This window comes from Pseudoalteromonas sp. UG3-2, assembly GCF_037120705.1.
Classification (GTDB): Bacteria; Pseudomonadota; Gammaproteobacteria; order Enterobacterales; family Alteromonadaceae; genus Pseudoalteromonas.
Genome location: NZ_JAWLJU010000002.1, coordinates 2,076,172 through 2,306,857 on the forward strand (window position 1 = coordinate 2,076,172; position 230,686 = coordinate 2,306,857).

Consider the following 230,686-nt stretch of genomic DNA (forward strand, 5'->3'; position numbering starts at 1 on the left):
CGATAATAACATACCCAGCAGCCCAACGCCTGACAATAATAGCACCGAGCCACCACCGGCTCCTACGTGGACGTTTAACGTCTACCCACCCTCAGATCAGTTTATCAACTTTTGCGCTGACCCTCGCAGCGGCGGCGACCCTTATAATAATAATCAGCCTTACCCGGATAAAGCGGGTACTGCAATGCATGAAAAAATGTGGTTACGCTCATTTACCAACGAAACTTATCTTTGGTATGACGAAGTTGAGGACAACGACCCCAAGCAATTTGACAGCATCATTGCTTATTTCGAGCAACTGAAAACCAATGAACAAACCCCGAATGGCGCCAATAAAGACCAGTTCCATTATTATGAATCGTACGAAAGCTTTCAAAAACAAGCACAGTCTGGTGTAAGTACCGGTTATGGTATTCGCTGGGCGGTGATATCAGCTGCGCCACCACGTAACTTTACAGTGGCCTTTGTCGAGCCCAATTCACCTGCAGCAAACGCCGGTATTGTTCGCGGGGATAAAATAATCGCCATTGATGGCGTAGATTTTATCTCAAGTTCTGACACTGACACCTTAAATGCCGGGCTTTCTCCAAGTCAGAGTGAGCCACACGAATTTGTATTTGAATCCCAGCAAGGCGAACAAAAAGAGGTGACGTTAACCTCTATGGATATAGAAACAACACCAGTGCGTCGTGCACAAATACTCAAAACCGACAGCCGTAAGGTTGGTTATGTGCAGTATAATCAGTTTATTCCAACCGCTCAGCAAGGTTTAATAGATGCTTTTAACCTATTTCGTCAGCAGCAAATTGATGACCTAGTCTTAGACATGCGTTACAACGGCGGTGGCAGGGTAATTATGGCTGCCCAGTTAGGGTTTATGGTCGCCGGAAATCAAAGTCTGGAACGCGTGTTTACTACCAGCACATTGAACGATAAACGCCAAGCCGAAGAAGAATCTACCGAGTTTGAACCACGGGTAATTGACTGGCCTAATAATGCCTTTACCGAACAACAATTGCCGTCTGTCTCGCTGCCTCGGGTGTATATTTTAACTACACGCGGTACCGCTTCAGCCAGCGAGAATGTTATCAATGGTCTGCGCGGCATTGATGTCGAGGTATATTTGATTGGTGATAAAACTCGTGGCAAACCTTATGGCTTTGCTCCAGCGCAAAACTGTGGCACGGTGTATTACACCATTCAATTTGCTTCCGAGAATGCCAAAGGCTTCGGTGATTATGCCGATGGCTTTATGCCCGCAGGTCCATCGAGCAGCGGTGAAATTGGCCTAACAGCCAGTGTACCTGGCTGCCAGGTCAGCGATGACTTCACTCAGCCATTAGGCAGCGAGCAAGAAGCCATACTCGCAGCAGCACTTCAGCATATTGAGACGGGAACCTGTCCTGCACAAGCGCAATTTGCCCCAGAAACTAATACTCAACATTTAAATTTACAAGGTGAAGCGGTAACCCTGCCACAGCATCCTGCCCGTGATGGCGCTATTTGGATGTTTCCTGAGGAGCGCAACCAGTGACTAAAATAACATTCACAGCCTCTTTACTGCTGGCAACGCTGCAGCTTGGCTGCCAAGCCAAGCCTGAGCAACACAGTAACGTTCAAAATGCGGTACTAACAAATGGTTCAGCGGCCACCATCAAACAGCTAAAACAAGCAATCGTTACATTGACAGGGGGGATGCCCCCGAAGCTTGCCACCACAGTATTTCAACGCAGTCCACATTTAATTTTGGAGCATGGCAACAGTAAACAAGCTGATGGCGCACCAATACTGGGCAATCATGAGCTGGATTACGACAGCTTTACACTACAACTGCGTGGCACGCTTTGTGTATTGTATTACCCTAAAAAGCAAACCTTTGTGCCACTGCAACAGCTTAGCTGTGAAGCCACTACAAACTAGCGAAGTGGCGCTTTAAGATGTCGCATAAGGCTTGTACTTTGGCGGTGCGATGCACCAACATATGAGTAACCAACCACACTGGGCTAAGCCATTCAAGCTCGTTTGCTAATACCGGTTTTAGCTCCGGGTAGCGTTTCGCGACATCGTGCTGCAGGCCACCAATACCAAGGCCATTAACAATCGCTCTGGTGGCATCGGATGTTTCCGATACCCGCAGCATTACTTGGCTTTCAGGGATCTGCTCATCTACCCATGCAAAGTAAGGTACACGAGCATTAAATCCCGCCACCCCAGAGACAAAGTAATGATACTGAAGTGCTGTTTGCGAAGTCGGTAGCCCCATTCGATTAATATAACTCGAGGAAGCGTATAGTCCTGCTTTTAACGTATTGAGGTGCTGCACAATATAGTCGGGTTCATCCGGTTTTGGACCGGCACGCACCGCCACATGGGCTTGGCCATGATCTAGCCTTAAACGCTTCTGATCTAGGATCACCTCAAGCTGTACTTGCGGATGTAGTTGCTGAAAGCTCAAACAGGGCTCCGACAGCATATCCATAAAACCGCTGACGGTGGTTAACAGCAACTTGCCTCGTAACTGACTGTCTACAGCAGCAATAGAGGTGCTCAGTTGCATTAGCTGCTCGTCTATTTGGCTGGCGGTCAGCAGTAACTTTTCACCAGCTTGAGTAACCTGATAGCCTCTAGCATGACGGTGAAACAATCGTGTTCCCAACGCTTCTTCCAGCGCATTTATGCGCCGCAACACGGTACTATGGTGGATCTCCAAGCGCTCAGCCGCCGCCGATAAAGTACCACACTTAGCCACATTGTAGGCTACCTTAAGATCTTGCCAATCGGTAAACTTATCCATCGTTGCTCCTGTGCATATATGCACATAAGCTTTGCGCTTATTTCGGTTTCATGCAAGGAAAACTTTGCTACTATCTTATCAACATAAACCAATAAGGATTCAACAAGATGACCACAGCCAAAATTATCGCCCTAGCAGGCAGTCTTAGAAAAGACAGCTATAACCAGCAACTTATTCAAGCAGCCGCCAATTTTGCCTTAGAAGCAGGCGCCGAAGTTGAAGTCATAAAGCTACAAGATTTAGATATTCCCATGTTTGATGAGGACTTGGAAGCCCAAGATACGCCGCAAGGGGCACAAATCCTGAAAGACAAATTACGCGATGCCGATGGCATTTTATTGGCCAGCCCAGAATATAATGGCTCGTTTACCGCGGTATTAAAAAATGCCATCGATTGGGCTTCAAGAACCGAGCAAGGCGCAGTGCCTGCTTTCAGAAACAAGGTGGTGGCGCTTTATGCCACTTCACCTGGTGGTTTAGGAGGCTTGCGCGGCCTCAATCACGTACGCGATGTCCTTTCCGGCATTGGAAGCTTAGTGCTGGCCGATCAGCTTGCCGTACCTAGCGCGTTTGAAGTCTTTGATGAGCAGGGCAAAATAAAAGACCCTGCGCTGGCAGAAAAAGTCTCCGGTTTAGCCCTACAGCTGGTGTCAGTAGCTAGCAAATTAAAGTAATCGCTAAACACTGACAACTTCTTGCTATGAGCGCTTAGCTATTGCAAACTAAGCGCTCAAAACCAATAAAGGAATACCTTGGGCCTTTATTACTGAGGATGGTTGTTGGGAGTCAACTTTGCAAAGTACCAAATCCACACTGTTTACAGCACAATTAAACTTGCCTTTTTACTGCATTCAATTTGCCCCAGAGAGTTACGATGAGAGCTCTTTTGCAGATTATGGCATTGCCCCCCCCAACCACTTGCAACGCGCGGTGGCGAAAAGAAAAGCCGAATACCTCGCCGGGCGGATTTGCGCGCAACACTGTTTAGTACAGCTTGGCCATCCTGACTTTACCGTACACAGCGGTGAAGATCGTGCCCCTATTTGGCCGCCAACAGTTCGCGCCAGCATTACTCACACTCGGGGGATTGCGGCGGCGATTGCCACCACTGACAAGGCGATTAAGGGAGTGGGGATTGATATCGAGCGCGATATGGCGGCAAAACAAGAACGCGAACTGCAGCGACAGCTATTGCACCCGCAAGAATATGACTTGTTTACGCGTTTAGGTAAGCACCGACACAACCCTTTGACCTTAATTTTTTCTGCCAAAGAAAGCATCTATAAGGCGCTATATTCAACGGTACAATGTTTTTTTGGTTTTGATGCAGTGAAGCTCACCGACTTTAATGACCATCAGCTACAGTTTACTGTGATGACTCCTTTGCACCAAAGCATTCAGCCTGGAGCAAGTTTAACGGTCTATTATCAGTGTGTTGAGGGCTTGGTATTAACGGAGTGTGAGTACCGGAGCAAGTAGCTAAAGCGCTCAGCTGAGCGCTTTTTTGTGCTGGGTTATTGGAATACCACGTTTTCACTGCCGGGAGCCGCTTTAAAGCGCACAATTAGATTTTCACAATCGGCTAAAATCTCTTGCTCTAAGCGTTCCTCAGCGCGCCAACGTTGGCTGTCCATTTTAAAGATTTCTTTTTTCGAGTACTTTTTACGGGCTTCATGGGTCGGCATTTCTTTAACCTCTTCATACATTTTGAATACCCCAGGGTAGGCCTGTTGCAAGTCTACCTCTTCATCAAAACTGTATTGAGATATTAACACCCATACGCGCAAGCAGCCTTCTGAATACTCACATTGCTTTTCTTTCATCGCTCGTGCGATTAAGTTAACGCTGTCGGCAATTTTGCCATTGCGCGCTTGCCTGGACTCTTCCAGCTCTTGGGCTTTTTTTTCGCGATACTTAGCAATCACTTCTTTTTGCACCTTTAATTGCCATAGCAACTTGCCGGCATAAAATGCCAGCCCGGCAATGATCAGTGCACCAACAATGAGAGCAACAATCCACGCGCTATTCATTATTTATCGCCTTCCTCGAAATCATCGTCTAACCATTCGTTTGCTAGATCATTACTAACAAACTGCTCTAAGGGATCATCTTCTTGCATGTCACTTTCTTCGAACTCTTCGTCAATACCCAAGATTTCGCACAGCTCTTGGTGACGTGCAATACCGCGGTTGAAGTATTTCGCGTCTTTGCCGGTTAATAGCTCACCACGCTCATGGCGCTCGAGTAGAGCCATTAGGCGCTCGTCGTTTTCTAGCTGCTCTAGCTCTTGCTCAGGCGATAACGTCTCTTTGGCATTGCTCAGCTGTACCTGTGGCTGCAAGTGGCGTTTAAGCTCAGGTTGACTATGTTCAGCTTGCTGCTGCGGCTCAGGCTTAAGCACTACCGGCTTCTTACTTCCCACTCTGGGATCTTTTTTACTCGACCCTGACGATTGCTCTTTGGTCACGGTTTCTGGTGCGTTTCTTGAACCTGGCTTTTTGCCCTTGGTTTTTTTGTTACGCTGCTCTTTCATGGCGCGCAACTCTTGTAGCTTTTCTTTGCTTAATCTTGGCGTGCCATTGGCGGCCACTTTACGTGTCTTTTTCTTTCTGGTCATAACTTAATACCTAACATCTGCGCGGATCACGCTTAGTAAGAATGATGACATCATTCCCAACGAATTCTAAATCACAATCTAACTGTCTGGCAAAATACTCAAACGTCGCACGGCTAAAAAAGCTAATATGCGTTAAATCATTTTTGTAATGCCACGATTGAAATCGTGTCTTATCGATTACCAACTTTGTCATGAGTGCCAACGGACAGCCTGGCTTAAGCATGCTCAATAGTTGTTGCAGCACTTTACCTGGCGCAGCTAAGTGCTCCACCACCTCAGTACTTACAACAAAGTCGTAGCGATTATTTAGTACCTCTGGTCGATTAGCATAATAGAGATCGTATAACTCTACCGTGTGTCCGGCCTCACGGAGCATGTGCGCTAGCAAAGGCCCCGGCCCACAACCAAAGTCTAAGCCATAGCTTTGTGGTGCAACTCGTTGCAACAACGGTTCGGCTAGGCGAGATAAAAAGCGCCTGTAACCGGCATCTTGCAAATCATTTTCATGACTATCATAGATGGCTTTCTCAGCAGCCGCCGACAACCAGTCCATAGGCTCCACCATAACCAAATGGCAACGCCCGCATTGCCAATAAAGCCTATGCTTATCGCGATAATAGTGTGTTAACTGAGTGCCATGACATAGGCCACAAGATAGTGAAGTTTCGCTTTGCAATGGTCGTTAGTAATTGCTTAATGAAGTGGCTATTGTAGCAGCAATGCTGAGGGCAACCAAATAAAAAGGCGGCAGAGATTGCTCTCTACCGCCTGCTAATCTGAGCGTCACAACTGGACACTTCTCCCTTCGACTTTTTTAAGTCTTATTGTTGTTTTTGTTATCTTGTATCTTCCGTTTTGTTTTTATTTTAGACTTCCGTGATGCTATCCATATTGTTTTTATTATTAGACTTCCATGGATTTTCTTTTTCTCGGTCTTCCTAACGCTTTGTTTTTAATCCTTTGTATCTAACTGATACTTAACCTTGCCACCTACGCTTCCGTATCGAATTGTCCCTGTTTTTGTATTGCTTGGCGACAACCAATAATCTACGCTCTTGAGCTCGAGTTACAACTGTTTAATAACAAATTTATTACCTAAATATTTTTTATTCTATAGTTTTTTTCATAATTACATAAACTTACAATGAACAATAGTCGAAAAATAAGCCAAAACTTACATTAGCCAATAGCTACTGTCTTACATTAAAAGTGAGATATTTCTTACACGGCAGGCACAAAAAAAGGCAGCTGATGCTGCCCTTTTTTCAACAGTTAAGAGTTTACACTGAGGTGTATAACTCTGCTATACGACTTTAGTGTAGGCCACCTAAGTATTTCGATAATACTTCGATGTCTTTGTCTGTTAGCTTCTGTGCGATGTCTTGCATCATACCGTTCATGTCATTGTTACGCGTACCATCGCGGAACTTTTCAAGCTGAGACTTGATGTACTCTGGGTGCTGGAAAGAAATCTTCGGGAAGTTTGCCAGTGAAGTACCATTACCACGCGGGCCGTGACATGCTGCACAAGCCGGAATACCGCGCTCTGCATCACCTGCTTTAAATAACTTCTGACCCGTTGCTACTACGTCTTCTGGCGTAGTACCCGCTGTCATGGTTAATGAAGAGAAGTAAGCCGCCAGGTCTTTCATATCCTGATCTGACAATGGCATCGCCATACCGCTCATTACAGGGTCCATACGACCTTCTTCACCACCTGAAGTCATACCTAACTTGAACTCTTTTAGTTGCTTGTAGATATAATCAGCGTGCTGACCTGCAATTTTTGGATACATGGTCACAGGGGCATTGCCATCTGGACCGTGACATGCTGCACATGTTGCAGATTTCGCTTTACCCGCCTCTGCGTCACCATCGAATGCCGATGCGTTGCTTGCTGACAACGTACCAAGCAACATTGTTAAAGTTAATGCTATTTTTTTCATGGTAAATTCTCTGTTTCCGACCCTGTAATTTACACCCAGGCGAAAAAGTCGCTTTCTTTATTGCTTGGGCTGATAATACCAATCAGTACTAATTAGGTTGTTATGTTAATCAGATGAATTCTACATGCAATGCTTTCTATTACCAAAAGAGAAAACATTGCTCCACCTAAAAAATATTTGCTCAGTAGTCACTACTGATTGGTATAAACTTTAGACTGACATTGCAATTCCTACATTCTACACGATATTACTTTCTCTGGCACGTTTTCTGCTCATATTAAACTTATAATTTATAGGGGTTTGACCTAGATTAAAGCGTAAACCACCTATCTCAGCTGAATTTCGCTAAAAATTGCACCTTGGCAAGCTTAACCACTGTACAGTATTTCTTTTGCTAAGCTTAATACTGTTATAAAATACGCAGTTCAATCCGCAAAAGTTTAATCAGTTAGGAGTCAGCGTGCTTAAATCTCGCGTTCAATATAACTCAGCACAGTTTATTACCAGTGCCCCAGATATCAGCAAACTGCCACCAGACTCAGGGATCGAAGTTGCTTTTGCGGGCCGCTCCAATGCCGGAAAGTCCAGTGCCCTCAATGCCCTCACGGATCAAAAGCTGGCCCGAACCAGTAAAACACCAGGCCGTACCCAATTAATCAATACCTTTTCCTTAGGAGAAGATCAGCGCTTAATCGACCTTCCAGGTTATGGTTATGCCAAGGTGCCATTGGAAATGAAGAAAAAGTGGCAAAAGGCGCTCGGTGAATACTTGCAAAGAAGGCAATGCTTAAAAGGCATCGTGGTGTTAATGGATATTCGCCACCCGCTAAAAGATCTTGATATGGATTTAATTCACTGGGCTACCAGTAGTAATATTCCCGTATTGGCGCTACTTACTAAGGCCGATAAATTAAAGCAGGGCAAACGAAAAGCGGAAGTGTTACAAGTGCGCCGTGCACTCAGTGAAATTGATGGCGACATCACCGTTCACCCTTTTTCATCATTAAAGGGGATCGGTCTGAATCAACTAGCGTGGAAGCTAGATGAGTGGTTCTTAGGCCCCTTTAACCCAGAAGAACAAGTCGACAGCAATTAATAAAGCCCACAAAAGCGCGTTTAGCCCAAATAGAAACGCGCTTTGGCAGAGTCTAGATAAAAGCCCTGGTCATCTTGCTGTAACAGCTCTGCCCATTGATAATACACGTTCCTTGCAATCACAGCACTGAGGCCATAGTTCAATTCAAGGTAGGGTATTTGGCTTTGCCCTTGGGATTGCACCTTTAACGGAAAAGCAGCGCAAATTGGCCACAGCCGGTTGAGGTTATCCTCGGCCAAAATACAGGGCGCCAACCCCAAAGTCTCAGCCTCGTCACAGTAATGCCATTGTTGGATCACAAACGGGTGAGATTCAACCTCCACTTCGCAGGTTTCTGCGGGCGTTTTCAACCAATAGCGACCAGACTCATAGATTAGCACGCTGGCAAACAAAGCGACTAAAGATTGCCGCTTTATTTCTGCACCTTGATGATACCAGCGACCATCGCGGGCAATTTTTATCTCTGACCAGCCACATGACGGCGCCGACCATTGTTGCGTCGGCGCGTGAGTTGCCACGTACTTGTCAATCAGAGTATTAATCTTGTGCATTAAAAACCAAGTTGAAACTAACCGGCACACTGGTTGCAATCGACTTAAGCCCAGCGATTTCTCTGAGTGCCTCAATCCCTTTGCCTAAACCAAACGCTGGGGCATTGATGATCACCGCTTTCACCGGTGTCACCACGACACTGTCGGCACTTTTCGTGACCAATAAATCAAGGCTTAACTGCTCAATTTGACCATGCAGTGATAAGTTGGCGCTGACATCAGACACTTTTGTGGTCCCTGCTGGTAACTTAGCCAGATGCATCGAGACATCGGCTGTCACGGTGGCGTGCGGGTATTGCGAAACATTAAAAAGCATTTTTCGCATGCGCTCGTTACGAATTGGGATCAGTGATTCCACACTGCTAAGGTCGATCTGTAATTGCAGTTGCCCCTGCTCAGAGATAGTGCCATCAAGCCCAGTGAAATGGTGAACTTCGGCAACGCTAGATTGCTTCACCGAAACAAAGCTAACATCGCTCAATTGTGAGTCTAATTGCCAAGCAGCGAAGGCTTGACTACAAAACAGCGCACTTGCTACCAGAAAGGGTTTAAGCATGACGACTTCCTTTTAAATGAGAGTTAATTGCATTTATGCTATTCAGTGTAAGGCCTAGTATAAATTAAATAAACCTTAAATTAGTCTGATGTTGTTACGCTATGAAAAAAGGAAAAGTTTGCATTAAGAAAAGAAAAACACGGCTCGTAAAAACTACGAGCCGTTATAGCAATCTGGGGAGAAGCTATCAATACACTGTATCCTCTTACGAGAGATACATCATCAACAGGATGTCCTACAGGATGAGGACGGAGCGGACTCTATCAAATGGATTCCAAGAAATAAATACCTTAAAGCAAAACACAAGCCAATTTGATAAACTTTCAACGTATTTTTTTTATTTTTTACCCAAGATTAACAGAGGCTACAATTCAAAGATGCTATAGCGCAAGTGAATACTCGCATTAGTTTTGTGGTTTTAAGTAAATAGGTGGTGGTGGCGAGTGCTTCGATGTCATTACCCGTCTTTCTAATCACAATCCAAATCACTGCGTATGCAATGTAATAAGCGTAAAAAGCACCGCAGTAACGGTGCTTCTTGTTGCTATGCAGTTAAGCAAATGGCCGAGCCAACGTTAATGTGCTTGTTCCCAATTTTCACCACTGTCCGCTTCGACCAATAAAGGCACATCAAGGCTGGCGGCGTCACTCATTAATTGACAGATCTTAGCACTGTATTCATCCACTTTATCGCTTGCCACTTCAAACACCAGTTCATCGTGCACTTGCATAAGAAGCTGAATATCGTTGCTGTCACAGCTTTGCAGCCATTCATCAACCGTGATCATCGCCTTTTTAATGATATCTGCTGCGGTGCCCTGCATCGGCGCATTAATAGCGGCACGTTCAGCCGCCTTTCGGCGTGCGCCATTACGGGCTTTAATATCCGGTAGATACAAGCGACGACCAAATAAGGTTTCGACGTAGCCTTTTTCTGCCGCTTCTTCACGGGTGCGTTCCATGTATTCCAGCACCCCTGGGAAACGCTCAAAGTACTTATCCATGTAGTGCTGCGCTTCATGGCGTGGAATATCGAGTTGCCTTGCGAGGCCAAACGCACTCATACCGTAAATCAAGCCAAAATTGACGGCCTTGGCTTTACGACGCATATCTGAGGTCACTTCTTCAAGTGCCACAGAGAACACTTCAGAAGCTGTGGCACTATGGACGTCCTTCCCTTCAGCAAAGGCGCTCAGTAAGCCTTTATCTTGAGATAAATGCGCCATGATCCGCAGCTCAATTTGGCTGTAGTCGGCAGCGACAATTTGCTTGTTGCTATCCGCCACAAACGCTTGTCGAATACGACGACCCGCTTCATTACGAATTGGAATGTTCTGCAGGTTTGGATCGCTTGAACTTAATCTGCCTGTGGCGGTAACCGCTTGATGATAAGAGGTATGAACCCGCCCCGTATCAGGATTCACCAATTTGGGTAACTTATCGGTGTAGGTCGACTTCAGTTTCGCCAGCCCGCGGTGTTCAATAATGAGTTTCGGTAACGGGTAATCATGGGCCAGCTCTTGCAGGACTTCTTCTGCGGTTGACGGTGCGCCCTTTGGCGTTTTCTTAATCACCGGCAGCTCCAGCTTGTCAAATAAAATAGCTTGTAACTGTTTTGGTGAACCCAGATTAAACTCTTCGCCAGCAATAGCAAACGCTTCTTGCTCAAGCTCTTGTAAACGCTTTTCTAATTCAACACTTTGCTTGCCTAGCATATCACCATCAATGTGCACACCGGTGCGTTCTATACGCGATAAAACACTCAAGAGTGGCAGTTCAATGTCGGTAAATACTTGCTTTAAACTCGGCTCTTTTTCGATCAGAGGCCAAAGATGCTGGTGTAGGCGCAAGGTAATATCGGCGTCTTCCGTCGCATAAGGTGCTGCTTTTTCTAATTCAATTTGATTGAACGTCAGCTGGTTTTTACCTTTACCTGCTACCTCTTCAAAACTAATGGCTTTATGACCTAGGTACTTTAATGCCAACGAGTCCATGTCATGGCGGGTGCCAACACTATTAAAGACATAGGATTCCAGCATGGTATCAAAGGCAATCCCCTTTAACTCTAACCCTGCTTTGGCTAAGACACTTTGATCGTATTTTAGGTTTTGTCCCACCTTCGCCAGCTTGGGATCCGCCAACAGCGGCGCCATGCGCTCAAACACAAGCTCTCGAGAGAGCTGCTCTGGGGCACCCACGTAGTCGTGGGCAATGGGTAGATAAGCTGCTTCACCAGGGGCAACCGCAAAACTCATACCCACCAGTTCGGCTTCCATATAATTTACGCTGGTGGTTTCGGTGTCAAAAGCAATGAGCTCAGCCTGTTGCAGCTTTGTTATCCATGCATCCAGCTGCTCAGTAGTGAGAATGGTTTCATAATTAGCCTCCACCTTTGCAGCAGCTGGGGCCGAGCCTTGTGCTTCAATATCAACAATATCCTGCTGTGGTTGACCGTCTAATAATTCAGCTAACCAGCGTTTAAACTCACACTCACCATAAAGCTTAATTAAGCGGTCTTTATCCATCTCTGCAATTTGAAATTGCTCAAGATCTTGTTCCACCTCACAATCGAGTTTAATGGTGGCTAATTCGTAAGATAAGCGTAACTGTGACTCGTGCTCTGCCAGCTTTTTCGCCATTGTTTTCGAACCGCGAAAGCCAAGATCGGCGATCTTATCCAGGTTTTCATACAAAGAATCAATCGATCCTAACCCTTGCAGCATGGCCAGAGCCGTTTTCTCTCCAACTCCAGGGACACCTGGGATGTTGTCCACCTTGTCACCCATCAGTGCAAGATAGTCAATGATCAATTCAGGGCCAATACCAAATTTATCCACGACCCCTTGAGGATCTAAAATGGTGTTGGTCATGGTATTAATCAGTGTCACATGCTCATTCACCAACTGGGCCATGTCTTTATCACCGGTGCTGATCAACACATGGCGGTTTTGCTCCGCAGCGATCCGAGAAAAGGTTCCGATCACATCATCAGCTTCAACACCACTGATGCTCACCAAGGGCAAACCCATGGCTTTGATGATCTCATGGATAGGCTCTATTTGGCTTCTAAGATCATCTGGCATAGGCGGCCGGTGTGCTTTGTACTCACTGTACATCTCATTTCTAAACGTTGGCCCTTTGGCATCGAATACCACTACCATATGGCTTGGCTGATATTGCTTTAACAAGCTTTTCAGCATGTTGATCACACCATAGATAGCCCCTGTTGCTTCACCTTTTGAGTTTGTTAAGTGTGGTGGAGCATGGTAAGCACGGAATAAATAAGAAGAGCCGTCAACCAAGATCAAGGGGTTTTCAGGGATCTGAGACATATATATTGGATCCTAAATTCATCTTTAATAGAGTAGGATATAAGGATGCCACAAGGTGGCTAATAAAACGAGTTGCTAAGGATAACTATCGGTTGATATTTTTAATAACGGCCTGTGGATAACTTTGTAGACAAACACGAGAAATCGCTCTGAACTTATGATTAAAAAGTTAGAGTGCTTCGTAGATGGTTGATTTGCTTGCGCTTTTAAACCCGTTTTTATTGTTATTATCTTTACCGGTTTGTGGATAAAGAATTTTTTGCGTTACTCTGTACGAACTAGGTGAGTAAAAAGTAGCCTGATTTTTTCAAGCGGAGGAGTATACTACCATAATTGATCAAAGATCATAGATGATCCTTTATAATTTTTTCATCCTATGGGGATCGTTTTTATGCATAAGAGCGCAATGATGCGCTATTAAAGGAGAGACCAATGAAAAAAGTTGCCGTAATTTTAAGTGGCTGTGGTGTTTTTGATGGTGCCGAAGTAAATGAAGCTGTACTTACTATGCTCTATTTAGAAAAAGCGGATGCACAGTATCAATGCTTCGCCCCTAATATTGAGCAGTTTCACGTTATCAATCACCTTACCGGTGAAGAAATGGATGAGCGCCGTAATGTCTTGGTGGAGTCGGCTCGTATTGCTCGCGGTGAAGTCAAAGACTTAGAAACACTTAATGCCGATGATTTCGATGCCCTAATTTTACCTGGCGGCTTTGGTGTGGCGAAAAACCTCTGCGACTTTGCTATAAAAGGGGCGAAATCCACTGTGCTCGAAAGCGTCAAAGTAGCCTGCACTGAATTCAGTCGCCAACAAAAGCCCATTGCTTATCTGTGTATAGCGCCGGCGCTTATTGGCCATATTCATCCACCAGGTACGCTAGCGACGATTGGCAACGATGTTGAAACGGCAGCCGCCATAGACACCTTAGGTGCTAAACATCAACAATGTGAGGTAAGTGATATCGTCGTTGATGACAATGAAAAAGTCATCAGCACCCCAGCTTATATGCTGGCCAACTCGGTATTAGAAGCGGCAACAGGTATCGAAAAAGCGGTAAATAAATTAGTCGCTATGTCTTAATGTAAACTCAATTACGGTGATAACCGTAAATAAGTAGTGAGCTCAGGATTACGTTTTAGCATAGCCCTGAGTTTGCTTAGGGTGACCACTGAAATAGGGCAACAAAACTTGCCCTATCGCAATAAAATTAAAGTTTTGCGCATTTATAATTAAGTTTCCGTTTTATAAATGAACAGGTGGCGTTATAATCCCGATAATTCCGTCATCTAATATCGTGAATGAACACGTTCAAACGAAGTGAGCAAGGTAAATGAAAAAACTTTCAGCAGCACTTTTATTGCTATCAACAGCCGCAGTTGCGCAACCATACGACAATTCATTAACTGAAGAAGCGATCAAAGAGCGCCTTCAACCTATCGGCTCAGTGTACTTGGCTGGTGCTGAAAGCGAAGCCGATGCAGCACCAACAGGCCCACGCTCAGGTGAACAGGTTTATCAAGCCGCGTGTTTCGCTTGTCATGGCACAGGAGCACTTGGTGCACCAAAATCAGCTGATGACTGGGCTGCGCGCTTAGAAAAAGGCAAAGATGTATTACTCGATCATGCCATTAATGGCTTCAATGCCATGCCTCCACGCGGTACCTGTACAGATTGCTCAGACGAAGAAATAGCTGCAGCCATTGACTTTATGCTCGAGCAGTAAGTCACTTTACCCAAAAGCAAGACTTTACTCTTTCGGTGCGGCTATCTTAGCCGCACTTATTCACTAATTAGCACTTGACCACCCCAGCTAAAAGTGAAACTATAAAGTATAATAATTAAACAAAAATACCGGTTTCATCATTGGCAGAGCCACGGCAACAGGATCAGGGTCTAGCTCGACGAAATGCTAGATTAGAGTCTTTACTCAAAAAATATAAGAGAAAGTCTCAACTGCAATACGCTTTAATTCAGTTATCGGAACAGGCCAGCACTGTTGCTGAGTTGACCCTGTTGTATCCCGCCATTCACAATATTCTGTCACAATACCTCCCCAGTGAAAGCTTTTATGTGGTGCTGCAAAATCGTTATACCCAAGCATTAGAATTATCCTACTTTGTCGATGAAAAAGATGGGATCTCTGTGCCACTGCATGAATCGCATCACTTTAATCAGGGGGTCACTGGCTATGTATTCAAAACGGGAAAGACCCTCTATGTAACCAAACAGCAAATGCTCGATCAGGCTGCCGACGGTGACTTTACCATTATGGGTAGTCAAGCCGAGCACTGGGTAGGTGTACCAATTTACCGCGATGGCACTATTATCGGTGTGATGGTATCGCAAAGTTATCAAGAGTCGCAGTCATATAGCGAGCATCAAGTCGAGTTGCTTGAGGTCATGTCGTTGTATCTGGCTACGGCCATTGAGCGAGTTAAAAAACGTGAGCTATTAGAGTCCGAGGTAAAAATTCGCACTCGCGCCTTAATGCAAAGTAATGAGGCACTGAATAAAGAAATAGAATCACGGAAGCGGGCACTAGAACGCCAGCAAATTCTATTTAAAATTTCCGAACTTGCCACCCAGTTTTCCGATATTGATGACGTTTATCAGCAAGTTCATGACATTATTCGCTCCATCACCTTTGCTGACAACCTCTATATTGCCCTCTATGACAAAGAAAATGACTGGCTAACTTTTCCTTACAGTGTCGATGAACAAACCAGTTATCATCCGCGCCCTTTTGCCAATGGTTATAGCGAGCTGGTACTGCGTACCGAGCAGAGTCAGCTTATTGATAGCGACCGCGCGAAGGAATTAGTGGCTAACGGTACCGTAAAGCGCCCTAAGAGTTACGACCGTCGTTTAGCTGCCACTAGCTGGCTCGGTGCCCCACTTAAAACAGCGACTGGGGTTATGGGTCTGATCGCTTGTCAGGCTTACCACCATAAATACGAATTCAACCATGAAGATGTTGAACTGATCTCTTTTGTATCGAATCAAATTGCTCAAGTACTACAAACTCACTTGGCTAATCAGGCGCTGAAAACCAGTCACCAGCAATTAGAGCATCGAGTGGCAGAGAAGACCAAAGAGCTACAACAAACCAACTTGCATTTACAAATGCAAATTGAAGAACGTAAAAAAATCGAGCAGCAACTGTATCATGACGCCCACCACGACAGTTTAACTGGTTTGCCTAACCGCAGCTTGTTCCTTACGCAGTTGGAAAAAACACTGAAAAAGCACCACCGCTACCCAGAGAATAACTTTGCGGTGCTGTTTATTGATCTCGATAAATTCAAAGACATTAATGATGAACTGGGTCACCAAGCGGGAGATCAGTTTTTAGTTTGGGTTGCCCAGTCGTTTGCTGAGTGCATTCGTGAACACGACTTATTGGCACGACTTGCTGGAGATGAGTTTGTAGTCCTGCTTGACCACCTCACCGACCGCCAGCAAGCAGAAGACGTCGCCAAGCGAATTATCAAAGTAATGCAACAGCCGTTTTGCTTAAAAGGGGTCTGTATGCAAAGCGGCGCCAGTATTGGTATTACCTACAGCAGTAAGTCTTATCGCAATACCGATGAAATCATTCGCGATGCCGACGCCGCCATGTATTATGCCAAAAATGCTGGCCGTGGACGTTATGAGTTTTACCATCCACTTTTAACCGCAGGCAATAGTAGCCATAAACAGCAAGAGCACCATCACTTAGATAAACTGCCAACTCATTTTAGAGCAACGGAAATCGTAGCCTGGGAAGATAAAGTAGCCGCCATTTCGTTCTTAGAAGCCTTTGGAGAGCACCCTGTGCTGGGGAGCACCAACTTTGATATTTTGAAAAAGTTCGCTGCTGAAAAAGCACAACATTTAGAGGTGGAATTGCACCTACTTAAGCTGGCACAACAACTTGGGGCGCAGCAGCAAGGTGAAATGCTCTTCGGCTGCTCAACCATGTTACTCGAAAGCAGCCACTTTAGTGCCTTACAGCAACAGCTCAAGCAACAAGAATCCTCATTGTGCCTGTTATTTGAAGAAAATGAGCTGCGTTTTGCCTCCAGTCAGCAAATTCAAAACCTGAAACAATTAGCCGCTGAGAGCATTTCCATTGGTTTAAATAACTTTGGTAAAGACCGCTGTGATTTAACCTTAATTAGCCAGGTAGACTTCGACTTTGTACTGTTAAGCTCCACATTTAGTAAACGCGTATTGCAACAGAGCAGCTATGAGGTGCAGTTGCAAGGGATCTTAGCGGTGACCAAAGTAAAGGGCATTAAGGTCATTGCCCGAGGCCCTGCCATCTTGAACTTCAGAAGTTTACTCGAAAAGCACGGCCTGAGTTTATTCTTTGGCAAACAACAGATGCTGGGAGACAATTATCAAAACGGACTGAGCAGCTATATACCGAGTTTAGATAGCGAATCACTGCCGTCTTAGCATGGCGCGAAGATTGGCAACATTGGACTGCCCTTTTGCCATTCGTTCTTGCTGTGTCGCTACCTTCTTTTTCCCTTCTATTTGTAAATCATCTTGTGGTAACTCCTGCACAAAGCGACTTAACTCGGGAGTGATTTGCTCACCAAACTGACGCCGACTTTTGGTATAAGTCAGTGTTAAACTTTGCTGCGCCCGAGTAATACCAACATAAGCCAAGCGCCGCTCTTCCTCAACGTTGTCCTCATCAATGCTGCTTTGGTGGGGTAATAAACCCTCTTCCATTCCCACCATAAACACATGAGGATACTCGAGCCCTTTTGAGGCATGCAAAGTTAATAGCTGCACCGCATCGGAATCATCTTCCTCTTCATTGCGCTCTAGCATATCGCGCAAGGTCAGCTTACTGACCACTTCAGGTAATGTCATGGCTGGATTATCGGCATCGCCAGTGAGCATATCGCTGATCCAACGGTACAGCTCAGAGACATTTTTCATTCGCATTTCAGCGGCTTTAGCGCTTGGCGAGGACTCGTATAAATACGCTTCATAGTTAATTTCACGGATCATGTCTTTGACCGCCTCTAACGTGTCGCCCCGTGTCGCCCTATCAGATAGCTCCACCACCCAGCGGGCAAAGCCCATGAGTGCATTCAAGCCACGACCACTTAGACGTTGCGTGAGCTCAGCCTCAAAACAGGCAGCAAACAAACTAATATGGCGCTCGTTGGCAAAGCTACCTAACTTCTCTAGGGTCACAGGGCCAATCTCACGTCGTGGTGTATTGACGATGCGCAAAAATGCGTTGTCATCATCTTGGTTCACCAAAAAGCGTAAGTAAGCCATGATGTCTTTGATCTCGCTGCGAGCAAAAAACGACATCCCGCCACTGATTTTATATGGGATGCGGTTGGTCATCAGCGCTTTTTCAAATACTCGAGCTTGGTGGTTGCCACGATACAGCAAGGCATAATCACGATAACTGGTGCGCTTCATAAACTTGTGCGAAATAATCTCCGCCACCACCCGCTCTGCCTCATGCTCTTCATCACGAGTGCCGATAACGCGAATAGGATCGCCATAGCCCAGCTCACTAAACAGCTGCTTGTCAAACTCATGGGGGTTATTAGCAATGAGGATATTGGCCGCTTTAAGAATACGCCCTGCACTACGGTAATTTTGCTCTAGCTTGATTAACCGAAGTCCGGGAAAGTCTTTACTCAATAACACCAAATTTTGTGGTTTGGCACCGCGCCAAGAATAAATAGACTGGTCGTCGTCTCCCACCACCGTAAAGCGCGCCCGCTCCCCTACTAACAGTTTAACCAATTGGTACTGACTGGTGTTGGTGTCTTGATACTCATCCACGAGCAAATATCGGAAGCGATTTTGCCACTTTTCACGTACTTCAGGCGATTGATTCAACAACAACGTTGGGATCATGATCAAGTCATCAAAGTCGAGGGCGTTATACGCACGCAGCTGGTTTTGGTAGCGCCCATATAGCTGAGCAAAAAGCGCTTTTTGCGGCTCTTTCGCTTCTCGGATTGCCCTTTCAGGCAATATTAACTCATTCTTCCAGCTGCCAATCTGCATTTTTAACAGGTTGAGTAAGTCTTTATCTTTATCCAGTTCTTTTTCTGTGAGCTCACTTAACAGCTGGCCTGTGTCTTGATCGTCAAATAGCGAAAAGCCAGGCTTGAAACCCAGGGTTTTCACCTCTTTTTTAATGATCTCTAACCCCAGCGTATGAAAAGTCGACACCCATAAGCCCTTGGCCTCTTGCTTACCTAAGGTTTGCGCTACACGCTCACGCATTTCTTTTGCCGCTTTGTTAGTGAACGTCACCGCGGCAATGTTGCGCGCTTGGTATTGGCAGTTTTGCACTAAGTGGGCAATTTTGTTGGTGATCACCCGAGTTTTACCTGAGCCGGCCCCGGCAAGGACTAAGCATGGACCGCTGATGTATTTTACGGCTTCATTTTGTTTCGGGTTGAGCTTCATCTTTCTATCCGGTTGTTCACAGTGGTAATAGGCGCCCTAAAACATGGGCTGAGGGTGTCGCTTTAAACTAAGCAGCCTAGTTTACCGTATCAGTACAAAACTATGAAGCGAACCTTTGACGGTTGCCGTGCATAAGGTAAGATGAAGGTAATCACCGACTCATGTAAGTTAAGGTAATAAGATGATTAATCCAGCCAAAATTGAAGAAATTGCCAAACAAATTTCCAGCAATATGCCACAAGGGGTGAAGAACCTTGCGGATACCTTTGAGGCAAGAACCAAGCAGGCTATTCAAGCAAAGCTAGCGGAAATGGATTTTGTTAGCCGCGAAGAATTTGATATTCAAAGTAAAGTGCTTATTCGCACCCGCGAAAAGCTTACTGAATTAGAACAAAAAGTGGCACAGCTCGAGGCGCAATTAGCGGATAACGCCAGCAACTCAAAAGAGTAACAGCCGAATGGGCGTGCGTGCACGCCTAGGCCGCTATCAGGTGTATTTTTGACTAATATCCAATAACGCCTGCTCATAGTTCAGTGCCAATGCCTCACTTCCCGCTACCGAGCCGACGACTTCGTTAAGTAGACCATCTGTTAGGCCATACACCCAACCATGAATGCTTAATGCCTGGCCGCGCTGCCATGCATCTTGCACAATATTGCTAAAGCAGACATTTCTAACTTGCTCAATCACGTTTAACTCGCATAGCACATTCCCCTGTTGTGCTGCTGCGGTGCGCTCCACTAGCGCACGATGTTTTTCTTTGACATCGGTTACATGACGCAGCCAGTTGTCGATAAGACCATATTTGGCATTGTCTAATACCGCCTGCACACCACCACAGCCATAATGACCCACCACCATTATGTGCTTCACTTTAAGCACTTCCACGGCGTATTGCATGACCGATAAACAATTATGATCGGTGTGCACGACTACGTTTGCAACGTTACGATGTACAAATAGTTCACCCGGCATTAGATCAACAATTTCGTTAGCGGGAACCCTTGAATCAGAACAACCAATCCAGAGGTATTCCGGTTGTTGTTGCTGCGATAACTTATCAAAGAAGCCTGGATCGTTGGCATGGGTGCGAGCGGCCCACTTTTGATTACTTTCCAGTAAATGTTGTAACGCTTTCGATTGACACATTATGGCAGCTCCGCTTGGATTAAAAGATTTCTTGGCGTCAGTGACTTCTGGCAAAAGGTGGTTAATTGCACTTGGTAACCCGCCGCTTCAAGGTAAAGCACTCGGTCTAGTACTAACCACATCTCGATGGCGCGGCGGAATAAGTGCCTAACCAGCTCGATTCTATCGGTTACCTGTTTTCGCGCTTGGCCGAGGCTTTCATAACGTGCAAAGTCGATCCCTATAGGGAGACTGATTTGCTTTTGCTCTGCCGCCCAATGACAAAAGTCGGCAAAGCTTTGTGAGAAAATTGCCTTATTCACTGAAGGCACACTCACGTAACCCTGCTCACCGGTAATGTCTCTGCGCAGGGCATCAAAACCAAGCCGCCAGCTGACCTCTTTTTTACGCACCTGAGCCACCCGTCCTGGGGCCGTAACCGTTTCTTGTAGCGCCAGCTTCATGTCGTGGTGTGATAAGCTTAGCTGACTTTGCTGCGCCTCAACACTCATGGCTTGATAACCCGGTGGCGTGAAAAGATGATAACAACAAGGCGATAACGACAGCTTGGGCATGTCATTGGCAACGGCTTGCTGCATAAAAACGCGGTGTAATTGCCCACAAGCATGCAGTGCCACGCCATGACGATTGTCAGCAAAATGATAGCCAATGTCATCACTGAGCACATCAGCACAATGAAAGTGTAAGTTTAGTCCTTGGCGCTTAGCGCTTTGCTCTCCCTGACGACACAAGTCAGCTTGTAGTTCAATACTGTTCACCTCAGGTGCGCCATGATACGCCAGCATTCGACCTAAGTGCCCTTTTCCCGCACACCATTCTAGTACCGCACTATTGGTTTCATCGATGGCGGCGACAAAGTCTTGTAACTGCGCTAGCTTACGCCCTTTAATACCATTGCTCAGCCAAAAAGGGAGGGTATCACGGGGCTTATCATGCATAGGTAACTGTAACAGCGGCGGCAGCTGGCTAAGTGCGGTAATACTCGGCATAAAGAAGGCGTTAAGCGCCTCACTGTCGTTATCAAGCGCCGTTACTTGCTCATCATCCAGTGCTAACAAAGTGGCAGCCAGCTCCGGCCAAGGAATAGTGTGATGCTCGAAAGCAACCACTTGCCAATACTGACGAGTAGAAAAAAGCAGTTCATCGAGGTGTTTAAAGCGCGCTTTATAGTTCACAGTGGCCACAGATGGAGAAAATAATGACCTAGTTTAACGTAATTTTTGCCGATATTTGCGAGAAAATATCAAATGTACATACATTGGTATACAAATCACCGTCAAAATCGCGGCAATGATTAACACCCAAGACAACTCGAGCGTGGCTTCATTGTCATCAGTGTAAATAAATTCTGCTTTATGTTGTTGAAATAAAGCAAGGTCTAGATGATAAAGCTGAGCAATCCACTGCCACTTAGCTGCCGACATCCGACCTATGGGGATATTACCCACTTTAATGTAGTTGCGAAGTTTTTCCGCTTCATAAGCCAGCTGAGCGACACTTTTATGCTGAGCATAATGTTGTTGCGTTATTAATACCGCCTCTTCAAGGTGGTTTAGGGCATAACGCCAGCCTTTAAGGCTTGCGCGACGAAAGCGCTTCACCAAGTCAGGTTTTTGCGCCACCATGCGTTCAGTGGTAAACAGCACATCAGCATAAACGTTAAGGCCATGTTGCATAGGGCAAATTTCACGGGTTTTAATGCCTAACTGCTGCGCCTGATAAGGCTCGTTGGTGCTATATACTTGCATCGCATCGTACTTGCCATTGATAAAATCTTGCAGTGGATCGGCACTGGCATAAAGCTGAATAGCATCAGGATTTATTCCCGCTCGACGCAACATCATCATCAACTCGCCATTTTCGGAATGACCAAGATGGCTGAGTTTTTTCCCTTTTAAATCGCTCGGCGCGTAGATATCGCTGTCGGCTCGAACCATCCAGCAATAAGGTGAAGACTGTAAAATAGCGGCCAAAGCAACATACGGCTCGCCTGCCAGGCGCTGTTTTAATAGCCCAGAATGAAAGACACCAAACTGAGCTTGACCATACAGCACTTTAAAATCGACCTCGGGGTTGTTGGGATCCGCGGCAACAATCTCAACCTCAATACCTTCGTCGCTATAGAAGCCCTTTTCCTTGGCTAAGTAATAACCGGCAAACTGAAACTGATGGGTCCACTTGAGTTGTAACACCACCCGCTCGGTGGCTGAGATACTGAATGACAGCAGGAGTAACGCGGCGGTTATAGCAAGGCGAGGCATCATATCCTTATGTATTTATGCAAATATTGGCTAACTATAGCTGAAATAGCACGTTCTGCCATTCCACATTAAGTCGCTAAGGTGTGCAAGCCTGGTCACAGTACGGTGATCTGTTGTTGCCACTGCGGCCCTAACTGCTGCAACAAATATTGTTGGCTCTGTGCAGCACTATTGCGGCATTGAATATCATAGCCATTGCCATTATTGACCTCAATAATACTAATGTAGCCATCAGCGACACTAATTTGGCCAATTTTGTCTATGGCAATGCGCTTGCCAGTTTTACCTGGATATTGCAGCACTATCTCATCGCCCTCTCGTTTGATTGCCTGCTCAACAGTCTGGCTACCATATAAGCCACCTCCCTCAACAAGTAGCGTCATTGTTATCACTGCAAAAACTAAAAGGATGATGGTTTTCAGCGCTAGCTCATGCGACGAAAAGTGCTGAAATGCCAAGATGAAGCCGGCTAATAACAATAACCGCTGCAGTAACACTAAACTTTTTTCTGGCCATGTCTGTTGCGGTTTAATTTTTAAATTCAGCATAGAAGATCTCCTTATAAGTAAAGCCACCCTAGACTATCCGATAGCTTTTTCATTATCCAGCTTTTTGCTGTTTCAGCGCCTCACCATGGAGAAAGCGCGCAAAGCAAGGATTCTGGGTTTCTTCTTGAAACTGGTAGCCAAGTTTTGCCAAATGCTGATCAAAACGCTCAGAGTCATGGGCCGCCACCTCAAATGCCGCCAAAACATTGCCCTGCGCAGCACCATGATTACGATAATGAAACAAGGTAATATTCCAGTTACTGCCTAACATTTCTAAAAAGCGTGCCAAGGCACCTGGGTACTCGGGAAACTCAAACCGCAATAGTCGCTCAGCCATCACTTGCGGCGGCTTGCCTCCCACCATATAACGCACGTGCAGCTTGGCTAACTCATTGTCAGACAAATCATCGAATTGATAACCGCCGTCTGCCAATGCTGTACTGAGTTCATCAAGCTCTTGCTGACCATTACGCAAACCGACACCAACAAAGATCTGTGCCTCTGCACTGCCGGCATAACGGTAGTTGAACTCGGTAATAGCACGCCCCCCTAGTGACTGACAAAAGCGCTTAAAGCTACCCTTTTGTTCTGGGATGGTGACGCCAAACAGCGCCTCATGTTTGGCACCCAATGCGGTGCGCTCGGCAATGTAACGTAAGCGGTCAAAGTTTAAATTGGCCCCCGATAAAATCGCGGCCACGCTAAGCCCTTTCTCGTTGCTTTGTGCTAACCACTTCTTCAGCCCTGCGGTCGATAATGCCCCCGAGGGCTCTGCGGTGGCCCGAGTCTCGACAAAAATATCCTGTACCGCGGCACAAATCTCGTCGGCCGACACAGTGACCACCTCATCACAAAACTTTTGTGCTAAGCGAAACGTTTCAGAACCAATCAACTTGACTGCTACGCCATCAGCAAAACTACCTACTTGCGACAGCTCCACCGGCTCACCGGCTGCCATCGCCGCTTTTAGGCAGGCGCTGTCTTCGGCTTCGACACCAATAACGCGAATATCCGGGCGCAATGACTTCAAATACACCGCCATGCCTGCCAATAAGCCACCGCCGCCCACGGGGATAAACACCACATCGAGCTTATCGAGTTGCTGCATCAACTCTCGCGCTACTGTGCCTTGGCCAATGATCACATCCTTATCATCGAACGGTGGTACAAACACCCCGTCATGCTCATCGCACAACGCCAAGGCATACTGTTTGGCGGCGTCAAAGTGGTGACCATGTAAGATCACCTCAGCTCCGAGCTTACGCACGGCATTTACTTTGATTTCGGGGGTAGTGAGTGGCATCACTATGGTGGCATGCTGCCCTAAGTGCGTGGCGCTTAATGCCACACCTTGAGCGTGGTTCCCTGCCGACGCGGTATATACCCGCGCCCCTTTTGGCAACTGACGCAGCTTGTTAAAGGCCCCCCGTAACTTAAATGAGTATACCGGTTGTTGATCTTCTCTTTTTAGCCAGATGTCGTTGCTCAGTCGCGCCGACATTTGTTCCAGCTGATTGACCTGCGTCACCTGCACCAAGGGGTCGACATTGGCTTGGATGATGGCACGAAAATAATCTAACTCTTGAGCAACCATCGCTAACTCAGCTCCTCTAATTTTTGCAGGTCTCGAACTGCTCCCTTATCCGCACTGGTGGCCAATAAGGCGTAGGCTTTTAATGCCGGGCTGACATAGCGCTCTCGGTTAACCGGCTTGTAAGTCTCTTTGCCTCGAGCATCCTGTTTGGCACGGCGCAGGGCAAGTTCCGTGTCATCTAATTTAACGTCAATGCTGCGCTGATAAATGTCGATAGCCACAATGTCGCCATCTTCAACCAAGGCTAGAGCACCGCCGCTAGCGGCCTCTGGTGAAGCATGGCCAATCGATAGTCCTGAAGTACCACCGGAAAAGCGACCATCGGTTAATAAGGCACAATCTTTATCTAATCCCATCGATTTTAAGTAGCTGGTTGGGTAAAGCATTTCTTGCATGCCTGGACCCCCTTTGGGCCCTTCGTAGCGAATGATAACAACGTCGCCCTTTTTCACTTTGCCACCTAAAATGCCTTCTACAGCATCATCTTGTGATTCAAAAACCACAGCAGGACCGGTGAAGCGGAGCATTTCATCTTCTACCCCCGCGCTTTTCACAACACAGCCATCCGGTGCCAAATTTCCTTTCAATACGGCTAAGCCGCCATCTTGACGAAAGGCATGCTCAATAGCACGAATACAGCCCCCTTCACGGTCAAGGTCGAGCTCTTGCCAACGATAACCTTGACTCATGCCTTGCGTAGTTCGGATCCCAGCAGGGCCAGCTCGATAAAACGTTTGCGCACGTTCATTGTTACTGTCGCTGGCATCCCAACGAGCAATGACCTCACCTAAGCTACCACCTGCAACGTGCCCAACACTGAGATCCAACTTGCCACCTTGCGCTAACTCTTTGAGGATAGCCATGATCCCGCCTGCGCGGTGGACATCTTCAATATGATATTGTGGCGTTGCGGGGGCTACCTTACAAAGAAACGGCGTATTGCGCGAAAGCTGATCGATGTCATTTAAATCAAAATCAACCTCACCTTCTTGCGCAGCTGCCAACAAATGCAAAATCGTATTGGAAGACCCGCCCATGGCAATATCGAGCGTCATAGCATTGGTAAACGCCGCCTGATTGGCGATGTTGCGAGGCAACACGTGTTCATTGTCTTTGCCATAATATTCATCACACAAAGCGACAATACGTTTCGCCGCGCCGAGATAAAGCTGCTCACGATCTTTGTGAGTAGCTAGGGTCGTACCATTGCCGGGCAATGCCAACCCCAGCGCTTCGAGTAAGCAGTTCATGGAATTTGCCGTAAACATGCCAGAACACGAACCACAGGTTGGACAGGCGGAGCGCTCAACCTGTTCCGAGTCTTCATCACTGACGCTCGGATCGGCGCCTTTTACCATGGCATCGACGAGATCGAGTTTCAGATCGATATCGGCCAGGCGAGTTTTACCTGCCTCCATGGGACCGCCTGAGGCGAAGATAACCGGAATATTCAGTCGTAATGCAGCCAGCAACATGCCTGGGGTGATCTTGTCACAGTTAGAGATGCACACCATGGCATCGGCGCAGTGAGCATTGACCATGTATTCCACTGAATCCGCAATTAAATCCCGTGATGGCAGTGAATACAGCATGCCGCCATGACCCATAGCAATACCATCATCAATGGCAATGGTATTAAATTCGCGGGGCACACCACCCGCTTCGGTAATAGCATCAGCCAGCAGTGAGCTCAACTGATTAAGGTGAACATGGCCAGGCACAAATTGTGTGAAAGAGTTGACCACGGCAATAATCGGTTTATGAAAATCGCCATCGGTCATGCCTGTGGCACGCCAAAGTGCACGAGCACCGGCTCGTTGTCTACCCTCTGTGGTTGTTTTGCTGCGTAATTTAGCCATGTTTCACCTTTGCTCGGTAAACCGAGTTCCTCATTCCCAAAAAATATTAAGTTAATTAATCGTTTACGTACTCAAGCCAGCCGTTTTCATCTTCCGCTTCACCTTTCACTAAGGCAAAATAGGCTTGCTGTAGCTCTGCGGTGATAGGGCCACGACCGCCATTACCTACCGCAATTTGATCGACGCTTCTCACTGGTACCACCTCAGCCGCAGTGCCTACCATAAAGAACTCATCAGCCAAGTAGAGCGCTTCACGAGCAATGGGCTCCTCGCGGACTTCATAGCCGCGTTGGCGTGCTAAGTGAATGATGGTATCGCGAGTTAAACCGGGCAAAATACATGCGGTCGTCGGTGGGGTATAAAGCACCCCTTTTTTCACCACAAAAAGGTTCTCACCGGCGCCTTCACTGAGATAGCCATTAACGTCCAGAGCAATCCCCTCAACGTAACCATTGCGCTTTGCCTCTCCGGAGATGAGTTGTGAAGATAAATAGTTACCCCCGGCTTTTGCAGCCGTCGGCATGGTATTGGGTGCCAAACGGCTCCAAGAAGAAACACAGACATCAACCCCTTGTGCCAGTCCTTCTTCACCCAGATAAGCCCCCCACTCCATTGCCGCCACCGTCATCTCTGCGCGGTGAGACTTGGGGTTAAGGCCCAAACCAACATGACCTAAAAAAGCAAATGGTCGTAAGTAGGCATTACTAAACTCATTCACACGGATGGTTTCTTTACACGCTGCAATGACTTCTTCAGGTGTATAAGGGATCTCCATACGATAGATTTTCGCCGAATCAAATAAGCGCTGGATATGATCGCTTAAACGAAACACCGCGGGGCCCTTTGGCGTATCATAAGCGCGGATCCCCTCAAAAACTGAGCTGCCATAATGCAAGGCATGGCTAAGCACATGCGTGGTTGCCTGCTGATAAGGAACCATTTCTCCGTTGTGCCAAATAAGTTCTGATGTTTGTGTCATTTTTAACTACCTTAATTCTTTTAAATTGCCTGTTGTTGTAGTGTATGCAAGTCAACTGCTTGCACTTCTACTAGCTTACTCAGTTGTGAGGTTAATAAATAGATAGGTTTGTCACTATCTACCGTCATTTTGACGTGGAATAAGTCGTCTTGGCCCTGCAACTCTAGATTGGTGAGGCGAAACCCTCGATGCCGAGCCACTCGCAAGAAGCGCTCCACCGCGATACTTTGTTGTTTTACTGCAACGGTTAAATGGTGTTTCATGAGTGGCTCTCCATCATCATTTCATCATTGGCAGCACCCGGTGGAACCAGCGGCCATACGTTTTCTTTGTCGTCTATGCATGCATGTAAAATATAAGGCCCTGTAGCATTAACGAATGCGTCAATGGCATTATCTACTTGGTTTGCATGAGTGATTGTTTGTCCTGGTATACCGAATACGGCAGCCAAAGAGACAAAGTCTGGATTATCGGAAAGGTCGGTTTCACTATAACGACCATCAAAAAAGAGCTGCTGCCACTGCCGAACCATGCCCAGTCTTTGGTTATCTAATATGAGTATTTTAACTGCTAGGTTGTTGCGGCGGATGGTCGCCAACTCTTGAATGTTCATCATGATTGAGCCGTCACCAGACACCGTGATAACGGTATTATCAGGACGTGCTATCTGCGCGCCAATGGCGGCTGGCAGGCCAAATCCCATGGTCCCTGCGCCACCACTACTGAGATGATTGCTGGGGTGGCTAAATTTCATATGCTGAGCCACCCACATTTGGTGTTGACCAACATCACAACAAACCACAGCGTCATGGGCGAGCTTTTGACTAAGCTGATTTAATAAATATGGGGCAAATACTTTTTCACCTGGGTAGTCATAGCGCCACGCATGCTGGCGTTGTAATGACGCCAAATGACCTAACCACTCGGCATCGGTAACAACACATTCTAGCTGAGGTAACGATTGTTTCAGATCGGCAACCAGTGATGCCGCCGCCGGTTTACGCTTACCCACTTCTGCAGGGTCGATGTCTAAATGGATCACCTTAGCGCCTGCGGCAAACTTCGCCAAATTACCCGTAACACGGTCATCAAAACGCGCACCGATGCACACCAACAAGTCGCATTGTTGCACCGCTAGGTTCGCCGCTTGTGTGCCATGCATGCCCAGCATACCTAAGTCATACTCATAATCAGGTAATACGCTGCCCAATGCCTTCAAGGTAGACACCGCTGGCATGTGCGTTTTTTCTAAAAATTGCATTAGTTGAGGCTGCGCATCCGCATTATGAACGCCACCACCAATATAGGCGACTGGCCTTTTTGCATCACACAATAGCTGATTGGCTTTTTCCACCTCAGTTTGCGACAACCTCGGCTGCTGCTCTTGTGGTGCTGCAAACGGATGAAAAGGCACCTGAGCCAGTTGCACGTCTTTCGGAATGTCCACCAACACCGGACCAGGACGTCCAGATTGCGCCAAGTAGATAGCCTCTTGTAACACTTCAGCCAGGTCTTCAGGGCGCTCCACCATGTAGCTGTGCTTAGTACAAGATAAAGACATGCCCAGTACATCCACCTCTTGAAACGCATCGGAGCCGATGGCAGCGGTTGGCACTTGTCCCGTGATCGCCAGCAGTGGCACTGAATCCATCATGGCATCTGCCAATGCGGTGATTAAGTTGGTTGCACCGGGGCCGGAAGTGGCAAAACACACGCCCAACTTGCCGCTACTACGGGCATAACCCACGGCAGCAAAGCCAGCTCCTTGCTCATGACGAGTTAAGTAATGCTTTACCGGCGCGCCATACAAAGCATCGTAAATCGGCATAATGGCCCCACCAGGGTAACCAAATACGTGCTTTACGCCTTGCTCTTCTAGCACCTTGATAACAAGTTGTGCGCCGGTTGTTGAATTACTCATGTTTTACTCTCAATTTGCCCTAAAACGAAAACGCCCCCCGAACCTGTTGGTGCGGGGGGCGCTTATGCTGATTATGTTTGTTACAGCACTAACTAGCCCCCGCGGTAATAATAATCACCACGCTGATAATCACGACTAGTAGAGTTGTTGTCTGTAACATTTAAAATTCCGTCACTGTATTTGAATTAAAGGGCCTGTTTTGACCCCTTTGCTATGTCTTTTTCTATTAGTACCGCGTCAGAGGCTCTGAAGTCAACATAAAAACTATGTCATTTAAAAGTAATATCAAGCGCAAAAAGAATAAAAAAACCAAACATCAAGTAAATTGAGAATGAATTAATACAAACTCAATAGATTGAGCACGTTCTATTGGGCCAACCGCTTGTTCTAGAAAAATTTACTTTTTGCGCCTTATAAGATGAATTTTTTTCTACTGCAATTCACGCCGGCACTTTTTTAGTGACATTGAGGAGGGATTATCGCAGACTAGCCTTTTACCATTAACAAGGATTGCTGACATGATTAAACAACTTTCCTCTTATGTGTTGCTGTATTTTTGGCTAGCACTTTTTAGCGCTTCAAGCTACGCCGAAGTGGGCCTGTGGCAAATTAGCAAAGGCGATACAACGTCTTATTTATTTGGCACAGTGCATGTCGGTGATAAGCAAATGCAAGGGCTACCAGACAAAGTAAAAAGAGCCATAGAGAAAAGTGACAAAGTCATGGTAGAAGTCAACCTTGAGTCTTTATCACCGTTGCAAATTCAACAGCGTTCCATGCCTTTTATGTTGTTGAAAGAGAATGAAACACTGCAAAGCACGTTGTCGCCAGCGGTATATCAAAAAGTCGTTGACTACTTCGCAGCCAAACAGATTGATGTTGCCCTGTTTGAGCGCTACGCGCCTTGGGCTGTCATGGTGACCATTTTACAACTGGAATACCAACGTCTTGGTTTCAGCGAGGCCAATGGCATCGACAAGCAAGTGGTGAATTATGCGCAACAGCACAATATCCCCATTGGCGAATTTGAAAGTTTAGAGTATCAACTTAAGATGTTTAGTCAGTTAGGACAATATAGCGATGCCATGTTGCAAGAAACGTTCACCCAAATGGCGGATCTCGATACTTACTTTTTAGACATGATCAGCGCCTGGCGACAGGGCGATCTAAAACAGCTTGAGCACTACTACAACACCAGCTTTGCTGAAGGCGAATATGGCGCCCTAGCAGAGCGCTTAATGATTAAAGAGCGCAACAATAATTGGCTCGAAGCACTGCAACAGCAACTTCCCCATGAATCTTTATTTATTGCTGTTGGCGCACTGCATCTGGTGGAACGCTATGGCTTAATCACGCAGTTGCAACAGCAAGGATACACGGTAAGCAAAATATAACTGCCCTGGCGCTCGCTCATGAGCGCCTCTGTTGCGATTAAAAAATAAATTTTGTTGCTTTGAACCTTTTAGCCAATACCGTGCGACTTACTTGTTAAACACAAAGAGCACAACAAGGTTTCGCCATGAAAAAAACACTACTCGCTTTAGCATTAGGACTGGCTAGTATCAGCAGCCAAGCACAAGACTCGCGCACCATTAAGCAATCGTTTGACAGCAACGACATCAGCGAACTTGAAATTGATGTTCCAGTTGGCAAAGTCGATTTAACGACCTACCAAGGCAGCACCGTTGAGATCGATATTTTGGTTGAACCCAAGGACAGCGACGACTGGTTTGGTGATGTTGATCTCAGTGAAGCCGTACTTGAGAATACAACGTCAGGTGGCACACTGGCCCTTGAAATCGACTCCGACGATTACGAACTAACTTGGACTGTGAAAGCGCCGGAGCACCTAGCTTTAGACATTGAAGTTGGCGTTGGTAAAATTGAGCTACAGAACCTTAGTAACTCCGCCGAACTGGAAGTCGGTGTCGGCAAAATAGATATTCACACCACAACCGATGACTATAACCGTATTTTGCTCGATTCAGGCGTAGGAAAAACCCGCATGTCAGGCTTTAGTTTCAGCAGCGAGCAGCAAAAAAGCATGGTCGGCTCAACCTCAGAATACAACGGCTCGGGTCGTTACAATTTGGATGCCGAAGTGGGCGTGGGCAAAATTAAGTTGCAACGCGATTAAGCCACTTGGTTCACCAAAGCAGCAATTTTGTTAATTAAGTCATCGGGCTGCAACGGCTTAAACACATGAGCCGTTGCACCTACTTGATAGGCTCTTTCTATGTCAGCAAGGTTGGTGTTCGCCGTCACCACCAAAATCGGTACTTGCGGATCCCGTTCACGCAGTCTTTCCGTCGCTTCAAAACCGTCCATCACCGGCATATTTAAATCCATTAACACTAAATCAAATGCATCGCTGTTGTAGACATCAAGCGCCTGAGCTCCATGCTCAACGTGCTGTATCGACTGCGCCAATGGTTGTAACATGCTTTCTATCACCTTGGCATTGAGGACATTGTCTTCCACCAGCAACACCCTTAATGAAGTTGTTAACGGCGCCGAAGTGGGCGCATTTGACTCATCACACAGTTCCAAGGGCATGAGCAGTAAGGCCCGAGTGCCCGTTGGCTTTATTTTACTAAACCGCAAGCTGCCACCTAAGGATGACACCAGCAACCGACAACGCTTCAAGCCAAGTTGTGAGCCTTGAAAATGATCTGACTCGCCAGCTTCTTGTAAGCTCGAATAATCAAACCCCGGACCACTGTCATCAATGATGATTTCTAGCATCGGCTGCTGCTCGATATAGATTAAGTCGGCCACCACTTGAATTTTGCCCTGCTCGGTAAACTTAATGGCATTGGTGATTAATTCGTTCAACAGCCAATTAATGCGTTTATGGTCACAATAGCAGCGTATGTAGAGCGTTTTACTGATGGCCATGTTAAATGCCAATGATTTTTGATGTGCAGATAAACGGTAGGCAGCGCAGGCCACTTTGAGCTCAGCGCCAAGCTCCACCTCTTGCCGTTCTGGCACAATCTCTTGCATCGACAAATGGTTAAAGTCTTCAATGGAATAAAGCAAGTTATCCAGTTGTTGACTGGCATCCCTCACATGCTGCAAATGGCGCTCATCTTTTTCTTGCCAGTACGCATCAAGATAGCCCTGTACTGCTTGCAAGGGCGTTCGCAGCTCATGACTGACCCGCGATAAAAAACGTGACTTTGCTTTTAGTGCCGCGTCAGCAAGCTCACGGGACTCTTCTAGTCCGGTGAGCGTCGCTTCAATTTGTTGGCGCATGGGTCTAAAGATAAACCAAGCTTCAAAAGCCAGCAGTAACAACCCCAGTAACCACAGCGATATTTGTAAACTTCTGACCTGTTCAGTTTTGTCTTCCGCATGCTGTTCAAATAGGCTCACGGCACGATTCAAGTCGGGCAGCAGTTGCTGCGACTGTGCCCGAATAGCTTGCGCTAACTCAGTGTTTGAGTCATCTAGAAATTCTCGAGTTGAGCGAATAAATTGCTCAGAGCGTTGCTCTAGGTTGATAGGGGGGGCAAAGTACAGTTGCCGAAGCTGGGCGTTAAGGTAAGGGTAGTCGCCAGCTGTCGACTGGGTGAGAAATTGATGATTACTCTCAAACTTCACCAACGCGGCCATAAGCTCAGGGTGCTGCACTTTGTTTGGTTCGCTGCTGAATAACGCAATACGTTGCGAGAGCATGCGCTGCATACCAGCAATATTGATGACATTGGCATCGGTGCTTTGTTGCCGTAGTAAAAACTGTATCAGTAACATAGCAATGGTTAATAACACGGCCATTGCCAGTAACGCGCCTGTGTATTTTAAACGAACATTATGCCCTATCGACATCTTCTTATAATCACCATCATGCAGTACGGCTAGAACTAAAGTGTAGCTTAGCCAGTGAATAAATACAGCAAAATACTTGACACCTAGACGGCCATAGTGGTTCAATGCGCGTTCACCCTATTTGCATAGTTTGTAGCCATGGCTGCAAACTTAGGGCTGGAAGAGGTGCGTTATTCAGGTAACTAAGTGAAGGAGAGCAAACTCCGTTGCAACTTAGTGAGGGGAATAAACGCCGAGAGATTAGTTAATTTGCGATGACTAATTTCGGGCGACTGGGCTGAATCCCAGCGACTGTCACCAACACATTTGGTGGAGAGCTTCTGGTCTTAAAAAAATAAGGCCCGTTGCCTTATCGATTTTTAAGTCCATTGCTCTTCGAATTTTAACGGTTCGAAGTTTGGACATACCCGCCTAAACTCCGAACATGATTTAAGTTCGGTAGAGATGAAATCACAATTCAACTTATCTGACTATCCGTTATGGACGGCTTTAGTAACGCCTTTTGACGCGCAGGATCAGGTCGATTATGACGCCTTAGCGCAACTGGTGCGCGAACAACAAGACGCTGGTAACGGTATTTTGTTACTCGGCAGTACTGGCGAGGGCTTAGCATTAAGCCAAGCAGAACAACAAGGTATCGTCGAGTTTGTCTGCCAGCAACCCCATACCACTCCCCTAATGGTGGCCGTAGGTGGTAGCAACCTTGAGCAACAGCTTGCTTGGGTAGAGTTTTGTAACCAGCAACCCATTGACGCCTTATTACTGGGCTCGCCGATTTACGCCAAACCCGGTCAAGTCGGTCTTACACACTGGTTTACCACACTGCTAGATGCCAGTGACAACCCTTGCATGATCTACAATGTTCCAGGGCGCAGCGCCGTAGCCATTGCTCCTAAGGTGCTGGCGGGACTTGCCCAGCACCCTAACCTTTGGGCACTAAAAGAAGCCAGTGGTGATATTGCTGCGTTTGAGGCATTTCGCCAAGCCGCCCCAAAGGTGCAGATATACAGTGGCGATGATGCCTTAATGCCTTATTTTGCCCAAGCCGGTGCCGCAGGGCTGGTTTCAGTTGCCGCGAACGCTTGGCCACAACAAACCGCTGAATACGTTAGACGCGCTTTAACCGGTACTTCGGTAAACTTGTTTACCATCTGGTCTGAGGCGGCAAGCAGCTTGTTTGCAGTAGCCAACCCCATCCCAATCAAAGTTTTGTTGCATCTACAGGGGAAGTTGGCCAGTCCTAACCTGCGTCCACCATTGACCCATTTAGAACTCCCAGAGACCGCCGCGCTGAGCCGCGCAAATGAATCAATTTTAGCTTGGAATTAAGGTAGTAAAGATGAGCTGGTTAACTCTTTTAGATAATTTAGAATCAGGAACCGTGCGTGCAGCAACGCAAGATGAGCATGGTCAATGGCACGCCAATATCACCGTAAAAGAAGGCATCTTGGAAGCCTTCCGCAATGGCGTCAATACCGAGTACCCCGGCGGTTTCGTCGATAAAGATAACCTTGCTCCGCAAGGCTTTGCAGCCGATGCTGGCGTGCGCATGGTGCCAGGCGGTAGCAGTGTTAGACGCGGTGCCTATGTCGCACCAGGAACCATTATTATGCCTCCCGCCTACGTCAATATCGGTGCCTACATCGATGCCGGTACTATGGTGGACAGCCATGCCTTGGTAGGCTCTTGCGCACAGATTGGTAAGAATGTGCACCTCAGTGCTGCCGTACAAGTAGGTGGCGTATTGGAGCCCATTGGTGCCAGCCCGGTTGTGGTGGAAGACGATGCCTTTATCGGTGCCGGCTGTGTGTTAGTCGAAGGCGTGGTGGTGAAACGCGGTGCCGTGTTAGCTCCAGGGGTACGCTTGTCGGCGAGCATTCCCGTTTATGACTGCGTGAATGAGCGGATGCTGGATAAGCTCGAAGCGATCCCAGAGAACGCCATTGTCATCCCTGGCTCCCGCCCTGCCTCCAGTGACTGGGCAAAAGCCCAAGGGCTGAGCATGTCCTGTGCATTAATTGTTAAGTATCGCGACCAACAAAGTGACGCATCGCTGGAGCTTGAAGAGGTGCTGCGCTAATGAGCTGGTTGAGCACGCCGCAGCGCGCAATCGCTGAGTCACTGGTACAGCAACAAAGCACTGCGTTTTTTTGCTATGACTTAGATCAGCTAGCGCAGCACGTAGAGCCATTATTGCAGCAAGATGTGGTCAAACTTTGGTACGCGGTTAAAGCCAACCCGCTATCTCATATTATTCAAACCCTAGATAAAGCGGGGTTTAATTTTGATGTTGCTTCAACAGGTGAGCTAGAGCAAGTCTTAGCACAAGATGTTAGTGCCAGCCGCGTGCTCAACACCGGGCCGGCAAAATCGCTGGCACAGATCCGCACTTTTGCCGCAAAGGGAGTGCGCGTCTTCGTCGCTGAAAGCCATAATCAGGTGCACTGGCTTAATCAAGTGGCCAGTGAATACGATACCCAATTCACCGTTTTACTGCGAGTGCAATTACGCTTTGATAAAGCAGAAGAGAACCCATTGGGTGGTAACACCTTAACGCCCTTTGGCCTTGGCTGTGAGCAGTGGCAATCCTTAACGTTAAGTGAGTTTCGTCATCTTGATGTTGCCGGATTACACATCTTTCAATGGGGCAATATGCTTTGCAGCGATACTTTGGCTTCGCTGTGGCAAGCCATGGTGGAGCCCTTGTTAGCACTTGCAGAAGCCCTAGGGATGCGACTGCGCCTCCTTGACCTTGGCGGTGGCTTAGGCATTCCTTATCAGCAAGCGGATAGCGCCATTGTCTGGCCCAAGCTGGTTGATGCCCTTGCAAGCATCAAAGCAGCAACTCAGGTCGATGAGCTGTGGATGGAGTTAGGCCGTTTCGCGGTGGGCGAGTGTGGCTTTTACTGCAACCCAGTGGTAGAGCAGAAACAAAATTATGATGCCCTACAGTTGATCATGGCAGGCGGTGTTAATCACCTGCTCCGCCCTGTCGTTACCGGGCAAGCGTTCCCAGCAGAGTTACTGCGTCAGTCTAGCGCTGAGCCCGTAACATTTCACGTCCATGGTCCGCTTTGCACCGCGCTGGATAAACTCGGTGAATTCTCATTGCCAAGAGATTGCAATGAGCACGACTGGCTGGTGTTTAGTCAATGTGGCGCCTACGGTTACACCGAAAGCATGCCCTTTTTTCTTTGCCATGAGCTGCCGGGGGAATACGTCATTCGCAATGGTGAAGTGATCTGTGCCCGGCCTGCAGAGCCGGCGATGAACTATTTGAGGTAATCATGAACACCATTACACAGCAAAACATTCAGGTTGGAGAAATAGCTAATGGCCTGCCTTTAAGCATTCCCGTGTACCGTCTGCAGGGCAATGGTCAAGGGCCAAAGGTGTACATTCAGGCCAATATGCATGGCGCTGAAGTTCAAGGAAACGCGGTGATTTATCAATTACTGGAGCGCCTTAAACACTTGCCGTTACAAGCCGACATTACCCTAGTGCCCTATGCCAACCCCATTGGCTGTAATCAAAAATCGGGAGAGTTCACTCTCGGTCGTTTCGATCCCATTACAGGCACCAATTGGAATCGTATGTATGTCGATCATAGCGCTATTGCCACCGAGTTCGCCGCGCAACATCCTGATCTTGCCGTCGCCGACATCAAACAGCAATTTCGGGCCCAATTGATCGCGCGTAACCAGCAACAACTCGATGCCGCTGCAAACCGCGTCAATACTGGTAAGCGCATTGCCCTAAACTTACAGCAACTGGCTCATGAAGCCGATATTGTGTTGGATCTCCATACCGGTCCAATTTCAGCTAAGCACCTGTATTGCCCAGAGTACGCCAAACACAGTGCTCGCTACTTTAACATTCCCCATGTGTTATTAATTCCCAGTGACTTTGATGGCGCCATGGATGAAGCGAGTTTTTGCCCATGGTGGCAACTGCAACAAGCCTACGCCGAGATTGGCCGTGAGATCCCGGTAATGACCGAGGCATTTACGGTTGAGTTGGGCTCGCAAGAGAAGATCGATCTTGATGAAGCGCTCAATGATGCTAACAGTATCCTAAGCTACCTCAGTTACAAAGAAGCGTTTACCGAGTCGCTTTATCAACCACAAGAAATGACCCGCTATGCTTGCTTACTGGAGAACTACCGCGCCTTTTATGCCCCCATGGGCGGCATGGTGGAGTACTCGGTGAAACCAGGAGAGCAAGTGCAAGCAGGGCAAACCATCGCAAAAATTCTGCGCATGGAACGCTATTTATCAGAAGCACCGCTTAACCACATCAGTTTGGATGAAGATGCCATTGCGATCCTGCATTTTGCCTCAGCCAGCGTCAATCAAGGCACTGAGCTTTATAAATTTTTTACTAAGGTCGAGACCTTATAAACAGTATTGCGTGAGAGTAAGTCGAACCTATTAGGTGATAACTTACTAAGGTGGGGCGGCAGTTGCCGCCAGCCTTTTTTCCTTTTTCTCTCATGCCAGCGCTGATTCATTTGGCTTTCAGTCTGATTGCGTAATAATGTAATCAATTGTATGCAATCAACGGCGCTTAAAAGGATCCCCATGAGACCATTTGCTTTCTCTACGCTCGCACTAATGACACTGCCTCTAACGAGTTTAGCGGCACAGGATGACATCGACCTAGTAAAACAATGCGTGCTCAATGCCGTATTAACCGCAGACAAAAACACCACTATAGAACAAGTACGAACAGAGTGTGCCAAAGCGGCGCCGGAGAAGAACTTCAGTCAGCTGGACAAGCGCATGGCGCGGGAGCGCGTCACCGAGCAAAACCGCAACGTGTTAACGCCGCATAAGCGTAATTATATCTTGCCCGTCTCTTACATGACCAACGTCAATTCCCGCCCGTTTGATGGTTTAAAAGCCATTGATGACGAACGTGGTGAGCCCATTGATAACTTTGAAGCCAAGTACCAAATTTCTTTAAAGGCACCGATTTACCATAGTTTTTCCGATAAAGATCAAGCCGTCTATTTTGCCTTTACTCTGCAGTCTTATTGGCAGCTTTATAATAAAGATGTGTCCTCGCCGTTTCGTGAAACCAACTATGAGCCAGAAATTTTTTGGATTAACTTTTTAGACGATGAAAACGTGCTTTGGGGTGATGAGATGGCGTTTGTGCTGGGGATGTCACACCAGTCTAATGGCCGCAGTCAACCTAACTCCCGTTCCTGGAACCGCATTTACGCTAACTTTATCTGGGAAAACAATGGCTTTGTATTTAGTTTTAAACCTTGGTATCGGATCCCAGAAGACCCGAAAGAAGACGTGCTAGACCCTCGCGGTGACGATAACCCTAATATTGACGAATACCTTGGACATTTTGAGCTGCGCGGTGCGTATCGCTACGAAGAACATGAATTTGGTTTTATGTGGCGCAATAACTTGCGCAGTGACAACCGTGGCGCGCTGCAGCTGGACTGGTCATTCCCAATTTGGGGGAGATTACGCGGCTATGCGCAATACTTTAATGGTTACGGCGAGAGCCTCATAGACTACGATAGTCACACTCAGCGCTTAGGTGTTGGCGTGCTGTTAACGGATATTTTGTAAATGCCAGCACAGCGCTAATTTCGTAGCGCTGTGCAATACAAGTTTATTGCGGTTTGACTACCACAAACTGGCCATCAAATTTGGCCACTAATTTATCGCCATCAAAGACACTCACTGGCACGCGATATTTGGCCTTACCGTCGTTATTGAGCGCCCTCAGGTCGCCCTCACAGTCGGCAATGGTCACAGTCGCAGCCGGTGCGGTAGTGAGAGGCTTTAGGTATTTGATGTTGGCATCCGCCAAGACGATATCCCCCTCAAGCCCTAACTCTTTCAGTGCCAAATACGTTGCCCCCCAACCGGTTAAGGTGGCCATACTGTAAATAGAGCCTGCAAACATAGAGTTGTGCAGATTTAAGTTGGCTTTTAGGTCTGCTTTAGTGGAAAACTGCCAATCGGTATAGCTTTGTACTTTAATGCCCATGGCATCACTGATCGGAATTGACTCACGCCAGGTGTTTTGTAGCACTTGAGTCCAGTCTGGTTGACGAAACCACCCCGGCTCGGTTGGGCGCTGCTTAACCATTTTCCAATGCTGCACATCGCCATAAGCAAGGTGGGCTTTTTCTACCACTTCGTAGCCATGACGCTCATAAAAAGACAAGGCACGCTCACGGGCAAAAAGCACGAGTTCTTGCGCCTGTTGTGTCCACGCAACAATCTCCAGTTCGTGCAGTAAACGACTACCCAAATGGTGACCTCGATGCCCTTCGGCCACCGCCATGTAACGGACTTGCGCCTGCTGGTGATCATTAAAGTGAAGCCGCGCAACGCCTAGCACTTCACCCTCATTATTTTTTATAAAGCGATGCTCAGCCTCTTGCTCCAAGTCATCTTGCTCGCTGCCGCGAGGCTGTTCCCATGGGGCTCTTAATACTTGCCACCGCAGTTGGTAGTAGGCTTGCCAATCTTCGCTGCTTTGTGGTGAAGATACCTCAAACATCACTGACTCCTGTTGTTTATTGCTTTTGTCGCGTTTAATGTCATCGCGCAATGGATACACCCTACAAGATAAGCTCAGTGTAGGGAATAAAACACGTTAAAACACTTATTCTTTAGTGTAAAAACTAGTGAACAAACTGGCATTCACATTATCCTCGTCTATGATGATGTAATCATGGGAGAATTTATTACTCACAGTGGCACTATTAGTAATGATTTTGTAGCTCAAAGCCACCAACTTGGTCACCTACTGTATTGGCATAAACAGGGCCCTAACAGTATCCAAGTAAGGCAAGAAAAATCACTGCGCTGGCTACTGATTAATGACACATTACAATCCGTTGTGGAGCTAAACCACCCGGAACACTTGCTATTTCCCCATTTAAAAGCATTTGCTCAGCGTTGGCAGCAGGTTGCGGCTCCCACCAGTGTACTTGAACTGGGGTTAGGTGCTGGCGCAATTCGCGACTATTTGGGTCACCTCTACCCCGAGTGCCACATCACCACCGTCGACAATAACCCCGATGTTATTCATTGTTACAAGCGCTATTTTGGCGGTGATCCTTTGTGTGATGTGAACTGTGTGGACGTCTTTAAAGCATTGCAAAACAATAAGCACTATGACTGGATTATTTTGGACCTGTTTAGCGAAATGGACCCTCCGCTGTTTCTATTTCAACATCGCTTTTATCGCTTATTGCGCGCCGCCATTAACGAGGGGGGGCGACTGTATATTAATTTCCTCAGCGATCATGAGTCGCAGCTCAAACAGCTGCAACATCTGTTAATCACTAACTTTGGTAAAAAGCCCAGGGTCGAGCCAATCGCTGACTACGCCAATATTCTTATTGAAGTCAAACGCTAGCCCGACTTGACCTAAATACTAAAATTAAACGTGACCGGACCGTCGTTCACTAAAGAGACCTTCATATCAGCGGCAAATTGCCCGGTGGCCACCCGCAGCCCCGAGGCCTTAGCCTGCTTTACAAAGTAATCGTATAGTTGCTCCGCCTGAGCCGGGGTGCCAGCACTGGAAAAGCTGGGCCGCATGCCCTTTTTAGTATCGGCTGCTAAGGTAAATTGAGAGACCACCAGCAGCTCACCATCGATGTCTTTGACGCTGAGGTTCATTTTGCCGTTGTCATCGCTAAAAATGCGATAGTTACTGACCTTGTGCAGCAGCTTGTCTGCGGTTTCTTCACTATCGGGCTTTTCGACCCCCAGCAACAACAAAATCCCTTGACCAATTTCGCCCACTATTTCGCCGTCCACAACCACCTGCGCTTGTGACACTCTTTGGATCAGCCCTTGCACCTTAACCCTCTTATTTTGCTAATGATTGAGTTTGCATAATAACAAGTCTGCCGCTCGCCTGATAGCCTCAGAATAGGCGGAATGGGCACTACAATGACCCACGGAGTTAAGTAATAATATTTGCGCTTCCATCGTCTTCGCTAGCTCGTAAACAGGGGCATAGCGACACATAAGATCATGACGACTGTGGATAAACCAGCAGGGTAAGCCACGTAATTTAGCGCCATTGCGGCTGATTTGCTGATCTGCAATAAAGCATTGATGAGTAAAGAAATGCACCATTTGCTGCGCTTTTCCTAGCTGTTTATCAGCTTTACCAATGCGCATATGCTCGGTGTCACTGCCCGACACAATGAGGTTATCCCATTCACACCACTGTTGAGCGGCCTTACGCGTAAGCAGATCATCGTGACTAAACAGCGCTTGTTGATAGCCTTGCAGAATTGATTTTACTCCCTTCATGCCTTGGCTAAACGCGTGGTAATGCTCTGGATAAAATTGCGCCGGCGCGCCATGGGGGCCATATAGCCACTCGAAGTCGTCGTCACAGGCTAAGAAGCTACACCAAAGGATCAGCCCCAATACTTTTTCCCGACTCTGCTGGGCATAAAGCAACGCCAAGGTGGCGCCCCAAGACTCCCCCGCTAACACAAATTGGCTAATGCCAATATGCTGAGTGAGTGTATCAATATCCCGTAATAGATGGGCAGTATCAATGTGCGCTAATGAGTGTGGAGTGGAATTACCGCAACCACGCTGACTAAATAAAATGATGCGGTATTTTTGCGGATTAAAGTAACCCAGAACCTGTCGGGAGTGACCTTGGCCGGGGCCTCCGTGCAAAACCAGCACGGCAACTCCAGCGGAGTTACCATACTCTTCGATTGCTAATTGGTGGCCATCGCCCACGGCTAAATGATATCGACGTAATGCTTCACCATGCTGATACAGTAGACTCATGCTGTCCCCCTTGTTGCAGAGCACGTGCTCTGCCGCCCCAGAGGTAAGCCATGGCAACCCTATTACTCGGTCACGCTGAGTCTTTCTCTGCCGGGCTGTTTATAGACTCATTTTGCGCTGACGCTGGCGCCTCTGGTGGATCAAATTTTGAATTGGTGTCTAACCCCGCGTCTTCCATATACTGGGTTATGCACACGGTAAATTCGGCTCCCAATAACACCACTATCCAAGATAAATACACCCAGACAAATAAAATGGGCACGGTAGCTAAGGCACCATAAATCACTTCGTATGACGGAAAGTGACTGATATACATGGCAAAGCCTTTTTTTGTCAGCTCAAACAATAATGCTGCAAAAAACGCCCCGGGTATGGCTGCACGAAACGAAACACTGGTGTTAGGCACTAAAGTATAGAGCATAACAAAGCCCACCATGGAAATAAGATAAGGCAATACACCTAAGATGGCACCACTAAAGCCGGGGATCCCCTTATCAGCGAACGATACCAAGGAGACAATATAAGAAGTCATACCAATGCTGGCCCCTAACAGCACTGGGCCCAATGTCAGCACCATCCAGTAAATAGCAAAAGAAATCATTAATGGCCGCTTTTTCTCAATCCGCCAAATGCGGTTTAAGGTGGCATCAACATTACGGATCAGCAACAGTGCAACCACCGCCAGAAAGCTCACGCCAACAGCAGTCATCTTGTTGGCATTGCCGGTAAAGGCGCTAATGTGCTCTTTGATGGTGTCAGTTGAAGTGGGTACAAAGTTGGTAAAGATAAAGTTTTCGATGGCGACTCGAGCATCCTCAAACCCAGGAAAAGCCGAGAAAATGGCCACCCCCACAGCGATTAATGGCACCAAAGAGAGCAGCGTCACATAGGCCAAATAGCCAGCATTCACCATGATCTGATCTTCACCGCAGCGTTTACTGTAATGCCGCCACCAGCTTGGTTGAGTTTGTAAAAAGCGCCATGCAACGGCTTTCATCTCGGCAATTCTATCCATCATATTCGTGCTTTTAATTCATTATTTACTTTACACATGATAACAATCCCACCCATAATTTATAGCGCTAAATCATTATAATGGTGGTCAATATCAGCGTTTGCCGCAAGTTTTGATCGCTTTTCTTCACACAGGAGCCGCTATGAAGAAACTCATTTTAAGCGCCGTGGTTTTACTCTTTATCACGGGTTGCCAAAGTGCCTACTATGCCACCATGGAAAAATTCGGTGTTCACAAACGCGAGATTTTGGTCGACAGAGTAGAAGAAACCAAAGAGTCACAACAAGCGTCACAGCAAGAGTTTCAGTCTGCGCTGGAGCGCTTAACCACCTTGATTAATTTTGACGGTGGCGAACTGCAAGAGGCGTATGAGCTGTTAAATGATGATTATCAAGCCAGTATGGCCGCAGCAGAGGCAGTTAGCAGCAATATTAACAAGGTTGAGGACGTTGCCAATGCCTTGTTTGATGAATGGGCAGATGAGCTAGAGCAATACTCCAGCGACAAGTTAAAGCGCCAAAGTGCCAGACAACTGAGTAGCACGCAGCGACAATTTGAACGCCTGCTACGATCCATGCGCAGCAGTGAAGCAAAAATGCAACCGGTCTTGGATTCTCTACAAGATAATGTGTTGTATCTTAAGCATAACTTAAATGCCCAAGCCATTAGCGCTATCAAAGGTGAGTTTACTGGCCTGAAACGCGATATCAGCGCGCTGATTGCCGATATGAACCGCTCCATTGAAGATTCTAATAAGTTTATCGCTGAAATGAATGCCAACCGTGGGTAATACAATAAGCGTGGTTGCCGATAGCAAGAGCTATCGGCGGCAGGTCTATTAAAACTGCATTTCTGGCACGCTCTCTGGGCATACCAGTTCACCTGCGGTTTTTGCTTGTATCTCCTCTACACTGACACCAGGGGCGCGCTCAAGCAAGTGAAAAGCGCCTTCTTTGACTTCTAACAATGCCAAGTCGGTGACGATTTTATTGATGCAGTTTACCCCTGTGAGGGGCAAAGTGCATTGTGATAATAGCTTAGACTCGCCGTGCTTATTGGCGTGGGTCATGGTACAGATAATGTTTTTCGCTCCGGCGACCAGATCCATCGCACCGCCCATGCCTTTCACCAGCTTTCCAGGGATCATCCAGCTGGCAATATTGCCTTGTTGATCGACCTCAAAGGCCCCTAATACAGTTAAATCAACGTGGCCGCCACGGATCATGGCAAAGCTTTCTGCCGAGCTAAATATCGCCGCCCCGGTGCGCGCCGTGACCGTTTCTTTACCGGCATTAATCATATCGGCATCGACTGTGCTGGCGGTGGGGTATTCTCCCATACCCAGTAAGCCATTTTCCGATTGCAGCATCACATCTATACCGCTAGGAACATAGTTGGCCACTAGTGTCGGTATCCCTATGCCTAAATTGACATAAAAGCCATCTTGCAACTCTTGCGCTACCCGCATTGCCATTTGCTCTCGCGTTAATGCCATTAGCCTTCCTCCCGAACAGTGCGTTTTTCAATGCGTTTTTCAAACTGACCTTGAATAACGCGGTCAACATAAATACCTGGAGTATGGATTTGGCTCGGCTCAAGCTCGCCAGGCTCAACAATGTGCTCCACTTCCACCACGGTAATTTTGCCTGCAGTGGCAGCCATGGGATTAAAATTCATTGCCGTATGGCGAAAAACGCAATTGCCATAACGGTCTGCTTTCCACGCTTTAATAATGGCAAAGTCGCCGGTAATGCTGGGCTCTAAAATATAGTCTCTGTCCGCAAAGCGTTTCACTTCTTTGCCTTCAGCCACTGGGGTGCCGACACCTGTGGCGGTATAAAAAGCAGGGATCCCGGCGCCACCGGCACGCATTTTCTCTGCCAATGTCCCTTGTGGGGTGAGTTCAACCGCTAACTCACCATTTAATAGCTGTTGTTCAAACAGGGCGTTTTCACCGACGTAGGAGGCCACCATCTTGCTGATCTGCTTATCTTCCAGCAAAATTCCTAAGCCAAAACCATCCACCCCGCAGTTGTTCGATACCACGGTTAAGTCGTTACACGCCATGCGTTTAATTTGTTGGATCAGCCCTTCAGGAATGCCACATAAGCCAAATCCACCGGCGATCACTGTCATGCCAGAACTCAGCCCTTTCATGGCCTCTTCGTAGCTGCTTACTACTTTATCAAATCCTGCCATACCGCCTCCTACTGCACTGTCCAACCACCATCCAGCACGATGGCTTGACCGGTGATATTGCGCGCTTCATTAGCTAATAAAAACTGCACCGCATGGGCAATTTCATCGAGTCCGATAAAGGCTTTTTTCGGCATTGGCGCCAACATAATATTGTTCACCACTTCGTCTTCACTGATCCCATGTTGCTTAGCTTGGGCGGCAATTTGCTGCTCTACTAGCGGGGTTTTCACGTAAGCCGGGCACACGGTATTGACGGTAATATCGGCATCGGCGGTTTCTAATGCTAGCACTTTTCCAAACCCCATCAGGCCGTGTTTTGCTGCGACATAAGCGGATTTGTATTTCGACGCCACCAAGGCATGAATCGAACCAATATTAACAATACGACCGCTGCCTGCACGGCGCATTTGTGGCAACACCGCTTTGCAAAGCATGGCGGGCCCGGTCAACATAACGTCTTGAAGCAGTTGCCATTTATCCTCGGGATAACTTTCTAACGCCTCAACATGCTGAACCCCAGCATTATTGATCAACACATCAATGTAGTTGTGCTCGGCCACAAAGCTGGCAATGGCTTGTTTATCTGCAATATTAAGACTAAACGCTTGTGCTTGACCGCCCAGCTGAGTGATATCCTTTGCCACTTGTTGTGCTTGCTCAAGGTTCAAATCCACCAATAGTAAGTTGTATTGCTGTTTACTCAGGGTTATCGCTAGGTGTCGACCAATGCCACTGGCCGCCCCGGTAATAAGTGCCGTTTTCATAGTTACCTCTGTGATTATTGCGCCAAAAACTGTTCAATGGTGTCAGCCTGACTGGCAATAGAAAAAATACCGTCTAGATGTCCCCAGATCCCCTCGATTTCCCTCACTTCTACGGCTTTACCTTTTTCTTTCAATGTCTTGGCCAATTGACGTACGGGCTCAGGGCGCAGTAAGAGATCGTTACTGGCTGGCATCAGTAATACTTTGGCTTGGATCTTATCCAGCGCCGCCGAGAAGTTCTCTTGCATTCCCGCAGTAAATAATTGCGATGCCCTCACCAAATATAAAACCGAGTTGGCGTCTTGCGTTTTCGCCCGAGCTAACGCCCGTGCCGCCAGTGTTTGGCTCAGCTTTGGTAAGGTGCGAATATCCTTGCGGGCGCCTTCATCGAGCACTTTGAAATTGGGGAAGCTGGCTTGGTAAATGGCCGGGTGCATAGCATCTTGGGTAATGTTCAACATGGTGGCACTCAGGCCTGCCAGTGGTCGCTCACCCTCGTAGTAATTGCCGCCATTCCAGTTCGGATCAAGACGAATGGGCAATGCCCACTTCTCTAATGCTGCCACAGTCCAAGCGTCCATTCTCGCAGCGCCAATTACATGCACTAACCGCTCAACGCGCTCGGGATAGCGTACCGCCCACTCCAGCGCTTGAAATGACCCCATTGAAGCGCCTATCACCGCATGCAGTTTCTCTACCCCTAAGCTATCAAGCAGTTGCTTTTGTACTTCAACGAAATCGCCAATGGTGACCACAGGGAAGTCTAAGCCATAGGGTTTACCGGTTTCTGGGTTGATGGATGCCGGGCCTGTGGTGATGACATCGGGATTATGCCAATTGGCATTGGCCAAGGTGTCGGAGCTAATAACAAAATACTTATTAGTATCAATGGCTTTACCTGGGCCAATAATGGCATCCCAATACCCCGCAGCAGGATCCGACTCGCGGTATTTACCCGCAGCATGAGAGGTGCCAGAGAAAAAGTGGGTGATCAAAATAACATTGCTTTTATCGGCATTTAGGGTGCCATAGCTTTCCCATCCGACTTTTACGTCTTTGATAGTAACGCCCGATTCGGTAGTAAAGCTCGGCATAGCGAAAGACTGCTTCTCCACCAGCATAGTGCTATTCGCTGCAACTAGATTAGCCCAGCTCAGCAGCAATAGCAGCAATAAAAAGACCCGTTTCATGTGCAGTACTCCTTTAGAATAAAATGAATAATGTTAAGGCTAAGGCCACGCCAATAAGCGGTATCACTGCCGTTAATGCCGCCATTGACCAATAAGCACGCTGGTGTGTTTCTTTACAAATAGCGCGGATGGTGGTCACCACATAACCATTGTGGGGCAAGGTATCTAGGGCACCGGAGCTGATGGCCACCACGCGGTGCAGTTGCTCTGGGTTAACACCGGCATCAATATAATGTGGCGCAACCAAGGGTAAGGCGATGGCCTGGCCGCCCGATGCCGACCCTGTCAATCCGGCAATCACGCTCACCGCAATGGCGGCACCTAACAGCTCATTGCCAGGCATTTGCGTCATCATATCGACAGCCAGTTGAAACGCTTCGGTGTTTTTGGCTACCGCACCAAACCCGACTACCGCACTGGTGTTACCAATGGCCACTAAAGCCCCTGTCGTCCCGAGGTTGATGGCCCCAGCCATATCATGGAAGTGCTTAAAGTTAATCGCAACAATACTTAATACACCGCCGAGCAAAGCCACAATTAACGCACTTTGCTGCAGCACATCGTGTAAAGTGAACGACAAAGCCAGTACCACCAGTAGCGGCACAACGCCGGTGATTGGATGGGGATAGTCACGTTCATGAATTTCAGGGTCGTCGCCTCGGGCTTCAAACTGCTCACCGTTGGCAACGGCCTTGTTGATCATTTTTTTTAACCACCAGTAGCCGGTAATGGCCATAAACATTGCCACCACTAAACTTACTTCCCAAGCGGCATAGGGTGATGTGCCTAAATACTTGATGGGGATCCAGTTTTGAATTTCTGGGGAGCCTGCTGAGGTCATGGTAAAGGTCACCGAGCCAAACGCCAAAGTGGCAGGGATAAAGCGTCGTGGTAGGTTGGCGTCTTTAAACAAGCTCAGTGCCATGGGATAAACCGAAAATGCCACAATAAACACGCTAACCCCGCCATACGTGAGTACCGCACAGGCAATGACTACAGCCAGTACCGCATGTTTCATTCCTAACTTATCGACAATGTAACGGGCGACACTGTCTGCGGCGCCACTGTCTTCCATAAACTTGCCAAATAATGAACCGAGCAAAAACATGAAAAACCAGGCGCTAAGAAAGCCGGCAAAGCCATCCATGTACAAACTAAGAAAGTTACTGGAAACTTCTGCAGATGGGAAAACAGCCAAGTTGCTGGTCAAAGCAACCAGTAATGCACACAAGGGTGCGGCGATAAATAAATTAACGCCACGAAGCGTCAGCCAAATTAATAGGCCGAGTCCCCCTACCAGTCCAAGCATACTGAGCATAGCGATTCCTTTTATTGTTATTGATACCATTGAGGTATGCTGTTGATGAATATCAGTGTGGCGTGCAGGGGCCATAAAAACCATAGTACTAAGGTTATAGGTGCGCTACACGCCTTGTTAATCCTAGCCTAACATGCACTTAGTACTAAGGTACTAATACAAAATCTAGCCAACTGCCCTATTCTGTTGCATGACAACAAGCACCCAATACGACAATAATAGGGAACACAGGATGAACATTTATCAGCCCAAATACTCAGCTATCGCCCTCGCTGTTATTGCAACATTGCAAACAGCGTTGGTCACAGCCGAAGAGTCTGAAACATCAGAAAGTAAATTAGAGCGCATTGAGGTTACTGCGCGTAAAACGGTTGAAAATCTGCAAACGGTCCCCGTTGCAGTGACTTCCATTGGCGCCACTGACTTAATGGAAAATGGCATTTCCGTGCTCTCGGAAGTGCAACAGTTTTCTCCTAACACCACCTTGCAAGCCAGTCGTGGCACTAACTCTACTCTCACCGCGTTTATTCGTGGGGTGGGTCAACAAGATCCGCTTTGGGGTTATGAGCCTGGCGTTGGCATATACATTGATGATGTCTATCTCGCTCGACCACAAGGTGCTGTACTCGATCTATTAGATGTCCAGCAAGTGGAAGTATTACGTGGACCGCAAGGAACTCTGTACGGTAAAAACACCATTGGTGGCGCGATTAAATACGTCACCAAAGAAATGACCGGGGATGCCACCTTTAATATTGAGGGCACGGTGGGTAGCTATAACCAACGCGATATCAAGATCACCGGTCAGCTGCCTTTGGTCGAAGACACCCTCTACCTTGGTTATGGCTATGCAAATTTAAACCGCGATGGCTTTGGCGAGTTTAAAACCTCAGCACTGGCAAACCAAGATAATGAAAACTACAACAAAGAGGTGCAAGCGGCACGCCTGACATTAGAATATCGCCCTAGCGATGACTTGTTCTTCCGTTTAGCGTGGGATAAAACCGAAGACGACTCCAACTCGAAAGGTGGCTTCCGCTTATTGCCAAGTATACTGACCGACGCCCCAGTTCCCGATAGCGTGTACGACTCTTACACCAGCTTACCCACTTGGAATAAGGTGGAACTGGAAGGCTACAGTCTCACCGCACGTTATGATATTTCTGACAGCACGGAAATAAAGTACGTGGGCGCGGCACGTGATAGTTACTCGCCAACCAATATCGATTTTGACAACACGTCGCTGCGCATTTTCGATGTTCCCGCCATTTATGACGATGAGCAAACCACCCATGAAATCCAGCTTAACCATTTTGGTGACAGCTATAAATTGGTCTCGGGTTTGTATTATTACGATGGCGAGTCCTGCGGCCAATTCCAAGCTATTTTGGAAATATTCGGGCAAAGTCTAGGAGCGCCAGGACTAACGCGAGAAGTCAGTGGGTGTAATAACTCAACCAGTAAAGCCGCCTATATTCAAGGCTCGATGGACTTAACTGAGCAATGGTCGCTTACCGTGGGAGCCCGCTACACCCGCGACAGTAAAGAAGCGAAAGTAAATAATGGCCTTATCTTTGATACTGTGTATCCCGAGTCCAACTGGGTCCCAGGTTACACGCGCCCCTCTGGTGAGTTAGTGCCCACCGTGCTCGATGATGAAAAAGACTGGTCACGCTTTACTCCTCGGGTTGGCGTCGAGTACCAATACAATCGCGATATCATGTTCTTTGCCAGTTACGCTCAAGGCTTTAAGTCTGGTACTTTCAACCCGAGAGCCAGTACCGCTGAGCCAGCAGCAAACCCAGAAGTGGTTGACTCATTTGAAGTGGGGATGAAGAGCGAGTGGAATGACAACTTACGGGCCAACGTCACCCTATTCACCCTAGACCATAAAGATCGCCAGTATATTTCCGTTTTGCCAGGTGATACCAGTGCCGATCTAAATCAGCGCTTAGGTAATATTGGTGAGTCGAGCGCCAATGGTGTTGAAGCCGAGCTCAGCTATGTCGCCAGCGATGCCCTCAGCTTTGATGCTTCACTGGGTTACATAGATAGTGATTTTGAGGAAGTACTCGATACCGATCCAGAAACTGGCGCAACGTTCGATAAATCAGACCGCTTTACTATCTCCAACACCCCAGAGCTTACCTTCAATTTAGGCGCGACGTACAAAGTGTACAGTGAGATTGGTGATTGGGTGATTAATGCCAACTACTACCATCGCGGCGACTATGTATTATTTGAAGAAGATAGTCTACTGACCCAAGACAGCTATGGCTTAGTCAACCTCAGTGTGAATTGGTACAGCACCGATGGTAATTGGCGAGTTGGCTTGCATGCGAAAAACCTCACCGACGAAGAGTACATGATTGGTGGCTATCAGTTCGTCACACCAGATCCTAGTGACCCAAGTGATGTCAGTAAATACACCCCAGGGACAGGCGGCGATAATACCTTGATTGGCTATTATGGCGACCCTAGAACTGTGTCTCTGACTGTGGCTTACCGCTTCTAGGCGCAAGCCCATAAGTGGCATGGATATCCCCAGTATTCATGCCACTTCCCAAGCTGCGTGCAGGGCTTCCCCCCCCTCGTATCGCAATCACTTGATGTGGTTAAGGAAATAACCTATAACAACAGCTACTAGGAGTTACCAAAGGATGTCACAGGTGCAAGCCATTATTGCTGATGACCACCCGCTATTTCGTAGCGCCTTAAAACAGGCCGCCGCACAAGCTATAGGCAATGAACCCATCAAAGAGGCGAGTACGCTCGATGCCCTATTCGAGATGCTTGAACAGCACCCAGAGACCGAGTTGGTGTTTCTCGACTTATCCATTCCTGGTGCACGAGGTCTAGAAGGCTTAGCCAGATTACGCAACCAATACCCCGATATCTTGGTTATTATGGTCTCTGCCAATGAGTCGGCTGCCATTATGAGTCAATGCATTGCTCTTGGCGCCAGCGCCTACATACCCAAGTCTTCTTCGCTGGATGTTATTGGCGCCGCGATTGTACAGGTGCTAGAAGGAGAAACTTGGCTGCCTACGGTGATGGACATTAACCAAGCAGCAGATTCTGAGCAGGCCAAATTTGCCCGTAATTTGGAAAAGCTGACGCCACAGCAGTATCGGGTATTAACCATGATTGCCGATGGCTTGTTGAATAAGCAAATTGCTTACGCCATGTCGATTCAAGAAACCACCATCAAACAGCATGTTTCTGCCATTTTGAAAAAGCTAAACGTCTACAACCGCACCCAAGCAGGTATTTTATTTAACCAATTGGCCACGGCAGTGCACTCTGAGGATGATGCCAGCTAGGGTTTTAAACGCTTTAGCATGCGTTTTAATGCTGGAGTTTTCAGCGGTTTATACAACAATGGCATACCCGCATCACTGACCCGCTCACGGATCGCTTCATCGTGGTTGGCGGTATTAATGATGGTAGCCATGCTATCAAGCTCCAATGCCGTAATGACATCGAGTCCAGTTACGCCATGGTCGAGCTGGTAATCCGCAATTAAGATATCCGCCGTAGTTGTCGCCACTAAGTCAGCCAACTGAGCTTGGTTACTGGCCACCTCAACCTCACAGCCCCAGCTTTTTAACACTTGTGATAGCGCCGCAAGAGCCGCCGCATCATTATCGAGCAGCCAAATACGTAGCCCCGCCAACTGAGTATCGCCAGTGGTTTTCTCTGTGGTGGTTTCTGGAGCCGCCGTGCTTTGATCGTAGTAACATGGCAAGGTAAGAGTAAATTGTGTGCCCTTATTCAACTGCGACCCCAGAGTCATCGGGATTGCTAACATATGGCAAATACGCTTGCTGATGGCCAGCCCCAGCCCCAGTCCTTGCGCAAGCTCTTTACTGTGCAGCTGTTTAAACTCTTGGAAAATGGCTTCTTGGTCCTGCTTAGCAATCCCCACTCCAGTGTCTTCCACAATAATCGACACGCTACTGCCCTGTGTTTCCGTTAATAAGCGCACAGCCCCTTGCTCGGTGTAACGAATGGCGTTACTGAGTAAGTTGCCAATCACGCGTTTAAGTAGTGCTTTATCGGTTTCTAACACCACATCGGCGTGCTGTACTTGAAATTGTAAGCCCTTGTCTTTGGCTAAAGCACCGTACTCATTGCTCAGTTGTAACAGTAAAGCATGCAAAGAAAAACGACTGATATTAACCTTAAACGCCCCCGCCTCGAGCTTGGTGAGCTCCAAAATGCTGGATAATAACTCTTCGGCACTGGATAAGGAGCTTTTAATACTTTGCGACAGCTCGGCTAATTCTGTCCCCTGGGCTTTTTCATTCATTAATGAACAAAATAGGCTCGCGGCGTTAAAGGGTTGCAGTAAGTCGTGACTGGCGGCAGCAAAAAAGCGGGTTTTGCTCTCTGTGGCTTGCTCCGCCTGGCGCTTGGCCTCACTTAGGGCATGATTAGTGGCAATAAGCTCTGTGGTGCGAGCAGCGATTTTTTCTTCCAGGTTAACATTGGCTTGCTGTAACTGCGCTTGCTGCTCGACAAACTCGGTAATGTCGGTGTAGGTGGTTACAAAGCCACCGCCAGGCAAGGGGTTGCCCTGCATTTCAAACACGCGACCATCCTTGTGCTCACGGCGATAACGATAGGCGCTACCGCGACGCAGGTGACTGAGGCGTTTATCCACCTGTTGCTCTATATCTCCTTGACCAAACAAGCCACGCTCAGCGTTAAAACGGATCAACTCAGCCACGGGGCGACCAATAAACAAAGCGTCGTCAGGGTAATTAAACATTTCCAAGTAGCGCTGGTTCCAAGCCACCAGTTGCAGTTGATTGTCCACCACACTGATCCCTTGACTGACATTTTCAATGGTCGCTTGCAGTAAGTCACGATTAAAGCGCAGCACTTGAGAAGCTTCATCGACAAAGTCAGCCACCTGCTCCAGTGGCTGACGTTTTTCGTCTTTTGCTACATCCATAATCAACTTGGCCGATGCCCCGCCCACCAAGGTCGACATTTCCCGCTCAATTAATTGCTCAACCGCAAGCGGTGCCGGCTCTCGCCAACGCGATTGCGGCATGGGGAAATGGGCTTCAACGAGCGCTTGGGCACGACTTTGCTCACTAAAGCGCTGCAATAAGGTCGCCAAATCTTGATAACTTAACAGCGCTCGGTTGGGCTGAGAAGATTTTGATTGCAGGATAAATTTATTGCTTTGTAAGCGCTCTGGCAGTCGTGCCGCACTGACAAATGGCACTAAAATGTAAACCAGTACATTGGCCGTTAGAGATAACAGCACAGACTGGGTCGTGGGGTCGAGCCCTAAGGCAAGAAAGTCTTGTGGAGCCAACCAAGCAAGATCAAATGGCCCTGTTTGTAACCACTCCACGTGATAATTGAAGCCAGTAAACAGACTCGGCATCAGCAAGGTATAAAACCAAATCGCAAAGCCCGTTAGAATTCCCCATTGCGCTCCTTGTCGTGACGCGCCTCGCCACCATAAGCCGATGACCATGGCCGGAGCAAACTGCGCCACTAAGGCAAAAGACATTAGCCCCATATTGGCCAAGGTATTGCCTTCGGCCAAGACGCGGTGACTGGCATAACTCAACAATAAAATCAGCACAATCACCACACGGCGGGCATTCAATAAATTAAATTTGGACAAACCGCGGTGACCTGAATGCAACTGGGAGCGGCGTAATAAAAACTGATTAATAAAGTCATTGGTGATCATAATCGACAACACAATGGCAGAGACAATGACCATACTGGTTGCCGCAGAGAAGCCGCCGAGAAATGCCACTAACGCTACCCATGGCGAGTCTGAAGCCAGCGGTAACGCCAACACAAAGGTATCATAACCGACATCTTGGCCATCAAAATAAACCAGCCCTGCGTAAGCGATAGGGAGAATAAATAGATTGATCAACAGCAGATAAACAGGAAACAGCCAACGGGCAGTATGGAACTGCTTCTCCTCATCATATTCAATAAATGCCGTGTGAAATTGTCTTGGTAAGCACAAAGTGGCCAACAGCCCTAGCAGCATATGCACCCAGTAGACATAGGTTGGGCTAGCCGTAGCAGCAATATCACGAGCAACACCTTGAGCTTGCGCTTGTTGAAGTAGGCTCATGGGGGTGTCGAATAAGAAAAAACACACGTAAACCCCAACCGCGATAAAGGCAAACAGCTTGATTAAAGACTCAAATGCAATCGCCGTCATTAACCCTGGGTTATGCTCACTCGGTCGCAATCGTCTAGCACCAAACAAAATGGCAAATAGGGCTAACAAAAGCGTGATATAAAAGGTGCTATCTTGCCAAAAAGCGATACTGATGCGTTCACTTTGCGGCGTTAACATAGCAATGCTGGCACTGGTAGCATTAAGCTGGAGTGCGATATAGGGCACCACCGCAATCACTGAGATCAAAGACACCAAGCCAGATAAACTGGAAGAGTTGCCATAACGGGTGGCAATAAAGTCAGCCATTGACGTTAACTGTTGCTGGCGACAGATCTCGGCAATACGGGTATATACTTGCCAGCCAAAAAGAAACAATAATATGGTGCCAAGGTAGGTGGGTGCTAACCACCAACCATTGTTGGCCGCCTGCGCCGTGGTACCAAAAAACGCCCACGAAGTACAATAAACCCCCAACGACAAGGCATAGGTTACCTGCTTAACACGATGCGAATTAAAGCGCGTGCTAAGCTTGTCAGCTCCCCACGCGATGGTAAACAGTAACGCCAAATAAATCAGCGCAATCAGGCTGATAAGACCAATAGAAAACATAGCTGCGATGATTTTATTATTGTTTTCTTTAGCATACCGCCTCCAGATTAAAAAGACAGCACACTTTAGTGTTACTCACTTTCCCCACACGACAACCAGCGAAACCACCAACAATCCAAAGCAATAAGGACTACTCGCTTTACCGTTCTACCGTTCTACCGTTCTACCGTTCTACCGTTCTACCGTTCTACCGTTCTACCAGCAATGAAAGAGTTAATAGGATAAAAAACAACTTGCAGCACCATCTACCTCCCTCATCACACCCTCAAGCCAGCAGCCAATTAACTTATTTCGCGCCGGGATAGCGCGAAAAAGCATGTCAGGGCCAAGGACGGCCCTTACATGCTGGTAACGTTAGAATTGGCTGATTACTTGAGGACGATACCAGCTTGGCTTAATACATGCTCAATTCTGAGGGAGTAAATCTGCCACTAACTGCGTTAAAAATTTATTATTTAGCACCACCAAATTGCAAAATTTTTGCCTGGTTATTGACGAGATTTACTTGCCTCAGAATCGACCCTTTAATTAATCAAACTGGTATTAGTGTGATGTTGGGAGCGCCCTTTCTTTTGCTTACTTTTCTTTGGGCAAGCATCGATAAGTCAGTCGACGCCCATGGAAGGGCGTTGAAACCTGTCAGGAGGACAACTAGAACTAAGGTTCTAGTTCTAACCGTCACAAAAACAAAAGCCCCGGCAGTTGCCGGGGCTTTGTATAAGAAATTTAATTTAGTTAAAAACTAAAATTAAGCTTTCTTAGGACGTTCAATCACGTCAACTAGCGTCCAAGATTTCTTCTTAGAGATAGGTGCGCATTCGCGAATAGTCACGATGTCACCTGTCAGTAGACGTGTTGCTCTCATCGTGTGCGTGTACTTTCGTAGTACGCTTGATGCTTTCTTTTCGGTAAGAGTACCGGAGATCGGGTGTTTAACCTGGCGCTCGATAAGCACAAATACTTCAAACACCACGCAAACAAAAGCCCCGGCAATTGCCGGGGCTTTGTATAAGAAATTTAATTTAGTTAAAAACTAAAATTAAGCTTTCTTAGGACGTTCAATCACGTCAACTAGCGTCCAAGATTTCTTCTTAGAGATAGGTGCGCATTCGCGAATAGTCACGATGTCACCTGTCAGTAGACGTGTTGCTCTCATCGTGTGCGTGTACTTTCGTAGTACGCTTGATGCTTTCTTTTCGGTAAGAGTACCGGAGATCGGGTGTTTAACCTGGCGCTCGATAAGCACAAATACTTCAAACACCACGCAAACAAAAGCCCCGGCAATTGCCGGGGCTTTGTATAAGAAATTTAATTTAGTTAAAAACTAAAATTAAGCTTTCTTAGGACGTTCAATCACGTCAACTAGCGTCCAAGATTTCTTCTTAGAGATAGGTGCGCATTCGCGAATAGTCACGATGTCACCTGTCAGTAGACGTGTTGCTCTCATCGTGCGCATGTACTTTCGTAGTACGCTTGATGCTTTCTTTTCGGTAATAGTACCGTAGATCGGGTGTTTAACCTGCCGCTCGATAAGTACAAACACTTTAAACACCACAAAAACAAAAGCCCCGGCAGTTGCCGGGGCTTTGTATAAGAAATTTAATTTAGTTAAAAACTAAAATTAAGCTTTCTTAGGACGTTCAATCACGTCAACTAGCGTCCAAGATTTATTCTTAGAGATAGGTGCGCATTCGCGAATAGTCACGATGTCACCTGTCAGTAGACGTGTTGCTCTCATCGTGCGCATGTACTTTCGTAGTACGCTTGATGCTTTCTTTTCGGTAATAGTACCGTAGATCGGATGTTTAACCTGCCGCTCGATAAGTACAAACACTTTAAACACCACAAAAACAAAAGCCCCGGCAGTTGCCGGGGCTTTGTATAAGAAATTTAATTTAGTTAAAAACTAAAATTAAGCTTTCTTAGGACGTTCAATCACGTCAACTAGAGTCCAAGATTTATTCTTAGAGATAGGTGCGCATTCGCGAATAGTCACGATGTCACCTGCTAGTGCCGTGTTGCTCTCATCGTGCGCGTGTACTTTCGTAGTGCGCTTGATGAACTTACCGTAGATCGGGTGTTTAACCTGACGCTCGATAGCAACAACGATTGATTTGTCCATTTTGTCGCTTAGTACACGACCTTGTAGAGTACGGATCTTATCGCTCATTATGCACCTGCCTTCTGGTTGATAACCGTTTTAACACGCGCAATATTGCGACGTACTTTCTTAAGCTCGTGAGTTTGAGCTAGCTGACCAGTGCTCGCTTGCATGCGCAGGTTGAACTGCTCACGAAGAAGCTCAAGAAGTTCAGCATTTAGCTCTTCTACGCTTTTGTCTTTAAGTTCGCTAGCTTTCATTACATTACCGTCCGAGTTACAAATGTTGTTTTGAAAGGTAATTTACGAGCAGCTAGGTTGAATGCTTCGCGAGCAAGCTCTTCTGAAACACCTTCCATCTCGTAAAGTACTTTACCAGGCTGAATTTCAGCAACCCAGTATTCAACAGAACCTTTACCTTTACCCATACGAACTTCTAGCGGCTTTTCTGTAATTGGCTTATCTGGGAATACACGGATCCAGATTTTACCTTGACGCTTGATGTGACGTGTCATAGCACGACGAGCTGCTTCGATTTGACGAGCAGTCATGCGGCCACGGCCAGTCGCTTTCAAGCCGAAAGAACCGAAGCTAACTTTGTTACCGCTGTTAGCAAGACCACGGTTGCGGCCTTTATGCACCTTGCGGAATTTTGTACGTTTTGGCTGTAACATTAGTCGCTACCTCTTACTTAGCACTTTTTTTAGCTTTCTTCGGCGCGCGTTTAGCTGGCTTCTCTTGCTCTTGAACTAGTGGAAGACCACCAATTACTTCGCCTTTGAAGATCCAAACTTTAACACCGATGATACCGTAAGTGGTCAAAGCTTCAGAAGTTGCATAGTCAATATCAGCACGAAGAGTATGTAGAGGTACACGACCTTCACGATACCATTCTGCACGTGCGATTTCAGCACCGCCTAGACGGCCGCTTACTTCAACTTTGATACCCTTTGCACCTAGACGCATTGCGTTTTGTACTGCGCGCTTCATAGCACGACGGAACATAACACGACGCTCTAGCTGTGAAGCAATACCGTCAGCAACTAGTTGTGCATCAAGCTCTGGCTTACGTACTTCTGCAATGTTGATTTGCGCAGGTACACCAGCAAGCTTAGTTACAGCTTGGCGAAGCTTTTCTACGTCTTCACCTTTTTTACCGATAACAACACCAGGACGAGCTGTGTGAATTGTTACACGGATTGATTTAGCTGGACGCTCAATAACGATCTTAGCTACAGAAGCGCTTTTCAATTCCTTAGTAAGGAATGAACGCACTTTGTGATCGCCAAAAAGCTGTTCAGAGAAATCTTTTGTATTCGCGTACCAAGTAGATACCCAAGGCTTTGAGATACCTAGGCGAATACCAGTAGGATGAACTTTTTGTCCCATTACTTATATCTCCTAGCTATCCGAAACCACAACAGTGATGTGGCTTGTACGCTTAAGGATGCGATCTGCGCGTCCTTTAGCACGTGGCATAATACGTTTCATTGTAGGACCTTCGTCTACAAATACTTTAGCCACTTTAAGCTCATCAATGTCAGCACCTTCGTTGTGCTCCGCGTTCGCGATAGCAGACTCAAGTACTTTCTTAACCAATACAGCCGCCTTCTTCGGGCTGTACGCCAGGATTTCTAGCGCGCGATCAACCGGAAGTCCACGGATTTGATCAGCCACTAGACGTGCTTTCTGCGCCGAACCAGAGGCGAATTTGTGTTTAGCTAATGCTTCCATCATACCCTCCGATTAACGCTTCTTAGCTTTCTTATCTGCAGCATGGCCGCGATAAGTACGTGTAGGTGCAAATTCACCTAATTTGTGACCGATCATTTCGTCTGTGATGAACACAGGAACGTGCTGACGACCATTATGGACAGCGATGGTCAATCCGATCATGTTAGGGATGATCATTGAACGACGGCTCCAAGTTTTAATTGGCTTCTTGTCACCGCTTTCCAACGCTTTCTCTACCTTCTTCAGCAAGTGTAGGTCAATAAAAGGACCCTTCTTGAGAGAACGTGGCATGGCAATTCCTCAACTATTATTTAGTACGACGACGTACGATGAACTTATCTGTACGCTTGTTCTTACGAGTCTTATAACCTTTAGTAGGCGTGCCCCATGGAGATACAGGGTGACGACCACCAGAAGTACGACCTTCACCACCACCGTGAGGGTGGTCAATCGGGTTCATGGCAACACCACGAACAGTAGGACGAATACCACGCCAACGAGTTGCACCAGCTTTACCTAGTGAACGTAGCATGTGTTCAGCGTTACCTACTTCGCCGATAGTTGCACGACAGTCTGACTCAACCTTACGAACTTCGCCTGAACGAAGACGTAGTGTTACGTATTGACCTTCACGCGCAAGGATCTGAACGTAAGCACCTGCTGAACGTGCAATTTGTGCACCTTTACCAGGCTTAAGCTCAACGTTGTGTACAGTTGTACCTACAGGGATATTACGCATAGGTAGTGTGTTACCAACCTTGATTGGTGCGTCAACACCAGATTGGATAGCATCACCTGCTTTTAGGCCCTTAGGTGCGATGATGTAACGACGCTCACCGTCTGCATATAATACAAGAGCGATGTTTGCGCTACGGTTAGGATCGTACTCTAGACGCTCTACTTTAGCTGGAATGCTGTCTTTAGTGCGTGCAAAGTCGATTAAACGATAGTGTTGCTTATGACCACCACCGATGTGACGAACCGTGATACGACCGTTGTTGTTACGACCACCTGATTTAGAGTTTTTCTCTAGTAGCGGAGCGTAAGGCTTACCCTTGTATAGATCAGGGTTAACCACTTTAACGACGTGACGACGACCCGCAGAAGTTGGTTTACACTTTTGAAGTGCCATAATTCTAACTCCCCTTATTACTCGGCGCCGCCGACAAAGTCTAGCTCGCTACCTTCTTTAAGAGTAACGTATGCTTTTTTCCAATCGCTACGACGGCCAAAACGCATACCAGTACGCTTTGTCTTACCCTTAACATTTAGAGTGCGAACACCTGTTACTTCTACTTCGAAAAGCTTTTCAACAGCAGCTTTTACTTCTGCTTTTGTTGCATCTTTAGCTACTTTGAAAACAATCGTGTTGTTTTCTTCAGCAGATACAGTGCTCTTCTCAGAGATGTGTGGAGCAAGGATTACTTTTAAAAGACGTTCTTCACGGATCATGCTAGCGCCTCCTCAAGTTGCTTAACAGCACCTGCAGTAATTAGTACCTTATCGAAAGCGATTAGGCTTACTGGGTCGATGCCAGCTACATCGCGCGTGTCAACCTTGTATAGGTTACGTGCAGAAAGGAATAGATTCTCATCTACTTCTTCAGTCACGATTAATACGTCTTTAAGCTCAAGCTCTTTAAGCTTACCTACTAGTTCTTTCGTTTTTGGTGCTTCTAGACCAAACTCTTCAACAACTACTAGACGATCTTGACGAACAAGCTCAGAAAGAATGCTCTTGATCGCACCGCGATACATCTTACGGTTCACTTTTTGGCTGTGATCTTGCGGCTTAGCTGCAAAGCTCACACCACCGCTGCGCCAGATTGGGCTGCGGATTGTACCAGCACGTGCACGGCCAGTACCTTTTTGGCGGAATGGTTTCTTACCACCACCGCGTACTTCAGAACGTGTCAGTTGAGCTTTAGTACCTTGACGAGCACCTGCTGCGTAAGCAACAACTACTTGGTGTACTAATGCTTCGTTAAACTCACGTCCAAAAGTAGCTTCGGAAACTTCAAGCGCACCAGCGCCTTTAATTGCTAATTCCATCACTAAATCTCCAGGACTTATGCTTTAACAGCAGGTTTAACGATAACGTCGCCGCCGATAGCGCCAGGTACTGCACCCTTAACTAAAAGCAAGTTACGCTCTGCGTCAACACGTACTAGTTCAAGGTTCTGTGTCGTTGAACGAACATTACCCATTTGACCGGCCATTTTCTTACCTTTGAAAACTTTACCAGGAGACTGGTTTTGACCGATTGAACCAGGAGCACGGTGAGAGATAGAGTTACCGTGAGTTGCGTCTTGCATGCTGAAGTTCCAGCGCTTAACACCACCTTGGAAACCTTTACCTTTCGAAGTACCAGTAACGTCTACTTTTTTCACTTCAGTGAAAAGTTCAACAGTTAGCTCTGAACCTACTTCAAATTCACCTTCACCGTCGTTAAGACGGAATTCCCACAGGCCGCGACCCGCTTCAACGCCAGCTTTAGCGAAGTGACCCGCTGCTGGTTTGTTGACACGGCTTGCTTTTTTCTCGCCTGCAGTAACTTGAAGCGCGTTGTAACCGTCTGTTGCGTCAGATTTGATCTGAGTAACACGGTTAGGCGTCGCTTCGATAACTGTCACAGGGATAGATACACCATCTTCAGTGAAGATACGTGTCATACCCACTTTACGACCGACTAGACCTAATGCCATTTTCCTAAAACCTCTCTAATCTTCCGATTAACCCAGGCTGATTTGAACATCAACACCAGCAGCAAGGTCTAGGCGCATTAGCGCGTCAACAGTCTTGTCAGTTGGTTCTACGATGTCGATCAGACGTTTGTGGGTGCGGATTTCATACTGATCACGCGCGTCTTTGTTTACGTGCGGAGAGATCAATACTGTGAAACGTTCTTTGCGCGTTGGAAGTGGGATTGGACCACGAACCTGAGCACCAGTGCGCTTCGCTGTTTCCACGATTTCCGCCGTTGATTGGTCAATCAAACGGTGGTCAAAAGCTTTTAGGCGAATACGAATGCGTTGATTTGACATTCTTTAACCTCAATTAAAAGAGCATTTAAAAAGAGCATAAAAAAACGACCGAGACTAACTCACTAATTATGAGAAGTCGGCTGTTCTTTTATTTCTACCGTTGAACTCGCAATTGGAGTTCCTGTTTAATGGCCTGAAATCCAGACCTTTACTTTGACTTTCTAAGCACTGTGGCTAAGAAAGTCTGCATATTATAGTGATATTGGTGATAAATGCAACAATTATTCGCAGCTTATTTTTAGCGTCGGCCGCTGGGCGGTAATTCTAGTTGTGGTCACCACGACTGACTCCTTCTTTACTAACACAAAACAGCAGCCCGCAACCGTCAAAACTGCAAACAGTGCATATATTGTACAGCTTCTATGCTACCTTACAGCTAACGCCAGTACACTGGTGCTCACCATGACGCGTATGTAAATGGTCAGTCCAGTCAATTCTTGGTATTCTATAACCAATGATAATTGATCGGTATTCTCATGCAGATTTTCACTTATTTGCTTACTACTTTGGCTCGTTGCAGCAATTGGCTCTTTGTCAAAAGTAAGGTGTTACCTGAAAACCCCATCACTGACTACGACCTAGACCCTGATGTTCCCACTTTTTACGTGGCACGACTCGACTCCATCTCGGATATGGTGGCGCTGGATGTTATGTGTAAAAAACTCGGCTTGCCACGCCCGTCACACAAGCAAACACTGGGAGAGCAACAACTTAACCGCTTTGTTGGCATTCAGGCGCCGCCCAGTGTGTTTGGCAACAAGCATAAACCCAGTGAAGCCCTAGCGCGCAGTAAAGCGATTTTTTCTGCTTTAGATAGGGCAAATAATAGCCAGGCTCAAGTGATCCCAGTGACTATCCTTTGGGGTCGCAACCCAGGTAAGGAAAAACCGGGGCTAGGCACCTTGGTGTCTAACTCTCTTACCCCTAGTTGGTTGCGAAAGTGCTTTGTGGTGCTGTTTTCTGGTCGCGATAACTTCGTGCGCTTTTCACAGCCCATTGAATTGAACCAACTGCTCAACGATAAAGCCGATGTCGAAGAGCTACCACATAAGCTGCTGCGTGTTGCCCGGGTGCACTTTCGTCGCCAAAAGCTGGCCGCCACAGGGCCGAAACTGCCTTCAAGAGAACAATTATTTAACTCAATCCTCGCGGCGCCTAGCATTAAAAAAGCCATTGCCGATGAAGCCAAGGTCAAAGGCTTGAGCCAAGAAGAAGCACGCCTCGAAGCCATGGAGCTACTCGACGAAATCGCCGCAAACTACTCCGATGCCATGGTAAGAGTGGCTGACCGCGCACTCACTTGGCTGTGGAACAAGCTCTATAATGGCATTGAGGTCAATAACTCAGAGAAAGTACAAGCCCTTGCCGATAAGGGCCATGAGATTATCTATGTCCCGTGCCACCGCAGTCATATGGACTACTTACTGCTGACATATGTGATTTATCACCAGGGCTTAGTGCCACCGCACATTGCCGCTGGGGTGAATCTTAACTTTTTCCCTGCTGGACCGATTTTCCGTCGCAGTGGCGCCTTTTTTATTCGCCGCTCCTTTTCCGGCAATAAGCTGTATTCCGCGGTATTTAAAGAGTACTTGAGTCAGTTATTTATCAAGGGCTACTCGGTGAAATTTTATACCGAAGGTGGTCGCAGCCGCACCGGCCGCTTATTACCACCCAAGACAGGTATGCTTGCCATGACACTGCAGTCCATGCTGCGTGGCATCGACCGCCCTATCTCTTTGGTGCCGGTGTACCTTGGCTATGAGCATGTGATGGAAATAAATACCTATCTCAAAGAACTGGCGGGTAATAGCAAAAAGAATGAGTCTATTTTTGGTATTTTTAAAGCCATTAAAAACCTAAAAAATTACGGTCGTGGTTATTTGAATTTTGGTGAGCCTATCTCGGTGAATCAATACTTAAATGAGCAACAGCCAGACTGGCGTGAGGCGGTTCTCCCAACCGAGGCGCAAAAGCCCGTTTGGCTTAATCAGCAGGTCGCCAATTTGGCCGATGTCATCATGACTGAAATCAATAACTCAGCAGCCTTAAATTCAGTCAACTTATTGGCCACTATTTTACTCAGCAACGAGCAGTTTGCGCTGCCGAAATCGCAGCTACTGCAGCAACTTGAGTTGTACCTTGAACTACATCGTCAAGCACCATATCACAGCAACGCCACTGTGCCTGATTGCAGCGCGGAAGAGTTATTAACGCACGCATTAAAACTCGATAAGTTCGAAGTGATCGCCGATAGCTTTGGCGAAATCATCAGCGTTAAAGAAAAAGAGCGCGCACTGCTCAATTACTACCGCAACAATATCCTGCACTTATTCGCCATACCCAGCTTAATTGCACAGCAGCTATTCAATCGTTATAACTTAAGCTTACAAGAGTGCCGTGCAGAAATAGAATTACTCTACCCGCTGTTTGCCAAAGAGTGGTTCCTCACTGAGCTTAGCGAGGACTATATTGAGTCAATTCTGCGTTTCTTTGCCGCGCAGGGGTTGATTGATTTTGACGGCCACAGTGCCACAGTGAACAAGGACGGCGATGCCTTGGCGCAACTCGAGATGCTGGGCAAAGTGATCCACTTAACCTTACAGCGCTATGCCATTACCATCAACTTGGTTAAGCGCCACCAAGGCCTGAGCCGCAATGAACTGGAAAGTGAAAGCACCCAGCTTGCTGAGCGGCTGGGCACCTTGCACGGCATAAAAAGCCCAGAATTTTTCGATAAGAAAGTACTCAGTGCGTTTGTTTCTAGCTTAAAAGAACAAGGCTTTATTGAGCACAATGAAACCACGGGAATTTGCGGCACCGACTCGCTGCAAACGCTGGAGCAGTACTTAAAAGCACTGTTGCCGGCTCGTGTTCACCAGTCGATTCAACACATCAGTTAACTGTTCAAGGCCTCATCACGAGGCCTTACCTCCCCCCACCAATATCAATACCTAAGTCGCGGTATAAAACCGCTGCTACCAACAAGATTGTCTCGACTATGGAGAGTCGGTTTACCCGACGATGGGTGGGTATATTAAGCGCGATATAAAATCGCGCCTACCAACAGAGGTTTCCCGTCTTTGGTGGGAGTCGGTTTATCCGACGATGGGTTGGTAGGGAAATCGCGATATAAAATCGCTACTACAAAATTTAGGCATTAAAAAAGGCCGCACTCTTTATTAGAGAACGACCTTTTTCTAGTGTCGCGATATTACATCGCGGCTATCAATATCGATTACTCGACGATTGAAGCTACAACACCAGCACCTACTGTACTGGCTGCCACGCAGGGCCACCTTCACGGATCGCGAAACGAAGACCTTCGTCCATTGTTGGTTTTGAGGGCGGCAGATTAGCTCTTTCTTATACCAACACCTCAACATCACCAACCTATGGGCATTAAAAAAGGCCGTGCTCTTTATCAGAGAACGACCTTTTTTTAGTGTCGCGATATTACATCGCGGCTATCAATATCGATTACTCGACGATTGAAGCTACAACACCAGCACCTACTGTACGGCCACCTTCACGGATCGCGAAACGAAGACCTTCGTCCATTGCGATTGGGCAGATTAGCTCTACAGTCATCTTGATGTTGTCACCAGGCATTACCATTTCTACGCCGTCTGGTAGCTGGATGTCACCAGTTACGTCTGTTGTACGGAAGTAGAACTGTGGACGGTAGCCTTTGAAGAATGGCGTGTGACGACCACCTTCGTCTTTAGAAAGTACGTATACTTCTGAAGTGAACTTCGTGTGTGGAGTGATTGAACCAGGCTTCGCTAGTACTTGACCACGTTCAACGTCATCACGCTTAGTACCACGTAGAAGTGCACCGATGTTCTCACCTGCACGACCTTCGTCTAGAAGCTTACGGAACATCTCAACACCCGTACAAGTTGTCTTCGTAGTTTCTTTGATACCTACGATTTCAACTTCGTCGTTCACGTTGATGATACCCGCTTCAACACGGCCTGTTACTACTGTACCACGACCCTGGATTGAGAATACGTCTTCGATAGGCATGATGAATGGCTTATCGATGTCACGCTCTGGCTCTGGGATGTAAGAATCTAGTGCTTCTGCAAGCTCAACGATTTTGTCTTCCCACTCTTTCTCGCCTTCAAGCGCTTTAAGAGCTGAACCCTGGATTAGAGGTAGGTCATCACCTGGGAAGTCATACTCAGAAAGTAGTTCACGTACTTCCATCTCTACTAGCTCAAGTAGCTCTTCGTCATCTACCATGTCACATTTGTTCATGAATACGATGATGTAAGGTACGCCAACCTGACGAGAAAGTAGGATGTGCTCACGTGTTTGTGGCATAGGACCATCAGTAGCAGCAACTACTAGGATCGCGCCGTCCATCTGTGCAGCACCAGTGATCATGTTTTTAACATAGTCAGCGTGTCCTGGACAGTCTACGTGTGCATAGTGACGAGTTGGTGTGTCATACTCAACGTGTGAAGTTGAGATTGTGATACCACGCTCACGCTCTTCTGGAGCGTTATCGATCGCAGCGAAGTCTTTTGCTGTACCACCGTATACTTTTGCAAGTACGTTAGTGATTGCTGCAGTTAGAGTAGTTTTACCGTGGTCAACGTGGCCGATAGTACCAACGTTTACGTGCGGTTTCGAACGTTCAAACTTTTCTTTTGCCATGACGGAACCTATAAGTTTTGTGTATCTAGATTACATATAAAAATAATCCACGACGAGTGTGGATCACAATTATTCAGTCTATTATAAATATTTTTTCGACAATTCAAAGGAAGTATTTGAGAAGATTCGAAGACTGGTGCTGATAGGCAGATTTGAACTGCCGACCTCACCCTTACCAAGGGTGCGCTCTACCAACTGAGCTATATCAGCACGCCAGAAAAACTGGAGCGGGCAGCGGGAATCGAACCCGCATCATCAGCTTGGAAGGCTGAGGTAATAGCCATTATACGATGCCCGCTTTAGGAACCTGTTCTTAACTACCTCTAACCGTCAAGAATAAAGTGGTGGAGGGAGCTGGATTCGAACCAGCGAAGGCAGAGCCGTCAGATTTACAGTCTGATCCCTTTGGCCGCTCGGGAACCCCTCCACGAAAAAATTCTTTCCTAAAGCATCCTATACAAGATAGGGTAAAAAGATGGTGCCGACTATCCGAGTCGAACGGATGACCTACTGATTACAAGTCAGTTGCTCTACCAACTGAGCTAAGTCGGCACTGCTTTAGTACGGGGCGAGATATTAGAGCAACCCATGACGCGATGCAACAGCTAGATGCAAAAAAAATGAAATTTCTTGGCCAAATGCTCAGTTTTAAGCCAAATCCATGGCATCCTTATGCTTATTGCGGGTTTTGCCACCACACATGCAACCCTTTAAACACCAATAACTCATCAAATAGGGCTTGGTCTAGGTGCTCACTGAGCAACTTACCGTAGCCGCCACAACAAACAATGGTGACTGACTGTTGGGAAAATAACTGCTGGGCTTGTGCTACTAGCCCTAAAGTTGCAGCTAAAGCACCATTTTTCACGGCTTGCGGTGTATTTTTGGCAAATTCATCGGCAAACGGGGTATTGGGTTCACAAAACACCCGCTCGGCACGGTCGGTGATGCTCGACACCATCAAGTCTAAGCCTGGAACAATCCACCCACCCAAGTGCTCCCCCTGACAGCTCACCACATCTAAAGTCGTCGCGGTACCAGAATCAATGACAATCACCGCCTGGTTTGGGTAAGCTTGATGTGCTGCCAACACGGCCAGCCAACGATCAATCCCCAAGTTGCTATACTCTTTATAAGCGCATGTCACGCCAGCACGCTCGGGGGTCACTTCGGCATAAACAACTGGCAGCTGGTAGCGTTGAGCTTGGGCGATAATACTCTGCAGTCCGGCACTGCGACCTACTTGTGAACAGATAACCACCTCAAGCTGTGACCAATCGATGTCCTGCTCAGCCACCAGCCGGATCTCTGCCTCCTCGGCCACGGCCAATTTGATGGCCGTATTACCTACATCAATTAATAGCTTCATGACTGACTTACCTTTCTCAGTGACAACTCACCACCGTAAAACGCTTTACTTTCACCGTCTTGCTTTAATAGTAGGCCGCCTTGACTATCAATGCCCTGACAAATGCCTCGCCAAGTTCTTTGCCCCGTGCTGAGCGTCACAGCGGCATTTTTAAAGGCATTCAAACGATTCCACTGTTCCGTCATGGTGGTTAAGCCACTACTCTGATAATGCGCCAAGCGCTGCTGCAACGCTTTGGTTAATTCCATCACCAACTGATTTTTATCCACTTCCCCCACGTGGGCCTGTAGATCGGTCCACGCTTGATCTATCTGAGCAGAAGCACTCTCAGGCATGCAAATGTTCAAGCCAATGCCAATCACCAAGTGACAAGGCCCCTCTACTTGGCCATCCAGCTCAACTAAAATCCCAGCCAGTTTTTGTTGCTTAAGATAGACATCATTAGGCCACTTTAACGCCACCTCAATACCATAAAGCTGTTGCAGGGCATCGTATACTGCTAAACCAACCGCTACCGACACCCCCATTGCGGCCTGCATACCGGCATCAAACTGCCAATAATAGCTATAGTATAAGTTGGCGCCAAACGGCGATTGCCACACCCTGCCGCGGCGACCTTTGCCAGCTTGCTGCATTTCAGCAACTAACACATGACCCGAGTTAAGCGGCTCTTTGTGATGCAAGCGGCGCATTAATTCACTGTTGGTAGAATCAATAATGGCATGATACTCAATAGGGCAAGGCTGATTAAAACTTTGCTGCCATTGCTCGGCTAAACGATTTGGCTGGATCAACGGCAGGCTGTAATTGAGCTTGTAACCGCGACCATTAACCCGAAAAATATCCACTCCCATCTGTTGCAGTGCCGCTATATGTTTGGCGATGGCTGCACGGCTAACACCCAGCTGCTCACCCAGTGCTTGCCCAGAAACAAACTGGCCATGATTAAGTGCCGCTAAAATAGCTTGCTTTTTATGATCAGGTGTTTTCATGTTGGTTATCCAAGTTTAAATGGCACTCACCTTGAGCCGCTATCAGTCTCACTTCGTGCTCCAAACGCACTGCAAATTGTTGCCATACCTGACGTTGGATCCTCATTACCAGCCGCTTGAGCTCAGCGCCGCTACTATTACCTTGATGCACCAGCACCAGTGCTTGCTTTTCATATACCCGAATATCACCACAGCAGGTGCCTTTTAAACCGGCTTGTTCAATAAGCCAGCCTGCAGCTAACTTTATTTGCGCGTCGTCCGCTGGGTAGCAAGGCAGGTTGGGATACTCAGCTTGCAATTGCTTGGCTTGCTCAGCACTGACGATGGGATTTTTAAAAAAGCTGCCGGCATTAGGCAGCTCGGCAGGGTCGGGCAATTTGCTGCGGCGAATGGCCATAACGGCTTGGCAAATTTCTGCTGCTGTGGCATCAGGACTTAACGATTGCAGCGGCCCATAGCTCAACTGTGGTTGCCACGCCTTGGGGAAATTGAAGACCACTTCGGTAATAATAAAACGGTCTTTAAGCTGCTGCTTAAACACCGAGTCTCGATAACCAAATTGGCACTCACTGGCCGACAAGCGTTGGAATTGTCGACTGATAACATCAAAGCCGTTAACGTGATCAATAAATTGCGCCACTTCAACGCCATAAGCGCCGATGTTTTGCACCGGAGCGGCGCCTACCGAGCCTGGGATCAGAGCTAAATTTTCTAACCCGGCGATGCCTTTTTGTAATAAATTGAGTACCAGTTGGTGCCAGTTTTCACCAGCCGCCACGGTGACTTGATAATCCCCTTGCCTTTCGCTGATCGCGACCCCTTGCAACGCCATGCGAATGACTTGGCCCTGATAATCTTGTAAAAATACCGTGTTACTGCCCTCACCGAGAATAAAAAAGGGCTGACTGTAATCCAATTGTTTTAGCTGCGCCGCATCCTTTATGGTGATCAATGAAGCGCATTGAGCGGGTAACGAAAAGGTGTGATAAGCCTGCAAACTCGTCACGGCAGTACCTTATAAGATAAAAAAACTGCCGCTAGTTTAGCGTATTCCTATGACTGACGCATTAATCGCCACGACTTTAGTACGACAGCTGCCTTTTTGCCGTTTATCGGCTTGCGCTGTTTAAATGGCGCAAAGTTCGTTATCTTAGGCGCTCTAACTTGGGAAGACATAAAAGAGTAGCACTATGATGAAACTTTCGGCACTAACGCTTAGCCTCGCTATGGCAGGCATGGTTCACACAACAGCAGTTAAAGCGGCCGTGGATGAGCATACCTATGCCAACCTAGATGAGGTTATTACCACCCATTTACACCTCGATTTAGACGTCGATTTTGCAGACAAGCAACTGGAAGGCTTTGTTGAGCACACCCTAGACTGGCAAAACCGTAACGCTAAGAAATTGGTTTTAGATACCCGTGATTTAGAAATTGATAAAGTCATGTATGAAGGCACGGACGGCAAGTGGCATACGGCTCGCTTTGAGCTGGCTAAGCGCGACGATGTCAAAGGGGCCAAGCTCACTATCCACTTCCAACAGCAAGCCAAAAAAGCCCGGATTTATTACAACAGTTTACCCAGCGCATCCGGTCTTCAGTGGTTAACACCGCAGCAAACCGCCAGCAAGTCACATCCATTTATGTATAGCCAATCGCAAGCCATTCATGCGCGCAGCTGGATCCCAGTGCAAGACACGCCAGCAATGCGAGTGACTTATTCGGCACGTGTACAAACCCCCGACGATGTTCGAGCGGTAATGAGTGCTGATAATACCGGGGCACTGATTAAGGATGGTGATTACTGGTTTGATATGCCACAAGCCATTCCCCCGTACCTCATCGCTATCGGTGCCGGTAACCTAGAATATAAAGAAATGTCACACCAAACGGCTATTTTCGCCGAGCCACAAATATTGGATGCGTCGGTGGCAGAATTCAACGACACCCAAGCCATGATCGACAAAACCAACGCCATGTATGGCGAATATGCTTGGGGCCGTTATGACCTATTAATGCTTCCACCTAGCTTCCCATTTGGTGGCATGGAAAACCCAAGGCTTTCTTTTATTACTCCGACGGTTGTGGCTGGCGATAAAAGTCTCGTGAACCTTATCGCTCACGAGTTGGCACATTCGTGGTCTGGCAACTTAGTGACCAACGCCACGTGGGAAGATCTATGGCTAAATGAAGGCTTCACTTCGTACGTTGAAAACCGCATTATGGAAGAAGTGTTTGGCCGCGACCGTGCGGTAATGGAACAAGCCCTTGATGCTGCTGGCCTGCGCGCACAACTAAAAACCATTGATGCACCTGATACGCGATTAAACTTAAAGCTCAATGGCCGCGATCCTGATGACGCCTTTAGCTCAGTGCCATACACTAAAGGACAATTGTTCTTAATCTATCTTGAAGAACAATTTGGTCGTGAGCGCTTCGATGCCTTTGTTAAAACCTATTTTGATACCTTTGCTTTTAAGTCATTGACCACCGACGAGTTCGTTGCCTATTTAGACAAACACTTATTGCAAAAGCACCCAGGTGTGGTGAGTTTGGCTAAAGCCAAAAAGTGGATTTACGAGCCGGGCTTGCCAGCCGATGCCCCAAACCCTACCTCTGATGCTTTTGAAAAGGTCGATGCCTTAACTCAGGCTTGGTTAAACGACGAGAAAACCCTAGCGCAACTGCCTACGGCGAGCTGGACCGTACATGAGTGGTTGCACTTTATTAATAACCTGCCTCGTGATTTATCGGTTGAGCGCATGACCGCTCTCGATGAAGCGTTTAATCTAACCCAATCAACCAACGCAGAGCGTGCTTTTGCTTGGTATATGCTGGCTGTGGGTAATGGTTACCAAGCTATCTACCCTGCATTGGAAAAGCACTTAGTCAGTATTGGCCGTCGTAAGCTGATTGTTAATCTGTATAAGTCACTGATTGAAAATGGTAAGCGTGACTGGGCGTACCGTGTGTATCAAACAGCACGCCCAGGCTATCACCCGCTTGCACAAGGCACCATAGACGCCCTGTTTAAATAACAGCGCTGGCGATTACCGCAGCAATAAAATGCCTTACTGCGCTTTTATTGCTGCTAAAAACGCTTTTCTTTGCGCCGGTGTTGCTTGTTGCCACCAATATTGCAACATGGCGACCACATCAGGGTGCGCCGCAGTGGGCGCAGCTGGCATTGACTGGCTCGGTTCTGAGGCCATAGTTGTGAGCTGCGCAGCCGTTGCTGGCGATGTGGTTGGCTGAGTGTTGCTCATTTGTGGCGCCGTTTTGCTCACCACCAGTGACGTGGCTAACGACTCATCCGGCGCTTGCAATTGGATCAGTGGTTGCTCAGCAAAGGTCTTTGCTGCCACCACATTGTTAGGCCGATTAAACTCAATGTGATACTGGCCTTGCTGGCTAATCGTAACCGTTGCCCAAAAAGGCTCTGACTCGATAATTTCATGGTCATCATACCCCACTTCATACAGATCGCTGTAGCGCATCTTAACTTGATATTGCCCAGGCTCTAACTGCACTTCTCTGACCTTGGAGAAAAAAGAGTGCTCAATGGTCTTCTCTCCTACCTGTAAGGGAATAATTTCTTCGGGAAAGTTTAGCTGTGCAGCATGTGCAGCAGGTATTAGGGCTATTAACAGCATTCCCCAAGTTCTTAAAAATGGCATGGTTCACTCCTTCGCGATTGTTTATTTATCACTTAATGTATCCCATCCTCGCTAAAATCGCTGCATTTTTCAAAGAACATGAAACTATTGTGTCTGAATTAAAGTCCGCTATGCTATGACATTCATCCGTCATTGCTATCAGTTACCGTAAGGAAATTACATGAGCTCTGAAACTATTTTTAGCAAAATTATCAATCGAGAAATCCCAGCCGACATCGTTTATGAAGATGACAAGGCACTGGCATTTAAAGACATTAACCCACAAGCTCCCTTTCACGTATTGGTGATCCCAAAAACGGCCATTGCCACGGCCAACGACATCAATGAGGACAACGCCGCCTTAGTCGGCCATTTATACGTGGTTGCAGCCAAACTTGCCGAGCAACACGGATTTGCTGAAGATGGCTACCGTGCGGTGATGAACTGTAATGAACACGGTGGGCAAACGGTTTACCATATCCATTTGCACGTATTAGCAGGTAAACCTCTGGGTTGGCCCCCTTACCAAGATACGAAAAAAGTATCAGTTTAAAATATTCACTGTTAAATTATGTAAATGGATAAGATATTTACCAATAATAGTAAAAACCACGTAGTTTCATACAATTACATACAGGTACATATTTTATCCATATTTTTGCTGTATTATTTCGCTTTGCTTTATAACGGACTTGTCTAACCAGTTATAAAAATTCTAATACAAAAGGTCTGAATCCCATGTTAGCATTAAGTAATTGGAAAAAATTGAGTGTATCCAACAATGACTAGTAGTGCTTTTTTGCTATTAGATAAAGAGCCGGTTAACACCATTGGTGTTAACGTTTTGCAACCCTTGCTAAAAACTCAAGGACTCGACGTAACCACAGGTACCGATATTACCGAAGTGCCGGAAGGTACTCGCTTGCTCTTTATCGAAACAGCAGCCACTGACGCTTGGAACAAACTAAAAGAACAATTGGTTAATCTCGAAGTTAAGTGTGACATCGTTTTATTTAATCTCGACGAAAATCCCGAGCTGGCAAACCGTGCCCTGCTCAGTGGCATTCGCGGCGTTTTTTATACCACCGACAATGCCGACGTGCTAATGAAAGGGATCCGCTTATTACTAGAGAATCAGCTGTGGTACCGTCGTGACGTAATGTGTAACGTACTTAATCGTATGTTGCAGTTTAACCAAGATGCTTTACACAAACTCACCGAAGGCGATATCGAGCCAATTAAGCTCACCAAACGTGAAAAGGCTATTATTGCCCTGATGAGTAAAGGCGCGAAAAATAAAGAGATCGCCGAAGAGTTAAATATTAGTCCTCATACGGTTAAAACGCACCTTTATAGCGCCTTTAGAAAAACCAAGTGCCGCAACCGCATTGAGTTGTTGTCATGGGCACAACAAAATATTCCTGACGAAATTCGTTAATCGCACCTTTGTGAGTACAGCTTTGGCTGTACTCATGCTCCCCCTTAGCGACTTTACTGCTGTTCCTTTTACCTCTATGCTAAACGCTCACTACTAATAAATAACATACTGCTTCATGCTGGATCCGAAAACGCTTTACCTTACCAGCCTGGTCATGACGGCCATGATGGCACTGCTTAACTTTTTAACCTGGCGTGCCAATAAAAATACTCCCGGCACCCTATTGTATGTTTTCTACCCCGTGGTATTACTCTTTGCCATTGCTTCGTTTGCGCTGTTTAGTTATTTCGATAACTGGCAAACAATCCCCTTGGCGAACGGCTTACTGTTTTTCGCCTCCATCGTTCATTGTATTGCCATTCGTCAGTTCTTGGGGTTAAAAGGGTCGGAGTTTAAGGTTTTTTTGCTGGTAACCGTGGTGCTATTTCTGCTGTTAGTGTACTACAGCACGGTTGCTTCAGGCCTGCGTCAGCGTATTTTAGTGTCTGATCTGCAGCATTTAGCAGAGGCCACTTTATTACTCTATTATTTTGCCCGTTTTGCGCGGCATAAGTACCCCAATGGCAGCATTGTATATATAACTATCCTATTGGTTATCTTTACTATTTTTGCTGGTCGCTCACTGTTAATGGGTGAAGTCTCGGAGCTTACCCTGCTGCAAGAAAATTGGTTTATTATTACCTTGTTTTTCAACGGCGTACTGGCCCCTATTTTTTATGCCACAGGCATGGCCTTGTTATGTAATGAGCAGCGCGAACAAAACCTCAACCGCTTGGCACTAAAAGCGCAGCAAGATCTTGAACTCAGAGGCATGTTTTTATCAACCATTAGCCATGAGATCCGCACCCCACTTAATGGCATTCTTGGCAGTGCCCAACTTGTGCTGGGGAGAACCAACGACCAACGCAATAAAGCCTATTGTGAAGCCATTGTCCATTCTGCCGAGTCACTCAATTTGTTGATCGACAAAGTTTTGGAATACGCCAGCTTAGAGCAAAGCGATGAGGCACTGTACGAAGAAGACGTTGAGCTAAAAAGTTGGTTGGAAAACTTATGTTTGCTATTAAGCCCGCTGGCAGAGCAAAAAAAGCTCAAGTTTGAGTTAACCTATGAACTTCCCGATCAGGTGTGTTATTACTGCGATCAACAAAAGTTACGGCAAATTTTAATTAACTTGGTGGGAAATGCCATTAAGTTCACCGATAAAGGCGAGGTTAAGCTGAAAGTTGAAATTCTCCAAGACCGCCAAATCGAGCACCAAGTGCGCTTCAGTATCAGTGATTCTGGCCCTGGCATTGAACAAGAAGACATCAATAAGTTAACCCAGCCTTATGTCCAAAGCAGTGCAGGTAAGGTAAAAGGCGGCACAGGCCTGGGTCTGGCCATTACTAGTCGCCTACTCAACCGCCTAGGTAGCCAGCTGGAAATCGCCAGTGAAATCAATAAAGGCAGCACCTTTCACTTTGACTTAACCCTCAATATTGGCGAGCTCAGCCTCGTTGAACAGCGCCCACAGCGAGATAACTGCGTTACTGGCCTAAAAGTATTGCTGGTTGAAGATTTAGAGTTAAATCAAAAAATTGCTATTGAGTTTATGGCGGCAGACGAACACCAAGTAAAACTAGCACAAGATGGCAGCAGTGCCATTGCGATGTTAAAGCAGCATCACTTTGATGTGGTGTTGTTAGACATGAACCTACCCGACTTTTCAGGGCAAGAAGTGTTAACCCAGTTGCAAAATGAAGAACATAAAAATAAGCGGACGCCGTTTTTAGCATTTACCGCAAGCCTCAGCCCAGACGAAGTGAAAGAATACTTAGCCCTTGGGATCCGTGACATTGTCGGTAAACCCATTAAGCAAGAAAAGTTACGCCAAGCACTAAGTGAGTCGCAACTGCCGAAGAAAGCATCTATTACCACTGCGCTTCCCGATAGCCTGTATGACGAAACCGCGGTGAATGCGCTCACCAGTAGCTTTAGTGATGATGAGATCTCGTCGATTTACAATGAGTTTGTGTTGTCTGCACGGAATAAACTCAACCACATTCAACAACAACTAGAGCAAGATCCTGAGCAGAGTATTCGACAACTGCATCGCTTAGCGAGTACCGCCTTACAGCTCGGCTTCAACCGTTTTGGCACCCTGTTAAAAACGGCAGAGCGACGCTTATTGGATAATAAGCCCTGCCACGATGAGTTAAGCCAAGCACTGCAACTCTGGCAACAAAGCCTCAATGCCTATTTGCAGTATGTTCGTAAGGAGGCCGCGCAATAGTCATTAATCGCGACTTATTCGACAACGGCAAAAAACTTGTTCATGCTGGCAAAATTGCTGAGCTCAAGGCCGTATTTCTGCGTACTAAAGTAACCTGGGATCAACTTCCCATACTGATGCGAAATACGAACCCTATTGAAGATTTTGCATACCAAGTTAGTAAACCATAGTGCTTAACTGAGGAGCCTTTTGTGCGGCGAGACAACCATCTCGATGGCGCCAGGTTAATCTCCTCACATTAAGTCGAATGAGATAAATAACTTGCTATAAAACTATAAAATAAAGGAACACCTATGTCTTTTTTGAAATCACCTTTGGCCGCTGCTATTGGTGCCGCCGTACTTGGCTTTACCCAGCCAACCATGGCCACAGAAGCCGCAGCTAATACACAAGTTGAAGAGCAATCTGAGCAGGGTTGGGACGTACTCAACCCGCCGGGTGAGAAACAAACGATCACCATCGACACCAATGAAACCACCTGGAGTAACCTCGATGTTAGTCCAGATGGCAAACACATCATTTTTGACATGTTGGGCGACTTATATGTCATGCCTATCTCTGGTGGTAAAGCAACAGCACTCACCAACGACAGAGCATGGAATTTCCAACCAAAGTTTTCTCCAGATGGCTCTAAAATTGCCTTTATTTCTGACCGTGAAGGCGCTGAAAACCTGTGGGTTATGGATGTCGATGGCAGCAATATGCGCAAGGTTTCTGACGAAACCCATAACTTGCTACACAACCCAGCTTGGTCTCCAGACGGTCAGTATATTGCCGTTAAACAAGGGCAAGTAACCGGTCGTACTATTCCTGGTGGCTCTATTCGCATGTACCACATTTCAGGTGGTAAAGGCGTATTGGTACGCGAGCGTTTACATGGCGCTAAATCACAGAAAAATATCGCAGAGCCGGCCTTTTCCACCGACGGCACAAAAATTTATTACTCAGTAGATGCCACTCCAGGCGTACGTTGGGAATACAACAAAAACGCCATGGAATCGGTATTTGAGATCCGCGCTTGGGACTTAGCCACTGGTGAAGAAGAAACCGTGATCCGCGGCTCAGGTGGTGCAATTCGCCCAACACCAAGTCCTGATGGCGACTCTATTGCATTCGTTAAGCGCATCGAGAATGGCAAAGAAATGCAAAGCGCCCTTTATATCAAAGATTTAAAGTCGGGCATTGAAACCGAAGTGTTTGCGGGATTAGACCGCGACCTGCAAGAGGCCAATGGCGCGCAAGGTAACACACCAGCATTTGCTTATACCCCAGATAGCAAAGCGCTGGTATTTTGGGCCGATGGTACATTCCACAAAGTAGACATTGCCAGCAAGCAAGTCACGGCTATTCCAACTCGCGTTGTTGCAGAGAAGCAAATTACTCCAGCGCTTAAGTTTGCCGTCGATGTGGCTCCAGATACCTTTAAAGTAAAACTGGCACGCTGGTCGCAGTTATCACCAGACGGCAGCACAGCCCTTTTCCAAGCTCTGGGTTATTTATATGTTAAAGACATCGATTCTGGTGAAGTAAAACGTGTCACAGAGCAAAACGAACACTTTGAGTTCTACCCTAGCTTTTCACGTGATGGCAAACACATCGTTTACACCACTTGGGATGATCAAGACTTAGGTGCCGTGCGCATTGTGTCTGCCAAAGGTGGTGAAGGCCGCGTCATTACTGCCGAGCCGGGTCATTACATTAACCCTAGCTTCTCACCCGATGGCAAAAACGTGATCTACCGTAAGGTCACCGGTGGTTACCTGCTTAGTGGCGACTGGTCTATGGAACCGGGGATCTACATCACCAGTGCCAAAGGCGGTGAAGCCAAACGCATCATCAAAAATGGCGATAACCCACACTTTGGTGCCAACTCAGAGCGCATTTACTTTAGCACCATGAGCAGTAGCACCAGCCGCGAATTGAAGTCGGTGGATCTTAATGGCCAACAGGAGCGCTCACACTTTAAGGGTGAGTACATCTTTGATTATCGCGTTTCGCCAGATGGTAACTACGTTGCCTTTATCGAAAACTTCAACACCTTTGTTGCACCCTTTACCAGCACCGGTAAAACCTTGTCGATTAACAAAGGCAGCAAGTCCTTCCCAGTCAAGCAAGTGTCGAAATATTCAGGCGACTTCTTAAACTGGAAAGCCGACAGCAGCGCCTTAACTTGGGCGTTTGGTCCAACCCTTTATCAGCGCAAACTAACGGATACGTTCGCTTTCTTAGAAGGTGCGGCAGATGACGTGGATGAGTTAACTGCTAAAGGTATCGATCTTAGCTTCGAACAAGACGCCGACAAGCCAGAAGGCATGATTGCACTGGTCGGCGGTAAAGTGGTTACCATGCGTAATGCCGAAGAAGAGCAGGAAATCATTAACGATGGTGTGGTATTAATCAAAGAAAACCGCATTGTTGCAGTTGGCACCCGCAGTGACGTCGAGATCCCAAGCACAGCAAACGTCATGGATATTACAGGCAAAACAGTGATCCCTGGCCTTGTTGATGCTCACGCCCATGGCAGCTATGGTAGCCGTAATCTACAACCAGAGCAAAACTGGAACCAGTTCTCCAATGTCAGCTTTGGTGTGACTACCATTCACGATCCATCGAATGACTCTAACGAAGTCTTCTCTATGGCCGAGTTACAGCGTGCTGGATTAACCGTTGCACCGCGTATCTACTCGGTGGGACGTATTTTATATGCCGGTAATGCACCGGGTTATAAAACTCCAATCAATAACCTAGAAGATGCCCAATTCCATGTAAAACGTCTAAAGGACGCAGGCGCAATCTCAGTTAAAAGTTATAACCACCCTCGCCGTGATACCCGTCAGCAGGTGCTAGAAGCGGCGAAAGAGATGGAGATCATGGTAGTACCAGAGGGCGGCTCGAAGTTCCAGCAAAACATGAATATGATCATCGATGGTCATACCGGCTTAGAGCACGCGCTACCGATCCCAAATATTTACTCGGACGTGGTACAAATGTGGAGCCAGACAAAAGCAGGCTTTACGCCAACGTTTAATGTTGCCTATGGCGGCATTAAAGGCGAAGACTACTTCTATGACACCACCGAAGTATGGAAAAACGAGCGCTTAACCAGCTTTGTTCCAGATTACATTCTAAACCCGCGTTCTATTCGTCGTGAGAAGGCACCTGAGCACCACTACAATCACATCAACGCGGCAAAATCGGCGAAGCAATTGCGCGATAAAGGCGTAACGGTTCATATTGGTGCCCATGGTCAGCGTGAAGGCTTGGGTGCGCACTGGGAGCTGTGGTCAATGGCACAAGGCGGCTTTACCCCCTGGGAAGCACTGCGCAGCGGTACCATTGATGGCGCCAAATATCTGGCCATGGACCACGATATTGGTACTATCGAAAAAGGTAAGTTGGCTGACTTAGTGATTATTGATGGTGACGTATTAAATGATATTCGCGAGTCAGAAAAAGTCGCTTACACCGTGCTTAATGGCCGTGTTTATGACGCAGCTACCATGAATGAAGTGGGCAACTACGACCGTAAACGCCAGCCATTCTTCTTTGAAAATGGTAATAAAACACCGATGCATTCAGCAACAGAAGCATACATGGAAGAAAAGGCGCACAAATATCATTGGAAACACTAATTAATCCCATTGGATAATTAGCTTTACAAGCCCAGCGAAAATATTCGCTGGGCTTTTTATTTTGACTAGATTTTAACCGTTAGTGTTCTATGCTGTTATGGATACGTCGCAGTAACAGGGAAAATGGTTATGTCTTTTATCACGCGTTTTTTTAATTCTCTTAATCTTTCCAAAAAATTGATCAGTGCTTTTTTACTGGTTGCTATGGTGCCCTTAGTGGTGCTGATTGCCATTGCTATCAACACCGCCTCAAATGCCATGAGTCAGCAAATATATTCTCAACTTGGTAGCATCAGCGAAGTAAAAAAAAGTGCGGTGCAACGCTACTTTCAAGGCGTTGAAAACAACCTCACTGCATTGACCCAAAATCCAATGTTGCCAATGATTGCGGCAGAATTTATCGATAGTTTTGCCGAGGTGACGCCAGAGCCAAACTCACAATCGCTAGCACGCTATTACCGTGAGACTTTTACGCCAAAGTTTAACGCCGAAAATCAAAATAGTATCGACACAGATAACCTACTCACTGCCTTGTCTGGCAGTGCCACAGCCCTACAAAACCGCTATTTAGCCAATAGTCCCTATCCGATTGGCGAAAAGCATCAGTATCTCGAAACAGGCCATTTTGATAATTATGATTTAGCCCACCAGAGCTATCATAACTACTTTGTTAACATGGCTAAAACCTATGATTTTTATGATATTTTTATTATTGATAGCCAGTCAGGAAATATCGTTTACTCGGTTTACAAAGAGGTGGACTTTGCCACTTCTTTGGCAACGGGGCCTTTTGCTGACAGTAATTTAGCGTCCCTTTACCAACAACTTAAATCACAAACGGATGCCACGGTTACTGGATTTGCTGACTATCAACAATACCTGCCCTCGTACAACGCGCCAGCCAGTTTTATCGGCAAACCCATCGTCAATAATGGCGAAGTGGTTGCCATCATTGCAGTGCAGCTCTCAATTGATGCCATTAATGCCATTATGACCGAGCGCGAAGGGCTAGGAGACAGTGGTGAAACCTACCTAGTTGGGCCCGATAAATTGATGCGCTCCGACTCCTTTTTAGACCCACAACAACGCTCAGTGGTTAACTCTTTTAAAAACCCACAACAAGGTGAAGTCGACACACTCGCGGTCAATGAAGCGTTAGCTCAGCGCTCAGGGCAACAAATTATTGCCGATTACAATGGTGCTCAAGTCTTGTCCGCCTATACCCCTGTCCGCGTTTTTGATAAATACTGGGCATTGGTCGCCGAAATCGACGAAGCTGAAGCCTTTGCCTCTGTGGCGGCACTATCTCAATACCTAATTGTGGTATTAGTGGCTGCGGCCATTGTGGTGTGTGCTATTGCTTTTTGGTTTTCCAAGACCTTAAGTAAGCCTGTTATTCAATTGGTTAACACCATGCAGGCGGTGGAGCAAAGAGGTGACTTCAGCTTGCGAGCACCGGTTCATAACCACGATGAAATAGGCAACAGTGCTGCAGCATTTAATTCACTGCTCGAGGCTCTGCAGCAATCCTTAAGTGAAACCAACCGGGTGATGGATAAAATGGCAGCGGGTAAGTTTGATGACCGCATTAATGTCTCTTGTCGCGGAGAGCTAGATACCCTAAAACAATCCACAAACCACTGTGCCAGCACCCTGAGTAAAGCCATTGCTGGGCTCAATCAAATCTCGCTCGATATGGCCAGTGGCCGCTTTGATACCCGCCTTGACGTGGCCATGTCGGGCGACCTTGACGACTTGAAAAACAACCTTAATCAATCGCTAGGCTCTCTCGATGCCACCATGAATGGCATAGTGCATGTGATGAATAACGTCGAGCAAGGCAACTTTAAAGAGCAAGTGAGTGTCGCCGCGCAAGGGAAGCTCGCGCAATTAAAAGACGCAGTAAATAATTCCGTTGCTGGCCTAAGCCTAGCAATTGATGGCATCAGTGAAGTTATGGCGGCCCTGCGCCAAGGCGACTTTGCGGCGCAACTCGATGCCCCACTGAGCGGCCAACTGGATGAGTTAAAACAAGATATCAACTCCAGTATGGCGAATTTAGATAATGTTATGCAAGACATTGGCACGGTCATGGCCGCGGTCAGTGACGGCGATTTTAAACAGCAAATAACCACCACAGCCAACGGTCAATTGGCACAACTCAGAGATAATATTAATGTTTCTATAGCCGCCGTGGATGGTGCCATTTCAGAAATTTCGAGCGTTATGATGGCCATCAGTCATGGTCGTTTTGACCGGGTTATCGAGTCTAATATGGCGGGGCAGCTGAACAGCTTAAAAGTTGATATTAACCGCTCAGTCAATAACCTAGAACAAGTCATTGCCGAACTCGGAAATGTTATGTCGGCGATGTCTGAAGGGGACTTTGAGCACACCATCGAGCTGGAGTTGCAAGGCCAATTATTGCAACTCAAGCTCGACGTCAATGATTCAACTCGGCAAGTTGCCACAGCCATCAGTGAGGTCAGTAACGTGCTTAGTGCCATCGCCTTGGGCGATCTGAGTCGTCACGTTGAAGGGCAATATTCCGGGGTATTTGCCGCACTTAAAAATGACACCAACGCCACCATAGACAAGCTGACAGAGGTTATCCAAGGGATCCAAAGTGCTGCCAACTATGTTTCACAAAGTGCCGGTGAAATCGCGGCTAGCAATACCGAAATAAGCCAGCGCACTGAAGAGCAGGCCGCCAATTTAGAAGAAGCTAGCGCCAGCACCGCCAATATGCTTGAAGAATTGACCAAAGTCTCGAACCAAGCCAGTGATGCGGTAGGCTTGGCACACAACACGGAAAGCATTGCCAAAGAAGGGGGTCAACTCTCTGAGCAAACAGTGGCAGCCATTGGTGAAGTCAATAAAGCCAGCAAAGACATCAATGAAATTGTCTCGGTGATTGATGGCCTGGCTTTTCAAACTAACTTATTGGCACTGAATGCCGCAGTAGAAGCGGCTCGTGCAGGAGAAAATGGCCGTGGTTTTGCCGTGGTTGCCAACGAGGTCCGCGAGCTTGCAGGGCGCAGCGCCACTTCGGCCAAACAAATCAAAGACATTATTGGCAATAGCAACGCTAAGGTAGAGCAAGGCACTGAACTTGCCAATGACTCTGGCGCAAAATTACAGCAGATCATGCAAGCCGTTAGCGATGTGAATCACAATATTGTCAAAATTAATGACTCTACTTCCATGCAACAACAGGCCATAAAAGAAGTTGATATTGTGGTACAGCGACTCACCGATCTTATCCAAGAGAACTCGGCCATTACCGAAGAAACCATGGCGGCCGCTAAGCAAATGGCAGATCAAGCTAAAGCGATGCAAGCGCAATTAAGCTACTTCAACCTCGATGGCTCGGTTAGCGCCACTAAAACGGAACTGCTGGTACATCAATTTAACGCCTCCTAGCGCCAACACTGAATACTAGCCAAGGGTGAAGGGATCAGCATCGCGGTGAGCGGGAAACTTGTGCCGGTAACTTTGCAGCTCTTTTTTATGTAGAGTTATGGTGCATACCCCTTGTTGATGATCGGCTACCTGAGTAATGCGCTTGCCCTTGTAATCGAACGCTTGGGTTCCACCATCGTGAGCGATGCCATTACCGTCGGTGCCAATACGGTTCACCGCCAGTACATAACTCTGATTCTCTATCGCCCGAGCGGCCAACAGAGTATCCCAGTGAGAGCGCCTTGCTGCAGGCCAGTTGGCAATGTTTATCATTACGTCATAGTCGCCTTGGTTTCGTTGGAATACAGGGAACCTTAAGTCATAGCAAACTTGCGGTAAAAAGCTAAACCCCTTGATATTGAATAACGTTCTCGACGCTCCAGGGTCAATGAAGTCCCCCTCTTTTCCAAGACAAAATAAGTGACGTTTGTCATAAACGACAAACTCTTGATTGGGCCAACAGCAATAGAAACGGTTAAATTTTTTCCCTTTATGCGAAACCAACACAGAACCGCCAACAACACTGTTAAGCGCTTGTGCTTGCCCTGCTAACCACTGAAAAATTGGCCCCTGATGCGGTTCTTTAATATCACACTCAACGGCAAAGCCAGTTGCAAACGTCTCTGGCAGTAAAATCAAATCAAAGCCACTTAGAGAGCTTAGTTGCTTAGCAAAATGTGAGAGGTTTTGCTCAACTTGGAGCCAAGCAATATCACTTTGAATTAGAGCGATCTTTAATGTGTCTTGCGATAATGAAGGCATCAGTGCTCCTTAAATACTATGCAATTTAGGCCAGCCTCAGCTTGTGACAGCATGATTTCTAATACAGCATAGCAAATCGGTTGCTGCCGCCGCAAAGAAGTTAAATTAGTAATATGCTAGCGCCAAGGCGGAGCACACCTCAGCGCTTATTGTAGTCAAAGGGTTAAGTGTTGCTGTAAAAAAGCCAGCACTCTTTCATAATATTCAGTTCGGTGTTTCGGCTTATAAAATCCATGACCCTCGTTCTCTAACAACATATATTCATAGGGGTGATTTGCCTCTTTAAGGGAGCTAATTAGCGATTCAGCCTGCTCGATAGGTGCTCGTTGATCGTCTCCCCCATGTACCACTAAGACTGGCGCCTTTAGCTTATCGATATGAAATACAGGAGAGAAAGCTTTTAGCTGTTGTTGATCCTTACCTAAGACTTGCGTTAAGTAGCGCTGCCCTCGCTTGCGGTCTGCGACATCCCCTTCTTCAAACATCAGGGGTAAGTCATAAACTCCCACTACACCTATGGCGCACTTAAACAGATCGGGTTCAATTATCGAGCTTTGGAGTGCTGAGTAACCACCGAAGCTTGCGCCCATGATGCAGATATTGTTAGGGTCGGCAAAGCCCTGCGCTACAACATGCTTGGTTGCATCAATGATGTCATATTGAATTTCAGCTCCCCACTTTTTATGGCCAGCGTGCTCAAAGCTGCGCCCGTATCCACCTGAACCTCTAAAGTTAACTTTTAACACCGCTATACCTCTATTTGCGAGTAGCTGTGCATCAGGATCGAACCCCCACCAATCTCGAGGACCGTGAGGGCCACCGTGAGGCATAACCACCAGCGGAAGGTTTTTCGCTTCTCGGTTTTGCGGAAGAGTTAAGTACCCATGTATGGTTAATCCATCTCTAGCTTGAAAGGAAATGGGTTTTGTTGAAGCCATGTATTTCCCATCAACCCCTTGCATTGCATGAAATAAAAATTGCAATTTCTTTTCAGTGTCATCGTAAATGTAATACGAGCCGGGGTTAGTATCACTGGAGGCCAGAATCACTGATTTACTGCCATCTTGTGTCGTGCTTAAAAGTTGTATTTGCTCACCAGACAAAGCATTAATTAGGCTTTTTAGCCGCTTTGTCATTTTTGCATCATTATCTATAAACGCATAGGTGGGATATCCGGGCTCCAACTCCACAGCAAATAGCTCGTGGTTTGTTTTGTCGACCCAAAGTTTTTTTGGAGAGACAATTTTATCTTGCAGCAACTTCTCGGTTTGTCCAGTTTTTAAATTCAGCTCAAATACGCCTTCGGCTTCACCCGCTTGAGAAGCTGTAATGTAGACCTTTTCACCGCTGCGATCGAAAGTATGCAACCTAATATCAGTCAGGTTTTCCAAAACATTAAACTCTTGCCAATCAGCATTAACCTTATCTCGAATATGAATCGTTTGGTCGATATAATCATCAGTTGATAAGGACACTCTAACCTTGCCTTGATTATCAGTTAAAAAGCTAGCCATAGCTGAGGGCGAACCGGCTACTTTTCTTCTCGTCCCTCTATTTACATCGACCCTGTAGACAACTGTATGAGCATCCTTACCTCCGTTCCAAGGAATGGTGTACACCAACATATACCGCTCCTCACCAATGAGCGGATCCAAAACATAAGATATGCCGTTTACAGGAGTGGCTTTTTTTATACGCGAACCTGTTTGCATTTCTCCTTGATAGCCAACCAGATACTTACCATTCGAGCCATCAGCATCAATACCAAACAGCTCACCATGGTATTCAGGGTGGTCGCTCCAAGCCCGTAAATATAGCTTTTGTAGCACTAGGCGCTCATTATTAACCCAGTTATAGTTACCAACTTCCGCGTTGCCAGGAAACCTAACAACATTTTCGATTTTATTATTGTCTAGCCTTAAAACGACAAGACTGTTTCTACCTTCTACTTTTGAGGTAAAGCTAAGATAGTTGCCATCAGGTGATATTTTCACTTGGGAATATTGAACCCCAGCACTAAACACTTCTACCGGTACTTGCTTAGCACTAAGTAATTGGGTGAAGACTAAAAGCCCCACAAGCATGCCAACTCTAATTATTTTCATCGATATATCCTTAAATCTTTTTCGTATTCATTCCAGAACATAAACTCAAGTTAAACGTACCTAATTTAAAGAAACAGTGCTAACAAAGCAAATTTTTTTATATAAAAAATACCTTTTATTAACCAACGTAAACAAAGGAAAAAAAGCCTTTATTTTTTGGTACTATTTCACTCATAAAGTTATATTGTTATTCGGTAGTAGCATGGCTCATCAAACGAACGATACTCACTCCATTGATTTAGGGTACTGGCAACTTAATACTGCAACGCAAACCTTAAGCAGCACCACTGAAAGTAAAGAGTTGGAACCTCTTTTATTCAAAGCCTTAATTTACTTCATTGAAAATCAAGATAGGATTATCAGTCGCCAAGAACTATCTGAGAATGTTTGGCAGCTCAATTTTGTCGATGACAATACAATTAACCGAGTTATTTTTGAGCTTAGAAAGCAACTATCCGCAGAACCACAATTGCAACCACTAATAAAAACACATTACCGTAAAGGTTATAGCCTCTCTATTCCCAAACCTAAAAGTGATAGCACTCTATTAGAAAACGGCTCCAACAGCCTCAAGCGGCCCTCTGCATATTGGCCGCGCCCTTGGCTTTATATGCTGGTCATTGGTGTTGTAATCTTTATAGCTATTGCGGCTTATAAGTGGAAAGAACCGACCCACATTGCAGAGGTTCAGAACAAGACCTTTGATAGCCAGATATTATCTTGGTACCGGGGGCACCATGGAAAACTGCACCTTTCCCCTAATCAACGCTTTTTAGCTTACAACTTCCAAGCAGATACTAATGAAATTAGTAAAATGGGAGAATTACGATTAATGGATCTTAACACTCAACATGAGGTTGCACTTAACTTACCCTCAGGAAGCACTTTGCTTGGCTGGTCGGCAAACAGTGAGTGGATTTATTATCGCAGCCCAGCTTCCAGCAAAGAGCAAGGCGGGTCATGTGAATATAGGCGCCATCCAATAAAGCAGCAAACTAGCGAACAAGATCAATCATTATTTCCTTGCTCTTTTGGCCAGCTAAAAGCGCTCTTTGACTTTGGAAAGAATAAACTTGTTTATAGTAAACAAGCTTTTTTAGGTAAGCCAAATTTAATGGCAGTTTATACTTACAACCTTAATAATAAGATAGAAACTCGAGTCACCACACCTAGCCAAAACGGCTTTGGAGACCAATTATTGGCTGTCATTCCCGAAAGTCAGCAGCTTATCTTTACCCGAGATATCGGTGACAGTATGGAGCTGTTGATTACCTCTTTGTCAGGCCACAAAACAATAAAGTTAGCAGAGTTTCCCTATTTATTGTGGGCAGTTAATTGGAATGCTAAACAAAATACAGTGATATGGTTTAACCATGAAACCAATGAAATAAGACGTTTCTCTATGACTTCATATTCCGAACTTCCACCCGTACCTGTTGAAGTTGAACCAAGCTCATTTGTGCTACCAATGTCTAAGGACAAATTGCTGCTAACCACTTATGGCTATGATCACGACAGCTATGTTGTCGATCTGGAGACAACCAAGTCGACATTTTTTGCCAAGCCAGGAGTTTATGAAGTCAATATGGCCTACCTTGGGGACGGTGTATACACATATAATGATATTATTTTCCGAGACTCAGCCTCTTACAACGTTTTTAAAATAGATAAAAGCCGTAAATACAGTGAGTTAAAAAAGCTTGGTGCGGGTTATTCTATTATTGACTCAGACCCCGAGAGTGCACATGTTTTGGTTAAAAATACTAAAGACCAAGTTTCTCAAGTAAGAGACATTGACTCTTTTGCAGTGCAATTATCTTTACCTGATAGTGGCAGAAGTGGCAGCATTCGATTGTATGATGGAAAGGTAGCTCAATTACGGGTAAACCCAATCACGGATAACGAAGCGGTTGAAGTCAGTTACCTCGATAACACTAAAAAACTATCAATCGAAGTGGATAACCTCGTTAGTATCGACTGGTTAGATGACAGTCATCTAGTAACAATATCAAACCATCGCGACATTGCTCTGTTAAATATTAAAACAGCCGAGCAAACACCTATACTTACTGGCTCGCAACTTAATGAACTGGTCAATAATGTTTGGTTAAGCCCAACCATCACAGCCTACAAGAATAAAATTTACCTGCATAGTCGCAGTAACGTTTATCAACTCGATACACAAGGGCGTTTAAATACCGTATTAGACATAGGGAGTGCTGTAAATTCTGAGTCTTATATTTATCACATCGATGTGCATGGAAATAAGTTACTGGTCTCTTATGTAACACGTTACCACAACGAAATTAAATTATACTTTGCTGGTAATTGAAGCCTGTAGCAATCGAATTAATTCTGCAAACAAATTGAACGGTGAAGTACCTCATTAGCAGTAAAAAATGCGATAGAGCAGTAAAAAGCATGGCGAGCTATAAGCTCGCCATGCTACCACCAACGTTTGTTACAAACTAACTTGTTTAACCGTAAAGCCAGAACTTTCTAGCTGTGGCGTAAGTGAGGTTGCATCGCCAACCACAACGTACGTCATTTGTTCTGCAGATAAATACTTTTTAGCCAATAAGTTTAATTCTTTTTTGCTAACACTTTTGATGATTTCAGCGCGTCTTTTTGTAATGTTGGCATCGACATTATGTTTATGCATCATTGCGAAGAAGCGTAATTTTGCAGCTGGAGTCTCGTACTTTAAAGCATCCCTTTGTGCAATTGAATTTCGAGTAAACTCCAGCTCATCCCTTGACAGACCTGACTTACTTATGCGTTCAAGCTCTTTTTGAAGCTCTTGCAAAGCTGCAGCAACATGCGTGGCCTCAACACCCGATGAGATAATGAATTGACCAGCATCACCATAGCCTTTAAACCTGCCACCAATTCCATAGGTGTACCCCTTGTCCTCACGCAAGTTTTGATTTAATCGACTATTGAAGCCGCCAGAAAATGCAAAGTTCATAATTTTACTCTTGAAGTGGACTCCAGATAAGTCTTCCTTTGCAGCATGGCCAGCCACCCGAACCTCCACTTGAGGTGCATCTTCCTTATGTACCAAATAAACTACCTCGCTGTTCAATTCTGCAGGCTTGGGCTGCTCAAGTGTTAAATTAACTCTTCCATTCCATTGCTCTAGCGTATTATTGATTGCAGCTACAATATCACCCTGAGAAATGTTAGAAACAATTGATAGTTTACTGCCTTGAGGTCGAACAAGTGCCTTATAGTGACCTTTTATATCTTCTAACTCGATTCTATTAAGCTCTTCTAGCGAGGGTAGCCAAGCACTACGGTAATTCCCATCTTGATACATTATTTTCGACAACATACCATCAGCTAGAAATGAAGCATTGGATCTTTCTAATCTGCTTACTTCAGCAATATTGCTCTTCACTTTAACAAAATCGGCCTTTGAGAACTTAGGCTGCAGCAGCTTCTCTGATAAGATATTAAGTGTTGGTAACAAGTTTTTACTTAATGTAGACACGGTTACTTCGATATATTCGGCTTTCAATTCAAATGATATCTCGGCGCCGTTTTCCGCCAATTTTTGTGCCAGCTCTGAAGAGGAGTGCTTCATTGTAGCCTCTTCCAACATCTGTGTTGTCAGCAGCGCCACTCCATTCTTATTTTCTTGGTCGTATAAACGCCCTGCGGGGATCTGTAGTAATAGTGTTGTTGTAGGTGTTTCAAAATCCTCTGTGCCCAAAATATCAATACCATTATCCGTTTGTGCTTGCCAAAGCGCTGGAAGTTGAATCGGCTTTGCTGCCGCTGCCTTTGGCACTTCACTGCGATCAAACTCATCGCTGATCTGCGGTAGTGTTACCTCCTGCTCTGTTACTTTTTCGCTGCTTGGTTGGAAAAAGGTTGGAGTAAAGTTATCAGGTTGCGTGATAAGCTCTTTCTGGCCTTTTGGTACAATGCTGAGTACAACTTGTGGTTTACCTTCCAAATGTTGATTGTATACTCGCTTAATATCGCTCACAGTTAGACGTTTAATTCTGTTAAGTTGCTGCTGTAGATAACTCGGATCATTATGGAAAGTTTCAAACTCTGCTAGCATAGAAACTTTTCCTTTAACGCTTTGCAACGCCCTCACTATTTCTGACTCTTTCTTTGCAATGTAAAGGTCTATATCTTTTTGCGATAGCTCATCTTGTATATAGTTATCTACTAATTGGGTGATTTCCTCATTCAACTGTGACAAAGTTTTGCCTTTTGCCGGATGTGGTAATGCTCCAAAAGTCATCTTACAAGCTAGCTCTAAACACCAATGTGATGCAAAGGCCGCCACTGCTTGTTGGGTATTAACCAACTTACGATACAGAAGTGAGCTCTGTCCTTGTCCAACTAAATAACCAATGGCATCCAGTGCAGCTTCATCTTGGTGACCAAGATAAACTGTTGGGTATACTTTGCGCAGCATTGGTAAGCTAACATTATCTTGGTAAGATACAAAGCGAGACTCCGTTAAGCTGGTTGGCTGCTTAGCAGCTCTTTTTACACTTTCTCCCTTAGGGATAGAGCCAAAATATTTTTTCACTAATGGCAGGACATCTTCGCTGTTAACAGCTCCACCAATCGTCAAAGTAGCGTTGTTTGGCCCATACCAACGCTTGAAAAAGGCTTTTAAATCAGAAGCGCTAGCACGGTTCAAATCAGACATATAACCAATCGGTAGCCATGAGTAGGGGTGACCATAGTCATACAGAGTCTGATGAACTTTTTCTAAGGCTTGGCCATAGGGGACATTATCGTATCTCATCATGCGCTCGTTTTTAACTGCTGCACGTTGAATGGCAAATTTTTCTTGAGTGATCCCTTGCGCAAAAAAGCCCATTCGATCGGCTTCTAACCACAGCATTTTTTCTAGCTGATTAGATGGTACTGTCTGGTAATAATTAGTTCTGTCGGTATTGGTTGTGGCATTAAAGCGACCACCGGCTTCAGTAACCATTTTAACATGCTGTTCGTCAGCAACGTGTTTCGAACCTTGAAACATCATATGTTCAAACAAGTGTGCAAAACCTGACTTACCTAACTCCTCTCGGGCAGAGCCCACATGGTAAGTTACGTCAACGTGTACTAACGGATCAGAATTATCTTCATGGATAATAACTGTCAAGCCGTTGTCTAGCTCAAACTTTTCATACGCTATGCCAATAGCCCCTGGAGCAACCTTTTTTGCTTCTACTCGCTCTATTCCGTCAAGCTGGCTGTTGACTTGCGCCTGGAATTGACTACAACCATTCAAAGTTACGGCCATAATAACGGCCAATGTGGCTTTATTTAAAAGCATAATCTGTCCTCTTATTCGTCTCTGATTATAAAATTTGACTGCAGCTCAGCGCTAAAGCTGTTGACTGCAAGTTGTTGACGAAAAGATTAAAAGGGCAGAAGGTCAAAGTCGATTAGGAAGATGTGATGAATTTATTTTATTTTTATTAGCATCAAAATCAATAACATAAAAATAATTAGGAAAATATTTACAATAAGTTAGTGCGTTTGTTCCAGTGCTTTATATTACAGATAGGCATGTAGAGTAGATGCAATCATCATCATCTGTCCCAAGGCACTTAAGTAAGTGCTCCACTTTGAACAAGACAGCTTTTATTTCCTCAGTAACTGCAGCCGTTTTCTAAATAAATTTAATCCTGGTGCAGAGTGTAAGTCAGATAAATGCTGACGTTCTTGTAGCAATTGACTTAATTAGGTGGTCTGTTTGAGGGAAAGAAACTTCGCCGATAGCACCGCTCCTACATTCAGCTCCTACCTAGATACTTAGATATATTTAGGTAAGGCAGAAGTTTTGCTATCTAGAGGTTCGAAATAAAAAGTTTTAACGTCGTTAGCGTCAAATTTACTCTCAAACAGAGCAAGCGTTAATCCGGGTTACTATTAAATACACACCAATACACTTGCATGTAATATCGATAGTTCAGAAGGTAGGCACTTATTTATCGAGTGAAACAAAACCAAACAGGTTTACAAACTATCCATAATTCGAGGCTTGTGACCTTACCGCTCTAGTCAAACAGCTTTATACCGCCATTAAGCATAGGTAAGCCTAAGAATACACTTCTAGGCTTACCTACTGGTAAGTGTCGTTACTGATTCATTGTCGACTCAATATACCGATCGATTTGGTTTTCAAGGACGAAAAGCGGCACAGAACCGTGGCGTAAGATTTGGTGGTGAAACTCGCGAATATCAAACTTATCACCTAATGCCTTTTCGGCTTTGCGACGTAGGCGCTTAATCGTCAGCTCACCAATCTTATAAGACAGCGCTTGTGCTGGCCATGAGATATAGCGGTCAGTTTCTGTTTTAACGTTATGCAGAGAAAGCGCGGTATTGTCCTTCATAAAGTTCATCGCCTTTTCTCGGCTCCAGCCAAACATATGCATGCCAGTGTCCACTACTAGACGTGCAGCACGCCACATTTCATAAGTCAGACGACCAAAATCGCTGTAAGGGTCTTGATAGAAACCCGCTTCGATACCTAAGAATTCAGAATACAGTCCCCAGCCCTCACCAAAGGCTGAAATGTACTCATTACGGCGATACTCAGGAAGGTAATCAAGCTCGGCATTCAATGCGATTTGTAAGTGGTGACCAGGCACCGCCTCATGAAGCGTAAGCGCTTCTAATACATACAAAGGTCGCTTGTCTAAAGCATACGTATTGACCCAGTAATAACCTGCGTCGGTATCGCTTCGCGCTCCAGAATAACGGCCCGTAGTGTACTTCGGTGCGATACTGGCTGGTACTGGAGCGACACCATAAGGTTTACGCGGTAAGGTATGGAATAGCTTAGGTAACTGAGCATCCATTTTTTTCGCGATGTAAGCCGCTTCTTTTAGCAGCTCTTCCGGCGTTTTGGCATAAAACTGCGGATCAGTACGTAAAAACTGCACAAACTCTGCGAATGTGCCTTCAAATTCCACTTCTTCGATGATTTTTTCCATCTCTGCGCGGATCCGAGCAACCTCTTGCAAGCCTAACTCATGGATCTCTTTTGGTGTCATGTCTGTGGTGGTGTAATACTTAGCACGATTAGCGTAATAAGCTTCACCATTAGGGGTTGCCGAGATACCAATGGTTTCTCTTGCCGCAGGGCGATACTGCTCGACAAAAAAGTCGAAGTAGTTTTGATAAGCCGTAATAACGTGCTGCTTGATAATTTTCTTCGCTTTGTTTTGCAACGCGCTAAATTGCGCGTCAGACATACTGGTATTATTGCTTTTGAATGGTTTATAAAATTCAGACTCAGTGACATCATCGACAATGTAAGCGGCTATCGAGCTTTCATAACCGGCTAATACCGCTTTTGGCTGCGTTAACCCTGACGCCATGCCCTTTTTCATCCAAGCCATATTTTGCTCAAAATAGCGCGGAACTTGCTGCAGTCTTGCTAAATAAAGCTCATAACCTTCAGCTTTACTAAAGTCATGGCTTGATACCATAAACGACAAACCAGAATGAAAACCATACTCTGAAGTCAGCGGCATGTAATGACTATTAAAACGGTATTGATCCACTTTGTTTTGGATCTGCGCTCTTAATATGGTCAAGTTGATTTGATTATCCTCACTGAGTGAGGACGGATCTAGCGCATCGAGCTCGGCTAGAAATGCTAAACGCTGCTGATTTAACTGCGCTAAACGTTCAGCACTTAGGTTGGGCAGTAAATACTCGGCGGCAATATCGCGACGGTAAGCGTTGGTATCCTCTCTAAACTCCATCACTTTTTCAGCAACTTCAGTAAAATTAGAGTTACTATCCACAGACGTCATCGCGCAGCCAGATAATAGGGCAGCTAAACAAAGGGCAACACTTGAGTGCTTAGTCCAAAGCTTTATTTTCGGTGATAACACGCTTACTTCCTCAGTCAGTTTAATCACAGTTCCATGTCGCTACTAAAGCAGCAGCACAGATCCATCTTCTGTTACATATGTATCGTCCAAGGTAGAAAAGTCCTTTTCACGATGCAACTTAATTCGATAGAATTTCCAAATACCCAAATTGGATACAATGTAGCCAATCTAGTAAAAACTGCTGAGAAAATCAGCAATTCAACAAAAAAATGTAAATTTTCTATTTCAAAGACAAAGTTTTTGCTTTTAAATTCGCACGATACCGATTAATGTAGGTCTAGTGCAATTAGGACAAGAATTACGCCGACGGAATTGGTGGATGTTCATTAACGTTTTATGATTAATTGTTGTGGTAAATGAAATGATGTTCCATGATCCCATGGCTGTTGCCCAAGAAAAGATGACACAGGTGTGCCTGTTTTTAGAGCAACATCATTTGCCGCCGACGCCATTAAACTATCAAGTTGCTTATATTCATATCAGTGCGGCTAACGCCGAACTGGACGCTGCTATTGAACAAGCGGTGAAAAGCAAAACCAAGATTGATTCAGTATTCATCGAACAGCTTTATTATCAGTTCATCGACCAAGGTCAAAAGGTGCAATCGCAGCTTTTAGAAGGGGTTGACTCTCTTATGACACAGCTGCAAGACGATACCGAAGCGTCGCAAAAGCACGTAACTAAATTTGCCCAGCAGATCAGCCATTGTGTGCATAATTTAGATGAGCACAATATTGAGAAAAGTAAACGCGCCCTCACCACTTTGACCAAACAAACTGAACTGTTGCTAAAACAACACAAGCAGTTTAAGCAAGCGTTGCTTAAGTCACGTCAAGATTACCAGCAAAGCCAGAAATTACTAAAAGAGCTGCGCAAACAACACCTGCTCGATCCGCAAACGGGCCTATATAAACGCCACTTTTTACGGCAAAAAGTCGAGTTGTGGCAGTCACAACAAAAAACCGTCTGTGCCCTCAATGTGCAAGTAGAAAACCTCGACGACTTTATTTCACGCTTTGGCGATATGGTTGGCGAGGTGGTCCTAAATCGCATTGCCAAAAGCCTCAAGCGTTATGTGGTTGAAAGTGGCTTGCCAGGCAGAACTGGCAAGCAAGAGTTCACCGTGATCTTGGCCGATATCGACTTATATACCGCGGATGTCATCGCAGAAAAAGTGCGCAAAGGGGTCGAGCGCCTGAAATTCGTCAGTGCCAAAGGCAAAGTGCCGCTGCCCAATGTGGCACTGTCTTTGGGGATCGCACAGCTAGCCCCTGAACAAGATTTTAATACTCTGGTTAAACGCGCAGGCTATGCCGCGCAAAAAGCACAATCTTTAGGCCAATCTTGTTATACTAGCCATTAGCCATACCCTTACTCTCCCTGAAAAGGTGGTTATTTTTTCGCAATCAACGAGAAGAAATTGCACCTAAGTCCAGCAATCAAGTACACTAACAGCATTGATGCAGTGTAATGATGGAAGCCACATGAAAGAGTCGCAAGAAAACACCACCCACTTTGGATATAAAACAGTTGAAGCAGATAAAAAAGCCTCAATGGTCGCCGATGTGTTCCACTCTGTGGCAGCCAAATACGATATCATGAACGACTTGATGTCGTTTGGTATCCATCGCCTGTGGAAGCGCCAGACCATTGCCAGCTCCGGCGTCCGAGCCGGTCATAAAGTACTTGATTTAGCCGGCGGAACAGGAGACTTAACGGCTAAGTTCAGTGAATTAGTCGGTGATCAAGGAAAAGTTGTACTTGGCGATATCAATGACTCCATGCTCAAGGTCGGTCGTGAGAAACTGCGCGATTTAGGCTTAGTGAGTAACATTGAATACGTGCAAATGAATGCTGAAATGCTGCCATTTGAAGACAACACCTTCGATGTCATTACCATTGCTTTTGGTCTTCGCAATGTCACTGACAAAGATAAAGCTCTACGTTCCATGTACCGTGTGTTGAAACCCGGTGGTCGACTGTTGGTGCTGGAGTTTTCAAAAACCGACAGTGAAGCGCTGGCAAAATTATACGACTTTTACTCTTTCAGCTTACTGCCAACCATGGGCAAGCTGGTTGCCAACGACAGCGAGTCTTACCGTTATTTGGCTGAGTCAATCCGCATGCATCCAGATCAGGATACGCTAAAAGCGATGATGGATGAGGCGGGTTTTGAACAAACGGACTACCAGAATATGACCGGTGGCATCGTTGCTCTTCACCGTGGTTTTAAGTTTTAGGAGTTAACGTGTTTGCTTCGTTGCTGGGCGCCGCCATCGAGGCGTTATTAAATCGGGCACTGACTTTATCACCTGAGATGGCAACGGCCTTAGCTCCAAGCCATCATCAAGTATTGAGTATCAGCGTAAGAGATCTGGAGCTGTGCATCGCGTTTCAGCACAGCGGTAATAAAGTGCATGTGCTTGCGCCCTTTTCAGGCCACGCCGATTGCAGCATTAGTGCTGACCTAGAAACCTTGTTAGCGCTAAAAGATCCCAGCCAACTCACCGCCCTAATCAGACAAGATAAGCTCGACCTCGATGGTAACTTATCCTTAGCACAGTGTTATAGTAACGCAGTGGCCGAGCTCGACATTGACTGGGCTGAGCAGTTAGCCACCTACCTTGGTGATGGCCCAGCACAACTGCTTGTTGATTGCGCCAGCACGCTTAGCAGCCGAGCGAAACGAGATGCCACAGTGGCAACCGCCACCTTACATGAGCTGTTGCAAGATGAGCTGCAAGTGGCGCCTCACCCGCTAGAATTTCAAACATTTAAGCATCAAGTTAGACAAGTAAGTAAAGAAGTCGACAGTTTAACCCAGCGGCTCGATTCATTATTACAGCAGAATAAAGGAACCTAGTTTGTCTTTATTGCGTTTGCATCAGATCACCAAAACCTTTTTAGACTATGGCCTCGATGAACTTGTCCCAGCAGAGCGGCAGCCATGGTACGGCAAGCTTGCCCGCGCCAGTTTATTTTGGATGCGTAATAAGCATAAAGATAAAGCCATCGGCACACGCCTGCGCCTTGCTTTGCAATCTTTAGGGCCGGTGTGGATTAAATTTGGTCAAATGCTGTCGACACGACGCGACCTGCTTCCCCCTGATATCGCTGAAGAGCTGGCGTTTTTACAAGACAAAGTACCGCCTTTTGACTCAGCTCAAGCGCGGCAATTAATCGAGCAAGCGTTAGAAATTGACGACATTTACCACTATTTTAAGGAGTTTGAAGCCACGCCATTGGCTTCAGCGTCCATTGCCCAAGTCCACAGTGCGCAATTGCAATTGGATGATGGCATTAAAGATGTGGTGATTAAAGTCATCCGCCCCGACATTGAAAAGCAAATTCAGGCCGACTTATCCTTAATGGAGCGCTTTGCCAAAGTGGTGGTGAATTTATTAAGTGAAGGCAAACGACTGCGACCAGTCGAGGTGGTCAGAGAATATAAAAAGACACTGCTTGATGAGCTTGACCTGATGCGTGAAGGCGCCAATGCCATTCAACTTAGACGCAACTTCGAGGGCTCAGACTCGCTTTATATTCCAGAAGTTTACAGTGATTACTCACGCAAAAATGTATTGGTGATGGAGCGCATTTACGGCATTCCAGTATCAGATACTGAAGCGCTACTGGCCCAAGGCACCAATATGAAACTGCTGGCTGAGCGTGGCGTAGAAGTCTTTTTTACTCAGGTCTTCAGAGACAGTTTCTTCCACGCTGATATGCATCCTGGCAATATTTTTGTCTCCCGCGAAAACCCCCACAACCCGAAATATATTGGCATTGACTGTGGTATTGTCGGCACCCTCAACCGCGAAGATAAACGCTATTTGGCCGAAAACTTCATCGCCTTTTTCAACCGTGACTACCGCCAAGTAGCGCAGTTACACGTAGACTCAGGCTGGGTCCCTGCTGACACCTGTGTGGAAGAGTTTGAGTTTGCCATCCGCACCGTTTGCGAGCCTATTTTTAATAAGCCATTGGCTGAGATCTCGTTTGGTCATGTATTGGTGAACCTGTTTAACACCGCAAGACGTTTCAACATGGAAGTGCAACCTCAGCTGGTATTGTTACAAAAGACCCTGCTCTATGTTGAAGGCCTTGGCCGTCAGCTTTACCCGCAACTGGATCTATGGAAAACTGCCAAGCCCTTTTTAGAGCAATGGGTAAAAGACCAAGTGGGGCCTTTGGCGGTAGCAAAGAAAATGTACGCCAACTTGCCATTTTGGGCAGAAAAAATGCCCGAACTGCCAGACTTAGTGTATCAAAGCTTGAAACGTGGCCCCGGAACTTTGCCACCCGCGCCGCAACCAGTGGCAATTAAACCTATTTTGCTTGGCTTGGCAGCAAGCAGTTTTGCCATCATCTCAGGCTTGAGCTTTATTTTTGATCAAGCCATTGCCAGTGCGGTAATGGCAACGCTGGCGGTGGTCGTATTTGTTTGCGCTTGGCGTAAAACAGGGTGATTTTTTGTGCGCTAGGCGTATAATCGATACCACTAGCAGTCAGTTATTATTGGAGATGTTATGGGATTTGGTGGAATCAGTATTTGGCAGTTACTCATTATTCTTGCCATCATCGTGTTATTGTTCGGAACGAAAAAGCTTCGTGGTATCGGCAGCGACCTTGGTGGCGCAGTGAAAGGCTTCAAAAAAGCGGTTTCTGACGACCAAGCAAACAGCGACGCAGAAAAAGACAAGCTGGCCAATACCTCAGCTGAGCAACAACAAACCACAGCTGAAAAAGAAAAAGACAAGGTTTAAGTTACATGGGAATGTGGGAATTGGTGGTGGTGCTGATCGTTGGCCTAATCGTATTGGGCCCAGAACGGTTACCTGTCGCCATCCGTACGGTAGCTCGTTGGGTTAAAACCGTGAAATCCGTGGCTAACTCAGTGAAAGCTGAAGTCAGTGAAGAGTTACGTGTCCATGAGCTCCACAACAACCTAAAAAAGGCGGAACAACAAGGTATGCAAGACCTTGATCCGCAACTAAAACAGTCTGTTCAAGAATTACAAGAGGCGGCTGACTCAGTCAAGCACTCTTATAAGGCGAACGACGTTAATAATAACAACAAAGAGTAACCAATCAGCAGGTCAAGCCATCGGCGATAAGTTAGCGACTGCTAGAGTTTTTGCAGTGGACTTTGCTGCCGGTTGAGTCAACGTTGAATCATTTATAACGAGCATAGTTACATGACAGAAACTGCCCAAAGTGGCTTTATTGCGCACCTAGTTGAATTGCGTAACCGCTTAATGAAAGCGCTGATGAGTGTCTTGCTGATCTTTGTTGCATTGGTCTATTTCGCCAATGATATTTACGCTTTTGTCGCAGCTCCTTTAGTGCAAAGCTTACCAACCAATACCACCATGATTGCAACGGATGTCACTGCGCCATTTTTTGCACCGTTTAAATTAACCTTGTTTGTGGCATTGTTTGCAGCCATTCCGTTTATTTTACACCAAGTGTGGGGCTTTATTGCACCTGGGTTATATAAGCATGAAAAGCGCATGCTGATCCCCATTTTACTGTCCAGCATTGTTTTATTTTATGGCGGCATTGCGTTTTGTTACTTTGTTGTGATGCCCATCATTCTTGGCTTCTTCACCAGTGTTGGGCCAGAAATGATGACCTTATCGCCGGATATCAGTAGTTATCTCGGCTTTATCTTAAAACTATTCTTTGCATTTGGTATCGCCTTTGAAATACCAGTTGCCATTATGTTGCTATGCTGGAGTGGTATCACCACCACCACAAGTCTAAAGGGCAAACGTCCTTATGTTGTGGTGGGTGCTTTCGTTATTGCCATGTTCCTTACGCCACCGGATGTGCTGTCGCAAACGCTACTGGCACTGCCGATGTTATTACTGTTTGAATTAGGTTTAGTATTAGCGGCGTTTTATAGTAAACAACCCACCCAACAGGAGTCAGAAAAATGAAAAAAATAATCGCACTTGTTGCACTCGGTGTCTCTTCTTTCGCCGTAGCAAAGCCAATTAACACTCAGGCTTTACAGGCCTGTGCCATGGTCGAAAACGACCTAAAGCGTTTAATGTGTTATGACAATGTCATGGCTAACAAGCCAGCTTCACAAGGCAACCAAAAAATGGCAAAACAGCCTGGTAAACCAGCTCATGCCATGAACAAAGCACAGTCTAACAACAAACCGGAAAAGTCTGCCTCAATTACCTCTGAGTTTGGCCTAGAGCATAAAATTGAGGCTGAGAGCAGAAAAATTGACGAGATCTCAGCTAAGCTAGTTAAAGTAGAACGCTCAGCGCGTAAGCGAGCCTTTTTCACTTTAGATAATGGCCAAGTATGGAAACAAGTATCAGCAGAAAGCTTCTTTGCCGATCCGGGCGACACGCTCGTGATCAAGCGCGCTTCTTTTGGTTCTTTCTTAATGAAAAAAGAAGGCTCTAACCGCTCTACGAGAGTGAAGCGAGTCGACTAATGTCGAATCTCTATGATGCTGGTGTCAACCTCACCAGCAGTCAGTTCGCCGATGACTTAGAGGCCGTCGTAGCACGGGCTAAATCAGCAGGAGTGGCCTCAATGCTGGCCATTGGCTGCGATCTGGACAGTAGCAAGGCATCTTTACAGTTGGCAGAAAAGTACAACTTTCCTTGCACCGTTGGCGTACACCCGCATGACGCCAAGGATGCGCCAGATGACTTGGCAGCACAAATCCAGACGCTCGTGGAAAGCCATGAACAAGCGGTGGCAATCGGTGAGTGTGGTTTGGATTTTAATCGTGACTTTTCACCACGAGCCACACAAAAAGCGGTTTGCCTAACTCAGCTGCAACTCGCGCAGGCAATGCATAAGCCCGTGTACTTGCATGAAAGAGAGGCGCATGACGCCTTATACGAGCTATTACAGCAGGTGCAGGTAAATGGCGTTTTACACTGTTTTACTTCTGATAAAACGGCACTGCGCCGCTACCTCGATTATGGCCTGATGATCGGTGTTACCGGCTGGGTATGTGATGAACGCCGCGGCCAACAATTACAGCAACTGCTGCAGTATATTCCGTTAGATAGATTGCTTATCGAAACGGATGCACCATACTTATTACCTCGTACTATAAAACCAAAACCACGTTCACGTCGTAATGAGCCCATGTATTTACCCTATGTAGCACAACAAATCGCTGCACTTAAGCAACAACCCACAGCCGCAGTGATTGAGGCTACAGGCCGTAACTTTCGCCAATTGTTCTGGGGATAAACTGGCATGCGCATTGTAGTTGTTCTGCTGTTATTGTTATTAAGCCACAGTGCGGTTGCCACGCTTACCATCACCGAGGCCTTTACGGTAAAGCATCAAGCAACCGTTAGCTATAGCGTAAACCAACATCAGACACTCAATGCCTTACTCAAGCAGCCAGTTGATTGGCAGCAAGAACCTGGTTTACCGATAGGATTAAAGCCAGGCGATAAATACCTCTGGTTGAAGCTTTCTTTTGACAACACACAGCATCACCAAGTGCCGCTCTTGGTTACCATTGCAAACAACCTTATCGATTCCGTTACGGCGTATCATGTCCAGCCTAACTCGGCTATTTTGACCTTAGGGATGGGCGATGCATTGCCGCTAATGAAGCGGCCATTTAAATACGAGTCTTTGGTTGTACCACTGCAACTTAAAGGGCAAAGTCGCAGCGAACTCTATTTGCAAATTGCTCACCATGGCGTTGTCAATGCACCTATCTCCATTTGGTCACCCAATGCTTACCTCAAATACAAAAGTAAATTTAATTTGCTATTTGGCTTGCTGGCAGGGTTTTTAGCGGCATTGGCGCTCACACTTGTCGCCCTGTATTTTGTTACCCAAAAGCGCTACTTCCTCTACGGTACCGCCTTTTTAACTCTAGTCTGGCTCTGTAATATCCACCTTTATGGCTTTGGCTATCGCTTTTTTTACCCTGATTGGCAGTGGTTTCAGCAGCACGGACAAGGCCTGTTGAGTCTCAGCGCGACCTTGCTGTTATTCCCTATTTTAAACTACTGCAGTGCCCATAAGCTGAAGCAACGCTCAACCCCTACCTTCAAGTGGGTGCTTACGCTTGCCTGTCTTCTGGTGTTGGCACTGACCTTTTTCTCCATCACCAGTGCGCTATTAGCCGCGTTAACCATCGCTTTTATTATTAGTCTGTTTTGTTTATACCTGTTGGCCAAAAGCCAGCAGCCAAGCCGTAAGGCCATGCTGGCAGTCGTCATTAGCCATAGCATTGTCATCAGTTACCAATTAACCGTCGCAGTTGGGATCCAATCAGGCAGTTTCCTCAATCAATTAGGCTTTTTTAGCCTCTTTGTTGCTGAATCGGTCGTCGTCGCCTTTTTAATTATTCAACTGTACATCAAAGAGCGCGATAACAAGTTAGCAAAACAACAACAACGGCTGACTCACACTCAAGCTGAAGACGCGCTATTAAAAGAGAAACTGAAGTTGCAAGAACAGGCGCAACTGGACCTTGAGAGTAATATCGAAGAACGCACTTTTGAGTTGCAAGTTACCCTAAGAGAGCTGCAAGAAAAAAACCGCGAGCTGGAACGCGTCAATATGGAAGACCCATTAACTAAGGTGAAGAACCGTCGTTACTTTGACAAGCGTTTGCAGATGGAGGTGCGCCGTTCACGCCGTGAGCAAAGCGTTTTAAGCCTTGTTATCTTAGACATCGATCACTTTAAAACGATCAATGACAACTATGGTCACTTAGTGGGCGATCAGGCCATTTGTGAGTTTGCAAACTTAATTAACCGCTTCCTTCGCCGCCCACAAGATGAAGTATTTCGTTATGGCGGCGAGGAGTTTATCCTACTTTTACCCAACACCGACTCTGACGGTGCTGTAGACGTTGCCGAGCGGGTAAGAACCGCAACCCAAGAGATGGTGATCAAAGTAGGTGAACACGAGCTCAACTTTACCACCAGTGCCGGCGTTTACAGTGCCGTAGTTACTGACCCCCATTCACCCCAACTGTATACCGACAATGCCGATAAGGCCCTTTATCAAGCGAAAGCGCAAGGCCGCAACCGTGTTGTTACTTATCAATCCAAGCAGGAGAATTAACGTGGCTCAATCAGGACTCGATCTTTTCCCCCTTACGCGAATGCGCAGAATGCGTCGCGATGACTTTTCAAGACGTTTAATGAGTGAAAACACGCTGTCAGTCAATGATCTAATCTACCCCGTCTTTGTGTTAGAAGGGGAGTCTAAACGTGAGGCGGTGCCTTCCATGCCTGGCGTGGAGAGACTGTCCATTGATCTCTTAGTGAACGAGGCGAAAGAGCTGGTAGAACTTGGGGTTCCCGCCATTGCCCTCTTCCCCGTGACACCAGCAGAGCAAAAATCGCTGTTAGCTGAAGAAGCTTACAATCCAGAGGGCCTAGCACAACGAGCAGTAAGAGCCATTAAAGCGGCTTGTCCGGAGCTTGGGGTGATCACCGATGTGGCACTCGACCCTTTCACCGTTCATGGCCAAGATGGCATTCTTGACGATAATGGTTATGTCATGAATGAAGAAACCATCGAGGTATTGGTAAAGCAGGCTTTATCGCACGCTGAGGCAGGTGCCGATGTGGTCGCGCCATCGGATATGATGGATGGTCGTATTGGCGCCATTCGCGAGGCATTGGAGGAGTGCGGCTTTATCCACACGCGTATTATGGCGTATTCGGCGAAATATGCCTCTAGCTACTATGGTCCTTTTAGAGATGCGGTTGGCTCTGCAGGCAACCTCAAAGGGGCCGACAAGAAAACCTATCAAATGGATCCTGCGAACTCAGATGAAGCGTTGCGTGAAGTTGCTTTAGACCTGCAAGAAGGTGCTGATATGGTAATGGTTAAGCCTGGTATGCCTTATTTAGACGTGGTCAGACGGGTAAAAGATGAGTTTGGTGTGCCTACTTATGCGTACCAAGTGAGTGGTGAGTACGCCATGCACATGGCGGCAATTGAGAATGGCTGGTTGGCTGAAAGGCCGACGATTATGGAGTCATTGCTGGCGTTTAAACGCGCCGGTGCCGATGGTATTTTAACCTACTTTGCCAAGCAAGCGGCCATTTGGCTCAACGAAAAGTAATATCCTTTCAGTAAGACTGGCTATACTGGCCAGTCTGCCAAAGATTATGATAATAGCGCCAGCGCCTTGCTGCGGGCCTGCTCATCTATCCGCCAACTGACAAAATAGACCTGCTTACCATCTGTTAACTGCACTACTGGGATATCAACTAGCAGCCACGAACAGCACTTAATACTGGCAATTTGCTCACGGTGCAGGTAACGGGTCTTAAAACCACATTTATAGCTCACCCCCGCTTTATCGACGTGAAGAAAACGTTTATCGCTTAAGGACAAGTATAACACCAAACCGGTGCTTGCTAATGCCACTAAAGTGAGTAGTTGGATGACACCCTCAGGAAGGGAAAAGGCCTGAAAAGTAACACGCATTAAAATAGTGAGTAGCACGATTAAGCCGTAAAAAAGCCAATTGACTTCCAATGCTAAGGTTCTCATTGAGCATCTCCATTATTACCCAATTACTATCTGGGCTGAGTATCCAGCCGACAGATAAAACAACTGGATTAGCGCACTAATCCGACGAAATGGATGGCCATTGCTGCGCAAGGGTGATTGCCCAGAATGTCACCGCTATTGAAGAAAGGCTAATAATAAAGTGCCAAAGTACCCAAATCAAGAACTTTGTTATTAAACTTAGATGATCTCGCTATAATACCAATCCGCTTAATTAAGTGGTCCATTTGAGGCAAGAAAATTCTGTCGATAACAAGGCGAAAATTTTGCTATTTAGTTGTTCTAAATAAGAAATTTTTAACGCAGTTAGCGTCGAATTTGCTCTCTCAAATTGAGCAAGTATTAATGCGGATTGGTATAAACTATAGGAAGTGTGCTGCAGAGCGCAATGAAGTAAGTATCAGGATAAAAAAAGGCCGCAGTATATGCGGCCTTTCTTGCAAATTAAGTATTAATTACTTAGCTGCTTTTTTCTCTTTCTCTGCTGCAATTACTGCTTCAGCTACGTTCGCTGGGCAAGCTGCATAGTGTGAGAATTCCATTGAGAACTGACCACGACCAGACGTGATAGTACGTAGGTGACCAATGTATCCGAACATTTCAGATAGTGGTACTTCACCCTTGATACGAACGCCAGTTGCGCCAGCTTCTTGGTCTTTAACCATACCACGGCGACGGTTAAGGTCACCGATTACGTCACCCACGTTATCTTCTGGAGTGAACACGTCTACCTTCATTACTGGCTCAAGAAGCTGAGGACCTGCTTTCGGGATAGACTGACGGAATGCGCCTTTTGCAGCGATTTCGAACGCGATAGCTGATGAGTCAACTGCGTGGAAAGCACCGTCAAATAGTTCGATTTCAACGTCTAGTACAGGGAATCCAGCTAGAACACCTTCTTCCATCATTGAACCGAAGCCTTTCTCAACTGCTGGCCAGAATTCCTTAGGAACGTTACCACCAACAACGCTTGAAGAGAAAGTGTAGCCTGAGTTAGGCTCGCCTGGCTTGATACGGTAATCGATCTTACCGAACTGACCAGAACCACCAGACTGCTTCTTGTGCGTGTAGCTGTCTTCGATTTCTTGCGTGATAGTCTCACGGTAAGCTACCTGAGGCTGACCAACAACTAGGTCTACGCCGTAAGTACGCTTAAGGATGTCTACCTTGATGTCTAGGTGAAGTTCACCCATACCTTTAAGGATAGTTTCACCTGAATCTTCGTCAGTCTCAACCTGGAACGACGGGTCTTCTGCAACCATCTTACCGATAGCAATACCCATCTTCTCGTTACCACCTTTATCTTTAGGCGCAACAGCGATAGAGATTACTGGATCAGGGAAGATCATCGCTTCTAGTGTACATTCGTGCTTAGGATCACATAGTGTGTGACCTGTTTGAACGTTCTTCATGCCCACAACTGCGATGATGTCACCCGCTTGAGCTTCAGTTAGTTCGTTACGCTCGTCTGCTTGCATCTCAACCATACGGCCGATACGCTCAGTTTTACCTGTTGCAGAGTTAAGTACTGTGTCACCTTTTTTCATGCGACCAGAGTAGATACGGATGAACGTAAGTGCACCGAAACGGTCGTCCATGATTTTGAACGCAAGCGCTTTTAGTGGCTCATCAGCGTCAACAGTTGCAACTTCACCAGTCGGCTCACCAGTTTCTTTGTCAGTAAGTGGCTGAGGATCAACTTCAGTTGGTGAAGGTAGGTAATCAACAACTGCGTCTAGTACTAGTTGTACACCTTTGTTCTTAAATGCAGAACCACAGTAAGTTGGGAAGAACGCTAGGTCACGAGTACCTTTACGGATACAAGCTTTAAGCTGTTCAATAGTCGGCTCTTCGCCTTCCATGTACGCTTCCATTAGGTCGTCGTCTTGCTCTACTGCAGTTTCAACTAGCTGCTCGTAGTACTCTTCAACGTCATCAACCATGTCCGCAGGAACGTCTGTGATTTCGTAGTTTTCAGGAAGACCTGTGTCATCCCAGATGTACGCTTTCTTTTCAATGATGTTTACCACACCTTTGAATTCGTCTTCGATACCGATAGGCAGAGTCATTACTAGTGGCGTTGCACCTAGTACGTTTTTCACTTGCTCAACTACGCGGTAGAAGTCAGCACCCATACGGTCTAGCTTGTTTACAAAGATACAACGTGCTACTTCTGATTCGTTCGCATAACGCCAGTTCGTTTCTGATTGCGGCTCAACACCACCAGAACCACAGAATACACCGATACCACCATCAAGTACTTTAAGTGAACGGTATACTTCTACTGTGAAGTCAACGTGTCCAGGAGTATCGATAACGTTTAAACGGTGGCCTTTCCACTCACAAGTTACCGCTGCTGATTGGATAGTAATACCACGCTCAGCTTCCTGATCCATGAAGTCAGTAGTTGACTCACCGTCGTGTACTTCACCAGTTTTGTGAATTTTACCAGTAAGCTTTAGAATACGCTCAGTGGTGGTAGTTTTACCCGCATCAACGTGCGCGAAAATACCAATGTTTCTGTATTTCGATAAATCTGCCATTGTTTTACTCTATTTAAAGTAGAAAAATTATTCGGCGGGAGTATATCACCTCTTGTAGCGAACATCATCCTTGAAGTCGCCTAAAATGCAATCAATTCACGAAAAAGTTTCTAATGCGAAACCACAGTCGGATTTTTTCCTCTGACAGCTTATAGTTAGGTGCTTGTTATTGGGAAAATTGTCAGCTAAACGCGGCATTTCGGTGATTTTCTCCGCGCATTATTGCTTAAAATACCTGCTGACCAAATAAAAACGCATGCTGAACATCGACGTTATCATCAATTAATGAAAAGTGGGCGCACTTACCGACTTCAATACTACCCTGCTGCGCTGCAATACCAAGGTAAGTTGCAGGTACTAGGCTGGCCATATTTATCGCTTCATGGCGCTCAATGCCAGCCAATTCGACTAGATTGGCCACGGCTTTTTCTAACGTTAAGGTGCTACCAGCAAGGCCGCCAGCATGGGTTTTCGCCACCCCACCTTTGACTTCAATAGGCAACTCCCCTAATTGGTACTGGCCATCTTGCAAGCCACCAGCATTAATACAATCACTGATCAGTGCCATTTTTTCAGGCCCTTTCAAGCGATAAATCAACTGCAATATAGCCGGGTGCAAATGGTTACCATCGGCGATGACTTCAACCAGAGCCTGGCTATCTAGCAACAGGGCACCAGCACAACCTGGTTCACGGTGGTGAATCCCACGCATACCATTAAAAATATGTACGCCACCACAGGCGCCATGAGCTAAGGCAGCATTGGTTTCAGCAAAGCTGGCATCGCAGTGCCCTAACATCACTCGAACTCCACGCTCGCTTAAGTAACGCGTCATGGCCATGCCATTGGTTTTTTCTGGCGCCAAGGCGACGGCTTTTAGTGCGCCATCCGCAGCACTTATCATGGCATCGATCAGCTCTTCATCGAGGGGTTTAAAAAAGGCTTCATTATGAGCCCCCTTGTGCTTCTCGCTGAAAAATAACCCTTCACTATATGCTCCTAACACCTGCGCGCCTGGCAGGGTTAATTTATGCGCTTCGCCAATCACTTTCATTGCCGCCAGTGTTTGTGGCCATGTGGTGGTGACGGTGGTGGCTAAAAAGCCGGTTACGCCATGGCGCAATAAGGAGCGGCTGATGGTCTCAATACTGGCAAGCGTAGCATCGATGACATCGCACCCTTCGCGACCATGAATATGCAAATCGATGAGACCAGGCCACATATCAAGTTCAGGATACGCTTCCACCGGTTGCGAAACTTCTGACTCAGGGGTGATTGTTAAAAACTGGTCGTTTTTAATGGCCACAACGTGACCACTCAGCGCCCCTAGTGGCGTATATACTCGCCGCGGCTTTATATAACGTGTCCTCTCAGTCATTGACTGTGCTCCCAAGCAATGCCGCTCCTAAAGCCCCACTGGCGTCGCCATGTTTGGCACGGACAATGTCTGGTACATTAATACCACTAAATACATGCGGTGCGATTGCGCTAGGCAGAGCCTCAACCAGTTCATCAATTAATGACATACCACCGCCTAAGACGATCACTTCTGGGTCATAGGCCTTAATGAGGTTGGCAAATGCCGAGCCGAGTAAATCCATGTAACAGTTGAACGCTTGCCGTGCTTGATGCTGACCCGCACGCAACTGGGCAACGACTTGCTCAGAGCTGGCCTCAACGCCACTAAAGTGATGATATAAACGAGCCAGACCAGGACCGGCGACATATCGCTCTAAGCAACCTTGTAAACCACAACCACACGCTAAAATCGGCAATTGGTAATGTTGTTGCAGCACCGCAGATAACGGGTGATGACCATACTCACCGGCAATCCCCTGAGCGCTTTTATACAATTGCCCATCAATACAAAACCCGCCACCAGCTCCGGTGCCAATAATGGCACCAAACACCTTAGAATAATTCTTACCAGCACCTAAGCTGGCCTCTGATAAGGCAAAACAGCGACAGTCATTTTCCACCGCAATAGGCCGAGCTAAGCGAGCAGTCAAATCCGCTTTTACGATGCGACCATTCGCGCAAGGTACATTGGCAGACAATACCCGCTGCTCGGCATTGACAATGCCGGGCATGCCCACGCCCACTTTGCCGTAACAGTGGTACTTATCATCGGCTTGTTGGACCAACTTAACCATGGCATCTATAAAAGCATCATAGTTACTTTGCGGGGTCGCAACCCGCCAAGACTCGATCCGTTGTAGCGTGTCGTCAAAAACAGCAATTTCAATTTTACTGCCGCCAACATCTAAACCATAAATCATTGCTCACTCCCGAAGGGATGAATCGTGACGCCCTGAACAACGCGATTGACTTCGCCAGACGGACAAGGATTATCGGGAGAAATTGCCAAGGCCAGCGCCTTATAAAAACTCAGCTGTTGCGCAAACAGCATATAAAGTATGCCCTGCCAGACATCGGCTAAGCTCTCCTGCTTGGGGCACACTGAATGCACAGTCATGGCAATGCCATCACCCAGTAGCTCAGCCACCAGATCCTGATCGTATTGTCGAGTGTAATGATCGCCAGAGACAAAGCACACTACCGCGGTTTTATCGTTTATCAGTGATTTCGGCCCATGGCGAAATCCTAGTGGTGATTCACACACACTCATGACTTGCCCTGCGGACAGCTCCAACATTTTTAACGCCGCCTCTTTGGCAAAACCGAGCAAACAACCCGAGCCCAAATACACTAAACGCTCAAACGGCTGCTGAGCAAAGGCACGAATATTTCCTTGCTGTTGTGCTGATAATTGCCCGTGAGCTGCTGCTATTAACTTAGTCACGGCGTCTTGGTCTGGGGTAAACACTTGCAATGCTGCCACTACCATAGAGGAGTAACTGCTGGTCATGGCAAAACTCTGATCCAGTGTCGCCGCGGGTAGCAGCAGACTCTGAGCCTGATGATTGTGCTGTGCACTTTGGTGTAGCTTGCCCTGACCATTGCAAGTAATAAATAGGTGTTGGCATTGAGGTACTAACTGACTGACCAGCTCAACCGCCGCAACGCTTTCAGGGCTATTACCTGAACGCGCAAAAGACACTAATAAACACGACCTATTTGGGTCTAGATACTGTTGTGGCGCTGCCACAAGCTCGGTGGTACTGACCGCCTTCACTTCTGGTAATAGCTGTCGGTTGAGGTGATTTACAATGGCCTCACCGATGTAGGCTGAAGTACCAGCGCCGGTAAGAATAATTTGACTCTGCGGCTGTGCCAATAGAGGCGCAAACTGGGCCATTAACTCTGTCCGCAGCGATGCCACCACTGCCGCCGTTGCCTGCCACATTTCGGGTTGCTGGGCGATTTCTTTCGCGGTCCAATAAGCATTGTGGGCTTCTAATTGCGCAACATCTAATCCTAACATGGTGCTCATGATGCCGCCTCCATTGCAAAACATGCCCTTGAGTAGCGTGCCACCACAGCTTGAACTTTAGCCAACACTAACGCTTTACCTTGACTGCTAAGCTGCTCAGTGCGGACAGCTTGATAGAGCTCAGGAAAATACTGACTCACCAATGGCAAAGGTATATCGCGCTGCGCTAAGTTAGCTAACATGGTATCAAGTGCGGCTTGCACCGGCTGCTGCTGCCAATAATAGCGGATCCGATCACTAAAACTGAACTGGCGTAAAAACTGTAGCTGTTGTGCGTCACCATGATAAAAGCGCTGCCAGTTATTCGGGTTTACTTGCATCACCTCGTCAACCACTGCAATAAAGTCGCTATGATGTTCTGGAAATAATTGTTGCTCTATATGATGCAATGCATACAAGCCCTCACGCAGGGCAAAGGTAAGCTCAGGACCCACTTTTAAAATTGCAAAGTGATCGGCCACCAGTGATTGATAGGCAGTGGCTGTTTGATAGTCGGTTGAGTGCGCCTCAAAGGCAATATCCCCTTGCTGCTGAATAAAGTCTTTCAGTTGTGCCGCTGCTTGCGGCTGGTAATCAAATACTTGGGTGTTATCAAACTCTACCCCAGGCTGTACCACCATAGCCACAACCCGCTGCCACGCCTGTTCTAAGCCATGCTTGGCAAAAGTATCGCGGTGACACGCTAAGGTAGTACGCGCCGCCGCTTCACTGGTTGGTTGAATATGGGCAATGGTTTCATCGGCACCTCCCGGCGGCGGGACCTCAGTACCAATGACATACACTATGTCACTGTAACCAAAAGTCTCTTGTGCCGCTTTTTCTGCAGTTTGGCATAAAATAGCGGCACGATTGGCAACAATCTCGTCATTTAAACATTCAGGATCATCTGCACAAGGCATACTGGCATCTAAATGAATTTTTTTAAACCCGGCTTTTACATACGTCGCCACCAGATCACAGGCCTTGGCCATTGCGGTGCTACTGTTTTCAGTGGTCCAGCAAACTGGGCCAAGGTGATCTCCACCAAAGATAAGCTGGTTAGTATCATACCCCTGCTCGATTGCCATGGCCTCCACTTTGGCAATAAAGTCACTTGGCTGCATACCCGTATAACCACCAAACTGATTGACTTGATTAGCCGTGGCCTCAATTAACAGCGGCGTGTTTTCACGCTTAGCATAATCTATCGACGCTTCCAGCACCCAAGGGTGAGCTGAGCAAATGGCATAAATGCCAGTGTTTTTCCCTGACTTGTTGGCTTTGATTAGGGCTTGAAAACGCCGCATGTGATCACCTCTTAAGACGTTATTAAATGTACCTCAATTCCGGCAGCGACCAGCTGTTCATGTACTTCAGCTGGTATGCCACTATCTGTTACCAAAACGTCAATCTCTTCACAGGAGATAATGCGATGCACGCCTTTGCGGTCAAATTTACTGGAATCGGTGACCACGATCACTTGCTTGGCAGCCTTACACATCTGTCGATTCAGTGTCGCCTCAGGCTCAAAGTGTGTGGTTACCCCAACATCGACCGAAAAGCCATCGACACCTAGCACTAAACGATCAAAGTGGTACTGTTGCAACTGCTCTTCAGCATGACTACCGTAAAAAGACAACGACTTCTTCCGTAATGAACCGCCCGTCATCAACACATCTACGCCGTCAGCTGCTACTAACGCTTGCGCAACATTCAAGCCATTGGTCATCACCACCACTTGTTGATGTTGATGCAACTGCTTGGCGACCTCTTCGGTAGTGGTACCAGAGTCCAGAATAATCGACTCATTATTACCAATTAATGCCGCCACCCGCTTTCCTAACTCCACCTTCAGTTGATGGTGATGGTCGTGCTTTTCACTAATGGTTAACTCCTTAGTGAGTTTCGAGCTGGCGATGGCTCCACCGTGAGAGCGAACCAATAATCCCTTATCATGCAATGCATTAAGATCGTTTCTTATGGTCACCGTTGATACACCAAATTGCTCTGCCAATTCAGCTACCTCAACTCGCTCTGCTTGACCTACGAGCTGGACTATTTCATGGCGTCTTTCAATGGTGTTCAGCATGACACCTCCTTTCGTTTTGGTTAATTTTAGTCTACACACCTTTCACTTGCTTTCAATTTATTTTTTTACTTTCACTTCAAATAAAATATAAACACTTGATTTTCATGCAATTAAATTTAAATCGAAAGAAAACTGAAAACAAAACGAAGCAATCTGAAAGATCTTTTACTTGCGTTCAAAACATATCTGCCGTAATAATAACCAAAAAGTAACATTCCGCTTTTAACAACAAAACTGAACATTAATGAGGTTATTATGGGTGATCTAAACCGTCGGCGATTCCTGCAATCCATGGCTGCAATTGCAGCAACAAGCGCAGTGGTTGGCTGCGCCAGCAATAATAATAAGTCGCCGCTGGCGCCAAAGCCACAAGGAAATTCAGTTCAGGGTTTAGTGGTGCCCAAACTCGATGTTGTGAGAGTTGCTTTCATTGGCGTTGGACAGCGGGGCGTCGGTGCGGTTAAGCACTTTTGCCATATCGATGGTGTCGAAATTAAAGCGATATGCGACACCCACCAAGCCGTGGTTGACCGCGCAGTCAAGATTGTTACCGATAAAGGCTTAAACAAACCCGACACCTATGGTCGCAGTGATCTTGATTACCGCCGCATGCTAGCACGAGATGATATCGATATTGTTATTATTTCCACACCTTGGAAATGGCATACCCCAATGGCGGTAGATACCATGGAAAGCGGTAAGCATGCGTTAGTTGAGGTACCTGCCGCGGTCACCATTGAAGAGGCATGGCAGCTGGTGAATACCTCAGAGCGTACGCAGAAAAACTGCATGATGCTTGAAAACGTTTGCTATGGTCGCGACGAACTGATGGTGCTAAACATGGTTCGCCAAGGTTTATTTGGTGAGCTGCTGCATGGTGAAGCCGCTTATATTCATGAATTGCGCTGGCAGATGAAAGAGCTGGAGCAAAAAACCGGCTCATGGCGTACTCACTGGCACACTAAGCGTAACGGTAACCTCTATCCCACCCATGGCTTAGGCCCGGTTTCTCAGTATATGAACATCAATCGCGGTGATCGCTTTGATTACATTTCTTCGATGAGCTCACCGGCGCTGGGACGCGCGGCCTATGCCAAACGAGAGTTTCCAGCCGATCACCCACGTAATCAATTGGATTATATTGCTGGCGATATGAACACCAGCATTATTAAAACCGCAAAAGGTCGTTCAATTATGGTACAGCACGATACCACTACCCCACGCCCTTACTCCCGCCATAACTTAATTCAAGGTACCAATGGCGTATTTGCAGGATTCCCCAACCGCATCGCGCTAGAAAATGGCGGGAGTAAGAGCTTTCATGAATGGGACTACGACATGAACGACTGGTATGGCAAATATGACCACCCACTATGGCAAAAAATGGGCGCAGAAGCCGAACGCAATGGCGGTCATGGTGGTATGGACTTTCTAATGTTCTGGCGCATCGTCTATTGCCTTCGTAATGGCGAGCCACTGGATCAAGATGTTTACGATGCCGCGGCATGGTCAGCCGTCTTCCCACTTTCTATGGACTCAGTTGCAGACAGAAGTAATAGCAAGGACTTCCCAGACTTTACTCGGGGCACATGGCGTACTGCAACACCTCTAGGCATTGTGTCTTAGCGAAAGAGGTGGTTAGGGTAAGCGCCGGCTTACTCTGACTACCCCATCGTCTTTGCTCATGCCGATAATCGCGTCAAAGATACGCGCAACATAACAACATACTCAACAGGACAATAAGATGAAGCAGACACTCAAACGCTGTGCCGTGGGGTTGGCGGTCAGTTCCGCCCTGACCCTTCCCAGCTATGCCAACGAAGAAGAGCAACAAGAACAACAAGCCGAAGAGCAAGTCGAAACGATTGAAGTACGAGGGGTACGCTCCAGTATTAAAGAGTCTTTATTTTTAAAGAAGAATGCCGTTGGTGTGATGGACGCCATCGTTGCTGAAGACATCGGCAAGTTCCCCGATCAGAACCTTGCAGAAGCACTGCAGCGCATGACAGGCATTGCTATTACCCGCAATGCCGGGGAAGGCCAAAATGTCACCGTACGCGGTTTAGGGGGCGACTTTAATGTCACCACCATCAATGGTCGTCGAATGGCCTCGGAGCACAGCAGCCGGGACTTTAATTTTGACTTGATCGCACCGGAAATGGTTCAGGCGCTCGAGGTATATAAGTCACCCCAAGCCAAAACCCAAGAAGGCGGTATTGGCTCCGTGATCAATATAAAAACTCGCCGACCGCTGGATATGGATGGCTTTACCCTAGCAGGGAGCGCCAAAGCAATTTATGAAGAGCGCACCGGCGATACCAATCCGCAAGCGTCGTTTTTGATCAGCGATACCTTTTTTGACGATACCTTTGGTGCCTTATTTACAGCCGTTTATTCAGAGCGCACACAACGAGAAGATGCCTATGAAGGGCAAGGGTTTTATGATCCCGAAGAAAATACCGATGTTCGCGTTCCGGTTGACAGTAACCGTAATGGTGAACTGGACGAAGGAGAAGAAGTTCACCCGTCGATGATCCCAGGGTATGTTCGCTACTCAAACTGGCAAGACGAACGCGAGCGCATTGGTGCCAGCTTAGCGCTGCAATGGCGACCCACTGACGACATCGATGTGACCTTTGATAGCCTTTATTCCAGCTATAAAACCGACGGCGAAAAATATCAAATTTCTTTTGTCACCTATGATGAACCTTGGACGCCTGGTATCCCTGCTGTTGGCGAGCTCAAATTCAATGACGAGGGTAATGTCAATTATGTCGAGCTAGTTGATGGTGCCATGGCCGAGTTACTTAATGTTTCTGAGCCGCGTAATACCGATACTTGGCAAGCTGGGGTAAACTTCAAGTGGTACGCAAATTCTGATTTAACCGTAGAGCTGGACTTGTCTAAATCTCGCGCTGAGCGCGTTAATGACGGTGATAACCGCTACATTGTTGCGCGTGGCTTTGTCGATACCATCACCATCGACCAAACCAGTGATAACTTACTTCCAGACGTCACTATGTCGCCGGCACTCAATGCCGATCAACCGTTTGGCGCGCATTACAGTTACAACTACGGAACTGAGATCATCAGTGATGTTGAAGAGCTCAAACTGGTGGGAAATTACCTTCCCGAGTGGGAAATGGTCAAGGACATTCAGTTTGGCTTTCACTATGGCAAACAAACCAAAGCGCGTGATGTCAGTAAGTCGCAAAACCCTTCCATGTTTAGTAACGGCGGTGCCTATTTTAAAAATTCAGACTACGCCAGCTTTGATGACTCCAGCGTTGAAACCCTAGGGGGACTCGAGCTGTTTCGCCTGCCAGCCGATGTTTTGGTACCGGCCAACTTCGACAACTTCTTAGAAGGAGAACCTGGGCAACACCCGGCCCCCTGGGCAAGCTTTGATTATGATAAGCTCTATGCGTTTTATCAGTCCATTAACGGCCAAGCTGCCGACGATAAAATTCGTGCCTCTAGAACACCTCAAGACTCTTATGAACTCTCAGAAGCCACCTTTGCTCTATACCTTGAAACCAACTTAGTGGGTGAGCTGGCGCAACTGCCTTATAACCTCAATTTAGGTATCAGAGCGATTAAGACTGAGATCACCTCAGATGGTTATGTGTTCGACTACCCAAACTTAGTGTATAAGGTCGAAGAGGATGAGAATGGCGACATTCTGTATCAACTCGACGGTGACATGGCAGACTATTACTCTAACTCTTACCTTGAAGATGACTACACCGATGTCTTGCCAAGTATGAATTTCAAGCTCGATATTACCGACAGCTTGTTGTTTAGAACCAGTGCAGCTAAGGTCATCACTCGCCCGAATATTGGTTTTCTAACCCCATACAGCTACGTGAGCTTCAACAACTTTGAGCTTTACCTAGCCAACCCTGGTATTAAGCCATTGCGTGCCAACCAAGTTGACTTTGCGCTGGAGTGGTACTTCTCAGATTATGGCGCCCTGACCTTTGCGACCTATTTTAAAGACATTAAATCGGTTATTGCCGAGGGGCGTGTTGGCACCATTAATGTTGGCACCTTTTTAAAAGACGGTGAAGCAGTAGAAGGCCCAGAGTTTACGCAAATATCGCCACGCTCAGAAGCGGGCGCGGAAGTAAAAGGCTTTGAAATCGCTTATCAACAATCCTTTGAGAACTTACTGCCTGCGCCTTTTGATGGCCTTGGTGTGCAAGCAAACTATACCTTTACCGACAGCAATTATGATGACCCAGAAAAAGATCAGCTGCCATTCGCAGGCATGTCTGAACACTCTTACAATGCGGTGATCTATTATGAGAAAAATGATTATCAAGCGCGTATTGCCTACAACTGGCGAGATGATTACTTGATGTATCCAGATGCTTGGGGTGGTCCACAGTGGGCAGCCGATTACGGACAGTTCGACTTTAGCGCCAGCTATAATGTTACTGATAAAACACGAATCGACCTCAATGTCACCAACCTAACTAACGAACGTCAGTGGTCATACATTAAAGTGCCTGAGCAAGTCAGTAGCTTAAGCCGCTATGGCCGTACCGTCAGTTTAGGTATTAACACCTCGTTTTAATCGTCATCAACAGCGATGGGGCTTCGGCCCCATTTAAGGAAAACCAATGAAGCGCATACTTATAACGCCATTGTTGCTCTGTACCTCACTGTGGGTCTGCGCCCAAGAGTATTTCATTAGCAGTTATGGTAATGCTTGGGTCGACGAGGACATTAGCGCCACCAAGCAATATATAACGGCCTCAGGGATCCGCGAATGGCAGGATAAGCAACTTACATTTAATCACTACTTTTATGCTAACAGCACCGGTCGCTACACCCTAAAACTCCACTTGCAGCGCCCCATATCACCTAGTACCTTGCTAATCAGCCACAATCATAGTCAAACCAGTGTCGAAATTAAGCGTAATAGCCCCGAAGTTATCACCGTTGGTGAGTTTGAGGTTGCCCAACTCGGGTACCAAACAATCGCCGTGCAGGGTAAAGCCTTAGCCAATGGTCGCCATAATCAGTTTCCCGCCATCAAGGGGATAAGTGTCAGTGGTGCAGCGCTGGCAAGCGCCCCCCATTATGTCAAAGAAGACGTTTACTGGGGCCGCCGTGGCCCGTCTGTGCATCTCAATTATCAGCTACCCGATAAAAAAGACTACAATTGGTTCTACAACGAAGTGACCGTGCCTACCGGCTATGATCCCGAGGGCTCTTACTTTATGGCCAATGGCTTCGGCGAAGGCTATTTTGGTATTCAGGTTAACTCAGCCACCGAACGACGCGTGTTATTCTCGGTGTGGAGCCCTTACCAAACTGATGATCCCAGTACCATACCCGAGCACTTAAAAATCAAACTACTTGATAAAGGGCCTGAGGTGTATGTCGGCGAGTTTGGCAATGAGGGTTCTGGGGGACAAAGCTACTTACGTTACCAGTGGCAAACGGATACTACCTATCGCTTTTTAGTCAATATAGAGCCCAGTGCTGAACACCCTGGCCATACTGACTATCGAGGGTACTTTTATACCCCTGAAACAGGTCAGTGGCGACTTATTGCTGCGTTTAGCCGCCCAGAGACCACCACTTATGTTGCCAGGCCCCATAGCTTTTTAGAAAACTTTTTACCTCAAGCGGGTCAATTGCAGCGCAAGGCGTTTTACCACCGCCAGTTTTTGCGTGACACCCAAGGTAATTGGGTTGAACTGAACCAAGCTAAATTTACTTATGATGCCACGGCTAAAAAGCAATCACGCCTCGACTACCAAGGGGGAACAACACAATCGCGTTTCTACCTTAGAAACACCGGTTTTTTCACCGGCCCCACTCCCTACCTTAAGACATTTACGCGCCCCTTAAGCAACACCCCACCGGCGATCCCATGGCAATCTTTACGTAGCCTCTCTACTAAAGCAGCGCAATAGCCACCCATTTGTCACTAGGCCCACCTAGGGTTTAGTGACATTAAATCTAAATTTACACAACAATATAAAAACCCAAAACACACATCAAACTCAAAATATAAAAATGCAGCGGACTCAAATAGATAGATCTAAATAAGAATTATTTTCAAAAACATGGTTGACAGCCAGCAAGATCTAACTGATAATCAATCTCAACAAGGCAAGAGTGACGGCTTGTTTTGTTTTCTCGCTGCATTAAGACGTAGTAGTTGAGACCACTGTTTCTTGACCCGAAACATGGCTGGTAGCCATAACTACCAAGGATGTTAGGCGCACTTGCACCCCAGACGCAAACCTAACACCCCACATTTTACTTGCTACATTGCTCATATCGGTGACGGTAGATATGAAATCAAAAAGCCCTTTGCAGGGCTTTTTTTATGCCTGCTATTAGCCATCGCGATCACCAACATATAAATGAGAATTATTTTTAATTGGGTGTTGACAGCCAGTTAAATCTAACTGATAATCAATATCAACAAAACAGGAACGTTTTGTTGTGACAGCTAATCAGTTTAAGGGATAAGGAAATACCTTTAGCGACTTAGCAACAGTTTACTCTAGTTTGTTTCTCGACCCTGAAACACGGATCGCCAACGTTAATGGCGAATACACTTTACTTGGTTCCCCTAAGCCAAGTGGAGTTGTTGTTAAAATTTACTTGCTACATTGCTCATATCGGTGACGGTTGATATGACTTAAAAAAGCCCTTTATAGGGCTTTTTTTATGTCTGCAGATCTGAACTACTTAGGCACATTAATGTAATGAGAATTATTATCAAAAACTATTGACACCAGCACTAATCTAATTGATAATCACTCTCAACAAAGGCAAGGCGATATTGCTCTTTTTGTTTAACAGATTCGACCCTGAATCGTGCTGCTCACGTAAACAGCTTTGTTGCTGGTGATATGCTACAACGCCCCTTGATGTGTATCACTGGCAACCACTTTTTTACTTGCTACATTGCTCATATCGGTGACGGTAGATATGAATCAAAAAGCCCTATTTAGGGCTTTTTTTATTGCTGTAATCTGATGTAATAGCCACGATTACTATGTCCCCTTAAAATAGTGTTTTCAGCAAATCTGCAGTCAGATGAACGCACCGCGATATCGTTATAATTTGCTCTTAAGTTTGTTATTACTGGTCGGCTTTATTATTACCAGCTGGGTTAGTATCGAGCATACTAAGCAATCACTATACAGTGGTATTCAAGATGACGCCCTGCCTCTCACCAGTCACCTCATCGATATCGATATTCAAAAACGCCTGCAAGCACCGATCATCGCCGCCAAACAAATGGCGCATAATACCTTTGTCAAACGCTGGCTGGCCTCAGACACACGCAGTGAATCCGCCTTATTCGATTTCCTAGAATCTGTAAGGCAGCTCCATAATGCTAAAACCTGTTTTATGGTCGATGATGACTCGCTTACCTACTATCACTACAACGGCAATAAGCAAACGCTGGATCTACGCGATAAGCAAAACGACTGGTACCGTGTCAGCACTCAAGGAAGCCAAGACTACAACCTGAATGTCGACATAGACCCGCGGGATAATAACCAAGCAATTGTGTATGTGAATCATAAAATAATGCATCAAGGTGAAGTCAAGGGCATTATCGGTGTAGGTGTGTTACTTACTGACTTACAAATACTGATCGAGCAATATCAACAAACCTACGCCAGAAAGGTGTATTTTATTGATCACCATGGTCGCTTACTATTTTATGACAATGCCATTGGTGACAATATCCAAAGCCGTTTCCCCAACCAAGCTGAGCAAATACTAACGCAGCCAATTTATAAATTTCATCAAGAAGATGAGCAGCAAACCACTTTTGTACATAGTAGTTACCTCAGTGATTTGGGTTGGCGTTTAGTGGTAGAACAGCGTTTAGAAAAAGCGCACGCTTTTGAAAGTATTTTCACCACAAAGTTATGGGTCGGTAGTTTAGTAACCTTATGTATTCTCGGTATTGCACAACTGACATTCAATCATTACCAAAAGCGGCTAGAAAAAATGGCTAAGTGCGACAAGCTGACTGAAGCCTATAACCGCCAAGCATTTGAGCCTTTTTTACAAGCACATCTTGCCAAGGCCCGTACCCAAGCACTGCCAGTGACCATGTTAATGATGGATATCGACCATTTCAAACAGGTGAATGATCAACATGGTCATGTGGTTGGCGATAGAGTATTAAAGTGCTTTGCCGATGTCTGCAAACAGCAGGTTGGTGATGAGGGTAAAGTCTGTCGTTGGGGCGGTGAAGAGTTTATGGTGCTACTGCCTAAAACCAACCTTGAGCAAGGAGCCAAGATCGCTGATAAAATACACCAGGCGTTAGCTCAGGCCCCATGCGAGGTCAAAGTCACGGTGAGTATAGGCGTAGCACAATATCATATTGATGAGTCTCAAGATGGCTTTATAAAGCGCGCCGATGCGGCGCTATATAAAGCCAAGCAAGGTAGAAACCAAACCAAGCTCGCGGCTTAACGACGATTTTTACGCGCTCGCGCCCGGCGCTGACGCTTCTCTTCCTCTTTCGCCGCCTTTTTCGCCTCAGCTTGCGCTCTGAGCTCGGCAACCATTTGCTCTTCACGCTCACGCATCTCTGGGGTTTCCATGGTAATTCGCCCCAATATCGCATCGCGCAATTCGTTGATCAAAATCTCCGACATCTTGTGAGTATCAACTTGATTACCACTGCGCAAACAGCCACGCTTTCGTCCCGCCATTTCAATAAAGGTCCAATCGCAATCCGGTAGTTCGTCAACCTTATAGCGTGTTCGCAGTAACTCAGGATAGGCTTTTAACAAATACTCTGCGGTATAACTGGCCACTTCCTCGTAGTTGATGGCGGTGTCTTTTATGGCACCTGTTGCTGCTAAGCGATAGCCTGAGTTTTCGTTTTCTACTTTCGGCCAAAGCATCCCTGGGGTGTCGTAAAGCATAATGCCATCTTCTAAGCGGATCCGTTGCTGCGCTTTTGTCACGGCAGGCTCATTGCCAGTTTTTGCGACAATGCGGCCAGCCAAGTGATTGATAAGCGTCGACTTACCAACATTTGGGATGCCCATGATCATGGCTTTAAGCTGTTTGTCTTGACCCACCTTATGCGGAGCCAGCTTTTTACATAAGGCATTAATGCGCTGAACGTCATTGCCCTTATTATGGCTCAAAGCCAGCGCCTTCACGCCACTTTCTTGCTCAAAATACGCCATCCACTGCTCAGTCATCTCAGGGTCGGCCAAGTCGGCTTTGTTCATGATTTTGATCACCGGCTTGTCACCGCGCAATTGCCCCACCATGGGGTTTTCACTGCTGTAAGGTATGCGGGCATCTAATACCTCAATAATGACATCCACTTGCGGCATGATCTCTTTGATCTCATTGCGCGCCTTGTTCATGTGTCCCGGAAACCACTGTATCGCCATGTTACTTACCCATGTTAAATCTGTATTAAGCTAAAACTGCTGTTATTCAGTTATGATACCACATACCAATCTGGCTAACGTATAGCTACAGGACTCTATGGCGAAAATGCTGTAAAGCTCCACCTTCTTGCAGGGTCGTTTTAGTCTTATATCAGCCAAAGTAAATATTCACAAAGTAAATTTCGACAGCAGTGTTTCTTGCTCATGGGCATTATCAGCCAGTTCTTGAGAAGCGCTAAATTGCTTGCTGGAAAAGCTCCCTACTTCCACGCTAATATCATTGATATGAATGGTGTTTTTGTTGATTTCTTCAATCACAACACTTTGCTGCTCAATGGCGGTGGCAATTTGAATATTGCGATCCATTAGCTCTTTCACCATTTCTGAGATTTCTTCTAGCATGGTGGTGGCGTCTTCCGTTTGGCTGACACACAACTGGGTTTTATCGCGACTGCTGGCCATGGATTGTTGTACCTGATTAGAAGAAACTTGAATTTGGTCGATCATGGTTTTGATTTCGGTGGTGGACTCTTGGGTTTTCGATGCCAAAGTCCGCACTTCGTCGGCAACCACGGCAAAGCCGCGACCTTGTTCGCCGGCTCGGGCAGCTTCAATGGCGGCATTAAGTGCCAAGAGGTTGGTTTGCTCGGCAATGCCATTAATCACCGAGAGGATATTTTCGATATTTTGGCTGTATTCCGCCAATTGCGTACTGAGCTCAAAAGAGGCGTTTATATCCTCGGCCAGAGCATTGATCTGCTCTCGCGCTTGCAGAAAGATTTCTTGACCCTCTGAAGTTTTGTCATTCACCGAGGTAATTGAGCTGGCTGCTTGCTGGGCATTACCGGCTATTTCGGTAGAGGTGGTGCTCATTTGGTTCATTGCCGTTGCCAGGTTTTCAATCAAGCTTACCTGTTGTTCGAGTTTTTGCGATGACTGCGTCGATAGATCTTTTGCGGCGTCACTGCTGCTTACCACATCGTCGGCTCGCTCTTTAACACGGCCTACTAAGTCATGAAGAAAAGCTAGAAAAAGGTTAAACTGCCTAGCAACGACCCCGCATTCGTCCTCATTTTTTATCCGTAGCCGCCGAGTTAAATCGCCGCCACCGCTGGCCATGTTAGTAATGGCCGACTCTAAATCGTGCAGGGGTTGCAGTAAGTGAAGTGCTAAAGCACGCACACTGAATACACCAATGGCGACGGCCACAATGGCAATAATGAGTGAGTTCATGGTGATATCAAATAAGGTGCTGTAAGCCTTACTCTTATCGATTAATACCGCAAGATACCACTCCGTGCCAAAACGGTTATCGAGCGGGTGTAAGTAAAACAACTGAGTCCCTTTTTCACCGTCTACTTCCTGAAGTTGGTCAATGGTATCTAAGCTCAGCTCAGGATAAATCTGGCGTAGTTTCTTACCGTTATGTTGGCTGTTTTGATGGGAAATAATATTGCCAGACTTGTCGACCAAAAAAGCATAGCCGGTGTTATCGAAGTTGATTTGATTAACACTACGCGCGATGGTTTCTAGGCTTAAGTCACCACCAATCACGCCTTGTAAACGACCATTGGTAGTGATTGGAGATACCACAGATAACAGCAGCTCTCCGGTGGCGGCATCGAGGTAGGGGCTTGTATAAACTGTTTCACCGCGGTTTTTGCCTAACTGATACCAAGCTCGTTGACGAAAGTCGACATCCGGCGGATTTTGCCGCGCAGGATTATTAGAGCGCAGCCCGCGCTCATCCACCAAGGTACCAAAAGCCAATAGGAACTCTTGCTTAAACACCGGTGTGTTTAATGCTTGTTGAAACCTCTCTTTACTGAAGTCCTGCTCTAGCTGACTCTTTATAACATTGATTTGGCTTGCCTTTGCCGCAAGCCAGTTGTCGATACTAACAGCCAACAACTCGCTATTATCACTCACATAGGCATGGGTTTTGGTGGTGACGGAGTCGCTGACAAACCAATAAGTCGACAAAGTAGTAATACTGATAATAAGCAATATTACCACAGCGGAAGTGACCGAGAACTTGGTGCGGATCTTCATTTTGTTACAACCTGAACAAAAAATGCTCGAATGTAAAAAGTGTTGTCTATAATTCAATTAATGGCAACTGAACGGTGTAAAAAGTATGCAACTACTGCAAACACGATTAACCACCTTGCTTTATCTCGCTGGGCTTTGTAGCTACTCCACTTACACAGCCGCCACTCCCGTTACCATGGATGACATTCGCCGCTTAGAACAGCAACTGGCAGAGCTAAAAGCACGCTTTGAGGCGCAAAATAAACCTGCAACACAAGCTCAACAGAGCAAAGCCGCACCACCAGCAAAAGCAACCCAGCAACTGCCGCGCACCAGTATAAGGACCTATGCCACAGTGCGGCCCACATTTGGACTTATCGATGAAAATAACCAGAGCAACTGGGATGTTCGCGATGCCTTGTCGCATGCCGGACTAAAAGTCGACCACGAGTTCGCAACAGGTTGGAAAGCGGAACTACACGGCGAATGGGGGATTGATTTAGCCAATGAGGGTAATTTTGGTAAATCTCGCCGCGCCTATACGGCGTTGTCTACTCCTTATGGCCGTTTTGGCATTGGTAAACAACGTCCAGCGCAATATTTGTTTATTGCTGAGTACGTCGATATTTTTAACCACGCTAACAGTCCCTTTGCGTACGACCCAGAAAGTATCTTTTTTGTCGATAACTTACTCACCTATCGCTATCAGTGGGGGCCCATGACTTTTATTGCCGCGGGCCAGTTCAATGGCGATAAAGGAGACAACCAAACCGACTTACTCAATACGGGATTAAGTTATGATAACCATGGTCTCCATGCGGCCATCACCTATCAAGCCAACGATGTCTATGCTGAGCAGCAATACCTAGGTAAAAACCGTCTTATTTCTGGGGCGCTGGCCTATCAGTTTAGCTCTCGATTTTATGCCGCGCTGTCTTATCAAGACAAAGACTATGAGCGCATCAATGCCCTTGACCGCCAAGGCCATACGGTCGACCTATCGCTTGCTTATCAATTAGCAAAGCACTACAAACTGAAAACTGGGGTGTTTCAGTTTGATGATGGTTACAGTCGTTTTGATGCCCAGAACCAAAGTTTTGATGGTTATAACGTGACTCTGGAGTGGCTACCTACCGCGCCACTGCGAGTGCACCTGGAATACCTTAGTAAGTCGTTTGATAACCAAGTCGACATGGACTCCATCTCCATCGGTATTCGCTATGATTACCAGCAGCAATGGCAGTTTGATTAACAGCTCTGACCTCAGCCATTTTTGCCACTAAAAGGGCAATTAGCCATTTCCTGTTCACTTGGCAATGGTACACTCACGGCTAGCACTCCCTGAAATAGTTTAGGATATTCAATGAGCGACGCAGCTTGGCCACAACAGCACGCTTTATCTCGCCCCATCGACAGCATTGTGGTGTTGCATGGCTTGTATATGTCGGGGTTTGTAATGAAACCACTGAGTGCGAGGCTAGAAAAGTCGGGTTACCGCACGCTCAACCTGAGCTACAACACCTTAACGCCCGACCGCGACAGCATTTTTGCCAAAATTGATGCCTTTATTGCCGATACTCAGGCAGCCTTAGTGTGCCATTCAATGGGGGGATTAGTCGCGCGTGCCTACCTCGAGCGCGGCTCTAGTGCCAGCAAACAAGTAAAAAAAGTGGTGACCTTAGGGACACCACATAAGGGCAGCGCCATTGCCAAGCATATGCATGACAAGGGCTTAGAGTTACTATTAAAGAACAGCGTGGAGTTTTTACTCACCGAAAACCATGACTGGCCGTTTGCCGCGCAGCTCTACAGTATCGCAGGTGATCTACCCATAGGGCTGATGCCACTGCTGCAAAAAGGCAGTAAGTCCGACGGCACGGTGTTACTGGAAGAAACCAAGCTCAATGGCATGGCCGAGCATAAGGTGTTTCACCTCAGCCACACCAGCATGCTTTATTCCCGCGCCGTTATGGATTACATCTGTGAGCGTTTAGCTCGGCCTTAATGCTCTGCGCTTGCCGCGACTTTATAAGCGATAAAGGCAATGATACCAGTGATAAGCGGTACAGGGGCTGCGATATAACCAAAGGTATCTGAGTTGGCAATACTGGCTCCGGCTAAGTGCCCAACCAAGCCCACAACAAACGCCAATAAAGCGATAACCACTACCACGAGTTCCATTTTATGTTCGGATTTTGTTTTACCTTGCATGGTCATTTCCTCAACTATCGGAATAGAATAAACACGCTACTTTCGTGTTCGGTTAAGTTCATTATGCGCTCATGGATTGCCGATAATTTGACCTGAATCAACTTTCAAACCATAGAAATCGCAGCTATGCCAGCAAGTTGCGCCAGATCAAATTTGCTGTGTTTTTCATTCTGTTGGACAAAATTTGGCAAGCTTTATTCCTCACGACCTTGTTTTTTTCACTGTCATCCCAACCTCTAGTTATATTGGAAATCGAAACGTAAATTTATTTTTGATTGATTTTTTAGATTAATAGCTTTGATTTAAGTCATTGGGCAAGCAACTACAGTTGCGCCATACTAAGAGTGAATCAACAAGGAGCATCGCATGACAAACATAAATTCAATCGGTTTAGACAAAGACAAAAGCCAAGCACTGGTTAGTTCTCTGAATACCTTGCTAAGCAGCTACCAAATTCAGTATATGAATGCCCGCGGGTTTCACTGGAACATTAAAGGCCGTGAGTTTTTCGAACTACACCTAAAATTTGAAGAAATTTACACGCTGTTATTAGAGAAAGTCGATGAGATAGCCGAGCGTATTTTAACCATTGAAGGGGCTCCGCTGCACGCTTTCTCGGACTACTTAGAAACCAGCAAAATTAAAGAAGCCAAAGGCATTAGCGATGGCATTGAAGCCTTAGAGACGTTGTTGGATGGCTACACCACGCTGATCACTATGCAACGTGAAATACTGACGCAAGCAGGTGAAGCTGAAGACGAAGGGACCGCCGCGCTAATGAGCGACTACATCAAGGAACAAGAAAAGCTAGTGTGGATGTTAAAAGCCTACCTAAACTAATTAGTAGCGCTGCTTGCCGCCCTTGCGGCAAGCAACACCTTGCGGCTTACTTATCTAATAAGGCAATAAAGAACGCCATTTCTAACGCTCGCTCATGGAGGCTTTTAAAGCGACCTGAAGCGCCGCCGTGACCCGAATCCATATCGGTTTTAAATAGCAGCAAGTTATCGTCCGTTTTATATTCTCTTAATTTTGCCACCCACTTCATCGGCTCCCAGTACTGCACTTGAGAATCGTGAAGGCCTGTAGTGACTAAAATATTGGGATACGCCTGCGCTTTAATGTTGTCATAAGGTGAATAGGCTAAGATGGTTTGATAATCCGCTTCATTATTGGGGTTTCCCCATTCATCGTACTCATTGGTGGTGAGCGGAATAGACTCATCCAGCATGGTGGTTAAGACATCTAAGAAAGGCACATGGCAGCCAATGCCTAGATACAATTCTGGTGCTTGATTGGCAATCGCCCCCATTAACAAACCACCGGCACTGCCACCTGAAGCAAAGACCTTATCCTTCGCGCCATAGCCTTGCTCCACAAGCGCTTTGGTGACATCAATAAAATCATTAAAGGTATTTTGTTTATGGGCTTTTTTACCCTGCTCATACCATTCGCGCCCTAGCATTTCTGAGCCACGAATGTGGGCGATGGCATAGACAAAACCACGGTCAAGTAAGCTTAAGATCTGGCTGGAAAAATTAGGGTCGATGGTAATGCCATACGAACCATAGCCATATTGCAGCAATGGATTGCTACCATCTTGTTGAAACTTGTCTTTGCGATACACCAAAGACACAGGCACGCTTTCACCGTCACGCACGCTGATATGAAGGCGCTCAGAATGGTAGTGCTCAGGGTGGAAATCTCCAAGCACCTGTTGCTGCTTTTTCAGTGTTTTTTTGCCCGTGGTTAAATCGCAATCATACACCGTATTGGGGGTGGTCATGCTCGAGTATTGGATACGGATAAAGTCAGCACTGGGCTCTGGATTATTGCCTATGGTGGCAAAGTAACAGGCATCGTCAAAGTTTAGGTGGTAACTTTGACCCTGGTAGTCGTGCACCACAAAGCGAATTTGCCCCTGCTCCCGCTCAGTCACCACAAAGTGGCTATCGAATAACTCCAACCCTTCGATTAGAACATGCTCGCGGTGCGCCACCAGTTCTTGCCATTGGCTGGGATCCGCTACGGTGTCTACGCTTGCTCTTGCAAGCTTAAAGTTTTTGGCGTTTTTATTACTGACAATATAGACATGCTCGCCAAACTTTTCTAAGCCATATTCATGCCCCTCTTCACGAGGCAGTAATGAGGTAAACTCACCACTTGGGTTATTGGCATCGAGCATCAGCTGATCCGATGTTTCTGTCGCCGCCAAGTAAATGAAAATAGCGCTCTCATCGCGGCTTTTCCCAAGGCCCATGTAAAACTGGCGGTCATGCTCCTCATACACCAGCACATCATCGGCTTGCGGCGTGCCGAGCACATGGCGATACACTTGAAAGCCCAGCAAGGTTTGCTGATCTTTTTTGACGTAAAACACGGTTTTATTATCGTTTGCCCACACCACCTGACCTTCGGTGTTTTCGAGGGTGTCTTCTAGGTAGGTATTGCTTTGTAAATCAAGAAATTTCAACGTGTAAATGCGGCGGCCATCAAGATCCTCGCTGTAAGCTAATAGCTGCTCGTTGGGGCTGACGGTGATATCACCAATATCATAAAACTCGTTGCCTGCGGCCAGTTGGTTGACATCTAACAGCAGAGTCTTATCAGTTAAGGCTTCGTCAGTAGCGCGAAAATGCTTGGCATACTCATCATCACCATTCACCTCGCTAACATACCAATAGTTACCATCTTTTGCTGGTACTGAACTGTCGTCTTTGACGATACGTCCTTTCATTTCCTCAAACAGCTGAGTTTTCAGTGCTTGGTGGGGCGCCATTTGTGCTTCGCAATAGGCATTTTCAGCGCGTAAATGGTCGAGAATTTCCGTGTCTTTGCGGTCATCGTCACGCATCCAGTAATACTGGTCGATACGTTCATGGTTATGATGAATAAGGCTTTTTGCCTGCTTCTTTGCTTGCGGTTGAGTTGTTTCCTGCACCAGTGAGTCATCCTACATGGTTATTTTGTCTCAGTGTAACACCGAACCGAGTTTCGAAAAAACCAACAAAAAAGCCGAGTAGTTGAGCTACTCGGCTTTTGTCACTTTGTGGTTTCGCTAAGCTTCGGCTTCTTCTAACGGCTCGTCTTTAGACTTACCTCTTAAGCGCCGGACTTTAGCCTTAATACTCGACCCCACCCCTTTGACATCGGTCAAGATGATATAGAGCGCAGGCACCAATACCAAGGTGATTAATGTGGCAAACAAGACCGCAAAACCTAGTGATACCGCCATTGGTATCACAAAGCGTGCCTGTAAGCTGGTCTCAAAGATAATCGGTAACACCCCAGCAAAGGTGGTGATCGAGGTCAAGGTTATCGCCCTAAAGCGCGCACACCCCGCTTCGATGACCGCATCTTTTAATCTCACTCCTTGGGCGCGAGCTTGGTTAATAAAGTCAGTCATCACCAAGGAGTCGTTAATAACCACCCCGGCTGCAGCCACCAAGCCAAACATCGACATAGTACTCATGTCTAAATCGAAGATTAAGTGGCCCCACAGCGCACCGACTAAGCTAAACGGGATCACCGACATCACAATTAAGGGTTGTGAGTAGCTCTTTAACGGCACTGCTAAGAGGATATAAACCATTAGCATACCGGCAGCAAAAAACAGCTGTTGCTCGTTGGTTTGCGCTTGGCGTTCTTCCACGCTGCCACCGAGCTTGGTGGTTACGCTAGGGAACTGCTCTAGTAAGTCCGGTAAAATATTTTCTTCAATATTTTCAACCACGGCATCAGGCTCAATCACTTCTTCGTCGATGCTGCCGTAAACATAAACCGTTCTAAAGCCGTCTTCACGACGAATGTAATTGATACCCGGTTTTTCCGTGAACTCCACGACATCACCTAGCATGACTTCTTTGCCTTGCGGTGTGGTAATGATAGTGCGTTTTAATGACGCCAAAGCTTTACGGTCTAGCTCTGGGTAGCGCACCATGACTTTAATTTCTTCACCGTCACGAATAACGCGCTGCGCCTCGCCACCATAAAAGCTATTGCCCACCTGAATGGCGACATCGGCAAGCTGTAAGCCCAGCTCATACGCCACAGGCTTAAGTGCCAGCTGCATCTCTTTACTGGCAGGGTCAATACTGGAGCTAATATCAAATAAACCCGGTTGCTGTTGTAGCTGCGAAATTAACTGCCGCCCAGCTGCATTTAGGGTTTCAATATCAGAGCCCATTAAGCGATAGCCAAATTCACCTTCACCACCACCGTTACCACCAACACTATCGGTCACCACAATCGATTTAACTGCCGTGATCTCTGGCATCGATTCGCGCCAGCGGCGCGCTAACTCAAACGCAGTAAATGGACGTAGCTCTTCGTCTACCAATGAAGTGAGTACTTGGCCTTTGGTACGGCTTTCATTCCAAGCGTACACGTCTTTAATCATGCCCTGACCAAACTCTTGCTCAATTTCCCTATCGACGCGCAGCATCATTTCCTCAACGGCCCGCATTGCTGTGATGGTTTGCTGATCGGAAACATTGTCATTCATGGTGATCTGAATACGCGGGTAGTCCTCCGGGACTTTAGGGAAGGGAATAAAACGCACCAGATTAGAGGTGACTAAGCTCATGCTGAAAATCAACATAGCAACAAAGCTTAACAGCACTGTCCAACGCCATTCGACACAACGAGTGATAAAGCGGCGGTACGGTCCATTTACAAAAGCAAAGAACTTTTTGTTGAATGCGGCACGACGGCTATTTTTACGCATTGGCTTAATCTTAGTGTGGGCAATATGCGCCGGAAGGATCCACTTCGACTCAATTAAGCTGAAGATTAAGCACAGAATAATCACGCCAGAAATTGACTTAAAGAAGGCGCTTTCAGGGCCAGATGAAAACAGCATAGGAGCAAATACGGCAATCGTGGTTAAAACCCCAAAAGTCGCAGGAGTTGCTACTCGCTTCGCCCCTAGCACCACATTTTGCACGCTATGGCCTTTGCGCTCAATTTCTGAATAAGCGGATTCACCAATGACAATGGCATCATCCACCACAATCCCCAGCACCATAATAAAGGCAAACAGTGAGACAATATTAATGCTGATCCCAAGTGCTGGCATAAACAAAAATGCCCCAAGGAAACAAACTGGCAAACCAATCATCACCCATAAGGCTAACTTAAAACGCAAGAACAAGGTCAACATAATCGCGACTAATAATGCCCCTTGGATCATGTTGTTTTTCATCATTTCCAAGCGGGCATTGAGATAGTATGTCATATCCACGATAGGCTCGATGATTAGACCCGCAGGTAACTCTGCATTTTTCTTATCAATATACTCGTGCACCGCTTTGGCGATGGGGATCATATTTTGATCTTTAGTGGCCTTAATGGATAAAAATACCGCATTATTACCATTTAGACTGAAGTAATATTCCCCCTCCGTTAAGCCATCTTTTATGGTCGCCACATCCTGCAGCAAAATTTTCGCGCCGTTATCACCGACTTTAACAGGAATATTTCTAAACTCAGTGCCACGGTACATTTGGTTTTCCACCCGCACCGCTATAATGCCCGACTCTGTTCTGATCTGGCCGGCTGAAATATTGGTTGAATAACGTCTAATGGCAGTACTGATATCACTAATTGTAAGGTTATAGCGACGAAGAGCATCAGGGTCCACTTCGATGCCAATTTCATAATTGGGTGTCGAACGGTCGACTAATGAAATCACTGGGATTTCAAGTAACTCATCTTCAATCTCTTTGGCGATGGGTTTAAGCTCGCTAATAGGTAAATCGCCACTTAACGCGATATCTACCACGTTCTGACGAAACTCTACCATTTGCACTTGCACCGGTTCCATTGACGCCGGAAAAGTTGCAATGCTATTAACGCGAGTACGAATTTTATCTTCAACCTCAGTAAGGTCTTCATCTTTAAAAATTTCTAACTGTGCACTGCCACTGCCACGAGCTGCACGATATACCCCTTTTTTGATTTCCGTCACGTCTTTTAACGCTTCTTCAATCTTGACCAGGATCCCCTCTTCAATCTCTTGCGGAGACGCGCCGGGGTAGACAGCAGAAACGGTAATATAATTAATTTCTATATTTGGAAACATCTGCCGCTGAATGGTGTTGTAGCTGATCAAACCCATGATCAGAATAAACACCATCAGCAGGTTGGCAGCAACGGGATTATTAGCAAAATACGCAATAATTCCGCGTTTTGAGTTTTGTTCTACCTCACTCATGATCGCTCCTTGCTGCTACAGCTTTTTTGGCTGTTGATTGGGTTCCGCCGACGAGTCCGCACCGGCCACTTTGACTGCCATGCCTTTTTGCGGGTATTCCGGTGGCGTCATCACGATGCGATCGCGACTGTTAATTCCTGAGCCAATTAAGAAATACTCACCTTCTTCGCGGATCACTTGCACCTTGCGCGGCTCAAGTTGGTTATCTTGATTGAGCAGCCAAACCGATTGATTATTCACAATGTCTTGTGGCAAACGGTAAATTTGCTTAAGGGTCTTACCGGCAAAGCTCACTTGCACATAAGTGCCATATTTAATTGCAGGTTGGTCGCTATTCAGCGCGTATGGGTCATCGATTCTGACGACTAAGTTATTCATTCTGGTTTGCTCATCAACCACCCCAAGGTCACGGGCGATTACGGCTTGGCGACTGAAAGCATTGGCACCACGTTGATAGACGTTGGCGGTGATCCCCGCTACGCGCTCAGGTAAAAACACAGAATCGAAGCCGGCAATTGGGATAATAACTTCTGCCGCCTCAATGTTGTTAATCGTCCCCACCGAACTCCCCATGGTGACAAACTGACCTAAACCTACGTCTTTTTGGACTACTAATGCGTTGTAAGGGGCGATAATTTCACAGTTTTCTAAATCTCGTTCGGCACGCTGTAACGCCGCTTGGGCTGATTTAACCGCCGCTTTAGCACTCATAACTTGTGGCTTACGTAAGAATAAATCGGTGTGCTTTTTATTCGGAAAACGCCGAGCTTCATCACGCGCAACTTCTGCTTGTGCTTGTTCTTCAATTAATTGCGCTTGCGCTCTGGCTAACTCCGCTTGGGCTTGTAATACCGCCGCCTCATAATTATCACGTTCAATGCGCAGTAATACTTCGCCTTTTTCAACTACTCCACCAGCAACAAAATTGGGGTGCCAGTATTCTACTTCTCCAGAGACCTGAATTGATAACCGGGTACTTTCCAGTGGCTGCACTTCGCCATAGCTTTGGATCACGACTTGGTGATCTTGCGCGGCTAAGGTTTCGACTTCAACGATGGGCCGAGAGTCCACTTCTTGTTTCTCGGGTTCGCTTTTGGCTACAGCATTAACGACTGAAAAGCCAATAATACCGACTATCAGCACGGTAAAGGGTAGTATCCATTTTAGAGTTTTAGCTTGCATGACTGTACCTATTGATAATTTCCTAGCCTAATAGTACCAATTTTCGTGCTATCTCGGATGTGACATTTGTAAGAATCTGTTACACATTTGTATAACGACCTTATGCCATGATAGATCACTTTAAATTAATTTACTTATTTCAGGTACTTAAACCCAATCTAAGAACAAAATTTTAACGCTTAATCAAGCTGTTAATTGGCTGTTTGATAACAATTATGCAGACAGTGTGTTACTCATGCTAATAAGCGTATTCGTTTGCAGGTAAGCATAGTATCACTAGGAAGGAAGGTCGAATTCTAGCAGGGCGTAACCACACTGGGTGCAGGCTACGCCAATTGATTATTAGGCTAAGGCTGGGCGTGAACGGTAATACTGCATGCAGGCCATCTGTGCGGCATTGGTGAGTAATATCATCACAAAGGTCAGTATGTGAGACACACTAACGTGGCTTAGGCTCAGCTCAGCAGCAAGCCCAGTTGCCCCTGCAATAAATTGCAAAGAGAAGTAACGCGCACTTAAGTTAGAAACATCGCCACTTTTAATGGTTTTATACGTTTGCGGCATAACTCGAATCGAGCTCATTACTAATCCCACATACGTCAATGTGTTCAATAATACGGCGGGCTCAACGCCATCGATTGGCAACAGTAAGAATGGCAACAACGACGCCAAGAGTAACCCTGTTAATTGATTACGTTGCTGTTTACTGGCATTGTATCTAACGAAATAGTATAAAATTAATGAACTCAAGGTACCTGTTACTACAAACGGCAGTACCATGTAAAAACGCTCAAAAAAGACATTGTAAGCAATAAAGTAGAGGCTTTGGGCAACACCAAAGCTCATCATTAGCAGCGATAGTCCCGATACACTGCGATTTTTACGAATTTTCCTGATCAACGGGATAAAACTAAAAACCAAAATAAACGAAGAAATGATCGGTAAATACTCGCTCAATGCCAACTCCAATTATCAAAATGTTGCGAAATTTAAGGTGCTGTAAAACCCACAAAAACAGAAGGTAAACAATTGTTTTTATTGGTTTTATTTTTGGAGGCGCGCATTTTACGAGCTATTGTTGTAAATACAACCACAGCGGCTATATCTACTTTAGCGAGATTGGCAATACTGTGATACAGCTGTATAGATAACAATACAAGGAAATGAACATGGTTAGGCTTTTATTAATTTTTGCCGTGGTTTTGATAACAGGCTGCAAGAGCACTCCAGGTGATGCCCCAAAAAAGGTAACGACGGAGTCGGTAAGCGCATTATTTAATCACCGCGCATTTATGCCGCAAAACATTCCTAGCGAGTCCTCATTGTTCACCCTACCAGACAGCGAAAAACAAAAGCTGCACCAGCACTTTCAGCGCATGAAAAATAAAAACAGCAGCAAAGATGAATTCGGGCACTAATAAACTAGATTAGAGGTAGTTAAATTGAAAATTTGGAAGAGCCTTATTTTGACGTGGGTGATTCTTCTTATCAGCATTATCGCTTATTCTGTATCTGTTGATGGTGGAATAAGCGCTGATGATTACTCAAAATACCTTGGTATTTTGTTTTGGGGAGTGACAATAATAGTGAGCATTTATCCACTAGGGTTTATTATTTTTAAGCGAAAACTATTAGACTCAATGAATGCCGCGAAGCTATTTTTCATAGCTTTACTATGCCCGTTTGTTGGAAGCTTGTATGCGTACATAAAATTAAGAAAGTTACAAAATGAGTTTTTATGAATCTGATATAGCAGTAATTTTGTTTTTACTGTTTGGGGGCAATTCAATTATAAAAGGAAGGATTGAACTTCAATTGGGCTAGGGAAACAAGGAGTTAACACTATTATTAAAAAAGCTCCATCACATAAAAAAGAAATATCGCTGAATAGTTGGAAGGCTCGTGCTACGGGAGCTGCGTTTATTTGTTTGGGTTTAGTTGTACTAGCTCAGACTTGACCTGACAGTTACCCGGGTAGTGTTTAGAAATCTGTGTCATTTCACTAGAATATACAAAAGAGGAATGATACATGAGCAAAGAATTCGATTTAGACAAAGCAGTTGAAGCGCTGCGAGCAGGCCAGACTTAACCGGCAAAGATGGCTCGTCGGTCATAAAATGTTGTGACGCTAAGGTGATGCTCCTGACAAAAGGCTCGGACAGATAAGCCGCTTTGGGTATGCTGCTCAATCAGTTGCTGCCACTGCTCGGCAGTCCTATGTTTAGGCATGTTTTACTCCATGGTTGATTGGAGTTTAAAGCTACCTTTATAAAACCGCGGTTACTAGGTGTGGTTTAGCGGACGGACACGGTATAATTTCAGCAAATTTGCCACGGAACTGCGGCAATGGTTATTCGGAACTGTGGTCATGAAACCCCGGAATTTACAGCTAACAACGGAAAACGTTATTTACCGGGAAAGTTGTCTGATATGGCATCTCAGTATGTGAAATTAGCAGGTTTCGACCGAACTGGCGCGTGTCACTTATACCGTCACAATACGGCAACAACGATGTTAGACAATGGTGCCGATCTTCGCCATATCCAAGAAATGCTGGGCCATGCCAGTATTCTCACCACACAACTCTATACACACGTTAGCCGTAAAAAGTTATCTGAAGTTTATGAAGCAACACATCCCTCGGCCGTGAAAGGAAGTGGTTTGTTTTGAAGTATTGGCATAACTATATCGCTAAGTTATACTTAAGCAGTCTGATAAGAGGTGTATTTATGGCTGTTACTTCGGTAAAAAAAACAGAGAATGCTCGAACATTCATACCTAAAATGAGCAACTTTGAAATAAGTTCTAAGTACGAAGGTTTGAGCTTTAAAAAAGAAAGCTTAAGCAAATCGATTGCTGATCTAAAAGCGAAGTATGCGAGATAAATATGGCGTTGCTCAGGATAGTTATTGTTATCCAAAATCTGATGTATTAGTTAATAAACTTAATATTACGAATGCAGACGAGTTAGCGAAAGCTGAACTAGAGTTTACCGCTTTTAGGTATAGTGAATACACATCTAACATCAAATCCCTCGACGAGTTTAATTTAAATCACTTACAACACCTCCACTGGTATTTATTTCAAGACGTGTATGCTTGGGCTGGCGAAATTAGAACTGTTGATATTTCCAAAGGTGATACTCGGTTTTGTACATGTTCACGCATTGATGTTGAAGTTAAAAAGCAGTTCCAACAAATCGGATCATTGGATATAAACGCCGATAAAGCTGAACTCTTAGTTCAGCTTGCGGATATATACTGTGAATTGAATATTATTCACCCCTTTAGGGAGGGAAATGGTAGAACTCAACGTTTTTTCTTTGAGGAACTACTATTTTTCTTAGGCATGATTGTTAATTGGCCTGACATATCAAAAGATGAATGGGTTCAAGCAAACATCGATGGCTATTACGGCAATTTAAACCCATTGTACAAAATCCTAACACTAGCGACGCGATAACTTAGCCTAAGCAGTTTATGTTTGTATCGTAGCCATTACTAATTTATATGCAGGCACGATACTATGATCCAGTTATCGGGCGTTTTTATTCGAATGATCCAGTTGATGCTATGGGTCATTTAAGCTCTGGGAACATTCAAGGCTTTTATAGATACAACTACGCATACAACAACCCTTATAAATATACCGACCCTGATGGCAAACACCCGCTTTTATGGTTTATAGGTAAAGAAATTGCTGGTGCAATTTTTGAAGAAGCTACTGGAGTACCTGTCCCTTCGGCTAAAAATGCAGGAAAAGCAGCGGCTAAACAGTTAGCGAAAAATAAAGCTGCTGGTGCGGCTTTCGAGAAACAAGTTAAGGGCCAATTGCAGAAAACTGATACAGACGTAGCGGAACAGGTGACTATACAAACTAAAAGTGGAACTAAAACTAGATTAGATTTCGTTAGTAAAGATTCTAGCGGAAATGTAAAATGTACTGAGTGTAAGGCTTCGCCAACAGCTCCTCTAACAAAGAATCAGAAGGCTGGTTTCCCAGAAATAGCTGAATCAGGAGGTACTGTGGTTGGAAAAGGTAAGCCGGGTTTTCCGGGAGGTACTAAAATACCACCCACGAAGGTCGATATAATCAGGAAGGATAATTAGGGGTTTTTATGTCTGTTTTAGATTCAGATGTAGTTGATGCAATTAGTATTAATGATGCAGAAGAAGTTGTTCTAACCATTACAGATCATTTAGGTTGGGAAGATGAGCACGAGCACTTATTACTTCTACAAGAAAAGATAAATACTTACCTTAGCTTTGTAGAAAGTGGGGAAATTTATGATTCATATGCCAAAGCCGATGGTAAAAGCATTGTTATTGAAGTTGTATCTCAATTTGAGCTATCAAGTGGTGCAGAAGACTTCTTAACTAAAGCTAAAGGTGCTATTGCAAATGCAGGATTTGAGTTAAGACAAAAGGTTTTTACTGAAATTCAAACACATTAACTTTTTGCTACTTGAGCACTTTGAATCCAAAGCCTCGCACTCGCGAGGCTTTGTTTTTTCTGGGCCTAGTGGCTTTTGGTTTGTTTTCAAGGCTGGTTGAACTGATTTGAATCCAACCAAATCATCTCGCACTAGCTGAGCATCGCTTGTGATTTTTTGTATTCCTCACTTGAAAACCACTGTGTTTATATCCATATGCAAAGTTGAGTTAGAAAATGTCTGTGGGCTTATCTTCTAGCATCATAGCTATTGCTCAGGGCAGTGATGTTAGGGCATTAGTTTTTTTGATTTTAAATTTATTAATAAGGAATTTCATGACTCCGACTGATTTTGGACTGGGGGTATTGGCAAGTTATTTTGCAAATACTATTGATAAGGTAATCAAGCTGAATGGCAATGATGAATCACCCGAACCGCAATTAAAAGAAGACACAGAGGTTCATAAAGCTAGAAAGTTTAGAACTTTCGATGCACGCTATGGTATTCCTAGTGCTTTGGATGATATAGAGAAACCTCTAGTGTCTATTCTGATAGAACGAAACCCATCCACTCATTACAACTTACCTTGTGTAGTAATTGAATCAAGAGCCAATGGTGAATGGTATGTAATGTCCAAAGGAAATATCTCATTTCAGGGATCTGGCGGAGGTCTGTCACATGCAAAAAGTTTTATCTCAAAACTTAAAGAAAAAAATGCCGATATAGGTGTTTGGGTGTATGACAACTCTTTAGTCGATGACCTTTCAAATGGTTATACACTTTGGCCCGAAATTAAAGGAAAAGGAATTCCTCTAAGAAGCTTTATTGAAGATGATGCTTCATGGAAAGAAATTGTAGAAAAAGCAACAGCGATGTCATATTAAAAGTATCGCCTAGTTTAATTTGTAGCAAAGCCTCGCGAGTGCGAGGCTTTGGATTCAAAATTAAGTATTCCGATTTCTGGTTAATCGTCTCAAAATTAAGTATTCCGATTTCTGGTTAATCGTCTTAAGTTAAAACCTGAAAAGAACACTAGGCCAATGCATGCAAGAAACAAAATTAGAACCCCTTTATCTAACCCACTAATTAGGTATGCATCTCTTGGATTAGCAGGATCATAATAAACACTAACTTTACTTTGAGGTTTATATTGCTTAAGAAGCTCATCCTTTTCAGATAGGGTTAGCATTTTTTTTGAAGACGATACTCTTTGACTGGAATAGCTTTTTCCATCAACGGCATATTCGTATTCAATTTCTAAAATGTAACGTTCTTTGTTGTGATCTATTCTTTGCCCCTTCGACGAGATTACAGTCCCTGTTACCTCAGGCCATTCTCTTGTCTCCATTCCTTCTATGATTAAAGAAACGAGGTACATGCTCCATAAAGATGCACCAATAAGCATTATGATGAAAAACCATTTATTGTTATTAAACATATTTAGCACGCTGTTCCGGGGTTAGCCATACATTTGTCCACAGCTTCACTGACAGCTTTAGCCGCAGAACTTATGGCATTTGTAACGTTATTAATTGTATCTGGTATAGATATATTAACTTCACCTTGTCCACCTACACCAACACTAACACCAAGGTTAGGATCAAGGTTAACTCCGTTTGAATCTATTTTCAGGGCGCTTTCGAGACAACCTCCATGTTTTCCACCTGATGACGTTGAGTATTCACCTTCATATTTAGCGGTTTCTTCGCCCAGACCCAAACTAACATCAGCAGTCGCCTTCGCAGATGCAGTGTTACCTTTGTAAGAACTTTTTTCAGTGGTAAAACTAATATCAGTTCCAACCTCTCCACCTGCTCTTACGGAACCTCCAGCAGAGACAGATAACTCAAATGTCTCATCATCAAAGCTTGCTTCAATGTTGAAAGCACCACCAGTAATACCAACAGCCTTCAAGCCAAAATTAACTTTCCAGCGAGTCGTACCTGTTGGGTCCGTATATGAATAAGGGTTGTTGCCCACATAAGAGTAGCGATTAAATGTCGTTATATCACCAGTAAAACCAACCGGATCATTCGAATAAAAACGCCCGATGACTGGATCATAGTATCGTGCCTGCATATACAGTAATCGTATATACGTTCCACTGTAACCGAGTTAAAAATTTAATATATACAGACAGTTACAGTATAGTCGATTTTATTGCAGTCACAAAAAAGCCCGTATCTACGGGCTTTGGATTCAAAATAATATTTTTTAATGTCTCAAACTACGACCCATTTTTTCTTTTCAGCACTTTAATCAGTACATTAAGATTAAAAATGTAAAATAGAATCACTATAAACATTGAAGCTACTTTGAACCATGAGTATGCATATTCAATACTCCAACCATAACCAAAATAAAATAGGCACGTAATTGCACCAATTCCCAGTACACTTGCAATAGGTATATAGAAAACATACTGGAGGATTAGTTGCTTTTTAGTCATAACTTTAACAGCCTCCATCTTGTTTACAATTCGTCATGACAGTATCTGCCACAGAAGTAACCGCGTTTGTAGAGTTACCTACAACGTTACCTAAAGTTGCTCCGGGTTGCGAGTTATTAAACATGGGGACTGCTTTAGCATTTCCGAATGAAGTTTGAGATCCATTTGCTTGCATCTTCCCTGCACCAGCTCCAGCAACTAGTCCAAGACCTGCACCTTTCCCTGTAGCTTCCAGAACTTGTCCTCCATCAACTGTACCTGTTTTATCCAGTTGATTTAGAGTATTACTTACTGCGCTTGTAACGCCACCAGAAATTTCACCACTTAATCCTTCTGTTAATACTTTAGATGCACCAGACCCCATTCCAGACGCTGGTTTTGTTAATGCACCTATAGCTTTTCGAGCCAAGTTCCCAGCAGCACCACCCGTACCGCCAGATATGAAACCGATACCAGCTTGCTTCCCTACTTCCCCCCAGTTGCTTACACTTCCATCTCTTGCAATCTGTGTAATAGCCTCGGCAACACCACCAATAAAAGCGCCTAAAACAAATTGACCATACTCACCGTCAGGATCAACATACTTATATGGATTGTTATTTGCGTAAGCATAACGGTTAAATCCATGCACGGCATTGCCACGAGCGATATGACCCATCACATCAACAGGATCATTCGAGTAAAAACGACCTATGACTGGATCATAGTATCGTGCCTGCATATACAGTAATCGGATCTACGATCCACAAGGGACGCACCGATGCAAAAACAGAAGGTTGAATTTAAAAAGAACGTAGCAAACAAGCCTTTGTTTAATTTACGTTATTTCAGGTGTAGCGACAAGCCATTACTTTGATACCCTTACTTGAACAAGCCGCTACTTTTTTGTGCTGATGGATGGCTGTTTTTGTATACGGCAGTCAGTTTGTTTCTACTGACGAAGGTGTATATCTGTGTCGTATTGATACTAGAGTGACCCAGCATTTCTTGGACGTGGCGAAGGTCAGCACCATTGTCCAACATGGTTGTCGCGGTAGCATGACGAAATAGGTAACAAGACCCCTGTCGGTTGATGCCAGCCAACTTCACGTAACCTGATACCATATCTGACAATTTATTAGGCCGATATTGTTTACCTTGGTTATCAAGAAACAGAACGTTAGTTGACCCAACAAACGTAAACCTAGGACGAATTTTGGCGATATATAGTGCTAACCACTCACATGCCTGTAGACTAATTGGCACAATGCGTTCTTTATCACCTTTACCATGATTGATACGTAACAAGCGCTCTGCGAAATCAACATCGTCCAGTTCGAGAAAAGATAATTCAGTGCGACGAATACCTGATGCAAAGAAGGTTTCCAGTATCACGCGATCTCGAAAGCCTCGAATACCAAACACTAAAGTTTGTTTCAGTATCCGCTCTATTTCTTCAACACTAAAAATAGCCTTGGGTAGTTGACGTCCACGGCTTGGTAATTCTAAGTGTTCCAACGAGTGCTTGGCTAAAACTTCTTTCATGTAAAGGGTCTTAACAAAGGTTTTTACGAAGGTCACTAGGTTACGCTTTTGTGCTTTAGAAAGAGGTTGGTTATCTAAAGGCTTGCGATAGCTATTCAGGTATTCGATGTAGTCGTCCATCAATTCGAGGTTAATGTCGTCGATATAACGAACGTTCTGAGGCAAGCACCAGATATAGAAGCGTTTCAAACCCGAGTACTTGCCCCGAATGGTATCGCTACTTTGACCTTTCGCTAGGCAAATCTTTAGATAATATTTCACGCATCGCCAGATACGACGTGACTTAGGTTTTTCCACAAATTAATTCCTTAGCTCGTTTCATTGCCAGCTTTTCAAACGCATCAGGTTTCGGTTTCTTCCAATAAACAATGACTTCATCCCAGTATCGGATGCGCTCAGCAATTCGATACCCAACCGCTGCCTTTATGTGCCCGTCATCATCAAAGCTAGGGAAGATGACACAGCCACGAAACAGTTCGTGGCCTGTGGCGCGAAGAATACCAAAGCGCTGTAACGAGCCTCGTATCGCGCCACCTTCAAACGTTCGGGCTTTAGGAATGTATCTGCCTAAGGTGCGGTCGCATAACCCTATCAACGGGTTATCTAAGAGCTTTTCAGGCACTCGTTCTTCACGAACTAAAAATTCCTGAGCAATATCACTGTGCATGAATCGCTCATGGTAGTATTGAAAAACTTGGTTCAAATAAACTTCGTCATAATTAATATCATTAACTAGTGATAAGTAATCACCTTCACTTTCTTGCTTCATCGTTTTGGCCTCAATTTGTCATTACGGGGTTACGGCTTATCCACCTTCGAGTGGCGACTGCCTCGACGTCTACGACGGATGGACTCTCCCTTTAAGTGCAGGATGTGAGCACCATGAACAATTCGATCTAAAGTAGAATCCGCTATGGTTTGATCTTGAAATGCGTCATACCAGTCGCCGACTGGGTATTGAGAGGTAATAATTAATGATGAGCGCTGATCCCTTGATTCTATTATTTCGAACAATAGATGGCGGGCAACGTTATCTAATAAAGCCACTCCCCAGTCGTCAAGAACCAATACTTCGATTTTCTTGACCCAATTACGAAACTTCTCAAACTCACCTTCATTGTGAGCAGCTTGCATTTTAAGCAGTAAAGATTGAAAGCGAATGAACATCACTCTATGCGTTTTATGCAGAGCTTCATTTGCTATCGCACAAGCAATGTAGGTTTTGCCCGTGCCTGTGGCACCGTGTAATATGATGTGTTGATAGTGGGTGATCCATTGACACTCAGCTAGCTTTTGGATCTGGTGACGTTTTAAGTTTGGGTGAAGTAGATAATCAATCTCTGATACTCTAGCATTAGGCCAGCGAAGTTTCGCTCGCGCAGTTAAGTTAGCAATTTTACGGTTTATCTCAAAGTCTTGTTGAGCGACTAACAAATGTGTTAATCGCTCTTCAAATGATGCGTCATCAAATTGATGAGACTCAAACTGTTGCATTAAGGCTTCTGCAAATCCTTTTAGCCTTAATGCTTGGCATAGTTCGATAAGCTGCTTACTATTCATCATTGCCTCCATCCTCGTAATAAGACTTACCTCGAATGTTTGAATGAGTGATAGAGTTCTCTGTTTCTACTGATCCTTCATAAGCCTTGGCACTGATAATCATTGTTAACTCATCAGCACATGGAACATCTTTACCGTGGGCTAGTGCATAACGACACGCCGCTTCAAAGACCTCGGCACCATGTTGTTCACACAATTTTTTAATCCCTTTCGCTCTGGTGTTAATAGCTCTTGATTGAGGGTTTTTGATGCCTTTGTAGAGCTTTTTAAACAGCTTATGCGAATAAATGCCAACGTCTTTCGCCCACGCCAGAAAGTAGCTTTTACCATGTAGCAAGTCTGCATGATGTGACGGGTGCATGTGCTTAGGTAAAGTTGTACAACCATCACTGGCTGATAACAGGTGGGTAGTAACGAGCTTGTGTTTATAAAAAACATTTAGCTTCTCTCGATAAACCTGAACAGTGACTTTTTCACCACAAAGGTCATAAGGTACTGAATAGTCATGACCATCAAATTGAATATGATAATGAGGCGGTACAGTTTTAATGAACTCGTTGATAATTGGATTAAAAGGTGTCTTCGGCAACGGGCTTAAAGCGGGACCATCAAGCTGCTCAAAAAGCTGGTTACGGCTGGTATCTGTATTTTGCAGGGGGAGCGCGTTGAGTTTTTCTACTTCGGACACTAAATGTTGATTCAGTTCATCCAAACTAAAAAATGTAAAATCCGAGTTCATTACACGCAAGATACGTTGGGTAATAAACTTGACCCCCTGTTCAGCCAACGACTTATCTTGTGGATGCCCTACACGGCAGGCATGGATAAGACAATGAAAGTGCTCAGCTAAATCGTCTACTGTGCGGACAAGTTTTGGCGGATTACCAGCTTTTTTGACCAACCCTTTTGCATTATCAATGACAATAACTTGGGGAACACCGCCAAAGTACGCTAACATTTCTCGAATACCTGCTACCCAATCTTGGGTTGTTTGGCCAGTGGTAGCGTAGGCAAATAGTTTATTTGATGCCCCCAAACATCCGATGAATACAGAAGCCGTTTTTTGCTTTCTATTTTCTATATACGTTAAACTCGTTCCTGCATAGTCTATAAACGCTTCTTCACCAACGAAATGACGTTGACGCATAGTGACTTTTCTGGTCTTCAAAAAGTGTCTCACTAACTCAAAAAATCGACTTCTTCCATAAGCGGTATGCGGATCAACATCAACATACTCCAAGTACAGGACGGTTAGAGTTTTACCTTTTCGTTTCAGTACTTCCCTTTGAATGTCGTCATAGGGTGGTGGTCGTTTAGACGAGCGTCGAGCCAAAGAGACGGGATGAAATATCGCATAAATTTGATCATCATCCATTTCAAGTATTTCACTTGCTGAATACTTGCTTTGTTCAAACCGTTTAAGCATTTCATTGACGGTAAAATGAGAGCAATGATTCATTGCTGCATTTTGACGAGAACTCAATGTTGGCTGGACAAATTTGTTGTGCACAATTTGTCTGATAGTTTGCTCTGACAACATAGCCTATCTCCTCATAGAGAGAAGTTATTAGGTACCAGCAAGGTATATCCCTATGTAAGTGTGCTGAGCACCTAAATAGTTATATAATTTCCTGCGTGCAGTACGGCGCTATGCCATAATTTCCAATAGCAGGTTGACATGCACAAGAAAGGATCTAGACTCAGAGGTAAATCATCGCAACCAAACTTTGATTTCAACCCTAAGCCATGGATTCGTTCATGGCTTTTGTGTTTTGGCGTTATTCAACGCTTGTAAACTTCATCAGAACCAAGTCATTTTCATCACCTTCTTCATTTAACTTTATGTAAATAAAATTCAGTAATTAGTTCAGTTGTAGTCTATTTAGGGGAGTTCTTCAAGAAACGAGGCGCTCTGTCACAAACAACTTAAAAGTAGATACTTAATCAGCTTAAATTTAAGTATTTTGCGAATCATTGTACAACGATATTATAAATAACAATTGATACAAGCCCTTAATAGTGAATGCAAAAAGTGCGCGCGAAAAGTGGCAATTATTATTTATGAGACGTTAGACCCAAAAACACATCATAAAGGCTATTTTTGTATTTAAACTTTATTTTTGATATCTTAACGTGGCTTATCTCTAGTCTTATCACCTAAATCCGCAGCAGTAAGAAATTAAAGCAAATATCGAAACGTAAAAATTGAAGCTTTGGTAGCACCACTACGGTGGCAGTCTTTACTGGTAGTACTGGCAGAAAAGATTTGGCAATGAGGCAGAATTTAAACCGATAACTAGACAGATATTATCGGAATATACACCTGTAAATTCCATTCCAAACCTTCCTAAAAAACCAATGTCTGCTGCCAGAGTACCAATAATTATCATCCATGACTGACACTCAAATCTGCCAAACACGTTAATCATTGTACAAACCAGTAAGTTTGAATATTTACTGTTCTTTATAAAAATGAATTAAGCGAGGTCTATTTCTATAAGATTTGGCACTCCGACTTGATTTATGAGTTTGAAACTTTTTTGAGAAACATAAAGCAGACCGCAAATATATGTTGAATCGTGCACTCTGCTGGATTCAAGGCGGGTTAGATCAATTAAGCCTTGTCAACAAGTATTCAAATACAAGCCAGCTAATCCCATCAGAACGAAAAAGCCCCGTTTCTAGGTTAGAACGAGGCTTTGGGTTCAAATATTAGAGCTTGCTGGGTCAGTTGAGTGCAAAACGCAAGACCTAACCCCTTTATCTTGTTCAACTTTGGGTAGGTGTCCTTTTTTTATTTTAATGTTTATTTAGCTTCTCCTTTATTTCAATCTCCAAAATGCTCATTTTTTGGCTCAACCGTTTTTGAATTATTTTCAAACGTAACTTTATGAGTTGAGTTTTTTTTCTCTGTATATAGAAATATAAAGATACCGACAGCGCCAAAAAAGGGCAAAAACCAAATTAAAAAAGCTTGTGCTTTTTTTTGAAATCCATCAAGGACATCACTAGCTACAACCATACAAGTCACTATTATATTAATTAACAACAGCGAAAATAATAAAAAAATCATTTGGAATAAATCTCTTTTTCGATAGCTGATTTTAATATACCACATGAATTAACATATAATTTTACATCAATCTGAAAAAATGTAATGCATAGTAAATTATCTTCATTTGAAAAAGTGCAACCTTGCACCTCACACCATGGGATCAAAATATATTTTTTTGATTTGGAGTACTTGAGAAAAAGCAGTAAGCCCTTTTCATGACTTTCTATGGATAGTTTTTGCACGTAACCGTTTAAAAAACCTTGTTCAAACTCAATCTCTAAATCTGCTGGTTCCAATTCTGTACCAATGGAAGTTACCTGTGAAATTAACGACCTATTTAATTTCAAACCCAAAAGAGATGCTAGAAAAAAAAGGATTAACAAAATTAAGATGAAGATAAAAAAGCTATTTAAGGTTTGCCATTGAGTAATAAATGTTGTCACAAGGGCGGCACTAATAAGAATAAGTACAGCCAACACAATTAACTTTTTATGTAACTTTTTCAGCATAATGCTCCCCTGTGAACTTTAGAAGTCTCATTATTGAGACTTCTTGTCTCCCAAATTTCTTAACACACTAGTTTTTATTCGCTTAGTATTAACTTTTAGTTCCGCCCTAGCCTTGGGGCCGCGACCAGAACCCAAGCTATCAGGCTTAGAAACGTCTCCCGAAGGATTCCCTGTTAAAGATGTAACAACAGTAACTACTTGGGCACCAAATTCAACAGCAGTGGATGCTGCCTCGACCACATCTTTAACTTTATCAGATTTAGCTATTGCTCCCGCGACTTTTATTCCTGCAACACTTGGTGCCATAATTAAGTGACCTTCGAGAGCTGCATCTCCCATTTTATCCAGTTCTTGATTAGTCATTTCATGAGCTTTTTCTTGATCTCCTCCAGTCTCAATTAACTTAGAGTCTTTTATAGCTTGCTCAATCTGTTCAATTGGAGTTTTACCATCAGGATCAACATACTTATACGGATTGTTATTGGCATATGCAAATCTATTAAAGCCTTGAATATTCCCTTGACTAATAAATGTTGCAGCATCAACAGGATCATTAGAATAGAACCGACCTATAACTGGATCATAGTATCGTGCCTGCATATAACTTAGACCAAGTTCTTTATCAAACTTGTGTCCCGTATAGCCTACATCGTCCTTTGCCTCCTCTAACGTTTCACCAAACGGACGATAGTGCTGGCGGCTATCTGCCGTTGAGATTGGAATAACATTGCCAGTTTTAGCAATAAGCTTTTCCCCTAAGTAAATATAATTGATGCCTTCTCCAGTTAATGTGTCGCCTTTTTCACGATACAATAAGGTACCGTCTTGGCTGTAAAAACTATAACTCGTGCCTTTGGCTTCAACCTGCTTAACTCGACGGTTATGCCCATCATATAAAAAGGTATTTCCTTTCGCTGATACCATTTGATTGGCAGCATTATAACTAAGCCCAAACGCTCCATTGTGTTTGATGTTACCGCGTGCATCGTATTGAATATTGCCATATTTGCCGCTCGTGCCAGTGCCGGTGATAGAGCTTAATCGGTTATTAGCTCGGTTATAGCTATATGCTAGGTCAGTGTCTTTGCTTTTATACGTCTCAATATTGCCCAGCCCGTCATAAGTAATGGTGCTTTTACCAATTAAATTACCACCATACACGTTGGTCAGACGGTTTAAATCGTCATACACCAAACTAGTCAGACTAAACCCTGGTTGCACCATATCTATGATTTTGGTGACATTGCCATTGTTGTCAAAGCCATAGGTTAAATTGACCACATCATTATTATTGAGTGTATCTTTAATGGTCTTTGGCATTAAACTGATTGGGTCAATACTCATTGAATGCGTCGCGTTATTACCAAAGGTAAAGCTTTCTAGCATACCATGTGCGTAGTACTTAGCCTCTGTTGCAAACTTGTTTACGATACTACCACTTTTATCAATTTCAACCGCTTTGGTGGGCTCACCATATCCATTAGGGCTGTAATACACTTTACTTTGGTCAATGAAAACAACTGTTAAAGATTGGTACATCGTTTCTGTTTTTGACGATGAGGAATTGATTGGCGAAGGCCAAAAATCTCAAGTGCAATTGAAAGACTTCGAACTACTTCGGCACGGCTTTTCGCCTGAGCAGATCACTCAATTGAATTTGGCACCAAACGGAATTTTTCATTGAGCCTCTCAGCTTGCATTGAAAACAAACTAAAAGCCACAACAGTCAGAAAAAACAAAGCCCCGCGAGTGCGAGATGATTTGGTTGGATTCAAATCAGTTCAACCAGCCTTGAAAACAAACCTCAGCCACCTAACCCAGACAAAACAAAGCCCCGCTTCCTAGGTCAGAGTGCGAGGCTTTGGATTCAAAAGTAAACTAGCTATATTGCTATATCCAGCCAGAAATATACTCCCCTACATCTTTACCTCTATCAGCAGAAGATTTGGAATAGAACTCTTGTTTTTTGTCTTCTGTACGGATAGATATAGGGAAAACAATTAGCGTAACTAGCAAAGTTAAAATAATTAACACCAGCATTATTCCAATGCCAATTGTTACTCTCATTGCCCATGTAAAGTCTCCAGAAAAGGCAACTGTCAAACCTACAATTACCACTAAAGGCCATAGTAGGTTTGATATTATTACTTTTATAGCTGTAAAAATTGACACCTTGTCAAATATGACTTTACTAAAATAATTACTCATTACTTATTGCCCCGAATTGTCTTTTTCTTCAGGCGTAAATAATTCTTTTACCCCTTCTTCAATTTTATCTGCCACAGGAATTGGTGACAATGTATCAACAACCTCTTTGCCAGCTCCAATTGCTATATTTTCACCGTCTTGACCAGCCTTAATAGCACCTACAGTACCAACTTTTACTGCTCCATCAGTTCCGACTGCTATTCTAGCCGCCTTACCTTCTACTTTGACAGTTTCTTTTGCTACTTTCATGGAACCAGAAACACCACCACCTAACATTTTTGCTCCGTGCGCTCCTACAGCGCCAAGAGCACCTGAAATGGCTACGCTACCATAATCTACATTATCTAAAGCTTCTCCAAAACTTTGACCTGACCCCATAGCCGATACCATTTGCATACCAAAATCAGCTCCAGCTCCCAAGATTGCTCCAAATATGGCGAACTCACCATCAGGGTCTACATATTTGTATGGATTATTGTTCGCATAAGTGTATCGATTAAAGCCATGAACTGGATTACCACGAGTGATATGTCCTATGACATCAACCGGATCATTCGAATAAAAACGACCTATGACTGGATCATAGTATCGTGCCTGCATATAACTTAGACCAAGTTCTTTATAGTGCAAAATCCAATCACTTTCAGCAGGCATTCCAACTTAAACCAGCAGCTGATCCAAAGTAAGTTGGCAGGTCATTCCGAACAAAATCAACACATAAAAAAGGTTAGCATTTGAGCTAACCTTTAAAATATCTGAATCAATTTATCTGATTTCTTTGATTCTTTATGCGCTTTTTAAAATACAACCTGTATACCAAGTCTCCAATAGCTAATAAAAATAGCAAAATAAAAATAAAATTGACACCACTACTTCGTCTCTCCAATGAGGCTTTATCAAATAGTTCAACGTCCTCAATAGTTATTTGGGTGAAAATGTGACCTATACTTTCAATTGATACATAGTCTCCTTTTGAGATATCAGGAATTGTTTCGCAAGGCACTTTGATTCTATTCCTGAACCTATCATCATTTTTCAGTTTTAAATTATATTGATAAGTTGATTCAGTTTTAACATCTTTAAAACACTCAAAATATTCAACATAGCCGGATGTATACTTATGATCAGCGACAAAACCTTGTATAATCAAAAAAGCCATAACAATCATAAGCACAAATGAAAAACCTATGTTTAAATAATCTTTCAGTAAGTTAACTATCACTTATCTAACTCTTCAATTTGATTTTTTTTAGTAACAGCTTCATTTACATCATTCGCCAAAACTGCACTCTCTCCCCCTGCCGCAATAGCGCTCTTTGTCATACTGCCTGTACCCGAACCAATATTTTTCAGAATATTTTTCCCGGCGTTTGAAACACCTTTTACTCCAGTGAGGAAATCTCCGGTAGTTGCTAGATTTTCAGCAAGTTTGGGATCACCTGTAATTGCAGATGCTACTTCTTTAGATAAAGACTCCCCAGACAGACCTTCACCCATTAAAATAACACCTGAAGGAATATTTCCAGTAGCAGCTAAAGCAGCTCCTGCGGCTATTTTAACAGTATCGCTACCTGATCTTGGAGCAGTGTATGAAGCATGATTCGCTTTCGCTGCTTTTGAATTTGGAGCCATGGTCACTGACATTCGTTGAGCGCCATATGAACTCATTCCTGTTGGATCAGTATATTTATAGGGGTTGTTATTCGCATAAGCGTATCGATTAAAGCCATGTATACCATTCTCAGTATCTAAATGAGAATAAGCATCAATTGGATCATTAGAGTAGAAACGCCCTATGACTGGATCATAGTATCGTGCCTGCATATAACTTAGACCAAGTTCTTTATCAAACTTATGTCCCGTATAGCCTACATCGTCCTTTGCCTCCTCTAACGTTTCACCAAACGGACGATAGTGCTGGCGGCTATCTGCCGTTGAGATTGGAATAACATTGCCAGTTTTAGCAATAAGCTTTTCCCCTAAGTAAATATAATTGATGCCTTCTCCAGTTAATGTGTCGCCTTTTTCACGATACAATAAGGTACCGTCTTGGCTGTAAAAACTATAACTCGTGCCTTTGGCTTCAACCTGCTTAACTCGACGGTTATGCCCATCATATAAAAAGGTATTTCCTTGCGCTGATACCATTTGATTGGCAGCATTATAACTAAGCCCAAACGCTCCATTGTGTTTGATGTTACCGCGTGCATCGTATTGAATATTGCCATATTTGCCGCTCGTGCCAGTGCCGGTGATAGAGCTTAATCGGTTATTAGCTCGGTTATAGCTATATGCTAGGTCAGTGTCTTTGCTTTTATACGTCTCAATATTGCCCAGCCCGTCATAAGTAATGGTACTTTTACCAATTAAATTACCACCATACACGTTGGTCAGACGGTTTAAATCGTCATACACCAAACTAGTCAGACTAAACCCTGGTTGCACCATATCTATGATTTTGGTGACATTGCCATTGTTGTCAAAGCCATAGGTTAAATTGACCACATCATTATTATTAAGTGTATCTTTAATGGTCTTTGGCATTAAACTGATTGGGTCAATACTCATTGAATGCGTCGCGTTATTACCAAAGGTAAAGCTTTCTAGCATACCATGTGCGTAGTACTTAGCCTCTGTTGCAAACTTGTTTACGATACTACCACTTTTATCAATTTCAACCGCTTTGGTGGGCTCACCATATCCATTAGGGCTGTAATACACTTTACTTTGGTCAATGAAAACAACAGTTAAAGATTGGTACATCGTTTCTGTTTTTGACGATGAGGAATTGATTGGCGAAGGCCAAAAATCTCAAGTGCAATTGAAAGACTTCGAACTACTTCGGCACGGCTTTTCGCCTGAGCAGATCACTCAATTGAATTTGGCACCAAACGGAATTTTTCATTGAGCCTCTCAGCTTGCATTGAAAACAAACTAAAAGCCACAACAGTCAGAAAAAACAAAGCCCCGCGAGTGCACTTCTTAGATCAGTGAATGCGATGCTATGGATTTAAGAAGATTCATGTTTACGATTTTTTGCAATTGGTTACTTCTCCGTTAGCGTGAACGTTTTGAATGTGATTATCATCAAGTATCTTAAGTTTCGACTCTAAGGTTTCGCCAACCGCTGGAAATAAACCAGAGATTCCGTTAGAAAAAACGCCTAACTGATCGATGTTTATATCATACTGAATATTCTTTAAGGTGTTTTTAAATTGATTCTCTTCATTAACAAATTGAAATTGTAGTTCATAGGATATAGCTGATTTCAATTGTGTATCTACGTTCACTACTGTAACGAATCCATTCTGAATCACTAGATTCGAACTTTGTGTAAACTCAAGAGCGTAATTATTTTCGCCTTTTAAGCTTACCGAAGTTGATTCATGCTGTTCACACTTCCAAATCCCATCAAGATCAAACTGTGTTGAATTAGCACTTGTCCCTGTGGTGAACGCGATAACTAACAACAAAGCCATATTCGAAAAGAATCGAGATTGTTGGTTTGTCATTTTGGGTTAGACCTTCTGGGTTAAAAAATTTATTATTTGGAAGCAGCCTCACTTGAACTGTGAGGCTTCACCCCTTAAATTATACTAACTTGGCTTTTTCTTTTCTTCGCGCACACTTTGCTCTGTCCCTAATAAAGGTGATAGCGCAATTATGAGAAGTCCACTTCCTATTAAGATCTTTTTACCCACTGTAAGATAATAAGATATAGGCTGTTCCTCTTTAGTCGAGTTCAATCCCTTTCTACCAGCTTCTTCAGAAGCCAAATCCCAAATTCCATAAGACAATGTTAGTAAGCCAATTACTGCCAAAAAGAAACGAAATTTCTTATTTATCTTTAGGTAATTCATTGCTGATCCCTTTCTTTCACAAAATCTTCAGTTCCAGAAGAAACTTGATCTTTTATTAGTTCTTTTGAAGATTCTTTTAAATAGTCGCTAACATTTTCTTTGATGCCTTTTGTAGGTAATCCATCAATTAATGGTCCTAATTTTTTATTTACGGAGCTTGCCGCTATTTCACCCATTACTTTAGCCGTTGCGTCAGTCGCTACATCATCACTATTTGTCATTATATCTGCAACATCTGCTACCAAAGCTACAGTTCCTGCCGCACCTCTCCCAACAGGAGATAATATAGCTGCTGCGGTAGCTGTATCTGAGGCAATCTTAAGTGTTTCCGGGCTTGCTTTAGGTAAAACACCCGCCGCAGAAATAATTTGCTGTTTCTTTGCAACTATATTGACCCCTTCATTATTTCCAAAAAAGCTTACAAAGTTAACTGGGATATCGATTTTTCCGCTGGGGTCAGTGTATTTATATGGATTATTCTTGCCTTACCTATATCTATTTAAGCCGTGAACATAATCTCCAGTTGCCATGTGACCCATAACATCAACTGGATCATTCGAATAAAAACGTCCAATCACTGGATCATAGTATCGTGCCTGCATATACATTTATCGACACTACGCTTCATAGTAAATAGTCAATAAAGAATAATTGATTCAATACTTTAGTAGTGTAGCTTAGTTCTTGAAGTCAGTTGAATTAAGAGTAAAATAATAAAGCCCCGCAAGGACGGAGCCTTATTTAGACAAAGAAAATTAAGATTGTTTTCTAAAAAAATTAAGGCTTAATTTACCGTTTTCTTTAAACATATTTTGGTCGGCGACTTCACCTGATTTGATAGCCTCTTTCACGCCAAAATATGCAATCAAGAAACCAATTAAAGAGGATGCCGAAAAAGCAATAAGAAACGTATAGAAAATTCTTAGAAGATTAATTTCTCCGCCTCCCCTAAATAAGGTTAAAGCTATAATGCCGCCGCCAATAATGCTCATTGCATAAATAAATATGTATCGAAAAGCCTTCAAAAAAGCTTTATTGGCTGTTATTTCCATTATTTATCTTCTCTTAATTCAGTATTGATAACACTAGCAGCGGTGCCTTCTGCGGCTTTTTGTAAAGCCTCGCCTCCTCGATTCAGAGCTGCGTCTAAAGTTTTACTACCCGTATTGGGGGAAGGAGCTTTTAAACCAACGGCATTAGATAATGCACCAAGCTTTGTCTTACCAGCTCTAACAGTCATTTTACCTGCACCAGCAGTTGTGTCTAAAGCCGTATCTCCAGCCCTCTCAAGACTTCCTGCATGATTTCCTGTGAGTCCATCAGAGATTAGGGAAGCAGTTGCAGCAGAACTCGTTTCGATTGTTTGATTGCCAGCAGTCGTAAGAACTTTCTGACCTACGGTTAATCCTTTTGTCGCAATACTCAAGCCACTAGAAACGCCTCCTGCTACTGTCATTGCGCCGACTTTAGTCCAGTTATTGACTTTTCCTTCAGTCAAAACTTGCGTACCTATTTCAACAGCAGCACCAACGATAGCTCCGATAGCAAAATTTAAAAACTCGCCATTTGGATCGGTATATTTATATGGATTATTGTTTACATACAAGTATCTGTTGAATGACATTACTGGATTTTTAGGCGTCCAACCAACAGGATCATTCGAATAAAAACGTCCAATCACTGGATCATAGTATCGTGCCTGCATATAACTTAGACCAAGTTCTTTATAGTGCAAAATCCAATCACTTTCAGCAGGCATTCCAACTTAAACCAGCAGCTGATCCAAAGTAAGTTGGCAGGTCATTCCGAACAAAATCAACACATAAAAAAGGTTAGCATTTGAGCTAACCTTTAAAATATCTGAATCAATTTATCTGATTCCTTTGATTCTTTATGCGCTTTTTAAAATACAACCTGTATACCAAGTCTCCAATAGCTAATAAAAATAGCAAAATAAAAATAAAATTGACACCACTACTTCGTCTCTCCAATGAGGCTTTATCAAATAGTTCAACGTCCTCAATAGTTATTTGGGTGAAAATGTGACCTATACTTTCAATTGATACATAGTCTCCTTTTGAGATATCAGGAATTGTTTCGCAAGGCACTTTGATTCTATTCCTGAACCTATCATCATTTTTCATTTTTAAATTATATTGATAAGTTGATTCAGTTTTAACATCTTTAAAACACTCAAAATATTCAATATAGCCGGATGTATACTTATGATCAGCGACAAAACCTTTTATAATCAAAAAAGCCATAACAATCATAAGCACAAATGAAAAACCTATGTTTAAATAATCTTTCAGTAAGTTAACTATCACTTATCTAACTCTTCAATTTGATTTTTTTTAGTAACAGCTTCATTTATATCATTCGCCAAAACTGCACTCTCTCCCCCTGCCGCAATAGCGCCCTTTGTCATACTGCCTGTACCCGAACCAATATTTTTCAGAATATTTTTCCCGGCGTTTGAAACACCTTTTACTCCAGTGAGGAAATCTCCGGTAGTTGCTAGATTTTCAGCAAGTTTGGGATCATCCGTAATTGCAGATGCTACTTCTTTAGATAAAGACTCCCCAGACAGACCTTCACCCATTAAAATAACACCTGAAGGAATATTTCCAGTAGCAGCTAAAGCAGCTCCTGCGGCTATTTTAACAGTATCGCTACCTGATCTTGGAGCAGTGTGTGAAGCATGATTCGCTTTCGCTGCTTTTGAATTTGGAGCCATGGTCACTGACATTCGTTGAGCGCCATATGAACTCATTCCTGTTGGATCAGTATATTTATAAGGGTTGTTATTCGCATAAGCGTATCGATTAAAGCCATGTATACCATTCTCAGTATCTAAATGAGAATAAGCATCAATTGGATCATTAGAGTAGAAACGACCTATGACTGGATCATAGTATCGTGCCTGCATATAACTTAGACCAAGTTCTTTATCAAACTTGTGTCCCGTATAGCCTACATCGTCCTTTGCCTCCTCTAACGTTTCACCAAACGGACGATAGTGCTGGCGGCTATCTGCCGTTGAGATTGGAATAACATTGCCAGTTTTAGCAATAAGCTTTTCCCCTAAGTAAATATAATTGATGCCTTCTCCAGTTAATGTGTCGCCTTTTTCACGATACAATAAGGTACCGTCTTGGCTGTAAAAACTATAACTCGTGCCTTTGGCTTCAACCTGCTTAACTCGACGGTTATGCCCATCATATAAAAAGGTATTTCCTTTCGCTGATACCATTTGATTGGCAGCATTATAACTAAGCCCAAACGCTCCATTGTGTTTGATGTTACCGCGTACATCGTATTGAATATTGCCATATTTGCCGCTCGTGCCAGTGCCGGTGATAGAGCTTAATCGGTTATTAGCTCGGTTATAGCTATATGCTAGGTCAGTGTCTTTGCTTTTATACGTCTCAATATTGCCCAGCCCGTCATAAGTAATGGTACTTTTACCAATTAAATTACCACCATACACGTTGGTCAGACGGTTTAAATCGTCATACACCAAACTAGTCAGACTAAACCCTGGTTACACCATATCTATGATTTTGGTGACATTGCCATTGTTGTCAAAGCCATAGGTTAAATTGACCACATCATTATTATTGAGTGTATCTTTAATGGTCTTTGGCATTAAACTGATTGGGTCAATACTCATTGAATGCGTCGCGTTATTACCAAAGGTAAAGCTTTCTAGCATACCATGTGCGTAGTACTTAGCCTCTGTTGCAAACTTGTTTACGATACTACCACTTTTATCAATTTCAACCGCTTTGGTGGGCTCACCATATCCATTAGGGCTGTAATACACTTTACTTTGGTCAGGATATTGGGTGTAGGTTTTATGCTGCAATCCATTGTAGCCATAGGCAACACGGATTGGCGATTGGCCCGAAATAGTGAGTTTTTCTGACTTGATTAAATCTTGATTGGTGTATCCATAGGTGTGTGTTACCTTGCCTGCGGCTAAAGAAATCACGTTACCATTATTATCCCGAGTGTAAGTCACCGGAGGCGTGCCCGAAGGGGGGTTAAACTGATGGATGTCACCTAGGTTATCGTACTTATAACTTGTCGCACCTGCAGGCTTTGTCGTAGTGCACTGGGTGTTGCTAACTCCTTCTTTCTTCCACACTACTTGCCCAAGTGCATTATACTTTAATACGGTATTGCCAACATCAGGGCGCATAATTAAACATAATTGCTGATGTGCATCATATTTTCGTGTTTCTACCGCGATCACCTCGACACTATCAACCCAACTGCGGCCCTTTTGAGTAATTGACTTCACATTGCCCAAGATGTCTACGCCAATTTTTGTGCTCACCCCCTCTGGAGACTCTATATACGTTGCAACTTCATAGGCCGGTGCGCCAAACGCCTGGTAAGTGGTGGTGGTTTATTATTACGATGCCCCTCAAGGCGTGAGCAATGTAACCTTTACCATGACTGGCGGTTCTGGTGATGCCGACATGTACGTGCGAAAAGGCGAGCAACCAACTACCGCCACCTGGGATTGTCGCCCTTATCGCTGGGGTAATGACGAAAGCTGTAATCAAAGCGATGGCGGCGGCAGATATTGGGTGATGATCAGAGGCTATAATGCATACTCTGGCGTTCAACTCGTTGCCAACCATAATTAAACCATAGCGAGCGGGGTGTTCTATCCCGCTCGCCGTTACAGCTGATACCACAGGCTAAACCAAGCACGGTTTTCTCCTGTTAGTTCCCTGCCCTCAACCCGTGCCGCCCCCATGCTTACACGAAGGTCGGTTAAGCCTGCCGGTGCAAAGTGCACCGCTTTGCCCAATATGCGCTCAGACAAACGCATTGACCATTTGACACCGTAGCTTTGCGCCACCACGGTACCGTCAAGCTGGTGTTGTTTGTAATATAACTGAGGTTGGCCTTGGCGCCATGACGTCGCAAATTGGTAGCCTAAATAGCGCTGACCGCTCTGAAAAAAGTGCGGTAACTCGGGAGCGCTTACGGTATCAAAGCTGGCCGGCAAATCGCTACTGGTGGTTCTGCCGCCACCTAAGCTCAGTGGCATATCACGGCTGTAGCGCTGTTGCACCTGACCATAAAAGGCCACCTGCCAAAGCTTCAACCGAGCATTAACTTGATAGCTGTAGCCTTGAAGCTCTCCCAACCACTGAGAGGCCGACCAGTTAATCGCCGCACCGTGTAGCTTAGTGTCGCTAAGCCAGCCGCCATCAAAACCATAACTGAGCCCCGACCACTGGGCGCTGTCACGAACCAAATGGTGACCCCCTAAAGTTGGCGTGATAAAAGCCAAAGGATCGCCAAATCGATAGGCACTCAAAAGGCTGGCTTGTTGCCGATTAAAGCGGTGATGTGTGGCAAAACTATCTGCACCTGCCTGCTTATCGACTTGCCAGTCTTGATAGGCCACATTGAGTTGGCTTTGCCATTGCCCTTGACGGTAACTTACCTGCCCATACCCCGCCGCCAAGGCGCTATTGGATATGCTTTGCTCCGCGCCCACTTGCCAAGCCAACTGTTGTAAAACATCCTGTCCCTTCAGCGCAAGACTCACACTGGCAAACGAGGCGCTATTAAATGCAGCTCCTAAGGCCAAAGAAGTCGCTTGTGGAAGCGCCGAATAGGGCCGCTTCTGTTTTGGTGAAAGGTCTATGGATGCTGCGGGCAAACGGTGGGGGTGAGGCGCTTTTTGCAATTCAGCTTGGTGATGAACAACATCATTAAGGTTTGTCCAATTCGCATTATCGAGCTTATCGACTTTAACTCCGCTGGGGGTAGCATAGCGAGCAAACAGTTGCTCGTCAGGGTTAACCCAAACCTGTTGTAACGGCTTATTACTGGGTGCCAGCTGCTGCAAAACTCGCCCCTTAGGAGCATACCGTAAGATGTGTAAGTGGCCATCGCGACCAGAAATAAAATAAAGCCAGTCACCGTCATAAGACCAATTAAGAGATGCTATATATTGATACTCAGCGGGGAGTTGAATGCTTTCTAACTGCTGACTGGCCATATCATACAAAAAAATCTGCCAGCGCTGATTGGGCGAGACCTTAGCAAATGCCAATGTCGCTTGGCTTTGACTTAAAACAGGGAAGTCAAAGACATCTCCTAGTTGTGAATCCAGTATGCGACTACTGGTTTGCTGCGCTAAGTCGATACGCTCGAGCTGGGATAAGCCTTGGCGACTCACCTCAGCAATGAGGGTGTCTTTATCTACAATGGCAAAGCGCCTTACTCCCATGTGCTGAGTTAGCCGCTTTGTCTCCCCCGTTTCAATATGCCAGACAAATAAATCGTTGATATAAACCTGGTCTGATTGCGGCGTTTTAGCAACGAAATAAACGCTATCTTCATCTAACCACTGAGGGTGATAAATACCACCATAATCTCGGGCATCCAATGTTGCCAAACGCTTTTTAGCAAATACTTTGGGAGCGGCATCAGCAATATCATCTGGGTCGGCAGCCAGTAAAGCTTGATTACCTTCTTCAAAGCGCTTAATCGCCTCGGGATCCGCCGCATTACTGTATACATTGAGCGCCATATAGCCCTTTTTATCGCGCTCTACAACTAGAAACTTGTCTGCACTGGGCGCCAAGGCAATGTCGGTAGCCGCAAAGCTAAACTGCTGCCACAACTCACTGCTATCCTCTTGCTCTTGTTGCATGGCTGCATAGGTATACTCTGCCACAAAGCGGCGATACAGTGTTTTGGCCGATGCCGCAAAAGCCCCCCGAAAAGCTTGCTCAAAACTGCGCTCTTTGACAGCCTGAGCTCGGGTCCAGACCGCATCCAGTGTCTGTTCGCCATAATTATCTTCAAGCCAAGCAAGAAAGCGCACTCCCACTAAGTAGGCCATGGAGCCCGATAAATATTCTTGGTTGTCATTACTGAGTTCGGCGTAGCTAGGCAGCGCACCTTGCTGGGCATAATAGCGAACCACGCTTTCGCTGTAATTATAGTATAGTCGCCCACGGCCTGTTAAGCGCGATTCTAACAAGGTGGCATACCCTTCACTTACCCAGCGCGGTAACACCGCATCGAGTAAATCGCTAATATCATAAAGATCGCGCCAACGCTGTCGCCAAGCATGGCGGCTAGGCTGTGACATATGCACCAAATGAATGTATTCATGTAATATAAGAAGCTGTTGCCAGCTGCTGTGATTGGCGATCATCGAGTCGGCCTGCGGCGGGGTGACTTGTAGTGCTATCATGGGGTTATCACTGCTGGGCAAAGCAAAACCATTGGCGAGATTACTGGGGTCATAAATAATGACATCAGCTCGCCCAGGTAATGCTCGGTTTTGCTGCGCTAACACTTGTGTGCGTACCACTTCCAACTCAGTGGCAGCAGAATAGGCCCATTGCGACAGTGCTTCGGGAAAATGTACGTTAAAGTGTTGTGTTTGTATTGTTTGCCAAGTGGCCTTGGCATGAAAGCAGCTTAGCCATAATAAAACCGTTAGTACTATTCGCATGTCCTTTCCACCTTGCTTGCTTTATCACTGAAGCTTAGCAAGAGATGGTTTGCATTAGTTAGGTTTTTATTGGCGGCGTTACAAAGAGTGATTCATATTTGCTGGGGTGATAGCCAGCTTTAATACCGCAAAGGCAATAATAAACACCATGAGCACCAGTTCAGTGGTTAAGCCGGAGCGCCACATAGCCAATGCCAGCGAGGCAGCACTACTTAACACCGTCAAGCTCGCAGCGGTTTGCATTTTTTTGCGTCGAGATTTGGCCAGCTTGGCTGCTATGTAGAAGCTGACAGCGGCGAAGCAATAGAAAAAGAGGGTCATTATTAGCTCCTTGCTAAAGTAGACTAATACCAATCCGCATTAATACTTACTCAATTTGAGGGAGCAAATTCGACGCTAACTGCGTTGAAAATTTCTTATTTAGAACAACTAAATAGACCACTTAATTAAGCGAATTGGTATAACCTCTTTTATTATATGCTAATGATAATTATTATCAAGTAGGTAATTATAGCCAACGAATTGAGGTGCTTAAGGTGTGGCTTTGCCCAGGCTCTAAATGCACCGCGTCTTCCATCACATTCGCCGCCTCTAAACACAACATGGTATGGTACTCTTCGTCGTTAAAGTTGCTTAAGCGCTTTGATTTTTCAACCCAAGGATTCCAAAGCACGCAAGACTGGGAGTTTTCACGCTTGACCTCTATGATCCCCGCTGGTGTGTTAATCGTTTGCGTGGCGGTTGCTTGGGTATAAACCATGTCGGTTTCTCTTGCGAATCCCACCACCTCGGTTTGCGCAAATGGCCCTTCACCAAACTCTATGTAACTGGCTCCTTGCAGGCCATCGACTGTGGTGTTGCTAATTTCTGGGGTAGGAAAATAGGTATGCAGGGCTTGAGTAAGAGTAAACGCTTGCTTGCCCGTATTGGTGTTAGTCAACTTAACCGTGAGTTGCTCAGACAGCACAAACTCCACCGCCAGCGTCGATTCATGCGGCCAATACTGCTCATCGACCTGCAGCATTGGCAGGGTTAATTTAACCTTAATCTCTGTGGCTGTTTCTTCTACGGTATCTGCGCGCCATAGTAAGTTACGCGCTACGCCATGAATTGGCCAGTCACTGTTTTTATGCACTCCAAACCAAGGCCAGCAAATAGGAATGCCGCCGCGCACAGGTTTACCTTCCATGTAGTCTTCGGCTTGCGACACCCAGATCAAATTGTTTTTTCCTGCAGGGATAAATTCAGTTAACTGCGCTCCTTGAAGAAAGATTTTTGCCTGGCAAAGTGATGAGTTTACCGCAAGGTATTCAAGCCCAGACTCAGTGCGCTCAATGGCTACAGAAGGTGATAGTTCCATGGTCATTCCTAGGTCAATTTGATAATAACTTTACCATACCACTTAACGCCGTTGAGTAAACTGTTATCAAAAGAAACTGAAATAGTTTCAACCACATCAGCATTAACCGCTCAGCGTGTTATACCTTAAACTTACCTACCAACTCCGCGAGCTTATCTGACAAGCTTTTTAGCTGTACTCCATTGTCGTTAGTGTTTGCAGCAATATCGCTGACGTTATCCGCCGCGTTTTTGATCTCAACCACATTGCGGTTTATGTCTTCCGCTACATGCTGTTGTTGCTCAGCAGCGGTGGCGATTTGGGTATTTAAGTCGCTGATGTTCACTATCGACTGAGTTATCTCGCTAAACTGTTGCTGCGCCGAGTTGGTTAACTCCACCGTTTGCTCGGTGACATCCAAACTCCGCTTCATTTCGCCAGAAACCTGCTCACTCATTTTGCGTAACTTATCGAGCTGAGAGGCAATTTCTTCGGTGGATTCCGAGGTACGCTGTGATAACGCCCTTACTTCATCGGCCACGACCGCAAACCCTCGACCATGCTCACCGGCTCTCGCCGCTTCGATTGCTGCATTTAAAGCCAGTAGGTTGGTTTGCTCGGCAATACCGCGAATGACGCTCAAAATAGACATGATGTTTTCGCTTTCGGAGTCGAGCTGCATGATGTCTGAGGTCGCTTTATTTATTACTTCAGACAAAGACGCCACGCTATCAACCGATTGAGTAATAACCCTTTGGCCAATTTCAGAAGCTTGCTGCGTTTGCCCTGCCAGTTCAGCTGCATTAGCACAACTTGCCGCCACCTCATTTGCCGTGGCCGCCATTTGGTTAATTGCCGTCGCGGCCATTTCCAAGGCTTGCTGTTGTTGATCCGTGGCGCCATTTAATTGCTCTGACTGCTCTGCCGTAAGCGTGGCAGTGGTGCTTACCTGTTGAGCACACTCATTGATTTGCTTCACCAACTCGGCAATTAGGTTTAAGAATAAGTTAAAGCTGTTGGCTAATTTGCCGGTTTCATCTGCGGTTTTAATATTCAGGCGTTGAGTGAGATCGCCGCCCCCTTGAGAAATTTCAGTAAGACCATCACTCACCTCGACAATAGGTCCAGAGATCAACTTCGAAATGTAGCTGGCTAACAGTAAAAACACCACAATTAATACAATACTGATCAGCACAATGGTAATGGTCATATTATTCGCCGGTGCCATTACCTCGCTTTGCTCCACTAAACCAATAAACTTCCAGCCAAGCTCCGGAGAAGTATAAATATTGGCATAATAGTCTTTGTCATCGATTTCCAGTTCAAACAGCCCTTCTCTGTTCTGTGCCAGCTCGCGATAACGACCATTATCGACCTTAGATAATTGTTTAAAACGGTAATCCGCATGCTTTACGTCTACTAGGACATTACCCGTGTCTTCCACCAGCATCAGATAGCCGGTTTCACCGAGTTCAATATCACTGATAATCTTGGTCAGCCCTTTGAGTGAGACATCCATCCCGGTAACACCCACCGTGCGGCCACCTTGTTGGATGGCTTTAACGGTAGAAACAATGACCATATCATCGGCAGCCCAGTAGTAGGCGCTGGTGCGTACGGTGTCTCCTCCGGCCTCTTTACCGGTCATATACCAGGGCCGCTGGCGCGGATCGTAGTTAGCGTTCACATTCCCCTGTGGCCACTGAATATAACCACCTTGCTCATTCCCCATGTAAATATAAGCAATGCCAGGATGAGTCTCGCCAAAGTGTTCGAACAACGAAAACGCTTTGCGCTCCGTGTTACTGTTTGCCATGGAGTTAAGCATGGTGGCCGACGCCGCAGACATATAGGTTTTGACATCTTGTTTTGCCGCTTGAACCCGGCCATGTGATGCTAAATAGTCAACGTCTTTGGCTATTTCATCAAAAAACATCACGATACCGTTATCGACTTGCAGCGCTTCGCGGTCACTGAGCTGAGAAAAGCTCTCAACAGCCTGTTGGCGCGTTTGATTGATCACCAACACCGTAATGATGATCAAAGGAAGGGCGATTGCTGCGGCAAATGAAGCTTTTAATTTGTATGAAATATTCATGGATCTACACCGTACCATTGATATCAAAAATATAGTCTACTGACGGAATAGAGCAAGGAGCGGGCTAAATTGTTAAATTTTCATTATTTATTGGTCAAAATTTGTCTCTGGAAATAGAAAAGTTTATGATCTTTCGGGCATAATGCTCCAGAAATTTCAAAAAAGTTCATTTTTTAGGCTATTATTATCCATGCTTGTCATAAGCATTGGAAACATTAACCTTTTATTTGTTCGAGATTTTGCGCTCAATCATTTAACAACGGGATATATATGTTAAAAGTATCAACTATCTCACTGGCGTTGGGTCTAGCTCTTAGCTCTAACTCAGTGCTTGCCAGCGATTCAGAAATTGACGCTCTTAAACGTCAACTTGCTGAACTTCAACAGAAATTGACGCAGCTTGAAAAGAAAGAACAGGCTCGCAGTCAAAAAGAGCAAACGGTACAAGCCGAAAAGAAAAAGGTAGAAGTGGCCAAAGCCGACCCTAAACCAACGATTAAGGTTGGCGGCGCGGTGCGCACTAACTTCAGCCACACCTCTTACGATGACGACAACAAGAATCGTGGTGGTGATTTCGACTTTGATATTTTCCGACTGAACTTCTCAGGTAATGTTGGTGGTTTTGGCCTAAACGCCGAGATCCGTTTCTTCGACTACATGAGCGCAGTGAAATACGCCTATTTAGATTATGACTTTGCCGATGTTTGGCAGGCTCAAGTAGGGATGACGAAAGTACCTTTCGGTAACTGGCCTTATAACTCTCATAACTGGTTCTTTAATACCACGTATTACATTGGCTTAGAAGATGACCACGACATGGGCGTAGTGTTTAAGCGTAAGCTAAGCGACAACTGGCAACTCGACCTAGGCTTCTTCAAAAATGATGAGCTAGGCGGCGTAGATGGCTATGTTGAAGACCGCAGCGACCGTTATTCGTATGATGTAGTGGGTTTCCGCCAAGCCGGCGATGGCGTGTATGACAACCCAGCGCAGCCAATCGGCGAGTACAACACCTTCGCAGGTCGTTATGCCTATCACGTAGAACACGATGGCGGCACTACTGAACTGGGTGTTTCAGCGCTAGCGGGCGGTTTGCACGATGGCAATGACCGAGCGGGCGACTATAACGCTTGGGCATTACACTTAAACAGCAACATGGGCCCATGGAACATTCAGCTCCAGCACGGTGAGTACAACTACGATATCGATAACGTCAACCGCATGGCGGTAGGCGCGTATGCGTTCTACGACTCAATCGCAGCAGAAGCCACTATGTCGAACTTTAACGTGGCTTACAGCATGCCTGTGGAGTTTGGCCCAATCACTGGTCTGCAGTTCTACAATGACTATGGCATCATCTACGACAAGTCAGATAATTCTGAAGACACTTGGATGAATGTCACTGGCGTTTCTCTAGCAGCTGGTGCGTTTTTCACCTACGTTGACTTAGTCCACGCGAAAAACCAACCATTTGTGGGTGGCTCTATTGCCGGCGACAGCGACGAAACAGAGCGCCGCTTTAATATCAACTTCGGCTATTATTTCTAATAGCCGGTTTGCACTATTAAGCGAACGCGATAAACGCACATATTAAAAAAGGCTGAGCAACTAAGGTTGCTCAGCCTTTTTTAATTATTGTTTATTTTGGTTCCGCTCAAGCCATATCATGACAATTACGCAGACCAGCCGAGTGACTCCGCTTGTGCTGCAGCTTGTTGCGGTAAGTCTGCCGCGATAAACTTGCTGTGCAACACTTGCACCCCAAGCAAGTGATTAATCACGGCATCAAGCTGCACTTTTAAAGAGTCGTCCGCTTCCGGTGAGTCGTGCAAGTCAAACAGGGCATTAACGGCATCAAAATCAAGTAAGCCTGATGCAGCAATCGCTTCTTGAGATAAATACTTATCAGCAAGTACCCGCATCGCCGTCCACTTTTTCTCATCGGAATGGGCTGGCGGAGCCATAAAAGCAAACTTCTCACGCTTATAGAGTACTTCAGGCAGTAAGCCTTTCATCGCTTCGCGTAAAACATACTTTTCTTTTCTATCTTTGATGCGATATTTAGGCGGAATGCTGAAGGCAAATTCTGCGAGATGATGATCCAAAAAGGCCGGTCTGGCTTCCATGGAGTTCGCCATATCGACCCGGTCTCCGCCCCAAGTGAGAATTTGCCCCTCTAACATGGTTTTAATCCAAACGTATTGGGCTTTATCTAGGGGGTGGCGTCCTTCAAGCTGTTTGCTATCTAACGTTTGCGCGATCGCTTTGCCAGGGTCGTAACCCGTTAACGCCTCGCGGTGCTTAGGTGCCACCAGCCGGTGGGCGAAGTCACTGCAAGACAACCAGGGCTGTAAGCAGCTTGGGGTAAAGCCAACCACCTCATCTAATGCCGCACTGTCATGTTGCTCTCGCGATAGCATGGCGCCTTTAAACAGCTTATTGCTGTCCTCGAGCATGGCTTGCCACTGCGCTTTTTCATCGCTGTCGAGCTCGTCTAAACCATAGAGAAATAAGTCTTTACGAAAAGCCGGATAACCGGCAAACAGTTCGTCAGAGCCTTCCCCGGTCATCACCACTTTATAATTGGCTTGATTAACCTGCTGACTCATCAAATATTTAGCAACACCTAGGGTGTTATAAATGGTGCGCTCGGTATGCCAAAGGGTTTGCTCGAAGTAGCCATACAGTTCATCACCACTTAATGACATAATATGATGATCGGCTTTGGTGGCCTCGGCCATTTGTTTGGCAATGGGGGTTTCGTCGTAGTCGGCGCTGTCAAAACCGATGGTAAAGGCCTTAATCGGCGCCTGCGCCGCCGCGGAAGACAGACCTAAAATAGCGCACGAATCAATACCGCCACTTAAATAGCAACCCACAGGTACATCAGCCGTTAACCTTAGTTGCACCGCCTCCAGAAGCTTTTTACGTACGCCATCAATGTAGTAGTCTTCTTCTTCGGCGTGGTTATACTGCTCAGCCTGTGGAAAGTTAACATCCCAAAATGGCGTATCGGTAATTTTAAAACCATCTTCTGAGCGGGTAATACTCACCACATGACCGGGTTTCACCTGATAGACGTTCGCAAATGCCGTGCTTCCCGGCACCATGACTTGGATCAGTTGGTGAAATAATCCTTCGCTGGAAAAACGGCGTTCCACTTTGGGGTTGGCAAACAATACTTTTAACTCTGAGCCAAACACCACTTCGTCTTCGGTTTCGGTGTAGTAAAGTGGCTTAATGCCAAATCTATCTCGCACTAAATGCAAGGTATCGGTTTTTTGGTCATATAAAGAAAACGCAAACTCGCCACGTAAGTGCTTGAGCATGCCCTCTAGGCCATACTGCTGATAGAGGTGAATGGCAATTTCTGAGTCACTTTTACTTTGAAAGCGCGCCCCCTGGGCCACTAGCTCCGCCCGAAGCCGCGCATAATCATAAAATTCACCATTGTGGGCTAGCATGATGCGGTTGTCAGAGCTTAAAAAGGGCTGTCTGCCGCGCTGTTCATTCAAATCAATAATCGACAGTCTGGCATGGCTAAAACCTACGCCGTTGACTTGTTTATAACCAAAGCCGTCTGGACCGCGATGGTGTTGAATAGCAGCCATATTAACTAATAGCTGATTGTCGAGCTCTGTCTGATCATTGTTAGCAAAGATACCCGCGATTCCGCACATATATACTCCTTAAATTACGTCCATTACGGTACTGGCTCGCTGCACCATGCAGGTGAGCAACGCTTGGCGCAGAAATACTGCACCACGAGCTTGACTGAAGTACCAATTATGAGGAGTGGCGTCGACACTGGTACATAACTCCTCACCACGGGCAAGGGGGTGTAAGACAATGGCGTCTGATTTAAACGGTGAATTAGCGTCTAATTTAAACGACTTGCCATAGGTCTCAAAGCTTTCACCGACCCAAGCGATTGAGTTGATGTAAACCACATCCAGCTCTGGAAGGACTGAGTTCAGGTGATGGGCAATAGTGACCTTGACACCCGCTTGCTCAAGTTGAGCAATTTGCTCTGGCGTCACCGCATCTGCAACACTGTCGTCATACAGCAAGAATATTTCTTCTACAATGCGTGGAAAGTGCACAAACATTTTCAGTAAACTACGCACCGTGCGCATTTGACTCGGCACGCCGATAACACCAATTTTAATGGGATTAAAGTTTTCACTATCAGGTAACAGTAAACTGGGTCGCCATTTAAAAATGGTATACAAATCCGACATCGCCTGAGTGGGGTGCTCGTCAATGCCGTTACCGGCATTAATAATGGGGATCCGTAAGCAGTGGATCATTTCTTCAATGGACTCCACCGACGTGTCACGTAGCACCACGCAGTCGCCATAGTTATTAAACATTTCCGCCACGTCTTCTAGCGACTCACCTTTGGCGATACCTGTTGATGAGCGGTCGGTGATCGACATAATATCGCCCCCTAAGCGGTGCCAAGCACTCTCAAACGAGAGGCGAGTACGTGTACTGGGTTCATAAAATGCACTGATCAAGATTTTCCCGCTCAAAGGCGAGCTAAATCTGGCGGGGTTACTTTCATATTTGGCAGCTAACCGAAACAGCTGGATCAATACGTCTCTGTCTAAATGGTCAACACTGATAATATGTTTATTCTCTAAACAGTGAAGCCGGTCGAAGTCTTCTTCTATCGTCCTGAGTAGCGCCTTAGGATGTGCATCCCCGTAGACGTCAGGCTGCGCTCGATTAAACTCTACTTGCTGCGCACTTACCATAACTGCCTCTTTTTAAGATCTTTTAAGAACATAACGGCAAGGACCACAGGACATAAACAACTCAGTACAATGGCTATCCAAACCAAGCTTGAAAATGCAGTGAGAGAAATCATACATCCTCCGCCTTACTCTGAGCGTCCAACTCTTGCCAATGAAACGATTGCTGACTGGTTCGCCAAGCAACCAAACAAACTACCAAAGACACGGCACACGATGTCAGTGCCGCGACATAAAAACCGATATAAAAATAACCAAACAACCCAGATAAGGTGCCCAATAACATTGCCAGCCCAGCACTGTTGCCAGTTAAACGAGCAAAATACAAACCAAACACAATGGGCCAAATGGTGCTGGCCACGAAGGCACCAGCAAAGTTCAATAATGCCCCTAGGGTGGCCACTTTGGGTAAGCACAGTAACCAAGTGACAAGCCCCAATCCAACGATAATCCATTTGGCGCTTTTTAGTCGCTGCTCGTCGCTGGAATTGGGATTAATGTATTGCACATAAATATCTTGGTTAATTAAGTCTGATGTTGCTGCTAACAACGAATCCAAGCTCGACGCTAACGCCGAGAACACCACAATAAATAAAATAATCGAACCAACGTACCCCAACACTTGGCTCGCAACCAGCGGGCCTACCATGTCGGCACTGGCAGGGTACAAGCCCAAAACGGGGGCGGCCAGCGCGATAAAGCCAGTGACAATGGGAATGGGCAACCACAATAATCCCGCGGTTAAATACGCTTTTTTGCCAATGCCTCCTTTAAAGGCAAACGCACGGGACCACCAGACGTTACTGTGAAATATTTCACCAAGACCAAAGAAGATATTATTGAATAGGAACATCACCGCGGCCGGAAACAGTAAGTCGAGTAATTTGGGGTGATCGGCGCTGAGTTTTTGATGAATTGGCTCAAGACCGATGTTGCTAGCCACCACAATGGCTATTCCAACCACGCCGGCAAGAATAATAACGGCTTGGATAAAATCCGTGGCAATGACCGCCTTCAAGCCGCCAAATAACGTATAAACCACGCACATCAACAGAATGATCGACATCCCTAAGTGGTAATCTAAACCACTTAAGGTATTAAGTAGAATGCCACCGGCCATCCCCAAGCTCACCAACCAGCTCATGGCATACACAAATGAGATAATTAAGAACACCCACCATGAAAAGCGCCCAAAGCGCAAACGAATAAAATCGCCACTGGTATAGCCGTGAGGCAAGAGTGTTTTAATGCGCTGACTTAAAGGCGCAAATAAAATAAGGCCAAAAGCAGCGCAGGCATAACCTATCATACCCCAAATACCAAACTGATAGGTGAGTTGCGGCGCCACCAGCGTAGTATTACTGGTGACCCAAGTGGCCATTGCCGTGGCACAGGCAAACGCCAGCCCAACATTGCGCCCAGCTAGAGCAAATTCATTATGAGACTTTACTTTTTTACCGACCCACCAACCAAACAAGACCCATAGCAGCGCAAATCCGAGCGCCAACCCCAGCGCCAGAGTGGCATCAATCATAGTGCCCCCTCTTGTTCTGTGTTGTTATTTTTGACATGGCCATAGCAGATAAAGGCAACGAGCATGAGAAAAAGAAAGAGACCTAAGGCAAATAAGCTCAGCGCTAGGTTCACCGCATGATGCTCAACCTTGAAGGTGGTGTTGGCAATAATGGTGTTATTTTCTGTTGCCATTAGCGTGGCGCGGTAGTTGCCATCACTTAAGCCGCTGATGGTGACGGCGCGTTGCTGTGGCGCAAGATTCAGCGTTAATGAAAAGTCGCTATCAAGGTGTTGAACTTGAATGTGCGGCGGGCTTTTTACTGCAGTATTTTCAACATTAAGAGTGATAAAACCCGCCGTTGCTACCTCGTCACTCGCCCTCAGGGAGGCCGCAAGCCCATTGCAGCTCATGGTGATCATAACTAGCATGACTAAACGGGCGATCCACATCCTCACATCCCTAAAATCAATTATTTCACTATTTGAAATAACCTTGATTTTCTGTTGTCCAAACTGTTACTAGTAATATCAAAGACTAGTGTATGATTCAAATTTGTCCAGAAATCAAAAACTAGCTTGCTGTTTTAGCGGCCTTGTCTAAAACGCATTGAAACAACAGGTTGGCACCGGCCGCGACATCGTGCCAGTGACTCCATTCATCCGGAGCATGGCTTACGCCGTTTACGGAAGGGATAAAAATCAGCCCGGTGGGGCAAATCTCTGAGAAAAACTGACTATCATGCCCTGCACCGCTGGGCATCACTTGATAATTGAGACCCAACTCTTCTGCTTGTTTGGAAGTAAAATCAACAATTTCTGGTGTGCACTTCATTGGAGACAACCAGCTAACCTGCTCATACTCAAACATCAGGTGGTGCTTTCTCGCAATCGCCGAGAGGGTTTTTCTGCAAGCCGCTTCGAGGTTTTGCATTACTGTCTCGTCCATATCCCGAGCCACCACAGTAAAATCTACTTCACCGGCAATGGTGTGGGCAAAACCCGGTTTAAGCTCGGCCTTACCCACGGTGATCCGGGTGCTCTCTGTTCCCTCTTCAGCAATAATACGATCCAGTTGGTAAGCAAAGTCAGCCAACCCCATAAAAGCATCGCTACGCATTTCCATTGGTGCAGTCCCCGCATGATCAGCTTTGCCTATGAGCTTAACGATCCATTTAAAAACGCCAGAGATCCCTTCCACAACACCGATTTGGATACCTTTTTGATCCAGCACAGGCCCTTGTTCAATATGCAGTTCGTAAAAGCAATGGATCTGATCCGCCTCTAACTTGGCACTAAGCGCCCCCATGGGATCTAACCCTTGGTCTTTCATGGCGTCACTTAGCATGTAGCCATCGGCATCGTGGCTGGTGAGTATTTGATGTGGGGTTAATTTTCCAGTTAAGGCTTGAGCGCCAATCATGCCGCCAAAGCGACCTTCTTCCTCACTGGTACCAATCACCCAAAGGGGACGCTCAAGCTTGATACCGTTTTCTTTTATCACACGCAAACATTCAAGCCCGGCAATCACTCCCAAGGTACCGTCAAACATCCCTCCTGCAGGAACACTGTCTAAGTGTGAGCCCATCATCACGGCGGGCTGGTTGGCAATATCGGGGTTACTTAGCGCAATAATAACGTTACCCGCGCCGTCCATTCGGCTCTCGAACCCCTCGCTTTGTGCCAATTCCATTAACCAATTTCGTGCAGCAAAATCTTCATCAGTAAAACCTTGGCGGTATACCCCTTTGTCTTCGTGGTTGTAACCAAATTCAGCCAATGCTAATAACGTCGACTTTAATCGCTCTAGATTAATTTCCATACTTTACCCCTATCGTTGCCAGTCGCTCGCTGTTGTCGTCCACCTCCACTTCTTATTCGCGCGCCACTGATATTCGCCTTTGTTTTAGCTTAGTTGAAAACTCGCGAAATTCAGCCGCTGTGATATGCTTTTATACAGTTGGGTTGAAAACGGCTTTCAGCCTAGGCGTATTTCAAGGGTCGCTATGCGCAAACAAACCGTACCGCTATTTAATCGCTGCTTTTGGCTCCATGTTGCTGGCATTTTATTTGTTGGCTTAGGTTTTATTGGTATCGCGTTACCGGTCATGCCGACGACCATTTTCTTTATTCTCGCCCTGGCTTGCTTTACTCGCTCTTCTCCTAAGCTCGAACAATGGCTACTTACTCACCCCAAATTTGGCCCCAGCCTACAGGCTTGGCGTCAATACCAAGTGATCCCAATCAAAGGTAAAATTGGCGCCACACTGGGAATGGCCATTGGGCTTGTGGCACTTGGGCTCAGTAGCGCACCCGTTTGGGTGGTGTGGATAGTCGCGGGCATTGAGGTGATTGTACTGGCTTACATTTATTCTCGACCTTCTTTTGCACCTGTGTAAAGTTAGTTTATGGCTCTCAACTAAGCATACGAATAGGCCATCAGAACAGCACTACTATCACACTGCAATATATTCATACCTCAACTATATTTATTCTTACTGCTTGCATCGTTTGTAATCACCTAAAGGTATGCCAAAAGCGTAATAGTAATAATGACATTGATGAAACTGCTTTTAGGTCTGAGCATGTTAGGCCAACTGACCACCACTACGGCAACACACACTCCAACTCAGAGCGTTGTATTAAGTTACCCAACCGGCGGCTATCCTCCTTATACCACAGCCGCTGGCAAAGGGCTTATTGTTGATAAGGTGCGCACGTTGGCCAATAAGCTGGGTTATCAACTAGAAATAGTTCAATTACCCGCAGCTAGAACCGATTCCTTTTCGCAGTTTCAAATAGACTGTCGCACCAAGTCTAAGGCGCTAGTGACGAACCCAGAACAATACCTTTGGAGTGAACACCTAGTTACCATGAATGATGTTCTGGTTACCTCGGCGAATAGCCGTTATAGCGCAACCAATGTGCACGAATTTGCAGAAAAAGGGGGGTTGCTGGGTTTAGTTAATGGCTTCAGCTACCCACAATTAGAGTCCATACTGCCAAGCATAGACTTTACTCGAGCGGGTGATGTTCAAAGTGTGGTTGCAATGTTGCTGCGCCAACGTGTCGACGGCATCATTATTGATGAACGGGTGTTTTTGCATCAGCTTAATCTGCGCGATCTCAGCCCACTTGATTTCACCCTCAGTCCACCACTTGCCAGTTATTCATTTCGTTTACAGTGCGCTAAAACCGCAGCTGCAGAAGCTTTTATAAAGGCGCTAAATGCGCAATTACCTTAACGACTTTTTACTTCCAAATTACATTGAATCGTCTATAAAAAAGGCGCTTACGCGCCTTTTCGTCCCGCACTTAATAAGTGCGTATGTCGCCCTGCAATAAAGTTTCATACTGAGCAGGGCTATAGGGCCTGTGCTTTGGTTTGGGGATTTGAGGTTGAGAAAATAGAGTTTCATACCAGGTTTAGTGAGTGATCTAAAACCGCTGAGATACTAAATAATAAAGTTTCATCCTTTAGTAACTTAAGTATTGTTATTTTGATGTAGATGCAAGCTGTATTGATGGGATACTTGAACTGGCTTCAATCTTTTTCCACTGTGCTTCTGTTCTTCATTTCTCCCAGTCACAAAAGGGACAATGAACTGCCCCATGACAGAGGGTAAAGAAGGATCATTTGTGTGTTTGAGCTGCCCGATACTTTGGTCCCATTTAAATACACTAAATAACTTCTTGTCTTGATTAAATATTTTGAGTTTTCCAAAACGGACCTTCCAGTAAGCCTCATTATGGTTTTTGCCTTTACCTATATTTCCATCGTTTTCAAAAGTTATTTCTTTCGCATGGGGTTGCGTTTCCCCAGCAAAGTGTAAATATAAGCTCCTATTTTGTAATACGTGCAGGATCTGCCCTGAGCGATGCTTCAATGTGAATAACCAATACAATCCTGCAATAAGAGAGGGTATCAATAAGGTCAGTATAATTTTAACAAGTTCTGTGATAAAAAACTTATGATCTAATAGTTTTACAACTTCTTCCATTAACTACCTCATTTGATATAGTTTTTTGATTTCTCGTTCATTTTTGAAGCGAGATATTTCTCACTTAGTCCAAACAGGGCTCCTAATGCGAAGTACTTCGACATGTTATTCGTCAAATCTTCCGTTGTGAGTCCACCAATCTTAAGAACTATTACTTCTGAGGTAAAAAGAGACAAACATATGGTAGTTAACAACAGCACAAACACACAGCGCATTACAGGAGAACCAAAATCACTAAGCTGATGGCTTATTTCCTCAAATGAGATTTCCTTAACCCTAATTGCCAATGAAACCCAAGAACTCAATAACGAGCCATATATGCAAAAAACGTATGGAGCGAAATCAATAGATAAAACAAATTGACGAGACAATTCCAATAGTACGCAAAACCCCATAACTGCTATGCCGTATCGGATTAACATTTTATCTCTAATTTTTGACCACGATCTAATGAGCACATCACTCTTCAATTGCTCAAAACTACTCCGAGCAATTATCAAATCATCTTTACTCCCTGCTAAACCAAGCTTTGCGAGATTGAATAGTTGATCAAAGTAAAGGCTCCAACTTGAGCTATTTTTCGCATATAGGGCATTAATGGTCAGTAAAAATACTTCCACATCAGACTTGAAGGAGAGAAAATCTTTATGGATCTTCTCTGTCCCAACAGGAGTAAAAGCGATATCACTAGGCTTATCATCTGATGGATATTTCTGTACATCAAAAAGTAAACTAGCCATCTACAAGCACTCTTTTTTTGCAAATTCCACAATTAGAAACGCTCTTCCTCGCCAAAGTTATTGACGGGTTGATTGATTTACATTTATTACCTACCACATCTAACAGTGTTATTATCTGCTCGATTTCCGAGGCACAAGAACTCTCCGACACACTGAGTTCATGTAGATATTGCTTTATAACAGTTAAATCTCTGTGTGGCATTTAGTCACCCTTAACTTTCAATCTTTGATCAACTTCTATTGGCATGACTTGCACACCACTAGATATAAGTGATTGATTAACTTCATCAAAAACACGATGTGACTTTTTTTGATCGTCTTCTATCGTCAGCATTGCACAGAACTTAACCCCTTCCGATGGAAAGCTACCAGCTTCTCTTTCAAGTGAGTCAACTTTTAACCTCCAGTTACGAGATTTACCGACTCCTGATTTTGAAAATTGAACGAACTTTTTAATTGGCCACCATTTAAGCCCATGCTCTATGCGATGTTTCTCACTCGACTCTTTGGATACAGGGGTTCGAGAAACCCACACAGAATCCCCTTTTTTCCTAAATCTCCATTCATCACTAGGCTTTAAATAGGTATTTTGCTGTAAGGTAGCATTCACATTTACTCTACAATATTCTGAACCAAACTTAGTGTTCACAATTGGATCATAGGCTAGAGTCAAAGTTGCTTTACCGCGGCATTTCCCTTCATCAGTGATCAAACTACTAGGCCAATCAAAGTAAAATTCGGCGTCTTGCCTAATTTTTAGCTCCCCTTCAAAAGCAATTGTAATTGCATGATCATCAGTCAACAACATCTCTTCAGAAGGAGATGGCTTGCCAAATCCAACAAAACGCCTCATAACTTCTTTCGTCACACTTTTAACATTTACGGCTTCTGGTAAATTAGAGTGATGGATCAACATTGCCAACAAAGTATTTCTAGAGACTGTTCTATTTAAACGGTGCTCAATAGCTGCTAATGTTTTTGCGACCAGCGGAGCAGCAAAACTGGTTCCAGCATCATGCAGAATTTGCTCGGTAGAGTTTTCCGAAAACAACCCTGTGCCACTGTTGTCAGAAATAAAGCCCCCGTAGTGGACTACATCAGGCTTTACTCCCGTTCCAACACCTGGACCTCGTCTAGAATAAATAGTAGGTGATCCTGGCTCTATATCAGGAGTTCCTGGAGGGTTGATTGCACCAACTGTAACAGCACTAATTGCCTCTGCTGGCTGCTGAATTCTGTCAATATCCGATATAATCGAAGACTGCGTAGGCCACTTGGAGCGATAATCAATGGGATCAAGGTTTCCTGCAGACACTACAAAAATAACATCGTGTTTCTTAGAAATTCGATCTACCTGCGAGGCTGCGAAGCTGTAACTATCATCTTTAACCAGCTCTCTTAGATTCACGCTAAAGTTAAAGATTCTTACTCCTTTTCTTCTTGCAGCTCCCACTTCAGCATCAAGCCAATCAAAAAACTCACCGTACCCATCAAAGTATTGATGAAAACTGTTTCTCTCGAGATGTATTGGAGCCCAAATATCGTATATTTCACAACCATCGTCTTCGATTCCCTCTAAATGAGAGTTCATTCGCTTCGCTTTTACCAACAAGCTCGCAACTTGCGACGCATGGTTTGGATCACAGTCTCTCTCGTTAAATCCTATCGAGTCACCAATTACCCAAGTTTGCAAATTGCGACTTCTGATGCCTGAATCAATCAAACCCACTTTGGGATAAGACTCAGAATCGGCTTTCTCTATTACCTCTACTTTCTCACTGCTTAAAATATGAGATGATTCTGATCTCGATAGTTTGGGCGGCAAAGACACCTTTTTAACTAAAGGATTTTTAAGTAAAATTTGTAATAACAGCTCATGTCGCGAGAAGTCTTCATCAAACAAGTCAAAATCGAGGTGCTTCATCCGTTTTACATTGTCGAAGTCAATATGGGCTTCACAAGCCCAAGGCTTGTAAAGCCTTATATATATAATATTAGAGTTTTCAATTGCTTCACTTGCTTTTGATGCCACGACCCCAGCCCCTAATCGCAACAGTGATTGATATAGCTCATATCTACAATCTAAGACTTTTGAGGAACTAATAGAATATTCAGGTCGAACATTGTCAGAATATTCAAATAGCTCAACGAAATACCCCTTTCCTATCGTATTTCCCTCCGCCAACCACTCTTCTGCGCTTTCTAATGGGAAGCCTAATCTATCCAAACTTTCGTATACAGATATCTTATCTATTGCACCAACTTCACTTCTTTCAGCGGAAGGCTTATATTTCTTTTTTCCAGTAGATTTGTCTTCCACTAAATTAGATAAATCTTCTGCCAAATCAATTTTATACTCTAACCACTCTATCGATTTGCTGGATACCTGAAACAACATCGTACCAATCTTAGTTCCGCCAATGTGAGGCGATTTGTTATGCGGAAAAAGTCGATCAACTGGTCGATGTGATTTAGCAAGTGCTGAAGGGTTTAGTTCAACTTTTAGAACAGCCCCTCCAACACTACCATTTTCTACAACTCTCTTCGCGTACTCGACTTGCCTCAACAAAGATGCTCTATGCACTTTAAACTCGTCATCCTTACCACCGTAAAAGTCCTCGTAAGAACCATTTGGATTAATCTCACGAGGACCAATATAGCGCTGAGGATTCAGAACAACTTGGACTGGGTTATGTTTCATATATATCCTTTATAAGCCTTTAAAAACCTTACCTAAGTCAGGCTTTTAACAAAATCATTTATACTTTTAGATACCCTAGAAAGAGATGTTTCAAATACTCGAGAAATTTCCCTTTGGGTGAAACCAAACTCTTTATTCAATTTATACATAACTTGAGAAGTATCACCTTCTCGAATTAAAAGGATCAACTCTGAATGTTTACTAGAGTTGATCACAAACAGCGACTTAATCCTATCGATGAATGACATCTTCTGATTTGATAAAACCATATGTCGCTTATAGTTTTCCGACAACAGCTCTAAATCAGAGCCGCAAAACTCTTCTGTAACTAAACTAAGAAACTTAGACTGCTCTTCCGGCAAATTAAGTGGCAACATATACTTTTCAATGATCTTGCACCTCGCTTCTAAATTAGGCTTAGGTACATACATTCTGATATCAAATCGTCTCCAAACAGCAGGATCTAACAAAACTTCGTGATTAGTAATAGCAATAGTCAGTCCTAGTTCTGCTCTTTCATCTATACACTGCAATAACGTATTCACTACTCTCTTTATCTCACCAACTTCATGAACGTCATCTCGAGCTTTTGCAACAGCATCGAATTCATCCAAGAGCAGAATACATTGATGCTGAGATACAAAGTTAAATAAGTTATTTATATTTCTGGCACTGGTCCCAAGTAACGAGGAAACCAATCCATCTAGCTTTGCAACAACCACTGGTAAACCCATTTTTTTCGCAATGTATAGTGCTAGTTGTGTTTTCCCAGTTCCTGGTAGACCGTATAGTAAACAACTAAATGAAGGTTTAACCCCCACACTCTCCAATTTGTCTATGCTATTCCACTCATCTACCAGCTGATTAACAGCGCTATCAATTTCTGTTGGGAAAATAGGTATATCAATATTATTAAGAGTATCTTGAAAAATAACTCTCGCTAACGGTGAGCCACTATCTTTATCAACTGGCAATTTAGAGTTTGGAGTTAATATCTGACCCTTTATCAAAGCCGCTTTTGACAGTTTCAACTGGGATGGTTCTATAATCGCTTTTCGATTTGCTTTCTCAATTAACCTTTTAAGAGCAATAGCTTCATCTTCATACCCAGAGTCAGCTAAAGCTTTTTCCAGCCTTTCCATTTGAGTTACTGCATCTGACGATGGACCATCTTTAATTACTTGGCGACACAAGGCAGAGACAATATGAAAGTTTTCCACGTTTTCCTACTTAATACTGTATAAATGATCACTAAGGTTCATTATAGCCAACAAAAGAAACAAAACAATGCTTTCCAGAAACAAAAAGTCTATATACAGAACAAAACAACCATAAACACGAACAAAACCGCCAAAATGTAGAACATTACTTATTTAAAGCTTATTCGTGAACCTCTCACCCCATGCTTGAATCTCTTCCTCACTCAATCTACCTTCATTCTTCGAAGGTTGATGCGAAACACTTTTGTGATTGCCTTCTCCAACCAGTGCATCAAAGTATTTCTTTGGCCAGCAGAATTGGTTACTGAACAACCTTCTTTCTATCTCCGGTATAAAGTCTCGTAACTTGCCTTTTGGCGCTAATGCTCGCGCTGAAATGACTTTGGTGGCAATGGAAGCTTTGCCATCTGAGGTATCCACCTCTAATAAGAAATACCCTTCGCTTTGATGTTCAATACGCACAATGGTCATGCACCTTGGAGACCCGTCATCCATAAAGTGTCTTTTGCTGCGGCCAACTTCTGGTAGCTTACGAACGATGGGCTTACTTTGCTTAACACCGTACTCTTGCTCTAATATCTCCAACATTCTGAAGAAACCATCGAATTTACTGAGATGCGAATCGGCATTATCGGTTTGGTCGTCTAAGCCATCGATAGCAGCTCGGGGTGTATCGCCTCGCGAATTTGGGTCGTCGGTGCTTACGTCTGATGGTAGGGTGTCGGGTTTATCTTCATCTTCTTTACCGCCAGAGGTTTTTCTAGTCTTTGCATCGACTTTACGAGTACGTGGCACTCTGTTGTATATACGCTGTGTTGCATCACAGAATATCAATGCCGACTCGTTATCTTCGCTGCCGTCGCTGTTTTCGTCGATTTCTCGCTGTGTAGGCAGTTGTGGGTAGGTACCGCCTTTTCCTTTACCCGAACCTGGTTTGTTTTCGGTGAAACCTGGATGTGAAAAGCCAATATCTGATATATCAGGGAAGAACAAACCATCCAATAATTCTATTCGGTTGATAAACCAAGTGCTTTCATCACGTGATTTCCAGCCTCTTGCCGCTACTTTTACACCCTTGAGCTGAGGTGGGTCGAATCGAAACGTCCAACGCTCTACGTTAGGTGCCCTAACTCGCTCTTGCGAAAAATACTGATAGATACTGTTAAACGAGTTTTTAATGTCACTGTTTAACAATAACCAAGCAATTTGATGTCTAAATCCTTCATTATCAAACAGTACTTTCGGGCATAGTGTTGTTGGTAAAGCGTTGATCACGAGCTCTACAGGAAACTCTCTATCATCGTTGTTTGGGTGGTGGTCAACGTCAAACTCTAAGTCGAGTGCACTGTTAATGAGTGCGGCGTTTGCCAAATAGTTGTTTGTAAAAAATAAGGCTCTGGCTAGCTCCAACTGCGGTAAATAAATGGTTTTGCCTGCACTTTCAAACACAAAGCATTTTTGCGATTGCTCTTCGCTCAGCTTATAGGTCACTAAGCCGCTGTCGCCCACCGTGGCGGTTTGCCAAAATGCACGGTCGGGTAAGGTAAATTCAATCGGGAAGCCTGGAGGGATGGCATCAACAGTTTGGTTTAGTACGACTTGTCGGCTTAAATAGGGGAGCTGGCTAAATTTAAGAGCCTTGCGAGTGGATTGCTTAAAACGAACACCAATATCCCACGTTTTGCGGTCATTGTATTTAAACAGATTACCTATCGCCTGTATTCTGGCGTTGTCTGGTAGCGTTTTAAATCTATCAACTTGGTTCATACTTTACTGCAAATCCTAGCAACTGCGACGCGAGTGGTCGGGTCCTTTTTTCGTTTAGCCCTGCCATACGTTCAATTCGCCAATCTTTGAGTATTTGATGTTTTGCAACACAACGAATACATGCCACAGCGATACGACGGCATTGGTATTCCTCTATAGTTTCACAATATTTATTAAAAAACAATTTACATAAGGGCAACTTTTCTAGGTATTTGATCTGAGACAAAGGAATGTTTGCATGGGTTGCCAGCCAAGTTACTGTTAGACGGCTTAAATCTAGCTGAGTTTCTACTTTATTTATCAATGAAATAAGCTGCTTTACGTACTGCTTGTCTCGTTTTGACCAATCAACTCTGCCTTTTTTTGCAACTGTGGGTTTTGTAGAGCTTTGATTAAATTGCATTAGCCATTGATTATCATGCCGATATAACCAAGCGTAAAGGTATGCAAAACAGTTTTGCCTTGCGCCTTTAACGCCAAATTTAGCCGCAGCACGTTGCCACTTCGCACGACGAGTTTGGTCTACCAACGCAGGCTCGGCATATACAGGAATATCATCATATGGGGTGTGCGGTAGTGATGATACAGTGCTTAGTATGTTCGCTATATTCAACTGCTGCTCATAACACGCTTGCCACACCAATAGGTGCTGAAGGTAGCTAAATGATTTTCTGTGTTTTCTAAACAAACACTTCAACCAATTAGAGTCTTCTGCCTTGTTTATATTGAGCCCGAAGCTTTCGAGGGCATGGCCGCCCCAATACCCTAAAACCAATTGTGCGATCAGCTCGTGTTCAACCTGTTTACCCCTAACAAACCCTAACTGATAAGCCAAATGATGATAAAAATAACCCCATTGTAATGGATGTATATATTGCTCTGGTATGTTCAGTAACTGCTGCACATATTCTGTTAGAAGTGTGATTTTGTGGTGTGTTTGATTTGGATTTGAATGCAAAAGCACATGAGGACTTAGCGCTATAAATTGGTGCCTATGTGCCTCGCTGATCATCACAGGGCTGTTGATCAGCTGCATGCTATGTTCCGCGCATACAGATAGACCAGGAAGTTGCCAGCGCCGAGTCCAAAAGGGTTCTCCATATTGCTCTATTTGCGCTGTGACGCATAAATGGCAGTAACGCAGGTAGTTTGGGCTTTTAACTTTAGAGGCTGCTTTACCTAACTGTACTTCTGCTGAGTGTCTGCAATCAGTCAGTAGCTCATGTTTAGCTTGAGCAGCAATGTTAGGATGCACAAAAGGTGAGTATAACGGAAAAAGTGTGTGCCTCTGTAACAGCTTATATGGCGTTAAATCAGTATTACCTTGATAGTGTGCAGAGATCTGAGATAAATGCCCTTGAAAAGCTACTGAGGCGATTATTTGGCGGTTTTGGAATACCTCATCAAGCAATTGCTTGGGTGACGTGATGCCTGCATGTACGCCGTACCTTGCAATGACGCTATACAGCAGCTCATCAGGGTAAGGTATGGGTAAACAGGCCATGCTACACGCTTTGTTTAAGCCAAGCGGTCATATCAAAAACCTTTCCTTGTTGTTTGTAGTATTGGTATAGCTCACCCGGTTGCTTTTTGTGTTGAGAATAGCCAAAACGTAAATCGTCACTAGGCAATGTATGCCAGTCCTTGAGCTTGATGATTGCGGGTTTCTCTTTGACATCCTCCACTTCATCTGGTGCTTGCTCATACCATTCAAGAACGATTGGAATAAGCCCTCTTACTTGTAGGTTTGGGTGATCTTTAATGGCTTTTTGCACTAACGGTACCAATAACTCAGATTCACACCCCATACCTAGCAAAAGGTTATAAAGCCTCATGGCCTCTGAGTCGCTAGCAAAAGGGAGTGTGTCTGATTTAACAGCTGCAACTTCAGAGATCTGCTGGCTGAGCTCCAACAACCGTTTATCTATCTCTTTGTATTGTAAGTCTGAATACTTGGCGATGCTTTTTGCTTTACCAGACTTGAGCGCTTCAATCATGGGATGGATCGGCTGTAATTCAGATTCATATACCTTCAAAAATAGCTTTGAAGATAACCGTTCAACACCTGTAATAATGGCGCGAAGTTGTGCAAGTACAAATAGCTTAACCACAATATCGAGCACCCCTTGTGACAGCTCAAACCAAGTATTGCGGACTTCTTCTGTGAGCGGTTCATCGCGGTGAATAAGCCACTGATACTGCCAAAGCTTGTCAGTTAACAATCGCCACTCTGTGGGTTTTGGTTTACCCGTTGCTGTATCGATTCTATTTTTGTGCTGTGGCAGGGGCGCCCACACCATAGAGCCAATGCCAGTACTGCGCCTTGCTGATTGTAACTCTAGCTCAAATATCGGCCTTGCTTTGGGGGTGCCAACTAAAATCACCGGCACGCCAATAATATTCACCAAAGCCACAAAAAACTCGAGCATGCGTTCTTGCCCTTCTTTTTGTTTGCGGCCTAAACGCTGTATTTCATCAATTACTAATACACCAATGGCATATTGGTTGGCGACTTGTCCCATAAATGACAGTAGTACCTCAGTACTATGACGCTTGCGCCCATACCTTTCAGTGAGGTCCGTGTGCAGATGTTTATCGACCTCCTGAAAGAAATTTAAGCAGAGGCTTTTTAACGACCCATCCACTGGGCACTCTATACGTAAATAAGTGAGCTGGTATGTATTATATTTTTCGTGATAAATCGTTTGTGGGTAGGTGGCCAATATTCGCAGCACACTGGAGCTTTTACCACATCCAGAGCAACCAATAAGTGATAAGCAACGTGCCGTAGAGGGCGCTTCGGCAAAACGAAAGCTACTTATGTCTCCCGTCATCAAGCGTTCGTAGCCGTTTTGTAAGTGTTGCTGTAGCTGACCAGTTGCAATGTTTCTGGCAACATAGCCGCCGCGGATCATCAACGCTATTTTTTCCTCAAGCGCCACATGCATCGACAAAGGTTGAAAGAAGTCATCAAGCAAACCACATAACTCATGAGCACGCTCTCTGGCGTCTAAATAACCTGCCGCGGGGTTGTATTTTACTTTGCCCTCCAGCTTAGTTTTCAGCTCTTCTACTTTGCTCACTCTAGGCAGTGCTTCAATAAACGGATTGCCTTTGTAACGCTCAATCTCAGACTCCTTATACACTGCACGGTAGATATTTGAGGGTAAACTCATACGTCGTCATCCTCCTTAAACAACTGATCAGAAAAGTCAGGAAAATCCAGATCGTCATCAGGCTCAGAGAGATAATGCACTTCCGCTGATTTACTAGTGTCGATGTCCACAGGCTTGTAGGCGCGCTCTTTACGCTCTTTGCTTTTTTCTTCTGCTCGATTGCCACGAATATTGTGAACCCGCTCGGCATCCGACAAACCAATATGTTTTGGCGCGGCCTTTTCTGCCTGTTTCACTACCTCTATCACTTGTCGTTCCAAGGCTCGCTTTTGCTCGTCTGCTACCAACTTTGCTTCCGCCTGAGTCTGTTTTAACTCATCATTTTGCTGCCACACATCCCAAAAGCTTGCGCCTGAAAACTGTCTTGAACGTGTGGCTAACTGGCACACAAAATAGTCATTGCTGTTAGGGCCGTGATAAATGTAGATGTAGTCTGCCGTTGCTAAGTCATAGGCAACTTCCACACTTTTAGGGCGCTTCACTTCCTTACCCCGATGCATCCAGCCTAACTTTAAAAGCTCTGCGCTGGTGTAATACACGCCAAATACACAAACCCCCGAATCAGATATCGTTGCCCAAGTTCTTAGCATCAATGCCACGCGAAGATGCTCAATTGCTGGCTTTTTTAACCGACCAGTACGATTTTGCAAGCCCCAATTCCATATCGCCAGTGGGTTATTTGGTAGGTCTGTTGGCATATCAGCGGCTTTATCGTAGTCTTCAATCACGTGATATTGATTGTGATAAAGTACTGAAGCTAAAATGATTCGAGTAAACTCTTGGATCGTAAGCTTAGCATCTAAGCGGTAATCTCTATCGCCTTGTTTTTTAATTTTGGTACCAGTGACCACACCAGGTGCAAACGGTTTGAATGCTTGTTGAAAGGTGAGAAACGCTCGTTCGACAACCCCTTTGGCCTCGCTTCTAAATGGTGGCGTATTTTCAACGCGCACACCAAAGCCCTTTTCAAGACATTCAATTTGATGGCCCATCAGCTCGCCTCTATCGGCTAACAGTGCTGAAGGCAAGCCAATACACGGCCATTGCTGTGGGGTTATATCAAAACCAAATTGTCGGCAGTAGTCTGATTTATCCGTCGTGGCCATATGTATTGCCTGAATGGCAGCGGCATATGAAGGGTTTTCAAAACCAACATAAAACCCAGCCACCATACGGCTAAATACGTCAATAACCATGTAAATCACTGGGCGACCGACGATGTTGCTTCTTTGAGAGTCAGACACTAAATAAATATCTGCGATTGTGGCATCAATTTCATAACGCATGCCAGGCCCTAAAACATCTGCTGCGGCGGTACCTGTAAGCGGTCGAATATCTTTCTTTCGTTTTATTTCACCCGCCTGCGCTTCTATTTTGTCTACTTGGCGATATTCACGTTTGTAGAAATGCTCCATTTGCCTGAGTGTTGGTAATTCTTCTTCGGGTAGATCTGGAAAGTACTGCTCATAAATATCTTTGAGCCTGTTGTGCGCATATCTAAATGATTTGCCTTTGTCGGTTAACAGGTGTCGTTCAATCGCTATGCGGAAAAGCTTCTCTGCGAAATCATCAATTAAAGCGCCAGTGCCTGGCATGTATTTGCGCGGTCGCCCTAACTTTGTTGTAGCACGACGCTTTTGGCCCTTGGCACCTGAGTTTTTATAATCGGGTAATAATGCGTTGGGGATCTGGCCACGTTGCCAGTATCTTCGAGCAAAACGATAAATAGACTGTTTGGTTTTTCCCGTCTCAACCATTATTTGATTAACCACTTTGCCACGCGCTTTCGGTTCATAGCAGTTCTCAAGCTCTACCAATGGCTTAATTGCGGCATAGTTTTCATCACGTTTTAACTGAGCGGTAGAGCCAGCTTCTGGTATTACGGTGGCAATATCGCTATATGGGTCGGCTGCACGTTTGAGCACTTCATCTTGAAAGCCCTGTTCTAACTCAGCTATTTCAACAAGCTCAGGGAAGGCTTTGTCATCGTGTACTTTTATCCAGAGCACGTAATAATCAAATACTATTAAAATGCGATACAAGGTTTGTTCGTATCGCAATACTTCATTGATTTGAAACACGAAACACCTCCTGAATTTGCTCAACGTTACCCAATTTAAGATGGCCCACTTGCAGCTTTTGTACTGGCGTAAAAATATCAAAGGTAAAGTAACGGTCAGCTAACAAAGCTCTTATCTCAAACAACGACTCTCCTAAGTCTAGTCCATAGGCGGTATCTATCTCTTTGCAGGCGTTTATAAGGCTTTTAGCTGGGTGTTTTGTAAAGTAATCAGCATAGAATCTAGCTTGCTCAATAGCGGAGTCTGAAGCTTCTTCATGCTCACCTTGCAATGGATAAATCCATTCAACATTCGCTTTAACGACTTTTGGGATCTCTTGCTCAGTGACTATTTGCCAAGGGATCTGCTTTTCATGCCAAAAGCGTTTCTCGAGTTCAAGTATTTCTATCTTGCGGTGTTCTTCAAAAGTGCTGACATATTTGGCTTGTAACGCAAAATAAGGCAAATCTCGTGATGTTGTTTCAACTAGAAAGTCGCTCGAAAGGTATTGGTCAACGCCTCGAACATTTGGGTGCTTGATGCCAGCAGATTCAGCTAGCTCTAATGTTATCTCGCGCTCTAGCGGAAACTGCTCTTTGACTTGCAGCACATCCTGCCGCCACTCGAGCAAATAGAACATGGATAGTTCGAGATCGGATAATAAATGGTGGCTTCGCTTAGATTTATAACCAAAGACTCGATGTACACGGCCATCAGATGGCGCATCATAAACCGTTAACCAAGGCTTGTAATCCTGATACTCGCCAGTACCGCGCCCCTCTTTAATCCACTTACGATATTGCGCCTCAGTGTGGCCAATCTTCCTAGACATAATATACCGCTATAACTGATTGAAATTTCAGCATAGCTCTTTTTAAGAACGATGTAACTATTATAGGTCTACTTTGTCCTGTAGGTTGGCATTTCTGGTGATAAGCTAGCTATTCGTGACATTTTGTGTTGTAAGACTGAGAATTACAGTCTAATGTATGTAAAGCGAGGTCATATTGCTGAAATTTAAACCACACTATTGATTTCGCTGGTCAAGAGCTGTTAAAGTACCGCTTAATTTTAAAGCAATTCCTCGCTGAAAATGAAGAGCTGTAGTCGAGGCCTGACACAATTCATCGTTCGGAGATAATCATATATATGTACTTCTGGTACTTAGTCATAGCTTTAGTTGCCTCTACAATTATACTCGTTCAAATTACAAGCATAGTTGGCGACCATAAGCTGAGAAAGAAAATGAAGTCCACTGAGAAAAACTTAGAGAAGGCGGGGATTCATCCGTTTGGTTCTACTCTATCTCATGGCATGTATGTTAATAAAAAGACGAGGAAAATAAAGGCAGACCAAAAACACTCTACTATCTGGTATAAAAGACTATCCTGATAGCCTGTCAAATTTTCACACCGTTTAAAAGAGCTCACCTTAAGGTGAGCTTTTATTTTGAAGGATTAGTAGTTTGAGCAATAAATACTCTCACATCGCTTGGGTTCCATGTATTAATGGTCATTTGGATTTTGGACTAATGCTTCCAGGGATTATTGGAGGTTTTACCAATGAGGAATTCGAGGATAAATGTACATCAAACATTAATTACGGATATATCAAGCAACTTGACCATCACGCCAGAAGAATAATCATACAATCAAAGGTTGATTGGAGAGACACCGATCATGACGACTATGATGGTCAATTTAGAGTTATTTTAGTCGCTCAATCCGATGAAAGCGCAAACCTAGACGACAGAAACCTTAAGGGAAAGATAGTAATTTACCCTACCTCCGAAGAAGCAGAAAACCGTGAAGATAGGGAGAAACTGCCATGGTTTGAGCTAATACACACAGCAAAAAGTAAGCTAGAAATATATAAATCAAGCAGAGACCAATGGGAAAATTCTCGCAAAGAGTTGAATGAGAAATATGACGAACTAGATCGTTTTCTTACTCATAACAACATGAAAAACCACATAAATAATCATTTTCACGCAGTTCATTTTGAAGTTAGCCCTCAGGGCTTTGCCAAACTTGGGATAGATTCTGATGAAACATCTATAGATGAAGAAGAAAAGTATGTTGTTTTACGTCAAGCATTTTATTACTTGAAATATTCTATCCACTTTCATAAACATCACCATCAAAAAGAAGACTCACTCACAACTATAATTCCGCTCGAGCAGTGTGGTGAATGTGATGCGTGTAAAGGCAAAGAGAAATGTGTAAAAAGTAATAATATAGAAGGCTTAAAAATGCTAGGTCAGCTAAAGAGAGAGCTGACTCATCTAAAGCGAACTTATTCAAGCGGCGGACAGAAAGCCTATGGTGAAGAGCTGGGTATTTTATCATACATGGGCTCTTTGTGTGCATCCTTAAAGCATGCCAATTACCTGTGTAATGATACATATGAAAGGGAGTGCAAATATATTGACTCACTTACAAGTTCCTTCAACGTTCAAGCTAACAAAAGAGATAAATCTGAGAAGTGTATCGAGGACATAAACTCAACATATAGAACTTATGTTGCATGGGCTTTTTCTTTCATAAGCATACTATGGCTGATTGTCATAAAGGGATACATAAAATATTCGGAAAACAACCAAATAGACTTTACATTTGATATCTACAGAAGCTCAGCCCTAATTATAATTGCGATCTTATGCTCAATATCAGCTTACAAGTACTTGGTGAGAAGAAGGATAAATAAGACAATTGATGAGAAAGGTTTCAAATCTTGGGTAGAAAAATATTACATCATCAGTGACCAACAATATAATAAAGATCTTATTCATAGAATTCTTAAAGTCATATTTACTGCAGTAGTATCAATTGCTTTATGCTCTGCAGTTTATTGGATATTTAAATAATCATAAAAAACCGAAAAATATTTGCGTTAAGTTACCCTCATTGCAACTTCTGAGAGACGCTAAGTATGAAACTTTATTGTTTTGGATGATACTTTATTGTATAGGGTGAAACTTTATTGTTCACCCACAGCGTATTGAAATTAAAATCAGAACCTTACTCCACAGTCACTGACTTGGCTAGGTTCCTAGGCTGATCCACGTCAGTGCCTTTAATCACGGCCACATAGTAGGAAAGTAGCTGCAGCGGAATGGTATATACCACAGGGGCAATGATATCTTCTACGTGGTTAACGTTCATCACTCGCATTGTCTCGTCCGACTCAAAGTGCGAGTCTTTGTCTGCGAATACGTAGATGATGCCGCCACGAGCTCGCACTTCTTCAACGTTTGATTTTAGCTTTTCAATCAGGTCGTTATTTGGAGCGACCACGATGATTGGCATGTCAGCATCGATTAGCGCTAAAGGCCCGTGCTTTAACTCACCAGCCGCGTAAGCTTCGGCGTGAATGTATGAAATTTCTTTGAGTTTTAACGCACCTTCCATTGCGATTGGGTATTGCGAGCCGCGACCTAAAAACAGTGAATGGTGTTTATCGGCAAACTCTTCAGCCAGTACTTCGATGCCCTCAGCCATGCTTAAGGCTTCTTCTAACTTGGTTGGCAGCGTTTTAATGGCGTTAACAATAGCACTTTGATCACGACCTTTCTCCTGTGCAATCGACGCTGTTAACATCAATAAGCCCACAAGTTGCGTAGTAAATGCCTTGGTTGATGCCACGCCAATCTCGGCACCGGCTTTGGTCATAAAGGCCAAATCGGATTCACGTACAAGGGATGACCCAGGCACATTACAAATGGTCATTGATGCCATGTAGCCTTGCTCTTTCGCTAGGCGCAAAGCGGCAAGTGTATCGGCCGTTTCGCCCGACTGCGAAATAGTCACTAACAGGCTGTTTTCGTGGACAAAAGACTCGCGATAACGGAACTCTGAGGCGATTTCAACATTGCAACTCACGCCAGCCATTTGCTCTAGCCAATAGCGCGCCACCATACCGGAGTGATACGAGGTACCACAGGCAATGATTTGCACATGCTTCACTTGTTGGAAAATATCGTTCGCCTTGTCGCCAAATGCATCGATTGTGACGCGATCATTATCTAAACGACCTTCTAAGGTATTGCGCACGGCCATTGGCTGCTCGTAAATCTCTTTCAGCATATAGTGGCGATATTCGCCTTTACCCGAGGCATCTTGGCTAATATTGGACTCCACCACTTCACGCTCTACCGGGTTGCCGTCGGCATCAAAAATTTCGACGCTTTCACGGGTGATCCGCGCTACATCGCCTTCCTCTAGGAAGATAAAGCTACGAGTCACTGGCAACAGCGCCAGCTGATCGGAAGCAATAAAGTTTTCTCCCAGACCAAGGCCTATGACCAATGGGCTTCCTGAACGTGCGACAATGATTTCATCTTGCTTGGCTTTATCGAACAATACCGTGCCATAAGCGCCTTCAAGCTGCTTTACTGCAGCTTGCACGGCTGCCAGTAAACTATCGTGTTGTTGTCTAAGTTGGTGAATTAAGTGCACCATGACTTCGGTGTCGGTGTCAGAAAGAAATTCGTAACCATCTTCTTTCAGTGCCGAGCGCAAGCCTGCATGGTTTTCGATAATGCCATTGTGCACTAAGGCAATTTCGCTGTTTGATAGGTGTGGATGAGCGTTGGCTTCGGTTACCCCACCATGAGTGGCCCAGCGGGTGTGAGCAATGCCTGTGGTGCCGGTTACGGCCGCATTTTCAAGCGCAGACTCTAAATTCACCACTTTACCAACCGCTTTCACGCTGCTTAGTGTGCCTTTATCGCACAGTGCAACTCCTGCAGAGTCATAGCCACGGTACTCAAGGCGTTTTAGCCCCTCAATCAGAATTTTGTTTACTGGACGCTCAGCAACGGCGCCAACGATTCCACACATAATCTCTCCATTATTTGCACGTTGTGTGTTATTGCGTAACCTCAGCACAGATGAGTTGAATACCACGCGCTTTGATCGCTTGGATAAGTGACTCAGCCAAGTTGTTGTCGGTGATCAAAGTGGTGATCTGTGCCCAAGGAATTTCTAAATTCGGTATTTTTCTGCCAATTTTATCTGACTCAACCATGACAATGACCTCACGAGCCGATTGCGCCATCACTTGGCTTAGACCTATGAGTTCATTAAAGGTGGTGGTACCACGCTCAACATCAATGCCGTCGGCACCAATAAATAGCTGATCAAAATCATAAGATTGTAGTACGTGTTCAGCCACTTGGCCTTGAAATGACTCAGAGTGCGGGTCCCAAGTTCCACCGGTCATCAATAATGTCGGTTCATTTTCTAACGACAATAAGCGGTTAGCGATATTCATGGCATTGGTCATCACCACTAAGCCATGCTTTGTCGCCAGCTCTGGGATCAAGGTTTCTGTGGTTCTGCCACTGTCAATAATGATGCGGTTATGATCTTTAATCAGCCCCGCAGCCGCTTTGGCAATGGCAGTTTTACGTGCCGAGTCTTGCGCATCTTTACTGCTGGCGGTGATCTCTTTTGGCAACGCAATGGCACCACCATAGCGGCGCAGTAATAGCCCGCTTTTTTCTAAGGCCGTTAAGTCTTTACGGATCGTCACTTCTGATGTTTCAAACTCAGCGGCAAGCGACTCAACACTGACTTCGCCATACTCATTAACCCAAGAAAGTATGGTGTGTCGGCGCTGCTGAGTGTTTCGTTTGGTCATCCAATAAGTTTCGTTTCGAAATTTAAAAACATTATAAACGAAATTTAGCTCCTCGCAATACGCTAATTTTGACTAACCGGCACTTTTTTATGGCAATTTTATAAGCAACCCTGTATTTTTACCCGAAACAGGTAAATAAAAGGATATTGAGATGAAAAGTTTACTAAGGATAACTTTTTTGTGTTTAGGTTTAGTTGGCTGCGGCGGCTCCGGCTCTTCTAGTAGTGAACCAAACCAACCGACAACTGAGCAACCCACTGATGATAGTTCTCAAACGGACAAAGACGGTGGTAATAACTCTCAAACAGATAAAGGCGGTGATGATTCATCATCTAAGGACAGTACGCAAACCTCAAAGCCAGTGGCTCAGATACAAGCTAATTCTAATGCAGTGGTTGACGAAACTGTACAACTCAATACCTCTGGTAGCACTATACCTTCCGGGGCACAAATAAGCTGGTCTTGGCGCTCTAGGCCAGCGTCAAGTAACGCACAGTTTAGTCAACTTAACGCTCAACAAACCACTTTTACCCCAGATGTCGCAGGTACATATGACATTGGTCTGACAATCACCGCAGGTGATGTTGAGGCAAAGGCAACGTTTATCGTAACAGTGTCGCAACCAACTCCGCCACCATCTGATAATACGCCCCCTGTTGCCGACTTCGCCATCGCTAAAGATGAAATTGCTACCGCAGAAAGCTTAACGTTAGATGCAAGCAGTAGTAAAGACGCTGACAATGACAGCCTAAGTTACCAATGGCAGGTAACCGCCCCAAGCAATGCCAGCGAATATACTTTGGTTAGCCCCAAGAATGTACAAGCCTCTTTTGCCTCTGATTTTCCTGGTGAGTATATCATTAACTTGGTTGTTTCTGACGGACGCGCTAGCCACAGTAAATCAGCTACAATAAACGTTGTTGCGGATCCACAACCGTCTCCTCTGCAAGCTGTGATCACAGCGCCTAAAGAGGTCGAGATGAGTGAGAATACCCAAATAAGTCTGAAGGGTGAAGATAGCACTTATACGTCCGCTTCTGGCATTGAGTTTTTATGGAGCTGGGATAGCAAACCACAAGATAGTCAGGCCAAATTTACGCACCCACTCGGACTCTCAACGGTCGCGGAGCTCGATAAGGCCGGAGAATATACGGTGCGGTTTAGTATAAAAGACAACCAAGGCCGATTAAGTGAAGCAATGCACACTTTTAACGTTGTTGAAGGGGAGCCAAACAAACCCATAGTGCACATAGACGCGCCCGACTCGGGTAGGGTGAATGAAGCCATAGAGCTTAGCGCCAGAAGAAGTCGTGATATTGATGGCCGCGCCCTTTCTTATACTTGGACAGTTGAGCCTAAAACAGCAAACTTAGATTACTCCACCAGTAACGAACACACCGATACAATGACATTCACGGCTCACAGCGAAGGCTTTTATAGCTATTCAGTATCAGTGAGCAATGGAGAGTTAAGTCAATCTAGCAGTGGTTTCATACAAATCCACCCAGACAACTTTGCCCCCACTGTCTCAATTACCCCCAAAGCCTCTAACAGCGTGGTAGGAAATACGCAATCCTTTATCGCCACTGGTGAAGACAAAGATGGTGATACACTGACTTACGAATGGCTGTTAGATAGCCAGCCCAATGGTAGTCAAGCCAGCTTAATAAGCCAAGGCAAAACTGCGGAGCTTACCTATGATGAACCGGGAAATTATGTCGTAATTGCGAAGGTATCAGATGGTAAAAAAAGCGCCACAGATGTGGCCTTAGCGAGAGTCAGTGAAGCACAGAATAATGCTACGACCATTGCTGGTATCACCCACACTGGTCTAATGAAAGTCAACAATATGGTTCGTGTTCATGCAGAGGTAATGGATAACGACAGTGCCCCTGAAGCACTCACCTACTTTTGGAAAATACAGGGACCAACCGGGTATTTAAGCCACTTAGCGCAGTCTGATAAACACAGTGTCTCATTTACCCCGAAGCAGTCAGGCCGCTATGAAGTGTTCTTGCACGTTGTTGATAAAAACTCTGCGACAGTTGCAACGCAAGCTACCAGTCTGATTATTTTATAACTACAGCAGTGAGAGTTAGGTACAAGGCACTAACTCTCACTCACCCACTGTGCTTATGCATTTGCGTTAACTAGGTTTCTTATTTCCATATTGCTTATGTGCAAACTGCTAGAGTCTTCCGGTCCCATCTCATCATAAGCAGACTCTAAGCGCAAAAAGGCATGAGTCGCGCCTAGCTCTGCTAACTTGGCTTCGGCTTCTCGTAGCGAGTTGAAAGACTCTAACTTTCCCGCAGGATTGGTTAATATGTGTAAATCACCAACAGCGTCTTGGCCACCAGCAAGATAGTGATTAGAATCGGCATAGCTTAATACGATGGCAGACAACTCTTGTGTGGCAATTTTTTCTTTCAATACTGCGGCTAGCATAACGCTCTCCTCGTTTTGTTATTAACCTACATTTAAACGCACTAAAGTGACTCAAGGTTCATTGCTTTGTGCAAAAACCAACCAACACCTTATTCAGCAATGCACGGTAAAGCTTGTTCACATAACACTGAGCACAAACACTGGCATGAGCGCGCATTTCTGATAGGGTAAAACAAAAACTAGGATCGCATTATGATAAAACCTTACGCCATCGCTTTACTTGGGCTGTTAAGTTCAACCGCCAGTATGGCCAAACCTGAGCATATTTTTTTATTACGCCATGCGGAAAAAGCCGCAGGACAAAATCCGTCATTAACCGCTCAAGGGCAATTAAGAGCTAATGCCATCGCCAAACAGCTCAGCCCATGGCAACCTAATCACCTCTTCAGTAGTAATTATAAGCGCACCCAAGAAACCCTTGCGCCGCTAGCGAAAATGACGAAACAAGAAGTGAGTATTTACAATGCTAGAAAGCTGTCTGCATTTGCAACTGAGTTACTCGAGCATAACGGCGTTGTCGTCGTTGCCGGCCACAGCAATACCACACCTGAGTTACTGGCTAAGCTTTCAGGGTACAAAGTGATGATCGCCGAAGATGAGTTTCACAAGCTGTTTGAATTGCGCTTACATAATGGCGAATACCAATTAATAAGGCATCAAAGCGAAAGTGAATAACGCAAAATGACCTACCACTTGCGGTAGGTCATCTTTTTGGTCGTAGTTGGATTAATTATCCTTGTCTTTACTCATATCGTAATATTAACGATGGTCGTGTGCTGGCGGCTTTAAAAGCAAGAGTGGCAACCGTAAGCCAAGTAATGCCAGCTACCACCAACGCCGCAATACCATAAACCCACACTGCTTGCTCTACTCTGTCGTTAAAGTTGGCGAGCCAATCACCGACTAACCAGTAGGTGACGGGATAAGCAATGGCGACGCTGACCGCCACTAAAGTCAGGAACTCTTTGGCTAAAATATTAACAATGCTAAAGCGCGAAGCGCCTAACACCTTACGCACCGCCACTTCTTTTTGGCGACGGACGGTGGCAAAAGATGCTAGACCAAATGTCCCCAAGCAGGTTAAGAATACCGCAAGGCCTGTGAAGATCTGTACCACGTTAGAAATGCGTTTATCACCGCTTAGCACCGCCTGATAACTCTCAGAGAGTAAGTTAATCTCGGGCTCATACACATTCGCTGTTTTTGCCAGTACGCTAACCAATTCTTGCCTAATCTGCATTAGCTGCTGTGGTTCTATGGTTAAGATCACTTCAGAGGTTGGGTTAAAGTAAGTAAATCCCAGCAAGAACATAATATTAGAGTTCGCTTCTTGGGCATTGCCCACTTTGACATCGGCAACCACTCCCACCACTCGCATTTCTACGTTGCGGCCAGTGTCTTTAATGGTTTTGCCAATGATATCGACAACATTACTGTAGCCGGCCTGCTTAGCAACCGATTCTGTAATAATGGTGCCTACGGTTGTAACGCCATTATTTCGGCTTGCCCAATCACCTGCAAACTCGCGACTAAAATCTCGACCAGCAAGTAGCGTTAAGCCTAACCCTTTAACTACCTCATAGCTTGTGCCAATCACTGGCGTTAGGGATTGTGACTGTTCACCATTAGGCCAAGTCGGTACTAAGGTATTATTGATTGAGCGCGTCAACTGGGTATCGATGACACTTACGTGTTTCACCCCTGCAACCGCTGAAAACTGCTTAATTAGTGATGTTGGCTCTTTGGTGAAAGCGGATTTTACCGGCACTTCTGAGACCACCAAGCGTTGACCCGTTTCATAACCTAGCGGTAAGTTTTGTAAATGTGCTAACTGAGATTGCAGCGTTACCGACGCAATAATTAACCCGATGGCCAGACCTGCCTGTAAAGTAAGTAAGCTCTTACGTACCAATATCGCTGTGTTTCCACGTTGTAAGTCACCACTTAGCACACGCTTGGCACTGAAAGATGAGATAAAGAACGCCGGGTAAAGACCAGCTAATAAGCCCACCGCGATAGCAACCACGACCACAACAACGCTAAAAGCAGAAGCATAATCAATACTGAGCGCGCGACCAACTAAGTGATTAAAACTAGGTAGTAATAACTCCACTAAAGCACAAGCAATGAGCATCGATAACACAGACACCAACACAGACTCAGATAAAAATTGGGTTACCAATTGCGGTTTACTGGCACCAAGCGCTTTACGCACTCCCACTTCTTTTGCTCGCTTCGCCGATTGTGCCACCGTCATATTAATGAAGTTGAAAGCCGCAATGAAGATCAGCAACACGCTTAAACCAGCACAGATCATCACCACTTGCTTGGCTCCCCCCACCTTCATTTCAAACGGTGACTTTGCGGTAAAATGGAGGTCGAGTAAGGGGTGTAGCTGCAGCGATAAGCGGCCTTTAAAATCACCAAAATAGTATTTGTCAGTCAGTGTTTTTTCCAATGCAGCGACATCCGTTTGCGGCGCCAATCGTAAATACACATAGCTTGAAGTAATGTCCGTGTTGACTGGATCATGCTCTACAGAAACCAGGTTTTTAAAGCCAAAGTGGGTATTTTCAGGTAAGTCAGTAAATACCGCGTTTACCGTATATTGGCCATTTTTATGCTGCAGGGTCTCGCCAATCACATCAGTGCGACCAAAAATACGTTGTGCCTCTGAACCACTTAAGGCGATGCTATTTGGCACACTCATGGCATTTTCAAGATTGCCTGCCAGCGTTTTTATATCAATAAAGTTTTCAATATTGGCCGTGGCACCATAGAGATCGTTCAGTTTAAAGCCTTGATTTTGCACTTTGACATCGACCTCGGCTTCGCGAGTAAACTCCACCATCGTCAGTGCAAATACTTCTTCAACCTGACTGTATTCCAGTGCTCGAGTACCGTTGATGTAGTTAAACACAGGCACAACGCCCAGCCCTAATTGCGAATAGTCTTGCGCAATTCGATACACGCGCTCAGCATGAGGCTGTTGGCTATCGTACGACAATTCATTTTTGGCAAACAGTGCCACTAAAATAGCCGCCGCTAGGCCTACGCTGAGCCCTAACACATTGAGTATAAAGTGCTGTTTTTGCTGCTTAAAAGCACGCAGTGCCGTAATAAGATAGTTACTCAACATAGTTACGCAACCTCGCTGCTGTGAAGGGTGTTTTGCTCATTAGCCTTGTCTAGCATGATTTGGCCATCTAATAGGCGCACCAGTCTATCGGCGTAGCTGCCCTCTTTTTCCGAGTGCGTCACCATGATCACTGTGGTGCCTTCACGGTTGAGCTCACGTAACATGGCCATAACTTCTTCACCATTTTTCGAGTCCAAGTTACCGGTGGGCTCATCGGCTAAAATCAGTTTTGGATTAATCACCAAGGCTCTGGCTACGGCTACACGTTGCTGCTGACCACCAGAAAGCTGTTGCGGCAAGTGCTCGGCACGGTGGTCAATGGCGACACGTTTTAAAATCTCTTCTACGCGCTGTTTGCGTTCACTTTTTGAGATATTTTGGTATTGCAGCGGTAGCTCGACGTTCTCAAATACGGTTAATTCATCGATAAGGTTAAAGCTTTGAAAGACAAAGCCAATGGCGGCTTTGCGCAGCTGTGATAACTGCTTCTCGCTGTAGCCTGCGATGTCTGTGCCAGCAAATTCAAACTGACCAGAAGATGGTGAGTCCAACATCCCCAGAATCGAAAGTAGCGTCGATTTACCACAACCAGAAGGGCCCATAATGGCCACAAATTCGCCTTCGTTAACGGTTAAATTAATCTCACTTAGCGCAGTTGTTTCAACGTCTTGAGTACGAAATACACGGTTTAAATTAGTTAACTTTATCATTCTTATGTCCTTAGAAATTTAGCTGTTGCGCTTTGTCGAAGTTGCTGTAGCTTGAGGTGATCACTTGCTCACCAGGCGATAGGCCATCTAACACTTCGTAGTAATCTTGATTCTTCTTGCCTAGGCGAATGTCGCGACGTTCAGCGGTTTTACCATCACTTGTCAGTACATAGACCCAGTTACCACCGGAGCTGGTAAAAAAGGCGCCGCGTTTTAGCAATAATGCATTTTCTTTGTTGCCGCCCAACATTAGCTCTACGTCGATGCTTTGGCCGCGTTTAATATCGTTTTGGCCAGTTGGCAGTGCCACTTCGATTTGAAATTGTGACTGCGTTACTCGGCTATCAATTTTGCTCACTTTAGCGGTGACAATGCCACTATCTAGCATCACATTCACCGCCATATCAGGTTGTACTTGGTTTAGGTAAAACTCATCAAGTCGCACCACTAGCTTGTATTCATCGGGAATGTCAATTTGCCCGAGGCGTGCGCCTTTTTGCTTTGAGGCGCCGATTTCGACGTCCAGCTCACTCAAATAGCCAGAAACAGGTGCCTTGATCAGTAGGTTTTCGAGGTTTTTACGCGCAAATTGTAGGTTTTTTTGCAGCATTTTGGCACTGTCTTCCAACTGCTCAACTTGCACTTTGCGAATGGAGTTTTCTTGAGCCTGGCGCTCTAGCGTTAACTCTTTACGAGCTTTGTAATACTGTAAATCCTCTTCAATTTCCGACAAGCTATCAGTTGCTAGCACGCCTTTTTCAACCAGCGGTTTAGATTGCTTATAACGGCGCTCCAAGTGGCTTATTTTTAGGTCGATTTCCAGTAAGTCACGACGTAAATTAAGGCGACTCGTTGCCATCGTCATTTGCGTATTGCGCAAGAAGTTAAGCTGCTCGGTGACCTGTGCTTCGCGGCTCATGACATCCAGCTGTAAACTGGTGTTACTTAATCTTACCAGTGGCTGACCCGCTTCAACGTACTCACCTTGCTCTACCAAACGTTCTTCTACCTGACCACCAGCGATGGTATCTAAGTAAATGGTGGTTTTTGGCACCACTCGACCGCGCAGACTCAAAGCATCCACGAATGCGCCCTGCTTTACTGTGCTGACGGTTAAATTACTCAGCTCTAGGTTTTGGCTACGACCCGACGAAGCGGTGTTATTAAATGCCACAGCCGCGGCTGCAATACCAAGCAGTACCCCAGCCACAACGGCTTTTTTAAGGTGTTTTTGTAATCCTGAACGCTCTATTTTCTTATCCATAATCACGCCTATTGTGCTTTATCTGTTGAATCGTTGTTAGCGAATATGGGTAACTATAATCAAGGGCTATGCCAAAGTGTAATTTTCATTTAAAAACATAAGGTTAACCTTTTTCATTGTTATTCAGGATCGACGAGTGTCCGGAAATAGAACACATTAACATCAGCAAAGTGTCCATAAATGAACACTTTTTGTAGACGAGATGTAAACGGTTGCGGTACGCTAAAAGAAAAATAAAGCGATTAGGGTATGAAGCAGGAAGGCACCATATTAATTGTCGACGACAACAGCGATGTATTAATTGCTGCAAAGCTATTGCTAAAAAAGCATTACCAAACCATCATCACCACAGATAACCCTTTCGATATAGAGGCGCACATTGCAGCGCAACAAATAGACGTTATCTTACTCGATATGAACTTTAGCCAAGACGCCATCAGCGGCAAAGAAGGCTTTTATTGGTTAAAGAAAATCGTCGCACAAGACCCCAGCATCGTGGTGTTATTAATGACCGCCTATGGCGACATTCAACTCGCTGTTGATGCCATCAAAGCCGGGGCCGCAGACTTTATCGCTAAACCATGGCAAAACGACCAACTTTTAGGAGCCGTTGCCGCCGCACTTGCTCACGCCAAAGACAAGCAACAAGTGGGTAAGCTTACTCGTCAAACACAAGGCTTAAACCAAGCGCTAAACCAGAGCAGTGGCACCCAGCAATTTGCCTTTTTAGGTCAAAGCACTGCCATGCAAAACGTATTTAGCACCATCGAGCGTGCGGCGCTCACCGATGCCAACATTTTGCTCACCGGAGAGAGTGGCACAGGTAAAGAACTGGCGGCCCACGCCATTCACCAAGCTAGTATGCGTCGCGATAATGCCTTTATCAGTTTAGATATGGGGGCTATCTCCGACAATTTGTTTGAAAGCGAGCTATTTGGTCATAAAAAAGGGGCATTTACCGACGCCAAAAGCGATAAGGTCGGCCGCTTTGAGCTCGCACATAAAGGCAGTTTATTCTTGGATGAGTTGGGCAACCTGCCCATAAACCAACAAACCACCTTGCTTGCAGCCCTACAGAATCGACAAGTGACTCCTGTGGGTGGCAACAAGCCCATCGCGGTAGACATACGACTGATCTGTGCCACCAATGACAACCTGCAACAAGCGGTTGAGGAAGGGCGATTTCGGCAAGATTTACTCTATCGCATCAATACCGTGGAGATCCGTCTTCCGCCGCTGCGTGAGCGTGTCGATGATATTCCACTGCTAGTAAACTACTACTTAGAACACTTTTGCCATAAGTACAAGCGCCAACTTGAAGTGCAAAGCAGCGACATGCAAAGACTGCAAGCCTACCCGTGGCCAGGTAATGTCAGAGAGCTTGCCCATGCAATTGAACGTGCGGTGATTTTAAGTGACAGCGAGCATTTAGATATTAGTACCGTGATTGCTACTAACCACACAACAACGCCTGCCAATCTGAAAGATAGTGCGCACACAAGTATACCCACTGTCGAAGGCACCTTTAACCTTGAAGAAATTGAACAACGTACGGTTCGCGCGGCGCTCAAGCACTATCAGGGAAATGTTTCAAATGCCGCCAAAGCACTCGGACTAACCCGAGGTGCCATGTATCGCCGCTTAGAAAAATACGATTTGTAGGATGACAAAATGACTCGCCTTGCTCACCACCCTAGCGTTGTTTTTTTCTTTACTATCATCGCGCTAATCACCGTAAGTGGACTGTCACAATATTTGTATATACAAGATGGATTTTCGGCAACTTGGCTGTTACTTACCCTTCTTGCCATGGCGTTTATTGCAGCTTTATATTTGCAGTTTAACAAGCAAAACAAGCACATGACTTTTGTGCTTAAGTCTCTAGCCAATGGCGATAGCTCTTTGGGGCTGAGCCAACATCATCCCATGCGGCAGCACTTAGAAGAAATTAAAACCCGGTTCCAAAGCGCGCGGTTAACCGCCGAGCAGCAGGCGCACTTTTTACAAACCCTACTGGTGCATATCGACTTGGCCGTGTTGGTGTTCGACAGCGACGGTAATGTGATTGAATCAAATCCAGCAGTCGCTCGGTTGCTCGGCAAAACCATCAATCACAGCGAAGAGTTAGAAAACATCGCGCCACTGGTTAAAGCCTGTGATAACAGATTGAAAACCATTGCAAATTGGCAATATGGCGAGCAGCAAGATAACTTGTCTATACAAATTACATCAGCACAAATTCAAGGGCAAATTCGTAAAATCGTCACTTTACAGTCCATTCGAGATGCCTTACAAAATAAAGAGCAACAGGCCTATAAGCGCCTCACCAAGGTACTGACCCATGAGGTGGCGAACTCTATCACTCCGCTGTCGTCCATTGCCCAAACCTGTGCGGGGTTACTTCCTGAGACATTATGTTTTGACGAGGAAGAAGATAAACAAGACCTGGCTTTAGCGCTGCAAACACTGGCCAAACGCACAGAGTATTTAGGTGATTTTATCGCGCGCTTCAGACGCGTCAGTAATTTACCTAGTCCGGCTTTGCAGCCCACCCAGCTTGCGCCACTGTTAGAAGGGATTTATCAATTACAGCAACCAAGCTGTGCTGAAGCTGGCATCGACTTGCAACTCGATATCAGGCACTCGCAGCTGGTGATGTTAGATGCGGCTCAAATTGAGCAAGTACTGATTAACTTAAGCAAAAATGCCATTGAAGCGCTGCCAAAAGACAATGGCTTAGACGAACAAAGTACTCGCCAAGTGATGTTAAAGACTGGAGTAAATAATGCCGGCCAGCATTACATAGAAATTAGCGATAATGGCCCCGGTGTCGCCGAGCATGTGGTAGACATGATTTTCGTGCCATTTTTTACCACTAAACAACAGGGCTCCGGGATCGGCTTAAGTCTCTCACGGCAGGTCATGATTAATCATGGTGGCGATTTAATTTATCTTAAACGCCAACAAGGCGCCTGTTTTCGCTGTGTGTTTGGTTAACACCCTGCAAAGGGGGCACCAGCAAGTTTATGTAATGCGCATTATTAGTGGCAGCAACAACACACACCCAAAGAGCCATAGCCATTTATTTCGCGTCAAAGTGTGGCTGCGATAGCCCATTATTAGCCCTATTGAGCCCAATCTGGGTGTAAGCCGATATAAAAGCCAAGAGAACAGTCCCGTGCCTAGCAGTACCAATAAGCCTTCCAACACACCACCTAGGTGATACTGATTTAACCATAACGCTAAAGCTATGATCACGCTTTGATGCCATAGATAAATGGGAAACACCGCTTTGTTAAGTCTCGCCAGCAACGGATGAGGGCGAGTAAGGTAGCGAGCAGCCAATGCAAGTAGCAACAAAACGGCACACACGCGCTGCAATACCAAGACAATACCACCGCCCCAAACAATGATAGGGGAAAGCGAGCCTCGCAACCAGTAAAAATGATATAAAAGCAGTATAATCAAAGTATTGGCAGCACAAATCCATAGTAACACTGTACTGTGGTGAGCCAGCCAGACCCAAAATTGTTGCTGTTTGGCCAATAGGTAACCTGCAAACAAAAACACAAAGCCTTGCAACTCTCTTTGGTTATCTCCCTCTAACGCTAACTGAGCCCAGAGTAAACTTAGAACAGCAAGGGCACTCAAGAGGTAAGGTGCTCCCGGTAAGACTATCCCACGCAGCAACATGACTTGAAGCTTAGAGGTAAAAACAATATGCAACACAGCGAGAAGCAGAGTAAAGCACCATAACTCTCGCAAGTACCAAAGGTGATTAACATCGACATGGGGCCAAATGCCACTTTGATACTGATTAAACAGAGGGCTATTAAGGTCAATAAACTGCTTATAAAAGTCGACATACCCTAGCGTCATGCCAGCATTTTGCTGCATTTCGGCATAAAGTTGCACAGGCACAACAACCCAGACACCAAACAGTAATGGCAGTAATAGCAAAGGGGTACGAAAAAGCATTGCGGTACATGCCCCTTGTTTGTCAAAAATGTATCTAAGGGCTACCCCCGAGATAAACCAAATAAGCAACATCCGCCACGGTGAAAGCAATAGCATCAAATACTCTAGCCAAACCGCAGTGTAAGCGCTCTTGTAGTGAAACTCCCAGTTGGGCACATACAACATGGCGGTGTGATAAAAAATGAGTACTGCAAATGCAATGACACGCAGCCAGTCTAGCTCCACTCGCCGGTTTAAATGCTCCATGTTTAATTTCTTTTTGGCAGTAAACGTACTTTTAAACTGCTCCAGTTCGGTGTCTAAACAAACCAAAATTTGCTTATATAACAACGACGAGGGATAAACCGTGGATTAGTGGGATAAAAGAAGTGACCACTTTGCTTCCACTTGCTAGAGTAAAAGAAAAACTTAAACCATGATGTTTTCACGTACCTTTATTCAGCAATACCATCCGTTGATGGCCATGCTTTTACTCGCGCTCTTTCTGGCAATTAATAACACCTTAAACGCCATTACACAGATCATGGATGCCAAACGAGATGCGCAGCTCAACTTTGCGCTGTGGGAACCTTTTGTATGGGAATATACCAGCGCCGCGGCCAGTTTGGCTTTAATTCCAGCTATATCATGGTACTTGAGTACTTTTCCTTGGCTTTGGCACAAGCCTTTTAAGGTCGCAGCGCGCTTTTTTATTGCTTCACTGATATTTTGTATTAGCCATGTTGGCATCATGGTGCTATTACGTGAAACGATTTATTTTAGCTTGCAACGAGAGTACAACTTCCACCTTTCCTGGTTTGAACTTATCTATGAATATCAAAAAGATGCCTGGAGTTTAGTGTTCTTTATTGCACTCATAAAAGGGTATCAATTTAGTGTATCCCATATGCTTGGCGAGGCGTCACCAATAAAACAAGAAAGTGAAGAAGGTGACACACCTTCTAAACCTATTCATCATTTATTAGTACGTAAGCTTGGTAAAGAATTTATCGTTAAAGTTGAAGAGGTTGAATGGTTACAGTCGTCTGGGAATTACGTCAATTTGCACTTAAATGGCCGCATTTACCCGCTACGTTCAACGCTTACTTCGTTATGTCAGCGCTTAGATCCCGTGGGCTTTGTGCGCGTTCATCGCTCTTTTGCCATTAATGTTGCAAAGGTGGTGAGTATCACCCCGCTTGCCAGTGGTGACAGTGAAATAGCATTGCAAAGTGGGAAAGTAATAACGCTTTCAAGAACCTACAAAGCACAATTTAAGCAGCAACTGCGTCTTGAGTAAATAATTACTAGACGCTCACTAAGCAACCGCGTGCTATTGCGAGAAATCTATTAATCAATGCTAAATACTGTAACTCAGAAGTTCATTTTGTATCCATTTCATCGCCCTACACTAGCCAACCACAACTGCTATCATGCTGATTTTTGCATTTGCACCGAACTTATATACAATCTTATGTGGTTCAGGCCTGCGACATGGACTGCATAATAATAAAAGGATAATAAAAAGGCGTTATGAAAAACCTCATTACACCACTACTTGTTGGTATTTTGCTGTTAAACGGCTGTAGTCAAATACAGCCAGCACCCCCTCAGCATTCAGCATCGACAAACCCTCAACAGGTAGCTAAGGAGCCACAGCCAACCTCTGTTGCAAGCACATCAAACGTTGAGCTAACCCCCTCCTTTGATCCGCTTGCGAGCGACAATTTATGGCTAAGAATAAAGGCACAACTGAGCTTTGCTGACTCTAATGACCCTCGGGTAAAACGTCGTATTGAGTGGTATTTAAAACACCCAAACTACATGCATACCATCAGCGAGCGCGCTGCCCCTTTGCTGTATTATTTGGTGGAGCAAGTTGAGCAGCGTAACATGCCTATTGAGCTGGCCTTAATGCCGCTAATAGAAAGCGACTTTAATACTCAAGCTTACTCACACAAGCATGCGTCGGGTTTGTGGCAACTTACCCCTCTGATTGCCAAGCACTATGGCGCTAAAATTAATAACTGGTACGACGGTCGCCAAGATATTGTTGACTCAACCCGTGTTGCATTGGATTTTTTGCAATACTTACATAAGCGTTTTGATGGTAATTGGTATCATGCTATTGCCGCTTATAACACTGGAGAGGGCCGAGTGGCGGCTGCCATTGCCCGCAACAAACGCGCAGGCAAACCCACCGATTTTTTTCATCTTAAGCTACCGCGACAAACTCGCCATTATGTACCAAAGCTACTGGCGGCCGCGCAGCTGCTCAAACATGATTTAATGGAGTTTCCTGCCATCGCTAACCAGCCCACGCTAGAGGTGATTAAGCTACAACAAGGAGCCATTCTAACTGACTTGAGTAGCTGGCAAGAGATTGCAACGTTGAATCCAGGCTATGCCCGCTTTCCGGCTTTATTGGGCGGGCCTAAGCACGTTGTGGTGCCGGCTAAGCGCGTTGATGAGTGGCATGCGATGCTCGCCGACTTGCCCAAAATACCCGCCGGTACCTGGCAACAATACACCATACGCCGTGGCGATAGCCTCAGTACCATCGCCAAGCGCTATCAACTTTCGGTGGCCGAACTAAAAGCATTTAATCGTCTCAAAAGCGATCGCATCCGCGCTGGTAAGCAGCTTATCCTGCCTATCTTGGCTGATAAACAGCTAGATTATAAGGTGAAGCGGGGAGATAGCTTATGGCGTATCGCTAAGCAGTTTAATGTCACCGTGGCTAAGCTCAAGCAATGGAATCAGTTGTCTCACAATCGTTTAAAGATTGGTGAAACCCTCCAGGTGTTTTTATCTCCGTAGGAAAACGAGATGTCCGAACCAAACACAACATTTTTACCATGCCTAAAAGCACTTTTAATCAGAGGCTGTGGGATAAAATAGACCATGCTAAAAAGAATTTTAAAGCGCAGGCCTGTTACTGTTCTATACTTAAGAAGTGCTATGTCACCAATGAGAAATCGGTCATCACGGAGGTGTCACATTGCTCAACCGACCCAACCGCTTCTACAAAGGGGTTATAAAACACCTACTGCAATTTGAAAGCGAAGTACTGTACCTTCACTTAGACCTTGATGGTATTCCCAGCATTGGCATGGGCTTTCGTCTCCCCAATAAGGAAAGGTTCTGTAAATTACCACTGATAGACAGGCGCTCTAAGCAAACGGCTACCCTACAACAGAAGCTCGACGAATATCACACCATCTCACAGCAGCCACAGGGCCATAAAGCTTCATGGTACGCACAACACACCAAATTAACTCTGGCACCAAAGATCTCCAAAGCGTTATTAACAAGGCGACTCAAACATTTTGAGCGTGTACTAAGCACTTTACTAACGAAACAATCAGTGACCGGCATTCCCTATAAAGCGTTACCCACACCAGCTAAAACGGCGTTACTGGAAATGGCCTATAACATTGGTTGTGACGCCTTACAGGCAAACTTTTCCGAGCTACTTACCGCCATTGTTCAGCAAGACTGGCAAGCCGCAGCCACAGCGTGCCGCCGGCATGGCATTAGCCCCAGCAGAAATGAGGCAACTCAGGCATTATTTTTACAATGTGGTAATTATCCGCGAGTGAAACTCTCTTGGTTTGAGTTAGTCACTAGGCGACTAAAACGGCTATTGACCATCTAGCTTACCACTTGCTTATACCTTACCTAGCGCGTTATTAGCCACAAGCTAAAAAATTTGAAAGTAATAGACTTTCATGCCAAAGCTCAAAGCCAAGATAAGGGTTACTGTAGAAAAAAAGACGCGATGGGTTCGTACACCAGACCTTGCTCATTGCGGTGTGAATGATAAAGATGAAACTTTTTAACACTCAGGCTAAAAGGTGTAATCGCTTGCTCTACCTGTGGTTCAGACTTACAGCCGCGAAATAGCGTAATGTGGGGCGAAAATGGGTGGGGGTCGTGATACAGATCGCTTTTTTGCGCCAAGGCCCGCAAAGGATTAGCAAGATCCAACAGCGGTTGTGGCTTTTGCTCAGGCTTGAGGTAAAAAATGCCATTGTGCTGCCAGTAGCCGTGACCACTGAAGCGCAATTCAAATTTTGGCACCGTTAACGCGCTGGCAAAGTCACATAAGGTATCGACTTGAGACTCCTCTACCAGCGCCAAAAAGGCTAAAGTCAGATGCCAATTGCGCGGCAAGGTACTGGCTTTGGTTGCCACAACATCGTCCACCAGCCACTGACCAATATGCTCTCGCGCCGAGTCGTCGACGCCAATGCCAAAGAATAATCGCTGCTGCATATTTTCGCCTCGTAATCGTGCCTTGGGGTTGAAAAATGAATGATTGAGATAGCTCGCTTAGCTCTTGAAAGCGGTTATTTAAACTTTACCGCTTTATCGCTGCGTTGGTAAACCCGAGCTTGGGGCTTGGTCCATTCGCCGTTTTTAAGGTATTGGGTAGTCACGGTAAACTGGCCATCAGCAAAGCGACTGGTGGATTTCACTTTGGTAATACCATCTTTATTATTGCTCACGTCTTCATAAGCAACAAACTCAGTATCGCTAATGGCTTCCATGGTGCCTTGGGTATAAAAGCCGGCGGTGGTGAAGTAGTAAAAAACCAGGCTTTCTTTGCTGTTATCCCAAAAAATTAAAGACTCACCGCCATACATGCCGTCATTAATGGAATGCAAAGTCCGCACTGCGGTACCATTAAGTGCACGTTGCCACTGACTGACATCAACCATGGCCGGCTTGCCCTCAGTCGCAGGAAACTCAGCTTCCCAAGTACCCAAATAACGGGAAAAGACTTTCAACTCATCATTTAGTGGCAATTTAGCCCATACCGAGCTGCTCAGTAAGAGCAGCGCTATAGCCAAATAGGCTTTACACATTTTCTACTCCATGGTGATTGCTGTTTCGCTTGGCGATAAGTATAGACTTAATTCAATAATTTGCTGTTAACGCAAAAGGCAGGCCGCAGCCTGCCCATTTGTTGCTCAGTGCGACACATGCTGTGAAGAAAAATACTTTCTTCTCAACATATCGTGGATCACCAACTCCTGCTCTCTGCCATAAGCTTTAAACATGCGATTGTTGTGCATATGTAATAGTGAGCCCATTAAGGTGTCTTTACTGCAGTTAAGCTGACCCCGCTCGATTAAGTCATGAATGCTATTGATTATGGGCTCAGCCTGCTGCTGCCAAGCCTGCAATAAGGCTAACATGGCCTGCTGGCTTTCATCGCATTGCGCCAGCTCAGACAGCTGAATGTGTGCAAAATCCGAATCGAGCTGCGGCTGGTAATCGCGATAGCGTTGCCCGAGTTGCTTGCGCAGTGCACTAGTTTCATTAAATTCACGGCCAAAAGCGGCACGCAAAGAAGAAAGCAACTCGAGTTTTTGCGCTTGGCTGTAGCCAAATAACGTTAACAGCCTATCGCTGCACTGCAGTACTAAACGCCAGCGAATGTCTTCACCATACTCTTCCACCAGCTGACAAGCTCTTGCGATTAATTCGCTGTCGGCCATAAAGAGTGATTCCACCAAAGCCATCGACTCAGGACCACCGTAGCGCTCAACTTCACGCTCATAGGTCATCAGCTCAACCTTATGCAACTGCGTACTTTCCACCATTGGCGCCAACAGCTGATTGAGCTTTGGCAGCAGCTCACCACACAACACTTCTGGCTCACCATAAAAGCGCAAACGTAGATGCCAGTCAGGGTCGCCATAGCGGATAAAAAACCATTTCTCAAACAACGAGCGATTGGCTTCAATGAGCCCTAATAAATGCTCGAACAATAACTGCTCTAAGACCGTGTTGCCCGAATATATTTTAAAGCTAAGCCACTGTGAACCAGCACTGAAGCGTCGCGTTAATGGTGTAGCCGTTATGTTCTCCAACGGTTTTTCAGAGTAATGGCGATATGGGTTAGCCTCTTCATTGAGCAAAGGTACAATGATTTCATTAGCGTAGTGTCTCCCCTGATCATCTTGAACACGCGGAGCAAGTTGAGATGTCAGAGCTTCGTTCAGCTCTACCATTCTTCGTCCTTTGGTTTCCATTAAAAGAATTTCCAGCATGGCACTTTGTCTTAAATTCAGTGTCAAAACGTTATCTCCAGCCGCAAAGGTCACCCAATCATCTAGTAAATACTTTTCTTTAAGCTGACTGAATTTAATGCTATCGACCTGCTGATTAACCAATAAAACTTCTAGCTCCTTACGCTCAATGCGCCACGTTTTTTCACTTAAGATCATATTATCTAACATGATACGAGGAACATAGGCTGCATTGGCTAACCCTGATGGTAAAGAAAATCTCGGTATATCGGTTTCTTGATTTTGGAGCATACAGAGGAATTTATACGCGCTTAAACTTCTTGCTGAGAAGTTATGGGCACTTGATAGCCTTGGAATAACCCGTTTATCTAAACGTTTACTCCACAGTTTCACCTCTCTATTTTCAACCCACACATAGAGATCATGGAGCGGAATTTGATACTCCAGGTCCAGGGCACTGTCTGCCATAAAAACAATTTCATATTGCCTTAAATGGGGTCGCGCGATGACATTGCCTGGGCGCCCCTCCGGCATATGCACGATTTCTGCAAAAATCACGTCTTTACTGTGGTTTTGCTCTTGTTCTAAATGCTCAATTACCGAAGTTTTTAGATTTTCATCTAAGTGACAAAAACGTCCTAAAAGGTTCGCTGCAGAAGGACCGTAGCAGCCATTTAACTTCATAATGGCTTGCGACTGTTCATCTTCAAACAAACTAAGCATGACGGCCATTGAACTTGGAAAATTACACTTCGTTTGTTTTTTTACTCGTTGCTTTAGGTCGCTGCTTTTAAGCACTATAGTGGCTTTACCCAAATTACTCGGCAAAGAGACTGCTTGTTCAATAATGAAGTCTAGCTCAGACTGCTCTTGGTCGCTTGGCTGTATATGACCTGCTCGACCCAGTTGTAAACCAGCGACTAATGGCGCATCATAACCAGTCTCGGTTGAGACGCAGATACCTGACTCATCATCTAGCACCACATCCAAGGGAACAAACTGCCCTTCAAAGCGGGCATTAAACTCATTAATGAAGTTTTCTAAGGGGTTATGCTTTTTGCGTTGACTCAAGCTGGCAATGAGTTGAAGTTGTTTATTGACTCTTTGTAGTTCTTGCTGAGAAAGTTCACACAGAGAAAATGCACGATAAGTATCTGACTGGAACAGCATGTTTTCTTTTACTTTAACTGGCAGCTCAGATAAATACCGATAAATATTATGATATTGCTCGGGGCTGGCTTCTCCCGCCTTATCTAATACAGCAAGATCGGCAATCGCATGCTCTAGTTTTGCAGTGATCTCTGCTGGTGCAAACTTTTTTAACGCTTTGATTAGGGCAACATCAGGACTTTCCCCGGTCAGTGGTAACGGAATGTTCGCGACGATTACCCCTTCTTTAATTAACGCCTCAAGATAGTCGCATACTTCATCATATTCAGCTTCCTCATACTGCCGCATAAACTGCTTAACGAGCTGCGGAAAGCTTATCCCCTGTTTTGCCAAGTTTAACATGGTGCGAAAATGTTCATCACTATCAATCGCACTCAATCGATATTGCATAGTGTCATCTGACAAGTAGGTTTCAATATAACGACACTGATCGGCAATAAAGTAGTGGGATGGGTTTGGTAAATAGGTTAATTGCTCCGACTTAGCCTTTACTTCAGCTACATGCGAGCGAATGGCTGAGAGCAAAAACATGTCTAGACGCGTTTTACGTTCATCTTGCTGCGCACTTTTACTGACCAGACGTGTTTCGGTTGCTATTTTACCGGTGTGGATCCCTGAGAAAAGCCCAAATGGTGTGGGACGAGACGACATACGGATCAAATATCTCAGCAAGGCAAGCGCAACTTTTTTACCCTGCTTTGAGTTGGGCTTTTCACGCCACTGCTCGAGTCGTTCTAGCAACGAGGGACTGGCCACATAAAGCGCTTCTATCACGCCAGGTGCTGACAGCCAAGCACCAAGCATCTCATTAATATCTTGTGTACCAAAAAGTGTTTCAACTGGCAGTTTTGGTGCTCTTAGTACAAAAAAAGAGTCTGTTTTTATTGTTGCCGGCATAACTATCCTTAACTCATTAATAAGCAATCAGTCCAATCTAGATTGTCGTCTAGCACACCAATCAATGCTAAGCCAATACCAGAGTAACCCATTAAGAAACCAAAATTTTCTTGGTATGCTTTGTCAAATCCATTGTAAAAATACAGCGCTTCCAAACCACTTTTTTGATATTTATTTAGACCATACTCCAGCCATTCTTTAGCTGCCTGATCCAGTTTAGGGTGTGGTATAATCTTGTTGAGTAATTGATAAATTGTCACTAAACCAAAGAAACCATGGCAAAGCCCCGCATCGAAGACATGGCCATGCTTTGCGTCTCTATTGACGTTGAACAGTGCAATTTCCTGAGCTTGCTCAACATAACTTGGCAACTCTAAAGCTCGCCCAACCCTTGCAAGCGTCAATGCAATTGTTAAATCACCGTAGCACCACCCCAAACGAGAATAGTTATCTCCACCAGCACATGAGCCAAAGCAAGATTGCTTGTCACCAGCTTGGTTCTGTTGCTCAAGCAGCCAATCACAACTCGATATAATAAGCCTCTTTGCCCGAGCAGCCATATTTTCATCTTCCAGAGCTGGTATTAAAGCCGCAATAATGCCAGGCACGCCATGTGCAAGGCCAAGGTTAAACTCATATTGCTCAGTGCTTTCTTGTTCAAACCGGTAACACGAGTGTTTTGGTTGAGACCAAGTCAGTTGGTCTCCAGCTAAGTTGATAGCGATAGACTCATAACCTGTAACGAGTCGATCAAGCAAGATAGTCTGATTCGTCCTCTTGGCTCTGCGAGAAATGTAAGGCGCGTATCCGGCTAACCCAAGTACCATTTCTATTTCACCAGCCCAAGGAAAAGCGTCTAGTGCCGAAGCAAAGTAGTTGTCTATTTCCTCAAGCAACTCTGGATCGTAATCTTCATCGCTTAATTGATTTAAATACTCCAGCACCCAGGCTTGACCAGCGAGTCCTGAACTTAATTCAGGTGTTTGCTCTGCTAATTCACTTTGTAACTTATTAAGTGCTTGGTTAAACTTTTGCTCATCGACCCAACCACTATGGTAGCTAGCAGCTTGATACAAAAATAATAAGTGGCCAGCTAAGCCACTAAGGAGACCATTAGTAGGGACATTTTCCAAGTCCTTTTCCACTAGTCTCGCGAGTTCAGCCACTAATGACTCAATGTTTTGCTTTTGATTATCGAGTGCTTTCAGCATACTTATCCCTGTTTTGACTATTATCTAATAGTACCTATTTTGCAGATAGCACAAAATAACCTTTTGGCAAATAAAATTCAAACTATAGAAACAATAAAGCAACATAACGGCACTCTAAACCTAATCAGGACAGAGCCGATATGTTGGTCTAACGATAATAACCAGCTTTTTGGTCACGCCATTATTCGCTTCACCTATTGAGACTCCGATGTTGAGGTTTGCTCATCTTTCTCATGAAGCTCTGGCTTCTTGAGTTTTATTTCTCTATCTGCCGAGGCTATGGTTTCTTTGCGGTGAGCGATGATCACCCGAGTGATCTTTAACCGTGATACCGCTTCATTAATGTCTTCTTCAAGGCCAGTATCGAGGTGGCTGGTTGCCTCATCCATAAATAATATTTTCGGGTCCTTATACAGGGCTCGAGCTAAAATAATACGCTGTTTTTGTCCGCCAGATAGGCTCGACCCCATATCGCCTATTAAGCTGTCATAGCCCATAGGCATGTCACTTATATCATCATGGATGGCGGCCAGTTGGGCGCAGTGCACCACTTTTTCCATATTGATTGGACTGTCAAAAAAGGCGATGTTGTCGGCCACTGTACCAGAGAGCAACTCATCATCTTGCATCACCGCCGCGATTTGCTGGCGATATTGCCGTGCGCCAATTTGGCTTAGCGGTACACCATCAATCAGTATTTCACCGCTGGAGGGTTGGTTTAATCCTAGCATCAGTTTCAGCAAGGTTGATTTGCCACACCCAGAAGGCCCAGTAATGGCAACCGACTCACCGGCTTCGACTTGTAAATTGAGTTTATCAATGACATTGGGCGTCGCGTCTGAATAAGCAAAGGAAACGTTCTTCACGGTTATTTTGCCGTCAATGTTAAGCTTGCGGTATTTATCCGGCTGTAGCTCTTCTTTATCCGTGAGGGCAATGTCGGCAATACGATCAAAGTGTAAACCCAGCATCTTAAACTCAATGAGCTTTTCGATAAGGTTTGCGGTTTTGTCCATAAATTGGCGCTTATAAGACATAAACGCGAATAGCATGCCGGTACTAAAGCCACCGGCAATGACTAAGTGTGCCGCCAAATACACCACAATAATATTTTCAATGCCAAATAAGGCGCGATTAATAGCGTCATAGCCAATATTAAAGTTCCCCAGACGAATATTATGGTTAATGGCGTTGGCATAGCGGTTTTGCCACTGCCCTTCGCGCTTCACTTCAGAGCCAAATAACTTAATGGTTTGAATGCCGCGTACCGTTTCCATAAAGTTAGAGTTTTCTTCTGCCCGCGCCATGATCTCTTGCTCACTAATATTGCGAAACGGCTTGTACATTAAGACTCGGATAATGGCATAAGCAATCACCGCAACAAGCACCACCACTGATAGCATAGGGCTGTAGAAAAAAATCATGGCTAAGGTGATAATCGCCATTAAGCCATCAATGATGGCCTCTATCACTCCTGTGGTCAGTAATTGCTTAACCTGTTGTAACGAGCCAAAGCGGGAAACCACATCCCCCATATGGCGCTTTTCAAAGTAACTGATAGGCAAGCGCACTAAGTGATGAAAAAGGTTCGCCCCTAATTGAATATTCATTTGGTTACCAAAGTGCAGCAAGGTAAAGCCACGCAGCGCATTAGTGGCGATTTCAAACACCAACACCATAAAAAATCCAACAGCCAGTACCGTGAGTAACGAGGTATCTCCGGTCAAGATGACATCATCGATCACCAATTGAATGTAATAAGGTGCGGCGAGGGTAAAAACTTGCAATAAAATTGATAGGGTAAATATCAGTAATAAGGAGCGTTTAAGGCCGGTGATGCGACTCCAGAAATCTGAAAACCTAAGCGTTGGCTTTTTCTCTTCTTTTTCAAAGTCTTTTGTCGGCGTGAGCTCCAATGCCACGCCAGTAAAATGCTTTGATGCCTCCTCTATAGAGAAGGTTTTTTCACCACCAGCGGGGTCATGGATCACGATGCGCTTAGCATTGGCTTTTTTAAGCACCACAAAATGGTTCATATCCCAATGCAAAATAGCCGGTGTTTGCAGCGCATCCAGATCGTCGAGCTCAATTCTCAAAGGCCGAGTGGTTAAATTGAGCTTTTCAGCAAAATGCATAATATCGAGCAATGTGCAGCCTTCAATTGAAATGCTGAAACGCTGTCGCAAGCGGGTGAGATCAGTATGATAACCATGGTAACCTGCAACCATGGCGAGACTGGCTAGACCACATTCAGCGGCTTCCGATTGAATAATCACTGGCAGTGATTTGCGCGACCAGAACTCTAACTTGCTCGCGGTGCCTTCGTGTTCCATTTCCATAGCGACCCTTTTACTTCTTCTTTGTCACAACACGGTTATGACATAACCGCTGAGTTGGCTTTAATACCGCGCTCATAGCTGTCCCTTAATACTGAATACAGGATCAAATAACCAACGTAATAATGAGCGCTCTTCTACTACAATATCAGCGTCCAGCGTCATGCCAGCTCGCAGCGCCGTGTCTTTGCCATACGCTTTTACTGTTTGCTGTGCTAGAGCGACAACCACACGGTAGGCAGGCTCCTGGATTATACCGGGCATACTGGTCTCTTCAGGAAGGATCACACTATTGCTTAGCTCAATAATTTGCCCTTCATAAATACCAAACTTTTCATAGGGAAACGCATGATAGCGCAGCTTGGTTGATTGACCTTCTTTAATAAAACCAAAGGCAGATGTCGGAATATACACCACAGCTTGCATTGAACTGTTTTGTGGTATGAGGGTTAATAGGTGCTGTCCAGGGGCGACATTCTTACCCACTTTTGCCAACAGGCCTGTCACCACACCACTTTGTGTCGCGCGCACCTCACCTAAGCGTTGCTGCTCTATAGACGAGATTTGGATCATCAAATCCGCTTGTTGCGATTGCAGTTGTGAAATACGGTTTTGTTGCTCAATAGGCAGTTTAGCCAACTGATTTTTAATGTTTTCGAGTTGCGCCTCTAGGGCAATACGCTCGGAGCGGATCGCTGAGGATTGTTGCTCAAGCGACAGTAAGGTATCTTTTTGCCGCTGTAACTCCAACTCCGAGATGTAGCCTGTGCCTTTCAGCGTCGCAATTTGTGAGACCAAGTCTTGATTAAGCAATAAACGTTGTTGGAAAGTACTGGCTTGGCTTGCCAGTTCGGTTATTTTCGCCTTGGCAGTGTCTCTTTGGCGCTGAAGCTCTTGCAAATCTAATTTATGCTGACTACGCAGCTGCTCGATTTGTTGTGCTAGGTTACGTTGTTGAAAGCGATATTGATTTAATAGTGCCTGGTTGAGTTCGGTGGCTTCTGTACTGTGCTTGGCCGAGGCAATTCTCAACAGCGGCTGCCCAAGCTCAACCTGCTCCCCTTCTTTTACTAATACCTCTGATATAACGCCCTGCTGTCCTGACGCCACACGTAACAGGCCACCACTGGGTTCAATGACACCTGAGACTCTTTCTTTTCGGGTATAACTGCCAGCAGACAAAAATACTAGGCTTAAAATAACAACCACTAAGATAAGCAAGCCGAGTACTTTAAATACGGGAGGTTGAATTAAGCTGATCGTGCCTTCAAGCCGGTGCTGTTTATGCTCTAGCACCTCGCGGCGAAATAAGTTTTCCATAGCACTTACTGAGTAATATTGTTGTTAATTTTTTTATTGGATGAACAATGTACCATGAGTAGCTACAGAAAGAAACGCGGTAAAATGGCATACATTTCGCTAATACTTTTGTAGCGAATATGTTGACAAAACACTCCCTGTTATATTAACTTCGTAACCAGTTAACAACAAAGCAAAAGGATATTAACTATGAAAAAGTTAGCACTACAAAAAAAGCAGCTTAAAAACCTTTCTTTTGAAGGAAAAACATTGGAGCAAAACGCTACACCACTAGTTGGTGGAGCAAGCCCTGGTACTCAAGTTTGCATTCATACACCACAGATCCAATGCCGCACAGTGAAATAACAGCGCTTTAATAAATATAAGCCTGTAATACTTGGGCGCTTATTAGCGCCCTTATGTATATTTATTTTTTCTTTGGTCTCTGCCAACCATCAAGATTGCGTTGTTTACCGCGGGCTACCGCCAACTGCTCATTTTTAACCGTTGCCGTGATCACAGAGCCTGCACCTATGGTTGCGGTAGAGCCGATTTCAATCGGTGCCACCAAAGACGAGTTAGAGCCTATAAAGGCGTTATCGCCAATGATGGTTTTTGATTTGTTAACACCGTCGTAGTTACAGGTGATGGTGCCAGCACCAATATTCACTTTTTCACCCACTTCCGCATCACCTAAATAGGTTAAATGATTGGCTTTTGAGCCTTTGCCTAAGCGTGACTTTTTCATTTCGACGAAATTGCCAACATGGGAGTCTTCTTCCATTACAGCGCCAGGACGTAAACGGGCAAATGGCCCAAGAGTACATTTATCGGCAACTTGAGCATCTTCAATCATGGTATTAGCTTTAACCACCACACCATCACCGATTTTACAGTTTTTCAACACGCAGTTAGGGCCAATCACAACGTCATTACCAATCTCAACTTGGCCTTCAAACACCACGTTGACATCAATTTGAACATCTTGCCCAGTAACTATTTTACCGCGAACATCCACTCGCGCAGGGTCGGCAAGGCTGGCGCCATTAATCATTAACTCTTCGGCTTGCCAGGTTTGGTAAGCACGCTCTAGGGCTGCTAATTGCACACGATTGTTCGCCCCTTCAACTTCCATGGCATGATCAGGTTGTGCTGAAGTGATTTCTATCCCCTCAGCATGTGCCATAGCAACAATATCGGTCAGGTAATACTCGCCCTGAGCATTGTCATTCGATAACTGTCCCAACCACTTTTTCAATAGGCCACCATTGGCCGCCATGATCCCAGTATTAATTTCTGTGATTGCCAACTGCTCTGGCGTAGCATCTTTTTGTTCAATAATGCCCACCAGTTTGCCATTTTCTCTTAGCATGCGGCCATACCCCGTTGGGTTAGGCAAATCGACCGTTAATACCGCCAGGCCATTATCAGGAGTGACATCCAGTAAACGTTGCAAGGTGCTTTGCTTAGTCAGTGGCACATCACCGTATAGAATCAGTACTTTGTCATCATCAGCAATATGCTCTTTTGCAACTGCCACGGCATGACCTGTACCGAGCTGCTCGGCTTGGTGCACCCAGTTCACTTGATTATCTGCAAGCGTAGCTTGTAATTTCTCGGCACCATGGCCATAAACTAGATTAGTTTTTTTTGCACCTAATGAGATGGCATTATCGATTACATGCTGCACCATCGGCTTACCGGCTATTGGATGCAATACCTTAGGCAGTTGCGAGCGCATGCGAGTACCTTTACCTGCAGCTAAGATGATTGTATTTAATGGCATGAACACAGGATCCTTTTTCTTGTGTTGAAAACAAACGTACTGTTCAACACTCTTGTCTTTAATTCAGTCACTTCATTGTACACTGAAATACCAAACGCAATGTAGCAGACAATAAGTACTTACTTAGTACAATTTGAGCAACATTGTAACGGGATTGCGAATGAAATATAAGAGTTAACAGAGAGAAATAGTGGTGCCAAGTAATCAGGCGATTGTCGGCGATTTTACCGCAACCCCTAGACCGTCATTCTGCTTATAACCCGCCATATTCAACTCACCCAACTCTACATTAGACAAGTAGCATGAAGTGACTTTCTGACGCTTGAATCTATGAGGAATGAGGCGATTACACTATTAGGTACCAGGTGCAGACAATATTCCAATGTATATCATCTGCACTATTATATCGATTACTCTTTGACTGCAAGAATATGTTGATACCTCTTCAGTGGGCTCAAGCCGCTGATTCTCGGTTTCACTCTCAGCCCAATAACATACAATATGGGGACTAAAAATAGTGTTACTAATGTCGATACCAATACAGCAAAGCCAAGTGAAATTGCCATTGGAGAAACAAACTTCGCTTGTAAGCTTGTTTCAAACATAATAGGTAACAACCCCAAAAAGGTTGTGAGTGACGTTAGTAAAATGGCTCTAAACCTTTCATGTACCGCCTGCTTAATACACTCCTCGATGGCAAGGTTGCCGTTCATTTTCTCATTTATTCTGTCCACTAAAATAAGGCTGTCATTCACAACAACTCCAGCAGCCGCGATCAGACCAAAAATGGAAACTAAACTAAAATCCTCCGCAAATATCCAGTGTCCCCATATTGCACCGACAATACAAAAAGGAATGACGGACATGATCAGTAGTGGTTGGAAGTAACTTTTCAAAGGGATCGCCAGTAAAATATATACAGCCAGCAAAGAGGCAACAAAGAAAGTTAACATTTGATCCTTTTCACTGCTAACCTCTTTCACTTTTCCACCTAGATCAGTTGTGACTGATGGATACTTAGCTTTTACTTTGGGTAGCAGTTCGGACTTTACATGCTCCATAACTCGAGCGCCATTCACTTGTTGGTGATCAATTGAAGCAAATACGTACAAGCTACGCTTACCTGCTTCTCTGCGCAGGGTCGTCACCGCCTGCGACTCTTTAAAGTTAACAACATCTCCCAAGAAAACTTCCTCACCTGAGCCTAACTTTATCCGTACGTATTGTAGCTCACTGATGCTAGCACGGCTGGACTGAGGGTATCGGACCATTACTCTGATTTCTTCGCCCAAATAACTGAAGCGATCCGCTTCCGCGCCGGAGTGAGTTTGATGTAATTGTCGTGCCACCTCCGCAAGCGTCAAGTTCAGTTTCCGGGCTAAAGGTTTTAGCTCCATCAGTAGCTCTTTTCGTCCAACAGATATCGTTGAGCCAACCTCATAAAGCCCGCTTTGCTGCTTTAACTCAGCAGCGAATAATTTTGCCGCTGCGTTTAGGTCACCTATATTGTCACTATAAAGGAAATAACCAAAGTCACCATATAAGTTATTCTGGCCTAAAACATCATCCTTAATTCTTATCGCTTTCAGCGCGACAATATCCGGAATATTCTCTCGCCAACGCCTAGAAAGTTCAAACGTGTCATAGGGCCTGCGTTCTTCATCAACTAGAATGATAGTAAATTTGAGTTCAGTTTGCCCCACACTTTCAATCAGGATATCTTGGATCATGCCTCGACCAAACTTGGCAATTGTTTTTTGCTCTTCAGCTTTTAACATTGCTTGAAATGCTTTAGCAGCTTGCTCAACGATATCAGTAGAAGCATTATCGTTTAGCTCCAATGTCACTTCGGGCTGATCAATGGGAACCATTGGATCTGGTACAGACTTCACATAACCAAATTGTATCAATGATACAGAGAGCACAAATATCGATATAAACAGCAATAACATACTCCACTTGTGCTGCAAACTCCACATAACCTTATTAGCCAGCCAACCACGACTAAAGTTGCTAATAGCGCAGTTAAGTTGATATTTAAAGCCGCTTTTTTTTGCCTTTTTAGGGGGCAATCCAGCCAAGTGAGAGGGTAAAATGAGCTTGGACTCAATAATACTAAAGACAAGACAAAATATTACAATAACCGAGATCCCCTTAAACAACTCACTCTGTGAACCATTACTAAAAACAAAAGGAAAAAACACCGCAATAGTAGTTAGTACCCCAAAAACCGCCGGCTTAGCCACTTTTTTTACTCCTAAAGCGACGGCTTGTTTGCTATGCCCCAAAAAAGTTGTATGACCATATACGCTTTCCCCAACAACAATAGCGTCATCGACAATTAGCCCCAATACCATGATGAAAGCAAAAAGCGATACTAAATTTATAGTGACATCAAATACAGGCATCACTAGTGCGGCACCAAGAAAGCAAACCGGCAAACCAACCACAACCCAAAGTGCTAGTCTAATGCTTAGAAATAGTGACAGAACCAGCAATACTAAAATGGCACCTTGGATTAGATTATTTTCCATCATTGATAGCCTCTCATCTAAGTATGCAGTGCCATCAATAATAACTTCCAAGCTCAGCTTGTGGGGTAAGTGCTGATTTTTAAACTTTACATACTTATTAACTGAATCAACTACCGCAACGGCATCCTGGTATTCTGCTGCCACAACATCAAATGAGACTGCCGGTTTATCTGAAAATGAGAATACATGAGTTCCTTCTACAGCTCTTTTTTGGATGGTAGCAATATCTTGAAGCTTTATCTGCAACCCGGATTCAAATGTCTTTATGGGGATCTGCGCAAACTCACTCTCCTTATATGCTTGATTTTCAACACGAAGCGGTATGACTCCTGACTCTGTTCTTACCGCCCCAACACTCAAGTTATTGGAGTATTTTTGCAACTCCAAACGGATATCATCCATTGTTAAATGGTACATTTGCAAAGCAATGGGGCTTACTTCAATCGCAACCTCAGCTAAAGATAAGTTATCATTTACTATCGCCACATTCTTTAAATTTAATAACTCTTGTTTAACTTCCAGAGCGTAGCGACGCAGAATGTTGTCATCCTCACTATGCACTAAGGCCAGTCGAATTACAGGTTGTAAGTGCTCTCTGAGGTTTATGACAATAGGCTCCAGATCTGCAGGAAAGCTGGGGGTTGCATCAACTGCAAGTTTCACTTTGTCCAACACACTTTCCGGCTCTGCACTTTTTTGTAATTCCAGCAAGAGTTCACCGGAGCTTTCTCTAGACCAAGAACGCATCCGCTTAACCTCTGGCAATCCCATTAAGCTGTGCTCAATCTTGCTAATGACATTCTCTTCAATTTCTTTTGCCGAAGCACCGAATTGGGTCACGTTAATCGCAATGGTGTCAACATCGAGCGCGGGAAAAATTTGTTTGTGCGTTGCTTGGTAAGATATTGCACCCAAGATGATGATAAATGCCATGAGGAGGTTAGCAGCCACAGGGTTCTTGATAAAGAAATTTATGATGCCAGGTTCAAGATTTACTTTTTCCATCATGTGTACCTCAAAGCCTTGCTAAATTTGAGGACACAACTTTCACCGGCATCCCTTTGTATGGGTACTCAGGTAATGTGTCGACTATTTTATCACTAGAATGGATACCACTATTGATAATTGCGAAGCCATTTTCATTTCTTAACACAGCCACTTTTCTCTGTGCTAACTGCCCTCCATTTACCACCCAGACACGGCCGTTTTCAATGAGCTCTTCCGGCACTTTATATATTTTTTCTAGTGTCCTCCCTGAAAACTCTACTTCCACAAAGTCACCGAACTGTAAAAACGAGTTACCACTATTAGCATCTAATAGTCCAGTAACCCGTGCAACCACTTTGTAAGCTCTTGTTTGTCGATCAACTAGTTGAACTCTCCTAATTAATTTACCAGCCCCTTCGTAATCGGAGTCAGGTAATCGGATCACAACCTCAGTTCCTTTGAGGTTTGAAGGAAGGTATTGATTGTCAAACCGAGCAACCGGTAGTTCAACCTTAGCGCCTCCAATATTGTATAAGACAGCAATATTTGCTCCCTGATTTACAAACTGTCCAGTACCAATGGACTTCTCAACCACCAATGCATCAAATGGTGCAACCCCCACAGTATATTCCAGCTTTTTTTTGGCAGAGGACACTTTTGCTTCAGCCGATCTTACCGCGGCATAAGCACTCTTTATTTGCGGTTTTCTCAGAAATAAACGGTTCTCTTGATCAGAGTTCATTCTATCTAACTCAATTTGCGCGACCTTTCCCATACCAAGCTCTTGCTCAAGTTTAGCTTTCACATTGAGTAATTCAGCCTCTGCATTTTTAAGTTCAGCTTGATATTGGCTATCCTCTATCTTGTAAAGTATTTCACCTTTTTTTACTACGGTTCCTTTGCTAAGTTTTTCTGACCAATACTCTACGTTTCCCGAAACCCGGGTGGATAAGTTAGTTATTTCAATTGGCTGTAACTCCCCATACATTTTGAAGTTCACGGTGTGATTTGTCTGCTCAATTGGCAGCGTAGTGATGTGATCCACTTTCACTTTCAGTGTCGGCACTTCACTGTTGGCACTAAATGCACTCATAACGAATAGTACAGCAACTGAAACAAGTATGATCATCGCTGGGAAAGCAGCGGATTGTATATATTTAACCTTCATAATAAACCAACTTTCTTTGCTCTTTCCGTCAACATTGACGGCTGGTGTTTAAGCTTTAACAAGAAGAGGAGGCAATAGCTTACCCCCCCAATGTACTGAACAATGACAACTACTACATAAGGTATGTGTTTAGCTGCTCTACTAAACTCTCAGATTTCAATATTTCCATATGAGCCGCATCAATACTCGCTTGACTGACCTGCTTTGTGTGGAACTGCTGAAAATAACTGTGGTAAGTATCCACACAATATCCTGACTGGGTCGCATAAATACTTTTTACCGTTACTTCTGGTTCAACCTTCGGAAGGTAATCTCTGAACCATTGGCTCTGTATTTTATTCAGCTTTTGAATTTGCCGTATAAACACTTCATCTACATCACTAGGAAGCGATTTGTCAGTTGTCATCTCAATTACACTTGCCTTTACCTCCTTGCGCTTCTGCAGGTGTTGCTCAAAGTAACAGTCTATTAGTATCACCTCGACATTCAGTCCTGTTCGAGCTAGCTCATTTGCAGTTTCTAATGCAAGTAAGCCACCAAACGAATGTCCAACAAGCTTAATGGGTGTTTGATCATCGCTATATTGGTTAATACCATGTGCAACAGCGACAATATTTTCAGTCAGCGATGTATAGGGCTGCTCACCATCCAGTAAGCCTTTATGTGGACAGGCATAAGCACGATAGCCATAAGCTGATAATTGAGTAGCAAGCCAAGCAAAATCATTTTCAGTACTCGCAACTCCCGGGATCATAAACAGTTTATCATTGTTACCTTGCATCGATGATATTGGCTTGACTACATGGTATGAATTAACCACGCTTTGACCCTCACATAATCTCGCCATTGCTGCAACTGTTGCGGCTTTGAAAAGCTTATCTAAGGAGATTTTCATCTTGCATTGTTGCTCGATCTCCGCCGCCAGCTTAACTGTCAATAAGGAGTGTCCACCAAGCTCAAAGAAATTAGCCGTTCTGCTAATTTTGTCCTCTTCTATGTGCAACAACTCTGACCATATCTTTGCCAGTAGCCGCTCTAGCCTAGTTTTCGGTGCTACATATTCACCAAGTAGCATTTTGACATCTGCTTTCGGTAACGCTTTTTTATCTAACTTACCATTCGCAGTTAACGGCCACTGGGCGATAACAATCAGGAAGCTTGGCACCATATATTCTGGCAATCGTTCCCCCAAACTTTGTTTCACTGCACTGATAAGATCATGATGCATGTCGACTTCCAGTGTTTTTGTAGGCTTGATATAACCCACGAGTTGTGGATTCCCAGCCACTGTTATGGCTTGTACGAAGGCTGAATCCACTTCACTGTGTTGTGCCAGCTGCGCTTCAACTTCACCCAGCTCGATCCTAAACCCGCGGATCTTAACCTGATCATCAGCCCGCCCGATAAACTCAAGGTTGCCATCATCTAAATAGCGCACCAAATCCCCGGTTCGGTATAAACGAGCGCCGCTATTGGAGTCGCTTGGATCATGGTAAGGGTTATCGATGAAACGACCTGCGGTTAGCTCTGGACGATTTAAGTAACCTCTGGCTAAACCGTCGCCACTCACGAATAACTCTCCCACACAACCCTTTGGTACTAGCTGTTGGTCTTCATTTAAGATATAAAATACAGTATTAGCCGTTGCTCGGCCAATGACCTCGCCCTCATATTCTGACAGAACAGAGAAAGCACAGTTAACTGTCGTTTCTGTTGGACCATAGCCATTAATGAGTACACTACCATGATGCTTTGTAAATGCTATAAAGTGCTGCAATGCAACACCCATTGCCTCACCACTGGAAATTAAGTCAACCCTAGGCAAAGTCGGCTCTTTTATCACCATATCTAGCAATTGGGGTGTAGCATTCAATACGCTTAACCTATGTTCCCGCACGATCTTCGCTAACTCAGCAGGTAACTTAACTTGCTCTGCATTTGGTATGATCAACTTAATACCTTTACTTAGTAGCACTATACCTTTTAGTGAAGCATCAAAAATAAACGATGATAGCCACAACCAACCATTTTTATAGCCTTCATCACAGAGTGCGAGCTGCGCATTGAAGCCCGCTTTAAAGTTCATTAAAGCTCGGTGCTCTATCATCACCCCTTTCGGCTGCCCTGTCGAACCTGAAGTATAAATAACATACGCTAGGTTATTTGCGGTTAGCCCTAGCTGTTCTTTGTCGATGTTCTCACTGCTCTGTTGGGCAAAGAGTGCCGTGTCATCCAGTGCTACTATGTCCCCACTAAAACCTGTCAAGACATCTTTGCCAGCTCCTTGCGTCAGTACCACCTCCAATGCCGCGTCTTGCACCATATAATCTAATCGCGCGCTTGGATAACCCGGGTCCAGTGGCACATACGCCGCCCCGGCTTTGAGTATTCCTAAGATCCCCACAACCATTTCCACTGAGCGCTCAACGCATAACCCCACCAAGGTATCCGGCTTCAGCTGATATTGCTCCCGTAAGTAGTGAGCCACCTGGTTTGCTCTGGCGTTAAGCTCACCATAGCTCAGTACCGTCTCGTCCAATACCACCGCAACACGCTCAGGCTCCTCCGCAGCCTGTTGTTCAAATAGCTCATGAATACAGCGCTGCTTCGGATAGGGCATTACCGTCTGATTCAGTCCCAGCAATAAATGTTGCTCTTCTTGCTCTGACAGTATTGTTAACTCATGCGGCGCGATATCGGCACTTGTCACGCCACTGAGCTGTGTCAGCAAGCGGCATAAGTGGTCATTGAGCCGCATAATCGCCGCTTCACTAAATAGACTTACATCGTATGCCCAAGTGAGCCCCACACCTGCCTCGCTCATGCTGAGGTTCACTTCTAAGTCAAACTTCGCTTGGACCGCATCATTAGCATAAGGCGCCAACTCAACCCCTGGCAATGTGATGGTCTCATCACCCCCTTGCACCCCATAATCTGTATCCGTAGTCAGCATAATTTGGAACAATGGGCTATGGGCCGCACTCCGATGTACCTTCAGCCTATCGACCAACTGCTCAAATGGCACATCCTGGTTCGCTTGGGCGTCTATGTGTACTTGTCGGATATGCCTAAAGTAACTGCTTAAGTCCGGCTGTGCAGTATCAGCACGTAAGACCAATGTATTCACGAAAAAGCCGATAAGCGGACTCAACTCTGCCTGTGTTCTATTGGCGACCGGAGTACCCATCACGATGTCCGCGCTATTACTGTGCCTGGCAAGTAACAGCGATAACGCACCGTGTAAGAGCATAAATGGTGAAAGCTGATGTCTAGTCGCCAGCGCTTGTAACCGCTGCGCCACCTCCGCTGGTAGCCGACCTAAAACCTCTGCTCCTTTATACTGCTTCTGCGCCGGTCGTGGGTAACTTAAAGGGAGACTATGCATACCCGGCAGCTCTGATAACTGGGTTTCCCAGTATGACAACTGTTGCTCAAGAACCTCGCCTTCTAAGTATGTCCGCTGCCAGTGCGCATAGTCCGCATATTGAATATCCAGAGCCGGCAGTGGCATTTCCTTCCCTTGGCTTAATGCATCATACAGCTGGAAAAACTCTTTATTCAGCACCTCCATCGACCAGCCATCAGAGGCGATGTGATGCATGTTGAATAACAACACCCCACTTGTCTGTGACGTATGAACGTAGTGCACCCGCACCATCAAGTCTGACGCTAGGTCAAACGGCCGCATAAATTCGTCTTCTAACAAAGCGTCAATGGCCTGAGCCTGGGCCTCTCCTGATAGGTGGCTAACCTCTTCTTGCACAACCTCAACCGCCACCTCTGACATAGGCTTTATCTTTTGTTTCACTTGACCATCTTCTTCGACATACACACTACGCAACACTTCGTGTCGTGCAACAATGGTACTCAATACCTGCTCTACCAGCGTCAAATCAAGTGAACCCGAGACCCTAAGCGCCATCGGCATATTATATTCACTTGACCCGCCTTGAAGCTTGTCTATAAACCATAACCGCTGCTGTGCAAAGGAAACAGGGAGCGTTTCAGCGCTGCGTACGATTGCTGTCAGCGGTGGTCGTGCACTCCTCCTCTGGGTTGATACAACCAATGTCGCCAGCACGGCTAAGCTTTCTGCATCAAATACAGCCTGTACTGGCAGATCTACATCAAATTGCTGTCGCAATGCCGCTATTAACCGAATACTTAAGAGCGAATGCCCACCCAATTCGAAAAAGTTCGCTGTTGTGCTTATCTTATCGCCGGGTATCTCTAACAAGGTTGACCACATATCCACTAAGTTTTGCTCAATAACCGACTGCGGTGCTACATACTCACCCAGTAATACATTACCGTCTGGTTTAGGAAGCGATTTCTTATCTATCTTGCCATTTGCTGTTAGCGGCCACTCACTAACAGTCATAATCGTACTGGGTACCATATATTCCGGTAACTCTTCCTTTAGCTTTACTTTCATATTATCTATGAAGCTATACCGCTCACTTTTTGAGAGCGCAGCATCTGGTTTAATGTACGCGACTAAGTGCAAGCTGCCAACGCTTCCTTTTGCTTGCACCACTGCTGAGTCAACTCCCACCAATTGCGCCAACTGCGCTTCAACTTCTCCTAGCTCTATTCTGAATCCTCGAATTTTTACTTGTTCATCCGTTCGACCCAAGAAGGTTAGATTAGCATCAGTTAGGTGACGAACTAGGTCTCCGGTTCGATATAAACGAGCAGAACTACCTGGTTCATTAGGGTTATAGTAGGGATTATTGATGAAACGCTCCGCTGTTAGCTCTGGACGATTTAAATATCCTCTGGCTAAGCCATCACCACCAATATAGAGCTCTCCAGGTACGCCATCTGGTACTAAGTTCTGGTTATCATCTAAAATTAACAACTGATTGTTAATATTTGCTTTTCCAATTGCGACACTTTGCTCTAAAGCGCACTGTTGAGAGGTCAGATAAGTCGTCGCTGTTATTGTGGACTCTGTTGGCCCGTAAGTGTTCATTAAAAGCACTTCATTTGGAAAGCTCTTATAGTGCTCAGTCACCGTAGCAGTGCTAAGCGCTTCTCCCCCCACAATAACCAGCCGAATACTTGTATTGGTAAATACCTTACTGTCACTGACAATTTGCGCCCAAAAGGCTGTTGGTAAACTCACTATGGTGACATGGTGCTTTTCACAATAGGACACAAACTCTTGCAAACCTTGTCTGCAAACTGGGGAGCTTAATATTAGCTGTGCTCCATGGCATAAAGCGCCAAAGAACTCTTCTACGAAAATATCAAAACTGATACTTGAAAACTGTAATATACGATCCGATACAGTTACACCATAGGCCTGTTGCGTATGCAGCTGGTAGTTAAGCAAAGCTCGGTGCTCTATCATCACCCCTTTCGGCTGCCCTGTCGAACCTGAAGTATAAATAACATACGCTAGGTTATTTGCGGTTAGCCCTAGCTGTTCTTTGTCGATGTTCTCACTGCTCTGTTGGGCAAAGAGTGCCGTGTCATCCAGTGCTACTATGTCCCCACTAAAACCTGTCAAGACATCTTTGCCAGCTCCTTGCGTCAGTACCACCTCCAATGCCGCGTCTTGCACCATATAATCTAATCGCGCGCTTGGATAACCCGGGTCCAGTGGCACATACGCCGCCCCGGCTTTGAGTATTCCTAAGATCCCCACAACCATTTCCACTGAGCGCTCAACGCATAACCCCACCAAGGTATCCGGCTTCAGCTGATATTGCTCCCGTAAGTAGTGAGCCACCTGGTTTGCTCTGGCGTTAAGCTCACCATAGCTCAGTACCGTCTCGTCCAATACCACCGCAACACGCTCAGGCTCCTCCGCAGCCTGTTGTTCAAATAGCTCATGAATACAGCGCTGCTTCGGATAGGGCATTACCGTCTGATTCAGTCCCAGCAATAAATGTTGCTCTTCTTGCTCTGACAGTATTGTTAACTCATGCGGCGCGATATCGGCACTTGTCACGCCACTGAGCTGTGTCAGCAAGCGGCATAAGTGGTCATTGAGCCGCATAATCGCCGCTTCACTAAATAGACTTACATCGTATGCCCAAGTGAGCCCCACACCTGCCTCGCTCATGCTGAGGTTCACTTCTAAGTCAAACTTCGCTTGGACCGCATCATTAGCATAAGGCGCCAACTCAACCCCTGGCAATGTGATGGTCTCATCACCCCCTTGCACCCCATAATCTGTATCCGTAGTCAGCATAATTTGGAACAATGGGCTATGGGCCGCACTCCGATGTACCTTCAGCCTATCGACCAACTGCTCAAATGGCACATCCTGGTTCGCTTGGGCGTCTATGTGTACTTGTCGGATATGCCTAAAGTAACTGCTTAAGTCCGGCTGTGCAGTATCAGCACGTAAGACCAATGTATTCACGAAAAAGCCGATAAGCGGACTCAACTCTGCCTGTGTTCTATTGGCGACCGGAGTACCCATCACGATGTCCGCGCTATTACTGTGCCTGGCAAGTAACAGCGATAACGCACCGTGTAAGAGCATAAATGGTGAAAGCTGATGTCTAGTCGCCAGCGCTTGTAACCGCTGCGCCACCTCCGCTGGTAGCCGACCTAAAACCTCTGCTCCTTTATACTGCTTCTGCGCCGGTCGTGGGTAACTTAAAGGGAGACTATGCACACCCGGCAGCTCTGATAACTGGGTTTCCCAGTATGACAACTGTTGCTCAAGAACCTCGCCTTCTAAGTATGTCCGCTGCCAGTGCGCATAGTCCGCATATTGAATATCCAGAGCCGGCAGTGGCATTTCCTTCCCTTGGCTTAATGCATCATACAGCTGGAAAAACTCTTTATTCAGCACCTCCATCGACCAGCCATCAGAGGCGATGTGATGCATGTTGAATAACAACACCCCACTTGTCTGTGACGTATGAACGTAGTGCACCCGCACCATCAAGTCTGACGCTAGGTCAAACGGCCGCATAAATTCGTCTTCTAACAAAGCGTCAATGGCCTGAGCCTGGGCCTCTCCTGATAGGTGGCTAACCTCTTCTTGCACAACCTCAACCGCCACCTCTGACATAGGCTTTATCTTTTGCTTCACTTGACCATCTTCTTCGACATACACACTACGCAACACTTCATGTCGTGCAACAATGGTACTCAATACCTGCTCTACCAGCGTCAAATCAAGTGAACCCGAGACCCTAAGCGCCATCGGCATATTATATTCACTTGACCCGCCTTGAAGCTTGTCCATAAACCATAACCGTTGCTGTGCAAAAGAACAAACCTCTAATTGCGCAATATTATCTGAGTTCCTTTTCTTAATCTTTTGAACGGAAAGCTCCGAATCTTTGTGCTGCAAAAATTCCATCAGTGCATCTTTGTTTTCTTTAATAATC

General features: G+C 45.2%; 192 protein-coding genes, 4 tRNA genes and 1 riboswitch (2 of these 197 running past the window's edge). Of the genes, 66 read left to right on the plus strand and 130 right to left on the minus strand.

Annotation, left to right across the window (positions count from 1 at the left end; genetic code table 11):
- A protein-coding gene (locus R3P39_RS12425) for a S41 family peptidase (RefSeq protein ID WP_336567835.1) crosses the window boundary here: on the plus strand, positions 1-1,534 show its 3' portion. It extends 77 nt beyond the left edge of the window; 1,534 of the gene's 1,611 nt are visible here — the last part of the coding sequence; the start codon falls outside the window, past its left edge; it ends in the stop codon at positions 1,532-1,534.
- A complete protein-coding gene (locus tag R3P39_RS12430; RefSeq protein ID WP_336567836.1) occupies positions 1,531-1,920 on the plus strand; it encodes a hypothetical protein in 390 nt (129 codons plus the stop codon). The genes R3P39_RS12425 and R3P39_RS12430 overlap by 4 nt, the downstream gene beginning before the upstream one ends.
- On the opposite strand, the gene R3P39_RS12435 is transcribed toward R3P39_RS12430, so the two are convergent.
- The gene (locus tag R3P39_RS12435) at positions 1,910-2,794 is read right to left on the minus strand and encodes a LysR family transcriptional regulator (RefSeq protein ID WP_336567837.1); all 885 of its coding nucleotides are present in this window, start codon (positions 2,792-2,794) and stop codon (positions 1,910-1,912) included. The genes R3P39_RS12430 and R3P39_RS12435 overlap by 11 nt on opposite strands.
- A 107-nt stretch (positions 2,795-2,901) precedes the next feature.
- Between R3P39_RS12435 and R3P39_RS12440 the strand changes: the two genes are divergently transcribed.
- On the plus strand, positions 2,902-3,468 hold the full coding sequence (locus R3P39_RS12440) for an NADPH-dependent FMN reductase (protein WP_336567838.1): 567 nt from the start codon (positions 2,902-2,904) through the stop codon (positions 3,466-3,468).
- Positions 3,469-3,586: 118 nt separating this feature from the next.
- Positions 3,587-4,273: a 4'-phosphopantetheinyl transferase family protein gene (locus R3P39_RS12445; RefSeq protein ID WP_336567839.1), complete on the plus strand. Its 687-nt coding sequence runs from the start codon at positions 3,587-3,589 to the stop codon at positions 4,271-4,273.
- Positions 4,274-4,308: 35 nt separating this feature from the next.
- On the opposite strand, the gene R3P39_RS12450 is transcribed toward R3P39_RS12445, so the two are convergent.
- The 4 genes from R3P39_RS12450 to R3P39_RS12465 form a co-directional block, all read right to left on the minus strand.
- Positions 4,309-4,824 (minus strand): DUF2489 domain-containing protein, encoded by a 516-nt coding sequence (locus R3P39_RS12450; protein WP_336567840.1) that lies wholly within the window; start codon positions 4,822-4,824, stop codon positions 4,309-4,311.
- Entirely contained in the window at positions 4,824-5,411 is a 588-nt protein-coding gene (gene yihI / locus R3P39_RS12455) for a Der GTPase-activating protein YihI (protein ID WP_336567841.1), read from the minus strand. The genes R3P39_RS12450 and yihI overlap by 1 nt, the downstream gene beginning before the upstream one ends.
- A 10-nt stretch (positions 5,412-5,421) precedes the next feature.
- Positions 5,422-5,964 carry a class I SAM-dependent methyltransferase gene (locus tag R3P39_RS12460; RefSeq protein ID WP_336567842.1) on the minus strand — a complete coding sequence of 181 codons (543 nt, stop codon included), beginning with the start codon at positions 5,962-5,964 and terminating at the stop codon, positions 5,422-5,424.
- A 760-nt stretch (positions 5,965-6,724) separates the two neighbouring features.
- Entirely contained in the window at positions 6,725-7,357 is a 633-nt protein-coding gene (locus tag R3P39_RS12465) for a c-type cytochrome (RefSeq protein ID WP_336567844.1), read from the minus strand.
- A gap of 460 nt (positions 7,358-7,817) precedes the next feature.
- On the opposite strand from R3P39_RS12465, the gene yihA reads away from it, so the two are divergent.
- The gene (gene yihA, locus R3P39_RS12470) at positions 7,818-8,453 is read left to right on the plus strand and encodes a ribosome biogenesis GTP-binding protein YihA/YsxC (protein WP_336567845.1); all 636 of its coding nucleotides are present in this window, start codon (positions 7,818-7,820) and stop codon (positions 8,451-8,453) included.
- Positions 8,454-8,473: 20 nt separating this feature from the next.
- Here the strand turns inward: yihA and R3P39_RS12475 are convergent, their stop codons facing one another.
- The 3 genes from R3P39_RS12475 to polA form a co-directional block, all read right to left on the minus strand.
- A complete protein-coding gene (locus R3P39_RS12475) occupies positions 8,474-9,004 on the minus strand; it encodes a DUF1285 domain-containing protein (protein WP_336567847.1) in 531 nt (176 codons plus the stop codon).
- Complete coding sequence (locus R3P39_RS12480) at positions 8,991-9,560, minus strand: YceI family protein (protein ID WP_336567848.1); 570 nt, start codon at positions 9,558-9,560, stop codon at positions 8,991-8,993. The genes R3P39_RS12475 and R3P39_RS12480 overlap by 14 nt, the downstream gene beginning before the upstream one ends.
- Before the next feature lie 575 nt (positions 9,561-10,135).
- Positions 10,136-12,892 (minus strand): DNA polymerase I, encoded by a 2,757-nt coding sequence (gene polA / locus R3P39_RS12485; RefSeq protein ID WP_336567849.1) that lies wholly within the window; start codon positions 12,890-12,892, stop codon positions 10,136-10,138.
- A gap of 432 nt (positions 12,893-13,324) precedes the next feature.
- Between polA and elbB the strand changes: the two genes are divergently transcribed.
- From elbB to R3P39_RS12500, 3 genes are all read left to right on the plus strand, one after another.
- The gene (elbB, locus tag R3P39_RS12490) at positions 13,325-13,975 is read left to right on the plus strand and encodes an isoprenoid biosynthesis glyoxalase ElbB (protein WP_336567850.1); all 651 of its coding nucleotides are present in this window, start codon (positions 13,325-13,327) and stop codon (positions 13,973-13,975) included.
- A gap of 250 nt (positions 13,976-14,225) precedes the next feature.
- On the plus strand, positions 14,226-14,618 hold the full coding sequence (locus tag R3P39_RS12495; protein WP_336567851.1) for a c-type cytochrome: 393 nt from the start codon (positions 14,226-14,228) through the stop codon (positions 14,616-14,618).
- Positions 14,619-14,758: 140 nt separating this feature from the next.
- Entirely contained in the window at positions 14,759-17,335 is a 2,577-nt protein-coding gene (locus R3P39_RS12500) for a diguanylate cyclase domain-containing protein (protein WP_336567852.1), read from the plus strand.
- Here R3P39_RS12500 and rep read toward each other — a convergent pair.
- On the minus strand, positions 17,321-19,336 hold the full coding sequence (gene rep, locus R3P39_RS12505; RefSeq protein WP_336567854.1) for a DNA helicase Rep: 2,016 nt from the start codon (positions 19,334-19,336) through the stop codon (positions 17,321-17,323). The genes R3P39_RS12500 and rep overlap by 15 nt on opposite strands.
- 181 nt (positions 19,337-19,517) lie before the next feature.
- Here rep and ubiK point away from each other — a divergent pair, with 181 nt between their 5' ends.
- Complete coding sequence (gene ubiK / locus R3P39_RS12510) at positions 19,518-19,787, plus strand: ubiquinone biosynthesis accessory factor UbiK (RefSeq protein ID WP_336567855.1); 270 nt, start codon at positions 19,518-19,520, stop codon at positions 19,785-19,787.
- A 36-nt stretch (positions 19,788-19,823) separates the two neighbouring features.
- Here the strand turns inward: ubiK and can are convergent, their stop codons facing one another.
- From can to ilvG, 9 genes are all read right to left on the minus strand, one after another.
- A complete protein-coding gene (can, locus tag R3P39_RS12515; protein ID WP_336567857.1) occupies positions 19,824-20,486 on the minus strand; it encodes a carbonate dehydratase in 663 nt (220 codons plus the stop codon).
- Entirely contained in the window at positions 20,486-21,661 is a 1,176-nt protein-coding gene (locus R3P39_RS12520; RefSeq protein ID WP_336567859.1) for a methyltransferase, read from the minus strand. The genes can and R3P39_RS12520 overlap by 1 nt, the downstream gene beginning before the upstream one ends.
- Positions 21,662-21,694: 33 nt before the next feature.
- Positions 21,695-22,747, minus strand: a complete 1,053-nt coding sequence (locus tag R3P39_RS12525) for an ABC transporter substrate-binding protein (protein WP_336569313.1) — start codon at positions 22,745-22,747, stop codon at positions 21,695-21,697.
- Between the two features lie 95 nt (positions 22,748-22,842).
- Entirely contained in the window at positions 22,843-23,295 is a 453-nt protein-coding gene (locus tag R3P39_RS12530) for a hypothetical protein (protein WP_336567860.1), read from the minus strand.
- Between the two features lie 52 nt (positions 23,296-23,347).
- A complete protein-coding gene (ilvA, locus tag R3P39_RS12535; RefSeq protein WP_336567861.1) occupies positions 23,348-24,889 on the minus strand; it encodes a threonine ammonia-lyase, biosynthetic in 1,542 nt (513 codons plus the stop codon).
- A gap of 2 nt (positions 24,890-24,891) precedes the next feature.
- Positions 24,892-26,748, minus strand: a complete 1,857-nt coding sequence (gene ilvD / locus R3P39_RS12540; protein WP_336567863.1) for a dihydroxy-acid dehydratase — start codon at positions 26,746-26,748, stop codon at positions 24,892-24,894.
- 55 nt (positions 26,749-26,803) lie between these two features.
- Complete coding sequence (locus tag R3P39_RS12545) at positions 26,804-27,727, minus strand: branched-chain amino acid transaminase (RefSeq protein WP_336567864.1); 924 nt, start codon at positions 27,725-27,727, stop codon at positions 26,804-26,806.
- A 20-nt stretch (positions 27,728-27,747) separates the two neighbouring features.
- Entirely contained in the window at positions 27,748-27,990 is a 243-nt protein-coding gene (ilvM, locus tag R3P39_RS12550) for an acetolactate synthase 2 small subunit (protein WP_336567865.1), read from the minus strand.
- The gene (gene ilvG / locus R3P39_RS12555; RefSeq protein ID WP_336567866.1) at positions 27,987-29,648 is read right to left on the minus strand and encodes an acetolactate synthase 2 catalytic subunit; all 1,662 of its coding nucleotides are present in this window, start codon (positions 29,646-29,648) and stop codon (positions 27,987-27,989) included. The genes ilvM and ilvG overlap by 4 nt, the downstream gene beginning before the upstream one ends.
- Before the next feature lie 518 nt (positions 29,649-30,166).
- Between ilvG and R3P39_RS12560 the strand changes: the two genes are divergently transcribed.
- Positions 30,167-31,042, plus strand: coding sequence for a TraB/GumN family protein (locus tag R3P39_RS12560; RefSeq protein ID WP_336567867.1), 876 nt, complete (start codon positions 30,167-30,169; stop codon positions 31,040-31,042).
- A gap of 125 nt (positions 31,043-31,167) precedes the next feature.
- Positions 31,168-31,785, plus strand: coding sequence for a hypothetical protein (locus R3P39_RS12565; RefSeq protein ID WP_336567868.1), 618 nt, complete (start codon positions 31,168-31,170; stop codon positions 31,783-31,785).
- On the opposite strand, the gene R3P39_RS12570 is transcribed toward R3P39_RS12565, so the two are convergent.
- A complete protein-coding gene (locus R3P39_RS12570) occupies positions 31,782-33,584 on the minus strand; it encodes a response regulator (protein ID WP_336567869.1) in 1,803 nt (600 codons plus the stop codon). The two genes, R3P39_RS12565 and R3P39_RS12570, sit on opposite strands and share 4 nt — an antisense overlap.
- A 47-nt stretch (positions 33,585-33,631) precedes the next feature.
- Positions 33,632-33,807, plus strand: a riboswitch (Lysine riboswitch).
- 116 nt (positions 33,808-33,923) lie between these two features.
- Here R3P39_RS12570 and dapA point away from each other — a divergent pair.
- The 5 genes from dapA (at position 33,924) to R3P39_RS12595 (ending at position 39,070) form a co-directional block, all read left to right on the plus strand.
- A complete protein-coding gene (gene dapA / locus R3P39_RS12575; protein ID WP_336567871.1) occupies positions 33,924-34,808 on the plus strand; it encodes a 4-hydroxy-tetrahydrodipicolinate synthase in 885 nt (294 codons plus the stop codon).
- A 10-nt stretch (positions 34,809-34,818) separates the two neighbouring features.
- Positions 34,819-35,559, plus strand: a complete 741-nt coding sequence (locus R3P39_RS12580; protein ID WP_336567873.1) for a 2,3,4,5-tetrahydropyridine-2,6-dicarboxylate N-succinyltransferase — start codon at positions 34,819-34,821, stop codon at positions 35,557-35,559.
- Positions 35,559-36,764, plus strand: coding sequence for a PLP-dependent decarboxylase (locus R3P39_RS12585; protein WP_336567874.1), 1,206 nt, complete (start codon positions 35,559-35,561; stop codon positions 36,762-36,764). The genes R3P39_RS12580 and R3P39_RS12585 overlap by 1 nt, the downstream gene beginning before the upstream one ends.
- Before the next feature lie 2 nt (positions 36,765-36,766).
- Positions 36,767-37,879, plus strand: a complete 1,113-nt coding sequence (locus tag R3P39_RS12590) for a succinylglutamate desuccinylase/aspartoacylase family protein (protein WP_336567875.1) — start codon at positions 36,767-36,769, stop codon at positions 37,877-37,879.
- Between the two features lie 180 nt (positions 37,880-38,059).
- On the plus strand, positions 38,060-39,070 hold the full coding sequence (locus tag R3P39_RS12595) for a phospholipase A (RefSeq protein ID WP_442962053.1): 1,011 nt from the start codon (positions 38,060-38,062) through the stop codon (positions 39,068-39,070).
- A 43-nt stretch (positions 39,071-39,113) separates the two neighbouring features.
- Here R3P39_RS12595 and R3P39_RS12600 read toward each other — a convergent pair whose 3' ends face one another.
- On the minus strand, positions 39,114-40,013 hold the full coding sequence (locus tag R3P39_RS12600) for a bifunctional GNAT family N-acetyltransferase/hotdog fold thioesterase (RefSeq protein WP_336569315.1): 900 nt from the start codon (positions 40,011-40,013) through the stop codon (positions 39,114-39,116).
- A gap of 174 nt (positions 40,014-40,187) precedes the next feature.
- Here R3P39_RS12600 and R3P39_RS12605 point away from each other — a divergent pair, with 174 nt between their 5' ends.
- Entirely contained in the window at positions 40,188-40,877 is a 690-nt protein-coding gene (locus tag R3P39_RS12605; protein WP_336567876.1) for a spermidine synthase, read from the plus strand.
- Positions 40,878-40,888: 11 nt separating this feature from the next.
- Here the strand turns inward: R3P39_RS12605 and dtd are convergent, their stop codons facing one another.
- The 3 genes from dtd to R3P39_RS12620 form a co-directional block, all read right to left on the minus strand.
- The gene (dtd, locus tag R3P39_RS12610; protein WP_336567878.1) at positions 40,889-41,326 is read right to left on the minus strand and encodes a D-aminoacyl-tRNA deacylase; all 438 of its coding nucleotides are present in this window, start codon (positions 41,324-41,326) and stop codon (positions 40,889-40,891) included.
- 18 nt (positions 41,327-41,344) lie between these two features.
- Positions 41,345-42,286, minus strand: coding sequence for an alpha/beta fold hydrolase (locus R3P39_RS12615; protein WP_336567880.1), 942 nt, complete (start codon positions 42,284-42,286; stop codon positions 41,345-41,347).
- Between the two features lie 70 nt (positions 42,287-42,356).
- Positions 42,357-43,304 carry a virulence factor BrkB family protein gene (locus R3P39_RS12620; RefSeq protein WP_336567881.1) on the minus strand — a complete coding sequence of 316 codons (948 nt, stop codon included), beginning with the start codon at positions 43,302-43,304 and terminating at the stop codon, positions 42,357-42,359.
- A gap of 139 nt (positions 43,305-43,443) precedes the next feature.
- On the opposite strand from R3P39_RS12620, the gene R3P39_RS12625 reads away from it, so the two are divergent.
- The gene (locus tag R3P39_RS12625; RefSeq protein ID WP_336567883.1) at positions 43,444-44,091 is read left to right on the plus strand and encodes a DUF2959 domain-containing protein; all 648 of its coding nucleotides are present in this window, start codon (positions 43,444-43,446) and stop codon (positions 44,089-44,091) included.
- 48 nt (positions 44,092-44,139) lie between these two features.
- On the opposite strand, the gene R3P39_RS12630 is transcribed toward R3P39_RS12625, so the two are convergent.
- From R3P39_RS12630 to R3P39_RS12650, 5 genes are read right to left on the minus strand one after another with little or no spacing between them, the layout of a single operon-like run.
- On the minus strand, positions 44,140-44,796 hold the full coding sequence (locus tag R3P39_RS12630; RefSeq protein ID WP_336567884.1) for a CoA transferase subunit B: 657 nt from the start codon (positions 44,794-44,796) through the stop codon (positions 44,140-44,142).
- Entirely contained in the window at positions 44,796-45,500 is a 705-nt protein-coding gene (locus R3P39_RS12635; RefSeq protein WP_336567885.1) for a CoA transferase subunit A, read from the minus strand. Before R3P39_RS12635 ends, R3P39_RS12630 begins: the two co-directional genes overlap by 1 nt.
- An 8-nt stretch (positions 45,501-45,508) precedes the next feature.
- Positions 45,509-46,264: a 3-hydroxybutyrate dehydrogenase gene (locus R3P39_RS12640; RefSeq protein WP_336567886.1), complete on the minus strand. Its 756-nt coding sequence runs from the start codon at positions 46,262-46,264 to the stop codon at positions 45,509-45,511.
- Positions 46,265-46,278: 14 nt separating this feature from the next.
- Complete coding sequence (locus R3P39_RS12645; protein ID WP_336567887.1) at positions 46,279-47,454, minus strand: E22 family MetX-like putative esterase; 1,176 nt, start codon at positions 47,452-47,454, stop codon at positions 46,279-46,281.
- Positions 47,455-47,467: 13 nt separating this feature from the next.
- On the minus strand, positions 47,468-48,772 hold the full coding sequence (locus R3P39_RS12650) for a GntP family permease (RefSeq protein ID WP_336567888.1): 1,305 nt from the start codon (positions 48,770-48,772) through the stop codon (positions 47,468-47,470).
- A 232-nt stretch (positions 48,773-49,004) separates the two neighbouring features.
- Between R3P39_RS12650 and R3P39_RS12655 the strand changes: the two genes are divergently transcribed.
- On the plus strand, positions 49,005-51,287 hold the full coding sequence (locus R3P39_RS12655) for a TonB-dependent receptor (protein WP_336567889.1): 2,283 nt from the start codon (positions 49,005-49,007) through the stop codon (positions 51,285-51,287).
- 145 nt (positions 51,288-51,432) lie between these two features.
- Entirely contained in the window at positions 51,433-52,095 is a 663-nt protein-coding gene (locus R3P39_RS12660; protein ID WP_336567890.1) for a response regulator transcription factor, read from the plus strand.
- On the opposite strand, the gene R3P39_RS12665 is transcribed toward R3P39_RS12660, so the two are convergent.
- From R3P39_RS12665 to rpsJ, 16 genes are all read right to left on the minus strand, one after another.
- Complete coding sequence (locus R3P39_RS12665) at positions 52,092-55,553, minus strand: PAS domain-containing hybrid sensor histidine kinase/response regulator (RefSeq protein WP_336567891.1); 3,462 nt, start codon at positions 55,551-55,553, stop codon at positions 52,092-52,094. The two genes, R3P39_RS12660 and R3P39_RS12665, sit on opposite strands and share 4 nt — an antisense overlap.
- 748 nt (positions 55,554-56,301) lie before the next feature.
- Entirely contained in the window at positions 56,302-56,526 is a 225-nt protein-coding gene (rpsQ, locus tag R3P39_RS12670; protein ID WP_442962079.1) for a 30S ribosomal protein S17, read from the minus strand.
- Positions 56,527-56,592: 66 nt separating this feature from the next.
- Positions 56,593-56,817, minus strand: coding sequence for a 30S ribosomal protein S17 (gene rpsQ, locus R3P39_RS12675; protein WP_442962079.1), 225 nt, complete (start codon positions 56,815-56,817; stop codon positions 56,593-56,595).
- Positions 56,818-56,883: 66 nt separating this feature from the next.
- Positions 56,884-57,108, minus strand: a complete 225-nt coding sequence (rpsQ, locus tag R3P39_RS12680; protein WP_336567892.1) for a 30S ribosomal protein S17 — start codon at positions 57,106-57,108, stop codon at positions 56,884-56,886.
- A gap of 66 nt (positions 57,109-57,174) precedes the next feature.
- Positions 57,175-57,375 (minus strand): 30S ribosomal protein S17, encoded by a 201-nt coding sequence (gene rpsQ / locus R3P39_RS12685; protein WP_442962065.1) that lies wholly within the window; start codon positions 57,373-57,375, stop codon positions 57,175-57,177.
- 90 nt (positions 57,376-57,465) lie between these two features.
- On the minus strand, positions 57,466-57,723 hold the full coding sequence (gene rpsQ / locus R3P39_RS12690; protein ID WP_336567893.1) for a 30S ribosomal protein S17: 258 nt from the start codon (positions 57,721-57,723) through the stop codon (positions 57,466-57,468).
- Complete coding sequence (rpmC, locus tag R3P39_RS12695; protein WP_010376372.1) at positions 57,723-57,914, minus strand: 50S ribosomal protein L29; 192 nt, start codon at positions 57,912-57,914, stop codon at positions 57,723-57,725. The genes rpsQ (R3P39_RS12690) and rpmC overlap by 1 nt, the downstream gene beginning before the upstream one ends.
- Complete coding sequence (rplP, locus tag R3P39_RS12700; RefSeq protein WP_070986409.1) at positions 57,914-58,327, minus strand: 50S ribosomal protein L16; 414 nt, start codon at positions 58,325-58,327, stop codon at positions 57,914-57,916. The genes rpmC and rplP overlap by 1 nt, the downstream gene beginning before the upstream one ends.
- 13 nt (positions 58,328-58,340) lie before the next feature.
- The gene (gene rpsC, locus R3P39_RS12705) at positions 58,341-59,042 is read right to left on the minus strand and encodes a 30S ribosomal protein S3 (RefSeq protein WP_336567896.1); all 702 of its coding nucleotides are present in this window, start codon (positions 59,040-59,042) and stop codon (positions 58,341-58,343) included.
- A 12-nt stretch (positions 59,043-59,054) separates the two neighbouring features.
- The gene (gene rplV / locus R3P39_RS12710) at positions 59,055-59,387 is read right to left on the minus strand and encodes a 50S ribosomal protein L22 (protein ID WP_010376375.1); all 333 of its coding nucleotides are present in this window, start codon (positions 59,385-59,387) and stop codon (positions 59,055-59,057) included.
- 12 nt (positions 59,388-59,399) lie between these two features.
- Positions 59,400-59,678 (minus strand): 30S ribosomal protein S19, encoded by a 279-nt coding sequence (gene rpsS / locus R3P39_RS12715; protein ID WP_010376377.1) that lies wholly within the window; start codon positions 59,676-59,678, stop codon positions 59,400-59,402.
- Positions 59,679-59,694: 16 nt separating this feature from the next.
- Complete coding sequence (rplB, locus tag R3P39_RS12720; RefSeq protein ID WP_336567905.1) at positions 59,695-60,519, minus strand: 50S ribosomal protein L2; 825 nt, start codon at positions 60,517-60,519, stop codon at positions 59,695-59,697.
- 17 nt (positions 60,520-60,536) lie between these two features.
- Complete coding sequence (rplW, locus tag R3P39_RS12725; RefSeq protein ID WP_010376382.1) at positions 60,537-60,839, minus strand: 50S ribosomal protein L23; 303 nt, start codon at positions 60,837-60,839, stop codon at positions 60,537-60,539.
- The gene (gene rplD, locus R3P39_RS12730; RefSeq protein WP_336567906.1) at positions 60,836-61,438 is read right to left on the minus strand and encodes a 50S ribosomal protein L4; all 603 of its coding nucleotides are present in this window, start codon (positions 61,436-61,438) and stop codon (positions 60,836-60,838) included. The genes rplW and rplD overlap by 4 nt, the downstream gene beginning before the upstream one ends.
- Before the next feature lie 17 nt (positions 61,439-61,455).
- The gene (gene rplC / locus R3P39_RS12735) at positions 61,456-62,091 is read right to left on the minus strand and encodes a 50S ribosomal protein L3 (protein WP_336567907.1); all 636 of its coding nucleotides are present in this window, start codon (positions 62,089-62,091) and stop codon (positions 61,456-61,458) included.
- Between the two features lie 27 nt (positions 62,092-62,118).
- A complete protein-coding gene (gene rpsJ / locus R3P39_RS12740) occupies positions 62,119-62,430 on the minus strand; it encodes a 30S ribosomal protein S10 (RefSeq protein ID WP_010376390.1) in 312 nt (103 codons plus the stop codon).
- Positions 62,431-62,906: 476 nt separating this feature from the next.
- Here rpsJ and plsB point away from each other — a divergent pair, with 476 nt between their 5' ends.
- Complete coding sequence (gene plsB, locus R3P39_RS12745; protein ID WP_336567911.1) at positions 62,907-65,333, plus strand: glycerol-3-phosphate 1-O-acyltransferase PlsB; 2,427 nt, start codon at positions 62,907-62,909, stop codon at positions 65,331-65,333.
- 577 nt (positions 65,334-65,910) lie between these two features.
- Here plsB and tuf read toward each other — a convergent pair.
- The 8 genes from tuf to murB all read right to left on the minus strand — a co-directional run bounded on the left by tuf (position 65,911) and on the right by murB (position 70,462).
- Positions 65,911-67,095 (minus strand): elongation factor Tu, encoded by a 1,185-nt coding sequence (gene tuf, locus R3P39_RS12750; RefSeq protein WP_336567787.1) that lies wholly within the window; start codon positions 67,093-67,095, stop codon positions 65,911-65,913.
- Positions 67,096-67,229: 134 nt separating this feature from the next.
- Positions 67,230-67,305 (minus strand) — tRNA-Thr (locus R3P39_RS12755).
- A 13-nt stretch (positions 67,306-67,318) separates the two neighbouring features.
- Positions 67,319-67,393: transfer RNA gene (locus R3P39_RS12760), tRNA-Gly, on the minus strand.
- Between the two features lie 44 nt (positions 67,394-67,437).
- A tRNA-Tyr gene (locus R3P39_RS12765) sits at positions 67,438-67,522 on the minus strand.
- A 49-nt stretch (positions 67,523-67,571) separates the two neighbouring features.
- Positions 67,572-67,647, minus strand: a tRNA-Thr gene (locus R3P39_RS12770).
- A gap of 124 nt (positions 67,648-67,771) precedes the next feature.
- A complete protein-coding gene (locus R3P39_RS12775; protein WP_336567912.1) occupies positions 67,772-68,464 on the minus strand; it encodes a type III pantothenate kinase in 693 nt (230 codons plus the stop codon).
- A complete protein-coding gene (gene birA / locus R3P39_RS12780; RefSeq protein ID WP_336567913.1) occupies positions 68,461-69,456 on the minus strand; it encodes a bifunctional biotin--[acetyl-CoA-carboxylase] ligase/biotin operon repressor BirA in 996 nt (331 codons plus the stop codon). Before birA ends, R3P39_RS12775 begins: the two co-directional genes overlap by 4 nt.
- On the minus strand, positions 69,443-70,462 hold the full coding sequence (murB, locus tag R3P39_RS12785) for a UDP-N-acetylmuramate dehydrogenase (protein ID WP_336567914.1): 1,020 nt from the start codon (positions 70,460-70,462) through the stop codon (positions 69,443-69,445). The genes birA and murB overlap by 14 nt, the downstream gene beginning before the upstream one ends.
- A gap of 187 nt (positions 70,463-70,649) precedes the next feature.
- Here murB and R3P39_RS12790 point away from each other — a divergent pair, with 187 nt between their 5' ends.
- A complete protein-coding gene (locus tag R3P39_RS12790) occupies positions 70,650-72,494 on the plus strand; it encodes a M1 family metallopeptidase (RefSeq protein WP_336569316.1) in 1,845 nt (614 codons plus the stop codon).
- Positions 72,495-72,527: 33 nt separating this feature from the next.
- Here R3P39_RS12790 and R3P39_RS12795 read toward each other — a convergent pair whose 3' ends face one another.
- Positions 72,528-73,133: a DUF2057 domain-containing protein gene (locus tag R3P39_RS12795; protein ID WP_336567915.1), complete on the minus strand. Its 606-nt coding sequence runs from the start codon at positions 73,131-73,133 to the stop codon at positions 72,528-72,530.
- A 160-nt stretch (positions 73,134-73,293) separates the two neighbouring features.
- Here R3P39_RS12795 and R3P39_RS12800 point away from each other — a divergent pair, with 160 nt between their 5' ends.
- From R3P39_RS12800 to R3P39_RS12820, 5 genes are all read left to right on the plus strand, one after another.
- A complete protein-coding gene (locus R3P39_RS12800; RefSeq protein ID WP_336567916.1) occupies positions 73,294-73,665 on the plus strand; it encodes a histidine triad nucleotide-binding protein in 372 nt (123 codons plus the stop codon).
- Positions 73,666-73,893: 228 nt separating this feature from the next.
- On the plus strand, positions 73,894-74,550 hold the full coding sequence (locus R3P39_RS12805; RefSeq protein WP_336567918.1) for a helix-turn-helix transcriptional regulator: 657 nt from the start codon (positions 73,894-73,896) through the stop codon (positions 74,548-74,550).
- Between the two features lie 115 nt (positions 74,551-74,665).
- Positions 74,666-76,825: an ATP-binding protein gene (locus R3P39_RS12810; RefSeq protein WP_336567919.1), complete on the plus strand. Its 2,160-nt coding sequence runs from the start codon at positions 74,666-74,668 to the stop codon at positions 76,823-76,825.
- 293 nt (positions 76,826-77,118) lie between these two features.
- On the plus strand, positions 77,119-80,457 hold the full coding sequence (locus R3P39_RS12815) for an amidohydrolase family protein (RefSeq protein WP_336567920.1): 3,339 nt from the start codon (positions 77,119-77,121) through the stop codon (positions 80,455-80,457).
- 129 nt (positions 80,458-80,586) lie between these two features.
- A complete protein-coding gene (locus tag R3P39_RS12820; RefSeq protein WP_336567921.1) occupies positions 80,587-83,880 on the plus strand; it encodes a methyl-accepting chemotaxis protein in 3,294 nt (1,097 codons plus the stop codon).
- Between the two features lie 15 nt (positions 83,881-83,895).
- On the opposite strand, the gene R3P39_RS12825 is transcribed toward R3P39_RS12820, so the two are convergent.
- On the minus strand, positions 83,896-84,681 hold the full coding sequence (locus tag R3P39_RS12825) for an amidohydrolase (protein ID WP_336567922.1): 786 nt from the start codon (positions 84,679-84,681) through the stop codon (positions 83,896-83,898).
- 155 nt (positions 84,682-84,836) lie between these two features.
- A complete protein-coding gene (locus R3P39_RS12830; RefSeq protein ID WP_336567923.1) occupies positions 84,837-86,786 on the minus strand; it encodes a S9 family peptidase in 1,950 nt (649 codons plus the stop codon).
- A gap of 76 nt (positions 86,787-86,862) precedes the next feature.
- Between R3P39_RS12830 and R3P39_RS12835 the strand changes: the two genes are divergently transcribed.
- Entirely contained in the window at positions 86,863-89,118 is a 2,256-nt protein-coding gene (locus R3P39_RS12835; protein WP_336567924.1) for a winged helix-turn-helix domain-containing protein, read from the plus strand.
- Between the two features lie 129 nt (positions 89,119-89,247).
- Here R3P39_RS12835 and R3P39_RS12840 read toward each other — a convergent pair whose 3' ends face one another.
- A complete protein-coding gene (locus R3P39_RS12840) occupies positions 89,248-92,094 on the minus strand; it encodes a M16 family metallopeptidase (protein ID WP_336567926.1) in 2,847 nt (948 codons plus the stop codon).
- An 808-nt stretch (positions 92,095-92,902) separates the two neighbouring features.
- Positions 92,903-94,672, minus strand: a complete 1,770-nt coding sequence (locus tag R3P39_RS12845) for a DUF885 domain-containing protein (RefSeq protein ID WP_336569317.1) — start codon at positions 94,670-94,672, stop codon at positions 92,903-92,905.
- A 361-nt stretch (positions 94,673-95,033) separates the two neighbouring features.
- Between R3P39_RS12845 and R3P39_RS12850 the strand changes: the two genes are divergently transcribed.
- The 11 genes from R3P39_RS12850 (at position 95,034) to hemB (ending at position 104,761) form a co-directional block, all read left to right on the plus strand.
- Positions 95,034-96,035 (plus strand): GGDEF domain-containing protein, encoded by a 1,002-nt coding sequence (locus R3P39_RS12850; RefSeq protein WP_336567927.1) that lies wholly within the window; start codon positions 95,034-95,036, stop codon positions 96,033-96,035.
- Positions 96,036-96,156: 121 nt separating this feature from the next.
- Positions 96,157-96,912, plus strand: a complete 756-nt coding sequence (gene ubiE, locus R3P39_RS12855) for a bifunctional demethylmenaquinone methyltransferase/2-methoxy-6-polyprenyl-1,4-benzoquinol methylase UbiE (RefSeq protein WP_336567928.1) — start codon at positions 96,157-96,159, stop codon at positions 96,910-96,912.
- A gap of 8 nt (positions 96,913-96,920) precedes the next feature.
- Entirely contained in the window at positions 96,921-97,535 is a 615-nt protein-coding gene (locus R3P39_RS12860; protein WP_336567929.1) for a ubiquinone biosynthesis accessory factor UbiJ, read from the plus strand.
- Between the two features lies 1 nt (position 97,536).
- Positions 97,537-99,141 carry a ubiquinone biosynthesis regulatory protein kinase UbiB gene (gene ubiB, locus R3P39_RS12865; RefSeq protein ID WP_336567930.1) on the plus strand — a complete coding sequence of 535 codons (1,605 nt, stop codon included), beginning with the start codon at positions 97,537-97,539 and terminating at the stop codon, positions 99,139-99,141.
- Positions 99,142-99,201: 60 nt separating this feature from the next.
- Complete coding sequence (gene tatA, locus R3P39_RS12870) at positions 99,202-99,438, plus strand: Sec-independent protein translocase subunit TatA (RefSeq protein WP_336567932.1); 237 nt, start codon at positions 99,202-99,204, stop codon at positions 99,436-99,438.
- A 5-nt stretch (positions 99,439-99,443) separates the two neighbouring features.
- On the plus strand, positions 99,444-99,758 hold the full coding sequence (gene tatB, locus R3P39_RS12875) for a Sec-independent protein translocase protein TatB (protein WP_336567933.1): 315 nt from the start codon (positions 99,444-99,446) through the stop codon (positions 99,756-99,758).
- Positions 99,759-99,869: 111 nt separating this feature from the next.
- On the plus strand, positions 99,870-100,613 hold the full coding sequence (tatC, locus tag R3P39_RS12880; RefSeq protein ID WP_336567934.1) for a twin-arginine translocase subunit TatC: 744 nt from the start codon (positions 99,870-99,872) through the stop codon (positions 100,611-100,613).
- The gene (locus R3P39_RS12885) at positions 100,610-101,128 is read left to right on the plus strand and encodes a hypothetical protein (protein ID WP_336567935.1); all 519 of its coding nucleotides are present in this window, start codon (positions 100,610-100,612) and stop codon (positions 101,126-101,128) included. Before tatC ends, R3P39_RS12885 begins: the two co-directional genes overlap by 4 nt.
- Positions 101,128-101,904, plus strand: coding sequence for a TatD family hydrolase (locus R3P39_RS12890; protein ID WP_336567936.1), 777 nt, complete (start codon positions 101,128-101,130; stop codon positions 101,902-101,904). The genes R3P39_RS12885 and R3P39_RS12890 overlap by 1 nt, the downstream gene beginning before the upstream one ends.
- Positions 101,905-101,910: 6 nt before the next feature.
- Positions 101,911-103,749 (plus strand): sensor domain-containing diguanylate cyclase, encoded by a 1,839-nt coding sequence (locus R3P39_RS12895; RefSeq protein ID WP_336567937.1) that lies wholly within the window; start codon positions 101,911-101,913, stop codon positions 103,747-103,749.
- Between the two features lies 1 nt (position 103,750).
- Positions 103,751-104,761: a porphobilinogen synthase gene (gene hemB / locus R3P39_RS12900; protein WP_336567939.1), complete on the plus strand. Its 1,011-nt coding sequence runs from the start codon at positions 103,751-103,753 to the stop codon at positions 104,759-104,761.
- Between the two features lie 44 nt (positions 104,762-104,805).
- Here hemB and R3P39_RS12905 read toward each other — a convergent pair whose 3' ends face one another.
- The 7 genes from R3P39_RS12905 to agaR all read right to left on the minus strand — a co-directional run bounded on the left by R3P39_RS12905 (position 104,806) and on the right by agaR (position 113,218).
- Positions 104,806-105,195, minus strand: coding sequence for a hypothetical protein (locus R3P39_RS12905; protein WP_336567940.1), 390 nt, complete (start codon positions 105,193-105,195; stop codon positions 104,806-104,808).
- Positions 105,196-105,668: 473 nt separating this feature from the next.
- Positions 105,669-107,756, minus strand: coding sequence for an elongation factor G (fusA, locus tag R3P39_RS12910; RefSeq protein ID WP_336567941.1), 2,088 nt, complete (start codon positions 107,754-107,756; stop codon positions 105,669-105,671).
- 226 nt (positions 107,757-107,982) lie between these two features.
- A complete protein-coding gene (gene nagA, locus R3P39_RS12915) occupies positions 107,983-109,134 on the minus strand; it encodes an N-acetylglucosamine-6-phosphate deacetylase (RefSeq protein WP_336567942.1) in 1,152 nt (383 codons plus the stop codon).
- A complete protein-coding gene (locus R3P39_RS12920) occupies positions 109,127-110,035 on the minus strand; it encodes an ROK family protein (protein ID WP_336567943.1) in 909 nt (302 codons plus the stop codon). The genes nagA and R3P39_RS12920 overlap by 8 nt, the downstream gene beginning before the upstream one ends.
- Positions 110,032-111,150, minus strand: a complete 1,119-nt coding sequence (locus R3P39_RS12925) for an SIS domain-containing protein (RefSeq protein ID WP_336567945.1) — start codon at positions 111,148-111,150, stop codon at positions 110,032-110,034. The genes R3P39_RS12920 and R3P39_RS12925 overlap by 4 nt, the downstream gene beginning before the upstream one ends.
- On the minus strand, positions 111,147-112,436 hold the full coding sequence (locus tag R3P39_RS12930; RefSeq protein ID WP_336567946.1) for a D-tagatose-bisphosphate aldolase, class II, non-catalytic subunit: 1,290 nt from the start codon (positions 112,434-112,436) through the stop codon (positions 111,147-111,149). The genes R3P39_RS12925 and R3P39_RS12930 overlap by 4 nt, the downstream gene beginning before the upstream one ends.
- An 11-nt stretch (positions 112,437-112,447) precedes the next feature.
- A complete protein-coding gene (gene agaR, locus R3P39_RS12935; protein WP_336567947.1) occupies positions 112,448-113,218 on the minus strand; it encodes a transcriptional repressor AgaR in 771 nt (256 codons plus the stop codon).
- A 255-nt stretch (positions 113,219-113,473) separates the two neighbouring features.
- Here agaR and R3P39_RS12940 point away from each other — a divergent pair, with 255 nt between their 5' ends.
- The 4 genes from R3P39_RS12940 (at position 113,474) to R3P39_RS12955 (ending at position 121,690) form a co-directional block, all read left to right on the plus strand.
- A complete protein-coding gene (locus R3P39_RS12940) occupies positions 113,474-114,844 on the plus strand; it encodes a Gfo/Idh/MocA family oxidoreductase (RefSeq protein ID WP_336567948.1) in 1,371 nt (456 codons plus the stop codon).
- Positions 114,845-114,962: 118 nt separating this feature from the next.
- A complete protein-coding gene (locus R3P39_RS12945) occupies positions 114,963-117,797 on the plus strand; it encodes a TonB-dependent receptor (protein ID WP_336567949.1) in 2,835 nt (944 codons plus the stop codon).
- Between the two features lie 46 nt (positions 117,798-117,843).
- Positions 117,844-119,148: a DUF3472 domain-containing protein gene (locus R3P39_RS12950; protein ID WP_336567950.1), complete on the plus strand. Its 1,305-nt coding sequence runs from the start codon at positions 117,844-117,846 to the stop codon at positions 119,146-119,148.
- Between the two features lie 1,138 nt (positions 119,149-120,286).
- Positions 120,287-121,690, plus strand: a complete 1,404-nt coding sequence (locus R3P39_RS12955; protein ID WP_336567951.1) for a sensor domain-containing diguanylate cyclase — start codon at positions 120,287-120,289, stop codon at positions 121,688-121,690.
- Here the strand turns inward: R3P39_RS12955 and ylqF are convergent.
- Both ylqF and R3P39_RS12965 read right to left on the minus strand, forming a co-directional pair.
- Positions 121,687-122,631: a ribosome biogenesis GTPase YlqF gene (gene ylqF, locus R3P39_RS12960; protein ID WP_336567953.1), complete on the minus strand. Its 945-nt coding sequence runs from the start codon at positions 122,629-122,631 to the stop codon at positions 121,687-121,689. The genes R3P39_RS12955 and ylqF overlap by 4 nt on opposite strands.
- Positions 122,632-122,799: 168 nt before the next feature.
- On the minus strand, positions 122,800-124,683 hold the full coding sequence (locus tag R3P39_RS12965; protein WP_336567954.1) for a methyl-accepting chemotaxis protein: 1,884 nt from the start codon (positions 124,681-124,683) through the stop codon (positions 122,800-122,802).
- An 85-nt stretch (positions 124,684-124,768) separates the two neighbouring features.
- Between R3P39_RS12965 and R3P39_RS12970 the strand changes: the two genes are divergently transcribed.
- Positions 124,769-125,914, plus strand: a complete 1,146-nt coding sequence (locus tag R3P39_RS12970) for a porin (protein WP_336567955.1) — start codon at positions 124,769-124,771, stop codon at positions 125,912-125,914.
- 111 nt (positions 125,915-126,025) lie between these two features.
- Complete coding sequence (locus tag R3P39_RS12975) at positions 126,026-126,667, plus strand: PGAP1-like alpha/beta domain-containing protein (protein WP_336567957.1); 642 nt, start codon at positions 126,026-126,028, stop codon at positions 126,665-126,667.
- Here R3P39_RS12975 and R3P39_RS12980 read toward each other — a convergent pair.
- Complete coding sequence (locus tag R3P39_RS12980) at positions 126,664-126,873, minus strand: hypothetical protein (RefSeq protein ID WP_336567958.1); 210 nt, start codon at positions 126,871-126,873, stop codon at positions 126,664-126,666. The two genes, R3P39_RS12975 and R3P39_RS12980, sit on opposite strands and share 4 nt — an antisense overlap.
- A 366-nt stretch (positions 126,874-127,239) precedes the next feature.
- Here R3P39_RS12980 and R3P39_RS12985 point away from each other — a divergent pair, with 366 nt between their 5' ends.
- Positions 127,240-127,713, plus strand: a complete 474-nt coding sequence (locus R3P39_RS12985) for a Dps family protein (protein ID WP_336567959.1) — start codon at positions 127,240-127,242, stop codon at positions 127,711-127,713.
- Between the two features lie 46 nt (positions 127,714-127,759).
- Here the strand turns inward: R3P39_RS12985 and R3P39_RS12990 are convergent, their stop codons facing one another.
- The 4 genes from R3P39_RS12990 to R3P39_RS13005 form a co-directional block, all read right to left on the minus strand.
- The gene (locus R3P39_RS12990; RefSeq protein ID WP_442962052.1) at positions 127,760-129,814 is read right to left on the minus strand and encodes a S9 family peptidase; all 2,055 of its coding nucleotides are present in this window, start codon (positions 129,812-129,814) and stop codon (positions 127,760-127,762) included.
- Between the two features lie 117 nt (positions 129,815-129,931).
- On the minus strand, positions 129,932-133,087 hold the full coding sequence (locus tag R3P39_RS12995; RefSeq protein WP_336567960.1) for an efflux RND transporter permease subunit: 3,156 nt from the start codon (positions 133,085-133,087) through the stop codon (positions 129,932-129,934).
- Positions 133,088-133,102: 15 nt separating this feature from the next.
- Complete coding sequence (locus tag R3P39_RS13000; RefSeq protein WP_336567962.1) at positions 133,103-134,269, minus strand: efflux RND transporter periplasmic adaptor subunit; 1,167 nt, start codon at positions 134,267-134,269, stop codon at positions 133,103-133,105.
- 342 nt (positions 134,270-134,611) lie between these two features.
- The gene (locus R3P39_RS13005; protein ID WP_336567964.1) at positions 134,612-135,226 is read right to left on the minus strand and encodes a PQ-loop repeat-containing protein; all 615 of its coding nucleotides are present in this window, start codon (positions 135,224-135,226) and stop codon (positions 134,612-134,614) included.
- Positions 135,227-135,438: 212 nt separating this feature from the next.
- On the opposite strand from R3P39_RS13005, the gene R3P39_RS13010 reads away from it, so the two are divergent.
- Positions 135,439-135,687 carry a hypothetical protein gene (locus R3P39_RS13010; protein ID WP_336567966.1) on the plus strand — a complete coding sequence of 83 codons (249 nt, stop codon included), beginning with the start codon at positions 135,439-135,441 and terminating at the stop codon, positions 135,685-135,687.
- Between the two features lie 667 nt (positions 135,688-136,354).
- Here the strand turns inward: R3P39_RS13010 and tnpA are convergent.
- Positions 136,355-136,498: an IS66 family insertion sequence element accessory protein TnpA gene (gene tnpA / locus R3P39_RS13015; RefSeq protein WP_336567968.1), complete on the minus strand. Its 144-nt coding sequence runs from the start codon at positions 136,496-136,498 to the stop codon at positions 136,355-136,357.
- A gap of 117 nt (positions 136,499-136,615) precedes the next feature.
- Here tnpA and R3P39_RS13020 point away from each other — a divergent pair, with 117 nt between their 5' ends.
- The 6 genes from R3P39_RS13020 (at position 136,616) to R3P39_RS13045 (ending at position 139,585) form a co-directional block, all read left to right on the plus strand.
- Complete coding sequence (locus R3P39_RS13020; RefSeq protein ID WP_336567969.1) at positions 136,616-136,939, plus strand: tyrosine-type recombinase/integrase; 324 nt, start codon at positions 136,616-136,618, stop codon at positions 136,937-136,939.
- Positions 136,940-136,998: 59 nt separating this feature from the next.
- Positions 136,999-137,154: a hypothetical protein gene (locus tag R3P39_RS13025; RefSeq protein ID WP_336567971.1), complete on the plus strand. Its 156-nt coding sequence runs from the start codon at positions 136,999-137,001 to the stop codon at positions 137,152-137,154.
- On the plus strand, positions 137,144-137,731 hold the full coding sequence (locus R3P39_RS13030; protein ID WP_336567972.1) for a Fic/DOC family protein: 588 nt from the start codon (positions 137,144-137,146) through the stop codon (positions 137,729-137,731). Before R3P39_RS13025 ends, R3P39_RS13030 begins: the two co-directional genes overlap by 11 nt.
- Positions 137,732-137,778: 47 nt before the next feature.
- The gene (locus tag R3P39_RS13035; protein WP_336567973.1) at positions 137,779-138,378 is read left to right on the plus strand and encodes an RHS repeat-associated core domain-containing protein; all 600 of its coding nucleotides are present in this window, start codon (positions 137,779-137,781) and stop codon (positions 138,376-138,378) included.
- Positions 138,379-138,386: 8 nt separating this feature from the next.
- Positions 138,387-138,722 (plus strand): DUF6572 domain-containing protein, encoded by a 336-nt coding sequence (locus R3P39_RS13040; protein WP_336567974.1) that lies wholly within the window; start codon positions 138,387-138,389, stop codon positions 138,720-138,722.
- A 221-nt stretch (positions 138,723-138,943) separates the two neighbouring features.
- Positions 138,944-139,585 carry a hypothetical protein gene (locus R3P39_RS13045; protein ID WP_336567975.1) on the plus strand — a complete coding sequence of 214 codons (642 nt, stop codon included), beginning with the start codon at positions 138,944-138,946 and terminating at the stop codon, positions 139,583-139,585.
- 95 nt (positions 139,586-139,680) lie between these two features.
- Here R3P39_RS13045 and R3P39_RS13050 read toward each other — a convergent pair whose 3' ends face one another.
- From R3P39_RS13050 to R3P39_RS13160, 23 genes are all read right to left on the minus strand, one after another.
- Positions 139,681-140,139 (minus strand): DUF3592 domain-containing protein, encoded by a 459-nt coding sequence (locus tag R3P39_RS13050; protein ID WP_336567977.1) that lies wholly within the window; start codon positions 140,137-140,139, stop codon positions 139,681-139,683.
- Positions 140,140-140,141: 2 nt separating this feature from the next.
- Complete coding sequence (locus R3P39_RS13055) at positions 140,142-140,780, minus strand: RHS repeat-associated core domain-containing protein (RefSeq protein WP_336567978.1); 639 nt, start codon at positions 140,778-140,780, stop codon at positions 140,142-140,144.
- Positions 140,781-141,154: 374 nt separating this feature from the next.
- Positions 141,155-141,871, minus strand: coding sequence for an RHS repeat-associated core domain-containing protein (locus R3P39_RS13060; RefSeq protein ID WP_336567979.1), 717 nt, complete (start codon positions 141,869-141,871; stop codon positions 141,155-141,157).
- A 140-nt stretch (positions 141,872-142,011) separates the two neighbouring features.
- Entirely contained in the window at positions 142,012-142,971 is a 960-nt protein-coding gene (locus R3P39_RS13065) for a tyrosine-type recombinase/integrase (protein ID WP_336567980.1), read from the minus strand.
- Positions 142,958-143,443 (minus strand): hypothetical protein, encoded by a 486-nt coding sequence (locus R3P39_RS13070; protein WP_336567981.1) that lies wholly within the window; start codon positions 143,441-143,443, stop codon positions 142,958-142,960. Before R3P39_RS13070 ends, R3P39_RS13065 begins: the two co-directional genes overlap by 14 nt.
- A 29-nt stretch (positions 143,444-143,472) precedes the next feature.
- On the minus strand, positions 143,473-144,237 hold the full coding sequence (gene istB, locus R3P39_RS13075) for an IS21-like element helper ATPase IstB (protein ID WP_336567982.1): 765 nt from the start codon (positions 144,235-144,237) through the stop codon (positions 143,473-143,475).
- Positions 144,227-145,774, minus strand: coding sequence for an IS21 family transposase (gene istA / locus R3P39_RS13080; RefSeq protein ID WP_336567983.1), 1,548 nt, complete (start codon positions 145,772-145,774; stop codon positions 144,227-144,229). The genes istB and istA overlap by 11 nt, the downstream gene beginning before the upstream one ends.
- A gap of 1,287 nt (positions 145,775-147,061) precedes the next feature.
- Entirely contained in the window at positions 147,062-147,307 is a 246-nt protein-coding gene (locus R3P39_RS13085; RefSeq protein WP_336567985.1) for a hypothetical protein, read from the minus strand.
- Positions 147,304-147,798: a hypothetical protein gene (locus R3P39_RS13090; protein WP_336567986.1), complete on the minus strand. Its 495-nt coding sequence runs from the start codon at positions 147,796-147,798 to the stop codon at positions 147,304-147,306. Before R3P39_RS13090 ends, R3P39_RS13085 begins: the two co-directional genes overlap by 4 nt.
- Before the next feature lie 30 nt (positions 147,799-147,828).
- Positions 147,829-149,337 (minus strand): RHS repeat domain-containing protein, encoded by a 1,509-nt coding sequence (locus R3P39_RS13095; protein ID WP_336567987.1) that lies wholly within the window; start codon positions 149,335-149,337, stop codon positions 147,829-147,831.
- A 351-nt stretch (positions 149,338-149,688) separates the two neighbouring features.
- Entirely contained in the window at positions 149,689-150,006 is a 318-nt protein-coding gene (locus tag R3P39_RS13100) for a hypothetical protein (RefSeq protein ID WP_336567988.1), read from the minus strand.
- A gap of 3 nt (positions 150,007-150,009) precedes the next feature.
- Positions 150,010-150,660 (minus strand): RHS repeat-associated core domain-containing protein, encoded by a 651-nt coding sequence (locus R3P39_RS13105; protein ID WP_336567989.1) that lies wholly within the window; start codon positions 150,658-150,660, stop codon positions 150,010-150,012.
- Positions 150,661-150,766: 106 nt separating this feature from the next.
- Entirely contained in the window at positions 150,767-151,228 is a 462-nt protein-coding gene (locus R3P39_RS13110) for a hypothetical protein (RefSeq protein WP_336567990.1), read from the minus strand.
- Positions 151,225-152,769: an RHS repeat-associated core domain-containing protein gene (locus R3P39_RS13115; protein ID WP_336567991.1), complete on the minus strand. Its 1,545-nt coding sequence runs from the start codon at positions 152,767-152,769 to the stop codon at positions 151,225-151,227. The genes R3P39_RS13110 and R3P39_RS13115 overlap by 4 nt, the downstream gene beginning before the upstream one ends.
- A 263-nt stretch (positions 152,770-153,032) precedes the next feature.
- The gene (locus R3P39_RS13120) at positions 153,033-153,518 is read right to left on the minus strand and encodes a hypothetical protein (protein WP_336567993.1); all 486 of its coding nucleotides are present in this window, start codon (positions 153,516-153,518) and stop codon (positions 153,033-153,035) included.
- An 84-nt stretch (positions 153,519-153,602) separates the two neighbouring features.
- Positions 153,603-153,866 carry a hypothetical protein gene (locus tag R3P39_RS13125; RefSeq protein WP_336567995.1) on the minus strand — a complete coding sequence of 88 codons (264 nt, stop codon included), beginning with the start codon at positions 153,864-153,866 and terminating at the stop codon, positions 153,603-153,605.
- On the minus strand, positions 153,863-154,111 hold the full coding sequence (locus tag R3P39_RS13130) for a hypothetical protein (RefSeq protein WP_336567996.1): 249 nt from the start codon (positions 154,109-154,111) through the stop codon (positions 153,863-153,865). Before R3P39_RS13130 ends, R3P39_RS13125 begins: the two co-directional genes overlap by 4 nt.
- Before the next feature lie 240 nt (positions 154,112-154,351).
- Positions 154,352-154,474, minus strand: a complete 123-nt coding sequence (locus tag R3P39_RS13135; RefSeq protein WP_336567997.1) for an RHS repeat-associated core domain-containing protein — start codon at positions 154,472-154,474, stop codon at positions 154,352-154,354.
- Between the two features lie 147 nt (positions 154,475-154,621).
- A complete protein-coding gene (locus R3P39_RS13140; RefSeq protein WP_336567999.1) occupies positions 154,622-154,918 on the minus strand; it encodes a hypothetical protein in 297 nt (98 codons plus the stop codon).
- Positions 154,918-155,625, minus strand: a complete 708-nt coding sequence (locus R3P39_RS13145) for an RHS repeat-associated core domain-containing protein (RefSeq protein ID WP_336568000.1) — start codon at positions 155,623-155,625, stop codon at positions 154,918-154,920. Before R3P39_RS13145 ends, R3P39_RS13140 begins: the two co-directional genes overlap by 1 nt.
- Positions 155,626-155,731: 106 nt before the next feature.
- Positions 155,732-156,193: a hypothetical protein gene (locus R3P39_RS13150; RefSeq protein WP_336568002.1), complete on the minus strand. Its 462-nt coding sequence runs from the start codon at positions 156,191-156,193 to the stop codon at positions 155,732-155,734.
- Positions 156,190-157,386 (minus strand): RHS repeat-associated core domain-containing protein, encoded by a 1,197-nt coding sequence (locus R3P39_RS13155; protein ID WP_336568003.1) that lies wholly within the window; start codon positions 157,384-157,386, stop codon positions 156,190-156,192. Before R3P39_RS13155 ends, R3P39_RS13150 begins: the two co-directional genes overlap by 4 nt.
- Positions 157,387-157,410: 24 nt before the next feature.
- On the minus strand, positions 157,411-158,208 hold the full coding sequence (locus R3P39_RS13160) for a hypothetical protein (protein ID WP_336568004.1): 798 nt from the start codon (positions 158,206-158,208) through the stop codon (positions 157,411-157,413).
- A gap of 67 nt (positions 158,209-158,275) precedes the next feature.
- On the opposite strand from R3P39_RS13160, the gene R3P39_RS13165 reads away from it, so the two are divergent.
- Positions 158,276-158,524, plus strand: a complete 249-nt coding sequence (locus R3P39_RS13165) for a PPC domain-containing protein (protein WP_442962051.1) — start codon at positions 158,276-158,278, stop codon at positions 158,522-158,524.
- A gap of 35 nt (positions 158,525-158,559) precedes the next feature.
- Here R3P39_RS13165 and R3P39_RS13170 read toward each other — a convergent pair whose 3' ends face one another.
- From R3P39_RS13170 to R3P39_RS13185, 4 genes are all read right to left on the minus strand, one after another.
- Positions 158,560-161,367 carry a TolB family protein gene (locus tag R3P39_RS13170; RefSeq protein ID WP_336568005.1) on the minus strand — a complete coding sequence of 936 codons (2,808 nt, stop codon included), beginning with the start codon at positions 161,365-161,367 and terminating at the stop codon, positions 158,560-158,562.
- 78 nt (positions 161,368-161,445) lie between these two features.
- Positions 161,446-161,688: a hypothetical protein gene (locus R3P39_RS13175; RefSeq protein ID WP_336568006.1), complete on the minus strand. Its 243-nt coding sequence runs from the start codon at positions 161,686-161,688 to the stop codon at positions 161,446-161,448.
- A 187-nt stretch (positions 161,689-161,875) separates the two neighbouring features.
- Complete coding sequence (locus R3P39_RS13180) at positions 161,876-162,727, minus strand: D-hexose-6-phosphate mutarotase (protein WP_336568008.1); 852 nt, start codon at positions 162,725-162,727, stop codon at positions 161,876-161,878.
- 118 nt (positions 162,728-162,845) lie between these two features.
- On the minus strand, positions 162,846-164,804 hold the full coding sequence (locus tag R3P39_RS13185) for a methyl-accepting chemotaxis protein (protein ID WP_336568009.1): 1,959 nt from the start codon (positions 164,802-164,804) through the stop codon (positions 162,846-162,848).
- A 270-nt stretch (positions 164,805-165,074) separates the two neighbouring features.
- Between R3P39_RS13185 and R3P39_RS13190 the strand changes: the two genes are divergently transcribed.
- The gene (locus tag R3P39_RS13190; RefSeq protein WP_336568011.1) at positions 165,075-166,352 is read left to right on the plus strand and encodes a porin; all 1,278 of its coding nucleotides are present in this window, start codon (positions 165,075-165,077) and stop codon (positions 166,350-166,352) included.
- Positions 166,353-166,477: 125 nt separating this feature from the next.
- Here the strand turns inward: R3P39_RS13190 and asnB are convergent, their stop codons facing one another.
- The 5 genes from asnB to R3P39_RS13215 form a co-directional block, all read right to left on the minus strand.
- Positions 166,478-168,484 carry an asparagine synthase (glutamine-hydrolyzing) gene (asnB, locus tag R3P39_RS13195; protein WP_336568013.1) on the minus strand — a complete coding sequence of 669 codons (2,007 nt, stop codon included), beginning with the start codon at positions 168,482-168,484 and terminating at the stop codon, positions 166,478-166,480.
- A gap of 9 nt (positions 168,485-168,493) precedes the next feature.
- The gene (locus R3P39_RS13200; RefSeq protein WP_336568015.1) at positions 168,494-169,564 is read right to left on the minus strand and encodes an aspartate/ornithine carbamoyltransferase family protein; all 1,071 of its coding nucleotides are present in this window, start codon (positions 169,562-169,564) and stop codon (positions 168,494-168,496) included.
- A 109-nt stretch (positions 169,565-169,673) separates the two neighbouring features.
- Positions 169,674-171,095: a sodium:solute symporter family protein gene (locus R3P39_RS13205; RefSeq protein WP_336568016.1), complete on the minus strand. Its 1,422-nt coding sequence runs from the start codon at positions 171,093-171,095 to the stop codon at positions 169,674-169,676.
- Entirely contained in the window at positions 171,092-171,526 is a 435-nt protein-coding gene (locus R3P39_RS13210; RefSeq protein ID WP_336568017.1) for a hypothetical protein, read from the minus strand. Before R3P39_RS13210 ends, R3P39_RS13205 begins: the two co-directional genes overlap by 4 nt.
- Positions 171,527-171,647: 121 nt before the next feature.
- Positions 171,648-172,895 (minus strand): Zn-dependent hydrolase, encoded by a 1,248-nt coding sequence (locus R3P39_RS13215; protein ID WP_336568018.1) that lies wholly within the window; start codon positions 172,893-172,895, stop codon positions 171,648-171,650.
- A gap of 184 nt (positions 172,896-173,079) precedes the next feature.
- On the opposite strand from R3P39_RS13215, the gene R3P39_RS13220 reads away from it, so the two are divergent.
- Together R3P39_RS13220 and R3P39_RS13225 are read left to right on the plus strand one after the other, a co-directional pair.
- Positions 173,080-173,472, plus strand: coding sequence for a YbaN family protein (locus tag R3P39_RS13220; RefSeq protein WP_336568019.1), 393 nt, complete (start codon positions 173,080-173,082; stop codon positions 173,470-173,472).
- A 162-nt stretch (positions 173,473-173,634) separates the two neighbouring features.
- On the plus strand, positions 173,635-174,318 hold the full coding sequence (locus tag R3P39_RS13225) for a substrate-binding periplasmic protein (RefSeq protein ID WP_336568020.1): 684 nt from the start codon (positions 173,635-173,637) through the stop codon (positions 174,316-174,318).
- A gap of 240 nt (positions 174,319-174,558) precedes the next feature.
- On the opposite strand, the gene R3P39_RS13230 is transcribed toward R3P39_RS13225, so the two are convergent.
- From R3P39_RS13230 to R3P39_RS13270, 9 genes are all read right to left on the minus strand, one after another.
- Positions 174,559-175,074 carry a hypothetical protein gene (locus R3P39_RS13230; protein ID WP_336568022.1) on the minus strand — a complete coding sequence of 172 codons (516 nt, stop codon included), beginning with the start codon at positions 175,072-175,074 and terminating at the stop codon, positions 174,559-174,561.
- Positions 175,075-175,082: 8 nt separating this feature from the next.
- Positions 175,083-175,814 (minus strand): hypothetical protein, encoded by a 732-nt coding sequence (locus R3P39_RS13235; protein ID WP_336568023.1) that lies wholly within the window; start codon positions 175,812-175,814, stop codon positions 175,083-175,085.
- Between the two features lie 202 nt (positions 175,815-176,016).
- Entirely contained in the window at positions 176,017-178,515 is a 2,499-nt protein-coding gene (locus tag R3P39_RS13240; RefSeq protein ID WP_336568024.1) for a S8 family peptidase, read from the minus strand.
- A gap of 32 nt (positions 178,516-178,547) precedes the next feature.
- Complete coding sequence (locus R3P39_RS13245; protein ID WP_336568025.1) at positions 178,548-179,735, minus strand: AAA family ATPase; 1,188 nt, start codon at positions 179,733-179,735, stop codon at positions 178,548-178,550.
- A 153-nt stretch (positions 179,736-179,888) separates the two neighbouring features.
- On the minus strand, positions 179,889-181,502 hold the full coding sequence (locus R3P39_RS13250; RefSeq protein ID WP_336568026.1) for a Tn7-like element transposition protein TnsE: 1,614 nt from the start codon (positions 181,500-181,502) through the stop codon (positions 179,889-179,891).
- On the minus strand, positions 181,489-183,006 hold the full coding sequence (locus tag R3P39_RS13255) for a TnsD family Tn7-like transposition protein (RefSeq protein WP_336568027.1): 1,518 nt from the start codon (positions 183,004-183,006) through the stop codon (positions 181,489-181,491). Before R3P39_RS13255 ends, R3P39_RS13250 begins: the two co-directional genes overlap by 14 nt.
- Before the next feature lies 1 nt (position 183,007).
- Positions 183,008-184,678 (minus strand): AAA family ATPase, encoded by a 1,671-nt coding sequence (locus R3P39_RS13260; RefSeq protein WP_336568028.1) that lies wholly within the window; start codon positions 184,676-184,678, stop codon positions 183,008-183,010.
- Complete coding sequence (locus R3P39_RS13265) at positions 184,675-186,759, minus strand: Mu transposase C-terminal domain-containing protein (RefSeq protein WP_336568029.1); 2,085 nt, start codon at positions 186,757-186,759, stop codon at positions 184,675-184,677. The genes R3P39_RS13260 and R3P39_RS13265 overlap by 4 nt, the downstream gene beginning before the upstream one ends.
- Positions 186,743-187,570 (minus strand): TnsA endonuclease C-terminal domain-containing protein, encoded by an 828-nt coding sequence (locus tag R3P39_RS13270; protein WP_336568030.1) that lies wholly within the window; start codon positions 187,568-187,570, stop codon positions 186,743-186,745. The genes R3P39_RS13265 and R3P39_RS13270 overlap by 17 nt, the downstream gene beginning before the upstream one ends.
- A 633-nt stretch (positions 187,571-188,203) precedes the next feature.
- Between R3P39_RS13270 and R3P39_RS13275 the strand changes: the two genes are divergently transcribed.
- The gene (locus R3P39_RS13275; protein ID WP_336568031.1) at positions 188,204-189,604 is read left to right on the plus strand and encodes a hypothetical protein; all 1,401 of its coding nucleotides are present in this window, start codon (positions 188,204-188,206) and stop codon (positions 189,602-189,604) included.
- A gap of 154 nt (positions 189,605-189,758) precedes the next feature.
- Here the strand turns inward: R3P39_RS13275 and glmS are convergent, their stop codons facing one another.
- Positions 189,759-191,579, minus strand: coding sequence for a glutamine--fructose-6-phosphate transaminase (isomerizing) (gene glmS, locus R3P39_RS13280; RefSeq protein ID WP_336568032.1), 1,821 nt, complete (start codon positions 191,577-191,579; stop codon positions 189,759-189,761).
- 28 nt (positions 191,580-191,607) lie between these two features.
- On the minus strand, positions 191,608-192,381 hold the full coding sequence (locus R3P39_RS13285; protein ID WP_336568033.1) for a DeoR/GlpR family DNA-binding transcription regulator: 774 nt from the start codon (positions 192,379-192,381) through the stop codon (positions 191,608-191,610).
- Positions 192,382-192,532: 151 nt separating this feature from the next.
- Between R3P39_RS13285 and R3P39_RS13290 the strand changes: the two genes are divergently transcribed.
- The gene (locus R3P39_RS13290; RefSeq protein WP_336568034.1) at positions 192,533-194,461 is read left to right on the plus strand and encodes a PKD domain-containing protein; all 1,929 of its coding nucleotides are present in this window, start codon (positions 192,533-192,535) and stop codon (positions 194,459-194,461) included.
- Positions 194,462-194,514: 53 nt separating this feature from the next.
- On the opposite strand, the gene R3P39_RS13295 is transcribed toward R3P39_RS13290, so the two are convergent.
- Positions 194,515-194,829: a DUF6482 family protein gene (locus R3P39_RS13295; protein ID WP_336568035.1), complete on the minus strand. Its 315-nt coding sequence runs from the start codon at positions 194,827-194,829 to the stop codon at positions 194,515-194,517.
- 192 nt (positions 194,830-195,021) lie between these two features.
- On the opposite strand from R3P39_RS13295, the gene R3P39_RS13300 reads away from it, so the two are divergent.
- The gene (locus R3P39_RS13300; RefSeq protein WP_336568036.1) at positions 195,022-195,504 is read left to right on the plus strand and encodes a SixA phosphatase family protein; all 483 of its coding nucleotides are present in this window, start codon (positions 195,022-195,024) and stop codon (positions 195,502-195,504) included.
- 67 nt (positions 195,505-195,571) lie between these two features.
- Here the strand turns inward: R3P39_RS13300 and R3P39_RS13305 are convergent, their stop codons facing one another.
- The 3 genes from R3P39_RS13305 to R3P39_RS13315 are packed head-to-tail and all read right to left on the minus strand — an operon-like array spanning position 195,572 to position 199,942.
- Positions 195,572-197,968 carry an ABC transporter permease gene (locus R3P39_RS13305; RefSeq protein WP_336568037.1) on the minus strand — a complete coding sequence of 799 codons (2,397 nt, stop codon included), beginning with the start codon at positions 197,966-197,968 and terminating at the stop codon, positions 195,572-195,574.
- A 2-nt stretch (positions 197,969-197,970) separates the two neighbouring features.
- Positions 197,971-198,678, minus strand: a complete 708-nt coding sequence (locus R3P39_RS13310) for an ABC transporter ATP-binding protein (RefSeq protein WP_336568038.1) — start codon at positions 198,676-198,678, stop codon at positions 197,971-197,973.
- Between the two features lie 10 nt (positions 198,679-198,688).
- Positions 198,689-199,942, minus strand: a complete 1,254-nt coding sequence (locus R3P39_RS13315) for an efflux RND transporter periplasmic adaptor subunit (RefSeq protein ID WP_336568039.1) — start codon at positions 199,940-199,942, stop codon at positions 198,689-198,691.
- Between the two features lie 249 nt (positions 199,943-200,191).
- Here R3P39_RS13315 and R3P39_RS13320 point away from each other — a divergent pair, with 249 nt between their 5' ends.
- Positions 200,192-201,604, plus strand: coding sequence for a sigma-54-dependent transcriptional regulator (locus R3P39_RS13320; RefSeq protein WP_336568040.1), 1,413 nt, complete (start codon positions 200,192-200,194; stop codon positions 201,602-201,604).
- A gap of 9 nt (positions 201,605-201,613) precedes the next feature.
- A complete protein-coding gene (locus R3P39_RS13325) occupies positions 201,614-202,939 on the plus strand; it encodes a sensor histidine kinase (RefSeq protein ID WP_336568041.1) in 1,326 nt (441 codons plus the stop codon).
- A gap of 27 nt (positions 202,940-202,966) precedes the next feature.
- Here the strand turns inward: R3P39_RS13325 and R3P39_RS13330 are convergent, their stop codons facing one another.
- Positions 202,967-204,166, minus strand: a complete 1,200-nt coding sequence (locus R3P39_RS13330) for an acyltransferase family protein (protein WP_336568042.1) — start codon at positions 204,164-204,166, stop codon at positions 202,967-202,969.
- Between the two features lie 169 nt (positions 204,167-204,335).
- On the opposite strand from R3P39_RS13330, the gene R3P39_RS13335 reads away from it, so the two are divergent.
- From R3P39_RS13335 to R3P39_RS13345, 3 genes are all read left to right on the plus strand, one after another.
- Positions 204,336-205,199 (plus strand): LytR/AlgR family response regulator transcription factor, encoded by an 864-nt coding sequence (locus R3P39_RS13335; protein ID WP_336568044.1) that lies wholly within the window; start codon positions 204,336-204,338, stop codon positions 205,197-205,199.
- 233 nt (positions 205,200-205,432) lie between these two features.
- Positions 205,433-206,719, plus strand: coding sequence for a LysM peptidoglycan-binding domain-containing protein (locus R3P39_RS13340; protein ID WP_336568045.1), 1,287 nt, complete (start codon positions 205,433-205,435; stop codon positions 206,717-206,719).
- A gap of 181 nt (positions 206,720-206,900) precedes the next feature.
- Positions 206,901-207,557 (plus strand): glycoside hydrolase family protein, encoded by a 657-nt coding sequence (locus R3P39_RS13345; RefSeq protein ID WP_336568046.1) that lies wholly within the window; start codon positions 206,901-206,903, stop codon positions 207,555-207,557.
- Between the two features lie 101 nt (positions 207,558-207,658).
- On the opposite strand, the gene thpR is transcribed toward R3P39_RS13345, so the two are convergent.
- The 6 genes from thpR to R3P39_RS13375 all read right to left on the minus strand — a co-directional run bounded on the left by thpR (position 207,659) and on the right by R3P39_RS13375 (position 216,874).
- Complete coding sequence (gene thpR / locus R3P39_RS13350) at positions 207,659-208,177, minus strand: RNA 2',3'-cyclic phosphodiesterase (RefSeq protein WP_336568047.1); 519 nt, start codon at positions 208,175-208,177, stop codon at positions 207,659-207,661.
- 74 nt (positions 208,178-208,251) lie between these two features.
- Complete coding sequence (locus tag R3P39_RS13355) at positions 208,252-208,770, minus strand: hypothetical protein (protein ID WP_336568048.1); 519 nt, start codon at positions 208,768-208,770, stop codon at positions 208,252-208,254.
- A 105-nt stretch (positions 208,771-208,875) separates the two neighbouring features.
- On the minus strand, positions 208,876-212,007 hold the full coding sequence (locus R3P39_RS13360) for a lantibiotic dehydratase (protein ID WP_336568049.1): 3,132 nt from the start codon (positions 212,005-212,007) through the stop codon (positions 208,876-208,878).
- An 8-nt stretch (positions 212,008-212,015) separates the two neighbouring features.
- Positions 212,016-213,218, minus strand: a complete 1,203-nt coding sequence (locus R3P39_RS13365) for a lanthionine synthetase C family protein (RefSeq protein ID WP_336568050.1) — start codon at positions 213,216-213,218, stop codon at positions 212,016-212,018.
- Positions 213,219-213,412: 194 nt separating this feature from the next.
- On the minus strand, positions 213,413-215,557 hold the full coding sequence (locus R3P39_RS13370) for a peptidase domain-containing ABC transporter (RefSeq protein WP_336568051.1): 2,145 nt from the start codon (positions 215,555-215,557) through the stop codon (positions 213,413-213,415).
- 72 nt (positions 215,558-215,629) lie between these two features.
- On the minus strand, positions 215,630-216,874 hold the full coding sequence (locus tag R3P39_RS13375; RefSeq protein WP_336568052.1) for an HlyD family efflux transporter periplasmic adaptor subunit: 1,245 nt from the start codon (positions 216,872-216,874) through the stop codon (positions 215,630-215,632).
- A 189-nt stretch (positions 216,875-217,063) separates the two neighbouring features.
- On the opposite strand from R3P39_RS13375, the gene R3P39_RS13380 reads away from it, so the two are divergent.
- Positions 217,064-217,219 carry a hypothetical protein gene (locus R3P39_RS13380; RefSeq protein WP_336568053.1) on the plus strand — a complete coding sequence of 52 codons (156 nt, stop codon included), beginning with the start codon at positions 217,064-217,066 and terminating at the stop codon, positions 217,217-217,219.
- Between the two features lie 61 nt (positions 217,220-217,280).
- On the opposite strand, the gene glmU is transcribed toward R3P39_RS13380, so the two are convergent.
- The 4 genes from glmU to R3P39_RS13400 form a co-directional block, all read right to left on the minus strand.
- Positions 217,281-218,639: a bifunctional UDP-N-acetylglucosamine diphosphorylase/glucosamine-1-phosphate N-acetyltransferase GlmU gene (gene glmU / locus R3P39_RS13385; protein WP_336568054.1), complete on the minus strand. Its 1,359-nt coding sequence runs from the start codon at positions 218,637-218,639 to the stop codon at positions 217,281-217,283.
- Between the two features lie 410 nt (positions 218,640-219,049).
- Positions 219,050-222,181 carry an efflux RND transporter permease subunit gene (locus tag R3P39_RS13390; RefSeq protein WP_336568055.1) on the minus strand — a complete coding sequence of 1,044 codons (3,132 nt, stop codon included), beginning with the start codon at positions 222,179-222,181 and terminating at the stop codon, positions 219,050-219,052.
- A gap of 7 nt (positions 222,182-222,188) precedes the next feature.
- The gene (locus R3P39_RS13395; RefSeq protein WP_336568056.1) at positions 222,189-223,328 is read right to left on the minus strand and encodes an efflux RND transporter periplasmic adaptor subunit; all 1,140 of its coding nucleotides are present in this window, start codon (positions 223,326-223,328) and stop codon (positions 222,189-222,191) included.
- A gap of 112 nt (positions 223,329-223,440) precedes the next feature.
- On the minus strand, positions 223,441-230,686 hold the 3' portion of the coding sequence (locus R3P39_RS13400) for an amino acid adenylation domain-containing protein (protein ID WP_336568057.1). It continues 143 nt past the right edge of the window; 7,246 of the gene's 7,389 nt are visible here — the last part of the coding sequence; the start codon falls outside the window, past its right edge; the stop codon is at positions 223,441-223,443.

Coding starts and splice junctions, on each gene's coding strand:
- R3P39_RS12435 (WP_336567837.1), bottom strand. CDS start 2,794: ATGGATAAGTTTACCGATTGGCAAGATCTTAAGGTAGCCTACAATGTG.
- R3P39_RS12440 (WP_336567838.1), top strand. CDS start 2,902: ATGACCACAGCCAAAATTATCGCCCTAGCAGGCAGTCTTAGAAAAGAC.
- R3P39_RS12450 (WP_336567840.1), bottom strand. CDS start 4,824: ATGAATAGCGCGTGGATTGTTGCTCTCATTGTTGGTGCACTGATCATT.
- yihI (WP_336567841.1), bottom strand. CDS start 5,411: ATGACCAGAAAGAAAAAGACACGTAAAGTGGCCGCCAATGGCACGCCA.
- R3P39_RS12460 (WP_336567842.1), bottom strand. CDS start 5,964: ATGGACTGGTTGTCGGCGGCTGCTGAGAAAGCCATCTATGATAGTCAT.
- R3P39_RS12465 (WP_336567844.1), bottom strand. CDS start 7,357: ATGAAAAAAATAGCATTAACTTTAACAATGTTGCTTGGTACGTTGTCA.
- R3P39_RS12475 (WP_336567847.1), bottom strand. CDS start 9,004: ATGCACAAGATTAATACTCTGATTGACAAGTACGTGGCAACTCACGCG.
- R3P39_RS12480 (WP_336567848.1), bottom strand. CDS start 9,560: ATGCTTAAACCCTTTCTGGTAGCAAGTGCGCTGTTTTGTAGTCAAGCC.
- polA (WP_336567849.1), bottom strand. CDS start 12,892: ATGTCTCAGATCCCTGAAAACCCCTTGATCTTGGTTGACGGCTCTTCT.
- elbB (WP_336567850.1), top strand. CDS start 13,325: ATGAAAAAAGTTGCCGTAATTTTAAGTGGCTGTGGTGTTTTTGATGGT.
- R3P39_RS12495 (WP_336567851.1), top strand. CDS start 14,226: ATGAAAAAACTTTCAGCAGCACTTTTATTGCTATCAACAGCCGCAGTT.
- rep (WP_336567854.1), bottom strand. CDS start 19,336: ATGAAGCTCAACCCGAAACAAAATGAAGCCGTAAAATACATCAGCGGT.
- ubiK (WP_336567855.1), top strand. CDS start 19,518: ATGATTAATCCAGCCAAAATTGAAGAAATTGCCAAACAAATTTCCAGC.
- can (WP_336567857.1), bottom strand. CDS start 20,486: ATGTGTCAATCGAAAGCGTTACAACATTTACTGGAAAGTAATCAAAAG.
- R3P39_RS12525 (WP_336569313.1), bottom strand. CDS start 22,747: ATGCCTCGCCTTGCTATAACCGCCGCGTTACTCCTGCTGTCATTCAGT.
- R3P39_RS12530 (WP_336567860.1), bottom strand. CDS start 23,295: ATGCTGAATTTAAAAATTAAACCGCAACAGACATGGCCAGAAAAAAGT.
- ilvA (WP_336567861.1), bottom strand. CDS start 24,889: ATGGTTGCTCAAGAGTTAGATTATTTTCGTGCCATCATCCAAGCCAAT.
- ilvD (WP_336567863.1), bottom strand. CDS start 26,748: ATGGCTAAATTACGCAGCAAAACAACCACAGAGGGTAGACAACGAGCC.
- R3P39_RS12545 (WP_336567864.1), bottom strand. CDS start 27,727: ATGACACAAACATCAGAACTTATTTGGCACAACGGAGAAATGGTTCCT.
- ilvM (WP_336567865.1), bottom strand. CDS start 27,990: ATGAAACACCATTTAACCGTTGCAGTAAAACAACAAAGTATCGCGGTG.
- ilvG (WP_336567866.1), bottom strand. CDS start 29,648: ATGAGTAATTCAACAACCGGCGCACAACTTGTTATCAAGGTGCTAGAA.
- R3P39_RS12560 (WP_336567867.1), top strand. CDS start 30,167: ATGATTAAACAACTTTCCTCTTATGTGTTGCTGTATTTTTGGCTAGCA.
- R3P39_RS12565 (WP_336567868.1), top strand. CDS start 31,168: ATGAAAAAAACACTACTCGCTTTAGCATTAGGACTGGCTAGTATCAGC.
- dapA (WP_336567871.1), top strand. CDS start 33,924: ATGAAATCACAATTCAACTTATCTGACTATCCGTTATGGACGGCTTTA.
- R3P39_RS12580 (WP_336567873.1), top strand. CDS start 34,819: ATGAGCTGGTTAACTCTTTTAGATAATTTAGAATCAGGAACCGTGCGT.
- R3P39_RS12585 (WP_336567874.1), top strand. CDS start 35,559: ATGAGCTGGTTGAGCACGCCGCAGCGCGCAATCGCTGAGTCACTGGTA.
- R3P39_RS12590 (WP_336567875.1), top strand. CDS start 36,767: ATGAACACCATTACACAGCAAAACATTCAGGTTGGAGAAATAGCTAAT.
- R3P39_RS12595 (WP_442962053.1), top strand. CDS start 38,060: ATGAGACCATTTGCTTTCTCTACGCTCGCACTAATGACACTGCCTCTA.
- R3P39_RS12600 (WP_336569315.1), bottom strand. CDS start 40,013: ATGTTTGAGGTATCTTCACCACAAAGCAGCGAAGATTGGCAAGCCTAC.
- R3P39_RS12605 (WP_336567876.1), top strand. CDS start 40,188: ATGGGAGAATTTATTACTCACAGTGGCACTATTAGTAATGATTTTGTA.
- R3P39_RS12615 (WP_336567880.1), bottom strand. CDS start 42,286: ATGAGTCTACTGTATCAGCATGGTGAAGCATTACGTCGATATCATTTA.
- R3P39_RS12620 (WP_336567881.1), bottom strand. CDS start 43,304: ATGATGGATAGAATTGCCGAGATGAAAGCCGTTGCATGGCGCTTTTTA.
- R3P39_RS12625 (WP_336567883.1), top strand. CDS start 43,444: ATGAAGAAACTCATTTTAAGCGCCGTGGTTTTACTCTTTATCACGGGT.
- R3P39_RS12630 (WP_336567884.1), bottom strand. CDS start 44,796: ATGGCATTAACGCGAGAGCAAATGGCAATGCGGGTAGCGCAAGAGTTG.
- R3P39_RS12635 (WP_336567885.1), bottom strand. CDS start 45,500: ATGGCAGGATTTGATAAAGTAGTAAGCAGCTACGAAGAGGCCATGAAA.
- R3P39_RS12640 (WP_336567886.1), bottom strand. CDS start 46,264: ATGAAAACGGCACTTATTACCGGGGCGGCCAGTGGCATTGGTCGACAC.
- R3P39_RS12645 (WP_336567887.1), bottom strand. CDS start 47,454: ATGAAACGGGTCTTTTTATTGCTGCTATTGCTGCTGAGCTGGGCTAAT.
- R3P39_RS12650 (WP_336567888.1), bottom strand. CDS start 48,772: ATGCTCAGTATGCTTGGACTGGTAGGGGGACTCGGCCTATTAATTTGG.
- R3P39_RS12655 (WP_336567889.1), top strand. CDS start 49,005: ATGAACATTTATCAGCCCAAATACTCAGCTATCGCCCTCGCTGTTATT.
- R3P39_RS12660 (WP_336567890.1), top strand. CDS start 51,433: ATGTCACAGGTGCAAGCCATTATTGCTGATGACCACCCGCTATTTCGT.
- R3P39_RS12665 (WP_336567891.1), bottom strand. CDS start 55,553: ATGTTTTCTATTGGTCTTATCAGCCTGATTGCGCTGATTTATTTGGCG.
- rpsQ (WP_336567893.1), bottom strand. CDS start 57,723: ATGAGCGATAAGATCCGTACTCTACAAGGTCGTGTACTAAGCGACAAA.
- rpmC (WP_010376372.1), bottom strand. CDS start 57,914: ATGAAAGCTAGCGAACTTAAAGACAAAAGCGTAGAAGAGCTAAATGCT.
- rplP (WP_070986409.1), bottom strand. CDS start 58,327: ATGTTACAGCCAAAACGTACAAAATTCCGCAAGGTGCATAAAGGCCGC.
- rpsC (WP_336567896.1), bottom strand. CDS start 59,042: ATGGGACAAAAAGTTCATCCTACTGGTATTCGCCTAGGTATCTCAAAG.
- rplV (WP_010376375.1), bottom strand. CDS start 59,387: ATGGAAGCATTAGCTAAACACAAATTCGCCTCTGGTTCGGCGCAGAAA.
- rpsS (WP_010376377.1), bottom strand. CDS start 59,678: ATGCCACGTTCTCTCAAGAAGGGTCCTTTTATTGACCTACACTTGCTG.
- rplB (WP_336567905.1), bottom strand. CDS start 60,519: ATGGCACTTCAAAAGTGTAAACCAACTTCTGCGGGTCGTCGTCACGTC.
- rplW (WP_010376382.1), bottom strand. CDS start 60,839: ATGATCCGTGAAGAACGTCTTTTAAAAGTAATCCTTGCTCCACACATC.
- rplD (WP_336567906.1), bottom strand. CDS start 61,438: ATGGAATTAGCAATTAAAGGCGCTGGTGCGCTTGAAGTTTCCGAAGCT.
- rplC (WP_336567907.1), bottom strand. CDS start 62,091: ATGGCATTAGGTCTAGTCGGTCGTAAAGTGGGTATGACACGTATCTTC.
- rpsJ (WP_010376390.1), bottom strand. CDS start 62,430: ATGTCAAATCAACGCATTCGTATTCGCCTAAAAGCTTTTGACCACCGT.
- plsB (WP_336567911.1), top strand. CDS start 62,907: ATGCAGATTTTCACTTATTTGCTTACTACTTTGGCTCGTTGCAGCAAT.
- tuf (WP_336567787.1), bottom strand. CDS start 67,095: ATGGCAAAAGAAAAGTTTGAACGTTCGAAACCGCACGTAAACGTTGGT.
- R3P39_RS12775 (WP_336567912.1), bottom strand. CDS start 68,464: ATGAAGCTATTAATTGATGTAGGTAATACGGCCATCAAATTGGCCGTG.
- birA (WP_336567913.1), bottom strand. CDS start 69,456: ATGAAAACACCTGATCATAAAAAGCAAGCTATTTTAGCGGCACTTAAT.
- R3P39_RS12790 (WP_336569316.1), top strand. CDS start 70,650: ATGAAACTTTCGGCACTAACGCTTAGCCTCGCTATGGCAGGCATGGTT.
- R3P39_RS12795 (WP_336567915.1), bottom strand. CDS start 73,133: ATGCCATTTTTAAGAACTTGGGGAATGCTGTTAATAGCCCTAATACCT.
- R3P39_RS12800 (WP_336567916.1), top strand. CDS start 73,294: ATGAGCTCTGAAACTATTTTTAGCAAAATTATCAATCGAGAAATCCCA.
- R3P39_RS12805 (WP_336567918.1), top strand. CDS start 73,894: ATGACTAGTAGTGCTTTTTTGCTATTAGATAAAGAGCCGGTTAACACC.
- R3P39_RS12810 (WP_336567919.1), top strand. CDS start 74,666: ATGCTGGATCCGAAAACGCTTTACCTTACCAGCCTGGTCATGACGGCC.
- R3P39_RS12815 (WP_336567920.1), top strand. CDS start 77,119: ATGTCTTTTTTGAAATCACCTTTGGCCGCTGCTATTGGTGCCGCCGTA.
- R3P39_RS12820 (WP_336567921.1), top strand. CDS start 80,587: ATGTCTTTTATCACGCGTTTTTTTAATTCTCTTAATCTTTCCAAAAAA.
- R3P39_RS12825 (WP_336567922.1), bottom strand. CDS start 84,681: ATGCCTTCATTATCGCAAGACACATTAAAGATCGCTCTAATTCAAAGT.
- R3P39_RS12830 (WP_336567923.1), bottom strand. CDS start 86,786: ATGAAAATAATTAGAGTTGGCATGCTTGTGGGGCTTTTAGTCTTCACC.
- R3P39_RS12840 (WP_336567926.1), bottom strand. CDS start 92,094: ATGCTTTTAAATAAAGCCACATTGGCCGTTATTATGGCCGTAACTTTG.
- R3P39_RS12850 (WP_336567927.1), top strand. CDS start 95,034: ATGATGTTCCATGATCCCATGGCTGTTGCCCAAGAAAAGATGACACAG.
- ubiE (WP_336567928.1), top strand. CDS start 96,157: ATGAAAGAGTCGCAAGAAAACACCACCCACTTTGGATATAAAACAGTT.
- tatA (WP_336567932.1), top strand. CDS start 99,202: ATGGGATTTGGTGGAATCAGTATTTGGCAGTTACTCATTATTCTTGCC.
- tatB (WP_336567933.1), top strand. CDS start 99,444: ATGGGAATGTGGGAATTGGTGGTGGTGCTGATCGTTGGCCTAATCGTA.
- tatC (WP_336567934.1), top strand. CDS start 99,870: ATGACAGAAACTGCCCAAAGTGGCTTTATTGCGCACCTAGTTGAATTG.
- R3P39_RS12885 (WP_336567935.1), top strand. CDS start 100,610: ATGAAAAAAATAATCGCACTTGTTGCACTCGGTGTCTCTTCTTTCGCC.
- R3P39_RS12890 (WP_336567936.1), top strand. CDS start 101,128: ATGTCGAATCTCTATGATGCTGGTGTCAACCTCACCAGCAGTCAGTTC.
- R3P39_RS12895 (WP_336567937.1), top strand. CDS start 101,911: ATGCGCATTGTAGTTGTTCTGCTGTTATTGTTATTAAGCCACAGTGCG.
- R3P39_RS12905 (WP_336567940.1), bottom strand. CDS start 105,195: ATGAGAACCTTAGCATTGGAAGTCAATTGGCTTTTTTACGGCTTAATC.
- fusA (WP_336567941.1), bottom strand. CDS start 107,756: ATGGCAGATTTATCGAAATACAGAAACATTGGTATTTTCGCGCACGTT.
- nagA (WP_336567942.1), bottom strand. CDS start 109,134: ATGACTGAGAGGACACGTTATATAAAGCCGCGGCGAGTATATACGCCA.
- R3P39_RS12920 (WP_336567943.1), bottom strand. CDS start 110,035: ATGATTTATGGTTTAGATGTTGGCGGCAGTAAAATTGAAATTGCTGTT.
- R3P39_RS12925 (WP_336567945.1), bottom strand. CDS start 111,150: ATGAGCACCATGTTAGGATTAGATGTTGCGCAATTAGAAGCCCACAAT.
- R3P39_RS12930 (WP_336567946.1), bottom strand. CDS start 112,436: ATGCGGCGTTTTCAAGCCCTAATCAAAGCCAACAAGTCAGGGAAAAAC.
- agaR (WP_336567947.1), bottom strand. CDS start 113,218: ATGCTGAACACCATTGAAAGACGCCATGAAATAGTCCAGCTCGTAGGT.
- R3P39_RS12940 (WP_336567948.1), top strand. CDS start 113,474: ATGGGTGATCTAAACCGTCGGCGATTCCTGCAATCCATGGCTGCAATT.
- R3P39_RS12945 (WP_336567949.1), top strand. CDS start 114,963: ATGAAGCAGACACTCAAACGCTGTGCCGTGGGGTTGGCGGTCAGTTCC.
- R3P39_RS12950 (WP_336567950.1), top strand. CDS start 117,844: ATGAAGCGCATACTTATAACGCCATTGTTGCTCTGTACCTCACTGTGG.
- R3P39_RS12955 (WP_336567951.1), top strand. CDS start 120,287: ATGAACGCACCGCGATATCGTTATAATTTGCTCTTAAGTTTGTTATTA.
- ylqF (WP_336567953.1), bottom strand. CDS start 122,631: ATGGCGATACAGTGGTTTCCGGGACACATGAACAAGGCGCGCAATGAG.
- R3P39_RS12965 (WP_336567954.1), bottom strand. CDS start 124,683: ATGAAGATCCGCACCAAGTTCTCGGTCACTTCCGCTGTGGTAATATTG.
- R3P39_RS12970 (WP_336567955.1), top strand. CDS start 124,769: ATGCAACTACTGCAAACACGATTAACCACCTTGCTTTATCTCGCTGGG.
- R3P39_RS12975 (WP_336567957.1), top strand. CDS start 126,026: ATGAGCGACGCAGCTTGGCCACAACAGCACGCTTTATCTCGCCCCATC.
- R3P39_RS12980 (WP_336567958.1), bottom strand. CDS start 126,873: ATGCAAGGTAAAACAAAATCCGAACATAAAATGGAACTCGTGGTAGTG.
- R3P39_RS12985 (WP_336567959.1), top strand. CDS start 127,240: ATGACAAACATAAATTCAATCGGTTTAGACAAAGACAAAAGCCAAGCA.
- R3P39_RS12995 (WP_336567960.1), bottom strand. CDS start 133,087: ATGAGTGAGGTAGAACAAAACTCAAAACGCGGAATTATTGCGTATTTT.
- R3P39_RS13000 (WP_336567962.1), bottom strand. CDS start 134,269: ATGCAAGCTAAAACTCTAAAATGGATACTACCCTTTACCGTGCTGATA.
- R3P39_RS13010 (WP_336567966.1), top strand. CDS start 135,439: ATGGTTAGGCTTTTATTAATTTTTGCCGTGGTTTTGATAACAGGCTGC.
- tnpA (WP_336567968.1), bottom strand. CDS start 136,498: ATGCCTAAACATAGGACTGCCGAGCAGTGGCAGCAACTGATTGAGCAG.
- R3P39_RS13020 (WP_336567969.1), top strand. CDS start 136,616: ATGGTTATTCGGAACTGTGGTCATGAAACCCCGGAATTTACAGCTAAC.
- R3P39_RS13025 (WP_336567971.1), top strand. CDS start 136,999: ATGGCTGTTACTTCGGTAAAAAAAACAGAGAATGCTCGAACATTCATA.
- R3P39_RS13030 (WP_336567972.1), top strand. CDS start 137,144: ATGCGAGATAAATATGGCGTTGCTCAGGATAGTTATTGTTATCCAAAA.
- R3P39_RS13035 (WP_336567973.1), top strand. CDS start 137,779: ATGCAGGCACGATACTATGATCCAGTTATCGGGCGTTTTTATTCGAAT.
- R3P39_RS13040 (WP_336567974.1), top strand. CDS start 138,387: ATGTCTGTTTTAGATTCAGATGTAGTTGATGCAATTAGTATTAATGAT.
- R3P39_RS13050 (WP_336567977.1), bottom strand. CDS start 140,139: ATGTTTAATAACAATAAATGGTTTTTCATCATAATGCTTATTGGTGCA.
- R3P39_RS13055 (WP_336567978.1), bottom strand. CDS start 140,780: ATGCAGGCACGATACTATGATCCAGTCATCGGGCGTTTTTATTCGAAT.
- R3P39_RS13060 (WP_336567979.1), bottom strand. CDS start 141,871: ATGCAGGCACGATACTATGATCCAGTCATAGGTCGTTTTTACTCGAAT.
- R3P39_RS13070 (WP_336567981.1), bottom strand. CDS start 143,443: ATGAAGCAAGAAAGTGAAGGTGATTACTTATCACTAGTTAATGATATT.
- istB (WP_336567982.1), bottom strand. CDS start 144,237: ATGATGAATAGTAAGCAGCTTATCGAACTATGCCAAGCATTAAGGCTA.
- istA (WP_336567983.1), bottom strand. CDS start 145,774: ATGTTGTCAGAGCAAACTATCAGACAAATTGTGCACAACAAATTTGTC.
- R3P39_RS13085 (WP_336567985.1), bottom strand. CDS start 147,307: ATGATTTTTTTATTATTTTCGCTGTTGTTAATTAATATAATAGTGACT.
- R3P39_RS13090 (WP_336567986.1), bottom strand. CDS start 147,798: ATGCTGAAAAAGTTACATAAAAAGTTAATTGTGTTGGCTGTACTTATT.
- R3P39_RS13095 (WP_336567987.1), bottom strand. CDS start 149,337: ATGTACCAATCTTTAACAGTTGTTTTCATTGACCAAAGTAAAGTGTAT.
- R3P39_RS13100 (WP_336567988.1), bottom strand. CDS start 150,006: ATGAGTAATTATTTTAGTAAAGTCATATTTGACAAGGTGTCAATTTTT.
- R3P39_RS13105 (WP_336567989.1), bottom strand. CDS start 150,660: ATGCCTGCTGAAAGTGATTGGATTTTGCACTATAAAGAACTTGGTCTA.
- R3P39_RS13115 (WP_336567991.1), bottom strand. CDS start 152,769: ATGTACCAATCTTTAACTGTTGTTTTCATTGACCAAAGTAAAGTGTAT.
- R3P39_RS13120 (WP_336567993.1), bottom strand. CDS start 153,518: ATGACAAACCAACAATCTCGATTCTTTTCGAATATGGCTTTGTTGTTA.
- R3P39_RS13125 (WP_336567995.1), bottom strand. CDS start 153,866: ATGAATTACCTAAAGATAAATAAGAAATTTCGTTTCTTTTTGGCAGTA.
- R3P39_RS13135 (WP_336567997.1), bottom strand. CDS start 154,474: ATGTATATGCAGGCACGATACTATGATCCAGTGATTGGACGTTTTTAT.
- R3P39_RS13140 (WP_336567999.1), bottom strand. CDS start 154,918: ATGGAAATAACAGCCAATAAAGCTTTTTTGAAGGCTTTTCGATACATA.
- R3P39_RS13145 (WP_336568000.1), bottom strand. CDS start 155,625: ATGCCTGCTGAAAGTGATTGGATTTTGCACTATAAAGAACTTGGTCTA.
- R3P39_RS13170 (WP_336568005.1), bottom strand. CDS start 161,367: ATGCGAATAGTACTAACGGTTTTATTATGGCTAAGCTGCTTTCATGCC.
- R3P39_RS13175 (WP_336568006.1), bottom strand. CDS start 161,688: ATGACCCTCTTTTTCTATTGCTTCGCCGCTGTCAGCTTCTACATAGCA.
- R3P39_RS13180 (WP_336568008.1), bottom strand. CDS start 162,727: ATGGAACTATCACCTTCTGTAGCCATTGAGCGCACTGAGTCTGGGCTT.
- R3P39_RS13185 (WP_336568009.1), bottom strand. CDS start 164,804: ATGAATATTTCATACAAATTAAAAGCTTCATTTGCCGCAGCAATCGCC.
- R3P39_RS13190 (WP_336568011.1), top strand. CDS start 165,075: ATGTTAAAAGTATCAACTATCTCACTGGCGTTGGGTCTAGCTCTTAGC.
- asnB (WP_336568013.1), bottom strand. CDS start 168,484: ATGTGCGGAATCGCGGGTATCTTTGCTAACAATGATCAGACAGAGCTC.
- R3P39_RS13200 (WP_336568015.1), bottom strand. CDS start 169,564: ATGGTAAGTGCGCAGCAAGTAGAGTTTAATCGAGCGCAGCCTGACGTC.
- R3P39_RS13205 (WP_336568016.1), bottom strand. CDS start 171,095: ATGATTGATGCCACTCTGGCGCTGGGGTTGGCGCTCGGATTTGCGCTG.
- R3P39_RS13210 (WP_336568017.1), bottom strand. CDS start 171,526: ATGTGGATCGCCCGTTTAGTCATGCTAGTTATGATCACCATGAGCTGC.
- R3P39_RS13215 (WP_336568018.1), bottom strand. CDS start 172,895: ATGGAAATTAATCTAGAGCGATTAAAGTCGACGTTATTAGCATTGGCT.
- R3P39_RS13220 (WP_336568019.1), top strand. CDS start 173,080: ATGCGCAAACAAACCGTACCGCTATTTAATCGCTGCTTTTGGCTCCAT.
- R3P39_RS13225 (WP_336568020.1), top strand. CDS start 173,635: ATGAAACTGCTTTTAGGTCTGAGCATGTTAGGCCAACTGACCACCACT.
- R3P39_RS13230 (WP_336568022.1), bottom strand. CDS start 175,074: ATGGAAGAAGTTGTAAAACTATTAGATCATAAGTTTTTTATCACAGAA.
- R3P39_RS13235 (WP_336568023.1), bottom strand. CDS start 175,814: ATGGCTAGTTTACTTTTTGATGTACAGAAATATCCATCAGATGATAAG.
- R3P39_RS13240 (WP_336568024.1), bottom strand. CDS start 178,515: ATGAAACATAACCCAGTCCAAGTTGTTCTGAATCCTCAGCGCTATATT.
- R3P39_RS13250 (WP_336568026.1), bottom strand. CDS start 181,502: ATGAACCAAGTTGATAGATTTAAAACGCTACCAGACAACGCCAGAATA.
- R3P39_RS13255 (WP_336568027.1), bottom strand. CDS start 183,006: ATGGCCTGTTTACCCATACCTTACCCTGATGAGCTGCTGTATAGCGTC.
- R3P39_RS13260 (WP_336568028.1), bottom strand. CDS start 184,678: ATGAGTTTACCCTCAAATATCTACCGTGCAGTGTATAAGGAGTCTGAG.
- R3P39_RS13270 (WP_336568030.1), bottom strand. CDS start 187,570: ATGTCTAGGAAGATTGGCCACACTGAGGCGCAATATCGTAAGTGGATT.
- glmS (WP_336568032.1), bottom strand. CDS start 191,579: ATGTGTGGAATCGTTGGCGCCGTTGCTGAGCGTCCAGTAAACAAAATT.
- R3P39_RS13285 (WP_336568033.1), bottom strand. CDS start 192,381: ATGACCAAACGAAACACTCAGCAGCGCCGACACACCATACTTTCTTGG.
- R3P39_RS13290 (WP_336568034.1), top strand. CDS start 192,533: ATGAAAAGTTTACTAAGGATAACTTTTTTGTGTTTAGGTTTAGTTGGC.
- R3P39_RS13295 (WP_336568035.1), bottom strand. CDS start 194,829: ATGCTAGCCGCAGTATTGAAAGAAAAAATTGCCACACAAGAGTTGTCT.
- R3P39_RS13300 (WP_336568036.1), top strand. CDS start 195,022: ATGATAAAACCTTACGCCATCGCTTTACTTGGGCTGTTAAGTTCAACC.
- R3P39_RS13305 (WP_336568037.1), bottom strand. CDS start 197,968: ATGTTGAGTAACTATCTTATTACGGCACTGCGTGCTTTTAAGCAGCAA.
- R3P39_RS13310 (WP_336568038.1), bottom strand. CDS start 198,678: ATGATAAAGTTAACTAATTTAAACCGTGTATTTCGTACTCAAGACGTT.
- R3P39_RS13315 (WP_336568039.1), bottom strand. CDS start 199,942: ATGGATAAGAAAATAGAGCGTTCAGGATTACAAAAACACCTTAAAAAA.
- R3P39_RS13320 (WP_336568040.1), top strand. CDS start 200,192: ATGAAGCAGGAAGGCACCATATTAATTGTCGACGACAACAGCGATGTA.
- R3P39_RS13325 (WP_336568041.1), top strand. CDS start 201,614: ATGACTCGCCTTGCTCACCACCCTAGCGTTGTTTTTTTCTTTACTATC.
- R3P39_RS13330 (WP_336568042.1), bottom strand. CDS start 204,166: ATGGAGCATTTAAACCGGCGAGTGGAGCTAGACTGGCTGCGTGTCATT.
- R3P39_RS13335 (WP_336568044.1), top strand. CDS start 204,336: ATGATGTTTTCACGTACCTTTATTCAGCAATACCATCCGTTGATGGCC.
- R3P39_RS13340 (WP_336568045.1), top strand. CDS start 205,433: ATGAAAAACCTCATTACACCACTACTTGTTGGTATTTTGCTGTTAAAC.
- thpR (WP_336568047.1), bottom strand. CDS start 208,177: ATGCAGCAGCGATTATTCTTTGGCATTGGCGTCGACGACTCGGCGCGA.
- R3P39_RS13355 (WP_336568048.1), bottom strand. CDS start 208,770: ATGTGTAAAGCCTATTTGGCTATAGCGCTGCTCTTACTGAGCAGCTCG.
- R3P39_RS13360 (WP_336568049.1), bottom strand. CDS start 212,007: ATGCCGGCAACAATAAAAACAGACTCTTTTTTTGTACTAAGAGCACCA.
- R3P39_RS13365 (WP_336568050.1), bottom strand. CDS start 213,218: ATGCTGAAAGCACTCGATAATCAAAAGCAAAACATTGAGTCATTAGTG.
- R3P39_RS13370 (WP_336568051.1), bottom strand. CDS start 215,557: ATGGAAATGGAACACGAAGGCACCGCGAGCAAGTTAGAGTTCTGGTCG.
- R3P39_RS13375 (WP_336568052.1), bottom strand. CDS start 216,874: ATGGAAAACTTATTTCGCCGCGAGGTGCTAGAGCATAAACAGCACCGG.
- R3P39_RS13380 (WP_336568053.1), top strand. CDS start 217,064: ATGAAAAAGTTAGCACTACAAAAAAAGCAGCTTAAAAACCTTTCTTTT.
- glmU (WP_336568054.1), bottom strand. CDS start 218,639: ATGCCATTAAATACAATCATCTTAGCTGCAGGTAAAGGTACTCGCATG.
- R3P39_RS13390 (WP_336568055.1), bottom strand. CDS start 222,181: ATGATGGAAAAAGTAAATCTTGAACCTGGCATCATAAATTTCTTTATC.
- R3P39_RS13395 (WP_336568056.1), bottom strand. CDS start 223,328: ATGAAGGTTAAATATATACAATCCGCTGCTTTCCCAGCGATGATCATA.